Genomic DNA, 225,916 nt, shown 5'->3' on the forward strand with positions numbered 1-225,916 from the left:
GGGGCGCTGCCCGATAGCCGATCAGCTTCCGGACGCGCCCAGAAGCCAGAGGTCGAGTTCCCCGTTGTCCCTACGGCAGCTGGAATGGGGGCTGCTGCCCCCAGAACGGGTTACGCGATAGTGACGCGGATACCGTCTTCGCTTGCTACGTAGCGCTCATCTGACGTCCCTCTTTCAATCGCGAAGGATTCACCGGAAGAGAAGGGAGATGAAATGACCTCTTGCTCAAGGCCGTCTTCTTCGCGTTCCCAGATCTGATTAAGAGAGTCGTCTGCCGTGAACCCGGCATTGGTGAGGCCCTGAGCTACTTCTTCTCCCACGTTCATTCCTTCGAGGAAGTACTGCGGAGTTGTTGGCGTTGGGCCGCCTCCCGTGCCGGAAACTGCAGCAACGGAGTCGGAGTCGTCAAGACCAATGTCAGTCGCAACGAGCAGTTGTGAGGCAAATCGCTCTTCGAAGGTGTCCCCACTGCACGCGCTCAGTCCGAAGGTGCTTGCCACGAAGGCAAGCAGGGCAACGACAAGTCGAACGCATCGAGACATGACTCCCCTTGGCTTGTGGCCTAGTTGGCAATCATGCACCACGACATCGTGTCGCCAGCCATGGACATCAATGGCTCGACCGAGCACAGCGACTCCGGTGGCAAGACCGATCAGAAGACAGGCCCAAGCGACTCGCCCCAAGAATTAATCGACATAACGAAAATTGTCGGTCAAGCAGGTTATGGATGAGCTTGCTTCTGATTGCTCCATGAACGATCGTTTCTGACTGCCTGATAGGGGATCGCGCTGCGGGCGCGTCTCAAGCCCAACGGCGCCTCAACCACAGGAGAGCCGCATCGGCTTCCTGCCGCTGAAAGTCCCGCAGGTTCGGCATGTCCTCGGGTGCCTGTACCTGGACTTGCTCGACCCATGAACCAGCCAGTCCAGCAAGGACCGCATCGACGGCCTCTGCCGGCACTCCTCGGAGAGAAGGGTGATCGAGATGCTTTTCGACGTCTGCGTCGCGGTCGTTGACCAGGACATCGAGGAGGTATGTGACCGAGTCGAACCAGTCTGCTCCGACGCTGGCCCAGGGCCAGTCGACCAGCCACACCCGTGACTTCTCGTCGATCAAGAGGTTGTCGGCACGGCAGTCCAGGTGCACAAGGTGATTTCCCTCGGCCGCCCTGGGCAGTTGTGCGGCGACGTGGGAGAGCCGGTCGATGTGCGCACCAACCCAGGGATCGAGTTCGTTGACTGCTCCCGACGTGATCAAACGGTTCCAGCTCGCAGCGTCCGATGTCAGCTCGTCCGAGAGTCGGGGCAACTGCGAGAGCGTCTCGATGCGGGGCAGCGTTCCGAGCGAATCGAGGACGAGCGTGGTGTCGTCCACCCCCGGCTGGCGGCCGTCGATGTCCTCGAAGGCCACGACGATCCAGTCGTCTTGCTCGATGGTCCCGACAAGGCGGGGTGCGGACACCGACGTGGGAAGGTCCCCGACGATTGCTGCCTCCCGCTGATGCAGCTCGTAGGTGCCGACGTTGCGGGCACGATCGACGGACTTTGCGAAGACACGGCGGCCGTCGGCAAGGATTAGGCGGTCAGCGCTCCCGGAGGAGAAGCCGCCGGTTTGACTGACGGCCTCCGTAACCTCGGCGCCGAGTGCATCCTCGACAGCGCGCCGCAAGGTGTGCGGTGCTTCTGCCCATGTCGTCCTGGCCATGATCATTCCCTTTCGCGACAGACCCACCCTTACACGGACGTGACCGCCCGATAGGGGATCAGCGACCGGTCAGCGATCGAACTCTCGGATCACTTCCGCGAAGTCGTAGACCTTGAGCTCGACCTCGTTGGCGAGACGGTGGCCGGCAACGAGCCAAGCCTGGTGGCGTTGTTCATCAGACCAACCGTGTTCGGGACTGCAATGCTGCGCCCACGTCTGGTACCACGCGTGGAGGCGCTCTCCGAGATCTGCGGACAGGCCGTAGTCGCCGGGTTCCTTCGTGTAGCCGTCTGAGCCGTCTTCCCAGAGGGGGTATCTGTGTCCCCAGTCGAGGAAGAAGCGGATGCGTCGGAGCTCCCCATCGCGACTTCGCCGAGCGTGCTCTAGGGCTTGTTCCGGCCAGATCCCCAAGGGGACACGCACCTCGGTCTGCGTGACGGGGTCGACGACGAAACCGCGATCAGACACAGCTCCACTTTACGGTCGCAACTTCACAGAGACGCGGTGTCCCGATAGGGCATCGCTATCCAGCCGCCGCCGGCGCGGGTGCATCGAGGGCGAGTTTGACGCCTACGGCGCCGAGGAGGGTGCCGGTGGCCCACCGCTGCCAGCGCATCCAGCTCGGCTTGCGGCGGAGGAAGCCTGCAATGGACCCGGCGGCGACGATGATGCCGGCATTGACTGCGAGGCTCACGGCGATCTGGACTGCGCCGAGCTGGAAGCCCTGGGCGACGACGCTGCCGGTGCTTTGGTCGACGAACTGGGGGATGAGGGCGAGGTACATGATCGCCGCCTTCGGGTTCAGCAGGTTCGTCACGAGCCCCATGCGGAAGAGCGTGGCTGTGGAGTCGCGGGGCAGGTCCCGGGTGTCGAAGACGGAGGCGCCTCCGGGTCGCAGGGTCTTGTAGGCCAGCCAGAGAAGGTAGGCGGCGCCGGCGACCTTCAGCGCCGTGTAGAGCCAGGGCACCACGAGGAACACCGCGGCGAGGCCGACGTTGGCCATCGTCATGTAGACGACGAAGCCGACCGCGGTGCCGGCGAGCGAAACTAGGCCTGCGCGGCGGCCCTGGCTGATGCTGCGCGAGACGAGGTACATCATGTTCGGGCCGGGGGTGAACACCATGCCCAGCGCGACGAGGGCCATGGCGGAGGCGGCGGTCAGGGAAATCATGCCGGTGACTTTCTCGAGGGGGGTGGAGGCGGCGTCATCGGCACCCGTCGTGCTCCCAGCTTGGCGCACGCTCGACTACATCTCATGACGTCTCGTTAGGGGATCGTTCACAGAGAGCAGTTTCGGACAGGCCTATCGAGACAGCCGGCGCCCCGTAGCTGCGGGGGAGTGGCTAGCGTCCGCCGGTGGTCGGTGACCGATCGTCTATCGGACGGTTTCACGACACCTGAATCTGCTCGGGCTCTCATAACAGGCTCATAGATTTCTCATCGAATTGACCAAGCCGAACTCCTTAGCTTGGCCACATGACGAAGACTACGGACACGAACAAGCGCCCGCGCCGCCGCCAGATCCTCCTCGGAACGACCGTGTTCCTGGTCGGGGGCCTCATGCTCAGCGGCTGCGCCGCCGGCACCACCAGCTCCTCCGGCACGACCGGCTCCGGCACCACCACCTCGAGCAGCGCCACCGGCGACCTCACCGTCGCCGAGGCAGCGACCGAGGTCACGCAGTCCGACTCGAGCACCACCGCCGAGACCATTACGAACACCTCCGAGGCCGTCCAGGCGTTCCTTGCCACGCTCACCGACGAGCAGAAGTCAGCAGTCACCTACGACTACGACGACGAGACCAAGACGACCTCGTGGTCGAACTTCCCCGTCACCTTCGTCGACCGGGCCGGGTTAAACGTCGCCGACCTCACCGAGGAGCAGCAGGTCGCAGCCCTCCAGGTGCTGGAGGCCCTCCTCAGCGACGACGCCTACGAGACCGTGTCGAACATCATCGCCAGCGACCAATACCTCGTCGAGAACAGCAGCACCACCGAGTCCTCGCTCGGCCAGTACTACATCGCCCTCTTCGGCGACGCCACCGACACCAGCGCCTACGAAGTCCAGTTCGGCGGCCACCACCTCGGCATCAACGCCACTCTCGACGGCACCGCCGACGCGATTACCTTCGCCCCCACCCACCTTGGTGTCCAGCCCGCTGACTGGACCACCGACGACGGCACCGAGGTGCAGGCCTTCGACGGCATCTACACCGACGCGTTCGCGTTCTACGACTCCCTCACGGCCGAGCAGCAGGCGACCCTCACCTCGGGAGACGTCACCATGTGCGCCCCCGGCGACACCTGCGACTTCACCACCGGTGTCGGCCTGACCGGCGCTGACCTCACCGACGAGCAGCGCGAGCTCCTGCTCGACCTCATCGCCAACTGGTCGGGCATGGCCGACGAGGAGAGCGCCGCGACCACCCGCGCCGAGATCGAGGCGACCCTCGACGAGACGGTCATCGCCTGGTCCGGCGAGACCACCTACGACATGACCCAGGGCGACGGCATCAACTTCTCCATCTCCGGGCCGAACGTCTACGTCGGGTTCCAGGCACAGCAGGGCTCCGCCGGCGCCGACGTCGACGGCGTCTCCACCTCCGGCTGGGGCCACGTCCACACGATCTACCGCGACCCGACCGACGACTACGCAAACAGCGTCGAGCAGCAGGCGGCAACCGGCGGCATGGGCGGTGGTGCACCCGCGGGCGGCGCCCCGAGCGACGGCGGCACCCCGCCGAGCAACTAGTAGGCCTCTAGCGAGGGAGGGTCACCACTGGCGCTGGTGGCCCTCACCACGACCATCCGACCTGCGTGCAATAGACCCCGCAGCCCTGCCCGGACGTCCACATTGAGGCACCACGGACACCCTCACGAGATGGCTACGAAGGCGACGACAGGGCGAGGCACTGCGGCGAGCAAGAGACTCCTCAGAGAGAAGTGCCAACGGGAACATCGTTCTCAGTTGCGGCGAGAGCGGCAGTCAGTAAGTGCCGCTCGGTGCGGGCAATGATTCCGAGGAGGGTTGCGTCGTCGCCGTAGGCACGAGCCAGGACTAGGCCGCCCTGGATCGTCGCGACGGCATCCGTCGCGCGTTCCACAGCAACCTGCGGCGACAGCCCGCCAGGGCGAAGGGCTCCAGCTAGGGCTTCGACCCAATCGGTGAAGTACGAACGCACCTCGCTAGCGAACGTTTCCTGCTCTTCCCCCATACTCACCACGGCGAACAGGCACACCAGTTCGCGAGAAGTGAAGTAGCGGGCCACCTCTTTCATCATGACGCGGATTGCCTCGGCGGGGTCCTGCGCGGTACGCAGGGGCGCAAAAATGTGCGTCTCGAACCATTCCTGGACGTTGTCGAGGACGGCGGCGGCCATGTCCTTCTTTCCCTCGGGGAAGAAGTGGTAGAGGCTGCCGCGGCCAATACCGGATTCTTGCTGGATGACCGACAGGGATCCGGCTTCGAATCCGTGTTTGCGGAAAACGCCCGCGAGGGCGAGGACGACGTCTGCTCGGTCGAGAACGGTTCGCACCTTTAGAGACCGAGCTCGCTGAGTCCGGGGTGATCAGCTGGGCGGGGGCCGGACGCATCCCAGAAGAACTTGCGCTCGGACTCGTCGATGGCCATGTCGTTGATGCTCGCGTGGCGGTGGGTCATCAATCCGTCCTTATCGAAGTGCCAGTTCTCGTTGCCGTAGGCGCGGAACCACTGGCCGTTCGCGTCGTGGTACTCGTATGCGAAACGCACGGCGATGACGTCGCCGCTGTGTGCCCACAGCTCTTTGATGAGTCGGTAGTCGTGTTCACGGTCCCACTTAGCAGCAAGGAAGTCGACGATCGCCGGCCGCCCCTGGAGGAACGTCGAGCGGTTGCGCCACCAGCTGTCCTCGCTGTAGGCGAGGGAGACGCGCTCGGGGTTGCGGGTGTTCCACCCATCCTCGGCCGCACGGACCTTTTGGGCAGCAGTCTCTTCGGTGAAAGGGGGAAGTGGGGGGCGAAACATTTGGGCTCCTTCTGACTACGCACTCAAGTGCTGGCAGTTACTGTGTACCGATAGGTACACGCTATGCGTAACGGTACAGACAAGTAGACAGGCTCAACGACGCCCCTCCGCTCGATCCCGAACAAGAGAGCGACACACTCTGTCCGTGACAGGCACAGGCACAGGCACAGGCACAGGCACAGGCTCCTCGGCGACAACGCCTAGCCAGCCGATTGCAAGCTCGACAACGAGTTCACTGCTACCGGAGGTCATCACGCTCAAGCGACCGGAGGACTGTTCGTGGTCCGCACAACGAGCAACCGGCCGACCCTCCCGACCGGCATCGATCGCGCGTCGATTCAGTGAATTTCCCCTTCAGGGCCTTTGCCCTGAACCTGTAATCGCACCCAGAAGACGCGCCGCTGCCGTGTCTAGATCGATACCCAATTGGTCGGCGTGACCACTCGACTGGACCGACCTCACCAGCACTCGGGCGGCGTGGACCGCAATATCGCCGGCCAGGACCGCGAACGCACGGCCGCGAAGATCCGAAAAGCCAGCTTGGGTTCCCTCCCTCGCAGACTCGGTGTCTGTGTAGCGCGCATCACCACCTATTGAGCTACGGATGAGCCGCTCATGGATCGACACTCCGGCCAGTTGGAGGTCAAACGCAAGAGCAACGGCCACCTGGTCGTCTTGTGACAGTTGCGCGAAGTCCGTGTCGACACCGACAGCTTCACGGCGCGGATGCGACCACAACGATTCGACCTCGCAAGATACCGCCTCCCACAGACGTAGCTCCTGCTCGGCATGTGTCGCGACGGACAACCTGCGCTTGATTTCGCGTGACAAGCGCTCGCGCATCGACCTGACGAGTGCTTCCGAGGAGCGCATGTCATCTCTGACCGTGGCGGACGCGCCAGCCTCGGGCTTCGCCTTTACCAATGCAGCCTGATCCAGAACGTTCATGCGCTGAGCCAAGTGAACGGTTCCCAGCCCGCGGACTCAGTTGGTGGAAAGCATGGCGTTGCGTGCACGAATAGCTTCCTCTGTTTCGGGGAAGAAGGTGGCAAGGCCGAAGTTCACAGCCATGTCCTGAACCTGCTCGACGACGGGCCGAAGCTGTTTTTCATACTCCGCGAAGCCGGCGTCGATGTCGCCGTTTGTGCTGAGGAATGCGTCGTAGAGGGCGGTGGCGCCAATGATTGCCAGGGAACCCCCCATGCCGGCGGCAGGAGATGCGCAGTAGCCAGCGTCACCCACCAGTCCCACTCGACCGCGGAACCAGTGCTCCATTCTGGTTTGCGTGAGCTCGTCAAAGTAGAAGGAGTCCGCGCTCAGGCCCTTGTCGAGGAAGGCCGTGAACTGGGGGCCTGCATCGACGAATGCGGCGCGCACGATGTCTCTCTGCTCCTGCTCGTCGTGGTAGTCGTAGGCGAGCTTTTCATCCGAGTGGAACAGGAATCCGATGTCGGTCTTGTCCTCATAGGCGTTCAGCAGCAGGGTCCTGCCGGGGGTGCTGAGAATGCGGGTGGTGTCCCGGGGAATGAGGGACTCATCCACGATCGCGACCGTGAAGTAGTTGTGGAGGAAGTGGGTGAAGTCCGCCTCTGGTCCAAAGCGGAGTTTCCGAACGTTGGAGTGATTGCCGTCGCAACCCAAGACGAGGTCGAAGTCGCTATCGGCTCCTTCTCGGAAGGACACCCGCACGCCCTCCGGGCCGTCGGTCAGCTCTGTGATGGAGTCGTTGAAGCGCATTTCGACGTTCCCTTCGACAGCTCCGTAAAGGATGTCGAGGAGGTCATCGCGAGGGATTTCGTACTCGCCGTCCTCGTCGTCAGCCAGCGTTTGCTCGGCCTCGAGGAGAACGTCGGTTCCGCCGTTAAGGTTCGTGAATTCGGTCCGGCGCGGCGGCAGGCTCTTCTCGCGAATCGCATCGAGGATCCCCATTCGCTCCGCAATGCCGACGGTGTCGTCCTTGATGTCGACGGGCGTACCGCCCCGCTTGAGACCGGTCCCTCGTTCCACGATGGTGACCTGGTAGCCGAGCCGGTTCATCCAGAACGCTATCGTCAGACCTGCAAATCCAGCGCCGGACACGAGCGCCTTGGGGGCATTGGTCGTCACGTCGTCCTGTGTCGTTGTCATCTTTGTCGAGCCTCTCTCTGAACGACTGTTTTCTTGTAGTCACTGAAACTATAGGCCCAATCCACGAATGTGCTAGTTTCGAACTATGGGCAGCCAGCAGGGACTTCGAGAACGGAAAAAGGCGCAGCAACGGGAGCACATCGCAGATACAGCTGCGGCGTTGTTCGCGGAACGCGGCTTCGATTCGGTGTCCATGGCGGACGTTGCCCGGGCCGCAGACGTGTCCGACCAGACCGTTTACAACTACTTCCCATCGAAACCGGACCTCGTGCTGGATCGCGCAGACGAGTACAGGGGGCTATACGGGCGGGCCGTACTCAACCGATCGGATGGCCAGAGCCCTGCTGATGCGATCCGACCTTTAGTGATGTCTGCCATCGCCTTCTACCTCGAGGAAGAGCCGCGTCTTGCGCGGGGCGAGTTCCCCGCACTCTGCCTGCAGAGCGGCACTCTTAGGCGCTTCGCGCTCGAGCTCCGCGAGGAGCAAGCGCAACACCTCACGGTCGCCCTCCTCGAGACAGACCCGGCCATCCATACCGTTGTCGCCCAAGCGCACGCCGCGGCTCTCGTCTCCGTCGTGCAGAGCATCACCGACGCAGTGGGCCGTGCCGTCATCGATGCAAGTCCGCTTCAGAAAACGGCGGCACGAATGCGGGATGACGCCGCGGCAGCTCTTGATCACCTGGACCAGGTGTTCCGCAGCGCTCTCGTCCTGGACGGTCAACCCCTCACGCAACAGCAACCCTCTTGAATGGAGAACAGTCATGGTCGATCCCACCCAGCCCGGAAAAGTGCTTCGCTTCACCGCTAAGCCAGGCAAAGGGGAAGAGCTTTTCGCCCTCTGCGCGCAGATGAGCGAGCGTTCCCCCGCGGTCGACAAATGCGTCATCGCTCGCGACGAAGACGATGCGGACACCATGTGGGCCATGGAGTGGTTCATCAGCGATGAGAAGCTTGCTGAGCAAGACGCCGACCCGGAGTGGGACGACATCCATGCCCAGATTGGCGCACTCATCGCCGACTTCCAACAGATCAAAGTGCGGGCCGTCTACTCACACCTGTAGCGATGGCTTGAGCTGAGTACTTGCGCTCCTGCGGGCGCAGTCACAGCTGATGCCCGCTTTTGTGGCACCCCGGATGCCAGGCGCGTCGTTGGGGCGGGGCTGGTTCTTGCCGTACTCGGCAGTGTCGCCATAGCGACCAAGGTTGCCGTCGGGCACTGAGTGGTCTCGCCTTGCTCCTCGTGCGCCCGGCACAAGGAGGGGTGCACATTTTGCATGCTAGCCGCGGTCTCGAGCCATGCCAGCCTCGGTATTGCGGGTCCCGACGGCCACGCCGTGCGGGGAGGCAGCTTCGATCCGCTCGAGGTCGTTCGTAGTGAGCACGACGTCTGCTGCAGCGACGTTCTCCTTGACGCGGGATGCTTTCGTGGTGCCGGGGATAGGGGCCGTGCCGGCCCGGATCAGCCATGCAAGGGCGAGCTGCGCAGTGGTGACGTTCTTCTCGTCGGCGATCACCTTGAGCGCGTCGACGACGCGGAGGTTCGCATCGATCGCTTCGTCGGAGAACCGGGGAAGGTTTCGACGTGCGTCACCCTCGGGCAGGTCGTTTTTACGGGTGACGGTGCCGGAAAGGAATCCGCGACCGAGAGGGGAGAACGGCACGAATCCGATGCCGAGTTCCCGCGCGGTGTCGAGAACTCCGTTGTGTTCGGCATCACGCTCGAACAGGCTGTATTCGGACTGGATTGCAGTGATCGGGAATGTCGAGTGGGCCCTGCGGAGGGTTTCAGCGGAGGTCTCTGAGACCCCGATGTAGCGGGCTTTACCGGCGCTGACGGCCTCGCTCATGGCGCCGATGGTGTCCTCGATCGGCACGTTCGGGTCGACACGGTGGAGGTACCAGAGGTCGACGTGGTCGGTTCCGAGGTGGCTCAGGGACCTGTCGATAGCGCGCCGCGCGTGTTCCGGGGAGCCGTCAAGGCCGATCGGTGCGCCGTCGTCGGTGAAATCGGTGGCGAACTTTGACGCGACCGCCACCCGGTCCCGGTCAGCGCCAAGGAACCGGCCGAGCAGCTTTTCGTTCTCGAACGGCCCGTAAGCCTCCGCCGTGTCGAAAAGGGTGATGCCGAGGTCGAGAGCCTGCCGGATGGTCTCGGCGGAGCCTGTTTCAGTCGCGCCGCCGTAGAAGGCGCTCATGCCCATGCACCCGAGCCCGAGTGGGGATGTGGCGAGGCCTTGAGAGCCGAGAGGAATCTGCTGCATGGAAGTTCTCCGTTCACCGCCGGGTCGACCCGGACGCTTTGACTCTCGACCCTGGTGTGCAGACCATGTCAAGTGGGAGACTTGTGCTCATGCTGCTTCCCGAGGTCAATGTCGACGAGCCCGTGACGATCAGCGTCGCGGCGGATCTGCTCGGCGTCACCGTCGACACGATCCGCTACTACGAGAAAGAAGGCATCGCGCCGGCACCAGGACGAGGCTCAGACGGGTGGCGTCGGTACGACACTGCTGCGCTGAGTTGGCTCGCGGGAACGGTGATGCTCCGCGGCACGGGGATGAACGTCCAGGAGATGCGCGAGTACGCGGCCGCGTACAGAGCTGGTGCTGATGATGTCGCACGGCTCGCGCTCCTGGAGCAGCACCATGCGACCGTCCTCGCTCGGCAGGCGGAGGTGCAACGGCACCTTGCGGCGCTGGAACGGAAGATCGAGGCGTACCGCGAGACCATCGCCGCGACCGGCGCCCGATCGGCGGCCTGACCGCCCTGTCCGGTCGACCACCGGCTATCGGACGTCAACCAAGGCCTTCAAGATTGCTGCATGACATCAGTAGGTGACGGCGAGCATGGCCAGCACGACCGGCAGGAGGCTCCTGAGCACGAGGAGCTGGGCCGGCGTTCCCTTGCGGGCAGCTTCGCGCGCTACGACACCCTTGTGGCCCGGGCCGATGCACTATCGGTCCGGGCAGGTTCGTCTCTCGCAGGGGACCGAAGCGCGACCCCGTACAGCTCGGCCCCTGACCAGCTACGCGCTGGCCTCGGCGTTGCCCTTGACCACCTGCACGCGTTCGAGATCATCGTTACGGACGGCGGAGCCGTCTTCCCCTTTGCCATGTTCACGCTTGTAAGAAGCGCCTACGAGGCCGCGGGTACAGCCCTGTGGCTCCTGCACCCGTCGTCCCGCGACGACCGAGTGCTTCGGTCATTGAAACTCGCGCGCGAGAACCGCCGTCTGGTTCACGTCGCCATGCAGCATTTGGAACGAGACGACCCAGGGTGGGCGCGAACTCTTGCCGCCCTCGAAAGGAACCGGGACGCGCGGCCCGGACTTGTCGGCGTCGACCTTCGAGACGTTGAGAGGGTGACGAATCGTCTCAAAGAGATAGGCCCACTACTGCCGTCGCTGTTCCAGTCGCCGTTGACTCTCTGGCAGACCTCTAGTGGCATGGCTCACGCGAACGGCTCGATGATTCTTCTCATGCTTGACCGCGAGCAAGTCGGTCCGTCCGAGCACGGCGGGGCCGACTTCATGATGACGCCCAGCCTGCTTGCCCTAGCCGGCTACTTCGATACCGCGCTCGACATGATCGAGACAGCTCTCGACCTCTGGGACAGCCGAAACAGGCCCACCGACCTGCACTGACGGAGGCTCGCCCTACGCTCCCGCCGTGGGAGTTCGAGGATCAGGTGAAGCAGCGGCCAAAATTCTGCGCCGGCCGATCCCAACGCACCCGTTCGCAGTGCCGCCAACACCGGGACAATTCGGTGTCTGGCAAGTCCGCCGGCACCGTGCCGCGCCCCTTGGCTATGTCCTCTCGCGCCCCGAGCTGGGCGGCATCGGTTACCACTGCTACGCCCACGGCCGAGACGATGCCGGCGGCCGGCCCTGGCTACGCCGAGAGGGCAGCCTGAACAGCGCCGTCGCATGGATGATCCAGCACGAGGCCGAGCTGTCGGCCCTCACGGGCCGGCTGCACCCCGAGCTGGACGAGCGGCCGTCGTGACCGCGGGTAGCGCCCAGTCATGAGCTGGTTCGTCAGGCACCGCCCCAAGGGCGTCACGAGCGCCGACGCCGTGGCCGTCGAGGTGAACGCCCCGACACCGGCCGACGCGATCGACCAGGCGCGCGCCACGCTGCCCGAGGATCGCATCGTGACCTCGGTCGCTCCTTACTGAGCCCGAGATAGCCGTCAGGTACCGCGCGTAGCTTGGCTCCGGTCAGCTTCCCCCCGAGGCGCTGCGCGCTTTGGAACCGTGCGACTTCTTCTCGAGTCAATCCTCATCCCAATGAAATTGGAGAACCAAATCTAGGGCGTTTGCAAGCTTTCGAAGGGTCTTAATCGATGGTTCTTCTCCGAGCTCGACACGAGAAATCGTGGGCCGAGAGACCCCGGCGTGCAGGCTCAGTTCCGTTTGCGACCATCCTCGCTCTACCCGCGCAGTCTGAATAGCCTTTCCAAGCCCGTGCGCCTCGCCCGGCGGCCGGCTCATCAGCTCCCTGCCAGCGATACGAGGGCATCGAGGGCTTGTTCTCGCTCAGCGATGATGTTGCTCATCGTGGCTTCCAGGTAGCCCCAAGCCGGCTTGCCATCTGGCGTTACGGGTAGGGGAATAGTGATTCGCTCGCGAACGTCTGAAATTTTCACTTTGCGGTCGTAGGTGAACTCCATCATTGCCGCCTCAATCGCAGTGGACATCCACAGACCGAGTGAGTTGCTGGCCAACTTGGTGCCCACTTTGGGGATCAGCCCCATCACCGTCTCGCCGATGAATACAGGTTGCGAGTGGTAGAAGGTGGCACCAACGCTTCCCGAGAAGGCAATGGTGAGTACATCCTGATGGGTTACATAACCCGATCCATCTGGGAAGCCAACCATGTCGGATATTCCGTTGCTAAGCCTTGATGTGCTCACCAAAGGAATGTCCCCGGGAATGCGCCAAGACAGTGGATATTTGCTCCCGTTCACTACCTCAAAAAGGTCTCCTAGCCGGAAGTCGACCCAATCGCTCATGTCGGTCGCGTGGCCCGCGGTGTCGGCGGCCCCTAGAAGTGTCTCAAGTGCCGCTTCGCGCTCGGTAATGAGACTCTGCATCATCAAGTCGATCAGGGCCCAGTCTGGGGTGCCTCCAGCCGAGACAGGAAGCATCATCGGCGTCGAATTCATGACTCCCATGCCCCATTTTTCCCCGTAGTCGAAGCGCGAACCGGCCTTTTGAATTACTGGGATGAGGAACATGGCTCGAGCCTCAGTCAAGTCGAATCGTGGGTACAGCACGTTTACGGCGTCAGTCGCCCAGAACGGCTCCGCCTGATAGAACGTTGTCCCGACTGGGCCGTCGTAGCAGACAGTCAGCAGGTTTCCGGGATGAACATTCTCATTGTTGGAGATCATGGCCGTTATGCCATTATTGAATTGAGATGCGCCGATATGTCTGATCGTCCCTTCCTGCATTGCTGCCCTCGTCAGGCGCGTTCCCTTTACCACCTCGAAGAGCTCGCCAATGAGGAATGTGCCCCAGTCGCTGGTGTCGATCGATTTCATCGGTCAACAGCCAGGGTGATCGCTGTACTCGAGCTCTGAACATCTGCGGTGTAAAGCGCTGTGTGTCCCAGACGTTCGCGAAGGGCTTTTGAGTCGATGCCTCTCTGGAAAAGCAGGTATTCAGTGGCCGCCTTCGCTAGATCCTCATGCGTAAGAACAAATGGTTGCGCCGGTGCCTGCCAGCTGAGGTGGTCTGCGGTGTCGAGCCATTGACCAGTTCCGTATTCGCTGTCATCAAAGCGTTCGATTGCGTCAACCCAGTAGTCCTCGAGAGCAGGCCACTTGTTTCGGAGGTCGTGACGGCCTTGATTCTTGACCGTGACTAGGCCGTCTTCCTTGATGTTGACCGCGAAGAACTTCTTACCGTCCTGCGGTTTGCCGGCTTCGAAAATGAAGATGCTGGTGGTCGCTCCGACCCCGAAGAACAGGTTCTCGGGCAGCTTGACGAACTTGAGTAGCCGATGATGGCGAAGAATGCGCGCCATCTGACTTTTGCTCGTTTTCTCGAGCTTTTGATCGGGCAGGATGAAGCCGCATAGCGTTCCGCGTTCCACGTGGTCGAGGACGTTCTCCACGATCTTCATGCAGCCGAACTTGTTTTCGTAAGGCGGGTTCATCAAGACTTTGGTCGCACCGGTGTTCTCGATCCAGCTGCCTGCTGATTCGGTCCTGGCGTCCATGTGGGCGAGGTTGGTCTTGCCGTCCTTGTGGATCAGCATGTTGGCACAGGCCAGGGCGTAGATTTCCCGATCAAACTCAATGCCGTACAGCTGCTGCGCCTTAATCTGCTTTGCCTTCGTCGTATTGACGCCACCAGCCTCTTGAATCATGTTGCTCATCGACTTGACAAGGAAGGAGCCCGAGCCGGCACAGGCATCGAGAATGCAGTCGTCTTTGTTGACCCCAAGCAGGCGATACATAAAGCCAGTTATGTGATCGGGCGTAAAAACCTGGCCAGATTCGCTCTTTTTCTTGTAGCGGTTGAATTCGTTGAAGAAGATGGCCATCACGTCTTCACCGTTCCAGCGGTTGGAATTGATGAGACCGGAGATCTCGGTGACCCAGTCGATAAACTCGCCTATGAGGTTGGTGAGCTCGGCAACGGCGCGAGGGTCCTCTTCGTCCGTCGAGACATTCATCTTGATGTCGGAATAGACCTCGGCTAGGAGCGACAACTTAGCGTTCTGCTGAACGTCAGATCGAATAGCTTTGTTCAGGGCGTTCAGAATGCCGCTGTGGAAAGCGCTGTAGTCCATGCCTCGAACGAGGATCGCGTCGTAGCGGCGGGCGACAAGCGCGCAGGCAGTGAAAATCATCCGGTGGTACAGGTTCTTGATTCCGAAGTCGCCGTGGAGTGAGTTGTTGATCCTCTGAGTAAGCTCGTATATGCGGGCCTTGTCTATCGGCCGGTCGGTGAGCTTAGAGAAGTAGTACTCCTTTGGCTGAAGGTCATCGGGCACTTCTAGTGGCTTGCCATTGACGTAAGCCCGTGTTCGGTCGCCGTCATACACAATGCCAACGACGAGGTCGTACTGACTGCGTACGGTTGCGCAGTATTTCTCGACCTGCGTGCGCAGGGCCGTCGCAGTGATTGGCATGCTGTCTGTCGCCTTGGTTTCGAGGACAAGAGCTACGGCGCCTTTGTCTGTGGGTAGATACCACCCATCAGGCTTGTGGGAGGCGCCGTATCCCCGGAAACCCAGTTGATTCATCGTCGTTATTTGACCAACGCCGCTCTGGGCCACTTTCGGCGACACCCCTGCGAGGCCAAGAATGTTGCTCGCTTTGTCTCTTACTTGATCTTCCGTGACCACGTGATTCCCCCTGATTACATCAAGAATGATGCAATCAGATTACTAAAAATGTTTCGGATTGTCATCTGGCGAACTACGCGGTGCGGTCCTCAGATTCGTGAGCCCTGGGGCTCGCGCAGGTCTGCCCGGAGGCTCGTGCTGGCCCTGCATAGATGAGGGGCGGCGGCAGGTATCGACCTTGGTCGTGAATACTTCTTGACATAATAAATATTATCAGTCCGTCGTCCGTCGAGCCATCTCTGAGCAATTTCTTCGCGTGCCCGGCCTCCGCCTACGGCGTCACCAGCGGTGTATGTGCTTGATGAGTGATATGACCTCCCCAACATCTCCGCCGTCTTCAAGCCAAGATGCCGGGCTCTTGCGCCCTCGACCCAGAAGGTCTTCCTGGCGAGTCGCGAAGAATCGGCCCGCCGTCCGCCAGTCCCAATCCCGGAGGAGCGGAATGACGGATTCGAGATGCGGCAGTGTGCGGCCGACGGGTCTCGTGTTGAACTGCCAAATCGGAACTCGCAATTCGCCGGCTATGTCGACGGCCATCAGCCGGTCCTCACGAACGGCAGCCTCGATCTCATCCGTCGTGAGGCGGAGGAATGTGGCCGCGTCCTCCAAGGAAGACGTTTCCGCCGCGGCGGTCAGCCACCATTCCATGGCGCTCAGCTCTAGCGAGCCGCGCGCAACTGAGGCCTCAGCCTCGGCCAGTTCATGCTCGGTGAAGGCGCCTGAGGATACAAGGAAGGCCCGGTTTGGATCGTCGGACGGAGGCCGTCACACCGGCTCAAGGCTGCGGGCGAACGCTAGAAGACCGTCGAGAAGGTACTCAGTATCGGCCTCCAGGTCGCGAAGCGCTCTCACGAGTTTCAGGGCTTTTTGATTCTGTCGGCTGTCTGCTTCACGTGACATGGAGGTCATGCTGCCAGTCACAACCTCATGTCAATGCAGCCTTATCGCTGCCAACCCAAGATTGTGCTCGTTTACGAGCAAGAACGAATATATAGACTTGCGGCGTGTCGTCATGGAGTGGACGGTTGACTGAGCGATTAGCCGCGGATGCGGCATGGCCTCGCCGTGCAACGTCGATGCACCGCCGTTCCCGATGCTGGCATGACCTGTAAGCGCATGAGCCGACGGCCCTAGCTCGAAAAGAGTCGCTTAGGGACCACGGGCGTTAGAGCACGGTTCGGCAGGCCCAATCGGGATAATGGAGGCTTACCGAAAGCCAGATCGCAGACCCTTGAAGTGACAAGTTCGAGGGTGCGATGGCGACAAGCGCTCGGCCAACGGCATCAGCTGTTCTTGGAATCAAAGGCCTTGGGGGGCTTGGTATGCCGTTGACTGCGTTCTTGGGCGACCGGTCGTTGCTGGCGCCGATGCTCTCGCCCGGCGACTGGGCCAACCTTAAGGAGCACCGGCCACGACCGGTCCTCAGCTGTGGAGAGACGGCGATCGTCAAGACGTCCCAGCTCGGAACGCAGTTTTTCGCTCACAAGGTTCTCTGTGAACCCGGGCACAAGGGAGAGACGAAGGAGCACCTCCGCGTCAAGGCCGCCGTCGTCGAAGCAGCTGCAGCGCTCGGCTGGACGGCCAGGGCTGAGGTGCGGGCTCCGGACGGGTCCTGGATCGCCGACGTGCTCGTCGAGAAGGCTGGTCGCCAGGTGGCCTTCGAGGTGCAGATCTCGTCCCAGGATGCCGAGCGCTACCGCGAGCGTCAGGCGCGATACGAACGAGACGGCATCGAGTGCTTCTGGCTGACCGCCAGGGCAAGCACGGAGCACCTGCCGGGCGTCCCGGTCCTCCGCGTAGACCCGCATGCTGAGGAGCTCGCACTCTCCGTTCGTTCCCGAGCCTCGACCGAGATACCCCTCGCCACCTTCGTCGACGCCGTCCTCGAGGGGCCGCTCCGCTGGGCGCCGACACCGCCGGCGACCGTGACCGGGACCATCCGGTGGGGCTTGCACGTCTGTGACGCCTGCGACATGCGGTCAATCGTCTGGGATGTCGACCCCAGCAGGAAGATCTCCTGCGATCGCTGCGCCTTGTGGGCCTCCGGTGCCGAGCTTGCGCCCAGTGCCGCACCGGCTGCAGCTGCGGCTCGCCTCGGGGCCGCAGAACCCCTCGCCGTCTGGCGAGAGCGGCTGCCCGGTGTCCCGTCGACCTTCGAGTGCCCCCAGTGCGACGCCGAGGTCCCCCCAACGGAGCTGTGGTGGCTGTACCGCTACCGAGCCAGCGACAGGTGCGCCACCCGCACGGTCGCGCTCGACGCGACGCTGACGGAGCCGCACTGGTGCGAACCAAGCAGAGGACTCCACGGAGCGCATGACGTAGTCGAGCACCTCGCGGGCAGAAGGGACCGCCCGCGCCAGATCGTCCTGCAGGAGACGGGAGACTTGGACGTGCTCCGCCGTGACGCCGCCCAGCTGCATGCGATGCGCGCGCGAGAGGCGCAGGCGGCCGCTGAGCAGCAAGAACGTGAGGAGGCCTTTCGGCGCGAGCGTGCCGAGCGCCTGCGCCTGTTCGAGGGCGCGCAACCCGTAGCGACTCCTGAGCAGCTCGGCCTGCCCCCGTTGACGAGCCCGAAGCCGACGACCCCGCACGAGAGGACCGCGGCGATCGACGCCTACGTGGTGGCACACCCCGGTCTCGACACGGACGACGTCCGACGCTTGTTCCCACGGTTCACGGCGACGTGCGATTGCCACGACTGCGCGGAGATCCTCGCGACCTACCGCGACGACGAGCGCCGCATCCTCTTCCGCCCCAAGAGCCGCGGCTCAGTGGTGCCGCGCAGGCGGTAGTTGCGCGAGGGTCCCCACCTGCGGGAGTGCCGGAGCGCCCCGGTGGGACCGCCGCGAAGCGCATGTTCTCGCAGTGGTTGCCGGCGTGAGCACTGTTCGCAGCGGAGCAGCAGAGCTGCCCCCGAGAACACATCCGAGGGGGCATTCGCCGACATGGACGAAACACCGTTTGAGCTCGACTATGAGCGGAACTGTACCTGCTGTGTACCGCTCGATATGGCCCATCGGGCACACCTGCAGGTACACCGCTCGGTCCGGAAACACGCGGATTTCAAGGGTGCGCACCTGGTGTACCCATTCTTTTCAAGAAAGATTTACTAGAGGTATCTCCTGTTCCTCGCCGTCCTGACGTGTTCAGCAACTGAACAGTTGGGGTCCCCATATAAGGTTTGCCTCGAGGACCAGGTACACCAGGTACAAGACGGCCCGATCCGCATGCTGCTGCCGATCGGGGCGTACCCGAGGTGTACCCGGGCTGGTGAGCTCTGCATGGTTGTTCTGAGCGCCAATTCCCCGGAAGGGTGCGGATCGGAGGGGGTTGAGGCGTGTACCCGGGGCTGCAGGTACGAGCGGGTACACGGGCCCATCAAGTGCTTCCTCGACGAGCCCCTACGCGTGGATGCTGATGACCTTGTCGTCGGCGACTGCGCCGACCGCTTCGTCACCCTTCGTGTAGGAGGCGATCCAGATGAGCTTGGTGACGGGGTCGCCGGCCTCGTCGTAGCCCAAGGACGGGTACGGCTGCTTCCGCCAGTGTCCACGGACGCTCCACGCGGGCCGAGCCTCCCCCGGGACGCCTTCATCCGCACGGTACGCCTTGGCGTGGTCCGTCCCCGCCTTCACTCGAACGACGACCAGCGACTCGTGAGGCAGCGCCCCGGCGTGCCCATCCTGGCTACCCGCGTCCCGCTCCGACTCCGTGACGCCGCCCTGTGCCATGAGGGCCCACACAGCCGCCAGGAGCTTCTGCTCGGGCCTATCCTCGTCCCACACCGCGACGAAGGGCAGAGTGCCGACCAAGCGCTCCCCGACTTCCTTCGGGTCGTTGCCCACGCCGGCCGCGTACGTCCGCATCCGCCAGACGACCTGGCCCTGTCGGTACCAGACAGCGCGCACGTGGCGGTCGGAGCCGTCGGGGCGGCGCATGATGACGGGTCTCGCGAAGGTCCAGAGACCGTTGATGTGGACGGGCGTGGGGTCGAGCTGCTCGTCGCCGTCCAAGCTGTCGACCGCGAGCCGGAGGAGCTCCTCGTGCAGCAAGAACGTCTCCTCGGGGCGATCGCCGGGGCTGCTGATGCCGTCGCGCAGGAACGGGACGTGGGAAGGGGCGAAGAGCTGTGCTCGGTGAGCCAGCCGAGGAGCCTGCCCGGTCGACGCCCGGGCGAGGGCCCGCAACGTCACGGGGTCGAAGTGCCCCGTCTCGTTCTTCCGGACGGCCGCGAGCGAGCGTCCATGCCAAGCACGTCGTCGAGTCACGTCGATGGCGATGGCGACGTTGGGTGGGGTCCACCCCTTCGCGACGTAGCGGCGGTCGAGCGCTCGTAGGGGGTCCAGCAGGGTGTTCATGCTCAGCCCGCTGCCTGCCGGCGGCCGCCACGAGTCACCGCCCAAAGTCCTGACGCCGTAGTGCGGGTGCGCTTCTCCGTCGTGGAAGACGACCAGGGGTGAGTCAGGCAGCGACCCCGAGCCCACACCCTCGAGGGCTGCGTACAGAGTCGGAATCAGCGCCTTCACGGCCTCGGCGTGCTCTGCACGGAGGATGCCCTGCTGCCGAGACTTCGGCCTCTTGGTCGGGCGCTCCGTGGGACGCGGCAGCCTCGGCAGCTTGCTCGCGGGGACGTCGGCTGGCGGGGCAGGGGCTGTGGCCGCGGTCGGAGGACGACCGAGCGACATCCGCAGCTGCGCCGCGACGTCACCGTTGATGCGGACCGTCGGACCAGCCACCTCGACGCCGAGGCGACGGAGCGCCGCCATGGCCGTCCGGACGTCTGTTTTGGCCTCGTTCGCTACCTCGAACACTCTGGGACGGTCCATCCTCTGATGATGCCTCACGGCATCGGCCTCGAGGCGAACGCGCTAGTTCGCGAAGCGCCGGCGCCGAACTAAGGCCGCTCGCTCTTGTGGTCGCAGTGCCAAGCCGTTCGCATCGAGCCCGAGCTAAGGACTTCAGAGAGAGCGCCGCGCGCGCAAAATCCACACTGCTCGCCGCTCGTTCGGTTCACGACGCATACGCGGTGTCGAAGCGCGTCAAAGGAGGCGCTTTCGTCGCACCTCTTGGCTTACGGGCTGCAGCGGTTCTGGCTCTACCGACTCCTTCGACGCTGGAATGAACGTCGGGTCGGGCAGCACGTCGGCAGAGGACGCGACGTTCGAAGCAGCAGCCAACACTGAACTCGCCGGGACTTAAAGCAGACCAACTCCGGACGCGACGAAGCCTATGACGCCGCCGTCATCACCACCGACACCACCATCACCTGGTTCGGAGAGGCGGTGACGCATATTCGATTTGTGAGGCCACACTTACGCGCCGCCCGCCGGCAATGCCCCCTACGCCTGGCCGTCGACGCGCCATGCTGCCGCCCCAGACTGCGCGACGCCCCTCTCGACCAACAGCCTGCGGGACTTGTTTCGAGGATGGCGAGGTCAGCTTGAACGCGAATGCCATGGGCGCCACGACGACCGTGCGGCTGGAGAAGCAGTCGGAACTGAGAAGTGGAAGGTTTACTCGAGACCCGCTGGCAGGGAGCTCGTGGGGCCTCGTGATTCCTAAACTCTGCTCCGAGGGATCGTGGGGCTAAGGAGTGCTCATCGTGACGGCGCTAAGCGACCCTCCTGGGCCGCGCCGTCGCGTTCTTGCGTCTACAGATGAGCCAGCTTCAGCGTCGTCTTTGCGGCCGCAAACTGCGGTAATGGTCATTTCCCCAGGTGATCCACCCCGCCCGGCGCCAAGCGTTCAGGGTGTGAAATCGAAATTCGCTGCGAGCGCGGTATTGCTTGTTCAAGGGTATTGAGTCGGGCAGCAGGCTTGGCAGCCCGCACGTACTGGGGAACAGGTCCATGAAGAGTTCGCCCCAAGTAGGCCACTCGCGCGTTTTGCGTCTCGCATTCAGGGTGAGGAACGCCGAAGCTTCTCCCCAGTGCTGCACAGTCTCGCCGTTGGTGAATTCTTCGAAGGCGTAAAGCCAGGGCGCGGGAGGTGGGGTCGATTGACGTGACCACCAAATCGGATGCTGTTGCCTCATTCGGCCCTGCTCGTTCTTCCTACCGCGCTAAGGACGCTCATGGCCTCGTCCATGGCCAGAAAAACTGACGCTATGCCTTCCACGAGGTTCTTTTGCTCGATGCGTGACAGGGCATCCCGTCTCGTCGACGGATCGAGTGTCGACGCAGCTCGCTGATTAGCAAGGCAACGGGCCGTCTCATCGATGAGGGTGACTCGAAACACGGGCCATGCATCTCGCCATGTCGTATCAGCCACGGAGCGCTCGGCTGAGGCTAAGAGAGCCCACGCGGGCGTCGATTTGCGGGCTTAGGTAACGTGATCGCATTGGGGCAGGGTGGCACCACCAAAGGCTGATGTCAATTCTCAAAAGATGCGCTGATCAGGGTCTTTCCAGCTTACGGTCTCCTCGTAAATGAGCACAACCCGCGCTTCGCGATGAACAAGTAGCCACATCGATCCGATGGCGTCGACCCCCCGCAAAATGCCATGGCATCGGCAAGGGGTTACGTCCTGAGAGGCTCGCGCCGGCAAAGCCGTCGCCGGGAATGCACGTGCTTCGGCTTCTTGCTTCGCGAGGGCGGCCGGGCAAGCTGACAAAGGCTGGGCCTCACGTCGCTCAATGAATGCCCCCGCACCGGAAGCCCCCGCTCCTACGTCAAGACGTCTGCGCAAAGTCCTCGAACCTTGGGTAAGCGGTGTGCTGGCAGCTCCATGGCGTCTCTGTGAGGGCCCTTTCGTGGGTTCTTGCGGGGCTGTGAGCGGCCCGCGCGTGACCAAGTTATGGCCAACTTACGCAATGCACTCCGGCTCGCGCTTCACCGCGGTGATGATGGCCACGTTGTGGGAGGACTGCGGCCGTTTCCCGGTCACGTTCAGGTCACCAAATTGAGGGCCGCGAAAATCACGCCTTAAAGCCTCAGTGGATTGCCTGAGTGGGTGGAATGGTCAGATTGCGGCCGCAGGCGGACACATACGGGGCGCTCTCGGTCCATTTGTGACCGCTGTGTGGCCGCGGGGTGGGCCGCAATTCGTGTGGCGTCACCGAAGGTCGGGCCTATTCTCGATGGCTACGACGAGGGAGTGGGGCGTCAGATCGGCGCAGGCAGGGTCACTGCTGATCACTGGCCGATCCCGCATCTGTCTGTCCTTCACCCGCCACCTCCAGGGGCTTCAAACCGTATGGCCGCATGGCGGCGCCGGAATGTGGTCGTGCCGCACTGTGGGACCTATGGGACTAGGTCCTGCCTAGCGACCTAGCTCTGCCAAGGCCCAAGGCCAGGTGGCAACAACACGTTCGCTAGAACGGCCCCGCCTTACTCGTGTGCACCTGAAGGTCGGCGCGCCATACCGCGTGGCCGCCAGTGACTCGTTGAAACAAGATCCTCGGCGGTGATTGTTCCCCGAGCAAGTGACGGCTGCAACTCATTCCAGTAGACCGCTAGACAGTCGGAATCGTGTCCAGTAATTGGAAGTGACACCCGTCCTGCGGCAGAGAGGTGACGGCGTCTCTGCGAGCACCCGGCGCATCAGCAAGGGCTTTCCTCTTAGCGGCGTCCTTCTTCGTCTTAGGCGCCTTGGGGAGCATGCTGAGCGCCCGTGCTGGTGACCTCTAGCTCAGCCCGCACGCGGTGGTACCGCTGTGTCACACGCAGAAAATGACGGGTACCACCGCAACCCCGACTTTCCGCGGCCAAATCGTGCCCTTGGTACCAGCCAGCCTCCTGGTACCAGGCCAAAAGCGACTACCCGGGCATGGGTGGGACCAGTGCCGCGGCGCGAGTTTTCAAAGTACGGGGAGCGTGCTCAGGAAGGCCTCTGTTGACAGCTGTTCACACGGAGTCACTCCTCGGAAATGCCTGTCGACAGCCATTCCCCGTATTTCCGGGGCTGCGGAGTGCCACTTTTAAAACCCAAGGTCCCCTGGTGGACCTTTCAAAGGCTGTCGACAGGGGTCTTGGAACAGCCGATTTTGCCGATGAGAGGCTCCTTATGGAGCCATTTGGGGGCTGATGCGCAGAAATCTCCTAAAAATCACGAAGAGCATAAGGGACGGTGACTCCGGCCTCTCTTTTGGAAGGCGTATCAGGCGCACAGAGGGCGACGGTCTTGTTGCTCTCGGACCTGCCAGATTCGACCCGATTCAGACTCGCAGGAGGGGGTCTCGATGCCTCCCATCAGGGCGAAGCTCCGGCCGTCCTCGTGGACTCCGTCAAGGAGCCCAATGTCGTGTGGCGACTCCGGCGACAACGTCAGTCAGTCGATGGAACGCGCGCAGCGTCAGTCGATTTGAGTTGACGCGGCAAGCGATCTCTCCCCCTCGGACACGTGGATCGAGGCACCCAGTACACGGTCCTTCCGGGCTGCCACAAGTTACCTAGGCCGCTGCGCTGGCATTCGAGCTGGTTATGCGCGGCGACCCAACCGATGTCGCCCCTTCTGCCGCTCGCGATCTTGAATAGTCCGCCCGGCTGAAAAGGTTTGAGCCGCTACATGGCACGGGTCTCCGATCGTTTTGCTCGAGCTGTGACAGTCGGGCCCATTGCAACCCGCACCACGCTGCCGGCGTCTGGCGCAGCGTGGCGTCGGATGCGCTTCAACGTCGTGAAGGTTGACCTTGGGGGACCTAGAAGCGGGTGGTTCTCCGTTGGAAATGCCCACTGCCTTGGCGAGGTGATGCGGCTCCGCGCAGCCCCTCTCGTCCGCAAATTCCCGGGGAATCATTTGCGAAATCATTTTCAGAATGATTTGCAAAAGTTTTTCGGGGGGGGGTTCGCAAGCAACGTTGGCCGACTCACTCGAATCATCGGGCCGGCGAACACGGGCGCCAGCGACCTGGCCAGGCGTTGGTCCAACGCATAGTCCGTCTGAGGACAGGCGAATACGGGCCTGGATAAGCCGCCCGGCGGCTGGAGGCGACCAGCTACCTTCTGCAAGCAACGACGCCATTGGGCCAACTTTTCGGGTGGATAAACGCAACGAACTTGTGAGTACCTGTGCCATACTTCAAGCCGATTAGAGAGAAGCGACGAAGCAGCATCGTTACCAATGCAATCGATGGTTGGGGTGATTGCGTCGCAGGGAGAAGGAACTCCCGCCGGTAGCTTTGCTAGCGGTTCACACCTTCAGGAATAGAGCCTGCACGACTTGAGGGTCCAACAAAGGACCCTCCATGCCGTCGCGCACTCCCACCAGCACCGCTGTCCTCGATTCCCTCATCACGCCCGCAACCCTGGCTGATCGACTTGGGCTGACGGAGCGGACTTTGAGCGAGAAACGCATCACCGGAACCGGCCCGGCCTTCGTGCGGATCGGCAAGTCTGTCCGATACCGCCCAGAGAGCATCGACGCTTGGCTCCTGGCGCAGGAATACAGCAGCACCTCTCAGGAGGTGCGGTAGCCCGTGGGAAGCGTCCACGCCTACGAAACGCGAGCTGGCAAGCGTTTCGAAGCGCGATACCGCAGGCCAGATAGCAGGCCCGCCCGAAAAGGCGGGTTCAAGTTGAAGCGGGATGCTCAGGCCTACCTAGACACGGTTGAGGTGTCCAAGCTTCAGGGGGCCTACATCGCCCCGAGTGACAGCCGCGCCACCGTCGCTGTCTTGGGCGCCGCGTGGCTCACCGCACACCAGTCGACCGTCAAGCCGTCAACTTTCTATTCAGACGAGTCGGCCTGGCGTGTGCACGTCGCGCCTCAATGGGGTAGCCGTGCCGTCGGCTCGATTCGGCATACAGAGGTGCAGGCGTGGGTCGCCCTTCTTGCGCGCGATCGGAGTAGGACATTGGTGGCACGAGCTCATGGCATGCTGGCGGCCATTCTCGAAGGCGCGGTCAAGGACAAGCGCATTTCCACCAACCCGGCTCGAGACGTCAAGCTGCCGAGAAAGAAGAAGGGGACCCGTGCCTACCTCTCGCACCAGCAAGTCGAACGTCTCGCGCGCGCCGCAAAGTACCCCGACCTAATTCGCTTCCTCTCCTACACCGGCCTGCGTTGGGGCGAGGCGACGGGCCTCAGGGTCAAGCACATCGACCAAGTCTCGCGGCGTATCCGCATCGAGGAGAATGCAGTGTCTGTGAACGGACAGATCGTCATTGGGACACCGAAGACACACGAGCGCCGAGCAGTTGTGTTCCCGCCCTTCCTCGACCAGGCCATCAGCAGGGCTTGTAAAGGCAAGAGCTCCGAGGACCTTGTCTGGGGAGATGGGCTCAAGCACCTGCGGTCAGGCGATCTGCGACGAGGTTGGTTCGTGGCTGCCGTGGCTCGTGTGCGCGCTGAAGACGAGATCCTGGCCGCCGAGGCGCGCGCCAGCGGAACCGCGGAGCCGAACATGATGCCGAAACTGACCCCGCACGACCTCCGCCACACTGCGGCCTCGCTCGCCATCAGCGCTGGCGCCAACGTCAAGGCTGTCCAGAGAATGCTGGGACACGCATCCGCCGCCATGACCCTCGATACGTACTCAGATCTCTACGAGGACGACCTCGAGAGCGTGGCCGTCGCCCTCGACAGCGCGCGTCGGCAGCGACTCGAGCAGTAACGCAGCAGTAACGGAAAGCCTGCAAGGACCAGATGCAAGGTGTGAGCAACCGCCTCTATTTCACTCATTTACGAGGCAAATGTGACGTCTATACCGAGCCACCGGGTTTGGTCATGTGGGTTCAAATCCCACCGGTACCGCCAAAGAAAACCCCTGCTGAGGCGGGGGTTTTCTGCTTCTCAGAACAGCTCGGGGCGCAAACACGGGCCGTCGGCTAAGCAGATCGTCTGATGGGCACGTCCTGCTGTGACCGTCGGGCATGACACCTCACCCTCGTCGACACCGGCACCTTCGTCCGGGACAAGCGCGGCACCTGGGCGTACTGCGCCCGCGTCCCCCGGTGCCCTCGGTTCCTCGGGCACGTTGCTCGTCATGGCCTGGCGGAATGCCGCCCGGATTTCCCAGGGCGGCATCGCCGTCACGGTGTCACGGTGAAGTCCTGCACGAGGGGCCCGCACTCCTCTCGTGCGGCCGCCGACGCCGGGTCGGACGCCGGGTCCGGACCGGTGCCGGGCTCCTCACCGACGCCCTCGATGCCGTTCTCGGCCATGCACGCGGCGTACCGACGCCAGGCAGCCTGCAAGGCCGCCTCCTGCTGCGCGATCGCCGACTCGCTTCGCGTCCCGTCGTCACAGGCCGCGAGTGCGCGCTCCCAGGTGTCCTGATCGACGTCGCCCGGATCGGCCACTATCCCCTTCGCGTGCATCTCGGGTGTCGGATCGTCGACGTCGATGCCCTGGTCGCGCATGCAGGCTCCCCACAGCGCGGCGGCGGCCGCGCGAGGGGTGCCTGACGTCTCGGCGGTCGGCCCCGTCTCGGCCGGCGACCCGCCGACCACCGAGCAAGCGGCCAGGGCCGTCCCGGCCACGATGAGGACAGCGATCGAGGTGACGACGCGGGCGGCCCAGGTCGACCTCGGGGCGAGGTCGGCGTCGTGACGGCGAGTCACGGTCATGCGTTGGTTCATGCGGTGGTTCCTCTCAGGGGGGGTGCTGTCTCGGTGAGTCGGCCGCCCGACGAGCGCACGGGGCGGCAATGCGGAGCCGTACCGGAGCAGCTCGAAGGGCGAGCTCCGTGGGCAAAGAGTGGGTCAGTGGTCAGTGGTCAGAGGTCAGGGGCCTGGCGCCCGGGGAGGCGCGGTGGGCGTGGCCGTCGGGGCCGACCTGAGCTCAGGGCCGAGTCGTCGTGCGGCGTCGAGGGCTCCGGTTCTTCGCCGACGCCGTCGCGGGGGTGCGAGACGCGAAGCTCACGGTGCGGTTCTCGCACCGCCGTGCTGCGCGCCTCGCACCGCCCGCATCAGGTCGCGGCCAGGGCCGACGTCGGGGGGATGCGAGCCGCCCGCGACGCCGGGTACAGCCCGCTCACCCCGCCGATCAAGACGGTCGCGCCGAGCCCGCCGACGACCGCCCAAAGCGGGATGGTGACCGGCCAGCCCTGCGAGACGGCGAACACCGTGGTGACGCCTGCCCCGAGGGCCACGCCCACCGCGCCTCCCAGGAGGGACAACAGCAGCGACTCGACGAGGAACTGGTCGCGCACGTGCCGCCTTCGAGCCCCCAGGGCCCGCCGCACGCCCACCTCGGCGCGGCGCTCGAGCACGGTGATGACCATCGTGTTCGCGACGCCGATGCCCCCGACGAGCAGGGCGACGCCGCCGATGCCGAGCAGCAGGCCGGTGAACGACTCCTCGGTCGCCTGCTGGGCGGCGAGGGCGTCGGAGGGGCGGCTGACCGAGACCCCCGACGGGTCGGCCGGGTTGACGGTCGGCGCGATCAGGTCGCGCACCGCGGCCACCGACTCCGGCGCCGCTCGGGCAAACAGCTGCGTCGGGTGCCCGTCGAAGCCGAACTGCTGCTCGGCTCCCGCGGCGGGCACGAAGGCCGAGGTGTCGAGGTCAGGCGCGAGGGCCAGCGGCTCGAGGATGCCCATCACGGCGACCCAGCGTCCGCCGATCCAGATGCGGGTGTCGGGCTCCACGTGGTCGATGCCGAGCGTGGCGGCCGCCGTGGCGCCGAGGACGACCTGCGGGAGCTGGTCGGACGTCGGCCCGAACCACGACCCGGAGGCGAGCTCGCCGCGCAGGACGGTCTGCAGGTCGCCCATGACCACGTCGAGGGTGATGCCCCCGGAGGCGGCGGTCGGGACGCGGTCGGTGCGGTAGACCCTCTGGTCGGTCACGCGCCCGACGCCGGCGGCCGACTCCACGTCGTCGCGCCGGTCGAGCATCGACACCGAGTCCTCGGGCAGGGGCACCGGGTCTCCGCTGAACGACTTGCCGGGGGCGGCCTGGAGGAGGTTCGTGCCGAGTCCGTCGAGCACGCGGTCGAGCGCGGCCTGGCTCGACGACGAGATGCCGACGACGGCGATCATCGCGGCGATGCCGATCGCGATGCCGAGGGCGGACAGGACGACGCGGGTGGGCCGGGTCCGCAGTCCGAAGACGCCCAGCCGCAGCAGGTCGCCGGGGGACAGGTGGCCGGTGCGGCCGGGCTTCTCGGCCTTCGGCTGCTTCGGCGCCCGCGGCGTGCGGGCCGTCCGGGCGGTGCCCGCGAGCCCGTCCGCGGTCATGATGCCACCGCCTGACGGCCGGACGGGTGCGCGGCTCGAGCGGCCACGGCCGGCGAGGTCGGCATGGCGGCCGCGAGGCCCGCGGCGTCGAGTCCGGACACGTCGTCGACCACCCCGTCGCGCATGCGGACCTGACGGGGCAGGCTCGCAGCGAGAGCGAGGTCGTGCGTGATGACCACGATCGTCGTGCCCGCCTCGTTCAGGTCGCCGAGCAGGCGCAGGATCGCCGCCCCGGACGACGAGTCGAGCGCCCCCGTGGGCTCGTCGGCCAGGAGGATCGTCGGGTCGCCCACGATGGCCCGGGCGATCGCGACACGCTGCTTCTCGCCTCCGGAGAGCTGGTGGGGCTTGTGGTCGGCGCGGTGCGCGAGCCCCACACGGGCGAGTGCCTCTCGTGCCCGCTCGGCCCGGCGGCGCCGCGGCACCCCCGCGTAGAGCAGGCCGTCGGCGACGTTCTCGGTCGCCGTCGCGCCGGCGGCGAGGTGGAAGTGCTGGAACACGAACCCGATGTGGTCGGCCCGGAGGCGCGAGACCGCGTCGTCCGTGAGGTCGCCGATCTCGTGGCCCGCGACCCGGATGGAGCCCGCCGTGGGACGGTCGAGCGTGCCCATGACGTTGAGCATCGTCGACTTGCCGGAGCCGCTGGGGCCGACGACGGCGACGAACTCGCCCTGGCGGATCGTCAGGTCGATGCCCCCGAGCGCGGCGAGGTCACCGTAGACCTTGGTCACGCCGGCCAGCTCGAGCACGGGGCCCGCACCGGCCTCGGGGGCGGACCGTGGCTCGACCGCTGCGCCGGTCACGACGGCACCACGACCTCGTCGCCCTCGGCGAGGGCGTCGCCGAGAACCTCGACGCGGCCCTGGGCGAAGAAGCCGAGCTCGACGGGCACGCGCTCGACGGTGCCGGCGGCGGTCTTCTTCTCGACCGCGTAGCCGTCGCCGCTCGCGAGCAGGGCGGTGACGGGCACGCTGAGCACGCCCTCCCGCTTCTCCCCGTCGACGACGAGGTCGACCGTCGACGTGGTCGAGGTGCCCTCGGGCAGGGGGGCGTCCAGGCGCACGACGACCGTGACCTTGCCGTCGTCACCACCGCCTCCTGAGCCCTTGCCATCGTCGTCGCCGCCCGTGGGGGCGCCGATGCTCTGGACGGTGCCCGGCACGCGCGTGCCGTCGGGCAGGCCGACCTCGAGGGCGGCGTCGTCCTGGAAGCGCGCCAGGTCGGTCGCCGAGACGGAGGCGGACGCCACGAGGGCAGTGGACGTGTAGCCGTAGAGGACGCCGCCTGCCGCGTCGCCCACCCGACCGCGGAGATCGCCGACGCGGATGTCGCCCGGCACGAAGGCGACGTCCGACGCCGTCAGTGAGCCGGTGCGCTCGAGCCCCCGGTCTTTCTGCCACCGCACGACGGCGGCCCGGGTCTTGCCGTCGAACACGTCGTCGTCGGCCACGTCGTAGCCGAGGGCGCGGAGGCTGTCCTTGAGCTGCGCGACGTCGGAGCCGCGCAGGCCGATCTCGAGCGTCCGCCACAGGGGCACGGCCCCGTGGAGCGCCCTGACCGGGCGCTCGTCGACCGAGTAGAGGACGCCGTCGAGACCGATCACGTCGCCGAACGCGGGCAGTCCGGTGACGGTGCCCGTGCCGGCCGAGCTGAGGGGCACGGGCGCGCCGTACCCGAGCATGCCCGGGATCTTCTTGCCGTCGACGAGGTCGCCCATCGTGACCGGCGTCGTGGGGCGGCTGTTGGCCGCCTCTGCCGAGGCGGTGGCGGCGGGATCGGCGCCGCCGCCGTCGAGGACGGCGCAGCCGCTCAGCGTCGCTGCGCACGTGGCGCCGGCGGCCAGGGCCAGCCACAGGCGCCGTCCGGGGCGTCGGAGGGGACCAGGACGGTCTCCGGACGTACGGGAGGAGAGGGGGGAGAGGGGGGAGAGGGGGGAGAGGGGGGAGCGGGTGCGCGACTCAACCACGGGGGGCTCCTTCGCCGGCCCAGGGGCCGTACTTCGCGTCGCAGTCGAAGAAGGCCCTCGACTCCGGCGTCTCTTCGGTGGACATGAAGGGGAACTGGCCGTCGACGGGGTCGGCGAAGTCGGTGAACCCTGCGTCGCGGACGCACTGGGCGACCTTCAGGCCCGATTCTTGCGCCTCCGCCACGTCCTGCTCGGAGGGGCGGTGGTCGCCGCCGCCGAGGGACTCGGGCAGTGCTGCGCTGCAGGCGTCGAAGTCGGCCATGTACGCCTCGGGCTCGACACCGTCCGGCGCGGCGATGACGCCCTCGACGAGGTCGGAGTCGGCCACGTCGTGGCCGGCGTCCCGGAGGCACGACCCCATGGCTGCCGTCCAGCTGGTGGACGACGCCGTCGTGGACGACGGATCAGGTCGCGAGGGCGTGGATGCGCATGCGGAGAGGGTCGCCGGCACGGCGGCCAGTGCGAGGAGGAGGACGGCGGCGGTGCGCGCGGTCCGGCCCGTGGCGCGGTTCATCGTCCGGCCACCTGCATGCCGGCCTGGCACTTGTCGATCGCGGCCTCGTACTCGGGGTCGCCGTCGTACTCCTCGGGGCCGTACCAGACGCCGTCGACCGGGTCCTCGACGTTCTCGAAGCCCTCGTCTCGGAGGCACTGGGCCATCTCGATCATCTCCTGCGTGAAGGAGTCCTTCTCCTCGTCGGAGAGCTTCAGCGAGCCGGACCCGACCGAGTCCTGGCAGCCGCTCACCACGTCGAAGTAGTCGTCCGCGGCGTCGGAGCCGGGCTCGACGTCGCCGGGCAGCAGGAGCAGGCCCTTCTCGGTGAAGTCGGAGTCCTCGACGTCGTAGCCGGCGGCACGGACGCACTGCCCGACGGCGGCGGCCTCGGACGAGGAGGCGGTGCCCGAGGAGGCGCCGGCCTCCGACGCGTCGGACGAGCAGGCGGCGAGGAGCCCGGGCAGCAGCACGCCGGCGGTGAGCAGGGCGGCGAGGCCGCGGCGGCTGCGCCGGCGGGACGGCCGGGAGGTCGTGGGGGAGGGGGGAGCAGAGGTGATCACGGTGATCCCTTTCGTCGTCGTTCAGGTGTGCCCACTCCACAGGGGAGCGTGTTTCGTCGGCGCACCCGAGATTGTTATGTGCATGAAACATCCACACGTGTAATATCACACTTGTGCCCGCCTCCCGACGGGCCGGATGCGAGGGACGCCGGACGCCGGCGGGACGGAGGGGGCCGTGAGGGTCCTGGTGGTCGACGACGAGAAGGCCCTGGCCGACCTGGTGGCCGCCGGCCTGGGCCGGCAGGCGATGGCGGTCGACGTCGCGTACCGCGGCGACGACGCGGACGAGCTGCTGGCGGTGAACGACTACGACGTGGTCGTGCTCGACCGCGACCTGCCCGGCATGCACGGCGACGCCGTGGCGCGGGCGATGGCCGAGCGGGGCTCGACGACCCGCATCCTCATGCTCACCGCGGCCGGCGGTCTGCACGACCGGGTCGGCGGGCTCGAGCTCGGCGCGGACGACTACCTCGCGAAGCCCTTCGAGTACCCCGAGCTCGTCGCCCGGGTCAGGGCGCTCGGGCGCCGTCCCGGCCTGGCCGCCCCGCCCGTGCTGCGTCGCGGCGGCATCGAGGTCGACACCGCCCGCCACACGGCGACCCGCGACGGCCGTGACCTCGCCCTGTCGACCAAAGAGCTGATGGTGCTCGAGACGCTCCTCACCGCGGACGGCCGGGTCGTGAGCGCCGAGGAGCTCCTCGAGAAGGTCTGGGACGTCAACGTCGACCCCTTCACGAACGCCGTCCGGGTCACGGTGAGCAAGCTCCGCCGCAAGCTCGGCCAGCCCGACCCGATCCGCACCCTGCCGGGCCGGGGGTACCAGCTGTGACCTGGGGAGCGGGGACGGACGGCTCGGCTCGGCCGGCACGCCGGGGGAGGGCGCTCTGGCCCGCGCGGTGGAGCATCCGCACCCGCACCTCCGTCGTCTTCGGGACGGTCTTCGCCCTGCTGGCGGGACTCGTCCTGGTCGGGGTGGCGGCTGCGACGTCCCAGGGCGTGGCGGTGACGCTGGCCACGGTCTCGGCCGACGACCCGGGGCTCGACGGCTTCGCTCCCGTCCAGCCCACGGAGCCGCACGGGCCGGAGCTCGGCTGCCCGGGCGGGGCCTGCGACGGCGTCACCGCGAAGGAGGTACCGCAGCTGCTCCTGTCGGAAGTGCTCCGCCGGCAGCAGATGCTCTGGTCGGGTCTCGGCGTCGCGGTGGCGTCCTTGCTCGCGGCGGGGGTCGGCTGGTTCGTCAGCGGACGCATGCTGCGGCCGCTCGACGAGGTCGTCGCGACCGCTCGTGGCATCACGGCGAGCACGCTGCACGAGCGCATCGCCCTGACGGGTCCGCGTGACGAGGTCGCTCGCGTGGCCGAGACCATCGACGAGCTGCTCGACCGGCTCGAGGCGTCGTTCGAGGCGCAACGCCGCTTCGTCGCCTACGCCTCGCACGAGCTCCGCACGCCCCTGGCCGTGCAGCGCGCCGCCTTGCAGATCGGGCTCGACGACCCGTCGCCGGACGCCGTCGCCGCCACCCGCGATCAGCTGCTCGAGGTCAACCGCGCGAGCGAGCACCTCGTCGAGAGCCTGCTCGCGCTGGCCACGGCCGATCGCGGGCTCGACGCCGATGCCCGGGTCGACGTACCGCTCGGAGACGTGGCCGCCGGGGTCGTCGGGTCGTGCGTGGCGCGCGCCGACGAGGTCGACGTCGAGCTCATCGTGGGCAGGGGCTCGTTCCCCCGGGTGAGCGGCGACGCCGTGCTGCTCGGCCAGCTCGTGCAGAACCTCGTGTCGAACGCCCTGGAGTACAACGTGCCCGGCGGGTGGGTCCGCGTGCACGGCGGTCCGGGCGTCGTCCTCGTCGTCGAGAACACCGGCCCGGTCGTATCCGCCGAGGTCGCCGCCACGCTCACGCAGCCCTTCACCCGGGGTTCCGGGCACGGGGCCACCCCAGGAGGCGCGGAGGGCGTCCGGCACAGCGGCCTCGGTCTCGCGATCGTCGCCTCGGTCGCCCGTGCTCACGGGTGGGTCGTCGACATCGAGCCGCGCGCCGAGGGTGGGCTGCGGGTCGTCGTGCGGTGACCGACGCCGTCGCGAGAAGACGGACCCCTACCGCGGTGCGGAGCGAGCGTCACGACCTCGACCACCTCGCCGGCGTGCCGGGCCTCGCCGAGCCTGGTTCCGACAGGGCCTGGTTGCCCCGAACGGCCGACCGTAGGGTCGAGCACATGGACAACCGAGCCGAGGTCCGCGAGTTCCTCGCCACCCGCCGCGCACGCCTCTCGCCCGAACAGGCCGGCGTCGTCAGTGCCGGTGGCCAGCGACGCGTCCCGGGGCTGCGACGCGACGAGGTCGCCCGTCTCGCCGGCGTCAGCGTCGACTACTACACGCGTCTCGAGCGCGGCAACATCGGTGGGGTGTCCGACAGCGTCCTCGACGCCATCGCCCGCGCGCTCGGACTGGACCAGGCCGAAACCGACCACCTCTACGACCTCGCCCGCGCCTCCGGTCCCTCCCGCCGCAAGCCCCCGGTCGCCAGCGAGCAGAAGATCGCGCAGTCGCCGGTGCAGCACATGCTCGACGCCATGACCGGCGCCGTCGCGATGGTCACCAACACCCGCATGGACCTCATCACCGCCAACGCCCTCGGCTTCGCCCTGTACTCCGACATGTACCGCAGCACCCTGCGCCCCGCCAACCACTCGCGCTACATCTTCCTCGACCCGGCCGCGCACGACTTCTACCCCGACTGGGAGCGCGCGGCCAACGTCAACGTCGCCATCCTGCGACGCGACGCCGGGCGCAATCCGCACGACGCCGGCATCGCCGCCCTCGTCGGCGAACTGTCCATCCGCAGCGACGAGTTCCGCGCCCGCTGGGCCGCCCACGACGTCCGCCGCCACTACACCGGAGCGAAGGAGTTCCGGCACCCGGCCGTCGGCCTGCTCGAGCTGGACTTCCAGGTGATGGAACTCCAGGACACCCCCGGGCACTCGCTCACGGTCTACACGGCCGCCCCCGGCTCCGCGTCCGACGAGGGGCTGCGCCTCCTCGCCTCGTGGGCGGCGACCGAGAACGTCGTCCAGCGGGCCCGGTCCGCCGAACCCGTCGCCTGACCCGCACCTCCCTGCTTCCTCCAGCACCACCTGGCTCACCCCCAGGAGGCGCATCCCCGCGCCCGAAAGGACCTCACCATGTCGACAGCCCCCGTCCCCACCCGCGTGCACCGCGCCTCCGTCGACGGAGGGCCCGTCGAGCGGCTGCCGGTGTTCTCGCTGGTCGTCCTGGCGACGACGGGGTTCATCCTCGTCGCGATGGAGACGATGCCGGCGGGCCTGCTGCCCGTCATCGCGAACGGCCTCGCCACGAGCGAGGGCGCCGTGGGACTGCTCATCAGCGCCTACGCACTCGGCACCGTGGTCGCGACCGTGCCGGCCATCACGCTCACCCGGGGGATGCGTCGCAAGCCGCTCCTCCTGATCGCGATCACCGGCCTGGTCGTCGCGAACACGGTCACGGCGCTCTCGCCCGTCATCGCGCTCGCCCTGGTGTCACGGTTCGTGGCCGGCGCGTTCTCGGGCGTCATCTGGGGCATGCTCGCCGCCTACGGTCGGCGGATCAGCCCGCCCGACCGTGCCGGGCTGTCGCTCTCGATCGTCTCGGCCGGTGCGCCCGTCGGCTTCGCGTTCGGGACCCCGCTGGGCTCGTGGCTGGGGACGGCCTTCGACTGGCGGTGGTCGTTCGGCGGGCTGACCCTGCTCGGGGTCGTCGTCTTCGTGCTGGTGGCGAGCATCGTCCCCGATGCGGCACCGGCACCCGCGGGCGCGCGGCTCTCGCTCGGACGCGTGTTCCGCATCCCGGGGATCGCCGTGATCCTGGCCGTCATCGCCGCGTGGATGCTGGCGCACAACACGATATACACCTACGTCTCGCCGTACCTGCGGGCCGGCGGGTCGGGGCTCGGCGTCGACGTCACGCTGCTGATCTACGGCATCGCCTCGATCGGCGGGATCGTCGTCACCGGGGCGCTGCTCGACCGGCACCCGCGGGCGCTGCTGCACGGCAGTGTCGCCCTGTTCGTCGTCGCCGGGATCGTCCTGCTCGTCGGCCACGCGTCGGTGCCGGCCGTGGTCGTCGCCGCGGTGCTCTGGGGCGTGACGTTCGGCGGGGCGTCGGCCCAGCTGCAGGCGGCTCTCACCACGGCAGGCGGCGACAACGCCGACGTCGCGAACGCCTTCTTGCCGGTGGCGTTCAACGTCGCGATCTTCTTCGCCGGGATCGTCGGGGCCGCCCTGCTGACCGTGGCGGACGGGCTCGTGTTGCCGGTGCTGATGATCGGGTTCGGGGTCGTGGCCCTGGCGCTGACCGTGTACGGGCGGCGCAGCGCGTTCCCCGCGGTGCTCTGACCGGCACCTTCTCGACCCGGTGGTCCCTGCGAGCCTTCGGTCGGAACGGCTCGACCGCATGGTGGAACGAGTCGACGACACCAGGAGGCGCGGTGCCGGTTCGAACCGCACCGCGCCTCCTCGGTGTTCAGACCCCAGGAAGTCGCCGAGACCCCGGCTCGCGCATGCGGGTCTCGGCGACTTCCTGGGGTCTCGGCCGACCTAGGCTGAGATCGTGCCCTACGAACCGGACGGGACCGCAGCCGCGGCCGACGACACCTCGCCCTTCGGGCATCGGCTCGCCGACCGCTTCCTCGACGACTACGTGCCCGGCCTCACGCTGGAGCACGGCTCGTACCGCGTGACGGCGGACGAGATCGTCGACTTCGGCCGCCGGTTCGATCCGCACGACATGCACGTCGACGCCGAGCGGGCCGAGGCGACACCCCTCGGCGGGCTCGTGGCCAGCGGCTGGCACACCACCGCGATGATGATGCGCCTGATGGTGGAGTCCTACCTCAACCAGGCTGCCAGCGTCGCGTCACCCGGCGTCGACGAGCTGCGCTGGTCGGCGCCCGTCCACCCCGACGACGTGCTCCGCGCCCGGTTCACCGTCGTCGACGCCCGGCCTTCCGCATCCCGTCCCGACCGGGGAGTGGTGCGCACCCGCATCGAACTCCTCGACCAGCACGACCGGACCGTGATGACACAGGTCATGACGAACCTGGTCCTGCGCCGCCCCTGATCCCGCTGACCCTGCAGGAGGCGCGGTGCCGGTCCGGACGGCACCGCGCCTCCTGGATTCCGCCGGTCAGCGCGTGGCGAGCTGCGGGTAGAGCGCCTCGAGAGGGGCCGACAGGGCCGCCTTCACCTGGCGCGAGGTCTCGTCGGCGAGGACCTCGTGCTCGCCGGCTTCGAGAGCGTCGAGCACGTCGGCGACCAGGGTCGCCGGGTCGGTCTTCGCGTCCGTGACGCCCGCGGCCATGGCCGTGTCGACGTAGCCCACGTGCACGCCGACGACCTGTACGCCCGCGGGCTGCAGCTCGAGGCGCAGCGAGTTCGTGGCCGACCACAGTGCGGCCTTCGTCGCCGAGTAGATGCCCGCGACGGCGAACCACGACAGGGCCGAGTGGATGTCGATGATGGCCGTGCCGCCGCCGTGCGCGCGCAGGAGGGGTGCGTAGGCGCGGGCGAGGAAGAGCGGGCCGAAGAAGTTGGTCTCGACGTTGGCGCGGATCTCGTCGTCGGTGTTGGCGAGGATGCCCGGTTCGGGCGCGTTGGCCCCGGCGTTGTTGATCAGGACGGTCACGTCAGGCGCTGCCTCGACGACGGCGGCGATCGAGGCCGGGTCGGTCACGTCGAGGGTGAGGGGCACGACGCGCTCGTCGTCCCAGGTGCGAGGGGTGCGGGCCGTGGCGTAGACCTTCGCGGCGCCGCGGGCGAGGGCGGCCTCGACGAAACGGGTGCCGATGCCCCCGTTCGCTCCGGTGACGAGGACGACGGAGCCGGTGATGTCGGTCATGGGTGTTCCTTCCGTGGGTGGTGCGAAGATGAGGCGACGCGTGATCGAGTCGCCCCGTTACTGACTCCTGTCATAATTGAGTTCAGTCAGTTTCTATTCCGGCCAGCGTCCATCCGGTTGCCGTTCTTCCGTCCACCGCCCTTTCCAGGAGGCCCCATGTCGTCGACCGTCCCGTCGCTCGGCCGCCGAGAGCGCAACAAGCAGGAGAAGCTCGAGCGCATCACGCAGGCCGCGTCCGACCTGTTCAGCCGTCACGGGGTCGACGAGGTCACGACCCAGCAGATCGCCGAGGCGGCCGACGTCGGCGCCGGCACGCTCTTCCTGTACGCGAAGACCAAGGGCGAGCTGCTGCTGCTTGTGCAGAACGCGGCGTACGCGCGCTCCCTCGACGAGGGGATCCGCGCCTCCTCGTCCGCCTCGACCGCACTGGACGCGGTCGTCGCGGTGCTCGAGCCGATCGTGCACTGCAACCGGGCGCAGGTCGAGAACGGCCGCACCTACCTGCGCGAGATGGCGTTCGGCGACGCCGCCGAGCCGCACCACGCCGAGGCGCTCGCCATCGTCGCCCGGACCGAGGAGGCGGTGGCCGGGATCGTCACGCGCCTCACCTCGGCGACGCCTTCCGACGCGGCCACGTTCGCGCACGTCGTGTCGGCCGTGATGATGCTCGCGATGTCGTCGGCTGTCGACGAGTCCGTGCCGGGCGACGAGATCGTCGCAGGGGTGAGGCGTCAGCTCGAAGTGATCCTGCCGCGCTGACGGACCTCGTCGTGTGGGTGCCGACCGTCACGGGAGGGTGACGACCGCCTTGCCGCGGATGCGGACCTTCCCGAGGCCGTCGAGCGCGGTCGCCGTCTCGGCGAACGGGTGCGTCGCGCCGACGACCGGGCGGATGGCCCCGGCGTCGACGAGTGCCGCGATCTCGCGCAGCTGGGCTCCGTCGGCGTGCATCCAGAGGAACTCGTACCGGACGCCGAGCTTCCGTGCCCGGGCGCGGACCCCGCGGCTGAGGGCCGCGATGGCGAGGCGGACGACCGGGTTCAGCCCTGCGGCCTTCGCGAAGGCGGGGGTGGGCGGGCCCTGGATGCCGATGGCGATGCCGCCGGGGCGGAGCACACGCAGCGACTTCGCCAGGTTCTCGGCGCCCAGGCTGTCCAGGACGAGGTCGTAGCCGGACAGCTCCTGCTCGAATTCCTGCGTGCGGTGGTCGACGACGACGTCGGCGCCCAGCTCGCGTACGAACTCGGCGTTCGAGGCGGAGGCGGTGGTCGCGACGTGCGCGCCGAGATGCTTCGCGAGCTGAATCGCGATCGAACCGACCCCGCCGGCACCCGCATGGACGAGCACCTTCTGGCCCGGCTGCACGTCGCCGCGTTCGACGAGGGCCTGCCAGGCCGTGAGGGCCACGAGGGGGAGCGACGCGGCCTCGACGGTGCTGATCGAGGTCGGGGCGAGGGCGACGTCGGCCACGTCGACGGCGATGCGTTCGGCGAAGGTGCCGATCCGATGGTCGCGGGGGCGGGCGAAGACTTCGTCGCCGGGCTTCAGGCCGCGGACCGAGCCGCCGACCTCGATGACGGTCCCGGCGACGTCGTGGCCGAGGACGAGAGGCGCCTCGTAGGGGAGGATCAGCTTGAACTCGCCCTCGCGGATCTTGGCGTCGAGGTGGTTGAGGCCGGCGGCGGCGACCTCGATCAGGACGTCGTGGTCGCCGACGGTGGGCTCGGGCACGTCGACTTCGTGCAGGGGCTTCTCGTTAGCGTCGAACGCGAAGGCTCGCATGGGGGTGCTCCTGGTGGGCTGTGGCTGTGGGTGGCGGACTGGCTGGGGGTGGCGGGCTGGCTGGTGCGGCCCGCGACGTCCTCGGTCCGAGGGGTCTCGGCGTCGAACATCCGAGCGTGCTCAATTCTGAGTGCACTCAACAAACTTGTCAAGAATGGACATTGATGGTGACCGACCCGTCGCCGACCGTCGCCGCGCCTCCTCGGTCCGATCCTCCGACCCTCGGTGCCCACGGCCCCGGCGGGGTTCAGTCCGCGTGCTCCGGCGGCCACACGACCGCAAAGTTCTCGAAGACGATCTCGTCCTGCTCGGACCACGTCACGCCACGCGCTCGACACGTGCGCTCCCAGTAGCGCCGGTGCTCGCGCTGCCAGCTGCTCAGCGTGCGGTCGTCCTCACCCTCGGCGAAGGCGAAGGCTGCATCGGCGGTGTCGAACGCACCGATGCGCAACTGCAGGCTGCGGATGACGATCCGCGGAGCCCCCGTGCTGTCACACGCGATCCAGTGCGACCCGATCCGCGGCAACGGATCGCCCCGATGCGCGAACTCCGACACCAGCTCGGCGGTCGCCCGCTTCCGACCGGACAGCACCACCTCGAGCAGCTCGTCCGCGAGCCGCGCCGTGTCGCCGAAGTGCTCCACGGTGTAGTCGTCGTCCACGGCGCCCCCCGCGCGTCGTGAGGCCGAGTAGGCGGCCCACATCGCGGTCGCCGCATCCCGGTCGGACGGCGCGACGGGGCGGGTGGCAGGTGCGTCACTCATGGGGACGATCGTGCCAGAGGACGGCCGCCGCGCCTCCTCGGCTCTGCCGGACCCGGCCCGCGGGGTCGGGCCCGTGCTCAGTTCTCGGGGTGCAGGCTCTCGTCGGCGGGAGTCGTCGTCCAAGAGGTGAAGTGCACGGTGAGGTCGGCGCGCGAGGGGGCGCAGCAGAAGGGGCCGGCGCTCGCCGCGGCATCGGGGGCGAGCGGGGCCACGCGGACCAGGCGCCAGGGCTCGGCGTCGACGCGGGCCCGCACGGTGAGCGCGTCCCCTGAGCGGCTGGCGCGGATCGTCACGATGCGGCCGGTCCAGTCGACGGGGGAGAGCGACCAGTCGGACTCGCCCCGCGTCACGACGGCGCCGAGGCTCTGCTCGCCGTCGCTGAGCTCGACCCCGGCCTTGACCCAGGTCTCTGGGTCGACCGAGACGAAGATGCCGGCCTGGTCGAACTGGGCCGAGAAGTCGAGCACGAACGACACCTCCATCGCGGTGCCCTGCGGGAACGGCGCAACCAGGGCGTGCTCGGTGTCGTGCACGAACCCGTACGACGTGATGCGCCAGGCGTCGCTGCCCTCGGCCGCCGTGACGCGCAGGCCGTCGTCGGCGATGTCGACCGCGGTCGGCTCGGTGGTCCAGGTGCCGGTGGTCCAGGCGATGTCGGTCATGGCGTCCTCGTTCTCGATGGTCGTCGGGGGTGGCGTCGGGGGTGGCGGCAGCGGTGGCGTCAGTGCCGGCGTCAGCGCTCGTGCGTCGGGGCGTCGCCGGCCTCGAGGGCGGCGTGCTGCCTCTCGACACGGCGGTTCACGGCCATCGTCCGCAACCCGACCACGATCGAGAACGAGCCGCTGATGATCATCAGCACGCCCACGAGATCGCTGCCACCCCGGGTCAACAGCGCGCCGCACACGACCACTCCGGCGGAGAGGATGAGCTGCAGGGTCGTCCACGTCGTCGTCATCCCCCGACCCTACGAGCCTCCGGCCGCGAGCGGCTCGCCCGCGCGGCGGAACGAGCCGACGACCCGAGGAGGCGCGGTGCCCGATCGAACCGCACCGCGCCTCCTCGGTGCTCAGACCCCAGGAAGTCGCCGAGACCCCTGCTCGCGAGTGCGGGTCTCGGCGACTTCCTGGGGTCTCGGCGGCTCAGCCGGCGTCCGAGCCGGCGTAGTCGGCGTCGGTGATGCGCTCGAGCCAGGTCGTGGTGGTGGCCGGGTCGTCGGCTGCCTCGAGGATGGCGATGTGCTCCATGAAGCTGCCCTCGGAGGCGGCGTGGAAGTGCTCCTCGCCGGGAGCCACGTAGATCGTCTGCCCGGGGTGGACGTCGACGACCTTCCCGTCACGGGTGCCGAACCGCGCGACGCCCTCGGTGACGTACAGGAACTGGCCTCGCGCGTGGTGGTGCCAGGCGGTCCGCGCACCGGGCGCGAAGCGCACCTTCGCGACCGTCGTGCGCTGGTCGTCGGTCTGCGGGGTGGCGATCGGGTCGAGCCACACCTGGCCCGGGAACTGCTCGTCGGGGTTCAAGGTCGTGGGCTGCGGGGGCAGGATCTGCACGGGGGTTCCTTACTACTTGTCGGTGTCGTCGATGAAGAGGGCCTTGGCGACGCCCATGGCGGCCATCCCGTTGGGCCAGCCGGCGTAGAGCGTCACGTGCGTGATCGCCTCGACGAGCTCGTCCTGGGTGACGCCGTTCTCGACGGCGCGGCCGAGGTGGAACTTCAGCTGCTCGGTGTTGCCGCCGGCGGCGAGCACCGCGACGGTGACGAGGCTGCGGTCGCGCGCCGACAGCTCGGGGCGGTTCCAGACGTCGGCGAAGAGGACGTCGTCGGTGAGCTCGGCGAGCTTGGGGGCGAAGTCGCCGAAGAGGGTGCGCCCTCCGCCGACCTGGACGGGCTGTTCTGACATGGGTGCGCTCCTGGTGGTGGGTGTCGGCGCCGGGACGTCCGGTGCCGGACGGCGGCTCCGGGCGACGAGGTGCCTGCCGGGCCGGGCCGTGCTCGACGCTAGGCCGACCAGGGCGACGCAGGGAGGCCCCGCCAGGGTCTCCCTGCCCCGACACGCACGCGAGAGGGGTGCCCCTCAGGGCGACGCGACCACCGCAGGAGGCGCGGTGCCGGTCTGACGGGCACCGCGCCTCCTGCGGGTGGTCGCGCCTCGCGGCGCCCGTGTCGCACCACCCAACGGACATCGCACCGTCCACTTGGGCGGTGCGATGTCCATCCGGCGGTGCGACGCCCGGTCGACGGCGCGACGGGCCGCGCGACCTGGGCCGCTACTTGCCCGCGGCCTCGTTGTACGACGCGATCTGCTTCGCGGCGGACTTCTCGGCGTCGGCCATCGTGCTCTCGACATCGGCCCCCTCGACGACCTGGTTGAAGGCGCCGATGACGGTCGCTCGCACGCTCGGGAACGCCCCGGTGACGCATCCGGCGGCGGCGACGCTCGTCGCGTTGTCGGCGAGCTGCCCGTACATGGTGGCGACGTTGGGGTCGGTGAGCGACTGCTTGCCGACAGCGGTGTCGGCCGCCCCGGTGTTCATCGCGAGGTAGCCGGTGGCCTTCGCCCACTCGGCCTGGACCTCGGGGGTCTGCAGCCACTCCGCGAACTCGTAGGAGGCGCGCTGCTCGGCGTCGGAGTGTCCCTTGCCCGAGATCCAGAGGGCGTTGCCGCCGATGACCTGACCGGCATCGGCCGAGTCCGCCGTCGTCGGGAACGTCGCGACGACCGACTTCGTGCCGTCGGGGTCGACCGTCGTGTACGCACCCGACGACGTCAGCAGCATGCCGACGCGGTCGCTCGAGAAGGCGCTGTTCTGCGCGGCCGAGTCGGTGCCGGGGTTGAGGGCCGAGCCGTCCTGGTAGAGCCCCTGCAGTCGCGTCATGAAGTCGAGTTGCGTGTCGGTGGTCAGCGAGACACCGTCGACCGGGTCGGAGCCGCGGCCGTTGTCGGGCGTGCAGAAGTCCTCGCCACCCGAGGCCGAGAGCTCCTCGAGCATCCACGAGTCGGCCATGTTCATGCTCATGCCGTAGCCGCCGGTCGCGGCGTGGATGGCCTCCGCCCAGGTGGCGACCTCGTCGAGCGTGGTCGGCGGATCGGTGACGTCGAGCCCGGCCTTCTCGACGAGGGCCTTGTTCAGGTACAGCACCGGCATCGACACCGAGAACGGCATGGCGGCCAGGCCGTCGGCCCCGGAGTAGTACTGCGCGGCGGCCGGGGCGATCGCGTCGGGGTCGAACGAGTCGTCGTCGGCGGTGAAGGTCGAGACGGGCACGGTCTGCTGCGAGTCGATCATGAACCCGGTCGAGGTGTCGTTCATCATCAGCAGGTCGGGGGTCGAGCCGGATTGCACCGAGGCCGTGTACTTCGTCTGGACGTCGGCGTACGCGCCCTGGAACGACGACTTGACGGTGATGCCGTCGTCGTTCTCGGTGTTGAAACGGTCGACGAGGGTGTCGAGCTCGGTGGCGGCCGGCCCCGACATCGCGTGCCAGAAGTCGATGGTGACGGGGCCGGAGGCGGTCGCCCGGTCGGAGGCCTGGCCCGAGCAGGCCGTGAGGCCCAGCAGGGTGACGGCGCCGGCGGCGACGAGGGTCAGCGTGGTGGAGCGGCGAGAGGGCATGGCTGGTCCTTCGGGGTGAGGGGAGCGAGAGGAGGGGCGGGTCGAGTCGTGCGGGGGACGAGCGGGGGGAGCGGGGGCGATCGGGCGAGCGGCGGGCAGGCGAGCAGTGGGCGGGCGAGCGATGGGCGGGCGGGTGGCGCTACTTGAGCGCACCGGTGGTGAGGCCGCCCGCGAGGAACTTCTGGGCGAAGAGGACGAGCAGCAGCACGGGCAGGGTGACCATCGCCGCGCCGGCGAGGACGACCCCGACGTCGGCGCCTTCCGACGCCGCGAGCTGGGCGATGCCGACCTGGACCGTGCGGTTCTCGGGCGAGTTCGTGACGAGCAGCGGCCAGAAGTAGCCGTTCCAGGCCGCCGTCGCGCTGACGAGCGTCACCGAGACCAGGGTGGGACGGGTGAGCGGCAGCAGCATCGACCGCACGAAGCGGACGTGGCCGGCCCCGTCGAGGACCGCGGCCTCGCGCAGTTCGGCCGGGAAGCTCAGGAACGCCTGGCGGAACAGGAAGATGGTCAGGGCCGACGCCACGAACGGCAGGAAGACCACCAGCAGGGTGTCGATCAGATGCCACGACGACACGGTCAGGTAGTTCGCGATCAGGGTCGTCTCGCCGGGGATCATCATGCTCGCGAGCAACACCAGGAAGATGGCGCGGGTGCCGCGCAGCCGGCAGAAGACGAGCGCGTACGCCGTGATGATGCCGATGGCGACCTGCAGCACGGTCTGCGCGAAGGTGACGACGACGCTGTTGACGAACTGGTGGCCCAGCGGCACCACCTGGGCCGCCCGCACGAAGTTGTCGAACCCGAGGTGGATCGGCACGAGCCCCGGCAGGCCCTCGTTCAGGTACTGCGTCGGTGTCAGTGCCCCCTCGAAGATGTAATAGAGAGGGAAGCAGACCACCACGACGGCCACCACGAGCCAGGCGTAGACGAGTCCGCTGCGGACGCGGCGGGCGGTGCTCGGGCGCATCAGTAGTTCACCCGCTTCTCGAGGATGCCGAACTGGACGAGCGAGAGGGCGAGGACGAGCACGAACAGCACGACGCCCAGCGCGGCCGCGAGCCCGAAGTTGGCGCTTCCCGAGCCGAAGGCCTGCTGGTAGATCGCGAAGACGAGCGTGCGGGACGAGTCGGCGGGCCCGCCGCCCGTCAGGATCTGGATCTGCCCGAACGTCGTGAGTGCCTCGACCGTGCCGGTGACGACGACGAAGAACAGCGTCGGGGTGACGAGCGGCAGCGAGATCGACCAGAACGAGCGCAGGGGCCCGGCACCGTCCAGGTGCGCCGCCTCGACCACCTCGGGGTCGATGGCCCCGAAGGCGCCGAGCAGCAACAGCACGGTGAAGCCGAGCGAGCCCCAGACGGTGACCAGGATCACGCTGGCCAACGCCCAGTGCGTGCTCGTCAGGAAGGGGATCGACTCGCCGCCGAACTGCGTGATCACCGTGTTGACCAGTCCGGTGCCGGGGGACAGCATCGCCGCGAACGCGACCGAACCGGCCGAGACCGACACCACGAGCGGCGACGTGAGCAGTGCCCGGAAGACGGGCATCCCTCGGAGCTTGACGGTCAGCGGGACGACGACCAGGAGGCCGAGCACGATGCGACCGCCGACCACGCCACCGCAGAAGATCGCCGTGTTCAGCATGGTCTTGAGGAACGTCGGGTCGGTGAAGGTCGTCACGTAGTTGCGCAGGCCGACCGACCCGGCCGCCTGGCCGAAGATGTCGGTGCCCTGCGTGCTGAGCACCAGGACGCGGCCGAGCGGGTAGAAGACGAACACCGCGAACACGAGCATCGCGGGGACGAGCAGCACGATCCCGAGGCGTCGATCCGAGCGTGCCCAGGCGGGCGAGGTCGGGGCGGGGCGTGCGGGCACGGTGGCGAGACCGGGCCGGACGGAGACCGTCATGAGGCAGGGCACCTTCGTTAGGGAACGTTCCCTATCCGGGAACGGAGTCAACGATGAGGCCGCCGCGAACGCAGATCAACCCACCCGAGCGAGCTGCCGTCGATCGTTCACGCCGCGTTCAACTCGCCCCGTGCCGGAGCCCGGCCGTTCACCTCGCGGTGTGATCTGTTCACCCCGCCGACCCCCGTCCGACCCGAGTGGTCGACCGTCCAGGAGGCGCGGTGACGTAGACAAGGGCCATGAGCACCCCACCCCCGTCCCCTGGCCTGCGCGAGGTCGCCGAGGCCGCCGCCCGCGACGTCGCCCCCGCGCTGCTCGTGGCGTTCCGCTCGGACATGAGCGTCGCCACCAAGAGGGACGCCCACGACGTCGTCACGCTGCACGACGGTCGGGCCGAGAGGGCGATCACCCGCTGGCTGACCTCGGCGGTGCCGGGCTCCGTCGTTCTCGGTGAAGAGGGCGGCAGCACGGGCGACGCCCGGCTGCGCTGGATCGTTGACCCCATCGACGGCACGGCCAACTTCGCCCGGGGCCTGGCCTACTGGTGCGTCTCGATCGCGGCCGAGGTCGACGGCGAGATCGTCGCCGGGGTCGTCCTCGACCCCGTGGCCGACAACCTCTTCGCCGCCGACGAGCACGGGGCCTGGCTGAACGGGGTGCCGCTGCGCTCCGCCTCGGCCCCCGACGAGCACGCGACCGTCCTCACGAGCTTCCCGGTGCAACGCGACGTCGACCTGCTCGGCGAGGGCGCCTTCGACCTGGTGCGCGACCTGACGGCCCGCTACCGGCACCACCACAGCCTCGGCAGTGGCGCGCTCAACCTCGCGCACGTCGCGGCCGGGTGGTCGGACGCCACCCTCGGTTTCGTCACCCACCCGTGGGACGTGGCCGCGGGCGCGCTCGTCCTCGAACGGGCGGGCGGGTGGTTCCGGGGGTTCCGGCATGGTTCCCCGGTCCATCGACCGCACGAGGCCGACGACTACGTCGCGGGCGGAGCGGGCAACGCTCACGACCACCTGGTGCGGCGCGTGCGTGAGCTGTCGGCCACGATCGACCCGGCCGCACTAGGCCGGAGCTGAGACCCCGGTCGTCGAGCCGCGCGTCACCAGGCGCGTCGGCAGCACCTCGTGCCGCTCCGTCCGGCGCCCGCGCAGGCGTTCCACCACCAACTCGACGGCCCGGGCGCCCAGGCGGTCGCGGGGCTGTTCGACCGTGGTCAGGTCCATCACGGCGGCGGGTGCGGTGTCGTCGAACCCGGTGACCGCGGCGATCCCCGGCAACCGCAGCCCCGCCTCCCGGGCCGATGCGACGAGCCGGGCGGCGGTCGAGTCGTTCGCCGCGACGAACGCCGTCACGCCGTCGCCGAGGTGCCGGGCGATGCGCGTCGGGTCGGCGGCGAGCCCGGCGATGTCGTCGACGTGCAGGTCGGTCGCCGACCAGAGCCGCCTCGCCGTCACCGCGTGCTCGTGGGCCCGCCGGGTCGTCGACGCATGGCGGGACTCGGCGACGAAGCAGGTGCGCACGTGCCCGAGCGCCGCCAGGTGCATCATCACCTCGTGCATGCCCGACTCCTCGTCCGAGCGCACGGTGTCGACGCCCAGGCCGGCGAGCCGGTCGCCGCTCGACCCGACGACGGCCACCGGCACGTCGCGGGCCGCCGCGGCCAGGGCCTCCGACGGCAACCGACTGCTCAGCACGACCAACCCGAGCACCGCGTCGCGGGCGGTCGACACGGCCGATGCGTGCAGCTCGGCCAGGCCCGACCGGAGGCGTGCCTCGTCCCGGTCCCCGTCGACGACCCGCAACTCGAGGCCGAGGGCGGCGGCCGAGGCGATCGCGCTGTGCAGCACCGCCCCGTGGAACGCGCCGGCTCCCTCGGTGACGACGACGCCCAGCACGAGGGGGGCGCCGTCGGCGCGGCGGCGGGCGAGGGCGCCGACGGGCAGCCCGAGGGCGTCGGCCGCCCGCACGGCCTGCGCACGACGTTCAGCCGAGACGCCGTCGTCTCCGCGCAGGGCGAGCGAGGCCAGCGATCGCGACATGCCCGTGCGGAGGGCGACCTCGGCCAGGGTCGCCGTCACGCCGAGGCGAGCTTCCAGGTGTGCACGTGCTGCCAGGTCATCGAGTGCCACCAGCGCCCGGACCAGTCGTCGCAGGCCGTTCGGTAGAGGACGACCGTGTCGCCCCGGAAGCCGGCCGGCACCTCCTGGTCGAGTTCTCGGATGAAGTCGCCGACCTCGTCGTGCAGGTCGGGCCGCCCGTAGAGGTCGTGCGAGGCGAGCGAGAGGTGCGCCCGGTACGACGACGCGTCGTAGTCGTTGCCGAGGGGTGAGGCCATCGGGCGGCGGAAGGGTGCGACCGCCGTGTCGACGTCGGCGGCGAGGCGGACGAACTCGTCGTTGAGCGAGCCGTCGGGTCGCGTGGCCACGTCGTAGACGTAGCCGATGCCTTGCTCGCGGACGCCGGCGTTGTGGACGTCGAAGGCGGACCTGCCGTCGAGCAGGGTGCCGAGCGCGTCGACGACGTCGGCCTCGGAGCGGCCGAAGGGTTGGCTGCCCACCAGGGTCGCGTGGGGAGGGAAGGCGCCCGCCGAGACGAGTCCGTACTGGGCGCGCAGCTGGTCGGTGACGACGGTGACGGCCCGGCAGGTCCGGGCGTCGGGGCGCAGGTAGACGCCGTAGCGGTACGGGTCGCTGTCGTCGAAGGGGCGCTTGGTGGGGGAGTCCTGGTGCATGGTGTCCGATCGGAGAGGCGTAGGGAACGTTCCCTACTCTGATCGGGAACGTTCCCGGGCGCACCCGACTGGACGGCGACGATCCGGTGAACGGCAGGTGGTCGGGGCCTGGACGTCAGCGGCCGTCGGCGCCGAGGTGGTCAGCGCCTGGCCGTGGATCGGCCGGTCACCAGCTCGCCTGCGACCGCCGAGTGCAGGGTGCCGACCGAGCGACCGTCGATCTGGTCGACCACGGCGTCGATCGACGCGGCGCCGATGACCGACAGCGGCTGTCGCCAGGACGTGATGCCGAACAGCTCGGCGGCGTACGGCATGACGCCGTCGTACCCGGTGACCGAGAAGTCACGCGGCGCCTGCAGGCCCCGACGGTGCATCGCCTCGAGCACGCCGATCGCCCAGAGGTCGCTCGGTGCCATCAGGGCCGTGACGCCGCCGAGGGCCACGACGGCGTCGACGACGGGGTCGAGGGCGCGCGGGTCGGTGCCGTGTTCTTCCGAGCGGATGACGACGACGTCCGCGCCGCGCGAGCGCAGCCGCCTGATCATGGCGTCGGTGCGTGCCCACTGGGTGATCGAGTTCGACCGGTCGACGGTCAGCACCGCCACCCGCCGGTGTCCCTGATCGACGAGGTGGTCGGCCAGGCCTTCTCCGCCGCCCTGCTCGTCGCAGTAGACGCTGCTGATCGAGTCGTCGACCTCGGGGCGACCTGCGACGACGGTGGGGATGCGTCGCGCGAACGGCAGGATGTCGTCGACGGGCAGGGCGCCACTGCAGACGATCAGGCCCTCGACCCGCAGCGAGACGAGCGTCTCGAGGGCCTGGCGTTCTTCGTCGATCGAGAACGAGCCGGCCCCGGTCGCCGTGACCACCCGGTAGCCGCGAGCCGAGGCCTGCAGCTGGAACGCCGTGAGCAGGTGCCCGTAGAACGGTGTCGCCGCGTCGCGGACGAAGACGCCGAGGGTGTGGGTGCGATGGGCCGACATGCCCCGGGCGTTCGCGTTGGCGACGTAGCCGAGCTCGATCGCGGCCGATCGGACCCGGTCGGTCGTCGCCGGGGCCACGCCGTAAGACCCGGCCAGCGCGCGGGACACGACCGACTTCGACACCCCCGCGCGTGCGGCGACGTCGTGGATCGTCGGCACAGCTCCCAGGCCGCTCACGCCGGGCTCCCACAGCATCGAAAGGTCACCGGCCCAAAGTATCGGCTCGCGCCGCCGAACGAGCGTCGTTGCCGGTGAACTCTCGGGGCCGGCGGGCGGGCTGGCCGGCGGGCGCAGGTCGCACACCGCCCGCCTCGCCGACGGTGCGACTCCTGGCAGTCACACCCGAGGGGGGCGGCTGGGACCGAGGGCGGCGCGGACCGACGCGCACCGCGCCTCCTTGGTTGTCTGGGGGTGCGGCGCGTCAGCGACCGCGACGCACGAGAGAGAAGAGACCACATGTCGACCTGGTTGATCACCGGATGCTCCACGGGGCTGGGGCGCGCCTTCGCCGAGGAGGCGCTGGCCCGCGGGCACGACGTCGTCGTCACCGCGCGCGACGCCTCCGCCGTGCAGGACATCGCCGACGCCCACCCCGACCACGCCGTCGCGACCGCGCTCGACGTCACCGACGCCGACCAGGTGACCGCCGCCGTCGGCCTCGCCACCGAACGGTTCGGCGGCGTCGACGTGCTCGTGAACAACGCCGGCTACGGCTACCGCTCCGCCGTCGAGGAGGGCGACGACGCCGACGTGGCGCGCCTGTTCGACACGCACTTCCATGGCAGCGTCCGCACCATCAAGGCCGTCCTGCCCGGCATGCGCGCTCGCCGCAGCGGCACGATCGTGAACCTGTCGTCGATCGGCGCCCGCCGCACCGGCCCCGGCTCGGGCTACTACGGCGCCGTCAAGGCCGCCCTCGAGCAGATGACCATGGCCCTGCGCACCGAGCTCGCCCCGCTCGGCATCACGGCGACGGTCGTCGAGCCGGGCTCGTTCCGCACCGACTTCTCGGGCCGCTCGCTCACGCAGTCCGCCACCCCGATCGCCGACTACGCCGAGACCGCCGGCAAGCGCCGCATCGAGGCCGACACCTCGGACGGCACCCAGCCCGGCGACCCCGCCGCCGGCGCCCGGCTGCTCGTCGACGCGGTCGAGTCGGGCCGGGCGCCGTACCTGCTGCTGCTCGGCTCGGACGCCGTCGAGATCGTCACGGGTGCGCTCGACGACCTCCGCGGTGACGTCGACGCCTGGGCCGAGCGCAGCCGCGCGACCGACTTCGACGCCTGAGGCTCACGGCGCGGCACGGAACTCGTGTCGCACCACCGGCTGGACGTCGCACCGCCGATGTCGGCGGTGCGACGTCCAGAACGTGGTGCGACTCGTGACGCGACCGCCTGCAGGAGGCGCGGTGCCGGTTCAGGTGGCACCGCGCCTCCTGCAGAGGGTCGGCCCGCGGGCCCCGGGCGGCTCCGGGCCTCAGCCGGTCGCCGGCCCGGTGGTCGCCGGCCCCGAGCCGACGGACCCCGGCAGGGACGGAGCAGAGGTCGCGGCGGCCCCCGCCGCCGCAGCCCCCGCCGCCCCGGCCGAGGCCGCCACCCCCGCCGCGGCCGCGACCCCCGCGGCCACCGCTTGCCGGACCAGCCGCACCTTCGCCACGAAGGACCCGACGGCGCCTCGTCGCCCGGGCCTCTCCGTGCCGGCGGCGACCTCGTCGCGCGTGCCCACCCCGGCACCCGCCACGCCCCGCGCCACGCCTCGCGCCTCGCCCCGCCCCTCGACCCGGACGCGGGTCGACCCCCTCGGCGCCGCCCAGACGCACGACGTGCAGGCCCGGACGTCCTCGTGCACCGCGAGCCCGATGCCGACGAACGGATTCGGCACGACCCGCGTGGAGTCCCCGCAGGCAGGGCAACGGACGATGAAGAACGACGATGCAGTGGTCACGGTGCCCCCTCCGACGGTCCACCGCGGGGCTCCCCCTCGCGCACATCCGACGTGGACGAGGGGGTCGGAGCCGACGCCCTCCCCGACCTGAGGTGCGACGACTCCACGCCACGCGGTGACGCGGTGCGTCGGAGCTCGCGCTCCGCTGAAGCGTGGCTTCGCTTCGGGATCAAGCTAGTCCAGCGGGTACTAGTCCTCAATGGAATGAGGACATGAGCACCACCCCACTACGGGTGTCGCGGTGCCCCGATCTCGCCGCTGCGGGCGTACTCCTCGACCCAGGCCCGCTCGGTGAGCAGCAGGTCGAGCAGGTGCCGGAACATCGCCACGGACTGCACCGGGAAGCGCGTCGCGTCGGCGTCGGCGGCGTCGAGGTAGGCCCGGGCCGTCGTCATGCGCTCCTCGAGGGCCCGGACGCGCGTCGCGAAGATCGCCGCCCGCGTCGCCTCGTCGACCAGGTTCAGCAGGGCGAATCGGACGTAGAACTCCTCGTCGTCGGCTCCGCGGGAGAGGGGGAAGTCGGCGATCTGCTCGATCAGCAGGTCACGGCCCGCGTCGGTCAGGGAGAACACCTGGCGGTTCGGCCGACCGGTGGTCTCTTCCGTGCGACGGTCGAGCGCGCCCCGGTCGTGCAGGCGCTTCAACGCGGTGTAGACGGCGTTGTTGTTGACCACGCCGAGACCCGGTCGGCGCACGTTCCGCTTGATGTCGTACCCGTGCTGCGGCCCGGCGAGCAAGTTGCTCAGGATGAGGATCTCGGTGACCATCCCCACATCATGGTGCGTGTCCGGCCCGTCGGCCTCTGCATGACGCGACCGGACGCAGGAGGCGCGGTGCCGGTCGAACCGGCACCGCGCCTCCTGCAGGCCCCGACGTCAGTCGGTCGGGGGCGTGTAGAACTGCAGGTCGTTGCCCTCGGTGTCCTTGAACGGCAGGATGCGGCCCCACGGGTGTTCGCTGATCGTGCCGGTCACGTCGGCGCTGCGCGACTGCAGGTCGGCCAGCGCGTCCTCGAGGGTGCCGTCGGGCTGGAACGTGATGACCGCTCCACCCTCGCTCGACGCCGCGGCCTCTTCACGCCCGTTCAGGCCGATCATCAGGCCGTCCGCGTCGATCTCGGTCCAGTCGTCGCTCTCGCTCTTCACCGTGAGGCCGAGCGCGTCACGGTAGAACGCCGTCGCCCGTCCCATGTCGGTCACGGGCACCCACACTGTTGCCACTCCGCTTGCCATGTCGACTCCTTCGTCCGCCACCGGAATGCCCGATGCAGCGTCTGGACCCTTGCTACGCCGCGCCCGGTGCGCGCCGGGCCACGAGTCAGGGCACTTTCCCACCCGGAGGCGTGTCTCACGGGTGCCGTCGCGCGACCTGGCCACCCGCAGGAGGCGCGGTGCCGGTCGGACGCGCACCGCGCCTCCTGCGGGCCGTCACGCCGCGCCTCGTGCCCGGCGTCGCCTCGGGGGCCCTGTCAGGGCCACCCACGGTCGGCCCGGGAGCGTAACGTCGAAGACGGGGAGCCCGTCGTCGAGCACCGTGTTCCGACCCGCCCCTCGTCCCCGAACCGAATCCACCCCCAGGAGACCCATGCGCACCGTCAACGCCTACGCGGCCCCGTCCGCCACCGAGCCCCTCGTCAAGACGACCATCGAGCGCCGCGACGTCGGCCCGAAGGACGTCATGATCGACATCGCCTACGCCGGCATCTGCCACAGCGACATCCACACCGTCCGCGGCGAGTGGGGCGAGATCCAGTACCCGCAGGTCGTCGGCCACGAGATCGTCGGCACCGTCTCGGAGGTCGGCTCCGAGGTCACCAAGCACAAGGTCGGCGACCGCGTCGGCGTCGGCTGCATGGTCAACTCGTGCGGCGAGTGCGAGTACTGCAAGCGTGGCGACGAGCAGTACTGCGCCAAGGGCAACACCGGCACCTACACGAGCGTCGACCCGGCCGACGGCACCGTCACGCAGGGTGGCTACTCGCAGGCCGTCGTCGTCACCGAGGACTTCGTACTGCGCGTGCCCGAGTCCCTCGACTACGACAAGGTCGCGCCGCTGCTCTGCGCCGGCATCACGCTGTACTCGCCGCTGCACCACTGGGGCGTCACCGAGGGCACCAAGGTCGCCATCGTCGGCATGGGTGGCCTCGGCCACATGGGCGTGAAGATCGCCGCCGCCCTCGGCGCCGACGTCACCGTGCTGTCGCAGACCACGTCGAAGAAAGAGGACTCGCTGCGCTTCGGCGCGAAGGCCCACTACGCGACCAGCGACGAGCAGACCTTCACCGACCTGGCGAACTCGTTCGACCTGATCGTCAACACCGTGTCGGCGAAGGTCGACATGGGCGCCTACCTCGGCCTGCTCGCCGTCGACGGCACGCTCGTCAACGTCGGTGCCCCGTCCGAGCCGCTCGAGGTGCCCGCGTTCGCGCTGATCCCCGCCCGTCGCAGCTGGGCCGGTTCGGCCATCGGCGGCATCCGCGAGACCCAGGAGATGCTCGACTTCTGCGCCGAGCACGGCATCGTGCCCGAGACCGAACTGATCGACGCCGACCAGATCAACGAGGCCTACGAGCGCGTCCTCAAGTCGGACGTGCGCTACCGCTTCGTGATCGACGCGGCGACCTTCGCCTGATCCGACCCCGTCCCGCCGGACGCCCCCGCACCGTGTGTGCGTGGGCGTTCGTCGTCCCCGGGGGCGCAGCGCACCGCGTTTCGTGCACTGCACCCGGACTAGACGCGGTGCGGTGCACGAAACGCGGTGCAGTGCGTGAGCCGAGCCGGGCCGGGCCGGGCTGGGCCGGGCCGGGCCGGGTGGCAGGCGCTGTGCCGGCACCAGTTCACCCGCCGGACACCCGCCGCCCTTACGCTCGCCACGACAGCGCCTAGGGTTCCGGGGTCCCACGATCCGACTGGTCCGAGCGGCGCCACGGTCGGGCGCCATCGCCGGGCCGTCATCTGAACGGACAAAAGCCTGGAGGACCCGTTCGGCGCGCCCCGCGCCGAGCCGATGGGTCCTCGCATGTCCACCACCGCCCTCCTGCTCGTCCTCGCCGCCGCCGTCTGCCACGCGGGCTGGAACGTCGTCGCCCACGGAGTGAGCCGCCTCGGCACGCCCTTCCTCTGGTGGGGCGCCGTCGCCAGCGCCGTGCTCTGGCTGCCGGTCGTCCCGTTCACGGGCGGCCTCGGGGCCAGCGTCGGCGGGCTCGCGGTCGGGGCGGGCGTCTCGGCCGTGCTGCACGTCGTCTACATGACCGTCCTGCAGCGCGGCTACGCGGTCGGCAACCTCTCCACCGTGTACGCCACCGCCCGCGGCACGGGCCCCGCCGTCAGTGCCGGCCTCGCCGTCCTGCTGCTCGGCGAGCAGCTCTCGGTGACGTCCGTCGTCGGCATCGCCGTGGTGGTCGTGGGCGTCGTGGCGACCGGACTGATCGACCGCCGGCCGACCGGCTCGCCCTCGCCGCGCCTCCTGCACGGGTCGTCGACGGCGTCGACGCCGTCCGCCCCGGGCCGTCGGTCCCGCCGCCTCGACCCCGGCATCGCCTGGGGCCTGCTCACCGGCCTCGCCATCGCGAGCTACACGATCTGGGACGCCCACGCCCTGCGCACCTGGGGCCTCTCGCCCGTGTCGTTCATGGTCGGGGTGACCCTCGTCGAGGTCGTGTTCTACAGCGCGTCGCTCGGCCGGCGTCGGGGCGAGCTCGTCGCCGTCGCGCGCGCCCACTGGCCGCGCGTGCTGGCCTTCGGGGTGCTGTCGCCGCTGTCGTACATCCTCGTGCTGGCGGCGATCCAGACGGCCCCGGTCGCCCTCGTCGCCCCCGCCCGCGAGACGAGCGTCGTCATGGTCGCCGTCTTCGGCGCCCTCGTGCTGCGCGAGGGGTCGCTCGCCAAACGCCTCGCGGCGTCGGTCGTCGTGCTCGGCGGCATCGCCCTGCTGGCCCTCTGACGGGCGCCGCCCGGGGCGTCGCCCACCCATGAACCCGGTTTCGAACCATGCACCCAGAAGCTTCCGGGTGCATCGTTCGAAACCGGGTTCACGAGCGCACGAGGCCAGGAGGCGCGGGTCGGCCTACAGGAACCCGGTCACCGCGACGGCGACCGCCGCCAGCAGCGCCACCGCGGCCAGCACCTTCGACGACCCCATGACGAGTCGTCGCCGCGGGCCGCCGTCGTACGGCTCGTCGTCGGCGTCGCGCAGCTCGGGCGGCAGCTCGGCCTCGCGGCGACGACGCTCCTGCTCGAGGCGGGCGGCCCGTTCGGCCCGCGCGGCGCGTTCGGTCTCGTGCCGGCGGACCAGCTCGGCCTCGCGGTCGCGGGCGACGAGCAGTTCGAGTTCGCGGTGGGCCTCGTCCGACCAGGTCGCGAGCTCGTCGTCCGAGGCATCGGGGGCGTCCTGCGCGTCAGGGACGCCCGGTGCGTCAGGAGCCCCGGAAGCATCGGGCGGGCCGGGCGGAAGGGCCGGGTCGTCGGGAGTGCCGTCGTCGTGTCGCATGCGGAGGCCTTCGTCGCGGGGGCAGGGCGGGTGGTCGTCCGAGGCTAGACCGCCGCACCTGGACCCGCCATGACCGGGGTGGCACTCCTCCTCGACCTCCAGGCCAGCCCGCCCAGGTTAGGCAGACAAGAGGTGAACTCTCGTTGAACGAGGCCGAAGGTAGGTTCCTATGTCGGTCGGGCACGTGCCAGCATCGTCACGTCCTGCTCCCACCCGAAAGGCCGTCATGACCCTCCGCCGTCCCCGCGCCGCGACCGCCCTCGTCGGCGCCGCCCTGCTCGCCGTCACGCTGTCCGCCTGCTCGACCCCCGCCTCCTCGGCCACCGGCTCGGCCGACGCGGCCGGCGGCTACGCGGTCGACGACAGCACCCTCGTCTTCGGCGTCGTGCCCGACTCGGTCGACACCGAGACCAACTACCAGCCGCTGATGGACTACATCGCGAAGGAGACCGGCAAGACGGTTGAGTACCACGAGTCCACCGACTACGCGGCCCTGATCGAGGCGAGCATCGCCGGCCAGATCGACGTCGCGTCGTTCTCGGGCTTCACCTACGTCACGGCCACGAACAACGGCGCCGAGCTGACCCCGATCTCGTCCATCACGACGGCCGAGGGCCAGGAGCCCGGCTACTACTCGCAGGCCATCGTGCCGAAGGGCAGCGACATCACGTCGATCGCCGACATGAAGGGCAAGAAGATCTGCTTCGTCGACCCGTCGTCGACCTCGGGCTACCTGTTCCCGAGCTACGCGCTGCTCGAGGCCGGCATCGACCCCGAGAAGGACATCACCCCGGTCTTCGCCGGCAAGCACGACGTCAGCGTGCAGAAGGTCGGCGAGGGCACCGAGTGCGACGCCGGCTTCGCCGAGGACAGCGAGGTCGCCAAGAGCGACGCCGTCGAGGTCATCGACCAGCAGATGGTGCCCGGGGCCCCGATCGTCGAGTCGAACTCGCTGCCCGACGACGTCAAGGCGAAGCTGAAGGACATCCTCTCGAACGTCACCGCCGACGACATGGTCACCGAGGGCATCGAGGGCGCCGACAGCGAGGGCTTCCGCGCCGTGTTCTTCCAGACCACCCCGGTCGACGACGCGTACTACGACCAGATCCGCGACATCTGCGAGAAGACGAACGCGTCGCAGTGCAAGGCCTGACCCGCACGACGTAGAACCTCCCACACCCCAGGAACTCGCCGAGACCCTCGCGCGCGCGTGAGTGTCTCGGCGACTTCCCGGGGTCCGAGCAGAACGAACCGGAGACGAACATGAACCCGCACACCGCCCCCGCCGAGACCGTCGTCCGGCTCGACGGCATCACCAAGCGCTTCGGCGACACCGTCGCGCTCGACGACGCGTCGCTGAGCGTCCGACGCGGCGAGGTCGTCGTGCTGCTGGGCCTGTCGGGCTCGGGCAAGTCCACCCTGCTGCGCCACGTCGACGGCCTCGAGCGTCCGACCGACGGCCGCGTCACGGTGCTCGGCCGCGAGGTCACCGACCTCACCGGTCGGGCCCTGCGGCGGCTGCGCAGCGAGGTGGGGTTCATCTTCCAGCAGTTCGAGCTCGTGCCGTCGCTGACCGTGCTCGAGAACGTGCTGACCGGCTCGCTCGCCACCGTGCGCGGCCCCCGTCTCGGGCTCTGGTCGTACGGCCGCGCCGCGAAAGCCGAGGCCCTCGCCCGGCTCGACCGCGTCGGCCTGCTCGACCGCGCCTACCAACGCGCCGACACCCTCTCGGGCGGCCAGCAGCAGCGCGTCGCGATCGCCCGGGCGCTCATGCAGCGTCCCCAGGTGCTGCTCGCCGACGAGCCGGTCGCCTCGCTCGACCCCGAGTCGAGCGACCAGGTGATGGCGCTCATCCGCGAGATCGCCGCGGACGAGGGGCTGACCGTGATCTGCAGCCTGCACCAGGTCGACCTCGCCCTCTCGTGGGCCGACCGCATCGTCGGCCTGCGCCACGGCCAGGTCGTGCTCGACACCGAGACCGAGGGCCTGTCGAAGGCCCAGGTCATGGAGATCTACGGCCGCGTCGCCACGAGCACCGACCAGTTCGAGGCCATCGAGCTCGAGCTGAGCGCCGCGGTCGCCGCGGACACCCCCGGCACCGCAGGAGGCGCGGCGTCCGTCTCCGGGGACGCCGTCCGATGACCGCCGTCACCGAGCGCCCGCGCACGACCGGGGCGGCCCCCGCTCCCGTCACCGCGCCTCCTCGTCGCCGGGTCTCGCCCGAGCGCGTCGCGGCCGGCCTCACGCTGCTCGCCCTGCTGATCGCGAGCCTCGTGGCCCTGCGGAGCGTCGACATCGACCCCGCGCGCATGCTGCAGAGCTGGGCCAACGCCGAACGGTTCTTCGGCCGGGTCGGGGCGATCGAGTTCCCGCCGGTCGGCGAGCTGCTGCAGCTCACCGCGCTCACCCTCGGCCTCGTGATCTGCGGCACCCTGCTCGCCGCCGTCCTGTCCGTCCCGGTCGCCGTGCTCGCCGCCTCGAACACGACCCCCGGCCCCGTCTGGCGCGCCGCCGCCCGCTTCGTGACCGTGCTCGCCCGGGCCGTGCCCGACGTCGTGCTCGCCATGGTGTTCGTCCTGCTCTTCTCGCTCGGCACGCTGCCCGGCATCCTCGCCATCGGCCTGCACTCGGTCGGCATGATCTCGAAGCTCTTCGCCGACGCGATCGAGCAGATCGACGAGGGGCCCCGCACCGCGATCCGCGCCGCCGGAGGCAGCCGACTGCAGCAGTTCACCGCCGGTGTGCTGCCCCAGGTGCTGCCCTCGTGGGTGGCGACCGTGCTGCACCGCAACGACATCAACCTGCGGGGCAGCGTGATCCTCGGCTACGTCGGCGTCGTCGGCCTCGGCATGGAGATGTCGTTCGCCTTCAAGTCGCTCGACTACGGGCTCGGCCTCGGCTACGCCCTCGTCATCTTCGTGCTCTGCGTCGTGATGGAGGTCGTCTCGAGCAGCGTCCGCGCCGCCATGCTCGGCATCGCGCCGACCGGCCGCGGTCTCGGCGACCGCGTCGTCCGTCGGGCCACCAGGAGGCGCGGTGCCGGTCACCCCGCCCCGTCGCGTCCCGCGGTCACCACCGTCGAGGCCGCCCTGCGTCGCCCGTGGGACCGCACCCGTCGGCGCAACGTCTCGTGGGGGTGGCTCGCCGTCGCCGTGGTCGTCGCCAGCGTCGCCATCTGCGACATCGCCTGGTCGGACCTCGTCACCGTCTGGGCGAAGGTGCCCGCCGTCGCGACGCAGTTCTGGCCACCGTCGTTCGGCAGCTACGAGGCGTCGACGATGGTCGCCGCCATGGGCGAGACGATCGCCATCGCGCTCGCCGCGACCGTGCTGACCCTCGTGGCCTCGATCGTCGTCGGGTCGCTCGCGGCCCGCAACGTCGCCCCGAGCCGCGGGGTGCGCAGCGGCATGCGCCTGCTGCTCGTCGGCATCCGCGGCGTGCCCGAGGTGATCCTCGCCATCGTGCTGATCGTCGTGACCGGGCTCGGCACGCAGGCAGGGACCCTCGCCCTCGCCCTCGGCGGCGTCGGGTTGCTCGGCAAGCTGCTCGCCGACTCGTTCGAGGAGGTCTCGCCCGGCCCCGAGCGCGCCCTCTCGGCCACGGGGGCCAGCCGCGTGCAGGTGTACGCGGGGGCGACCCTGCCGCAGGGCACCCGGGCCCTGATCGGCCACACCTTCTACATGCTCGACACCAACCTGCGGGCCGCGACCCTGCTCGGCATCGTCGGGGCCGGGGGAGTCGGCTACTACCTGCTCAACGCCAGCCAGGGCTCGAACTACGGGACGGTCACGGCGATCGTGCTGATGATCCTCGTCACGGTGCTGGCCGTCGAGGGGCTCGCGATCTGGATGCGGAGGGTCTTCCGATGACCACGTCACACGACACGGCCCGGCCCGGGGTGGCTCGGCACGCGGCGGCCCCGCACGACGTGGTGGTGGTCGGCTCGGGCATCGTCGGCTTGGGGGCCGCGCTCGCCGCCGCCGACCGCGGGCTCTCGGTGCTGGTGGTCGACCGCTCGCCCGTGATCGGCGGCTCGACGGTGCGCAACTTCGGCCACCTCTGCCTCACCCCGCAGAGCGGAGAGGCCCGCCGCCACGCGCTCGCGGCCCGCGAGCTCTGGCTGCGGTTGGCCCGCGACGCCGGCTTCTGGCTGTCTCGGCGCGGCACCCTGGTCGCCGCCCGGCACGTCGACGAACTCGACCTGCTCGACGAGCTGGCCCTCGCCCGCACCGACCGCGTGCTGGGCGACCGGCCCGAGATCGAGCGGCTCGACGCGGCCGAGCTGTCCTCCCTGGCCCCGGTCGCTCCGGGTGCGGTCGTCGGCGGGGCGCTCCTGCCGTACGACCTGCAGGTCGATCCACGGCAGGCCGCCGACGCGATCCGCCGGCACCTCGAGACGCGAGGGGTGCGCTTCCTGACCCGCACCTCCGTGGGGTCGGTCTCGTCGGGACGCGTCGAGACGAGTCGCGGGCCGATCGACGCGGGCACGGTCGTCGTCGCGACCAACCACGACCTCGACCAGCTGCTGCCCGACCTCGCCGACCGGCACGCCCTCGAGCGCTGCGGCCTCGACATGCTGCGGGTGCGGGCCGACCTCGCCCGACCGCTCGTCGCCCCGCTGCTGACCGGGTGGTCGCTGATCCGCTACAGCGCCTTCGCCGGCACCGGTGCGGCCGAGGCGGTGCGGACCCGACTGCACGCCGAGCGCCCCGACCTCGCCGCGATGGACCTCAACCAGATGTACACGCAGCTGCCCGACGGCTCGGTGATCGTCGGCGACAGCCACCGGAAGGGCGCCGCGATCGCACCGTTCCAGGACGAGCGGGTCGCCGACGCCTTCCTCGACGAGTTCCGGCTGCTGTTCGGCGCCGAGCCGGTCGTCACCGAACGGTGGCAGGGCGTCTACGCCGCGGGCCGCGACGAGTTCGTCGTCGACGAGGTCGCGCCCGGCGTGCTCGTCACGGTCGTCTCCACCGGCATCGGCATGACCACCGGACTCGGGCTCGCCGAGCACGTCGTCGGGGCGCACCTCGACGGCGGGCGCGACCGGGCGCTCGACCCCGCCGCCCTCACCTCGACCGTCACCTCGCCCCTCACAGAGAGCCTCACCGCATGAGCACCACGACCCCCGCCACCCCCACCCCCGAGGCCGCGACCCTCGACGCCGTGACCGCCGAGGCCACGACCCCGATCGAGCTCGTCGTGCTCGACATGGCCGGCACGACCGTCGTCGACGACGGCGTGGTCGAGCAGGCCTTCGCCCGCGTCGCCGACCGGGTCGACCTCGGGCCGACGCTCACCCGCGACGAGGCCCTGCAGTACGTCCGCGACACGATGGGCCGCTCGAAGATCGACGTCTTCCGGCACCTCACCGGGGGCGACGAGGCGCTGGCGCGACGGGCGAACGACGAGTTCGAGGTGGCCTACGGCGAGCTCGTCGACGAGTCGGGAGTCGAGCCGATCGAGGGCGCGGGCGGCCTGATCGACGCACTCCGCGCCTCCGGGGTCTCGGTCGTGCTCACGACCGGCTTCTCGCCGGCCACCCGCGACCGTCTGCTCGACGCGTTGGGATGGACCGTCGACGCGGCCCTCTCGCCCGTCGACGCCGGTCGCGGACGCCCCGCACCCGACCTCGTGCTCACCGCGCTGCTGCGCACCCGGGCGTCGTCGGTGGCCGCCGTCGCGGTCGTCGGCGACACCGTCAGCGACGTCCTCTCGGGGCGCTCGGCCGGTGCCGGCCTCGTCGTCGGCGTGACGACCGGCGCCCACACCCGCGAGCAATTGCTCGGCGCGGGGGCCGACGTCGTGCTCGACAGCGTGCGCGACCTCGTCGGGCTGCCGGCCTTCGCCGCGGTCCGCGCCTCCGTGTCGTCGACGTCCGCCGCGTGACGGCGGCCCTGCCGCGGACGACGGACCAGGAGGCGCGGGTCGCCTCCCCGACACCCGTCGCCTCCTCGCCCGCCCTGCCCCTCGACCCCGCGCCGACCGCCATGGTCTGGCTCGAACCCGGTCGTCCGCACGAGGCCGTCGCGGTGCCCTCGGTCGTGCTCGCGCCCGGCGACGCCCTCGTCGAGGTCGAGCTGGCGACGATCTGCGGCTCGGACGTGCACACCACGCGGGGCGACCGGTCCGCGCCCGCGCCGCTCGTGCTCGGTCACGAACAGGTCGGCCGCGTGGTCGCCCTCGGGCCGGGGGCGGTGGCCGTCGACGGGACGCCGCTCGCCGTCGGGCAGCGCGTCGTCTGGTCGTTGACCGTGTCGTGCGGTCGGTGTTCGACCTGCCGACGCGACCTTCCGCAGAAGTGCGAATCGGTGCGGAAGTACGGTCACGAGCGGCTCGTCACGGGGTGGGAGCTCAGCGGCGGCTTCGCCACGCACGTGCACGTGCGGTCGGGCACGGCGATCGTCCCGGTGGAGGCCGACCTGCCCGCCGAGCTGCTGGCCCCCGTGTCGTGCGGCACGGCGACCGCCGTGGCCGCCCTCGACGCCGCCTCGGCGATCGTGCCGCTCGACGGCGCCGTGGTCCTCGTGACGGGCGCCGGGCTGATCGGCCTCACGGCGACCGCGCAGGCCACCGACGCCGGGGCCCGGGTGGTCGTCGTCGACCCCGACCCCGCCCGCCGGCTGCTCGCCGTCCGCTTCGGCGCGGTGGCGACGGTCGATCCTTCGGCTGCCCCCGACTCGGACGACGGCCTCGCCACCGCGTTCTCCGTCGCGGGCGGTGCGCCCCTCGTCGCCGTGGAGGCCTCGGGGTCACGGCACGCGGTGGCCTCGGCGCTCGCCGAGCTCGGCGTCGGCGGCGTGGCCGTGCTGGTCGGCAGCGTCTTCCCCTCCCCGGCGGTGCCCCTCGACGCCGAGAGCGTCGTCCGGCGTCTCGTGACCGTCCGCGGCGTGCACAACTACGCCCCGCAGCACCTCGTCGAGGCCGTCCGGTTCGTCGAGGAGAGGCGCGCGGCCTGGCCGCTCGACGCGCTCGTGGGTGAGACGGTGGCCCTGCGTGACCTCGACGCCGGGATCGCGACGGCCGCCGCCGGCGGATCGGTGCGGGTGGGCGTCCGACCCGAGTGACCGGGCGCGGTGCCGTCCTGCGGGGGCCGCACCGCGCCTCCTGCGTTCTCGGACCGGGTGGTCGGGCGGGTGCCGCCGCTCAGGGGCCGATCGCGCGGATGAAGTGGTCGCCCTCGCGGGCCCGGCCCGACGCCGAGACGGTGAACCGGACGATGTCGCTGCGGTAGCGGTCGTCCGAGGCCTCGAAGGTGCGGCCGTCGGGGCCGCGGGTGATGCGGTGCAGCCGCAGGATCGGCGTGCCGGGCTCGACCCCGAGCAGTTCGGCGTCGAGCTCGTCGGCGGCGACCGCGTCGATCTCGTGGTCGATGTCGGCGTAGCCGTAGCCCCGCGAGTCCAGGTACTCGGTGATCGACACCGTGTCGAGGTCGACGTCGAACAGCACGCGGCCGACCTCCTCGATGAAGGTCAGGCGCTCGAGCATGGTCGGACGGCCGTCGACGAGTCGCAACCGGACGACGTCGACCACGAGGGCGCCCGGCTCGATGCCGAGCGATCGGGCCTTGTCGTCGTCGGCGCGGCGCAGTGACACCTCTTGCGTGCGGGCGCCGGGCTCGCCGCCGACGTCGCGCACCCACTTGGTGAAGGGGATCGACACGTCGACCGGGTGGTGCGCCTTGCGCGCGACGACCCGGGCCGGACGGCCGCGGCGGGTCTCGACCAGTCCCTCGGAGCGCAGGGCGGCGAGGGCGTTGCGGATCGGCCCGCGGGAGGTGCGCCACTGCTCGGCCAGCTCGCCCTCGCTCGGCACGTCGTCGCCGACCGCGAGGTCGCCGCTCAGGATGCGCCGCCGCAGCTCGTCGGCGATCTGCTCGTAGAGGGTCGAAGGCACGTGCGGATCTTACCGAGCGGCGCGGTCGGGCTCGCGATGAACCCTGATCAGGACGATGCGCCCCGTTTTCTCGTGGTTCATCGTCCCGCATGTGGTTCGAGGCGCTCAGGCCCGCCCGAGAGAGGCCCCGCCAGGGCATCCCACCGCGCCCCGCCCCTGTCGTAGCGTCGTGGGCATGGACACCGAGAGCGAGATCCGCGACTTCCTGACCAGCCGACGGGCGCGGGTGCGGCCCGAGCAGGTCGAGCTGCCGGGCGGACCCGGGCGCCGCGTGCCCGGACTGCGGCGGAGCGAGGTGGCGCTGCTCGCGGGCGTCAGCGTCGAGTACTACACGCGGCTCGAACGCGGGCGCCTCGGCGGGGTGTCCGAGGGCGTGCTCGACTCGCTCGCGACCGCCCTGCTGCTCGACGACGCCGAACGCGAGCACCTGGCCGACCTCGCCCGCGCCGCGAACGAGTCGCCGGTCCGTGCCCGGCGCCGACGCCGTCCGCCCGAGACCGTCTCGCGCAGCATGCAGCTCGTGCTCGACGCCGTGACGGCCGGGCCGGCCTTCGTCCGCAACGGCCGCATGGACGTCCTGGCCGAGAACGCGCTCTTCCGCGCGCTCTACTCCGACCTCTACGCCCTCGACGAGCGGCCCGTGAACCTCGCCCGGTTCGTCTTCCTGCACCGCGAGCTCGCCGAGGCCTTCTACCCGTCGTGGTCGGTCGCCGCCGACATCAACGTCGCGATCCTGCGCACCGAGGCCGGCCGCGATCCGCACGACCGCGCCCTGCACGACCTGATCGGCGAGCTGTCCACCCGCAGCGACGAGTTCCGCACCCGCTGGGGCGCCCACGAGGTGCGCCACCACACGTCGGGTCAGAAGCGCTTCCACCACCCGGTCGTCGGTCAGCTCGACATGGTCTACGAGGCCATGGAGCCGATGGGGCGCCCGGGCCTGAACTTCCTCGTCTACAGCGCCGAGCCCGGCTCGCCGACCGAGGAGCGCCTCCGCCTCCTCGCCAGCTGGGCGGCTCCCCAGGTCGACCCGGCGGTCGTCCGCGCCGACGCCCCGGACCGACCCGACGTCGCGAGCGAACCGCGCGAGGCGGCCGGGTCGTGAGCCGCCTCGCGATGTGGTGGCGCGCCTCCTGCGAGATCTCCGACCTCACGCGCGACCGAGAGCAGGAGGCGCGGGTGCTGGACGAGATGGCGGTGCGTCTCGAGCCGGGCCCCTGGGCGATCGCCGCTCTCTTCCACCGCCGCGCGCCCGCCGCGACGGACGCCGCCGAGACCCCCGCCACAGCAAAGACCGCACCACCCCCGAACGCCGAGGAGGCACGACCGTGAAGTACACCCGTCTGGGCACCACCGGCCTGCAGGTCAGCCGCATCGGCCTCGGCTGCATGAGCTACGGCGACCCCACCCGCGGCCTGCACTCGTGGACGCTCGACGAGGCGGCCTCGGCACCGTTCTTCCGCCAGGCCGTCGAGCTCGGGGTCACCTTCTGGGACACCGCGAACGTCTACCAGCAGGGCACCGGCGAGGAGTTCGTCGGCCGCGCGATGCGCGAGTACTCGCGCCGCGAGGACGTCGTGCTGGCGACCAAGGTCAGTGGTCGCATGCACGACGGCCCGGGAGGAGCGGGCCTGTCGCGCAAGGCGATCCTCGAGCAGGTCGACGCCTCGCTCACGCGACTCGGCACGGACCACGTCGACCTGTACCAGATCCACCGCTTCGACCCCGAGACCCCGGTGGAGGAGACGATGGAGGCGCTCCACGACCTGGTCAGGGCCGGCAAGGTCCGGTACACGGGTGCCTCGAGCATGTTCGCCTGGCAGTTCGCGAAGATGCAGACCGCCGCCGTGGTCAACGGCTGGACGCCGTTCTCGACCATGCAGGACCAGTACAACCTGCTGAAGCGCGAGGAGGAACGCGAGATGATCCCGCTCTGTGCCGACCTCGGCGTCGGGCTCGTGCCGTACTCGCCGCAGGGCAAGGGGCGGCTGACGCGACCGCGGGGCGCGACCACCGAGCGGTCCGCCGTCGACGAGGTCGCGAAGGCCTTCGACGTCGACGAGGACGGCCCGATCATCGACGCCGTCGAGCAGGTCGCCGCCGAGCACGGGGTGTCGATGGCCCAGGTCGCGGTGGCCTGGGTGCTGCGCAACTCCGTCGTGTCGGCCCCGATCGTCGGCGCGACCAAGCCGCACCACCTCGCCGACGCCGTCGCCGCCCTCGACGTCGAGCTGACCGACGACGACGTCCGCCGCCTCGAGGAGCCCTACCGCCCGCAGGCACCGTTCTGGTGGTGACCGGACGGTACGTCGCGTGATGTGACCGATCGGTCACAGGTCGGTCTTGTAATCGATCGGTTACGTCGATATCGTGTAACCGATCGACTACACGTCAACCGGCGATCTCGGAGGGCCACATGCGAATCGACACCGCATTCGCCTTGGGCGACCTCGTGCACGAGCGACGCATCGCGCTCGGATGGTCGCAAGATCGCCTGGCGACGACGATGGGCGTCAGCCGTGCGTGGGTGAACAGGTTCGAGGCCGGCAAGGGGACCGCGCAGCTCCGCCTGGTACTCGACGCGCTGCAGGCACTCGGGATCGTCCTCGAGGCCTCCGAGCACGAGCCGGGGCAGGGTGCTCCGTCGACCGGGGGTCGGATCGATGACTGACCTGCTCGCCTACCTCGACGGAGTCCTCGCGGGCACCTTCTCGATGAACGCGTCCGGGCGGGTGACCTTCGCGTACGACGACGACTACCGCTCAGGGGTGACCCCGACCCCGATGTCACTCTCCCTGCGGCCGACCCGCGCCGAGTGGCCGTCCCGGGCGGCCGGTCCGTTCCTCGCGGGCCTGCTGCCGGACAGCCCCGAGCGACTCGCCGAACTCGCCAGTCGATACCGGACGAGCCAGAACCCGTTCCGCCTGCTCGAGAGCGTCGGGCGCGACGCTGCCGGTGCGGTTCAACTGCTTCCTCCCGACGAGGCGTCGAGCGATGCCGCGTCGCGGACGGGAGACGTCGAGCGGCTCACCGACGACGACGTCGCCGTCCTTCTCGCCGGTGCGTCCCGTGATCCGGGAGTCTGGGGGAGGGACGACCACGGTGGTCGTTGGTCGCTGGCCGGGGCGCAGAGCAAGGTGGCGCTGTTCCGGTTCCCGGACGGCTCGTGGGGGGTGCCTCGGGACTCCACCCCGACGACCCACATCCTCAAGCCGGCAGTGGCCGCTCTCCCGGACCACGACGTGAACGAGTACGTGTCGATGGCCGCGGCCCGGATGCTCGGCCTGGACGTGGCCGACCACGAATTGCTGCGGACGGCCCGGGGCACCCGGGTCTTCGTGACCCGGCGCTTCGATCGCGTCGAGCGGGACGGAGTGTGGCACCGGCTGCACCAAGAGGACTTCTGCCAGGCGATGAGCGTCGACCCGTCACGCAAGTACCAAGATCAGGGCGGGCCGTCCGTGCGGCAGATCGCCCGGGTCGTGGCCGAGAACATCTCCGACCACCACACCCGCTCGGCGACGCAGCGCGCACTCTTCGACGCTCTCGTGTTCACCGTGGCCTGCCAGAACGCCGACGCGCACGCGAAGAACTACTCGCTGACGCTGAACGGCTCCGACGTGCGACTCGCGCCGCTCTACGACCTCGGCTCGCACTCGCCCTATCCGACCCGAGGCGGTGCCCCCCTGCGTTCGGCGATGTCGATCGGCGACGAGTACGCGCTCGACTCGATCGGCGAACCGCAGTTCCGTGACGCCGCGAGGTCGTTCGCGATCCCCGCGGACGAGGCGGTCGACCGGTACCGGCGCATCGTCGGCGGCGTCGCCGAGGCCTTCGAGGCGGCCGCCGCGCAGGTCGACGAGCCGTTCGCGGCCACGCTCTCCGAATCCGTCGCGGCCAACGCGTCCCGTCGGGGGTGGAGCTAGGCCGCAGGTGCCGTCACCGGTGTGTGCCGTCGTCGAGGTCACCTGCGCGTCACCTGTCGTCCAGGCGTGCGCCACTCGGCCTCCCTACGGTTCGGCGTGGCCCCACCGGGCCGCCGACGCAGGTCGGTGCAGGCACCCACGAGAGGCACGATCATCACGACCACGACCCCCCTCCGCCCCCGACGCGCGGCCGATCGACGGCCCGTCCGCCGCGCCTCGGTGCTCGCCGCGAGCACGGGCCTGGGCGTGCTGCTCTCGGGCTTCGGCGCCCTCTCGGCCTCGGCGGCCACCCCGTTCGAGCCCGACCAACTGAGCTACCCGTACGCGTCGAACGCGACCTACGACTACGTGCCGATCATCGACCAGTTCACGACGCTGCGGGCCGAGCGCCCCGACATCATCGCGCTGAACGACGAGAAGACCGTCGCGATCAACCAGGGCGCCACCCCGGCCCGGGTCGACCGTGCGATCGTCGACCAGTACGCCGACATGTCCGTCTCCATGTCGGACGGCCTCGGCGCCCGGCTCGGCGAGATCTACCGCACCGCCCGCGCCGCCGGCGAGCTGCCGAAGACCGCCGCGCTGCTCGCGAAGGACGGCGGGCTGGTCGGTTACTACTCGTCGTCGAACCCCGCCAAGGAGCACTTCGACTACGACCGCCCGTACATCCGGTTCCCCGAACGGCTCACCTACCGCGACAAGCCCGGTGGTGACGCCTGGGCCTCGACCTCGGGCGCGTACCCGAGTGGTCACACCTCGCAGGCCTACTGGCAGGGCACCTCGCTCGCCACGATGCTGCCCGAGCTCGCTCCGCAGATCCTGGCCCGCACCTCCGAGGCCGGCGACAACCGCGTCGTCATGGCCGCGCACTACCCGCTCGACGTGATGAGCGGCCGCATGATGGGCCAGGAGATCGTCGAGCGCCGCTGGGCCGACCCCGAGTTCCGCGTGCTGTTCGAGGAGGCGAGCGCCGAGCTGCGCGACGTCCTCGAGGCCGGATGCGGCGCCTCCTTGGACGTCTGCATCGCCGCCGACACCCCCTACCTCTCGGACCAGGAGGCGCTGGCCGTCTACCAGGACCGCATGAGTTACGACTTCCCCCTCGTCGGCACGGCCGGGCAGGCCATGACCGTCCCGGCCGGCGCCGAGTCGCTGCTGATCTCGAGCCGCCCGACCCTGACCGACGACCAGCGACGTCAGGTGCTCGCCCTCACCGCCATCGACTCGGGCCGTCCGCTCGACAAGGGAGCCTCGGGCAGCTGGCAGCGCCTCGACCTCGCGGCCGCCATGTCGGTGCCGATCACCGTCGCGGCGGACGGCACGGTGTCGCTCGCCGCCGCACCGGTCGACCCCGCACCCGTCGATCCGGCACCGGTCGACCCGGCACCGGTCGACCCGGGCGCGACGGTGCCCGTCGTGCCGGCACAGCCGGCTGCAGGAGGCGCGGTGCAGCAGCCCGCGTCCGGCACGATCACCGCGGCCGACGCGGCGAACCGTGCCGCCGCCGCCCGTGACGCGGCTGCTCGCGCCGACCTGGCCTACACCGGCTCCGACCACGTGGTCGGCATCGTCACCGCCGCGCTGGGGCTGCTCGCCGCGGGCGTCGGCCTGGTCGTCCTCCGCCGGCGTCGGGCCACGCGCCAGCTGTAGGTCTCGACGACAGGTCAGCATGCGCTGTACAGTTCAGCGCATGCTGACCATCGCCCCGCGCCTCGATGCGATGAGCCGGCTGGGGCGCGCGTTGAGCGACCCGACCCGCTCGCGCCTCCTGCTCGAACTGCTCGACGCGCCGGGGTACCCGGCTCGGCTGGCCGAGACGCTCGACCTGACCCGGTCGAACGTGTCGAACCACCTCGCCTGCCTGCGCGGCTGCGGCATCGTCGTCGCCACCTCCGAAGGCCGTCGCACCCGGTACGAGATCGCCGACCCGCACCTGACGGCAGCTCTGCGCGCGCTGGTCGACGTCGTGCTCGCCGTCGACGACGGGGTCGGCTGCACCGACGAGGCCTGCGACGTGCCGCTCTGCTGCGGGCCCGGCGCGTGAGCCTGCCGACCACCGGCAGGGCCCTCCCCGCCGCCCGCCGCATCGTCCTGCAGCGCCGCATCCGCTGGATCGTCGCCGCCACCATCGCCTACAACGTCGTCGAGGCGATCGTCGCGCTCGCCGCGGGCACCGTCGCGTCGTCGACGGCCCTGATCGGGTTCGGCCTCGACTCGATCGTCGAGGTGCTCTCGGCCGCCGCGGTCGCCTGGCAGTTCTCGGCCCCCGACCCCGAGAAGCGCGAGCGCACCGCCCTGCGGGTCATCGCCGTCGCCTTCTTCGCATTGGCCGCCTACGTCGGGGTCGACGCCGTGCTCGCCCTGACCGGCCTGCGCGAACCCGAGCACAGCGGCGTCGGCATCGTGCTCGCCGCAGTGAGCCTCGCGATCATGCCGTTCCTCAGCCTGCTCGAACGCCGCACGGGCCGAGAGCTCGGGTCGGTCTCGGCCGTCGCCGACTCGAAGCAGACGTTGATCTGCAGTTACCTGTCGGCCGCCGTGCTGCTCGGTCTCGTCTTCAACCTCGCCTTCGGCTGGGCCTGGGCCGACCCGGTCGCCGGGCTCGTGATCGTCGTGTTCGCCGTGCGCGAGGGACTCGAGGCCTGGCGCGGCGACGCCTGCGCCGTGCCCGTCTCGGCGCTCACGGGCGAGCGCGACGTCGAGGTCTGCGACTGCTGCTGACGCTCGCCGTCGGCGAGGCTCGGTCGATCACTGCTCAGAGGCTGCCCTCGGCCACCACCCACTGCTGCCGGAGATCGGGGTAGGCGCGGGCGATGTGGGTGAAATCCCGGTCGTAGTGCACGACGGTGGCCTGGTTCACGACTGCATAGGCGGCGATGAGGACGTCGACGGCGCTCGCTGCCCGGCCCATGTGAGCGGCGAAGAGAGCAGATCGGATGGCCGCCACGTCTCGCACCTCCGGATGCACCCGGCAGTCCGAGAAGGCACCGGCCAGCGTCAGGACGATCGCGGAGTGGTCCTCGAGACTTCGGGCGCTGAAGCCGTATTCGGCCGCGACAGGCGGGCAGATGAGGATGTCGTGCGGCGCGGTCGTCCGGATGATCGCCTCGATCGCTGCACGGACCACCGGCTCGGTGGCGACCCGCTGCCACGCCGAGTTGTCGATGATGAAGCGGGGCCGCCGCGCCTCCGTCTCGTGCTCGTCGGGCTCGGCGAGGTGGAGCCCTGGACGGCCGGTGCTCACGCGTCGATCGTCCCCGGGCCTGCTGGCTGCGGATCGACGTCGACCTCGATCCCGCTCAACGTGGCCAAGGCCTCGAGCTGCACCTGCCGCTTCACGATGTCGCCGAGTGCCTGGTTGATGGCGTCCTTCGTCGTCCTCACGCCGAGGATGCCCTTCGCGGCTGCCAACAGCTCGGTGTCCACGTCCACGCTCGTCATCGCCATGGTGACCTCCATATGCTTGAGCCCGCGAGTCTATATGCCCAGGGTTTTCGGTGCCAGTCGCATCGATCATGCGACGACGCTGTCGCGACTCGACGCGGCGGAGCCGTTTCTCCACAGGCCGTCGCTCCGCGGCCCGCTCGGCTCGTGTCCGTGGACGAGGCGACGGGCGGTCGGCGACGCGTCAGGCCGGGCGCGCCGCGACGCCGTCGAACAGCAGCTCGACGGTGGCCTCGAGCGCGGCGTCCCCGGGGTCGCGGCGGGTCACGACGTGCAGCAGCACCGTGCCGATCAGCGACTCGACCAGGGCCTCGAGCGGGGCGTCGTCCCGGATCTGCCGCGCGCGCCTCCCGGACTCGAGGCGGGCGAGCAGCGCCGCCCGCGTGACCGAGGTGACGCGCTCGTCGTAGTGCTCGGCGACGGCGGCGTCCTCGGCGGTCGCCGCGATCGACGCCCGGATCAGCCCGCCCGCCGCGGGCGAGGCGAAGGCCGAGAAGGAGGCGCGGAGCCAGTCGAGCACGTCCCCACGCACGTCGCCCGTGTCGGCCACCTCGAGGTGGGGCAGCAGATGTCCCGTGAGCATGCCCTCGGCCACCAGCGCCGCCTTCGCCGGGTACCAGCGGTAGATCGTCGCCTTGCCGACCCCCGCCGCCGCGGCGATGCGGTCGAGCGAGAGCTTGTCGTAGCCTCGCTCGGCCAGCTCGTCACGGGTCGCGTCGAGGATCGCGAGGCGGGCGGCCTCGCTGCGGGCGCGGCCGGGGCGGGAGGGGCGTGCGGTGGTCACCGGTCCATCCTCGTGCACGTCCCGCCGCACCCGGCCTCGCCGCGGATCGTCCGGCCCTACTGGACCGACCAGCCGCCGTCGCTCGCCAGGATCGCGCCGTTCACGTTCACCGCGTCGTCGCTCAGCAGGAAGGTGATCGACGCCGCGAGTTCCTCGGCCGTCGCGATCGTCGGGATGGCCGCCTGGAACGGACGCAGCCGCGCCGACCCCACCTCGGACACGTTCGCCGGGAAGGGGATGCCCGTCGCGACGCCGCCCGGCGCCACCGCGTTCACCCGGATGCCCTGCTGCGCGTACATGAAGGCCGCCGACTTGGTCAGCCCGACGACGCCGTGCTTCGACACCGTGTAGGCGTTGCCCGACGCGTTGCCGCGCAGCCCCGCCTCGGAGGCGACGTTGACGATCGAGCCGCGGCCGGCCCCGAGCATCACGGGGATCACCGCGCGCGACAGCTTGAACCCGCCGGTCAGGTTGATGCCGATGACGCGGTCCCACATGGCGTCGCTCGTCTCGTGCAGCGGTGAGAAGTCGTCGTTGATGCCCGCGATGTTCGCGAGGGCGTCGATGCGGTCGCCGGCGGCCGCGACGATCGCGTCGATGTCGTCCTGCTTCGTGATGTCGCCGGCCACGACGACCACGTCGGCGTCGGGCAGGGAGGCGACCAGCGCCTCCAACTTGTCGGCGAAGAGGTCGACGGCCACGACGCGACCGCCCTCGCGGGCCACGCGGGACGCGGTCGCACGGCCGATGCCGGACGCCGCACCCGTGACGACCACGGTCTTGCCGGCGAACCGACCGGGGGTGACCGTCTCGCGCCACGCGCCGTCGGCGTCGACCGTCTCGTCGGGCACGACGCCGCCGTTGACCTGCAGCACCAGGCCGTCGACGAGCTCCTGCGGCACCTGCCCCTGGCTCATCGCGACCAGCTGCTGCAGCGGCAGGCCGCGGACCGGGGCCAGCGCGCTCTCGTCGAACGCGCCTCCCTGCCCGAGTGCGGCGCGGATCGCGGGCCCGCCCTCGGGGTGGTCGAGCCAGGTGCCGATGGTGCTGGAGCCGGTCAGGGGAACGGTGGCGTCGGACATGTCGTCTCTTCTCTGAGGAGGGGCGGGTCGGGTCGGGCACGAGAGCGGGGCCCTGATTCGAAACAGATTGTCTCGCATTGCGACGGTACCGCGGGCGGAGGCCCGCGCGGCTGAGCGCCTGCCGAGAGAACGCCGACCGTCGACCCGCCCCGCCGCATCCCGCCTAGCGTCCGATGCATGACCGTCACCCTGCCTCCCGCCGCCCGCCTCGACGACCGGACCGTGGTCGTCACCGGAGCCAGCTCGGGCATCGGCCGCGCCGCCGCCCGTGAGCTCGCCCGCCGTGGTGCCACCGTCGCCGTGGTGGGTCGCAACCCCGACCGCACCCGCACGGTCGCCCACGAGATCGGCGGCACCGCCTATCTCGCCGACTTCTCCGACCTGTCGACCGTCCGCAAGCTGGCCGACCAGCTGCTCGCCGAGAACCCCCGCATCCACGTGCTCGCCAACAACGCGGGCGCCACGATCCCCGAGCGTGCGCTCACGGTCGACGGGCACGAGACCACGTTCCAGGGCAACCACCTCGCTCCCTTCCTGTTGACCGCGTTGCTGACGCCGCGCCTCCTCGAGACGGCGAAGGAGGCGCCGGCCGGGTCGGTCCGCATCGTCCAGACCTCGAGTGCCGGCAACCTCTTCGGCAAGGTCGACCTGGACGACCTCGACAACGCGCGGGGTGCGTGGGCCGGCGGTTTCCGCGCCTACGGCACGTCGAAGCTGCTCAACGTGCTGTTCACCCGCGAGCTGGCCCGACGCCTGCCCCGCGCCGGCGGAGGGGTCGACGCGTTCGCGTTCCACCCCGGGTTCGTCGCCTCGGGCTTCGGTGGCGACGGCGCCTTCATGACCGCGGCCAAGCGCCTCGCCGTGTCGACCGAGGACGGCGCCGAGCCGCTGATCCGCCTCGCGGGTGCCACGACCGTGCCGGCCCCGAGCGGCAACTACTTCGACCGCCTCAAGGCGCCCGGCCGCGTCGCCCGCCAGGCGGCCGACGCCGACCTCGCCCGCCGTCTCTGGGACGAGAGCGCCCGCCTGCTCGACCTCGACGAGACGATCTGACCGAGCGCCCGGCCCGGCCGGGGGCGCCCGGCCTCGGCGGGCCCGCCGAGTGGGCAAAAGATGTCCTTCCGCCGCGTGCGACGGACATCTTCAGCCCGCTCGATCGAGTTGGACGAGAAAGTACTTGCTTAAAAGGAAAGTACTTTCTAGAGTGAGAGTCCTACGAGAGGACGATCACGATGACCGCTGACACCACCGGAACGACCGGCACCCCCGACTCCGCCGAGGCCCGGCGTCTGCTCGACCAGGCCGCCGCCGTGGGTCGAAGCGCGACGTCGGCGGCGAGCTGGCCCGCCGTGGCCTTCCTGCTCGGCCTCGGTGCCGCGGCGTCGATGGGAACCCTCGCCATGGGGCTCACCACGGGCACCGCCTACTTCGTCTCGATGGGCGGCCTGCTGGTCTGGGTCGCCGTCCTGGTCGTGGCGCTCGTCGTGCTGAACAGGTCGGCCCGGGCGGGTTTCGGCCGACGCTGGATCGCGTATCTGGCCGCGTTCTTCGCCTGCTACGTCGGGGCCATGCTCGTCGTCGGCTTCTCGCAGGGCCAGAACGTCGTCGGCAGTGCGGTGATGGCGGCCGTGCTGCTCGTGGTGTCGGTCGCCTGTGCGGTCGTCGAGGTGCGCGAGGCGCGACGATGACCGCCCGTCCGCACCCGCGTCTCCGGCTGTCCGAGTTGCTGCACCAGCCCGTCCGCTTCTCGATGATGGCGGCCCTCGCGGCGGCCGAGGGCCTCGACTTCCGCGACCTGCGCGACGCCGTGCAGGTGACCGACTCGACCCTGAGCAAGCAGGTCAGCGCCCTCGAGACTGCAGGCTACGTCGCGGTCACGAAGGGGTTCGTGGGCAAGCGACCCCGGACGAGCCTGAAGCTGACCCCGTCCGGGCGCGAGGCCTGGGCCGAGCACCTCGCCACCCTCCGCGAGATCGCCGCCGGCTGACGACCCGCTGCCGAGCGGCCGCACTGTTCCGCCGCCCCGCCGCCCCGCCGCCGCGCTGCCGAGTGGGCGGAGGTGGTCCTTCCGATCTCTCGGAAGGGCCACTCCTGCCCGCTCGGCCGTCGGGACGAGGAGGCGCGGGCCCCGCGCGGTGGGCATGCCGCGTCCCGGTCGCGCAAGTCCCAGCAACTGCCCAGCCGTCATGGGTGCACCGAGTGCGTCGCTGCACTTAGTGTAGGCAGGTGACCGTCAGGACCCTGGTGCCCGACCGCCGTGCCGCCCTCAAGGCGAAGCACCGTCAGGCCATCGTGGACGCCGCCGACGCGCTCATCGCCGAGCGCGGGGCACCCCGCTTCAGCGTCGACGAGCTCGCCGAGCGGGCCGACGTCTCGCGGCGCACGGTCTTCAACCACTTCTCGTCGCTCGACGAGGTCGTCATGACGGCCTGCACCCGCGTGCTCACCGGCGCCGTCGACGAGTTCCGGGCCGCGACCGCCGCGACTCCCGTCGGTGACGGCAGCCGCGCCTCCTTGTTCGCCGAGGTCATCCAGGCCATGCAGGGCATCGACCTGCCGGCCGTCGTCTCGTACCTCTGGGGCGTCCTCGGCGACGACGGCAGCGACCCGCGGTCGCACAGCCTGATCCAGGACGTCTTCACCCGCGTCACCGAGCAGCTCTCGATCGAGATGGCCGAGCGCAGCCCCGCCACCGACCCGCTCGAGGCCGAGGTGCTGGTCAGCTCGCTGATGAACGGCATCGCCGTCGTCGCCCGCCACTGGATCATGCGGACCGGCGCGGTCGTCGACGCCGACAGCCGCGACGTGTGGGCCGACCTGCTCGACCGGATGACGACGAGCATCCGCACCGGCTACGGGCCTACGACGACGCCCTCCTCGGCAGCAGCTGCCCCGACGGCGCGCGACGCGACCACCCCCTGACCCGTCGGCCGGCGTCTCCGGCCGACCCGCACCTCCTTCTCGACGACGCGACGTGAGGCCCACCCCCGCAACCCGCATCACCCCGCACCACCCCTGGAGGAACAGACACCCATGGCATCCCTGCTCTATCGACTCGGCCGGTTCTCGGCCCGGCGGGCCTGGCTCGTCATCGTGGCCTGGCTGGTCGTGCTCGGCCTCGCCGGCGGCGCCTTCGCGCTGTTCGGCGGCACGCTGACCACCGCCGTCAGCATCCCCGGCACGGCGACCCAGAAGGTCAGCGACGAGCTCGCCGAGAAGTTCCCCCAGGCGAGCGGCGGCACCGGCACGGTGGTCTTCACGACCACCGACGACTCGGCCTTCACCGACCAGCAGAAGTCCGACATCGCGGCCCTGCTGACCGACGCGAAGGAGCTGGACGACGTCAAGGGCACCACCGACCCCTTCGCGACCCAGCAGCAGATCGACGACCAGGCCCAGAAGATCACGGACGGCCGCGCGCAGATCACCGCGGGCGAGGCCCAGATCACCTCGGGCCAGGCCCAGATCGACGCCGCGAAGGCCCAGATCACCGCCGGCCAGCAGCAGCTCGACGCGGCCAAGGCCCAGGCGCAGGCCGCCGGTGGGGCGGCCCTCGCCGCCGCCACGCCGCAACTCGAGGCGCAACAGGCCCAGCTCGACGCGGGCACGCAGCAGATCGCCACGCAGCAGTCCGAGCTCGACGCGGGCAAGACCGAGCTCGAGACGCAGAGCGCCACGCTCGAGCAGGGTGCCTCGTTGCTCGAACTGACCGACGGCATCCGCCAGGTGTCGACCGACGGCACCACGGCCGTCGCCAGCATCCAGTTCGACAAGGCGCTCAACCTCGTCACCAGCGAGAACAAAGAGGCCGTCGTCGAGGCGATGAACGACGCCGACATCGACGGCGTCGAGGTCGAGGTGTCGAACGACATCGCCGCCAGCATCCCCGAGATCCTCGGCCCGGGCGAGGTGGCCGGCGTCGTCATCGCCGCCATCGTGCTGTTCGTCATGCTCGGCACCCTGATCGGTGCGGGGCTGCCCCTGATCAACGCCCTGATCGGCGTCGGCGTCGGCGTGCTCGCCTCGCTGTCGCTCTCGGGTGCCGTCGAGATGCTGTCGGTCACGCCCGTGCTGGGCGTGATGCTCGGCCTTGCGGTCGGCATCGACTACTCGCTGTTCATCCTCAACCGGCACCGCACCCAACTGAAAGAGGGGGTGCCGCTGCACGAGTCGATCGGCCTGGCCAACGGCACCTCGGGCAACGCGGTCGTCTTCGCCGGCTCGACCGTGCTGATCGCCCTGCTCGCGCTGAACCTGACCGGCATCCCGTTCCTCGGCCTGATGGGCACCGTCGGTGCCGTCTGCGTGTTCGTGGCGATCCTGATCGCCATCACGCTGACCCCGGCACTGCTGCGCCTCGTCGGCCTGCGCATCCTCACCAAGAAGGCGCGGAAGGCCGTCGGCAACACCGGGGCCGTCCGGGTGCCGACCAAGCCGATGAGCACCACGCGTGCCGTGCTCACCCTCGTGGCCGGCGTCGCCGTGCTGCTGATCGTCGCGATCCCCGCGCTCTCGATGCGCCTCGGCCTGCCCGCCGGGTCGTCCGAGCCGGTCGACTCGAGCGCCTACAAGGCGTACAAGCTGATCGACGAGAAGTTCGGCGCCGGCGTCAACGGCCCCCTGGTCGTCGTCGCCGACCTGCCCACCGCGATCTCGGACGACGACCTCGTCTCGGAGCAGGTGCGCATCGGCACGATCCTTAAGGACCAGGACGACGTCGCCGCGGTCGCCCCCATCGGCGCCTCGGACGACGACACGCTGCTGGCGTTCCAGGTCGTGCCGAAGGGCGGGCCGACCGCCGAGTCGACCGAGCAGCTCGTGCGCGACCTGCGCGGGCTCGACATCGACGACGTCTCGTCGCTCGGCGTCGCCGGCAACGCCTCGGGCAACATCGACGTCAGCGAGAAGCTGGCCGGAGCCCTGCCGCTCTACCTGCTTGTCGTCGTCGGGCTGTCGTTGATCATCCTGATCTTCGTGTTCCGCTCGATTCTGGTGCCGATCACCGCCACGATCGGGTTCGTCCTGTCGCTGTTCGCCGCGTTCGGCGGCGTCACCGCGGTGTTCCAGTGGGGCTGGCTCGGCCCGGTCTTCGGGGTGCACGACCCGGGGCCGATCCTGAGCTTCCTGCCGATCCTGATGGTCGGCGTGCTGTTCGGACTCGCGATGGACTACCAGCTGTTCCTGGTCAGCGGCATGCGTGAGGCGTACGCGCACGGCTCGTCGGCCCGCCTGGCGGTGCAGCGCGGCGTCCACGCCGGTCGCACGGTGGTCACGGCCGCGGCCCTGATCATGACGGCGGTCTTCTCGGGCTTCGTGTTCTCGAACTCGGTGATGATCCAGTCGATCGGCCTCGGCCTGGCGCTGGGCGTGCTCGTCGACGCGTTCGTCGTGCGCCTGCTGCTGATCCCTGCCGTGATGCACCTGCTCGGCGACGCCGCATGGTGGCTGCCGAAGTGGCTCGACCGCATCCTGCCCGACGTCGACGTCGAGGGGGCCTCCCTCGAGCGGTCGCAGCCGCACGCCTCGGCCTCGGCCTCGGCCTCGGCCTCGGGTGACGGGCACGTCTCGCACGTCGACCCGACGGCTCCGGTCGACGCGGTACCCGACGGCAGCGACCCCGACCACCACGGGCGCCACGCGGGCTGACCCCGCGCGTCGCACCGCCGACCGGACGTCGCACCGCCGATCTCGGCGGTGCGACGTCCGTTTCGTGGTGCGTCGGGGCCGGCGCCCGCCTCGTGGACACGACCCGCGCCTCCGGAACCGGCGAAGCGCTCCGGGTCGAACCGTCGATGCGCCGTCGAACCGCGCATCCGCATGGTTCGACGGCGCACCGGTGGTTCGACCCCGATCGCAGGAGGCGCGGCCCCGTTGCCGCCGGAGCCCCACCGCCCTAGGGTGGCCCGGTGATCATCCCGTCCGCACCCGTGACGCCCTCCGGGCGTGAGGGGGTCGTCGGCGCCGCGTGCGCCGGCTGCAGGTAGTCGCGTCTCCGCAGCGGATCGACCGTCCGGGTCGGTCCGTCCACCGCCGTGCCGCGCGGGCTGCAGCCCCGGCACGGTCCCACGAGAACACCCGGGCCGATCGACGCGTCGACGGCGGGCACGGGCGGTCGCCGTCCGCCCGTGCCCGCCGACGTCGTCGTCGTCGCCCCGGGCCCGACGACCGGAGAACCACATGATCCCCCTGACCGAGAAGACCGTCCGCGCCTCGTTCGTCAACGCGAGCCGCAAGGAGGCGTCCGACCTGACCCTGCCCGCCCACGTCGACGACCTCGACTGGACCGACCTCGAGTACCTCGGCTGGCGCGACCCCAAGCTCGCCCGCCGGGCCTACGTCGTCGTGCCGATCCTCGACGCGGACGGCCGCCCGGGCCCCGCGGTCGCCGGCGTCGTGCTGCGCCAGGCCGAGGCGTCACCCCGCCAGCGGGCGCAGTGCACCTGGTGCCAGGACGTCCGGCTGCCGGCCGACGTGCTGTTCTACAGCGCCAAGCGGGCGGGCGCGGCCGGACGCAACGGCGACACCGTGGGCACGCTCGTCTGCGGCGGGTTCGAGTGCTCGGACAACGTGCACGTGCTGCCGCCCGAGGCCTACCTCGGGTTCGACGTCGAGGCCGCCCGGCTCGAACGCATCGCGAGCCTGCGCGTGCGGGCCGCGGGCTTCGTCGAGAACGTACGCCGCGCCTCCTGACCGGGCCGCGCCTCACGACCCGGCGAGAACCGGGTCGCAGGAGGCGCGGGTCGGCCCGCTCACGGACCCCGGCGGTACCCTGGTGGGCATGTCGTCACCCGCCTGCCTGTCCCGCGTCCCGCGCCGGGCGCGCACGGCGCAGCAGGCGTTCCCGAAGCGGCTCGTGTTGACGAAGCGCACCTGTGGCACGAACGGCTGGATGAGCCTGTGGGGCAGCAACGCCCACGGCGAGATCGCCGGGTGCCCGCCGCCCGTGGCGTAGCGCCGTTCCTCGTCGTCGACGGGTCGAGCGGACGCCCCGCCCTGCTCACCGACGCTCCGAAGGACGACACCCATGACCGACCCCACCCCCGCCGACCCGACGGCCGCTCCTCCCGCTCCCGCCCACGCGCCCCACGCCGAGGGGCGGGCCGCACGCCTCTCACGCTTCCTCAGCCGCGACACGACCGGCGGTCTGCTGCTGCTCGCCGCGACCGTGCTCGCGCTCGTGCTGGCGAACAGCCCGGCCGGCTCGTTCTACTCGGCCGTGCGCGACGTGTCGTTCGGTCCCGAGGCACTGCACCTGAACCTCAGCGTCGGCACCTGGGCGGCCGACGGCCTGCTCGCGATCTTCTTCTTCGTGGTCGGCCTCGAACTCAAGCAGGAGTTCGTCGCCGGCTCGTTGCGCGACCCCCGCGTGGCCGTGCTGCCCATCGCCGCGGCGGTCGGCGGGGTGGTCCTGCCGGCGCTGATCTTCACGCTGATCAACCTCGGTGCCGGTCCCGACGCCGTCCAGGGCTGGGCGATCCCGGCCGCGACCGACATCGCGTTCGCCGTCGCCGTGATCGCCGTCGTCGGCAAGCGGTTGCCCCCGGCGCTGCGCACCTTCCTGCTGACGCTCGCGGTGGTCGACGACCTCATCGCCATCACGATCATCGCGGTGTTCTACACGGCGGGCATCGCCTTCGTCCCGTTGCTGCTGGCGCTGCTGCCGCTGGCCGCGTTCGCCGTGCTCGTCCGGCGCGGGGTGCGGTCGTGGTGGCTGCTGATCCCGCTGGGCGTCGTCGCCTGGGCCCTGGTGCACGCGTCGGGGGTGCACGCCACGATCGCCGGGGTGCTGCTGGGCCTGCTCGTTCCCGCGGTGGCCACGGCCCGGGCCGGCGTCACGCACGTCGGCCCGGACGGCCGCGAGGTGCGGCACCCGCTGACCCACCACTTCGCCGAGCGCTGGAGCCCGGTCTCGTCGGGTGTGGCCGTGCCGATCTTCGCGTTCTTCTCGGCCGGTGTCACGGTCGGCGGCTTCGGCGGGCTGGTCGAGTCCTTGAGCGACAGCGTGGCGATCGGCATCGTCGTGGCGCTCGTCCTCGGCAAGTCGATCGGCATCACCGGGGCGTCGCTGCTCGTGACCCGCCTGCCCGGCATCCGGCTCGATCCGAGCCTGCGCTGGGGCGACGTGCTCGGGCTGTCGTTCGTGGCCGGCATCGGGTTCACCGTGTCGCTGCTGGTCGGCGAGCTCGCCTACGGCACCGGCAGCGAGCAGGACGACGTGGTCAAGGTCGGCGTCCTCGTCGGCTCGCTCGTCTCGGCCCTGATCGGCGGGACGATCCTCGCCGTGCGCGGTCGGGCCCGGGCCCGTCTCGACGCCTGACGGGCCGCCCTCTGCCGAGACCCCAGGAAGTCGCCGAGACCCCGGGGCGCGCACGAGGGTCTCGGCGAGTTCCTGGGGTCCGGCCGGCCTCCGTGCGGTGCGGGGCGGGGCGGGCACGGGGGCCGGCCACCTGCGGTGGGTACGGTGTGCGCATGACCCCGACCCGCGCCTCCGTCCTGTTCGTCTGCCAGAAGAACGGGGGCAAGTCGCAGATGGCCGCCGGGCTGATGCGTGACCTCGCCGGCGACGAGGTCACCGTCGTCTCGGCCGGCACGAAGCCCGGCACCGACCTCAACGCGCAGTCGGTCGAGTCGCTCGCCGAGCTCGGCATCGACCTCGGCGACGAGCACCCCAAGGTCCTCACCGAGCAGATGGTGCGCGACGCCGACGTGGTCGTCGTCCTCGGTCAGGAGGCGCGGGTCGACGAGGTCCCCGGCACCCGGTTCGAGACCTGGGTCACCGACGAACCCTCCGAGCGCGGCATCGAGGGCATGGAGCGCATGCGCCTCGTCCGCGACGACATCCGCGCCCGCGTCGCCGACCTGCACGCCCGCCTCTGACGCCGAGACCCCAGGAAGTCGCCGAGACCCCTCGGCGCGCGCGGGGGTCTCGGCGACTTCCTGGGGTCTCACGCGCGAACGGAGGCGGTGGCGACCTCTCAACGTCACCACCGCCTCCCGGGCCGCCGCTGCCACGGCCACGGCCCACCCGCGCCGACCCCCACCGTGAACCGGGGGTCGGGCGGGAGTCGAACCGCCTACCCCTTGACGCCGCCCGCGCTCAGGCCGGACTGCCAGAAGCGCTGCAGGAACAGGAACGCCACGACCAGCGGCAGGATCGAGACGAACGATCCGGTCAGCACGGTCGAGAACAGCACCTGGGCGCCACCGCCGCCGGTCGCGGCCTGCTGCCACTGCGCCAGGCCGACCGTCGCCGGGAAGAGCGACGGGTCGTTCAGCATGATCAGCGGCAGGAAGTAGTTGTTCCAGGTCGAGACCAGTGCGAACAGCAGCACCGTGACGATGCCCGGCGCGAGCAGCCGCGACGCGATCGTCAGGAAGATCCGCAGCTCGCCGGCCCCGTCGATGCGGGCCGCCTCGAGCAGGCTGTCGTCGACCGCCTCACTCGCGTAGACGCGCATCAGGTAGACGCCGAACGGGCTGACCAGCGACGGCAGGATGATCGCCCAGGGGGTGTCGACGAGGTTCGCCGCGCTGAACAGCAGGTAGGTCGGGATCGCCAGCGCCGTCAGTGGCACCATGACGGCACCGAGGATCAGCCCGAAGACGAACGACTTGCCCTTGAAGACGTACTTGGCCAGCGAGTAGCCGCACATCGTGGCGAGCACCGCGGCACCGACCGAGCTGACCACGGCATAGAGCACCGTGTTGCCCATCCACTGCACGAAGATGCCGTCCTGGAACGTGAACAGCTGTGCGAGGTTGTCGCCCAGGGCGAAGGTGCGGCCGAAGGCCAGGCCGAACGTCGAGAAGATGTCGCCGTTCGTCTTGGTCGCCTGGATCGCCAGCCAGATCAGCGGCAGCAGGAAGTACGCCAGCGTGATCCACAGGATCACGGTGAGGATCGGCGTCTTGCGCTTCGACCGATCGACGCGACGTCGCGGGCGGCGCCGACCCGCGCCTCCTGAACTCTCGAGGCGGCGGACGGGACGGTCGACCGCCGTGGTCCCGGCGGTGTCGACGGGTGCGGGTGCGATCGTCACGACAGTCGCTCCTTGCGTGAGGTGGCGAGCTGCACCACGTAGCTGATGATCATGATGAGGAACCCGAGCAGGAACGCGATGGCCGCGGCGTAGTTGACGTCCTGGTTCTTGAACGCGACGTTGTACGCGTAGAGGTTCGGGGTGAAGTCCGAGCCGATCGCGTTGGGCGCGATGCTGTAGAGCAGGTTCGGCTCGTTGAAGAGTTGGAACGACCCGATCACCGAGAAGATCACGGTCAGCAGGATCGCCGAGCGGATCGCCGGGATCTTGATGCTCCACGCCACCCGCCAGGGCCCGGCGCCGTCGATCTCGGCGGCCTCGTACATCTCGGTCGGCACGCTGCGCAGCGCGGCGTACAGCACGATCATGTTGTAGCCGATGAACTCCCAACTGACGATGTTCATCGTGCTGCCGAGCACGTTCTGCGGTGACAGCAGGTCGGGCGGGGTGAGCCCGAGACCGCTGATCACCTGGGCGATCAGGCCGGACTCGCGGCCGTAGAGGTAGCCCCACATCAGCGTCGCGACGACGCCGGGCACGGCGTACGGCACGAAGATCGCGAGGCGGACGAACTTGCTGCCGGCCACGCGGCCGGTGTCGAGCGCGAGCGCCACGAACAGGGCGATCACGAGCATGATCGGCACCTGCACGAAGAGGAACAGGGCGACCCGGCCGAGACCGGCCCAGAAGCTCGGGTCGTTCAACGCGCGGCTGTAGTTGGCGAGGCCCGAGAAGACCTGCCCGCCGACGAGCTGCGAGGTGAAGGTGCTCAGGTAGCCCGCGTAGCCGAGCGGCACCAGGAACATCGCCGCGAAGACGACCAGGAACGGGATCGCCAGCGCCCAGGCCGCGACGAGCTGCGGTCGGTGCAGCGAGCTCGTGCGCCGCGGGGTGGCGGGCTGACGGGACGAGGAGGCGCGGGTCGCGTCTCGACGAGGGGTGACGGAGGTGGACATGGGGCTCCTTGCCGGGCCGAGGGTGCCGCCCGCGAGCGGGCGGCACCCCGTGAGCGCTACTTGACGGTGAAGCCCTGCTGCTTCGCGTAGGCGGTGACGTCGTCCTGCCACGCCGTGAGGGCGGCGGACAGGTCGGAGTGGTCGGCGATCGCCTTGCCGAGCGTGTCGTTGAAGCTCGAGTAGACGTAGTCCATGAACGGCAGCCACTGGAAGTCGGTGCTGACCGTGTCCGAGACGCCGGCGAAGAGCTCGTTGACCTTCTGGCCGCCGTAGAAGTCCGAGGCGGTGTCGGTGAAGTCGCTGCTCGACAGGGTGTCGGTCGTCGTCGGGAACAGGAACTGCTCGTTCGCGAAGGCCAGGGTCGACTCGGGGTCGCTGTTCAGGAACTTGCTGAACTCGGCCGCGGCGATCGGGTTCTGCGTGCCGGTGATGACGGCGTCGCTCGATCCGCCCCAGTTGCCCGAGACGTCCTCGCCGGCCTTCCACTGCGGGATCTTCGCGGCGGTCCACTTGCCACTCGTGTTCGCGGCCGTGCCCTGCAGGAAGACGGGGCCCCAGGCGGCGGTCTGCCAGCTGGCGTACTTGCCCGACGAGAAGCCCTGGTACCAGGCGTCGTTGAAGTCGGCGTCGGTCGAGACGAGGTCCTTGTCGATGAGGTCCTGCCAGAAGGTGACGACCTTCTGCGTCTCGGTCGAGTCGAGGTCGATGCCGACGGTCTTGTCACCGTCGTACGAGAACGGCTTGGCGCCGGCCTGCCAGAACAGCCCGACGATCTGGCCGGGGTCGTTGCCGGGCAGGTTCGAGATGTAGGAGTCGGTCTTGTCCTTGATGGTCTGCGCGTCGGTCGCGAAGTCGGCCCAGGTCTCGGGGGCCTTCGTCAGCCCGGCCTGCGCGTAGATGTCCGAGCGGTAGAGGTTGCCGAGGGGGCCCGAGTCCTGCGGCACGGACCAGACGCCGGTGTCGTCCGCGACCTGGTTCCAGACCCACGGGACGTACTTCGACTCGAGGTCCGCGCCTCCGTAGGGGGTCAGGTCGACGAGGCTGCCGGTCTGACGGAACGACGGGATGTACTGGTACTCGATCTGGGCGACGTCGGGCGCGCCCTTGCCGGCCTTCAGCGCCGTCCGCAGCTTCGGGTACTGCGCGGTGCCGGTGCCCACGTTGACGACGTCGACCTTGATCTTGGGGTACTTCGCCTCGAACAGGTCGACCTCCTTCTGGACGTCGGGCACCCAGGTCCAGAAGGTGAGGGTCGTGTCGGTGTCCATGGCCTTGTCGATGTCGGCCTGCGAGACCGGCGCGGTGGTCGACCCGCCGCCCGATCCGCCGGACGGCGCGCAGCCGGTCAGCACGAACGCCGACACGACGGCGAGTGACACGAGCGCCTTTGCTGTGGTCTTTCTCTTCATGGTGGTTCTTCCTCGAGGGGGTGGGGGAGTGGTGCGGGGGTCGGGTGGTGCGGTCGGAGGGGTGCGGGTCGGAGGGGCGGGGCGGCTCGCCTAGGACGCGGCGCCGGCGGTGGCGGCCTCGTCCGGGGCGGCGGCGTCGGCCTCGTGGCCCGCGTCGACGAGCTCGTAGACGTGGGCCGCGCGCGGGGCGAGGGTCAGGGTGGTGCCGGCGGCGACGACCTCGCGGGTCTCGAGGTCGCGGACCGCGGAGGGGGTGGTGACGGTGGCCTCGTGGGCCGACCAGTTCGACACGAACGCGAGCCCGGGGGCGTCGGCTCGTGACCCCGTGGTGACGGTGACCGTCTCGGTCGCCGCCCACGCGCCCGCCGCCGTGGCCGGCACGAGCCAGCGGGCGATCGACCGCGAGAGCTCGGGGTTCGGCACGGTCGCGACGTAGCTGATGCGACCGGCTCCGGAGGCGCGGGTCGTCAGCACCGCGTCGGCCCCGATCTCGGTCGGTGCGGCCCGCAGCACGACGGTGGCGTCCTCGACGTGCAGGACGTCGGCCCAGCGGGTGCCGGCCGAACCGGGTTCGAGGGCGAAGGGTGCGTCGGCCGGGTCGGTGGCGGCGTCGGGGGCCGTGCCCGCGCCTCCTGCGGTCGTGTCGTCGGAGCGCTCGGCGGTCCCGGCGTCCGCGACGTGGACGGCGAGGGGCTCGTCGAGGTTGGTGTACTCCTCGTACCAGACGCCCGCGGGGCCCGAGAGACGGGCGGGGGCGGGGTCGCGGCGGGCCCGGGCGAGCTCGTCGCCGTAGGCCGTCCGGATGCCGATCACGAGGTGGCCGCCGGCCTCGGCGTAGGCGATGAGCGCCGCGAGGGTCGCGTCGTCGACCACGTAGAGTGCCGGCACGACGAGCACGGGGTGCGTCGCCGCCAGCTCGGCCGGGTCGGCGGCGACGAACTGCGCCACGTGCTGGATGCGCACCTGCACGCCCGCCTCGGCGAGCCCGCGGTAGTGCGCGTCGAACAGGTGCAGGTACGACTCGGGGTCGGGGCCGCCGTCGGGCAGGGCGAGCGGCGGGTAGGTCTCGAACGACCACTTGGTCTCGGTCGACCAGAGCATCAGCACGTCGGCGTCGGGTTCGAGGCCGTCGACCGCGCCGCCGACGGCCTTGAGCGTGGCGCCCAGGGCCGCGACCTCGCGGTGGATGCGGCCGGGACGCTGGCTGTGCGGCAGCACGCCGCCCCAGTAGGTCTCGACGCCGAAGTGCAGCGTGTGCCAGTGCCAGTACTCGACCATGCGGGCGCCGCGGGAGACGAGCGCCAGCGCGGCCTGCTTGATCTGCCCGTCGAACGGCGGGTGGTTCTGCCAGGGGCCGCCGATCGACTGCGCGTTGGTCTCGGTGACGAGGAAGGGGGCCTGCGCCGACGAGAACGCCCGGTCGCCCCACTGCTGCAGGGCCCAGACGCCGGTGTGCCACCAGCCGGCCTCGCGGGGAACCTCGACGCCGAGCGTCAGGCCGTCCTGCATCTTGTAATAGGGGTTGCCGGCCGTCACGTCGAGGCTCTCGACGAGCCGCTCGTCGGCCACCTGCGGGCGCGAGTACGAGATGCAGGTGGTGACGAACTGGTCGTCCCGGGCGTACTCGCGGACGACGTCGGCCTGCCAGGCGATCAGCTCGTCGGCCAGCTCGCCCTGGAAGCGCCGCCACTCGAGGTCGTACTGCGGCTGCACGTTGCCGTCCGGACGCCAGAGCTGCGACCACTCGGTCAGGCGGTGCGACCAGTAGACCAGGCCCCACTCCTCGTTGAGGCGCTCGACCGTGCCGTACTTGCGCTGCAGCCAGGCCACGAAACGGTCGAAGACCTGGTCGTTGCGGGGGCGCTCGTTGCCGGGCTCGTTGTCGACCTGCCAGCCGATCACGGCGGGGTGCCCGGCGTAGCGCTCGACGACCTTGCGCACGACGCGCTCGGCGTAGAAGCGGTAGGCGGGGTGGCTCTGGTCCATCTCCTGTCGGGCGCCCCAGCCGGCGCGCACTCCGGTCGTGCGCTCAGCGGCGATCTCGGGGTGGCGCACCTGCAGCCACGGCGGCACCGCGTAGGTGGGGGTGCCGAGGACCACCGCGATGCCCCGGGCGTGGGCGCCGTCGAGCACGGGCTGCAGCCAGTCGAGGTCGAACTCGCCCTCGCGCGGCTCCCACGTCGACCACACCGACTCGCCCACCCGGATCACCGTGAAGCCCGCCTCGACCATCAGGTCGAGGTCGCGGTCGAGGGTGCCCGCCTGCTGGTACTCGGCGTAGTAGGCGGCTCCGAAGAGAACCCCGGAGTGGCGTGGTGCTGACGTCATCGTTGACCCGTTCGTGTGTGTCGGCTGCGGTGGCGACCGCCGACGTCGTCCCGCGAGTGCTCGGGACGTCGAATGGATGTTGTCGATAACATCGGCGTCTGCGGAGAACGTAACCCACGCCCCGCCGCCTGCGCAAGACCCCACTTCCGACCGCTCCCCGCGCCCCCGCGCCGCGCCTCCTGCCCTGCCCTCGCCCTGCTCGTCCTCGCCCTGCTCGCGTCAGCCGCGCGCCCTCCGGTGTGCAAATCGCGACAACCGCACCCTCGATCGGACGTCTGCGCGGAAACGAGCGGCGTGTCGGACGCGCTTCGTCGCGATTTGCACGCCGGGGACGTCGCGGGAGGTCGGGTTCGGCACGCCGGCGCGCGCGGCGGCGGACCGGAGGCCAGGAGGCGCGGGTCGGGTCGGGCGTGCGCGGCGTCGGACGGCGGCGGACCGGCGGCGAGGAGGCGCGGGTCGGGTCGGGCGTGCGCGGCGTCGGACGGCGGCGGACCGGCGGCGAGGAGGCGCGGGTCGGGTCGGGCGTGCGCGGCGGCGGACGGGCCGCGGACCGGAGGCCAGGAGGCGCGGGTCGGCCCGCGCCCCGGGGCGTCAGCCGCGCGCGGGTGCGGTCGAGGCGCGCGCCACGAGGGACGGCACCGGCAGGCGGCTGGCCGTGTCGGGGCTCCGCCCCTCGATTCGGGCGATGAGCGACGTCATCACGTGCGCCCCCTCGAAGCCGAAGTCGAGCGCCACGGTGGACAGCGACGGCACCATGAACCGCGCCTCGGGAGTGTCGTCGTTGCCGACCACGCTGACCTCGTGCGGCACCGAGACCCCCTCGGCGGCGAGGGCGGCGAGCAGCCCCATCGCCATGGCGTCGTTGGCGACGGCGACGCCGGTGAAGTCGTCGGTGCGGGCGGCGAGCCGCAACCCGATGTCGTAGCCGGCCGCCGCGGACCAGTCGCCGACGTCGGTGACCGTCACCGCGCCTCCGGACGCGGTCGTGGCCCGGTGGAACCCGTCGGCGCGCTCGCGGGCGGCCAGCCACTGGTCCGGCCCGGCGACGTAGGCCACGCGGCGGTGGCCGAGGTTCGCGAGGTGCTCGGCCGCCACCCGGCCCGCGTGCTCGTTGATCGACTCGGTGGTGCCCTCGACCATCAGCCCGAAGTCGCGCGCCACGGGTACGGAGATCGCGCGGCGTTCGAGCGCCGACCGGGCGACGGCCGTCTGCGCCGTGACGACGATGCCGGCGATCTGCTGCCCGAGCATCAGGTCGAGGGCGTCGTCGACCGAGCGTTCGTCGACGCCGTCCATCGACACGATGTCGGTGACGTAGCCGAGCGAGCGTGCGGCCTCGGTGGCCCCGGCGATGGTGCGGGCAGGGCCCGACTGCTGCATGTTGTCGGCGAGCAGCCCGATGCGGTTCGTCCGTTGCAGGCGCAGGTAGCGGGCCGCCGAGTTGGGGCGGTACTCGAGCTCGGCGAGTGCCTGCTCGACCTTCTCGCGGGTGGCGGGACGGATGCCCTCGAAGCCGCGCAGGAACCTGCTGACGGTCTGGTGCGAGACGCCCGCGCGCTTCGCCACGTCGTAGATCGTGGCGTCTTTCATGTCCCGAGGGTAGCGGTGCCTCGTGCCCCGCCGGGCGTCGGATGCACGAGACCCCACGAAGTCGCCGAGACCCTTCGGCGCGCACGGGTGTGTCGGCGCGTTCCTGGGGTGTGGGCGAGTTCCTGGGGTGTGGGCGCGTCCGGCTAGGCGGTGCGCTCGATCTCGCGGGTGATGCCGACGAGCACGCGCCGCATGTACGGCGCCCAGGCGAAGCGCACGATGCCGCGCACGATCGCCCCACGTCCCGGGCGGGCGAAGAACGAGTAGGTCCAGTCGACCCGGGTGCGTCCGCTGGGCGTCGCCCGGTAGCTCCAGTCGGCACGGCCACCGGTCACCAGCCGCCCGAGCAGCCCGGTGAACTCGCTCAGCTCGTAGACGAAGACCCCGTCGGGCTCCACGCGCACCAGGCTCTCGACGACGCTGCTGCCGTCCGACAGCTCGAGCCGGCGGGTGCGCCCCACGGCGTCCCACGGGCCGGACTGGTCGTGGACGGCCACGACGGCCGGGATGACTCCCGCCCGTGGGTAGAACCCGACGGGGGTCAGTGGCGTCGCGATGCTCCACGCCCGGTCGAGCGGGGCGGCGGCGACGCGCGCGGTGCTCGCGCTCGCGGTGACGGTCATGCCGGGCATTCGGAACGGAGGGCGCGAACGACGGGACGGGTCCTCCCCAGGCGCCCCGCGCCTCCTGACCGTCCCCCGAGGAGGCGCGGATCGACTCCCGGGGACGGCGAACGAGAGCAGACTGGCCGCGTGAAGACGACGACGTTACCCACCACCGACCGCCCCGCCTCGACCATCGTCCTCGGGCTCATGCGCATCTCGGGCATGACCGACGACGCGATCCGTGAACTCGTGGCCGAGGCCCGAGACCTCGGCATCGACTTCTTCGACCACGCCGACGTGTACGGCGACCACCCCCACCACTGCGAGCAGCGCTTCGGCGACGCCGTCACCATGACCTCGTCCGAGCGCGACGCGGTCCAGCTGCAGAGCAAGGTCGGCATCCGCGACGGCTTCTGGGACTTCTCGACCGAGCACATCCTCGAGTCGGTCGACGCCTCGCTCGCCGCCCTGCGCACCGACCGCCTCGACGTGCTGCTGCTGCACCGGCCCGACGCCCTCGTCGCACCCGACGAGGTGGCCGCGGCCTTCGACCAGCTGCACGCGAGCGGCAAGGTGCGCCACTTCGGCGTCTCGAACCACACGCCCGCCCAGGTCGAGCTGCTCAAGCGCAGCGTGACGCAGCCGCTGATCGTCAACCAGGTGCAGCTCAGCATCACCCACGCGCCGCTGATCGCCGCGGGCGTCGCGGCCAACATGGCGGGGCTCGACCAGTCCGTCGACCGCGACAACGGCATCCTCGACTACAGCCGCTTGAACGACATGACCCTGCAGGCCTGGTCGCCGTTCCAGAAGGGCTTCTTCGACGGCGTGTTCCTGGGCGACCGCGACGGTTACCCCGAGCTCAACGACGTCATCGACGAGCTCGCCACGAAGTACGACGTGCCGACGTCGGCGATCCCGGTCGCCTGGATCACCCGGCACCCGGCCGAGATGCAGGTCGTCCTCGGCACGACGAGCGTCGCGCACCTCCGCGACAGCGCCGCGGGGTCCGACGTGCCGCTCACCCGGCCCGAGTGGTACCGGCTCTTCACGGCGGCCGGGCACACGCTGCCGTAGCGCGCCGGGCTGCGGCGGGCTGTGCGGCGCCCGTCGGTCCGCACCCATCTCCTTCTTCCGGTCGCCGCTCGCCGCCACGGATTAAACAAACCGCCATCTTTTTGCGTGGCGGCTTGTTTATTCCGTGGCGGGGTGGCGGGGTGGCGGGGTGGCGAGCCGGGCCGGGCCGGGCCGGGCCGGGCCGGGCCGGGCTGCGCGGCGCAGCCCCGCGCGGGGTCACACGCCGACCGGCCCGGGGGGAATGTCCTAGGGTCGACAGGGCGTTGGGACGCACAGATCGGTGCAGAGGCCGAGGCGCCTCCCGCGCCCCGCCCGCACCCCGAAGGGACCATCGTGACCCAGCCCAAGATGAACGTCGAGTCGTTCAACCTCGACCACCGCACCGTCGCCGCGCCCTACGTGCGCGTCGCGGACCAGAAGACGCTGCCGCACGGCGACGTCATCACGAAGTTCGACGTCCGGTTCACGCAGCCGAACGAGGCGCACCTCGACATGGCGTCGGTCCACTCGCTCGAGCACCTCTTCGCCGAGCACTCCCGCAACCGCTCGGGTGACGTCATCGACTTCTCGCCGATGGGCTGCCAGACAGGGTTCTACCTGATCCTGCAGGGCGACCCCGCGATGGACGACGTCCTGTCGCTCATCGAGGGCACCCTCACCGACATCACCACCGCCACCGAGGTCCCCGCGGCCAACGAGGTCCAGTGCGGTTGGGGCGCCAACCACACCCTCGAGGGTGCGCAGGGCGTCGCCCGCGACTTCCTCGCGGCCCGCGACGAGTGGTCGACCGTCACCCGATGACCGGGACGCACGCCGCGCCTCCTGCCGACGGTGTCGCGGCGCTCGCCGCGCCGTCGATCATCGTGATCGTGGCGATGAGCGACGAGGCCGAGCCGTTCGTGTCACGGGCGTCGCGCGTCGACGAGCCGGTCGCCGTCGGCGGGTCGCTGCAGCGCGTCGTCGAGATCGACGGGGTCGAGCTGCTGCTGGTGCAGAGCGGCATCGGGTTCGTCAACGCGGCCGGGGCGGCCACCTCGGCCATCGTGCGGGCGGGCTCGCTCGAGGGTGTGGTGCCGACCGTGATCAGCGCCGGCACGGCCGCGGGCATGGGGGCCGGCATCGAGATCGGCGACGTCGTGGCGGGCTCCGAGTACGTCAACCTCGACGCCGACGCGCGCGTGTTCGGTTACCGGCTGGGACAGGTGCCCGGCATGCCGGCCAGCTTCCACGCCGACGAGGCCCTCATGGAGGCGGCGGTCGCCTACGACACGTCGGTCTCGTCGGTCTCGTCCGACACGGGCGATGCCTCGGGCGGCGGTGTCGCGTCGAGCGTGTCGAGCGCCTCGGGCGGCGGCTGGGCCGTGCGGCCCGGCTTGATCGCCTCGAGCGACGCGTTCATGACCGCCGAGCGCGTGATCGGCGTGCGGAGCGCCTTCGCCGACGTCGTCGACGTGGACGCCGTCGACATGGAGTCGATGGCGATCGCCCAGACCTGTCACGTCCACCACGTGCCGTTCGTCTCGGTGCGCGGCATCAGCGACCTCGCCGGTCCGGACGCCCACGACGTGCACGACGAGAACCTCGCCCTGACGGCGGGGCGGTCTGCGGACGTCACGATGCACCTCGTCCGGGCGATCACCGCCCGCTGAGCAGCTGGCCGTGGCCGTGGCCGTGGCGCGCCGGGCGCCGTGCGTGGCACTGCCCGGCGACCGCGCCGCATGCTGCTCCGGTCCTCGGCAGCCAGCCCGCGCCTCCTTCTCGATGCACCCGGTTTCGAACGATGCACCCGGTTGCTCGTGGGTGCATCGTTCGGAACCGGGTTCATCGGCACCCGCCGCGCTCACGTCACGAGCCTGAAACACGCGTGCCGTCGCGACGAAACCCGCGTTTCGTACGCTGACGACGACCACCCGGCATCCCCACGATCAGGAGTCCCGATGTCCCAGCCCTCGTCCGTACCGGCTGCCGCCGGCGGCGCACCCGTCGACACCGTCGAGAAGCACCCCGTCGACCGCGTCCCCCCGCTGCGGAGGCTCTTCCCGCTCGGCCTCCAGCACGTGCTCGCGATGTACGCCGGGGCGGTCGCCGTCCCGCTGATCGTCGGCGGAGCGCTGGTCGGCATGGGCCGGCTCGAGCCCGGCGACATCGCGTACCTGATCAGCGCGGACCTGTTCGTGGCCGGCATCGCGACGATCGTGCAGTCCGTGGGGTTCTGGCGCTTCGGGGTGCGGCTGCCGTTGATGCAGGGCTGCACCTTCGCCGCCGTCGGGCCGATGATCGTGATCGGCGGCGAGTACGGCATCACGGCGATCTACGGCTCGGTCATCGCGAGCGGCGTCTTCATGATGCTGCTGGCGCCGTTCTTCTCGAAGCTGGTGCGGTTCTTCCCGCCGATCGTCACCGGCACGGTCATCCTGATAATCGGCGTCTCGCTGATGGACGTCGCGGCCGGATGGGTCGGAGGAGGCACGGGTTCCGACGACTTCGGACGTCCCCTCGACATCGCCTTCGCCGCGGGCACCCTGCTGCTGATCATCCTGATCGAGCGGTTCGCGCCTCCTGCGCTCCGCCGCCTGTCGATCCTGCTGGGACTCGTCGTCGGCACACTCGTCGCCTGGCCGTTCGGTCTGACCGACTGGAGCGGCGTCGGCGAGAGCGCCTGGTTCGGCCTCGCCCTGCCGTTCCACTTCGGGCTGCCGACCTTCCCGGTGAGCGCGATCGTGTCGATGTGCATCGTCGGCCTCGTGATCATGACCGAGACCACCGGGGACATCATCGCGGTGGGTGAGATCGTCGACCGGCCGGTGACGCCGCGTCGCCTCGCCGACGGGCTGCGGGCCGACGGACTGTCGACCGTCATCGGCGGCATCTTCAACACGTTCCCGTACACCGCCTTCGCACAGAACGTGGGGCTGGTCAGCATCACGGGCGTGAAGTCGCGGTACGTGGCGACGCTGGCGGGCGGCATCCTCGTGGTGCTCGGCTTGGTGCCCGCGCTCGGGGCCGTCGTCGAGGGCGTGCCGGTGGCGGTTCTCGGCGGAGCCGGCGTCGCGCTGTTCGGCATGGTGGCGGCGAGCGGCATCCGGACGCTGTCGAAGGTGCGGTTCACGAACAGCAACATCCTGATCGTGGCGGTCGCTCTGGGCGTCAGCCTGCTGCCCACGGTCAGCCCCGAGATCTACGCGCAGTTCCCGACCTGGTTCACGATCGTCTTCGACTCGGGCATCAGCGCCGGGGCGATCGTCGCCGTGCTGCTCAACCTGCTGCTCAACTCGCCCCGGGTGCAGGCGCGCGACGAGGGCGCGGACCGAGACGTGTCGGCGCACGACGCCGTGCGGGGGCCTGCGGCACCGGCCGGGGTGACCGAGCGCGAGGTCTGAGCCGGGGCCCGGGCCGCCGGGCGGGGTGTGAGTCGACCCCGGCCCGCGTGCCGGGCGGGGCTCGGCTCGGTCGGCAGGCCTGGCTCGGCCCGGCCCGGCCCGGCTCGGCTCGGCGCGCCCCTGCGTCGCACCATCGACTGAACGTCGCACCGCGCATGTCGGCGGTGCGACGTTCATTTCGTGGTGCGACTCGTGATCCGGTACGTACCGGATCAGGCTCAGGGGGCGAGGGCCCGGCTCGGCTCCGTTCGGCCCGGCCCGGCTCCGTTCGGCCCGGCCCGGCTCCGTTCGGCCCGGCCCGGCCCCGCGTCGCTCGGCTCGGCCCGGCCCCGCGTCGCTCGGCTGGGCCCCGCCCGGCTCAGCGCCCGCCGGCGAGGCGCCAGAGTCGGTCGCGGGACATCGGCAGCTCGTACGGCCGCACGCCGAGGGCGTCGCGGATCGCGTTCGCCAGGGCCGGGGCCACCGGGTTGTACGGCGCCTCGCTCATCGACTTGGCACCGAGGGGGCCGAGGTCGTCGTGCGTGGTCGCGAAGTGCACCTCGGTCTCGGGCACGTCGCCGAACTTGGGCATCCGGTAGTTGCGGAATGCCGTCGTCAGCACGCGCCCCTCGTCGTCGAGCATCATCTCTTCGTAGAGCGCGGTGCCGATCGCCTGCGCCGTGCCGCCCTCGACCTGACCGCGCAGCTGCTCGGGGTTCAGCACGACTCCGGCGTCCGCCGCCTGCACCGAGCGCAGCAGGCGCACCTCCCCGCTCGCCCGGTCGACGGCGACCTCGAAGCCGTGCACGTTGAACGCCACCGAGCGCGGGGTGCCGTCGTGGGCCCCGTCGGCGGCGAGCGGACCGTCGGCCAGCAGCCGTTCGCTCGAGACGAGGACGGTCGCGTCGACGCCGGGGCCGACCCGCACCACGACGCCGCCCGCGACCACCTCGGGGGCGGTGGCGGTGTCGACGGCGTGACCCGCGCCTCCTGCGATCGCCAGGGCACGGTCGACCATGGCCGCGCGCAGCTTGTGGGCCGCGGCGAGCAGCGCCTTGCCCGCGACGACGACGCCGGCCGAACCGTAGGCCCCGGTGTCGTAGCGGGCCACGTCGGTGTCGGACTGACGGACGACGACCCGGTCGGGCGTGGTGCCGAGTGCCGAGGCGACGAGCTGGGTGTGCACGGTCGTCGTGCCGTTGCCGAACTCGGCCGTGCCGACGCCGATGTCGTAGCGGCCGCCGGGCAGCAACTCGATCGAGGTGTCGGCGAAGTGACCGCGCGGCGGGATCGTCGCGATCATCGCGAGGGCCATGCCTCGTCCGGTCGACCAGGTCGGGCCGACGGGGGCAGGAGGCGCGCCCTCGGGAGCAGGAGACTCCAGCGCCTGCTCGACCAGGTCGAGGCACTGGTCGAGTCCGTAGCTGCCGATCAGCAGGTCGCTCTCTTCGTCGGGGTCGGTGACCACCATCGGGTCGCCGGGGACGATCACGTTGCGGCGGCGGAACTCGAACGGGTCGATGCCGAGCTCGCGGGCCAGTTCGTCCATCGCGGACTCGACGGCGAAGACGACCTGCCCGAGCCCGTACCCGCGGAACGCCCCCGAGGGCAGGTTGTTCGTGTAGACCGACTCGGCGTCGACGCGCTTGTTCGGGCAGCGGTAGACGCTGGTCGACTCGTGCACCGAGTGGTACATGACGCCGACGCCGTGGTTGCCGTAGGCGCCCGTGTCCATCAACTGGTCGACGTGCATCGCGGTCAGCACCCCGTCGCTCGTCGCGCCGACCCGCACGCGGACCCGCATCGGGTGGCGGGTCGGGGCGATCGTGAACTCGTCCTCGCGGGTGAACTCGTACTGCACGGGTCGTCCGGTGCGCAGCACGGCGAGGGCGACCAGGTCTTCGGTGATCAGTTCTTGCTTGCCCCCGAAACCGCCGCCCACGCGGGCGGCGAAGACCCTGATCTGCTCCTGCGGCAGTTCGAAGACGTGAGCCAGCTCGTCCCGCACGAGGAACGGCACCTGGCTCGCCGTGCGGATCACGAGGCGTCCGTCGTCGTCGAGCCAGCCGCGTGAGGCGTGCGTCTCGAGGGCTCCGTGCGAGACGCGCTGCGTACGCCAGGTGCCCTCGACCACCGCGTCCGCCGCTGCCAGGCCGGCCTCGACGTCACCGGTCTCGTCGTGCATCGCGGCCACGGTGTTGCGCTCGGGGAACGCGATGCGCGACACCTCGCTGGTCTTCTCGCCGTGCAGCAACGGGGCCCCGGGCGTGCGCGCCGTCTCGGGGTCGAACACGGCGGGCAGGGGTTCGTACTCGACCACGATCGCGGCCAGGGCGTTCGTCGCCGTGCGGACGTCGTCGGCGACGACCGCGGCGACGCGCTGCCCGCGGAACCGCAGCACGGGGTCGAGGACGAGTCCGTCGTCGGGGTCGTCCTCGCGGTCCTCGTGGCGACCGGTCGAGAACAGGGTCGCGGGGGAGTCACGGTGCGTCAACACCAGGTGCACCCCGGGCAGCGCCTCGGCCGCGCTCGTGTCGATCGACGTGATGCGGGCGTGTGCGTGCGGGCTGCCGAGCACGGCGAGGTGCTGCAGCTTCGTCGTGCTGCGGAAGTCGAGCGTGTACGGCTCGCTGCCCGACACCACGCGCATCGCCGCCGGAGCCTTGACCGAACGTCCGGCCGCCTCGCCGTCGGCCGGGGACACCGTGTTCGAGACGCCGCAGATCGCGTCGCCGATCGCCCGGTACCCCGTGCACCGGCAGAGGTTGCCCTTCAGGAGGCGCGGGAGGTCGTCCGCGTCGGCCTCGGTGAACGTCGAGGCCGTCACCACCATGCCGGCGGTGCAGAAGCCGCACTGGAACCCGGCCGCGTCCGCGAACGCCTGCTGCACGGGGTGGGGGTGTTCGGGTGTGCCGAGACCGGCCGCCGTCGTCACGGCCCGGCCCTCGAGCCGGTGCGCGGGATAGATGCACGAGTGCACGGGGTCGCCGTCGACCAGCACCGAGCAGGCGCCGCAGTCGCCCGCGTCGCATCCCTTCTTGACCGAGTGGACACCGTTCTCGCGCAGCACCGTGCGCAGCACCTGACCGGGTGCGAGGTCGGCGTCGAGGGGCAGGCCGTCGACCTCGAACGTGACGTGTCTCGGGGTCATCGCGCGCCTCCGGGGGTCGTGGTGGCGGGTGGCGTCGACCTCGCCCGCGCGGTGGCGCTGCGGGGGTCGTGGGTCGCCTCCCGGTGAGGTCGTGCCCGGCCGGCCGGGACGAGCACGTCGGTGGCCGGCTGCCCGAGCTCGACGCGCAGCTCGTCGGCGAAGCGGGTGCTCATCGCGCGACGCCAGTCGGGATCGCCGTGGGGGTCGGAGTACCAGCAGTCGACCCGGGCGAGGGCGTCCGCCAGGGCCCGTTCGCCGGGCACCTCGTCGAAGCGCAGCTGGACCGGACGGGTCGTCCCCGCCGTGACGGTGACGACGAACTCGCCGTCGAGGCCGAGTCGGGCCGTGACCAGCGTGCCCGAACGGCCCAGGGGACTCAGCGAGATGCGCCGGAACCCGGTGCGCGAGCGCAGCGAATCGACCGGCACCTCGAGCGCGCGCAGCACCTCGCCGGGCTCGAGGGCGTTCTGCACCACCCCGGTGACGAAGGTGGACACCGGCTGACGACGCTCATCGCCGTCGGTGGTCCACACGAGGGCCGTGGCGTCGAGGGTCGCCATGAGCGAGGTCATCGCCCCGGCCGGCAACCCGAGGGCGACGTTGCCGCCGACCGTCGCGACGTTCCAGATCTTGAACGAGGCGAGCAGCGAGTTCGCGCACTGGTCGATCAGCGGGTGGGCGGCCCAGTCGTCGTCGGCGGGCAGCCGCAGCAGCTCGGCGATGGTGCAGGTGGCGGCGATGCCGACGACGTCGCGGCCGTCGTCGGCACTGCCTCGCTCGACGGGCGTCCACCCGAGCGAGGTCAGGTCGACCAAGCCGGTCAGCCCGGGTTGCCGTTCGGAGAACAGCCACGTGCCGCCGCCGAGGGGACGCTCGCCGGGCGCGAAGACGATCTCGTCTCGACGTGACGGGGTGCGGATCTCGCGAACGGTGGTCAGGTCCATGGGAGCACCCACTCTGCACGACCGGGGTTTCGAGCATGTGTCGGCTCGCTCGGCGTCGAACGACCGTCACCGATCCTCGTGCCCCCGCTCGGAGCCCGGGAGGCGCGGGTCGGCCAGCCGCTCCCGTCGCGTCGGGGCACCGTCGCTAGGGTGTGCGTCATGATCGAGCTCGACGACGCCACCCTGCGTTCGCATCTGCTGGCCGCCCTGAACGTCGAGCGATGGGCCGACGACGTCGCCGCGCAGTCGCCGTTCGCCGACGCCGACGCCTTGATCACGGTCGCGGCCGCCGCCGCGACGCCGCTCAGCGCCGCCGAGATCGACGAGGCGATGGCGCACCACCCGCGCATCGGCGAGAAGCCGGTCGGCGACGGGGCCGCCCAGGAGTTCAGCCGACGCGAGCAGGGCTCGGCGGCCGACGCCGACGACGAGACCCTCGCGCAGCTGCTGGCCGAGGGCAACGCCGCGTACGAGCAGCGCTTCGACCGGGTGTTCCTCATCCGCGCCGCCGGTCGGAGCCGGGCCGAGATCGTGGGCGAGCTGCACCGGCGGCTCGGGCTCGACGACGACACCGAGCAGCGCATCGTCGGGGCGGAGCTGCGCGACATCGCCCTGCTGCGGCTGCAGACGACCTTCGCCGAGCCGGCGTCCACCGGCCGCACGGACGAGGTCGGCGCATGAGCCACGTCACCACGCACGTCCTCGACGCCGCGCTGGGCCGCCCGGCGGCCGACGTCCCCGTCGCGCTCTTCGACGCCCAGGGTGTCGAGCTCGCCACCGGAGTCACGAACGCCGACGGGCGCGTGCCCGAGCTCGGCCCGGACGCCCTGCCCGCCGCCGACTACCGACTCGTCTTCGAGACCGCCGCCTACTTCGCGGCGTCGCGGCGTGACACGTTCTACCCGCGTGTGACGATCGACTTCACCCTCGCCGACGAGTCGAGCCACTACCACGTGCCCGTGCTGCTCAGCCCGTTCGCGTACTCGACCTATCGCGGCAGCTGACCCCCCTCGCACGGCGGCTCAGTAGTCGGTGCGGTGGTCGTGGGTCAGCCACGCCTCGAACGGCGCCGGCGCGTTCGTGGGGCGCACCTCGTCGACGGGGAGGTCCCAGGTGGACCGGTCGCGCGCGAAGAGCTCGTAGAACTCCAGGTCGTCGAAACCGCCGCGCGCGGCGTCGTGCCGGTCGGCGGCGTACACGACCCGGTCGACCCTCGCCCAGAGCGACGCCGAGAGGCACAGCGGGCACGGTTCGCACGAGGTGTAGAGGGTCGTGCCGGCGAGGGAGAATTCGCCGACCGCCTGGCACGCCGCGCGGATCGCGGTGACCTCGGCGTGCGCGGTGGGGTCGAGGTTGGCCGTCACCCGGTTCTGCCCCTCGGCCACGAGCTCGTCGCCACGCACGATGACGGCCCCGAACGGTCCGCCCCCGTTCGCCACGTTCTCGACGGCCAACTCGATCGTGCGCGCCAGCCAGCGGGCGTCGTCGGTTCCGGTCACGGTGTCTCCTCGGGGTGTGGCGGGTGTGGGGTCGATGGACTCGACGACGCTCATGCGAGGCCCGCGGACGCACGCCAGGCGTCGTGGGCCGGCGGCGCGTCGTCACGCAGCACGGTGGCCTCGATCAGACCGTACGGGCGATCGGCGGCCCAGAAGACCTCGCCCGGGTTCTCGAGGCCGAAGGGTGAGAGGTCGTAGGCGAAGTGGTGCTTGTTGGGTGCCTTGAGACGCACCTCGACGATCGAGGGGATCGCCTCGAGGACGGCCGTGCCCATGTGCCACAGGGTCTGCTGGAGGGCGAGCGACTGCAGGGTGGCGAACTCGCGGACCATCAAGCGCTTGACCTCGGCGTACGTGGCCTCCCAGTCGACGTCGGTCGTGCCGAAGCGCCATTTCGCGTCGAGGGCCGTCGCCATGACGCGGTCGTGCGTCTCGGGCAGGGTCGTGAACTCGTCGGTCAGGAACCCGGCGAACTCGGAGCCGGTCGACTTGAGCAGGACCAGGTCTTTCAGGCCGCCCACGACGTACTCGCCGGTGTCGTCGACCGTGACGGCGGCGGTCCGGACCTCTTGCCCCGAGCGCAGCCAGGTGTGGTCGTGCTCGGTGCCGTCGACCACGGCCCGCTGCCAGTCGTACTGCTCGATCTCGATGCGGGCGCCCGTCACGGGCTCGACGTCGTGCACGAAGTGGCGGGCGAGCTCGAGCCCGAAGCGCTCGACGGCCTCGACGCCCTTCGACTTCGCGAAGGCGAACGCGGTGTTCTTCTGGGTGTCGGTCGGCAGGACGGCGCTCTGGTCGCCGCGGAGGTACGCCGCGTCGAAGGGGCCGCGCAACGCGGTCGTGACGTTGACGTCGCGGATCTCGTGTCGGGGCCCGTCGCGGTAGAAGCGCACGAGTCGCGACTCTGCTTTGCCGTACTGGTTGTCGCCGAGGATGATCGCCATGCGGCGATGATCACACAACCGTGTGAACGACTTGTTTCACGATCGACGAATTGTGAACAACTCGTTTCAGAAGGCTTGTCGGGACGAGGCGTCCACTCGCTACTGTGCTGGGCATGGCGATCTCCGAGGCGACCCCAGCGCCCCCGTCGGGCCCCGTTCCCGCGACTCCGATCCTGCAGCCCCTGTCGCCGGGCGACCGTGACGGGGCCGTTCCCTACGTGCCCGCGACACTCGCCACCACCCTGTGGGGGCGCTTGCCCTGCGCCTCCGACGAGCCGGTGCTCACGATCGACCCGGGCACGGCCGTCCTCATCGACACCCTCAGTCACGAGGGCGTGCTCGACGACCAGGGGCGTGACCCCCGGGCCTTCTTCGCCCGTCACGGGGTGCCTGCCGACCACGTGCTCGACGACGCGGTCGCCCTGGCCGCCGCGGGCGACGAGCGGCACGGCCGAGACCCCGCCGCCGACGGACCGCACGTCGTGACGGGGCCCATCGCGATCCGCGGGGCGCAGCCCGGCGACGTCGTCACGATGACCCTGCTCGACGCGACGCCGCGGGTGCCCTACGGCGTCATCTCGAACCGTCACGGTCGCGGCGCCCTCGCCGGCGAGTTCCCGCTCGAGGCCGGCCCGGTCAGCGTCTTCGCGGCCGTCGACCACGAGCCCGACGGTTCACTCGTCGGCACCCTGCCGCTCGTACCCGGCGCCGAGCACACCGTGCGGTTCCCCCTGCACCCGTTCCTCGGCATCATGGGCGTCGCCGTCGCGGGCGACGAGCGACCGCACTCGGTGCCGCCGGGCTCACACGGGGGCAACGTCGACATCGCCCTGCTGACCGAGGGCGCCTCCCTGCACCTGCCCGTCCAGGTGCCCGGGGCCCTCGCCTACGTCGGCGACCCGCACTTCGCCCAGGGCGACGGCGAGGTCGCACTCACCGCGATGGAGGCCAGCCTGCGCGTCACGGTCCGCTTCGACCTGGTGCCGCGTGCCCAGGCCGTGGCACTGTTCGGCGAGATCGCCGGGCCGCTGGCCGAGACCGCCGAGTTGCTCGTGCCCACCGGTCTCGACGAAGACCTCGACGAGGCGGTCCGCGCCTGCGTCCGCGCGGCGATCGACCTGCTCGAGGCCCGCTACGGCATGGACCGCAGTCTCGCCTACGCCTACCTGTCGGCCGCGACCGACTTCGACATCTCGCAGGTCGTCGACCTGGTCAAGGGCGTCCACGCCCGCATCCGCAAGGCGGACTTCGGTGGTTGATGCGACGCCCCCCGACCTGCCCCGGCACGAGGAGGCACGGGTCGGCTCGGGCACCGTCCCCACGACCGTCGAGGGTGACGTGCCCGACGGCCTGAGCGCCGCGTTCGACGCCTACGAGCGGGCGCTCGCGGCCGACGACCAGGTCGCGCTCGCCGCCGCCTTCGAACCGACCGCCACGGTGATGCGTGCCGACGCCGGTGGTCTGTTGGTCGGGCACGACGCCATCGCTGCCTTCCGGGGGAGGCGGGGCTCGGGTCCGGTGCGTCGTGTGGTCGAGTGCCACGTGCGGGTCCTCGACGCCGACACCGCCCTGGTCGTGTCGGTCAACGCCCCGGCCTCCGGTGGACGCGGTGTCGTCACGCAGCTCTGGCGCCGAGAGTCGGGTTCGGGTTCGGGTTCGGGTTCGCAGGGTGCTCGCCCGTGGCGGATCGCGTCGGCGCAGGTGCAGGCGTCGCCTCCGGCGATCGACCGCCGGGTCTGGCGGGTCGTGGGCGAGCCGCTCGTCTCGGGTCGGCGCGACGACGGGGTGACCGACACCGCGCCTCCTGCGGGCTCTCGGGCTGAGTCCGGCGGTGGTGGAGGCGGTGCGCCGCCGTCGGCACGAACGCTCGCAGGCGAGACCGTCGCCGTGAAGGACCTGTTCGCCGTCGCGGGCCACGCGATCGGCGCCGGGGTGCCTGCACGGCTCGCCGGTGCGACCCCCGAGACCCGGCATGCGGCCGCGGTGCAGCACCTGCTCGACGCCGGAGCCGACCTGCAGGGCATCGCCCAGACCGACGAGTTCGCGTACAGCATCGCGGGCCGCAACTCGGCCTACGGCACCCCACCGAACCCCGCCGTGCCGGGGGCGATCTCGGGCGGTTCGACCAGTGGCCCGGCGGCGGCCGTGGCCCTCGGGCAGGCGAGCATCGGCCTCGGCACCGACACGGGCGGGTCGCTCCGGGTGCCCGCGTCGTACCAGGGCCTCTGGGGCCTCCGCACGACGCACGGGGCCGTTGACCGTGCCGGTCTCCTGCCGCTCGCGCCGAGCTTCGATACGGTCGGCTGGTTGACGCGAGACGTCGACCTGCTCCGCCGGGTGGCCGAGACATCGCTGTCGGCAGCCGATCAGGTGCCGGTCGAGCCGTCCTACGTGGTCGACCCCGGACTGCTCGCCTCGGTCACGCCCGAGGTGCGGGCCGAGTTCGGGCGGGCCCTCGACAAGGCGACCGCGGCGGGACGCATCGAGCGTCCCGAGCCGGTCGTGCTGGGCGACGTCGCGCAGCTGTTCGAGCTGTTCCGCGTGCTGCAGGCCTTCGAGGCCTGGCAGTCCGACGGCGACTGGATCACCGCGCATCCGGGCGAACTCGCCGCCGACGTGGCGGCCCGCTTCGCGTTCGGCGCGACGATCTCGCCCCGGCAGGCCGAGGAGGCGCGGGTCGCCCTCGGCCACGAACGTCACCGTCTCGAGTCCCTCCTCGACGGGCGGGTGCTGCTCCTGCCGAGTGCGTCCTCGGCCGCGCCCTCGCTCGGCGCGACCCCCGCCGAGGTGGACGCGGTGCGCTCGGCGACGCTCGGTCTGACCTGCGTCGCCGGCGTGCTCGGTGCTCCTGCCGTCTCGGCGCCCGTCCTCGAGGTGCCACTGGCCTCCGGGCGGCGGGCACCCGTCGGGCTGTGCCTCGTGGGGCCGCGCGGGTCGGACCTGTCCCTGCTCGACCTCGCGGCGACCTGGGCGACCTGATGCTCGCCGCTGACGGGGGCCGAGGAGTTCACCTGCATGAAACACGGGTTGCGTAGGGTGGGCCGGGTGAAACGCGTCTTCCAGCCGATCGACCCGCCCGCCCGCCTGTTGATGGGCCCCGGCCCGATCAACGCCGACCCCCGGGTGCTCCGGGCGATGTCGGCGCAGCTCGTCGGGCAGTACGACCCCGCCATGACCGCCTACATGGACGAGACCCAGGCGCTCTACCGTGAGGTGTTCCAGACCTCGAACGAACAGACCCTGCTCGTCGACGGCACCTCGCGCGCCGGCATCGAGGCCTCGCTCGTCTCTCTGATCGAGCCGGGCGACAAGGTGCTCGTGCCCGTCTTCGGCCGCTTCGGGCACCTGCTGCGCGAGATCGCCGAGCGCTGCGGGGCCGAGGTCCACGTCATCGAGGTGCCCTGGGGGCAGGTCTTCGCCCTCGAGACCATCGTCGAGGCGATCGAGCGCGTCCAGCCGAAGCTGCTCGCGGTCGTGCACGGCGACACCTCGACGACCGTCGCCCAGCCGCTCGAGGGGCTCGGCGAGGTCTGCGCCCGCCACGGCGTGCTGTTCTACACGGACGTCACGGCGTCGATCGTCGGCAACACCTTCCGCACCGACGAGCTCGGCCTCGACGCCGTCAGCGCCGGCCTGCAGAAGTGCCTCGGCGGCCCCTCGGGGTCCTCGCCCGTCACCTACGGCGAGCGGGCCGTCGAGGTCATCCGGGCCCGCACGTCGATCGAGGCCGGCATCCGCACCGAAGGCGACACGACGAGCGCCCACCGGATCGCCTCGAACTACTTCGACCTCGCGATGATCTTCGACTACTGGGGCCCTCAGCGCCTCAACCACCACACCGAGGCGACCACGATGCTCTGGGGCGCCCGCGAGTGCGCCCGCCTCGTCGTCGACGAGGGCGTGGACGCCGTGGTCGCGCGACACGAGCTGCACGGCCGCGCCATGCTCGCCGGGGTGCAGGGGCTCGGCCTCGAGACCTTCGGCGACCTCGCGCACAAGATGAACAACGTGGTGGCCGTGGTGATCCCCGACGGGGTCGACGGCGACCGGGTGCGTGGCGCCCTGCTCGCCGACTTCGGCATCGAGATCGGCACCTCGTTCGGCCCGCTGCACGGCAAGGTCTGGCGCATCGGCACGATGGGCTACAACGCGCGTCGCGACACCGTCCTCACGACCCTTGCCGCGCTCGAGGCCGTGCTCCGTCGCGAGGGCGCGCCGATCACGAGCGGCGGCGGCGTCGGGGCCGCGTACGACGTGTACCTCGACGTGGACCGCTCGGCGTCGGCCGCGACGTCCGAGGCGACCCGCGCCTCCTCGGTCGTCCCCGACCAGCAGTCGCCCGACCTCGACGCGGCGACCGCCGGAGGCGCGGCCCCGGAAGGAGGCGCGGCGTGAGCCCCGAGGCCACCACCGTCCCCGAGGGCGGTCCCCTCGACGAGGCCCGTCTCGTCCTCGAACGCTGCGACGCCCTGGCCGCGGTCTCGAGCAGCCCGACCGGCATCGAGCGCGTGTACCTCTCGCCCGAGCACGCCCGGGTCAACGCGATGGCCGGCGGATGGATGCGACAGGCCGGCATGACGACGTGGCAGGACGCGGCCGGCAACCAGCGCGGCCGCTACGAGGGCACCGAACCCGGCCTGCCCGCCCTGCTGCTCGGCTCGCACCTCGACACGGTGCCCGACGCCGGCCGGTACGACGGCATCCTCGGCGTGCTGCTCGGCATCGCCCTGGTCGAACGGCTGTCGGCCCGGGGCACCCGCCTTCCCTTCGCGATCGAGGTGCTCGCCTTCGGTGACGAAGAGGGCACCCGCTTCGGCACCGCCCTGCTCGGTTCCCGCGCGGTCGCCGGCACCTGGCTGCCCGAGTGGTGGTCCCTGGCCGACGCGGCCGGCACGACGCTGCGCGAGGCGTTCCTGGCCTTCGGTCTCGACCCCGACCGGGTCGCCGACGCCGCCCACGAACCGACCGACGTGATCGGCTACCTCGAGACCCACATCGAGCAGGGCCCCTACCTTGAGGAAGCCGATCGGCCGCTCGCCGTCGTCTCGTCGATCGCCGGGGCGCGACGTTTCGAGCTGACCCTGACCGGAGTCGCCGGACATGCGGGTGGCGTGCCGTTCCACCGTCGGCACGACGCGCTCGCCGGCGCCAGCGAGATCGTCCTGGCGGTCGAGCGCCTGGCCCGCGAGGCCGACTGCATCGCCACGGTCGGCCGGTTGCAGGCCTTCCCCGGCGGGGTCAACGTCATCCCGGGGCTCGTCGAGTTCAGCCTCGATCTCCGCGGCGAGCACGACGACCGTCGTGACCAGGTCTGGGCCGACATCCAGGCCGTCGCGACCGAGGTCTGCGAGCGTCGCGGCCTGACCTTCTCGGTGGACGAGACCCACCGCGCGCCGGCCGTCGTGGCCTCACCGCGCCTCCGGGGGTTCGTCCGCGAGGGCATCGCCGCCACCGGCGACGCCGACCCGATGGTGCTGTTCTCGAAGGCCGGGCACGACGCCATGGCCGTCGCCGAGATGACCGAGTGGGCCATGCTCTTCGTCCGTTGCGGCAACGGCGGCATCAGTCACCACCCCGACGAGATCGTCACGATCGACGACGTGGCCGTCGCGCTCGACGCCTTCGAGGCCGCCGTGCACGCGGTCGCCGCGGCGCACCCGGTCGCGGCGCGGGCGTCCGCGTGACCGGGCCGCACGGCGACAACACGCGCGGCGACGACGCGCACGGCGACGTCGCCGCTGCCGCCGCCACCGCCGGTGCGGAGCAGTCGGAGGGCGCAGGAGGCGCGGGCCCGGTCGAGGGGGCGGGCATCCGTGATCGCATCGACTCGGGCTACGGCCGCCTCTCGCCGCAGGAGCAGCGAGCCGCCGACTTCATCCTCGACCACCTGGACGACCTCGCCGTCTACACCGCGACCGAGATCGCCGAGCAGAGCGGGGTCTCGAAGGCGACGGTGTCGCGGTTGTTCCGGCGGCTCGGCTTCACCGACGCGCAAGAGGTGCGCGACCAGGCGCGGGCGTCGCGCAGCCGTGGCGTCCCGGTCGGGCCGACCCGCGCCTCCGGGGGGCTCGCCGAGCACGCCGAGGCCGAACGACGCAACCTCGACGTGATGCTCTCGGGGCTCGCCGACGGCCGGCTCGAGCGGGCCGCGGCGTTGGTCGCCGGGGCCGAGCGCGTCGTCGTGGCCGGGTTCCGCAACAGCTACCCGGTGGCACTCCACCTGCGGCAGCAGCTGGTCCAGGCGCGGGACGACGTGCGCGTGGCGCCGCAGCCCGGTCAGTCCATCGGCGAAGAGCTGGTCGGGCTCGGGGCGCGGGACGTCGTCGTCCTCGTGGGGTTCCGCCGTCGGCCGGCCGGCTTCGCCGGCGTCCTGTCGTCCCTGGCTGCGCGCGGCGTGCCCGTGGTGCTCGTGGCCGATCCGTCACTGCGCGGCGTCGACGTGACCGTGAGGCTCGACTGCCCGGTCGAGACCCCGGCCCCGTTCGACAGCTACGCGAGCGCGATGAGCCTGGCCGCCCTGCTGGCCGGGGCCGTCCTGACCGAGACCGTGCGCGCCGGACGCCCCGAGGGTGGCCGCAGCCGCGTCGCCGAGATCACCGAGCTGTACGCCGAGCTCTCCGAGCTCGAGTAGGCCGACAGCCGACTCTCGAGGTGCAGGACCGACCAGCGGGTCACGCACGCCGAGGGGCTGGCCGTGCTCAGCGGCGCAGCACCGGCCCGTGACCCGGCAGCACGACCCGCGCCCCGCGGTCGACCAGGCGGCCGTAGGTGCGGCCCGCCTCGGCGAGGTCGGAGTGGAAGATCGGGTGCAGCATCTGCACGCCGTCGAGCCGTGAGGTCGGGTGGCCGGTCACGAGGGCGTCGCCTGTGATCAGGACGTCGTCGTCGGGCAGCGCGAAGACGGTGTGCCCGGGGGTGTGACCGACCGCGGCCGTCGGCACGACGCGGTGACCGCTGAACGTGCGTGACGCCCCGAGGTCGAGCGGCACGACGTCGGTCACGGCCACGTCGCCCAGGCCTCCGGCGCGCACCGCGTGCAGCACCCAGCGGGCGAACCGCGGCTTGTACAGGTGCGGCAGGACGTCGCCGACGGTGACCTGGTGCAGCTGCTCGCGGGTCACGTTCGGCACCTCGGCGGGTGCCGCGAAGACCTCGAACTCGTGCCGCCGACGCAGGGCCGTGACGGTGCCGATGTGGTCGCTGTGCCCGTGCGTCACGAGGACCGACGTGAGTCGGGCGTCACCGGCGCCCGTCGCCGACGCCACGGCCCGCAGCGACGACTCCACCAGCTCGAGGTCGGCCGGGTAGCCGGCGTCGACCAGCGTCAGCGTGCCGTCGCCCGCGAGGATCGTCCAGTTGGACGCGGGACCCTCGACGAAGTGCACGCCCGGGGCGACCTCGAGGGGAGCCGCCGCCCCCGTCGGGCTCACGCCGCGACCTCGAGGGAGGTGACGCGACCGCCCCTCACGAGGCGACCCCGGTGTCGGGACGGACGAGCAACCGCGCAGGAGGCGCGCTCGGCCCCGCCAGCCGGCCGCCCACCCACGTCGCCGCGACCTCGCCGAACAGGTGTGCGTCGTCGTACGCGGTCACGGGGTTGCGGTGCGAGAGGTCGTCGACGTCGATCGTCACGGGCATCTCGGGGGCGAATGCGACGAGGTCGGCGTCGGCGCCGACGGAGATCCGCCCCTTCGAGGGGAGGCCGACGAGGGCAGCCGTGCCCCGGGACATCCAGCCGACGACGGCCTCGAGCGGGATGCCGCGCTGCCGGGCCCCGGTCCACACGGCGCGGAAGCTCAACTCGAGACCGGAGATGCCGCCCCACGCCACGTCGAAGTCGCCGTGTGCGGCGTCGGGCCCACCGGCGAACTTGAGCTCGCGGGTCGAGGGGGAGTGGTCGCTCGCGACGACGTCGATCGTGCCGTCGACGAGAGCCTGCCAGAGCAGCTCTCGGTTGGCCTCGCCACGGATCGGCGGGCAGCACTTGAACTGCGTCGCACCGTCACCGATGTGCTCGGCGTCGAAGGTGAGGTAGTGCGGGCAGGTCTCGACCGTGAGCCGCAGACCCTCGGCCTTGGCGGCGCGGATGGTGTCGAGCGCCGTCGCGGACGAGAGGTGCAGCACGTGGGCACGACCACCCGTGGTGCGGAGGGCGTCGACCACGTGCTCGATCGCCGTGCGCTCGACCACGTCGGGACGCGAGCGGACGAACGCGTCGTACGCCGCGCCTCCTGCGGGTGTTTCGACGGACGAGGCGCCGGCTTCGGCGCCGGCGGCCGCGTCACCGGCGCCGGTCAGCGAGGCAGCGGCGGCGTCGAGCCCGTCGGGGTCTTCCGCGTGCACGATCAGCAGGCCGTCGAAGTCGGCCAGCTCGGCCATCGCCCGGTGCAGCTGCTCGGTCGACAGGTGGGGGAACTCGTCGACGCCCGAGGGCGACAGGAACGCCTTGAACCCGAAGACGCCGGCTTCGTGCAGCGCCCGCAGGTCGCCCGTGCCGAGGTTCGCCGGGATCGCCCCGCCCCAGAACCCGACGTCGACGACCGACTGGGGCCCGGCGGCGGCCCGCTTCTGTTCGAGCGCGTCGACCGTCGTGGTCGGCGGGATGCTGTTGAGGGGCATGTCGACGATCGTCGTCACGCCCCCGGCGGCGGCGGCACGGGTCGCGGTCGCGAAGCCCTCCCACTCGGTGCGGCCGGGCTCGTTGACGTGCACGTGGCTGTCGACGACGCCGGGCAGCAGCACCTGGTCGTCGGGCAACGTGACGTCGACGGTGGCGTCGACCTCGTCGGTGAGGCCGCCGATCGCGACGACGCGGCCGTCCCGGACGACGACGCTCGCCTCGCGCCAGTCGCCGTCGACCAACGCACGACGGGCCCGGACGACGAGGTCGTGGTGCACGGCGTCAGCCACGAGCGTCGCCGTTCGCTCCGTCGGTCGCCGAGCGCGCCTCCGGGGCTCCGGACGCCACGGCGGCAGCCGGGGTCGCCGTCGCCGTCGCTGCGGCTGCCGCGGCGGCCTCGGCCTCGCGCGCTACGACCTCTCTCCGCCGCTCGCGCAGCAGGTGTCCGGTCAGGGCGACGAGCAGCGTCAGCCCACCCGCGACGCCCATGCCCACGCCGATGTGCACCTGCAGCAGCAGGGCCCCGACGCCTGCCCCGGCGAGGATGAGCACCACGGCGAGCACCCGCCGGGGGAAGTTCTTGCCCGTGCCGCCGGCGAGCTTCGACTCGGACGCGAGCCCGACGATGGTCGACGTGACCACCACGGTCGTGACGTCGGCCACGGCGATCTTGCGGGCGGCGGCGGCCTGCAGGCCCATGGCGGCGCCGAGCAGGCCGGTGATCGTGAAGGCCCACGGCGTGTTCTCTTCGGGCACGACGAAGAAGGTCGAGATGCCGAGCCCGAGCAGCACGCCGCCGGTCACCCCGAACGAGATCGTGCTGCGGCCCGACCAGCCGGCACGACCGCCTCGCAGGACACGGCCGCCGATCGCGGCCCCGAGCAGGAACGCGGCGAGGGCCACGATCGGGCCGACGATCGGCAGACCGTCGGCCTGCGCGATGGCCATGCCGAGGATGACCACGTTGCCGGTCATGTTCGCGGTGAACACCCGGTCGAGGCCGAGGTAGCCGACGGCGTCGATGATGCCGGTGGTGAACGTCAACGTCAGCATCATGACGAGGTGCATGCGCGCCTGGTTGCGGCGGAACTTCTTCACGGGGGTCCTCAGGTGCTCGGCGCCGCGGGGCACGGCGGGGCGGGCGACTACGGCGGCGTCGGCGCATCGGGTCTGCCGTCGATCGTATTGTCGCGGCACCGTCGCGTGCGAACCCCGGGCCGTGCCTGTGGACGGAAGGAGGCGCGGTGCGGTCGGGGAGGAACGACCGAGAAGGGCCCGGTCAGCGGCGGCGGACGACCAGCGTGTCGGCGAGGCCGGCCGTGGCGTCGGCGGCGACCGTGCCGGTGCGGGCGAAGTCGGCCCAGACCTGACGCACCTTGCGGCCGCGGCGGTCGACGTCGTCCCAGTCGGTGGTGCCGATCAGGCGGGTGTGCGCCCAGGCCTCGCGGCCGCCGAGCAGCAGCGGCAGCTCGGTGATGTGGGCCGCGCCGAAGGCCGTGCCCTCGGGCTCCCAGGTGAACTCGAAGGTCGAGACGCGCCCGCCCGCTGCCCGGTGCCGCTCGGCGAAGGCCCGACCGGCCCGGTGGTAGACCGCCTTCGTCGTGGCGTCGATCATCACGCGCCGGATGCCCCGGCCGACCACGGGCAGCCCGAACAGCCGTTGCAAGAAGGGGGAGAACTCGGCGAACACCGCGGTCTCGTCGGCCGTGGCACCGATCAGCAGGTCGATCTCGGGCGCGACCTCGCGCCAGGCGTCGTCGGCGGCGGCTTCGGCTGGCAGCGGTGCGCGGCCGTACTGGACGCCGAAGGCCATGCCGCCGCGCAGCCCGAAGCGCTTCGCCGCCCGCTCGGCCACGGACTGCCCGGCGAGCAGCTCGTCGAGCGGGGCGTCCTTGCGGGGCGTGCCCACCGCCTCCGTCATCGCCTTCACCATGCGGCTGCGGCCGCGCGCGATGCCGAGCGGGGCGCTCTGCACGATGGCCCGGGCGAAGAGCCCCCGGGCGCCCTCGCTGATCATCAGGTGCGCGATCGCGTCGCCGCCGGCCGACTGGCCGAACAGGGTGATGCGAGACGAGTCGCCACCGAACGCCTCGATCGTGTCGTGCACCCAGCGGACCGCCGCGAGCTGGTCGAGCAGCCCGAGGTTGGCGGGAACCTCGTCACCGACGCCGAAGAAGCCGAGCATGCCCAGCCGGTAGGTCACGGTGACGACGATCACGCGCTGCTCGGCGACCAGGGCGCGCGGGTCGTAGACGCGCAGGTCACCTGCACCGGACACGTACGAGCCGCCGTGGATCCAGACCATGACCGGCACGCGCTCGTCGGCGAGCAGATCGGCGGGCAGGGTGATCGAGAGGCGCTGGCAGTGCTCGTCGTCGACCATGCCGACGGCGGCACCCTCGATCAGGGCGTCGAGCCCGGGTGCCGCGACCTGCGGCGAGGCGGGAGCACGGTCGAAGGCGAGCAGCGGGGACGACCAGGGCGCGACCGGGCGCGGCGGCTCGAAGCGGTCGGCCTCGGCGTAGGGCACCCCGAGCACCCGCACGACGGCACCGTCGACGCGGCCCACGACGCGCCCCGAGGGGGTGTCGAACTCGCGGCGGGCAGCCCGGTCGTCGGTGTCGACGACGGGTTCGCCCGGGCTGGTCGGCGTGCTGGCGGTCGAGCGGGGAGCGTCCTGGGTCACCCGACCATCGTGCCCCTCACCGCCCGTCTAGGCTCGCGGGATGACCGCCGACACCCCTCCCGCCCCCGGCTCGTACCGCCACTTCAAGGGCGGCCGTTACGAGGTGCTCGGCACCGCCCGTCACAGCGAGACCGACGAGCCGCTCGTCGTCTACCGGGCGCTCTACGGCGAGCAGGGGCTCTGGGTTCGGCCGCTCGCCGCCTGGTCCGAGCGCGTGCGACGCGACGGGTACGACGGCCCGAGGTTCGCGCCCGAGGACTGACCGGCCCGGTCGCGGCCCGTGCGCCCGCCACGCGGCGGTCGACGACCAGCCGAGGAGGCGCGGGCCGGGTCAGCGAAGTCACAGCCGGTTGATAGCCGCGCGGCCGGACACTCGGCTCATGAAGTTCTCACGTCGCTCCCAGCGCTCCCAGGGTGCAGCCACAGACGGGGGCGCCACGGACGACGCGACCCGCACCGCCGACCCCACCGCGGCCGCCGCCGACCCGACCGCGGCCGCCGCCGACCCGACCGCGGCCGCCGCCGACCCGGGCGACCCGGCCCGCGCCTCCTCGCCCGGTGCCGCACTGCCCGGTGCCGCACTGCCCGGTGCCGCGCTGCCCGGCGGTGCACCGCCCGCAGCCGCACTGCCCCCGGGCATGCTGATCGCGGGCGCCTGGGCCTGGCGCCTGCTCGCGGTGGCCGCCGCGCTGGCCGTGCTCTTCTGGCTGATCGCGACGCTCGAGGAGATCGTCGTGCCGCTGCTGATCGCGATCCTCGTGTCGGCGTTCCTCGTGCCGGTCGCGGGGTTCCTGCGTCGGCACCGGTGGCCGCGCTGGCTCGCCATCGTGGCGGCGCTGCTGGCCGGGGTGGTCGTCGTGGGCGGGCTCGTGCTGCTCGCCGTGACGCAGATCCGGGCGGGACTGCCGCAGATCGAGAAGCAGTCCGTGGCGCAGTACGACCAGCTGACGACCCTGCTGCAGGGGCCGCCGTTCCAGCTGACGAACGCCGACGTCGACGGCTACCTGAAGGACGCGCAGAACGCGCTGCAGACCGAGAGCAAGGCGATCCTCAGCGGCGTGCTGTCGATCGGCACCGCTGCCGGCCACCTGCTGGCCGGAGGCCTGCTGACCCTCTTCGCGACGATCTTCCTGATGATCGACGGCCGTGGGGTCTGGGCCTGGACCGTCCGCCTCTTCCCGAAGGCGGCCCGGCCGGCCGTCGACGGGGCCGGCCAGGCGGGCTGGCACACGCTGACGTCGTTCGTCCGCGTGCAGATCGTCGTCGCCGCGGTCAACGCCGTCGGCATTGGCCTCATCGCGTTCGTCCTCGGGCTGCCGCTCGCCGTGCCGATCGCGATCCTGGTCTTCCTGGCGTCGTTCATCCCGGTCGTCGGTGCCATCGTGACCGGCGCGCTCGCCGTGGTCGTCGCCCTGGTCTTCGCGGGGCCGGTGCAGGCCGTGGTCATGCTGGCCGGAGTGCTCGTCGTGCACCTGCTCGAGGCCCACGTGCTGCAGCCGCTGGTCATGGGTTCGGCCGTGCGGGTGCACCCGCTCGCGGTCGTCTTCGCCGTGGCGGGCGGGTCGTACGTGGCGGGCATCCCGGGCGCGCTCTTCGCCGTGCCGACGGTGGCCGTGCTCAACGTGATGGTCAAGTACGTGGCGACGGGGTCCTGGCGTCGATCCCGCGTCGCGGACGACGTCGTAGCGGCGCCCGAGGCGTCGTGATCGTGGGTCGCTGACCTGCTCGACCCGAGCCTCCTTCGCTCGGATGAGGGAGGCGCGGGTCGATGTCATCCGCTGGGCTGATGCGCCGGACTGCCCGGTTCGACACGGGATTGTGTGGTTCTACTCAGGAAGTCTCTGCATACTCGTCACTTCGCCCGGGCGCGTGCGCCCCTGTCGATCGAGTCCCCACTCGACCGAGCAGCCGTGGCGGACGAGTCGAGGCCCCACGGCCTCGCGAGACCGACACCGACCTGTCACGGCCCCTCGCCCCGTCGCGTGGACTTCGGCCACCCGTGAGCGCCCCCGAGCGCCCGGCGTGGCCGCGCCGTGTGCGCCCCGCCCGACCGGAGGCGCGGGTCGGCCGAGCACGAGGACCACATGACCACCGAGAACACCCCTGCCCCCGGCGAGGACTCCGTCACCGCCGAGTCGACCCCGACCGCCGAGGCTCCTGCCACGCGCCGCTCGCTCTCCGCCGGCCGCCGTCGCAGCGCTCGTCGCCGCCTGTCGCTGATCGGAGGCGTCGCCGCGGTCGCCCTCGTGGCGGGGACCGGTTTCGCGGTCACCTCGATGTCGGCCGCCGGTGCGGACACCATCTCGGCCGAGCAGCACGCCGCCGACGTCAAGCAGCAGAAGGCCGACATCGCCACCTCGCTGGCGCAGGCCAAGGCGCGCTCGACGATCCAGATCGCGAACCAGGTCGTCGCCTCGACCTCGAGCCGGACCGACGCCAGCGAGTTGCAGACGCAGGTCGCCTCGCTCGCCGACTACGAAAAGCTCGACGCCTCGACGCTGAACGACCGCGTCGAGAAGACCGCGCTCTCGGCGCAGACCGTGCAGTCCGCCGCCGCCGAGGCCGACCGCCAGGCCGCTGCTGCCGCCGCTGCCGCGCAGGCGGCCGCCGAGGCCCAGGCCGCTGCCGAGGCGAAGGCCGCCGCCGAGGCCGCCGCTGCCGCCGAGGCCGCCCGTGCCGCGTCCGACAACTCGGTGGCCGGGGCCAAGGCCACGGCGCAGTCCCTCGCGTCGTCGCAGTACGGCTGGGGCAGCGACCAGTTCTCGTGCCTGGTCTCGCTCTGGACGAAGGAGTCGGGCTGGAACTACAAGGCCTACAACGCCAGCGGCGCGACCGGCATCCCGCAGGCCCTGCCCGGCAGCAAGATGGCCTCGGCCGGCAGCGACTGGGCGACGAGCGCCAAGACGCAGATCACCTGGGGCCTCGGCTACATCAAGTCGGTCTACGGCACTCCGTGCGGCGCCTGGTCGCACTCACAGTCCGTCAACTGGTACTGAGCCGACCCTTCCGCGGCTCGGGTCGCACCGCCTTCTGAACGTCGCACCGCGCACACGCGCGGTGCGACGTTCAGTTCGTGGTGCGATGCCGGGTCGACGGGGGCCGGCCGCTAGTTCTGCGGGGGGATCGTCTGCCGGTCGGTGGGCTTGTCGGTGGTGACCGGCGTGGGGCGCGGGCTGGGACCGGGGCTGGGGCTGGTCGGGCTCGGCGTCGGCGTGACGGTGCCGCCGGTAGGAGGCGCGGGTGCCGGCGTCGGGATCTCGGGCGTCGACGACGGGCTCACGCTCGGGCTGACGGTCACCACGGGGTCGTCGTCGTCACCCCCGCAGGCCGTCAGCATCCCCAACGCGAGCACGACCGTCGCCGCGGCCGCACCCGTGCGCCCGCTCGTCCTCAGCCGTCCACGCTTCGTCGTCGTCCCCATGTCGGGAGCCTACGCGGGGGCCGTGGGCCTCCGCGGGTGTCGCGAACCTCCGCGGAGCGAGCGCGGTCCTCGAGAATCCGTGATCCGGTACGTACCGGATCAAGCTGTCGAGGGGATGGAAGTCCCCGGGCCTGCCCGACAGGTCTGGACGCCTGTCAGGTCGCGACGCGCAACGCGTGACGCCGCGCGGCAGGTCGCGCCGGGCGGCAGGTCGCGACGCGTGCCGGGTCGGGCCGGGTGCCAGGTGGCGACGCGCGACATCGCACCCCACGCAGCAGATCACACCGCCCGGCTCAGACCGCGCCCACCAGCGTCCACGCCCCGCCGTCGCGACGCGTCACCCGACCTTGCACGACGTCGGCCAGCTCGCCCACGGTGGCCTCGACGACGGCCCCGATGCGGTGCGCGGGCTCGTCGGCGGCGCACTCGTAACGCACCACCAGGCGGGGCTCGCCGCGCACCAGCGTGACGTCGCTCGCCTCGACCGTGGTCAGCCCCGCCGCGCTCGCGGCGGCCGCGGGCAGCACGGAGTCGGGCCGCACCCCGGGTCGCAGGGTGCCGACGGTGAGCGTGACGCGGTACGAGGGCATGCGTTCATCCAACCCGGCACCACCGACATCGAGCGGCGGTCCCAGCAGGGTCGCAGCCGCTTCACGGCACACCCCGAAACACGCCCGACTCACGGACGTGCCACCCTCTCGTCATGAAGCGCACCGCGTCCGCCCGGCTCGAGTTCGACGTCGACGGCCCTGCCGAGTTCGTCCTGTCGATCGCCGCCTCCCGCGCCTACGCCCCGGCCGGCACAGGAGCGGCAGCCGGCACAGGAGCGGCAGCCAGCACAGGCGGCACAGCCGGCACGGCCGGCACCGCCCGCATCACCGAGGAGGCGCTGGCCGTCACCCAGCACGGCGCACCCCTCGAGATCCGCGAGCTGCACGACCACCACGGCACCCTCCTCCACCTGTGCGAGGTCGGGGCCGGCCGGGTCACCGTGGACTACCGGGTCGTCGTCGACGGACGCCTCGACGAACCCGCCGTCGACGAGCTGGACCTCGTGCGGTACCGTCGCCCGAGCCGCTACTGCGAATCAGACACGCTCAGCCCCACCGCCCGCGCCGAGTTCGGCGGGCTCGACGGGCGCGAACTGCTGGCCGCGGTCGCGACGTGGGTCGGCTCGCACCTCGCCTACGTGCCCGGGGCCAGCGCTCCGACCGACGGCGCCGTGCAGACCCTGCTCGACCGGCAAGGCGTCTGCCGCGACTACGCCCATCTCGTGATCGCCCTGTTGCGTGGGCTCGACGTGCCCGCGCGGCTGGTCAGCGTCTACGCCCCGGGCCTGTCGCCGATGGACTTCCACGCCGTGGCCGAGGCCTTCGTCGACGGCGCCTGGCACGTGGTCGACGCCACCGGGCTGGCACCACGGCAGACGTTGCTGCGCATCGCGACCGGCCGGGACGCCTCCGACACGGCGTTCCTCTCGAGCCACGGCGGCCGGGTCACGGTGGCGGGGATGCAGGTCGGAGCCGTCGCCGACGTCCTGCCGCGCGACGACGTGAGCACCTTCGTCAGCCTCGGCTGACCGCCCGCCGGCACCGCGCCTCCTGCGCTCGGCCGCCCTGCCCTGCCCTGCCCTGCCCCACCGGCCCCGCCTGCCACTGCCTCGCCTGCCGCCCCGCCCGGGGCCCGACCCACCCCGCCACGAAGTAAACAGTCCGCCACACGATCGCGTGGCGGACTGTTTACTTCGTGGCGGGGTGCGGCGTGCGGGGTGCGGCGAGCGCCTGCCCGGCGGCGTGGCTCAGTCCTCGCGGTGCGCCAGCTTCGCGCCCTCGCGGGCCCGGACGGCGGGCTCGTTCTGGTGCACGCCCGCGGGCCAGGACGACGGCCCCGCCGACCCCGCCGGGTACTCGTCGATGGCGACCTCGCCGGACTTCCAGGCCTTGACGACGGGGGCGACGATGCGCCAGCCCTCTTCCGCCGAGTCGCCGCGCACCGACAACGTCGGATCGTCGTCGAGGATGCCCTCGAGCACCTCGCCGTAGGCCGTCAGGTCGGCCGCGCCGAAGTCGGCGTGCAAGGAGGCGCGGGACAGGTCGTACGAGTCGCCCGGCCCGTTGACGTTCAGCTCGAGCGACATCTCGTCGGGCGAGATCGCGATGCGGAGGCGGTCGGGGGTGCCGCCCCCGACGAACTCCTTCGGCACGTGGGTCGGCGGGCGGAACGTGATGACGATCTCACGGCGACGCGAGGCCAGGGCCTTGCCCGACCGCAGCAGGATCGGCACGCCGGCCCAACGCCAGTTCGCCACCTCGACGACGACCTCGGCGAGCGTCTCGGTCTCGAGCGACGGGTCGACGCCGTCCTCGTCGACGTAGGCGGGCAGGGTGCGGTCGTCGACCTTGCCCTTTCCGTAGCGGGCGCGGCGGGTGTTGGCGACGGCGTCGTCGTCCCAGACGTGGGTGGCGCGCAGCACCAGCTCCTTCTCGTCGCGCAGGTCGGCGGGGCCGAGCGTCGCGGGGGCGTTCATCGTCAGCACGGCCATGACCTGCAGCAGGTGGCTCTGGATCATGTCGACCATGGCGCCGGCGTGGTCGTAGTAGCGCGCGCGGTTCTCGAGGCCGAGCTCTTCGTCGTAGACGATCTCGATGCTCTCGACGTGCTGGTTGTTGAGCATGGGCTCGATGAGGCGGTTCGCGAACCGCAGGCCGAGCAGGTTGAGCACGGTCGAGCGGCCCAGGAAGTGGTCGACGCGGTGCACCTGGTCCTCGTGCACGAGTCGCAGGACCTGCTGGTTCAGCTTCTTCGCGCTGGCGAGGTCGGTGCCGAACGGCTTCTCGAGCGCGAGTGAGGTGCCCTCGGGCAGGTCGACCTTCCGCAGGGCGGCACAGGCCTTCTCGGTGATGGCGGGCGGCAGGGCGAAGTAGATCGACGGAGGCGCGTCACAGGCCTCGACGAGGCTGCGGAGGCCGTCGACCCCGGTCACGTCGGCCGTGATGTACGTGGTCGACTCGAGCAGAGCGTCGACCGCGGGGCCGCTCGCGTGGACGCTGTCGAACGACGTCTTCACCCGCGCCTTCCACTCGGCGTCGGTGTACTCCTCGACGCCGGCGCCGATCAGCTGCACACGGCGCTTCGGTTCGAGGGCCAGCAGCCCGCCGAGGCCGGGCATCAGGAGGCGCGCGGCGAGGTCCCCGCTCGCACCCAGGATCAACAGGGTCGCCGGCTCGGGGGCCTTCTTCGCGCTCATGCCGTGCACGGTAGTGGGTCGGTCGCGGCCGTGCCCGGAGCAGGGCGGCGTAGCGTGCGGGCATGAGCGACCAGACCTACACCGCCCGCTTCGTCGGCCACGACGAGACCACCACCGAAGAACTCACCCTCATCGACGGCCTGCCGCAGAAGAGCGTCACCCGCCCCGGGGCCTCCGACGGCGAGGACCTCATGTGGGAGCTCGACGACGACGCCAGCGAAGGCGGCGAGTACGTCTACCGCTCCCTCGGCGTCTCGGGCCACGACTACAGCTGACCCGCTCCGCGCGCCGGGTCAGGCCCGGCGGGTGGGGCGCACCGAGACGACCTCGGCGGTGGCCCCGTGCGGCAGGTCGACCACGAGCCGCACGGCGTCGGCGACGGACTGCGGCTCGAGGTAGAGCGACGTGTCGTACGTGCCGCCCTCGGCCGTGACCAGCTCTCGCTGCATGTCGGTGTCGACGCGGCCCGGGTGCACCGAGCTGACCCGGACGCCGTGAGGGCGTTCCTCCTCGCGCAGGGCGTCGGTCAGCGCGCGCAGGGCGAACTTGCTCGCCGCGTAGGTGCTGCCGTCGGGCCCTGCCGTGAACCCCGAGCCGCTGTTGATCGAGACGACGGTGCCCTGCGCCGCTCGCAACGCCGGCAGCAGCTGCCGGGTCACCTCGGCCACGGCGAACACGTTGACCTCGAACACACGACGCCAGTCGTCACGCGACGTGTCGGCGACGGCCCGGCCGCCGATCACGCCGGCCGCGTGGACCAACACGTCGAGCTCGTCCAGCGGCGGCACCGTGAGCGCCGGGCCCGAGAGGTCGGCGGCCCACGCCGTCGCGGACGGGAGGTCGGCGGTGATCGCCCGCAGCGCCTCCTCGTCCCGGCCGTGGACGATCACGTGGTGGGTGCGGGCGAGGTCGCGGACGACGGCGAGGCCGATGCCCCGCGAGCCCCCGGTGACGAGTGCGGTCTTCATGGGCCCAGTCTGCCGGTCGGTCCGTCCGCGCGTCAGGTCGCTGCCGGTCGGGCCTCTGCCGGTCAGGCGAGCGGGTCGTGCCCCCAGTTCATCAGCGACCAGCGCCACTTCGTGTCCGTGACGTCGCCCGAGGGGCGCTGCTTCGAGTGGCGCGCGACGTAGCCGTGGACCTTCTCCATGTGCTTCCAGTCGGCATCGGTCAGGTCCGCCTTCTTCTTCTCGAGGATGCGCACGATGTGTCGGCCGCTCTCGTGCCCGACGGACTCGCCGCCGTCCTTCTGCCCCACCTCGCGAGACTCATCGGTGTCGAGCCACTCGCGAAGCGTCGAGGCCGTCATGTTCACGTCGTCGTGGAACTGGTCCCAGGTCTGCTGTCGGTCGTCGTCTGCCATGCGACGAGCCAAGCACGCCCCGCATCGCCGTGCCGGATCGGCGATGATGGCACGGTGCGCACCCTGACCACCGGCACCGCCGCCCTGCTGCTCGCCGCCTCGCTCGCGGTCACGCTGACCTCGTGCTCGGCCGACGGGAACAACCCGACGGTCGCGCCGCAGGCGAAGATCCCGGCAGGGCTCGCGGTCGAGGGGTACGCCATCGCCTCGCCCGATGCGACGACGGCCGCGGTCGAGGCGTTCGACCGCAGCGAGGCGGCGATCGACACGGTGGGCGTCTCGGGAGTCGCGATCACGACCGGCGGGGCCGGTGTCGCCCCGAGCGACGAGTCCGCCAACTCCCTGCGCGAGGCCGCCCAGTCGGCGGGCAAGAAAGCCGAGCTGCTGGTCGTCAACGCCGGCCAGGACGGCTTCAGCGGCGAGCTCGCGACACGGCTGCTGTCGAGCCGGGCCAACCGGGAGTTCGTCGTGTCGGGCCTCACCGGAGAAGTCGTCAACGGCGGCTGGGACGGCGTCCAGATCGACTTCGAGTCGCTCTCGGCCGCGGACGCCCCGGGGCTGGTCGACTTCGCCGCCGAGCTGCGCGACGCCCTGCCCGACGACGCCACGATCTCGATGGCCGTGCAGCCCAGCACCGACGAGACGGGGTACATCGACCTCGGATACGACCTCGCCGCCCTGTCCGACTCGGTCGACCGTTTCGTGCTCATGGCCTACGACCAGCACGGCACCGGCTTCAGCGAACCCGGGCCCGTCGGGGGCCTGCCCTGGGTCGGCGAGGTGCTCGACGCCGCGCTCGAGCTCGTCCCGGCCGACCGCCTCGACCTCGGTGTCGCGGGGTACGGCTACCGCTGGACGGGCGAAGGCACCGCAGGAGGCGCGGTGTCGGTCGCCGAGGCCCGCACCGGCGCGCAGTCCACCGGTTCGTGGGACGCCGAACAGGCCGAGTACACGGCGTCGCCCGGTGACGGCTCGACCCTCTGGTGGTCGGACGGACGCTCGATCACCGCCCGCGCCGACCTGGCCGAGTCGAAGGGACTGCACGGCGTCGCGATCTGGCAGCTGACGACAGGCGACCCGATCCGCCGCGGCTGAAGCCGGGGGAGCGTCCGCCCACCAGCTGATCCGGTACGTACCGGATCGTCCGGAGTCGGAGGGGCGGGTGCCGGGTTCGTCGATCCGGTGCGTACCGGATCACCGCGAGAAAGGGCTGCCCCTACGGCGTGACGATGCCGATCGGGCCGGTCAGCTCGGGGATCTCGCGGTCGCTGAGCAGCCAGCGGTCGCCCCTGCCGGTGACCAGGAAGGCCAGCGGGCCGGGACGGCAGACGACGAGCGCGCCGCCCTCTTGGTGCAGCACGCCGTCGAGCGCGCCACCGAGGTCGCGGTCGTCCTCTGAGCCCGAGGCCGACAGGACGGCGCAGCGGCCCTCGGCACCCATCGCCTGGAGCAGACGACGCATGCCCTCGGGGTCGCTGCGGTCGGGGCCCAGCGGGTGCGCGACGGCCATGTCGACCCACTCGACCGAACCGGTCAGGTCGGCGAGGGCCTGTTCTTCGGGGCCGGCCGGGTCGACGGCGAGGTCGTGCACGGACTGCTTGCGATCGGGCGCGGCGAAGGCCTCGAGTGCGGTGATGACGGAAAGGGGGAGCGACGCCACGGGTGTTCTCCTGTCGAGGGGTTCCGACCATCCTCCCACCCGGGGTGCCCTCACAGGTCCGTCCACAGGCGGAAACCCGAGCCGGCACCGAGTCGAGCCCCGCACTACGCTGCCGGAGAGCGGCCCGACGCGCGACGACGACCCGACCTGCCCACCCACGACGACGACGGAGACACCGTGAGCGACACCCCCGGCCAGCAGCCCTGGCAGAACCCCCAGAACCCCCAGAACCCGCAGAACCCGCAGAACCCGCAGCACTCGGCCCCGTACCAGGGTCAGCACCCGCAGCACCCACAGCACTCGGCCCCGTACCAGGGTCAGCACCCGCAGCACCCGCAGCCGCCCTACCCCGGTCCCGGCGGGTACTCCGACCCGCTCAAGGGCACGAACCCCGGCGTCAACACCTCGACCCCGTTCATCTGGGTGCTCGTCGTCCTGCCCCTCGTGCAGCTGATCGGCCTGGCCCTCTGGGACATCCCCGACTACCTCGAGCGCACCACCACGTTCACCCCGGGCGTCTACCAGTCGCCCTTCACGCCGGGCTACCTGGCCTACATGGGCATCGGGCTGGTCGTCTACGCGCTGACGGTCGTCCTCGCCTGGCTCGACCACCGGGCGCTGGTCGCCAAGGGCATCGTCAAGCCCTTCCCGTGGCCGTGGGCCTTCCTCACGGTCGTCTACGTCATCGGTCGCTCGGTCGTCGTGAAGCGCCGCACCGGGGGTGGCCTCGCCCCGCTCTGGCTCTTCATCGCCGTGTACCTGATCACGATCGTCGTCGCGTTCTCGGTCTTCATCGCGGCGTTCGTCGAGTTCGCCCGGACCGTGCCGTCGCTCCCGACGGCGCCGTAGCCCGCGACGCGAGGCGCAGGAGGCGCGGGTCGACCGAGCGGGCCGGCCCGCGCCTCCTGCGTCCCCCCTGCTGCGAGGATGGTCCGGTGACCTCCTCCACCGCACCCCGCCTCGGCCTGCTCCTCGACGTCGACGGCCCGATCGCCAGCCCCGTGACCCGCAGCATCGCGCTGCCCGAGATCACGTGCGACCTCGTGGCGCTCGCCGCCCTCGGCGTCCCGATCGTCTTCAACACCGGGCGCTCGGACGCCTTCATCCGCGACGAGGTCGTCCGCCCGTTGCTCGCGGCAGGCCTGCCCGAGGGGTCCCGCGTGCACGGCGTGTGCGAGAAGGGTGCCGTCTGGTTCACGATCGGCCCCGAGCACGGTGTCGACGGCATCGGCCCGATCGAGGTCGACTCGTCGCTCGCCATGCCCGCCGACTTCGGTGCCGAGATGCAGGCGCTCGTCGCCGACGAGTTCGCCGACCTGGTCTTCTACGACACGACCAAGCACGCGATGGTCTCGATCGAGCAGCTCACGAGCGTCGAGTCGTCGACCTACCTGGCCCGGCAACGTGACCTCGACGAGAAGGCGATGCAGGCGTTGGTCCGCCGCGGGTTCGGCGTCCGCCGACTCGACGACGTGCGGCCGGACGCGTCCGGTGCCGTGCAGTGGCGCGTCGACCCGACGATCATCTCGACCGACATCGAGTCGGTGCGGCTCGGGAAGGACCTCGGGGCCGAGCGCGCCCTCGAGCTGCTGGCGGCCGACGGCGAGCCCCCGCTCGCCTGGCGCACGGTCGGCGACTCGCGCAGCGACTACGCCATGGCCGACTGGCTGCACGCGCAGGGTCACGCGGTCGCCCACGTCGACGTCCGGCCCGCCGACGGCGTGCCTGCGACGCCCTACCCCGTGTTGACCAGCGCGACGGGCGCGATCCACGACGAGGCCGGCGCCGAGTTCCTCGCCGGCTGGCTGGCCGACCTGACCGCCTGAGTCCGGGACACGCCCGACCTGCCCCCCGGACGGGGTGAGACGGGTGAGTGTTCGACCTCAACGGGTGTCACCTCCCCGCTGTCCACGCGGGCTGTGACCCGTTCGAGGGGGCATGCCCCCCGAACGGGTGTAACGAAAGGGCTCGAACGACCCTGTACTGTTTCGACACGTCCCCGGAACGGTCCCCCGAAAGGCCCACACCGGAGGCGAGCCCGTCGATCGAGTGGCCCGAACCACTCGCAGTCGACGGACCCGAAACGGGAGCCCACGGCTCCCACCCGACCGCCGCCCACCCCGGCGCGTCACCTCGAGTCGCCGCTGTCGCCGACGCCCCTCCGGACGTCCGACGGCGGTTCCCCACCGCCGTCGGCGTCCGGTCGTCTCTCAGACCCGAACCCGGAGAGAACACGCATGTCCCGAACCATGCGCGTCCGCGACAGCGACGCCGAAAACCGACCCGACACCGCAGCGCCCGACACCGCAGCCCCCGACGCGGGCCCCGCCCTCGACCTGGCACCTCGCTCGCGGGGCGAACTGAGGCGCCTGGCACACCACGACGAGGTGCGCGGGTCGCGTGCACGCCCCTCGACGCGCATCACGAGCGACCACCACGCGTCGGTCGTCTCGCGCACCGAGGGCCGTGCCCACTCGCCCTTCATGGTGCTGCTGGTGCTCGCCTGCACCATGGGCATCCTGCTGTACGGGCAGTTCTTGCTGAACCCCGCGAACCGGGGCGACCTGCTGCCCTACGTCGCGGTCATCATCGCCGAGGCCGTCCTGGTCCTGCAGGCGTTGCTCGCGATGTGGACGATCCTCTCGGGGGGTCAGAACCCCCGCGACTTCGACTTCCACTCGACGCAGGACACGCTCTACGACGAGGACGCCATCGACCGGCTCGGCGTGCGCGACCAGCCGCACCTGTGGCCGATCGTCGTCGACGGGAAGACCGTGGTCGTGGACGTCTTCGTCACGGTCTACGGCGAGGAGCTCTCGAAGATCGCGATGACCGTCCAGGCCGCCGTCGCGATGCAGGGTGCGCACCGCACCTGGGTGCTGGACGACGGTCGCAGCGACGAGGTCAAGGACCTCGCCGCGACCCTCGGCGCCCGCTACATCCGCCGGTTGACCAGCCACGGCGCCAAGGCGGGCAACGTCAACTACGCCCTCTCGGTGGCGAAGGGCGACTACTTCGCCATCTTCGACGCGGACTTCGTGCCCAAGCCGATGTTCCTGCACGAGACCGTCCCTTTCTTCATCGACGAGAAGGTCGCCTTCGTCCAGACGCCGCAGTCGTACGGCAACCTCGTCAGCATCGTCAGCCGCGGCGCGGGCTACATGCAGGCCGTCTTCTACCGGTACATCCAGCCCGGCCGCAACCGCTTCAACGCGGCGTTCTGCGTGGGCACCAACGTCATCTTCCGCCGCGCGGCGATCGACGAGGTCGGCGGCATCGACACCGACTCGAAGTCCGAGGACGTCTGGACGAGCCTGTTCCTGCACGAGGCCGGGTGGCGGTCGATCTACATCCCGATGACGCTGGCGATCGGCGACGCCCCCGAGACCATCGAGGCCTACAGCAAGCAGCAGCTGCGCTGGGCGACCGGTGGGTTCGAGATCCTCTTCCGGCACAACCCGCTGAGCCCCCGTCGCACCCTGACGATGGACCAGCGCTTCCAGTACACGCTGACGGCGACGCACTACCTGACGGGCATCGCCCCGCTGTTGCTGATCATGGTGCCGCCGATGGAGATCTTCTTCGACCTGCGGCCGATGAACCTGCACATCTCGGTGCTGCAGTGGCTGCTCTTCTACTCGGGCTTCTACCTGCTGCAGATCGCGCTGGCGTTCTTCACGCTCGGGTCGTTCCGCTGGGAGGTCCTGATGCTCGCCTCCGTCTCGTTCCCGATCTACGTCAAGGCGTTGTGGAACGTGCTGAGCGGCAAGGACACCGCCTGGCACGTGACCGGCGGAGGCAAGGCGTCGAGTCCGTTCAACGTGCTCGTCCCCCAGGTGCTGTTCTGGCTCTTCCTGTCGCTCACGTCCCTCGTGGCGATCTGGCGCGACTGGGACAACCGGGTGCTCACGCTCGCCACGGTGTGGAACCTGATCAACACCGCCGTGCTCTCGGCGTTCCTGCTGGCGGCCCTGCGTGAGGCCGGGTCGATCAAGCGGGCGGCCCGCTCGGGGTCGAGCGCTCGCACGACCGTCGCCGGTCCCGTCACCACCGGCCCGGTGGCCGTGCAGACGCTCCGCACCCAGGTGGCCCGACCGCTGCCCCGCAGCCACGACGAGTTCCTCGAGCTGTCGGCCGAGCAGCGACACGAGCAACGGCGGCGCGACGACGAACGCCGTCACCTGCTCGAGGCCCGACTGGCCGTCACCGACGAGCAGCACGCCGACGAGCACCGCGCCGACGAGGCGCCGCACGCCGGAGCCGCGACCGGACCCGACCGACACGACACGAACGACCGAGAGAAGGTGGTCTCATGACCTGGGGCAACAGGATCAAGATGACCGTGGGCATCCTCGTGGTGATCGCCCTCGTGGCCGTCTTCACCGTCATCTTCACGCAACGGCAGGCGCAGGTCATCAGCACCAGTGCGGCCATCGCGAGCCAGGACTTCTCCGTCGGCACCGACTACAGCGGCACGGTCACCTCGACCGACGCCGAGGTCGGCGACCGGGTCTCGAAGGGCGACGTCCTCTTCTCGCTCCAGAGCCCCTCGCTGCAGAAGGACCTCGCCGACGACGTGGTCGTCCCCGACACGGACGCCTACACGGTGGCCGACGACGGCACGATCACCTTCATGGCCACCGTCGACGGCACGCTGTCGCAGCTCGACGTCCGCGAGGGCGGGTTCCTCGGGTCGGGCACGTCCGTCGCGACGATCGAGAAGGCCGGCACGCTCTTCGTGGACGCCGACTTCACGCTCACGCCCCGCGACTACGAGCGCATCCAGGACGGCGCGACCGTGGACGTCATGCTGCCGAACCAGCAGGTCGTCGAGGGCAGCGTCGACCTGGTCAGCGTGCAGACCAAGGACGGCGCGGCCGCGGCCACCGTCCGCGTGGTCAGCGACCAGCTGAGTGAGGGGGCCTACAACGGCCTCGTCGCGAGCGGCACGCCGGTCGAGGCGACCATGCACCTGCGCGACGACGGCATCCTCGCGGGTCCGGTGGACACCATGCAGGACTTCCTGCGCCAGATCGGGGTCTGACGATCCCCGGCGCACGGAGCAAGACGACGGGTCGGTCCGACCGACGGGATCGTTCGGGATCACCGATCGGTTCCGGGCCGGCCCGTCACCCCCAGGAGGCACGGGTCGACACCCGACGCGACCCGCGCCTCCTGACCCTCCGCCGCGTGGTCGCGGGCGTCGCCCTCGGCACGGCCGGCGTGCTCGTGCTGGCCGGGTGCACCGGCGGCTCGGGCACCGACGGCGACACCACGGGCCGACCCGACGCCAGAGGCGACGTGTTCCCCGCCTCGCAGGTCGACCCCCTCGTGGCCGCCCTGCCGCAGGAGTCGGTCGGCGACGTGCCGACCATGCGCCTCGCCGACGGGCTCGTCCCGCCGACCAACACCTGGTTCTCGGGGCTCGTGTTCGGTGACCAGCCGACGCCCGTGTTCCCGTTCCCGATCTCGTTCCAGCTGACGGAGACCGGCTTCGCGACGGGGCTGCCGGTGCCGGTCGCCTCCGAGAAGGCGATCGTGTCGCCCGCCCTGCCCGACGTCACCCTCGACGTCGGGGCCTCGGCGACCGAGGTCAGCGCCTACGACGAGGTCTCGGTGACGATCGCGCACCTCGACGGCGACACGGTTCTCGGCCACACGACCGTCGCCGAGGGCTCGCCGCTCGTCTCGTACACCGCCGCGTCCGCGCAGACCGACACCCTCGGCACGGCCGTGACGGCCGTCGGCGAGGGGCGCGGCACGTTCACGGTCGGCGACACGACGTGGGGCGTGGCCGTCACGGGCGGCAGCCTCGACGGCACGGCGGTCCGGCTCGACGAGGGCGGCTCGGTCGTTCTCGTGCCGCTGCCCGACGGGGCCACCGACGCGCAGGTGGGGACGGTGCTCGACGCGGCCGCCTCGCCGCTGGGGTCGGTGACCACCGCGCACCGCGCCTCCGGGTCCGGGTCGTCGGCGGTGTCGACCACCGAGCTCGGCTACGAGACCGCCGCGGGGGGAGACACCCTGCTCGTGTCGGCCCCGCACATGGGCGACGCGGCGACGGGTGACGGCACCGGGTTGAGCTACGACACGATCTACGGCACCGTCCCGTTGTCGATCGGTTCGACGCTGTCGTTCGACGCACCGGTCACGACGGCCTCGACCGAGCTCGACCTCTCGGGGCTGAGCGACGACCAGAGGCGACAGCTCGAGGACCAGGTCGAGGCCGACGTCGCGGCGACGGAGGACCCGGCGGCGGACACCTACTTCGGCGGCAAGGCGCTCTACCGCTCGGCGATGCTGCTGCAGCTGGCCCGGCAGCTCGGCGACGACGCGTCGGCCGACACCCTCCGCACCTCCCTCGTCGACCGCCTCGACACCTGGACCGACCCCTCGGGCTGCGAGACGCGCGAGCAGGAGTGCTTCGTCTACGACCCCGCGGTGAAGGGCGTCGTCGGCAAGGTGGCCTCGTTCGGCTCGGACGAGTTCAACGACCACTACTTCCACTACGGCTACTTCCTCTACGCCGCCGGCGTCGTCGCGGCCGACGACCCCGAGCTGGCCGAGCGGTGGAGCCCCGTGATGGACCTGCTCGCGGCCGACATCGCCTCGGGCGCCGACAACGGGTCGTTCCCCGACCGGCGGGCGTTCGACCCCTACTGGTCGCACAGCTGGGCCTCGGGCTACTCGCCGTTCGCCGACGGCAACAACCAGGAGTCGTCGTCCGAGGCGGTCACCGCCTACGCCGGCCTGTCGCTCTGGGCCGCGGCCACGGGCGACGACGCACTCGGCGACGAGGCGTCCTGGATGCTGAGCGCCGAGGCCTCGTCGGCGCTGGCCTACTGGCTGAACCCCGACCTGACCGGCCCGACGTCCACCGGCTACGACCACGAGATCGTGTCGCTGACCTGGGGCGGCAAACGCGACTACGGCACCTGGTTCTCGGCCGAACCGTCGGCGATCGCCGGCATCCAGCTGATCCCGCTCAGCCCGTCCTCGGTGTCGTACCTGACGTCGTCGGCCGCGGGCGGGGCCGAGCAGATCGCCGCCGTCGTCGCCGAGGCGAGCGCGTCCGGCTTCGACACGCCCCTGGGTGACTACGTGCTGATGTACTCGGCGCTGCAGGGGCCCGACCAGGCCGCAGCGGCCCTGACGGCGCTCGCCGACCTGCCCGAGACGGGCATCGACGACGGGAACTCGCGCGCCTACGCGATGGCGTACGTCATGAGCGCCGGGGCGCGATAGGGCGCAGAGGCCAGGCGCAGGCGCAGGAGGCGCGGGTCGTCAGCCGACGACGCGCACCGGGTCGACGAGACGCACCGGGTCGACGAGGCGCTGCACGCTGCCGTCGGGGTGGTTCGCCACGAGCACGCCGCCCCAGAAACCGAGCTGGTCGCGCTCGGCGTCGAGCTGCCAGAGGCGGTGGCCGTCGGCCAGGTCGAAGGCGGTGACCGTCGACGTGCGGCCGCTCGAGGCGGTCGTGGCGTAGCCGGTCGTGCGGCCGACCAGCGTGATCTGGGACTCGCCCGGCACCACCGCCCGGGCCACCTCGTGGCCGGACGCCGCGTCGAGCAGGCGGACGGTGCGCTCGGCCGCCTCGTCCGACGTGAGGTCGCCGGTGACCGCCGCCGCGCCTCCCGGTTCGAAGGTCTGGGCGAAGACGAGCGCCCCCCGGCCGCCGGCGGGATCGGTGGTCACGCGGGCGAGGCCGTGGCGGCGGTCGCGGGGCGGGGTGGTCCAGAGTTCGGCGCCCGTGCGACGGTCGACGCAGACCACCCCGGGCGTGGTCGAGAAGACGACGCAGTCGCCGGTCGTCTGCACGCCGCGGTCCTGGCGGAAGCCGTGCCGCCAGAGCTCACGACCGTCGAGCGACAGCGCCACCACGGTGCCGTCGGTGTCGTCGGTCGAGGTGGGGATCGCCGGGTCGAGGCCCACCACGACGAGGTCGCCGTCGACGACGAGGGTCGTGGCGGTCGGCAGGTCGGGCCCCCAGGCGTGCGTGTCGCCGGTGCGTCCGTCGACCGCGGTGATGGTGCCGCCGTCGAGGACGAGCAGGCCGTCGGGGGTCAGGGCCTCGTCCTGGCTGCCGGTGGTCTCGCCCGTCCACACGGGGGTGTCGAGGTCGTCGGCGGCGTAGAGCGAGAACTCACCTGTGCCGGGCTCGGAGTCGTAGTAGACGCGCGAGTCCTGGTACGAGAACTGCGGGTCGCTCGAGACGAGGGCCCAGGAGGCGGTGGCGTCGGTCAGGCGGGCACGCCCGTTCGGCGAGGTGGTCACGTCGGTCAGTTCGCCGGTCCCGAGGTCGAGGCGGGCGTACGACGAGGCGAACCCGTCCGCGCCGAAGCCCAGCGTCGAGACGAGGGTCGTGTCGCCGGCGTCGTCGGTGGGCCAGACCTGGACGAAGCCGCTGCCGGCGTCGAGCTCGGCGCCGAGGTCGACCCACCAGCGGACGGTGCCGTCGACGGGATCGACGCGGGCGAGACGGCTGACGGTCTGCGCGGTGCTGCCGAAGCCGCCGTCGAAGCGGCAGTCGGTGTCGCCGGCGTCACCCGTGCCGGGGCCGTCGTCGCCCGCGGCGCCGCCCGCGCTGACGAGGACGTCGCCGCCGAGCCGGTCGGGGCCCACCGCGGTCTCGGCCTGCCAGAGGAGGCAGCGGCCCTGATCCGCCGGCACGCCGACGTCGGCGGGCGTGAGCGTCCACGACTGCGGGACGGGCTCGTGCCTGAGGTCGTCGCCGACGACGCCGTCGAGCGCGGCGGCCGAAGAGTAGCGCGGAGCCTCGACCAGGCCGACGGTCGAGACGAGCGCTGCCGCGACGAGGACCGCGGCGGTCGCGAGAGCGAGCCGACGAGGGCGGGAGGCGCGGTGCCAGACGGCGGCTCCGCGGCGGCGGGCGCGCGCGAGCGGCTGGTCGCTCGGTCGGGCGTCGTCCGTCACCCGGCCATGCTACGAGGCGGGTGCGTGGGCGGGCCGTGAGCGGTCCCGGGGTCGCGACCCGCGCCTCCTGGGCTCCCGGGGTCGGCCGTTAGGCTGGTGCGGGCCGTCCGGTCCCGCCCGCCGGTGCCTGGTCGGGCCGCCCGTTCGCTCTCTTGCCGTCCGTCCCCTCTCGCCCGCCCCTCGAAGGAGCCGTGCCATCGAAGCCGTCGTCATCTCGATCCTCGCCCTGGCGATCGTCGTGCTCGTGGTGATCCAGGTGATCTACCGTCGCCGCGTGCTGCAGCGCCGTGAGGCGGCCGGTCAGCCGGTCGTCGGTCGGGGCACCTACGTCGTGTTCGGCGTCATGGCGGCGTTCTTCCTCTTCGCGGTGTTCGTGTTCCCGTTGCTGGTGCGGGGGTAGCTCGTGCTGAGCCGAGCCACCCCGTGCCGCTCCCGGCCCGCGTGCCACCGCACCGCGGTTCGTGCACCGCACCGTGGCTAGTCGCGGTGCCGTGCACGAACCGCGGTGTGCTGTCGCGGCCGATCTCGAGGCGTGCCTCGCGATCTGGGTCGCTGCGTGCGCCGCGCGCGACGGGCAGGCGTTCGCCGGGGTCGCCGAGCGGGCCCGACCGAAGTTCGACGCGGGCGTCGTCTGGCTGGTCGCGGACGGCGTCGACGGGGTCGACGGCTTCGTGCTCGCGACGCGCCCGGGCAGCGGCCTGCCCGCAGACCCTCCCGACGCCCCGGTGCTCGGCCTGCTGGCGACCAGGCCCGGTGCCCAGGCGCGTGGGCTGGGGCGTGCCCTGCTGAGGGAGGCGACCGCACGGCTGGGCTCGCTCGGTCACGAGCGTGCCGTCTTGCACGCGCTCCTCGACAACGTCGCCGCGGTCGGGCTGTACGAGAGCGAGGGGTGGGTGGCCGCCGGCGAACCGTACGAGCACTCGTTGCTGAAGCGGCCGTCGCAGCGGTTCGAGCGGGTGCTCTGAGCGGAGCGGATCAGCTGCCTTCGGGGCGGGCGAAGCCCGAGCGGAACGCGAAGACGGCCGCCTGCACGCGGGTGCGGCTGTCGGTCTTGGCGAGCAGGCTCGAGATGTGGCTCTTCACGGTGTCCGTCGGGACGACCCCGACACGTCCCGGCCTCCTCCGAAGGGATGGTCCCGAGGCGATGCGCCCGGGTGCTCACCGGCCCTGGCCGTCCTTCGGACGCCACGGGGCAGGAGGAAGCGTGGGCACGAGCCGAGGCTACGGCACGACCGGCGAGCGGGTGGCTCGCCCGGGCACGCCGCCGCTTCCACCACGCCAGGAGGTGGGCACGGCGCCAGGCTTCGTCAGGGTGCTGTGCCCATCTCGTGGTGCTGTGCCGTCTGAGGGTGCTGACCGGCCTGCCGTGTCGCGCCGCGTCAGGCGCCGTCGACGACCGCCGTGCCGTCTCCGAGGCGGCGGACGATGCCGTCCCGGGTCACGATGACCAGGTGCTGCCCCCAGAACTGATAGGTCAGCACGTCGTCGCGGGACGTCCGCCAGAGCTCTCGGTGGCTGGAGCGGTCGAGGGCGACGACGGCCGACCGCCCGTCGACCCCGAGGGTCTGCTGGTAGACGGTCGTGCGCCCCTGGGCCAGCGGTGCCGAGTACCCCGGCAGGGTCGCCTCGAAGACCACGCGCCCGTCGTCCGCGTCGAACGTCGTCACGGTCGACGTCTCGTCACCGAAGCCGTTGGACGGTGAGACGGTGACCTGCACCTCGTCGAACGGGGAGCTCGGCGAGGGGTTCCACCCCGACTGCACCGTCTGACCGCTGGCGACGGGGACCGTCGTCGACCACACGGTCTCGCCCGTCGAGGGCGACAGGCAGGTGACCGAGGCACGACCCACGGGTTCGTCCGCCTCGGCGGTGTCGCCCGCGTCGTCCGAGCCCCTCGGCCCCGCGACCACCGGGTCACCGCTCGCGACGGTGGACGTGACCGTGACGCACCGGTCCGACACGATCAACGAGGCGTCGCCCGACAGGTCGGCCGTCCAGTCCACGGTGCCCGGCCGGTCCTGCGAGAAGGCGACGAGCTGCTGCCCGGAGGGTGCGGCGAGCGTCACGACCACGTGGTCGCCGGCCGCCTCGGGCCAGCCGTACGTGTCGTCGTCGATCGGCAGACGGTGCTCGTCGCCGGTGGCGGCGTCGACCACCCGTGACCCGTCGCCGGCCGTCGTCAGCAGGTAGAGCTCGTCGTCGACGAGCCTCACGGTGGCCTGCGACGGTTCGTCGCCCTGCCACGAGACGGTGTCGAGATCGTCGAGGACGCGGAGCTCGAACCGCGTCACGTCGTCCTCGTCGGTGGTCGGCCCCGAGCCGTCGGGCCCGAACCGCGACCGGGGCTGGTGCGAGACCAGGACCGTCGTCGTCGAGACCTCCTCGATGCGCGTCACCAGGTCGTCGTCGGTGGACTCGACGGACGCGGACCGATCGGTCACCTCGCCCGTCCGCAGGTCCATCCGGGCCAGGGTCGAACCGGTGTCGCCCTGGACGACCAGGGTAGCCACGCGTCCGTCGGCGTCCGGGGTCACCGAGACCGACCGCACCGCCCGACCGAGGGCCGTGGCCACGTTCGCACTCCACACCACGTCGCCGGTGTCGGCGTCGACCCGGGCCAGGCGTCCCCCGGCACCGCCGCAGCGGTCGGACTGCTCGGCCGACTGGGCGGAGACGAGAGCGTCGTCGCCGACCATCCCGGCGAACGCGTAGTAGGCGCAGCCCGAGGGCATGCCGGGGGTGGCCGCGCCGGCCAGGTCGGTCTGCCAGACGGTCGTCGTGGGCTCGCCGCGCAGGTCGTCGACCAGCATCGCGGGCCGCACCGGCTCGTCGTACCGCGGTTGCATCGCGAGACCCGCGCCGGCGACGAGTGCGGTCACCACGGCGACGGCGCCGACCGTCAGCCCCAGGCGGCGAGCCCGGGAGGCGCGGGTCCAGACCCGGCGCAGCGCACGACCCGCCCGACGGCCGGCCGCCTGCAGCGGTGGCGGCTGCGCGCGCCTCCCTGCCCCGGCCGGCTCCACCCCGTCGGCCTCGTCGCGAGCATCGGCGTCGGCACGGGTGTCGGCGCGAGCGTGGGAGTCGGCACGGGCATCGCGGTCGGGGAGGCGTTCGGCACCCGAGGCGGGCTCCGTCGGGGAGCCGGCCCGCGCCTCCCACGCTGCCGCCGGGCGCTCAGGGCGCTCGGGCTGCCACGACCGTCCGTCCACGATGCCCCTCCCGCCCGCCATGCTACGAGACGCGGCCGGTCCGCCGGTATGCTGGCGCGTCGTCCCCCGAGACGGGGCCACACCATCGCCCGCACCACACCAGGAGGCAGCATGAGCACCGTCCCCAAGGCCCGGGGGCTCAGCACCCTGTGGCGCACCAAGTCGGTCGAGTCGTCGCTCGCCGACTCGACGGGGCCCGAGAACGGGCTGAAGCGGTCGCTCGGCGTCACCGACCTGACCCTCATGGGCATCGCCGTCGCGGTCGGGGCCGGCATCTTCTCGGTGGGCGCCAACGCGGCCGCGAACTTCGCGGGCCCGGGCGTCACGCTGTCGTTCATCCTCGCGGCCGTCACCTGCGGCCTGGCCATCATGTGTTACGCCGAGTTCGCCTCGACCATCCCCGTCGCGGGCAGCGCGTACACCTTCACCTACGCCACCCTCGGCGAGTTCCTGGCCTGGATCATCGGATGGGACCTCATCCTCGAGACCCTCACCGGCGCGGCCGTGCTGGCCAAGTACTGGGGCATCTACCTCAGCACCGTGTTCTCCGGTTTCGGTCTCGACGTGCCCGACACCCTGCCGCTCGGGCCGCTCGAGCTGAGCTGGGCGCCGTTCGTCATCGTCGCGTTCTTCACCGTGCTGCTCGTCCTGGGCACGCAGCTCAGCTCGCGCGTCGGCAGCGTCTTCACGGTGATCAAGGTCGCGATCGTGCTGTTCGTCATCGTGGTCGGCTTCTTCTTCGTCAAGGCGTCGAACTACACGCCGTTCGTCCCCGCGTCGCAGCCCCGCCCGGCCGGTGAGGGAGACGTCTGGACGCAGTCCCTGTTCTCGTTCGTCTCGGGCGCAGAGCCCGCGCAGTACGGCGTCTTCGGCCTGCTCGCCGGTGCCTCGCTCGTCTTCTTCGCCTTCATCGGGTTCGACGTCGTCGCGACCAGCGCCGAAGAGGTCAAGAACCCGCAGAAGACCATGCCCCGCGGCATCTTCCTGGGCCTCGCCATCGTCACCGTGCTCTACGTGATGGTCTCCATCGTGCTCACCGGCATGGTGTCGTACCGCGACCTCGCCGCCGTCGAGGCCCCGACCCTCGCCACGGCCTTCGACCTCGTCGGAGTCGGCTGGGCGGCCCAGGTCATCGCGATCGGCGCCCTGATCGGCCTGACGACCGTCATCATGGTGCTGCTGCTCGGCCTCGCCCGCATCGTCTTCTCGATGGCGCGCGACGGCCTGCTGCCCCGCTGGCTCGCGAAGACCTCGGCCGTCCGCAAGACGCCCGTGCGCGTCCAGGTGATCGCCGGCGTGGTTGTCGCCCTGATCGCCGGCTTCACCGACGTCGGCGTCCTGGAAGAGATGATCAACATCGGCACGCTGTCGGCCTTCGTGCTGGTCAGCATCGGTGTCATCGTGCTGCGGCGCACCCGTCCCGACCTGCCTCGCGCGTTCCGGGTGCCGCTGTCGCCCGTGCTCCCGATCCTGTCGGCGGTGCTCTGCGTCTGGTTGATGTTCAACCTGACCACCCTCACCTGGGCGCGCTTCGCCGTGTGGCTCGTGATCGGCGTCGTCGTGTACTTCGCGTACGGGCGTCGGCACTCGCGGGTCGGGCTCGGCGAGGACGCCGCCGCCCCGGCACCCGCCGTCGACGCCGGTGACCGGCCGCACTGAGCGGCATCGCCGATCGACGAAGAACCCCGCTCCGTGCGGGGAACCCCGAATCTTCGGGGTTCATCGTCCGGAACGGGGTTCTTCGCGCTGTGCCAGGGGGGTGACCGGCGCAGGGGCTGACCGGCGCAGGGGGTGACCGGCGCGGCCGGGCCGAACCGCGCCTCCTCGGGGTCAGGAGGCGCGGGACAGCGAAGGAGGCGCGGCGCCGGTCAGGAGGCGGGGGGCGTGTCGAGCGCGTCGACGGCGGCGACGACCTCGTCGACCTCGGTGCGGGTCGTGTAGTCGACGTGGACGTCGGCGAATACGACCTTGCCGTCACGGTCGACGACGAGGACGGTCGGGAAGGGCACGTCGGCGGTCGCGTCGGCGTTGCTGTCGGCGACGTCGAAACCGAGGTCGGAGTGCACCGCGCGGGCGGCCGCGACCGGCTCGGTCTGGATGCCCAGGGCCCGGACGAGCACGTTGCCCGGGTCGGACAACACGGGGAACTCGAGTCCGCCGTTCGCGACGGACTGCTCGCTGCCCTCGGGGGTCTGCGGGCTGATCGCGACCAGGGCGACGCCGCGCTCGCGCAGCTCGGGCAGCAGGTCGGCCTGGTAGGTCTTGAGCGTCAGGTTGCAGTACGGGCACCAGGCACCGCGGTAGAAGACCAGGACGGCCGGGCCCTCGCCGACGGTCTCCGACAGAGAGATCTCGTCACCGGCGGTCGTCACGAGCGTCGCGTCCACGATGGTGTCGCCCACCCGGACGGCGGCCGCGGGGACCCCCGAGTCGCGCAGTCCCGACTGCTCGTCGTCGAAGACCTTCGTGGCGTCCACGCCGATCTGGGCGTTGAAGCCCTCATTGAACTCGGTCACCTGGTCGGCGATGCGGGTGGGGGCGCTGGAGTCGGCGTTCGACATGGAGTTCCTCTCGACCGGGGCGGTGCTGCTCGGGGCTGTGCTGACCGGGGCGGTGCGGACCACGGCAGGGCCGACCGGGTTCGGGCCGGCCGCCTCGATCGAGGGTAGGCGGATCGGCGCCCCGTCGTCCGCACCCGGCACGTTCTCGTTCGCAAACGTCCGGCCGGGCGCGGAGGCGCGGGTCGATCAGGCCGCGCGTCGCTCGAGCAGGTCGAGGGCGGCGACGATCTCGTCCACCTCGGTGCGCGTCGTGTAGTCGGTGTGGACGTCGGCGAAGACGACGACCCCGTCGTGGTCGACGACGAGCACGGTCGGGAACGGGATGTCGCCCGTCGCGTCGGCGTTGCTGTCGGCGACGTCGAACCCGAGCTGGGTGTGGACGGCGCGGGCGTCGGCACTCGGTTCGGTGCGGATGCCGAGGGCACCACTGAGCACGTTGCCCGGGTCGGACAACACCGGGAACTCGAGGCTGCCGTTCGTCGCCGACGCCTCGGAGCCCTCGGGGGTCTGGGGGCTGATCGCGACGAGCGCGACGCCGCGCTCACGGAGTCGGGGCAGCAACTCGGCCTGGTAGGTCTTGAGCGTCAGGTTGCAGTACGGGCACCAGGCACCGCGGTAGAAGACGAGCACGGCCGGCCCCTCGCCGACGGTCTCGGCGAGTGAGACCTCGGTGCCCTGCGGTGTCAGCAGCGTCGCCTCGACGACGGTGTCGCCGGGCTTCACGGCGTCGTCGGGCACGCCGGCCTCGCGCAGGGCGCTCTGCTCGTCGTCGAAGACCTTCGTGAAGTCGGGGCCGATCTGCGCGGTGAAGCCTTGGTTGAAGTCGGCCACCTGGTCGGCGATGGTGGTGACGGGGCCGGGGGTGCTGCTGGAGCTGGGGCTGCTGGGGGTGCTGGCGGTCTCGGGGGTGTTGGTGTTCGACATGGTCGTCCTCTCGCGCTGACGGGCTCGCCGGGTACGGCCGTCGGGTGCCGCCGATCGTAGGCACGTCACCTCGGACCGACGCCGAGCCGCGTCACGGGACGTCACACGCGGCCGGACGTCTGGGCGCTTGGGCGCTCGGGCGCTCGGGTGCTCGGGCGTTGCCCTGCCGATCGACCCTGCATCGCGGCACTGCTCGGCCGCCGACCCATTCCGCCACGATGTGAACATCCCGCCACACGATTGCGTGGCGGGATGTTTACATCGTGGCGGCGTGGCGGCGTGGCGGCCTGCCGGTCGGGCAGGCGACCTCAGCTCTGGCAGTGCGGGCACCAGTAGGTGTCGCGCAGCTCGAGTTCGCTCTCGCCGAGCTCGCCCCGCAGGATCTTCGTGCCGCAGCGCAGGCACGGCTTGCCCGCCCGGCCGTAGACCCAGTCCGTCGTGCCGCGGAGGTTGCCGGTCGTGGTGCGGTCCACCCTGTCTTTGTTGGCCTGGATCAGCCGGTGCGCGAGGTCGATCATCTTGGGTCGGTTCTCGACCTCGTCGACGGGACGCGTCGGCAGCACGCCCCGGAGGAAGCAGAGCTCGTTGCGGTACACGTTGCCCACCCCGGCGAGCACCCGTTGGTCGAGCAGCGCGAGTCCGACCTCGCGGGCCGGGTCGGACTCGAGGTTGGCGAGGGCCCGCGCGGCGTCCCAGTCGGGGCCGAGCAGGTCGGGGCCGAGGTACGAGACCACGCTGTCGTCGGCGTCGCGGGCCACGAGCTCGACGATGCCGAGGTCGAACCCGACGGCGACCCAGTCGGCGGTCTCGAGCACCACGCGCGCCTGGTAGGCGGGGCGCTTCCACTTCGTGCCGTGCCGGTAGACGTGCCACGAGCCCTCCATCTTGAGGTGCGTGTGCAGCGTCAGGTCGCCGATGTGGTGCAGCAGGTGCTTGCCGCGCGCGATGACGTCGTCGATCACCTCACCGCTGAGGTCGACGGTGGCGAACGCAGGCACCCGGAAGTCGCTGGCGGTGAGCGTCTGGCCGTGCAGCACCGCGTCGAGGTTCTTGGCGGCGCGGTAGACGGTGTCTCCTTCGGGCATCGGTCAGGCCCTCAGCCGGATGCCGCTCGGCGTCGGCGCGAATCCTGCGTCACGCAGGGCGTCGCCGAGGGCGGTGCCCAGCACGAACTCGCCGTCGACCCGTTCGACCGCGAGCTTGCCGATGCGGTTGCGCACGGTGGCGGCCAGCGAGCCCGCGGCCAGGGCGAGCTCGCGTTCGTCCTGCTCGCCGAAGGTGAGCACGGTCTTGCCGCCGCGTTCGACGTAGACGACGAGTCGTCCGTCGACGAGCACCACGAGCGAACCGGCCTTGCGCCCCGGGCGGTGACCCGATTTCTTCTTGCCGCCCGCGCCTCCGGACGTGTCGTTCGTCGCGCGGTCGCCACCCCCCGAGGAGGCGCGGGTCGCCTCACCCGCGGAGTCCGCCTCGGCGCGCGTCCCGGCTCCCGTCGCCGTGGTCGCCGCCGCGGCGGTGGCGGCTCGTGCCGCCGCGCTCGCGACGGCCGCGGCTTCGTCGGCGGAGACCCCGTCGAGCGTCTGCCCCGGCCACGGCAGGGCGGCGCCGTAGGGGTTCGCCGGGTCGGTGGCGGCCAGGGTCACCACGGGCACGTCGCGCTGACGACCCGCGGCGACGAGGGTGTCGTCGTCGCGGCGGTCGCCCTCGTCGCGGACGAACGACCGCAGGCGGTCGACCGTCGGCCCGGTCGCGAACTGCGCCGCTCCGAGGCCCTCGACGAAGTAGCCGCGGCGGGCCCGCCCCGTCTCTTCGAAGCCGCTGAGCACCTTGTAGGCCGTCGAGAAGCCGCCACGGACGCCCTCGTTGACGACGGCGCCTCGGGTGACGACGCCGTGCCGTTCGAGCAGGATCTCGGCCGTCGCGGCGGCACGGACGGTGCCGTCGGGTTCGGCCAGGGGCAGCAGCGACCAGCGTCCGCCTACCGTCGGCGGGCCCGCCTGGCGCGGCATGGCGACCCGGCCGCGGCTGCGGTACGACGAGCGCGACCGCGTCGGGGTGCGCGGCCTCGGCGTGCGACCGCCGCCGACCTGGGTGCGCAGGGGAGCGAAGGTGTCGTTGGTGATCTGCCCCGCCCAGACGAGCTGCCAGATGGCGGTGACGAGCGAGTCGTCGTCGGTGCTGCCGACGGCGTCGGAGAGCTGCCGGAAGAAGTACGCCCCGCCGCCGGCCAGGGCGGCGAGCACCTCGCGTTGCAGGTCGTCGGTCTCGGCCCCGGACGGTTCGGGCAGGGTGACCTGGGCGCCGTCGGCGAGGTGCAGGCTGACCCAGCCGTCGTTGCCGGGCAGGGTGCCGGTGCCCGACCAGATGACGTCGCCGGTGGCGGTGAGCTCGTCGAGCATCGACGGGTTGTAGTCGGTCACGCGGGCAGGCAGGATCAGGGACTCCCACGCCGAGGCGGGCAGCGAGACCCCGCTGAGCTGATCGACGACTTGCACCACGCCGTCGAGGCCCCGCAGCCCCGAACCCTTGAGCCCGGTGGCGACGTGCTGCCAGGCGGGAAGGAAGCGTCCGAGCGTCTCGGGGGCGACGGGTTCGACCTCGTGCCGCAGGGCGGCCAGCGACTTGCCGCGGAGGCGACGCAGCACCTCGGAGTCGCACCACTCGCTGCCCTGCTGCCGGGGCCGGAACTCGCCCTCGACGACGCGACGCTGGGTGGCGAGCTTGCGCAGGGTGTCCATCACGACGGCGGTGCCGAGGCCGAGACGGTCGGCGACCATGGCGGGGGTGAAGGGCCCGTGGGTGCGGGCGAACCGGCCGATCAGGTCGCCCAGCGGGTCGTCGACCGGTTCGACGAACGCGGTCGGCACGCCGATCGGCAGGGCGACGCCGAGGGCGTCCCGAAGGCGCGAGGCGTCCTCGATGCCGGCCCACCGCACGGTGCCGGCGTGGGTGAAGCGCAGGACGCGGTTCGACCACGCGAGGTCGGTCAGGGCGGTCTCGAGCGCGCGGTGCGCGTCGTCGCGGGCTGCGACGTCGCCGGCGACGAGGGTCGCCGCGAGCCAGCTGCGGTCGATGATCTCGTCGGTGGTCAGCGGGCCGAGCAGGCGCAGCAGGTCGACGACGCCCTCGATGTCGCGGGCCCGGCGGTCGGGAGCGAGGCGCTGCAGTTCGAGTTCGTGCTGGTCGATGACGTCGGCGTCGAGCAGCTCGCGCAGCTCGGCCCGGCCGAGCAGCTCTTGCAGCAGGCTCGAGTCGAGCGACAGGGCCGCCGCACGCCGCTCGGCGAGGGGCGAGTCGCCCTCGTACATGAAGGCGGCGACGTAGCCGAAGAGCAGCGACCGGGCGAAGGGCGAGGGCACCTCGGTCTCGGTCTCGACGATGCGCACGGTGCGGCTCGCGAGGTCGCGGGTGAGGCTCATCAGGGCCGGCAGGTCGTACACGTCTTGCAGCACCTCGCGGACGGCCTCGAGCACGATCGGGAACTGTGGGTACTTGCGGGCGACGTCGAGCAGCTGCGACGACCGCTGGCGTTGCTGCCAGAGCGGCGACCGCTTGCCGGGGTTGTACCGGGGCAGCAGCAGCGCCCGGGCGGCGCACTCGCGGAAGCGCGACGAGAACAGGGCGGAGCCGCCGACCTCTTCGGTGACGATCTCGTCGAGGTCGTCGAGCTCGAACGAGAACAACTCGGCCCCGGGAGGCTCGGCGTCGGTGTCGGGGATGCGCACGACGATGCCGTCGTCGGCGGCCATCGCGCCTCCGTCGACCCCGAGCTGGTCGCGGATGCGCGCCGAGACCGCCAGGGCCCACGGAGCGTGCACCTGCATGCCGTACGGCGAGTGCAGGATCAGGCGCCAGTCGCCGAGCTCGTCGCGGAAGCGCTCGACCACGAGGGTGGTGTCGGTCGGCACGTACGACGTGGCGGCCTTCTGCTCGGCGAGGAACGCGATGAGGTTGCGTGCCGCCCGTTCGTCGAGGCCGCCGGCCGCGACGCGGGTGGTGGCGTCGGCCTCGCTCGAGTTCGACAGTTCGCGGATGTAGCCGCCGATGGCTTTGCCGAGCTCGGCGGGGCGCCCGATGCCGTCGCCCTTCCAGAAGGGCACACGACCGGGCTGGCCGTAGGCCGGCGAGACGAGCACGCGGTCGTGGGTGATGTCCTCGATGCGCCAGCTCGTCGCCCCGAGGGCGAAGACGTCGCCGACCCGGGACTCGTAGACCATCTCTTCGTCGAGCTCGCCGACGCGGGCGGCCTTCTCGCCGACCATGAACACGCCGAAGAGGCCCCGGTCGGGGATGGTGCCGCCGCTCGTCACGGCGAGGCGTTGGGCGCCGGGGCGGCCGGTCAGCGTGCCGTGGACGCGGTCCCAGACAATGCGGGGCCGCAGTTCGGCGAACTCGTCGGACGGGTACTTGCCGCTGAGCAGGTCGAGGGTGGCGTCGAAGGCGGAGCGGGGCAGGGTGGCGAAGGGGGCGCTGCGACGCACGGTGTCGAACCAGGCGTCGGCGTCGAGTTCGTCGAGGGCGACGGCCGCGACGGTCTGCTGGGCCAGCACGTCGAGGGGGTTGGTCGGCACGCGCAGCTCTTCGATGAGCCCGGCGACCATGCGCTCGGCGGCGACGGCGGAGTGGATCAGGTCGGCCCGGTGCTTGGGGAACAGCACGCCCCGTGAGGTCTCGCCGACCTGGTGCCCGGCGCGGCCGACGCGCTGCAGCCCGCTGGCGACGGAGGGCGGCGACTCGACCTGGATGACCAGGTCGACCGCACCCATGTCGATGCCGAGCTCGAGCGAGCTCGTGGCGACGACGCAGCGCAGCCGGCCGCTCTTGAGGTCGTCCTCGATCAGGGCGCGTTGGTCTTTCGACACCGACCCGTGGTGGGCACGGGCGAGCAGGGGGTCGCTGCCCGCGGTCTGCCCCGACCCGCCCATGAGCTGGGCCGGTGCCCCGCCTCCGACGGCCGGGTTGCGCGGCGCGGCGGGTGCCGGGGCGAAGGGGTCGACGGTGTCGGCGGCCGAGTCGTCGCCGACGGTACCGGCCGTGACCAGCTCGCCCCGCGCCTCCTCGGTCGCGCGCACGGCGGCCTCGAGGTCGCCGCCCTGGCGTTCGATCCAGATGTCGTTGAGGCGGGCCGTGAGGCGTTCGGCCAGGCGACGCGAGTTCGAGAAGACGATGGTCGAGCGGTGCGCGGCGATCAGGTCGACGATGCCCTCTTCGACGTGCGGCCAGATGGAGCCCTGCGGTGCGGCGCCGGCGGCCGACCCTTCGAGCGGGGCGGCGGTGCCGAGCTCGGTCATGTCGTCGACGGGCACGACGACGCGCAGGTCGAACTTCTTGTCGGCGCGCGGGTTGACGATGGTGACGGGTGCCGGCCCGGCCAGGAATCGGGCGACCTCTTCGGGCGGGCGCACGGTCGCGCTGAGGCCGATGCGCTGGGCCGGCTTGTCGAGCAGGGCGTCGAGGCGCTCGAGCGAGAGGGCGAGGTGGGCGCCGCGTTTGGTGGAGGCGACGGCGTGGACCTCGTCGATGATGACGGTCTGCACGCCCTTGAGGGTCTCGCGCGCCTGCGAGGTGAGCATGAGGTAGAGCGACTCGGGCGTCGTGATGAGGATGTCGGTCGGGGTGCGGGCGAGCCGGCCGCGGTCGCTCGAGCTCGTGTCGCCCGAGCGCACGCCCACCGTGATGTCGGGAGCCTCGGTGCCCAGGCGGCGGGCGGTCTGGGTGATGCCCACGAGCGGCGAGCGGAGGTTGCGCTCGACGTCGACGCCGAGCGCCTTGAGCGGAGAGATGTAGAGCACGCGGGTGCGGTGCAGCTTCTCGTCGGGCGGGGGCGACGAGGCCAGCGAGTCGATCGACCAGAGGAACGAGGCGAGCGTCTTGCCCGAGCCGGTCGGCGCGATGACGAGGGCGTGGTCGCCTTGGCTGATGGCCGTCCAAGCGCCCTCTTGCGCCCGGGTCGGCGCGGCGAAGGCCCCCCGGAACCACTCGCGGGTCGCGGGGGAGAAACGGTCGAGCACGTCGGTCATCGCTGCCATCCTGCTCTGCACCACCGACATTCCGCCGGGGGGTCAGCCCAGCACGGTGGCCTCGCCCCGGCGTCCTGAGCGCGCGGCGAACGCATCCAGCGCCTCGAGGACCTCGTCCGCCCGCCAGATCGTGCCCATCTTGTACTCGGCCTTCTGCTTCAGTACTCCGGATTCGACCAGCCGTCGGAGCAGGGGGTAGACGTTGCTCGGGGTGAGCGAGAGCCGCGAAGCGGCCGTCGTGGCGTCGAGGACGGGTTGGTGGACGAGCAGGTCGAGCAGGCGCCAGACCGAGGAGTCGCGTCGTGCGGTCACGCGGGCAGACCAGGACGCTCGGACGTCGTGGAGGTCGTCGACGAGCGTCCGGGCGTTCGCGACCGCCCGGAGGGACGCTTCGGCCGTCAACCGCACGATCGGGTCGAGCTCGCCCGCGCGGTAGGCCTTCAAGGCCCGGTGGTAGGCGTCGACGTCGGTCAGCAGACCCGCCGAGACCGGCACCGTCACGGACCGTGTGACCCCCTTGGACCGCAGCATCGCCTGGGTCAGGGATCGCCCCGTCCGACCGTTGCCGTCGGTGAACGGGTGGATGGTCTCGAACTGGGCGTGGGTCACGGCGGTCTGGACGAGGACGGGTAGGTCGTCGCGTCGTGCGAACGTCAGGCAGTCGTCGAGCAGGCCCGGGACCCGTTCGCTGACGGGGGCGACGAACTCGGCGCCGACGGGGCTGGCGCTGCTGCGGCCGATCCAGACCTGCTCGGTCCGAAGGGCGCCGGGCGTGTGCCGCGCGTCCGACGCCATCAGCGTGGCGTGCATCGTGAGGACGGAGGCGCGGGTCAACTCGTCGGCCAGGTCGATCGCCGCCGACACGGCCCGCGTGTTCGCCGCGATCAGGGTCGCGTTGCGCTTGCGTTCGTCCCCGAGTTCGGCAGAGAACACGGATCGGGCGTTCGCGGTCAGGTTCTCGATGCGCGACGAGGCGACGGCCTCGCTGCGCAGCAGGAGCGGGGCGAAGGCCGCCACCTCGCCGCCGAGGGTGGCATCGAAGCGGGTCAGTTCGAGAGAGGCGTCCTCGGCGAGAGCGGCGACCTCGGGAGACGGAGAGGGGTCGAGTGCGCCGATCAGTGGGGGCACCGCCGCACGGAACACGGCCGGGCGGAACAGCTCGGTGCGCAGCCCGGCCGTCGGGCGCCCGGACGGCACCCACGCGACCTCCTCGTGGTCGAGTGGAGGCCAGATGGCGGTCACGACACCTCACAAGTCAGAATCCGGTCACATCGCTTTATGACTTACGATGCTAAGTCATAATCTCCCGTGTCGAGATTACGGTTCGAGGCCTCGCGGCGCAACGCTCGCCGGCCGTGTCGGCCGCCCCGGCTACGGTGGGCGCATGCCGAACCTGCTCCATCTCGACTCGTCCGCCGACCTCACCACGAGCCGCTCGCGCGCGATCACCGCGGCGTTCGCCGACGCCTGGCGCGACCTCGGCGCCGACCACACGGTCACCCGCCGAGACCTGCACGTCGACCCGCTGCCGCACCTGAGCGACAGTGCGTTGCACTGGCCGCCGCGCCTCCGTCAGCCGGGCGACGCCCCCGACCCCGCCCACGAGGCCCTGCAGCAGGCCCTCGTCGCCGAACTCGTCGCCGCCGACGTCGTGCTGATCGGTGCCCCGCTCTACAACTACTCGCTGCCCTCGACGCTCAAGGCCTGGGTCGACAACATCCACCTGCCCGGCGTCACCGCGCCCTTCGACGGCGACGACCAGCAGCCGATGCTCGGGCGACCCGCGGTCGTCGTGACCAGCCGCGGCGGCGTCTACGACGCGGGCACGCCCACGGCCGGCTGGGACCACGCCACCCCGGTCCTCGACATCGTCCTGGGGGCGACGCTCGGCATGCGCGTCGAGACGATCGCCACGAACCTCACGCTCAGCGACCGGCTCCCGATGCCCGAGGCGGCCCGCGAGCGGGCCACGCGCGAACTGCGAGAGGCGAAGGAGGCGGCGGTCGCCTCGGCCCGCCGCCTCGGCTGACCATGTCGTCGCGTCGACGAGGCGGCCGTCGGGCCGGGGCCGCGCGCCGGCTGAAGTCGATCGTCGCCCGCGTGTTCGGCATGCTGGCCGCGGCGCTCGCCATCATCGGCCTCGTGCGGCTGCTGCAGGGACAGGCCGGGTTCGGTGCCGCCTTCCTCTTCGCGGGCTTCGTCTCGGTCGTCGTGTCGTACGCCCTCGTGCGCAGCGTGAACGCGTCCCGACGCTGACCGCACCTGCGGCTGAGGCTGCGCCTGCATCTGCATCTGCATCTGCATCTGCATCTGGGTCACCCGTCGGGCGGCGTGGCTAGGCTCGACGACATGCAGAGCCGCACCCTCGGAACCCGTTCATCCTTCCTCGCCGACCGCCCCGTCTCGGTCATCGGCCTCGGCACCTGGCAGCTCGGTGCCGACTGGGGTGACGTCAGCGAGAGCGACGCGCTCGACGTGCTGGGCGCCTCCGTCGAGTCCGGGGTGACGTTCTTCGACACCGCCGACGTCTACGGTGACGGGCGCAGCGAGCAGATCATCGGCCGCTTCCGCGCGTCGAACCCCGACGTCCCTCTGACGGTCGCCACGAAGATGGGCCGCCGGCTCGACCAGGTGCCGTCGAACTACGTCCGCGACAACTTCGTGGCCTGGACCGACCGGTCACGCCGCAACCTCGGCGTCGACACCCTCGACCTCGTACAGTTGCACTGCCCGCCCACCCCCGTCTTCGAGAGCGACGCCGTCTACGACGCCCTCGACGAGCTGGTCGAGAACGGGGCGATCCGCGCCTACGGCGTCAGCGTCGAAGAGACCGCACAGGCCCTGACCGCCATCGCCCGCCCGAACCTCTCGATCGTGCAGATCATCTTCAACGCGTTCCGTCTCAAGCCCCTCGACGAGGTGCTGCCGGCCGCGCGACGCGCCGGCGTCGGCATCATCGCCCGGGTCCCCCTCGCGAGCGGGCTGCTCTCGGGCAAGTACACGACCGAGACGACGTTCGCCGAGAACGACCACCGCACCTACAACCGGCACGGCGAGGCGTTCGACCAGGGCGAGACCTTCAGCGGCGTCGACTTCGAGCAGGGCGTCGCCGCCGCGCAGGAGTTCGCCGCGGCCGTCCCCGACGGAGTCACCGTGCCGCAGGCCGCCCTCGCCTGGATCGTCGAGCAGCCGGGCGTCAGCACGGTCATCCCCGGCGCGCGCAACGTCGCTCAGGCCACGGCGAACGCGGCGGCCGGAAGCGTCGGTGACCTCGCCGACGGGCTCGACAGCGAGGTCGTCCGCATCTACGACCAGTACTTCCGCGAGGCCGTCCACCCCCGCTGGTAGTCCGAGCGGGTCGACCCGGCCGGTTCCCGCTCGGTGTCGCCGAGCCGGGCCCGGCGGGGAACCCCGTCGGGTCAGCGCTCGCGCGGTGACACGAGTCGCCCGACCAGCGCGACGCCCGACCCGATGATCAGTCCGCCGACCACGTCGGACGTCCAGTGCGCCCCCACGTGGAGGCGCGACCACGAGACGGCGCCGGCCAGCGGCAACAGGGCTGCCGCGGCACCCGGCGACTCGATCGCCACACCCGTGACGAAGCCGGCGGCACAGGCCGCGTGGCCGGACGGGAACGACGCGGACAGCGGTTGGCTGCGCAGGCGTCGTTCGATCGGGACGTCGTCGATCAGCGGACGGTTGCCGCCGAAGATGCGCTTGCCGACGATGTTCGCCATGGCGCTCGCAAAGCCGAGCGACAGCGTGCCCCGCACGGCGGCGCGACGCTGGCCCACGAGGGCGAGGCCTGCGGCGACCGCGGCCCACAACAGCCCGTGGTCGGCGAAGTGGCTGAGACGGCTGAGGTTGCGGTCGACGACCGGCACCCCTCGGACCGAGTTGATGCGTTTGGCGGCCCGGCGGTCGGCGCGCAGCACCCAGGCGGGCAGGACCTGACGGGGAGTCTCGGAAGGCAGTGGCAGCAGGGGCACGCGACCACCGTATCTTTCCCCGGGGGCCGCGCCGCGCCTCCTCGGCTCGGCTCGGCGTGCTGCGACCCGCGACGTCGCTCCGGGCAGGGGTACAAGCTGGGCCGGCGCACCCCGGCCGCCGCGTACACCGGGGGACATGGCAGACAACATGTACACCCCGCAGAACCCCGTCACCCAGTACCCGCAGCCGCCCTTCGAGCACCAGCAGCAGAGCGCTCCCGGCGACGTCCACGCCATGAAGCCCGAGCCCGACCACGGCGAGACCAGCTACGTCGGCAGCGGTCGCCTCGCCGGCCGCAAGGCCCTCGTCACCGGTGCCGACAGCGGCATCGGTCGCGCCACGGCCATCGCCTTCGCCCGCGAGGGAGCAGACGTCGCGCTGAGCTACCTCGCCGAGGAGCAGTCGCAGGCCGAAGAGGTCGCCGCGCTCGTCCGAGACGCCGGTCGCACCGCCGTCCTGCTGCCCGGTGACCTGCAGGTCGAGCAGACCAACGCGGACATCGTCGAGAAGACCGTCGCCGAGCTGGGCGGCCTCGACATCCTGGCGATCATCGCCGGCGTCATGCCGACCGTCAGCAGCATCGACGACTTCGAGACCGAGACGCTCGACCACGTCCTCAAGGCCAACATCTACCCGCTGTTCTGGCTGACCAAGGCCGCCTCGAAGCACCTGAAGCCGGGGGCGTCGATCATCACGACCTCGTCGATCCAGGGCTTCCAGCCGTCGCCCGACCTCGCCGAGTACGCCGTGTCGAAGGCCGGCATCGCGAACTGGACCCGCGCCATGGCCCAGCAGCTCGCCGAGCGCGGCATCCGCGTCAACGGCGTCGCGCCCGGCCCCGTGTGGACGCCGCTGCAGCCCGCGTTCGTGCCGAACGAGAAGATCGAGAGCTTCGGCTCGGAGGCCGCCTACGGTCGCCCCGGCCAGGCCGTCGAGCTGGCCCCGTCGTTCGTGTTCCTGGCCAGCCAGGAGTCGAGCTACATCAGCGGTGAGACCATCGCCGTGACGGGTGGCACGCCGATCCACTAGATCGCCGACCCACCCTCGAGGACGCCGTCGAGTGGACCGGACACCGTCGAACACCTCGGTGCCCCGTTCGCCGGGCGGCGTTCTCGTGCGCCGGGCGGGCCCGGCTCAGGGGTGCCGGACGCCCTCGCCCGCGATCACGGCACGGTACCCCTCGCGGAAGGTCGGATACGCGAAGTCGAACCCGGAGCCGCGCAGTCGCGCGTTCGACAACCGCTTGTCGCCGCCCGCCTGACGGCCCCGAGGAGGCGCGCTCGGCGGCACGGGCACCCCCAGTTCGTCGGCCACGAACGTCAGCACGTCGTCGAGCCTCGACGGCTCGTCGTCGACCCCCACGTACAGGACGTCGGTCGGCTCCGGGGTGGTGGTGAGGTGCACGATCGCGGTCGCCGCGTCGTCCCGGTGGATGCGGTTCGTGTGCGGCGAGCTGCCCGCCGGCTCGGCCAGTCTCGCCTCGCCGTCGCGGACCTGGGTGATGAGTCGTTCCCTGCCCGGACCGTAGATGCCGCCGAGGCGGAGCACGACGCCGTCGGGCCGACGTTCGTGCAGCAGGGCCTCGGCCTCGAGGATCACCTCGGCCGTCGGTGAGGCCCCCGTCGCCGGAGTCGCCTCGTCGACGACGCTGCCGTCGTCGACGTCGTACACGGCGGTCGACGAGACGAACAGCACCCGGGCGTCGACCGCCCCGGCCTCGTCGAGTGCGTCGAGGACGGTGCGCAGACCGTCGACGTAGGACGCCCGGTAGGTGGCAACGTCGCGCGACCCGGCCGAGAGGGCGACGACGACGACCTCGGTGTCGGCGGGGAGCGTGGGGCGGGTGGTGCTCAGGTCGATCGAGACGCCCTCGATCGAGGCCGGGAGCTTGCCTGCCGAGCGGCGGAGGCCGAGGACGCGGTGCCCGAGGGCGACGAACCGCAGGGCGGCCTCGGTGCCGAGGTCGCCGCAACCGGCGAGGACGACGGTCATCGGGTCACCTCGTCGTCGGCTGCGGTCGGTGCGTCGGCGAACCGGTCGGTCGCCGCGATCAGCGCGTCGAGGATGCCAGGCTCGTCGAACGCGTGCCCGGCGTCGTCGACCAGGACGAACTCGGCGTCGGGCAGGGCCGCGTGCAGGTCGAAGGCCGTGGTCGCCGGAGTGCACAGGTCGTAGCGACCCTGCACGATGACCGTCGGGATGTGCGCGACGAGGTGCGCGTCACGGATGAGCTGGCCCTCGTCGAGGAAGCCGCGGTGGACGAAGTAGTGGTTCTCGATGCGGGCGAAGGCCAGGGAGAACGCCGGGTCGGAGTACCGCTCGACCAGGTCGGGTCGGGGCAGCAGGGTGATCGCCGAGGCCTCCCACGACGACCACGCGACGGCGGCCGGCCCGTGCACGGCCGGGTCGGGGTCGGCGAGCAGACGCGAATAGGCCTCGATCAGTCCGCCCGGTCGGCGTTCGTCGACCGGCACCGGGGCGAGGTAGCCCTGCCACCGGTCGGGCAGCACGTTCGACGCCGGACCCTCGTAGAACCAGTCGAGCTCGCTCTGTCGCAGCGTGAAGATGCCGCGCAGCACGAGCTCGGTGACCCGGTCGGGATGGGTCTCGGCGTAGGCGAGCGCCAGGGTCGACCCCCACGAGCCGCCGAACACCTGCCAGCGGTCGATGCCCAGGTGCTCGCGCAACGTCTCGAGGTCGGCCACGAGGTGCGGCGTCGTGTTCGTCGAGAGGTCGGTGCCGAAGGTGCCCGCGTGCGGCGTGCTGCGTCCCGCCCCGCGCTGGTCGAGCAGCACGATGCGGTACCTCCGCGGGTCGAACAGGCGGCGGTGCGCGGGCGACGACCCACTGCCGGGCCCGCCGTGCAGGAAGACCACCGGCTTGCCGTCGGGGTCTCCGCATTCCTCCCACCAGACGTGCTGGCCGTCACCGACGTCGAGCAGGCCGGAGTCGTACGGTTCGATCTCGGGGTAGAGCGGGGGCATGCCGACGAGCGTAGCCGTGGGTGCCGACACCGGCAGGGGAGGCGCGGCGCCTGTGGGGGGCGACCCGCGCCTCCTCGTCCGGGGACGAGCCGTCGACCGAAGGACGGCGGTCGCCGGACTCAGAGAAGGGCGACGGTCAGATCGTCCTCGACGCCGTCGAACCACCGGTCGAGCACCGCCCGGAACGCGGGCTCGGACGGGTCGGCCCGGCCGAAGAGGGTCATCGACGACCGCAGCTTGAGGGCGTCGATCCCGCCCATCAGGTCGTCGACGCTCGCTGCGTCCGCTGCTGCGGCCAGACCCGCCGCCTCCCGCAGCCGCGGGCCGAGGACGGGGTGCGCGAGGTAGGCCCGCGCCTCGTCGAGCGAACGGATCGCGTAGGTGCGATCCATGCCGCTGCGGCCGAGGCCGGCGATCTGCGGGAAGACGAACCACATCCAGTGCGACGACTTCCGCCCCCGGCGCAGCTCGGCGAGGGCCCGGTCGTGGGTGCCGCCGGCGTCCTGCGCGTCGACGAACCGGTCGAGGTCGAAGGGGTCGCTCATCGACCCGTTCTACGCCTCGTGGGTCGGGTCGTCGCCCCCTGGCGCGGCTGCGGATGACGGCGCTAGTCTGGTCGGCTGCCCTGCCGGGCGGCGGACGACGTCCCCGCCTCGACCCCGGAGCCCCCGTGACCGACATCGTGATCGACGAACTCGTCGTTCCCCGCACGCTCGAGCCCCGTCCCGCCGCCGACCGCGACGCAGACGCGGACACCGCCCCCGACCGCGCCGACCGCGCCGCGCGCGTCGCCGCCTACGTCGAGGCGATCGCCCTCGAGAACGCCGTCCAGACCGAGGTGCTCGGTTTCGGCGACCTCGACTTCGCTCCGGCCGAACAGCTGCCGCAGTGGCACGACCCGTTCACGCCGCGGCGACTGTTCGTGGTGCGGGCCGCGGGCCGCATCGTCGGCCAGGCCACCTACGAGACGCTCGCCGACCCGGCGGTCACGACCTGCTGGCTCTGGGTCGCCGTCGCCCCCGAGCACCGCCGCCGGGGCCTCGGCACGGCCCTGCTCGACCACCTCGAGGCCGTCGCCCGCGCCGCCGGCCGCACCGACGCGATCGCCTTCGTGGCCTCCGGCCAGGGCGTCGCCTCGGGCCAGGACGTGGCGTCCGGCCAGGGCGGGGCCTCGGGCCAGGGCGCCACCGCAAGCCAGGGCGCCACCGCAGGCTCGGCCCCCGCGACCGCCCCGGCCGACCGCCTCGAGGCCTCGACCGGTCACGGCTGGGTGCCCCGCGCCTCCTCGGAGGTCCGGTTCGCGCTCTCGCGCGGCTACGCGCTCGGCCAGGTCGAGCGCATCAGCCGCCTGCCGCTGCCGGTGGACGAGGAGGCGCTGGCCGCGATCCGCTCCGAGGCGCTCGCCGCGGCGGGGGACGAGTACCGCGTCCACACCTGGTCGGGCCCCACTCCCCGGCGCTGGCAGTCCGACGTCGCGGCCATGGCGACCGCCCTGAGCACCGACGCGCCGATGGGCGACGTGCCCGAGCCGGAGGACGTCTGGACCGTCGAACGCCTCGTCGAAGCCGAGCAGCGACGGGCCACGAGCGGGCGTGCCTCGCTGACCGCGGCGGTCGAGCACGTGCCGACGGGCCGCCTCGTCGCGTGCTCCGACCTCGCGGTGCCCGACGACGCGGCGCGGCCAGCGATGCAGCAGATGACCCTCGTGCGGCGGGAGCACCGCGGGCACCGGCTGGGCTGGCTGGTGAAGGTCGCGAACCTCGACCGGTTGGCCGTGGAGAAGCCGGGCCGGCCGGCCGTGCTGACGTTCAACGCCGAGGAGAACCGTCCCATGCTCGCCGTCAACGAAGCCGTCGGGTTCGTGCCGATCGGCGTCGAAGGGGTGTGGCACCGGCCGCTCTGAGTTGCGGCGCCGGGCTGACAGGCGGCGCGGCTCCCCGGGGTGCCGGAACCGGAATCGGACCAGCCGCTCGGGTCGGCGTGTGCCGAACCCGACCGGTGGCGAGCCCCTGGCGTGCCGAACCCGACCGGCAGCACGCCCCTGGCGTGCCGAACCCGACCGGCAGCACGCCCCTGGGTGTGCACAACCCGACATCGCCGCGACGACGCGCCGCTCATGTCCGCCGTCGCCCGGCGTGTCGAAGTCCGGTTGTCGCGATTTGCACACCGAGACGGTGATACCGGGGCAGGGGCAGGGGCAGGGGCAGGGGCAGGGGCAGGGGCAGGGCCGCGACGCGGGGGAGCAGGCGGCTCAGGCGACGAAGTCGGCGCTGACCTCGGCGGAGACCTCGATGTCGTCGGGGTGCAGGTCGAAGGTGACGGGGTCGCCCGACGAGAACGTCGCGACGGCTCGGGCCAGGCCGAACGGGCTGCCGCCACCGGGAGCACCCGGCCGCAGCCCCGGCTCGAACACCGACTGCAGCGTCGGCTGCCCGAGCCCGAGCGCCTCGGCGTAGTCGCCGGCCCTGGTGACGGCGTCGGCGACGGCGGCGACCCGAACGGCCTTCTCGACCTCGGGTCGGCGGGCGTGGCTGAGCGACCACTCGATCCGGTCGACGGTCACGCCCGGTTCGAGAGCGACGTCGCCCACCCACGACGCCAACGCGTCGAAGTCGCTGAACCGCACGTCGACGGCGGCCCGGGTGCGGAACCGCACCCCCGAGGAGGCGCGGGTCGTGTCGCCCCCGTCACCCCGGTCGGTCGCCGCCTCGGTCTCGACCGCGACCGTGACGCTCCGGGCGCTCCACCAGGTGGCTGCCTCCTGGCGGCGCCAGGCCGTCGCCTGCTCGGTGAGGCGGGAGTGCACGGCGGCGGTGTCGCGGACGACCTTCTCGCGGTCGTCACCGTCGAAGCCCACGGTGAGGTGGACGACACCGCGCTCGGCACGGTGGCGGTGGGTGGCGGAACCGGACACCGAGAGCGTCGCCATCGCGCGCCTCCTTCGTTCGTCGGGGGTGAGGGGCCGGGGCGGGCCGCGGATCAGTCGGTGGAGTCGGCGCCGGCGACCGACACGGGTGCGTCGGCGTCGACGACCGGGGCGGCGGTCACGCGGCCGATGAACGCGTTGAGATCGTCGAGCTCTTCTTGCGAGATGCCGTGGGCCAGACCCGGGTACACGGTCTGTTCGGCGTCGGCGTGCGCCTCGAGCCAGGCCGAGGTGCGCTCGACGGCGTCGGCGGGGATGACCTGGTCGACGTCGCCGCGACCGTAGAAGACCGACGGGCGGAGGGCCGCCACGGCGTCGTCCCGTGCGGCTGCGCGCTCGAGCGTGGCGTCGTCACCTGCGGCGGGGACCACGAACCCGGCGAGCACGGCGGCGAACGCGAACCGCTCGGGCGCGTGCCGCACCAGCTGCAGCGAGAGCGAACCGCCTTGCGAGAAGCCGAGCAGGCTAACGCTCGGGTGAGCGGTCGCCAGGGAGTCGAGCCAGGCGAGCACGGCGTCGGCCGCGTCGTCGACGGCACCCGGGTCGGGCGCACCGGGCGTCGAGAGCGGGTACCACGAGAAGCCGTCACCGTGAGGCAGAGGTGCCCGCAGCGACGCCGCCACGAAGTGCTGCGGCAGGTAGGGAGCGAGGCCGATCAGGTCGCCCTCGTGCGAGCCCACGCCGTGCAGCAGCACGAGCAGTGGCCGCCCGTCGCGCTCGGCCTCGACGGCGGACCACTGGACGAGGGACGGGTCGATCTGCACCATGGGCCGAGCCTAGCGACGGGTGGCGACATCGGGGCCGGTGCTGTTCGCCCGTAGCGTCACGTCACGCGATCGGGCCGTCGAGCCGGTAAGAATGGGCCATGAGCTCCGTGCGGACACCCGACCCCGACCCCAATCCCGGCTGGCTCTCGGAGGACGAGCTCTTCCAGGCGCGGCAGCACCTGCCGATCCTCTACGTCGAGGCCGTGCCCGTGCGCACCGACGGCATGGGGGTCGTGACCGAGGTCGGAGTGCTGCTCCGCGCCTCCGACGAGGGGTCGATCTCGCGCATGCTCGTCTCGGGCCGGGTGATGTACGGCGAGAGCCTGCGCACCGCCCTGTTCCGTCACCTCGAGAAAGACCTCGGGCCGATGGCCTTCCCGCAGCTGCCGCCGTCGCCGGTGCCGTTCCAGGTCGCCGAGTACTTCCCGCTGCCCGGCTCGTCGGTCTACACCGACCCCCGTCAGCACGCCGTGTCGCTCGCCTACGTGGTGCCCGTGACCGGCACCTGCGACCCGCGGCAGGACGCCCTCGAGCTCACCTGGCTGACGCCGCACCAGGCCGCCTCCGACGAGGTCGCCGCCGAGATGGAGGGCGGCCGCGGCACCCTGCTGCGCAGCGCCCTCGCCTCCGTCGGCGCCCTGCACTAGCCCCGGCGCGCAACACCCCCGAACCGGCGCGACACCCTCGGATCGCGGGGTGTCACGCCGGTTCGGGGGTGTCGCCCGGCACTCCTCCACAGGCGAGGAGGCGCGGCTCGCGTTCCTCGCGGCGCTCGGCCAAGCTGAACCGATGCGTGACATGTCAGGACTGCTCATCCGTCGTTCCCGGCTCGTCGACGACGGCGTGGATGCCTCGTCCATCGAGCGGGACGCGCGACGTGGCCTCGCGGTGCGGCTCGCCGCCGGCGTCTACGTCCGGGCGGACGACTGGCGGTCGCTCGACGCCGCGTCGAAGCACACCGCCCGCGTGCACGCGGTGCTGCCCCGGCTCGGACCGCACGCCGTCGTCTCGCACGAGTCTGCCCTCGCCGTTCGGGGGTTTCCGCTGCTGGGTGAGTGGCCTCGAAAGGTGCACGTCGTGGCACGACAGCGCGCTCGCGACAAGGTGACCGGGTCGGTTCACCAACACGCGGCGCCCCTCGGCGACGGCGAGATCGACACGGTCGACGGGTTGCCGGTGGTGGGTGCCGCCCGCGCGGCCATCGACAGCGTGCGCCGGCATGATCTGCGCGGGGCCACCGTCGTGCTGGACCACGGGCTGCACGTGGGGGCGTACGACCGGGCCGCGCTCGAGGCCGCACTGGCCGCCCGGCCCGGGGTGCCCGGGCGTCGACGGGCGGCGGTCGCGGTCGCCTTCGCTGACGAGCGGTCCGAGTCGCCGGGCGAGTCGCTGAGCCGGGCGGGCATGAGGGCTGCGGGGCTCGCGGGGCCCGAGTTGCAGGCCCGGTTCCCGGTGACGGGCCCCCTCGTCGGCTTCGCGGACTTCTGGTGGCCGCAGTTCGGCGTCATCGGCGAGTTCGACGGCGAGGTGAAGTACCGCGACGAACGGATGCGGGCCGGGCGCAGTCCCGAGCAGGTCGTGATCGACGAGAAGCGGCGCGAGGACGATCTGCGGGCGCTGCCCGGCGTGCGCACGGTCGTCCGGTGGACCTGGGGCGACGCCCTGCGCGCCGAGCCCATGGTGCGGGCCCTCGCCCGTGCCGGGGTGCGCTGATGTGGGTGGCAGCGCAACACCCCCGAACCGGCGTCACACCCTCGGATCAGAGGGTGTCACGCCGGTTCGGGGGTGTGGCAGCGGGTCGGGTCAGCGACCGCCGCGCTGGCCGCCGCCGGTGCGGGCCTTGCCGCCGACGAGGCCGCCGACCTTGAGCGAGCCGGGACGGCCGCCCTCGGACGAGGCGCGGCGTCCGCCGCTGCGCTGGCCGCCGTCACGCTGGCCGCCCTCGCGCGAGCCGCCGAGCGACGCGGCGAACTCGGCCTGGTCGTTGCGGACCGCGTTGGTGCGGCTCTGGCCGCCGTCGCTCTGGGTGCCGCTGCTCTGGGCGCGGCGACCGGTCTGGCGGGTGCCACGGGTCTCGTCACGAGCACCGTCACGCGCGCCACGGGCGTCGTCACGGACGGGCGTGGACGAACCGCGGCCCGACTCGGTCGAGTAGAAGGTCGAGGCGCCGCCGCGGGGGGCGGCGTCGCGACGCGCACCTCCGTCGCGGCCACCCTGGCGGCCGCCGTCACGCGAGCCACCCGAGCGACCCGCACCGGCACCGGCGCGACCGGCGTCGGAACCGCGACCCGCGCCTCCCTGGCTGGGGCGACCCGAACGGTCCTGACGGGCGATGGGGTTGCCCTGCGAGTCCTGACGGGCGGCGCGCTTGCGCTGGGCGTTGGCGCCCTGCGAGCGTCCGCCGCCACCCTGCTGCTGCTGGACGGCAGCCTTGGGCGAGGGCTTGACGTAGGCGGCGACCTGGCCGACGAGGGCGTCGACCTCGGGCGAGTTCGGCGTCACGGCGGTGATGGTCGGGCGGATGTCGGCCTTCTTCATCAGCTGGGCGACGTCGCGCTTCTGGCTGGGGATGACGAGGGTGACGACGTCGCCCTCGGCTCCGGCACGGGCGGTGCGGCCCGAGCGGTGCAGGTACGCCTTGTGCTCGGTCGGCGGGTCGACGTGGATGACGAGCTCGATGTCGTCGACGTGCACGCCTCGGGCGGCGACGTCGGTGGCGACGAGGACGCGGGCGGAGCCGTCCTGGAAGGCGGCGAGGTTGCGGTCACGCTGCGGCTGCGACAGGTTGCCGTGCAGGTCGACGGCGGGGATGCCGGACTCGGTCAGCTTCTTCGCGAGCTTCTTGGCGTGGTGCTTGGTGCGCATGAAGAGGATGCGACGGCCCTGGCCGCCGGCGAGCTTCTGGATCAGCGCGTTCTTGCTGTCGACGTCGGGCGTCTCGAAGACGTGGTGGGTCATCTTGGCGACGGGCGAGTTGGCCTCGTCGACCGAGTGCAGGACCTCGTTGTGGAGGAACTGCTTGACCAGCTTGTCCACGCCGTTGTCGAGGGTGGCGCTGAAGAGCAGGCGCTGGCCGTCGTTCGGGGTGGCCTTGAGGATGCGCGTGACGCCGGGCAGGAAGCCCAGGTCGGCCATGTGGTCGGCCTCGTCGAGCACGGTGATCTCGATGGCGTCGAGCTTGACGAAGCCCTGCTTCATGAGGTCTTCGAGGCGGCCGGGGCAGGCGATGATGATGTCGACGCCGGCCTTGAGGGCCTGCACCTGACGGTTCTGCGAGACGCCGCCGAAGATGGTGGTGGTGCGCATGCCGTAGGCCTCGGCGAGCGGGGCGAGCACGGCGTCGATCTGCGTGGCGAGCTCGCGGGTGGGGGCGAGGACCAGGCCGAGGGGGCGACCGGCGCGGCGGTTGCCGCCGGCCAGCTTGCCGCCGAGGCGCGCGGCCATGGGGATGGAGAAGGCGAGGGTCTTGCCCGAGCCGGTCTTGCCGCGGCCGAGGACGTCGCGTCCGCCGAGGGTGTCGGGCAGCGTGTCGACCTGGATCGGGAACGCGGTGGTCTTGCCTTCCGCGGCGAGGGACTTCACGATCGGGGCGGGCACGCCCAGCGAGCTGAAGGTGACGGTGTCGGCCGCCTCGTCGACGGTCGTGGCGTCGGTGTTCTCGGTGTCGAGGGTGTTCGTTGACATGTGGTGCACCTTTCGGGGCATCGGTGTCGAGCCGGGCCGAGGCTGCCTGGCCGCCTGCTGGTGCGAGGGCACGTCGGGGACGTGCTCGCACGAGGGCGGGGCAGTGCCGGGAGAACGGCTGTCGTAGCCGGGCTCGAGGTGTGGCGACGGTGCAGGTGTGCACGATCGTTTCGCCGCAGAGTGAGCTTCGCGCGCCTGCTGTTCTGCCTGGGTGTGTGCCAGGGCGGAGAGGCGGTGAGGGGCGTGCTACGACGCAGGGAGCCGATCGGACCGGCTCGCAAGTGACCCCAGCCTAGCGGCTGGGGCCGGAAAACGCGACGGGTGTGGTCTGCACGCCTGTGCGAGGGCGACGGCGGTGACGACTACAGCGTCGCGGTGGAGGTCGACACCCAGCCCAAGGGTTAGGTGCGCGTCCGTCCGCAGGGGCCGGTCAGACCGCGCGCCCGTACCGCTCGCCGACGGGGATCTCGACCGCGACCGTGTTGCCCGGCTGCGCGAGCGGGCAGGCCCAGGCCGGGTCGTAAGCACAGCTCGGGTTGTAGGCGAAGTTGAAGTCGAGCACGATCGTGCCGGGCTCGCCGCCGGCGCCGAGGTCGGCTCCCTTGACCGAGTCGATCAGGTAGCGCCCGCCGCCGTAGGTGCCGCCGGGCTTGCCTGCCAGCGCGTCCTTGATCGGGATGAACAGGCCGCCCGCGTACTGCGCCAGCTTCCACACGTCGAGGCTGCCGACGCCGGGCACGTCGACCACGCCGACGAGGTCGAAGAGCACGTCGCCGTCGGTGCCGGTCTCGACCACCATGCGTCGCGGTGCGGCCGGCTCGACCACCACCTCGAAACGCCAGGCCGGGTCGTACGGCTTCGTCGGCAGGCCGGTGAAGTCGGGGCGGTCCTCGGGCAGCAGCGGAGTCGAGGGGTGCGTCGAGAACAGCTCGTCGCGGGTGCGTCGCCACAGGTCGTGGGCCGCCGCCAGGTCGGTCGCCTCGCGTACGTCACGGTAGAGCCCGTGGATCGTCCGCCGCCACGACGCGATGTCGAGCGCGCCCTGGGCGGGCGTCGGGCCGGTGGTCTCGGCAGGGGCGTCGGCTGTGGTGTCAGGGGCGGTCTCGCCGGTGGACGAGGAGGTGCGGGTCGGGTCGGTCACCCCTGCCACCGTACGCAGGCGGTCGCCCCGCCGCCCGTGGCTCCCTCACAGGCGGGTCGCCCGTCCACGGCGCCCCGTCCCGGCCGCGACGATGGGCGCCCCGTGGCTACGCTCGCCCCATGACGACCGACACCACGACCACCGATCCCACCGTCACCCCGGCCGACCTCGCGCAGCTGCACCGCGCGATCGAGGTCGCGCAGCAGGCCCGTGACCACGGCAACCATCCCTTCGGCTCCCTGCTGCTCACGGCGGACGGAGAGGTCGTCGAGGCCGAGAACACGGTCGTCACCGAGGGCGACCCGACGGGCCACGCCGAGACGAACCTCGTCCGCCTCGTCGCGCAGCGGTTCGACAAGCCGACGCTCAAGGCCGCGACCCTCTACACGAGCACCGAGCCGTGCGCGATGTGTGCCGGCGCGATCCACTGGGCCGGCATCGGCCGGGTCGTCTACGCGCTCGCCGAGCAGCAGCTGCTCGGCATGGTCACCGAGCAAGAGGGCGAGTCGACGCTCGACCTGCCCTGCCGCGAGGTCTTCGCCCGTGGGGGAGGCGCGGTGTCCGTGTCGGGGCCGGCCCTGTTCGACGACGCCTCGGCCGTCCACGCCGGCTTCTGGAGCTGACGCGGCTGCGGGGACGGCGTCGGGTGACGCGGACGCCGTGCGGGACGGTCCTGCTGCGGCGCCGACGCGGTGCGCGGCGCCAGCACGGTGCGGTGCCAGCACGGTGCGGCGCCGACTCGTTGCGGTGCCGGTGACGGTGCCGAGGTCAGACGTGCTTCGGGTGGGTCGGCGCCCCGCGCCAGGTCGGGGCCAGCGCCTTCATGCGCAGCGCGCGCCACTGCCACGTCGCCCAGAGCCCGGGCCAGAGCAGCAGGCCCAACGGCCCGGCGTGGAACTCGAGCCGGTCACGCAACAAGGTGTGGTCCGGGCCGTCCGGCACGACGGCCATCCGGTGGTTGATGCGCATCCGGGCGAACTGGCCGCTCGTGCCGCGACCGGTGTCACGCTGGATCCACGCACCGTCCCGTTCGTGCCAGTCGAGGTCGACGTGCGTGCTGCCGAGCGGCAGGACGCCGAGGATGCTCGCGGAGACCGGGTGCGCCTCCTCGGTCCAACGGTCGGGGAAGCCCGACGGCGACTCGGACCGGTAGACGACCAGCGGCTTCGTCACGGCGACCATCACCCGGGGGTCGCGCAGGGCGTCGGTCGCGACGTCGACGGGGCAGGCGAGGCGGAGTTTGAGCTGCACGTGCATGCCCCGATCCAACTCCCGCCGCCTGATCGGATGTCACGTCGCGTCACGCACGGGCGACGTCCGAGCGCGGCTGCCTACGCTGGTCCGATGAGTTCGCACGGCCAGCAGAAGTATCAGGTGAGGCTCGACCACGGCGTGGCCGGAGCCGCCCGCATCGCCCCCGGGGCGCACGTCGTCGTCGTGGTCGACGTGCTCGACGGGCACGGCACCCTGTCGCGGGACGAGACCGTGCGCGTCGTCGCCGCGCTGCCCGAGGTCGCGAGCGGGGCCGACGTCCTCGTCGTCACCGGCGCCGGTGCTGCGGCCGAGGTGGCCCGGCATGTGGTCGATCGTCAGACCCGAGAAGGAGACCGCGCCCTCGTCGCGATCGTCGCCGCGGGGGCGGTCGAAGCCGGCGGGTTCCGGCCCGCCGTCGAGGACCAGCTCGCCGCCGGAGCGGTGGTCGACGCGCTCGCAGCGGTCGGCATCGACTTCTCGTCACCCGAGGCGGCCGTCGCCTGCGCCGCCGCCGGGGCGCTCGCCCGGGCCTCGTCGCACCTGCTGACGGCCTCGGCCTCGGCGACCGAGCTGGCCGCGACCGACCGGGGCGACGTGGTCGACGCGGCCCGCGCCTCCTCGTCCTCCGTGGCGGTCGTGACCGACGTCCGTGAGGGCTCCCGCGAGGAATTCATCCCCTCGGCGTAGCGTTGCGGCCAGAGCGACCCGAACGTCGCCCCGACCCGCAGGAGGAACCATGAAGGCAGTGCTCACCGACGGAACCGTCGTCGCCGAGGCCCCGAAAGACGAGCTGATCTCGATCGAGGGCAACTGGTACTTCCCGCCCGCGAGCGTGAACTCCGACCTGCTGACCGAGAGCCCCACCCAGTACCACTGCCCGTGGAAGGGCGACACCCAGTACTTCAGCGTGAAGTCGGGCGACGACCTGCTGCAGGACCGCGCCTGGAGCTACCCGACGCCGATCCCGACCTCGTTCGACCGCGTCGGGAAGGACTACTCGGGCTACGTCGCCTTCTGGAAGGACGTCTCGGTCGTCGACTGACCTGTCGTCGCCCGTCGTCCGTCGATCGTCGACCGTGGGCCCCGTTCGGAGCCGCACCGCTCACGCCGCCACGAAATAAACAACCCGCCACGCGATCACGTGGCGGGTTGTTTACTTCGTGGCGGGGAGAGCATGCCGGGTGCCGGGTGCCGGGTGCCGGGTGCCGGGCGGCACGCCGGGCTGGGTGCCTGGGCGGAGGCCGAGCGGGTCAGCGGGCTCGGGTGGTGGCCGAGCGGGCCGGACGGGTTGGCCGAGCGGAGCGGCCGATCAGCGTGCGCGACTCCGACCTCGGCCGAGGGAGGGTCAGGCGCGGGCGGCCCGGGCGCGGTGTGCCCGCACCTTGGCGCGGTTGCCGCACCGCTGCATCGAGCACCAGCGGCGGCTGCCGGCGCGCGACTCGTCGAAGAAGACGAGCCCGCACGCCTCGTTCGTGCACCGGCGGAGGCGCGAGTCCGGTCCGCCTCCGAAGCCGACGGTCGTGAAGAGGGTCACCGCGTCGCGCGCGACCGACGCCATCGCCTGCCCGAGCCGCAGGCGCCCCGCCCCGGCCTGGCGTCGGCCGCCCTCGAGGGACGGCGGGACGTCGGGCAGCGCCGCGAACAGGTTGAGCGTGTCGACGTCGTCGGGGTCCGTCGAGGTGGCGTCGGCCGCGGCCACCGCGAGCCGGGCGATCGCGTCGCGCAGGCCCCGGGCGTCGGCGAGTTCACGGTCGCCCGCCGAGCCCGCGATGCCGTCGAAGCGTTCGCCGATCCAGTCGTCGAGGTCGGCGGGCAGCAGCAGGCCGTCCCACGGGGTCGATCCGTCGGCGGGCAGGTCGAGGCCCGACTCCGGGCCGAAGCGTGACCCGGCACGGAACCCGCCGAGGTAGGCGAAGTCGAGGCTGAGCGCGCCCGAGTCGAAGAACCACCGGGTGTCGGTGTCGGATCTGAGCCACTGTCCGGTCTGCACCTGACCACCCTAACCGGTTACGCGCCTCCTCGGCCTTCCTGTCCCTGCTCCGAGGGGCAGGGGCGGGGGCAGCCGCGGGGGCGGACGACGGCCCGGGAGGCGCGGCGTCAGACCTCGCGCTTGGTCCAGGTGATCAGGTGGGCCGGGTCGTACCGACGCGAGCACCGCCCGCAGGCGAGCGGCCGCGCGGGCTGCCGGTAGCGGTAGTGTTCGTGCCCCGCCGGGCAGACCCCGACCCAGGGGGCGAGTTCGCTGGCGATGGCTCCGTCGTGCAGGCGTGAGCCGACGTAGCCCAGGTCGGTCGCGACGGCCTTCCACCGGGGGCCGTGACCGGCGCGCGAGCCGGCGAGGGCGTGGGCGACCTCGTGCAGCAGCACCTGGTGGATCTCGTCGTCGTCGTATCGGCCGGCGAGGTGCCGCGAGACCGTGATGCGCTTCGTCGTGTAGTTGCACAGGCCCGCGCGGGTCTTGGCGTTGTCGAAGCCGAAGGTCCACACGGCGGGGTCGAGGTGCAGGTCGATGAGCGCGGCGGCCCAGCGCCGCACCCGGTCGAGGTCGGCCACGTCGAGGTCAGGAGGCGCGGGTCAGCGCCGCGGGAACGGCCAGGTGGTGGGCTCGTCGTCGCGCGGGAGGCCGTCGACGACCCCGGTCACGCCGGTACCGCCGGTGCGGGGCCGCTCGGCGGTGCGGCCCTCGTCGTCGCCACGACGTTCGGCGTCGAACTCGTCGGAGTCGCGGTCTCGGTGACCCGCGGCACGCTCGGCGAGGTGGCTGATCTTGCCCCAGAGACCACCGTCGCGGGGTGCGGCAGGGGCGGTCGCGGCGACCTTCTCGGCCCGGGCCGCGGCGGCCTCGGCCACGGGCGACGCGGCGGCCTCGTCGGGCATCGACTCGGGATCGAAGCTGATCGCGGCGGTGCGCGCGGCGTCGATGGGCTGACGGACCGGCACCGCGCCTCCGTCGGCGTCGACGTCGGAGGTCGTGCCCTCGGTGCTCTGCGGCGCTTCGGGGGCGGGAGCGGACGCGGGCGCGGGCGACCCGCCGTAGAGCGCGGCGATGCCGTCGAAGCGGGGCACCTGGGTCCGGGCCGGGGCCGCGGGCGAGACCGGCGGCGCCGACGTCAGGGGCTGGACCGGCACCGGGTTCGTGTCACCCACGGCCGGGGCCTCGATCCGTGGCTGCGGGCCCGTGTCGCTCAGGTAGGCGCGCATGACGCCCTCGATCGCGACGCGCAGCCCGTTCGTGCGGTCGCGCGGAGCGCCTGACGCCTCGTACGCCTCGAGTGCCTTGGCCAGCGTCTCGCGAGCCTCTTCGTTGCGGCCGAGGTCGTACAGCGTGTAGCCCTCGAGCTCGGCGGCGGCGGCCTCGAGCTCGCGCCACTCTTCGGTGGCGGCCGTGATGCGGCTGGTGTGCAGGTCGTTCAGGGCGCGGTCGAGCTTGCCCTGCTCGCGGAAGATGTGCGCCCGACGGATGCGGGCGGCCGTCGAGTCGGCCCGGTCGCCGGTGAAGTGCGCCAGGCGGAAGGCTTCCTCGGCGATGGCGAGGGCCTCGTCGAGGCGGCCGAGCAGGCGCAACAGGTCGGCGCGCTCACCGAGGGCGGCGGTGCTGCGGCTCTGGCCCAGGGCGGCGAGGCGGGCCTCGGCGGCGGGCACGTCGACGGCCGTGCGCAGGCTGACGGGGTCGAATCCGCCGGCGCCACCGATGCCGCGCACGACGGGTGCGGCGAACCCCGGCGGCACGGTCTGGGGGCGGGCGCTGCCGGGTGCTGTCGTGTCGGGTCGGTCGTGCTGGCTCATCGAGTACGAGGGTAACCGCCCGGCCCCCGAACAGGCCGCGCGGCGCGCAGCGTGGAGGCGAGTGTCACGGGCCCGTGTGGAGAAGTCGACCCGCGCCTCCTCGGGTCGCGTGCCGAACGCGGGCCGACCCGCGGGTCAGGGGACGGCGGTGAGGGGGACGCTGACGATGCGGTCGTCGCCGGCACTCGGCGTGCCGCGGCCGTCGGTGTTGTTCGTCACGAGCCAGAGGGTGCCGTCGGGACCCGGGAGGACGTCGCGGATGCGGCCGAGCGACCGATCTCCGGCGAAGAGCTCGGTCGGCACGGCCTCGGAGCCGGGCACCACCTGGATCTCGAACAGCTTCTCGCCGCCGAGCCCGGCCAGGTACAACGTCGTGCCGACCGCCGTGAGGCCGCTCGGGCTGGCGTCGTCGGTCGACCACTGCAGCACCGGGTTCGAGAAGCCGGCGACCTCGCCGCGTCCCTCGACCTCGGGCCAGCCGTAGTTCGCCCCGGGCTCGAGGGCGTTGAGCTCGTCGTAGGTGTTCTGCCCGAATTCGGCCGCCCAGGCGGCACCGGTGGCGTCCCAGGCGATGCCCTGCGGGTTGCGGTGGCCGAGCGAGTAGACGAGCGACCCGGGCGTGGGGTTGTCGTCGGGCACGCCGCCGACCGGGGTCGCGCGCAGCACCTTGCCGCCGAGCGACCCGGGGTCCTGGGCGTTCGGCCGTTGGTTCGCGTCGCCCGTCGTCACGTAGAGCAGCCCGTCCGGGCCGAACGCGATGCGGCCGCCGTCGTGGTTGCTCGCCTTCGGGATGCCGGTGATCACGGCCTCCTGCTCGCCCAGGCCGTAGGAGCCGGCCTCGCCCGTGACGGGCGCGCGCACGACGCGGTTGTCGTCGGCGGTCGTGGCGTAGGCGTAGAGGTACGACGGCGACCCGGCGAGCACGGCCAGGCCGAGCAGTCCGCCCTCGCCTTCGTGCACGACCCCGTCGATCGTGCCGGCCTCTCGGGTGCTGCCGTCGGCGAGCAGCTCGAGCACCGTGCCGGTGTCGCGCAGGCTGACGAACGACGACCCGGTGTCGAGTCGCACGACCGACCAGGGGGCGGCCAGGTCGGTGGCGACGTCGGTCGGTTCGGCGTCGGCCGCGACGGTGACGGCGGTCGCGTCGGTGGTCGCTGCGACCGGGCCGGGACCGGCGGCGTCGGTCGGGTCGGTCGGGGTCTCGGACGCCGGGCGGGTGGCGGCCCGGCCGCCCGAGCCCGTGGCGTCGGCCCCGGCGGTGCAGCCGACGAGCAGGACGGCGGTGACGGCCGCCATCGTGCCGACGGCGAGCCGGTGCCGTGTGGTGCGGGGTGTCGTGATCATGATCGCGCCTCCTGCGATCAAGGCAAGCGGACGACCAGCGCGACCGCATCCGTCGTCACCACACCGTGACCGGCTTCGCAGCCGGTGCCCAGCCCGGCGCCCGGGATGCGCGGGCCTACGCGCGCGGGTTCAGCTCGGCGCGCAGCGGCCAGTCCTGGCCCTCGAGGATCAGCTGGGCACCCGCCCCGGTGCGGACGTTGACCACGATCGGCGCGAGCAGGTTGACCGTCATGCCGGTCGCCGCGGGCGTCGCGACGACGAGCAGCAGGGCCTCGGCGGCGTCCTGCAGGTCGAGGGTGGCGGACTGGTCGTCCGACACGACGGGCGAGTAGTCGGGCAGGTGCACCGACGCGTCGAGCACGAACAGTCGCACCTCGGATCCGCTCGCCCGCAGGGCGAGGAGTCCGGGGGCACCGTCGATGCGCTCCAGCGAGAAGTCGGTCAACGGCTCGAGACCGAACGGAGGCGCGACGAACGTCACGACGGAGCCCGCGACCTCGCGGGCGGCGTTCGCGCTCATCGGAGGAAGTCCATCAGCGTGGGCTGCAGCACCTTGGCGGTGACCGCGAGGGCTGCCTGGTAGGAGGTGTTCTGCATCTGGAGCTCGAGCACGGCCTGGCCGAGATCGAGGTCCATGATGCCGGCGCGCTGCGCCTCGAGCGTGGTCTTGGTGTCCAAGAGGGTGTCCTCGGCTCTCAGGATCTGGGACTGTCGTGCCCCGATGTCGGACTGTACGCCGCGGACGGCCGTCAACCGGGCGTCGACCTCGGTGAGCCGCGTCCCGACGTTGACGCCGGCCCGCAGGTCGCTGCTGATGCGGTCCAGCATGCTGAAGACCGAGTCGGCACCGGTGCCGAAGGCGGTGGCCCCGTCGGCGTCGACGCGCACGCTGGTCTCGACGCCGATCTGGCGGGTGACCGACGAGCCCGGGGTGCCGGTGTAGCTGAAGTCGGGGCGGAAGGCGACGCCCGCGTCCGACGTGCCGGCGAAGACGCTGCGACCGTTGTACGAGGTGTTCGCCACCGCGAGCAGGTCGGCCTTGAGGCCGTCGATCTCGGTTGCGATGGCGTCGAGCGCGGGTTGTGACAGCGCGCCGGTGTTGGCGCCCTGCACCGTGAGGTCGCGCACCTTCTTGAGCACGTCGTCGGTGGACGACAGCGCCGAGTCGGCCAGCGAGAGCCACCCGTTGCCGTCGCCGACGTTGCGGGAGAACTGCACGTTCGCCGCCTGCTCGGCCTTGACCCGCAGCGCGTCCGCCGTGCCGGCCGGATCGTCCGACGGCTTCGCGATGCGGTCCAGGGTCGACGCGCGCTGCTGGGCCTGGTCGACCCGGTACGAGCTGGTCTGCAGGTTGCGCTGCGCGGTGAGCATCGCCATCTGGTTCGTGGTGCGGGTGATCATCGGTTACCTCCCGACCCGTCCCATGCCGTTGATCAACGTGTCGAGCATCTCGTCGATCGCGGTCATGACCCGGGCCGCGCCCTGGTAGGCGTGCTGATAGGTGAGCAGGTTGACGTTCTCCTCGTCGAGGCTGACCCCGGCGGTCGAGAGCTGGCGACCCTTGGCGGACGTCGCCGCGAGGTCGGTGAGGGTCGAACGGTCGGCCTCGGTGCGGGCCGTCGCCCCGATCGTGCTGACGATCGAGCCCCAGGTGCGATCGGGCGAGCCGACCGACAGGCCGATCTGGCCGACGGCCCGGGCGACCGAGCCGTCGAGGGCCCCGCCCGTGCCGTTGCCCGAGGCGATGGTCGAGGCGCCGGTCGGCAGCACGGTGAGGCCGCGGGCGGCGGACACCCCGGCGGTGAACCCGAAGAAGGCGTGACCCGTGGTGCCGTCGGCCGTCGTCCCCGTGGAGTGCACCGCGTTGACCTGGGCGGCGAGCTGGGTCGCGAGGGCGTCGTAGTTCGCCGCGGCCTCGGCCAGCACGCCGCCGGTGCCGCCGGGAGCGGCCGGGGCCAGCACCGACAGCGAGCCGGCGATGCTGCCGCCGTCGAGCGAGATCGGGTCGCCGGGGCGGTGGGTCCATTCGAGCGAGACCCCCGAGGAGGCGGTGGCCAGGGTGTAGTCGCCGGTCACCTTCACCTGCCGGGCCGAGTCGCCCGACACCAGGGCGTTGCCGCCGACCAGGACGTCGACCGTGCCGTCCGCGTTGTCGCGCACCGTGCCTCCGGCGAGCGTCGCGATCTTCTCGGTCAGTGCCGAGCGCGCGTCCACCAGCTCGTTGGTGCTGACACCCTGCTGGGTCGCGGTGCGGATGCGCACGTTGAGGTCGGCGACCTGGGTCGCGGCCGAGTTGAGCTGCGAGGCGAGACCGTCGAGCTGCTGACGCTGCGAGGTCCACTGGTCGTCCACGGCCTTGTAGCCGGTCGAGAGGGTCTGGGCGATCGTGTTCGCCTGGCCGAGCAGCACGGCGGCGGGGGCGGCGGACGACGGGTCGTTCGAGACGTCCTGCCAGGCCGACCAGAACTTCGTCAGCTGCGAGGCGATGCCGGTGGTGCTCGGCTCGTTCAGGGAGGACTCGAGGGCGGCGGTGACCGAGGCGCGCACGCCCTGGTAACCGGCGGCCCCGGCAGCGCCGCGCACCTGCGCGTCGGCGAACCGGTCGCCGATGCGGGCGATGCCGTCGACCGACACGCCCTGTCCGGGCTGCGCGCCGGTCGAGAACAGTCCCACGCGGGCCGCGGCCTCGATCGAGGACTGGGTGACCCGTTGGCGCGTGTAGCCCTCGGTGTTGACGTTGGCGATGTTCTGGCCGACCACGTCGAGCCCGGTCCGGGCCGCGGTCAGCCCGCGGTAAGCCGTGTTAAGGGTGCCGAACGTGCTCGCCACGTCAGAGCCGCCCGTCGAAGAGGTGACCGCCGGAGGCGCTGGCCGAGTTCGCGTGCCCGGTCTGGCCGGACGCGTCGTACGTCGCGGTCGCGGGGCCGGTCGACGCGGTGGCCAACGTCTCCTGCGTGGCGCGGGCGGCGGCCCGGAGGAATCGTTCGTTCTCGTCGCGCAGCTGCGCGATGCGGCCGGTCAGTTCGGTCATGGCGCGCAGGTGGGCGGTGAAGATCTCGCCCCACGGGCCGGCCGGGGCCGCGGAGATGATCTCGCGCAGCGGGGCCTCCTCGTCGGTGCCCCACTCGCGGGCGACGGCCGACACCTCGACGCTGCGCTCGAGGCCCGCCGACCGCAGGCGACCGAGCACCTGCTCGACCTCACGCGTGGCGTGGTCGATCCAGCGGCTGCGGCCCGCGGTGAGCAGCAGCTGCTCCTCCTCGAGCTTGAAGGTCAGCAGCTCGAGCAGCTCGCGCTCTCGCCAGAGCAGCGCGGAGAGTTCGTTCGCGCCCATGGGGGCCTCCTCGGTCGGTTGCGTCGGTGCGTCGGGTTCGTCGGTCGTCGGCGAGGAGTGCCTGACGTCCTCTGCACCGGGGACTATCGGCGGAGGCGCGGCGTGCGTTAGCGGCGGGCCCGAGTGTCCTCGTCCGGGCTCCTAGCCTTAAAGGAGCGGTCGAAGCTAGGGGCGTTCCGACCCAGTCCGGGGGTGGGGGCACGGGGTGTGTCCCCCGAAGGGATGACGACCGTTCCCCCGCACTGGGGGCAGTCCCGGCCTGCCGCCACCCCCCTCCTGCTCGATAGCGTTGCAGAGCAGCGACGGGCCCCCGACGGGTCGGTCGCAGCGCACCATCCGCGGTCCCGCCCCTACCTGTCCGGGCGACCCGCGCCTCCTCGGCGAACCCTGTCGACGTGCCCTGATCAGAGGGCCGTTCGTCGCGCCCGGAGTCACCGTCACCGGACCACAGAGGTCCCCTTCGCACTGGGAGTCGCGATGAACCGCACCGAACGCAACGCCATGGTGGTGGAGAACCTGCCGTTGGTCGGTTACCTCGTCTCGGAGGTGTGCGCCCGCGCCACCCACCTGTCCCGCGACGACCTCGCCTCGGTCGGTGCCGTCGCCCTCGTGCAGGCCGCCGACGCCTTCGACCCCACCCTCGGCATCCCGTTCGGCGCCTACGCCCGCACCCGCATCGTCGGCGCGTTCGCCGACGACATGCGCTCGGGCGACTGGGCCAGCCGCGGCACGCGCAAGCGCATCAAGGAGACCCTCGCCGTGCAGGAGGCGCTCACCGCGACCCTGGGACGCGCCCCGAGCGTGGACGAGATCGCCGGTGCCCTCGGTGTCGACCGCCAGACGGCCGCCGGTGCGTTGACCGACGCGGCCCGCACCGTCTCGGCACTCGACGACACCGTCGCCGACCACCTCGCCGCCGACCTGCCGCTGCCCGAGGAGAACCTGCTCGTGTCGGAGCGCAGCCGCTATGTCGCCGCCGCGGTCGAGGCCCTGCCCGAGCGCATGCGCCTGATCGTCGAGGGCGTCTACTTCGGCGACCGCACCGTCACCGAGATCGCCGACGAGCTCGGCATCACCCACTCGGCGGTGTCGCAGCAGCGCACCGAGGCCGTCCGCCTGCTGCGCGACGCCCTCGAGTCGCACTACGCCGACGACCCCGACGCCGAGTTCACGCCGGTCTCGAAGACCGCGCCGGCCCGCCGCAGCGCGTACCTGTCGCGCGTCGCCACCAATGCCGCCGTCGGCATCGCCCGCGCCATGCGCGAGCCCGACGCGGTCGTCGTCAGCACGGCGGTCTGAGATCGCCCGAAAAAACTTCTGCGGCTGACTTACAGCCGCGGTCGACCGGCCGACAGTAGCCGGTGTCAGCCCACGGATGGGCCGACGAACACCACCCAGTCACGGAGGAGAACACCATGGGTATGCAGATCAACACCAACCTCGCGGCCAACAACACGTACCGCAACCTGAACGCCACGCAGAACGACCTGTCGAAGAGCCTCGAGAAGCTCTCGTCCGGCCTCCGCATCAACCGTGCCGCTGACGACGCGGCCGGCCTCGCGATCTCCGAGGGCCTGCGTTCGCAGGTCGGCGGACTGACCGTCGCCGCACGCAACGCCCAGGACGGCATCTCGGTCGTCCAGACCGCTGAAGGTGGCCTCACCGAGGTGCACTCGATCCTCCAGCGTGTCCGCGACCTGGCGGTCCAGTCGGGCAACGACTCGAACAACGCTGACGCTCGCAAGGCCATCCAGACCGAGGTCGCGTCGCTCGGCAAGGAACTGGACCGCATCTCGGGGTCCACGAACTTCAACGGGATCAACCTGCTCGACAGCGACAAGTCGCTGACGTTCCAGGTCGGTGCCGGTTCGACCGCTGCGAACGACCAGATCGACGTCAAGCTGACCGACATCGCTGCGGTCGCCACCGTCGTCAAGGGCATCGCGGCCCAGGCTGCCGACCCGACGGGTGCCGCCACGGCCGCAGGCCTCGGCTCGGCCGGCGACGCCCTCAAGGCGATCGACGCCATCGACACCCAGATCAAGAACGTGTCCACGGCTCGTTCCGAGCTGGGTGCCGTCCAGAACCGCTTCGAGCACTCCATCGCGTCGACCAACGTCGCGAAGGAGAACCTCACGGCGGCTCAGTCGCGCATCCGCGACGTGGACATGGCCGAAGAGATGGTCAAGTACACCCGCTCGAACGTGCTCAGCCAGGCCGGCACCGCGATGCTGGCCCAGGCGAACCAGAGCACCCAGGGCGTGCTGTCGCTCCTCCGCTAGTCGTAGCCGAGGAGGGTCCCGTGCTCCCAGCTCGGGCCTGACCCACCACCTCAAAGCGGTTCGAGACCGGGTGGCCTCGACGGTGCAGCTGATCCTGCACCGTCGGGCCACCCGGTCTCAGCACTTCCCCCCCACTTCGATCTGCCCCACGGTCCGACCCCGGACACCCCACCTCGACAGGAGCACCAGATGGCCTCGCTCGGCATCGACGGACTCGTCAGCGGGCTCGACACGACCACTCTCATCAACACGTTGATGCAGTCCGAGGCCGTGCCCCAGACCATCCTGAAGAACAAGGCCACCGCCGGGCAGACGCTCGTCACGGCCCTGCAGGGGCTCAACACCCGGATCGCCGACCTGGCGACCCTCGCGACCTCGACCGCCAAGGCCGGCTCGCTCTCGCTCTTCACCCCCACCAGCAGCTCGACGGCCGTCACGGCCACCACCGCGGCCGGGGCCGTCTCCGGCTCGATCGATCTCGTGGTCGGCTCGACCGCCTCGTCGAAGACCGCCGTGACCGCGGCGATGACCGCCTGGCCGGACTCGCCTGCAACGCTCACCTTCGTCTCGGCCGCCGGCACGAAGACCGAGGTGACCGCCGCCTCCTCGTCGCTCGACGACGTCGTGACGGCGATCAACGCCTCCGCCGCTGGCGTCTCGGCCGTCAAGGTCGCCTCGGGCAAGGACGCCTCGGGTGCCGTCCAGTACCGCCTCCAGCTGTCGAGCCAGAAGAGCGGCACCGAGGGCGGTTTCGACGTCTTCCGCGGCACCGCCGCCGACGTGGCCGCCGGCACCGCACCCGACCTGATCGCCCAGCCCGGCGCCGCCGTCATCTCGCAGGCTCGTGACGCCTCGATCACGCTGTGGGCGGGGACGGCGGCCGAGCAGGTCGTCAGCAGCAGCAGCAACACGTTCACCGATGTGATCCCCGGCGTCTCGGTGACCGTCTCGGCCACGACGACCGAGCCGGTGCACCTCGCGATCGCCCGCGACGCGACGGCCGCCACGAAGGTCGCGACCGACCTGATCGCCGGTGTCAACGGGGCATTGAGTCTCATCAGCGCCAGGAGCGCCGCGACGACGTCGACCAGCTCCACGGGGACGACGACGGTCACCGCCGGCGTCTTCGGCAGCAACTCGACGACCCGCGGCATCACGCAGCGACTGACCGACGCCGTGCTCAGCCCGGTCGACGGGCAGTCGCCGAGCACCATCGGCATCTCGATCGACGCGAAGACCGGCCAGTTCGCCGTCGACGCCACGAAGTTCGCCGCCGCGCTCGCCGCCGACCCCGCGAAGGTGCAGGCCACGATGAGTGCCATCGCCGCGCGGGTCGCTTCGACGTCGACCGCCGTGTCGGACAAGTTCGACGGTTCCTTGACGAAGGTCATCACCGGGCAGCAGTCGGTCGTGAAGGACCTCAACAACCGCGTCAGCGACTGGGACGACCGTCTCTCCGCTCGCCGCGCGAGCCTGCAGAAGACCTACTCGGCCCTCGAGACCTCGCTCAGCGCCCTGACCGCGCAGCAGAAGTACATCACCAGCCAGCTCGCCACCCTCTCGACGAGCAGCAGCTGATGGACGCCACCTCGTTCGCCGCCTTCGCCGCGGCCTCGGCCGGCCCCTCGGCCGTCGTGCAGAAGCAGCGCGCCCGGTACACGAGCGACGCCGTGCTGTCGGCGACGCCCGTGCAGCTCGTCACGATGCTCTACGACCGCCTCATGCTCGACCTGTCCCGCGCCGAGGCCGCGCAGGTCGCCGCCAACTGGGGTGCCGCCTCCGAGCAGTTGCTGCACGCCCAGGCGATCATCGCCGAGCTGTCGTCGTCGCTCAAGATCGACGTCTGGGACGGCGGCGAGGGCCTCCTCGCCCTGTACACCTACACGTCGACCGCCCTGGTCAACGCCAATGTGCACCGAGACGTCGCGCAGACCCGCGAGGTCACCGGGCTGCTCGAGCCGCTGCGCCAGGCGTGGCACGAGGCCGCGGCCTCGCTGCAGGCCGGTGCCGCCTCGACCGTCCCGGGCCTGTCCGGAGGCTTCGGTGTCGCCTAGGACCGAACGCACGCACGCCGCCTGGCGCGCGGCCCTGGACGAGCTGGAGGCGCTGGTCGCCGAGGCGGACGCCTCGCTTCCCGCAGGTGACGCCGACACGGCGACGGTGCCGACCCCTCCCCGACGCTGGACGCCCCCCACGGGGCTGGGCCCGTTGCCGCAGGACCTGGCGACCCGCGCCTCCTCGTTGGCCGAGCGCCAGCGCGGCGTCATCGGCCGCCTCGAGGCCGCCCGGGCCGCCGTGCTGCAGCACCTCGGCGCCGTCCGCACGGTCGAGGCGTCGCACGAGCCGTCGCGCCCGGTCTACCTCGACGCCACCGGCTGAGGCAGAGCAAGGCCCGGCCCGGCCCAGCCCGGCCCGGCCCGGCCCGGCCCGGCCGCAGCCTCAGCCGAAGGGGATGACCCCGACGACGACGGCGACCACGAGCATGACGACCGAGACGACGGCCGCCCGCCAGAGGACCTTCTTGTGGTGGTCGCCGAGGTTGACGTTCGCGAGGCTGACCAGCAGCAGGATCGCCGGCACGAGCGGGCTCTGCAGGTGCACGGGCTGGCCGATGACCGACGCGCGCGCCATCTCGACCGGCTCAATGCCGAACGCCGCGGCGCTCTGGGCGAGCACGGGCAGGATGCCGAAGTAGAAGGCGTCGTTGCTCATGAAGAAGGTGAGCGGCAGGCTGAGCAGCCCCGTGATGACGGCCAGGTACGGGCCCATCTCGTTCGGGATCACCTGGACGAGCCACTGCGCCATCGCGTCGACCATGCCCGTGCCGTTGAGCACGCCGATCAGCACGCCGGCGGCGAAGACCATCGAGACGACGCCGACGATGCTCGGCGCGTGGGCGACGATCTCGGCCGACTGCTGCTTCACCTTCGGGAAGTTGATCAGCAGCGCGACCGCGACGCCGACCATGAACACGTAGGCCAGGGGGAAGAGGTCGAGCACGAGCAGGACCATCACGACGACGGTCAGCGCGAAGTTGAACCAGATCAGCTTGGGGCGCAGGGTCTCGCGGGTGGGGTCGAGCATGGTGTCGGCCAGGGTGCCGCTCATCGGGGTGCCGTTCTCGCTGTCGGTGCCGGCCGGGCCACCGGGGTTGTCGATCGCGCGCTCGCCGGGGGCGTCCGCCCGGCTGCCGTCGGCGCGACCGCCGCGCAGGCCGAGCGCGACCGTGGGGCTGGTGAACATCGAGACGCCGACACCGGCCTTGCCCGGTCCGCCGCCTCGGGCGGCCGTGGCGAGCTCGCGCGACAGCGGTGACATCTTCTCGGCCGCGGCGGCCAGCACCGAGCCGCCGAGCTCGACCGTGCCGAGGCGGCGGCGCTCGCGCAGGCCCATCAGCCAGGCGAAGACGAACACGATGACGAGGCCCGTGATGAGCGACGGCACGAGCGGCACGAAGATGTCGGACGGTGCGACGTTGAGGGCGGCGGCGGCGCGCACGGTCGGCCCGCCCCAGGGGACGATGTTGAGCGTGCCGTTGGCGAGGCCTGCGACGCAGGTCAGCACGACCGGGCTCATGCCGAGCTTGAGGTAGATCGGCAGCATGGCGGCGGTCGTCACGATGAACGTGGTCGACCCGTCGCCGTCGAGCGAGACGGCCCCGGCCAGCAGTGCCGTGCCGAGCACGATCTTCGCCGGGTCGTTGCCGGTCACGCGGAGGATGAACCGCACGAGCGGGTCGAACAGCCCGACGTCGATCATCAGCCCGAAGTACATGATCGCGAACATCAGCAGCGCCGCGGTCGGGGCCAGGTCGCCGATCGCCTCGATCACCATGTCGCCGATGCCGAGGCCGGCGCCCGCGAACAGGCCGAAGATGGTCGGCACCATGATCAGGGCGAGCATCGGCGAGAGCCGCTTGGTCATGATCAGCACCATGAAGGTGGCGATCATCAGATAACCGAGGATGACGAGCATCAGGACTCCTTCGTCCGGTTCGTGTGTCCGGGCACGCTAGCCGCGGCCGGGCAGCCCCGTCGCGCTTGTGCGCATTGGCCGACTATCGCGCGTTGGCACCGTTCTGCGCGTTCTGCTCAGGACGCACGGCCCGCCCCGCCCCGCCCGACCCCGACCCGCCCCGGCTCGGCACCGCGTTTCGTGCACCGCACCGTATCTAGACGAGGTGCGGTGCACGAAACGCGGTGCGGCGCGTGCGCGAGGGCAGGGCGGGGCCGCGAGGAGGCGCGGGGCGCGTCGGCCATGCCCGGTACCCTGGCGGCGTGACCGACGACAGCTCACCACGGGGACGCCGCACGCCGGCGAGCCGTCGGGCGGGTGCGCGACGCGAGCCGGGGCAGGGGGCGACGCCGCGCCTCCGGAAGCGACGTTTCGCCACCGAGGTGCTGCTGTTGCAGCTCGCCGTCGTCACCGCCATCGTGCTGCTGACCAGCGCCGTCTTCGCGACCATCGCCGTCCAGCGCCTGGCCCGCGAGGCCGAGTCGACGGCGCTCGCCGTGGCGCAGAGCGTCGCGAGCGACGCCGACGTCCGCGAGCAGGTCGCGCTGCTGAGCGTCGACGGCACCGAGATCGACCAGGAGGCGCTGGCCGGGGGAGCCCTGCAGCGCACCGCGGTCGCGGCCCAGCAGCGCACCGGGGCGCTCTTCGTCGTCGTGACCGACGATCGCGGGGTGCGGCTGGCGCACCCGGACCCCTCCCGCATCGGCGAGCGGGTCAGCACCAGCCCCGACGCGGCCCTGCGGGGCGAGGAGGTCGTCGCGTGGGAGCGGGGCACGCTCGGCGACTCGGCCCGGGCGAAGGTGCCGGTGTACGCGCCCGGGGCCTCGGCCGGCGGCGCGGCGGACGTCGTGGGCGAGGTCAGCGTCGGCTACGCGCCGACCCGGGTCTACGACACGCTCGTGCAGGACGCCCTGCCGGTCGTCGGGGTGGCCGTGCTGGCCCTCGCGCTCGGCGTCGTCGCGTCGGTCCTGATCCGTCGGCGGCTCGACCGGGCGACCCTCGGTCTGCAGCCCGAAGAGCTGTCGACCCTCGTGCAGAACCAGCAGGCCGTGCTCGGCGGCGTCGGCGAGGGCGTGCTCGCGGTGTCGCGCGACGGCGTGGTGACGGTGTGCAACGACCAGGCCGCTCGACTGCTGGGACTCGACGCGGGCGCCGTGGTGGGGCAGCCGCTCGACGGGCTCGACCTGCCCGAGGGGCTCGTCGCGCTGCTCGGCTCGAGCGGTCGGCACGGCGACGTCGAGGTGACCCCGGCAGGAACGCCGGCCGGCACCACGACCGACACCACGCTCGTGGTCGACCACCACGTGCTGCTGGTCGACGTGCGCCCGGTGTCGCGCGACGGGGTCGACCTCGGCCGGGTCGCGGTGGTGCGCGACCGCACGGCCGTCGAGGCCCTGACCCGTCGACTCGACGCCGTCGGTGCGATGACGACGGCCCTCCGTGCGCAGCGGCACGAGTTCGCCAACCGGTTGCACGCCCTGTCGGGGATGCTCGAGCTCGGTCGGGCCGAGCAGGCCCGCGCCTACCTCGCCGACGTGCTCGACCACGGGCCGCTGCGCTACCCGGTCGCCCACGCCGACCGGCTGACCGAGCCGTACCTGCAGGCGTTCCTCGGGGCGAAGGGCGTCGAGGCCGCCGAGCGCGGGGTGCTGCTGAAGCTCGGGCCCGAGACGTTCGTCACGGGGTCGGTCGTCGAGCCCGGCGACGTGACGACCGTGCTCGGCAACCTGGTCGACAACGCGGTCCGGGCCGCCGTGGCCGGTCGCGTCACCCCGGCCTGGATCGAGGTCGAGGTGCTGGACGACGGCACCGACCTGCACCTGTCGGTGATGGACTCGGGCGACGGCGTGGCCGACGCGGGGCTGCTGTTCGACCGCGTGCCGCACGACCCCGACGCCGGGCCCGGCGATGTCGACCCCACGCGCGTGCACGGTCTGGGCTTCGGGCTGCCGTTGTCGCGCGACATCGCCCGACGGAGGGGCGGCGACGTCTGGCTCGGCTCGCCGGGCGGCGACGAGCACGGTGCGGTCTTCTGCGCGAGGCTCGTGGGCGCGGTCTCGAGCGAGGCGGTGGGGACGGGCGGGTCCGAACCGGCCCGCGCCTCCTCGGCCACCGCTGCATCACACGACCGGCACGACCCGCGCACCGGCGGCGACCCCCGCGATTCCGAGAGGACCACCCCGTGACGACCGAACTCACCGTGCTCGTGGTCGACGACGACTTCTACGTCGCCGACCTGCACCGCCGACAGGTCGAGCAGCTGCCCGGCCTGCGGGCGCTGCCCCCGGTCGGGACGGTCGCCGAGGTGCGTCGCGTCCTGGCCGAACGGCCCGTCGACCTGCTGTTGCTCGACGTGCACCTGCCCGACGGCAGCGGACTCGACCTGCTGCGCGAGGTCGACGTCGACGCGTTCGTGCTCAGCGCCGCGTCGGACGCGGCGACCGTGCGGCGGGCCCTGCGGCGCGGGGCGCTGGGCTACCTGATCAAGCCCTTCGCGTCGGGCACGCTCGTCGACCGGCTGCGCGCCTACCAGCGGTACCGCAACGTGCTCGACGAGCGGACGGCCGTCGACCAGGAGGCGCTCGAACGGGCCCTGCGCATCCTCCATTCCGGCGACGCGGCGAAGGCGGCCTCGCCGTCGCGGTCGGCGACCGAGCAGGCGGTGCTCGAGCAGTTCGGCGCGGAGGCCGGTGCCGGTGCCGTCGGCGGGGCCGACGTCGGGCCGGTCGAGCTCTCGGCGGCGGACGTCGCCGCCCGGGTCGGGGTCTCTCGCGCGACGGCCCAGCGCTACCTCGCGGCGCTCGCCGCCGACGGCCTCGTCACGATGAAGCTCAGCTACGGCACCACCGGCCGCCCCGAGCACCGCTACTCGCGCCCCTGACGCGACCCGCGCCCATGACGCGACCCGCGCCTCCTGCCCGTCGCCCCGCCGCCGCACCGCACCGCCGACCGAACGTCGCACCGCCCACTTCGGCGGTGCGACGTCCAGTCGGCGGTGCGACTGCGCCTCCTCGTCGAACGCTCAGCCGAGGAGGCGCGGCTCGGCTCAGTCGGAGGGATCGGTCTCGACCGTCGGTCCGACGACGCCGAGGAGGACGTAGTTCTGCCCGGGTGACGCACCGTCGTCGCCGGCCTGGACGGTCAGCTCGAAGCCGTCGTAGCGGCCGTCGTCCGAGGTCAACGTGACCCAGCGGCCTCCTGCGTTCGACGTCTCACGGTCGAGACCCACCGTCCAGCCGTCCGAGACGTGGGCGTCGATCACCGACTCGGCGATCTCGAGCTGGGGTGCGTCCGGCACGAGGTTCACGTACCGCAGCACCCGCCACTCCTGGATGCTGCCGTCGGCGTCGTCCGCCGAGCCGCCGATCGCCGCCGCGCTGTCCTCCTGGGTCTCGACGCTCGTCACGAGCGTCGGGTCGATCTGGGCTTGGAGGCCGTCGATCAGTTCCGTGGCGACCGCGCCGGTCTCCTCGAGGGTCAATCCGTCGTCCGCATCGTGAGGGCCCGTCGTTCCCGTGCTGCACGCCGTGAGGAGGGCGAGGCCCAGCACCACGAGGCAGAGCACTCGGCGGTCACCCACGGAGGCCCACGAACCACCAGAGCGACACGATCTCGGCGGGCTGCTGCTGGAGGCCGATCCACAAGCCGACCGGCCACAGGAGGAGGGGCAGCACGACCCCGACCGCGATCGCCGCGACCACGAGGGCGAGGAACACCAGCCCGACCATGGCACCGACCGACCGGCGGCCCAGAGTATCCTCCGCAGCCGCCTCGTCGTCGTCCACGACGATCTTCTCGTCCGGGTCTGGGGCGTGCTCGTCCCCGAGGCCCAGCAGCCGTCGGCCGTCCTCGTCCATGCGCGCGCCTCCGTCCCCCGGTCCTGGGCGCGACGCTAGCAGCAGCGGGCGTGCGCCCCCACTACGGGGCAGCTGCCCGCGCACCGCTTACGCCGCCCCGCGCCCCGCCGATAGAGCGCCGTGAGCACGGATCGCTCGCACACCCCGGCCACGGATCGGCCCCCGCACTCCACCGACCCCACCGGGACAGGCATGCCACTCGAATCCGTGACGCAAGCGGCGCTGCAGAGCGCCCTCGACGGTCTCTCGCTGCGCCAGAAGACGATCGCCGCGAACATCGCGAACGTCAACACCCCCAACTACACCGCCAAGCGGGTGCAGTTCGAGGAGGCGCTGGGCAGGTCGGTCGCGTCCGGCAGCGGAGCGGTCCAAGCGTCCACGTCACGCAGCCTCGAGCCCACGCGCCTCGACGGCAACAACGTCAACCTCGACACCGAGACCCTGTCGAACGTCGACACCGTGCTGCGGTACCAGTTCGCCACGCAGGCCATGAACTCCGAGCTGACGGCCGTGCGCGCCGCGTTCCGGACGAACTGATGACCGCCTTCGACGCGATCGGCATCGCGAGCACCGGCCTGACCGTGCACCGCAAGTGGCTCGACGCCGTCTCCGACAACATCGCCAACGTCAACACCGTGAAGTCGATGGACGACACCGCCTTCCAGGCCCGCTACGTCGAGGTGCAGGAGGGGGCCGGCACCTCGGGCGTCTTCGTCAAGGCCGACCGCTACGGCAGCGAAGCCGGCCGCGTCACGTACCTCCCCGACCACCCGCTCGCGGACGCCGAGGGATACGTGCGCATGCCCGACATCGACCTCGGCGCCCAGATGGGCGACCTGATCATGGCGCAGCGTGGCTACCAGGCCAACGCCGCCGTGGTCGACCGTGCCAAGACGGCCTACGAGGCCGCACTCCAGATCGGACGTGGCTGATGCCCATCGCAGGAATCCAGGCCCTCGGGGCCGTGCAACAGAGCGGCTACGCCGACGTGAGCGCGCTCATGAAGGCCGGCGGAGCGTCCGACGTGACGGGCGCGACCGGCGCGACCGGCGCCTCCTCGGTCTCGGGCGCGACCTTCGGCGCGACCATGACCGGTGCCGTCGAGGGCCTGCAGCAGCTGCAGTCCGAGTCGAAGACCCTCGCGGTCAAGGCCGTCACGGGCGACCTGACCGACATCCACGACGCGACCATCGCCGCGACGCGTGCCCAGGTCACGCTCGAGCTGGTCAGCGCCGTCCGCAACAAGGGCGTCGACGCCTTCAACGAGATCATGAGGATGCAGGCCTGATGCCCACCGCCGTCAAGGGCCAGCTCGCCAAGCTCGGTGCCGCCCTCCAGAGCTTCACGGTCGCGCAGCGCACGATCGCCGTCATCCTGCTCGCCGCCCTGGTGCTCGGCATCGTCGCGCTCGTCAGCTGGCTGGGCAAGCCCACCTACACGCCGCTGTTCAGCGGAATCGACCCGACCGACGCGAGCGCCATCGTCGAACTGCTGCAGACCGACGGCGTGCCGTACCAGCTGACCGCCGGCGGCGGCACGATCCTCGTGCCCGAGAACGTCGTCTACGACGAGCGCCTCAAGGCCGCGGCCGCCGGACTGCCCGCCGCGAGCTCGGGTGGCGGCTACTCGCTGCTCGACACGATGGGCGTCACCTCGTCCGAGTTCCAGCAGAATGTCACCTACAAGCGCGCGATCGAGGGCGAGCTCGCCAACACGATCAAGGCGATGGACGGCGTCAAGAACGCCAGCGTGCAGCTCGCGATCCCCGAGGAGTCCGTGTTCGTCGCCGAGCAGCGCGACCCGACCGCCTCGGTGTTCGTCGAGACCCAGGCCGGCGCGACGCTGGACTCCAAGCAGGTGCAGGCCATCGTCAACCTGACCAGCGCCTCCGTCGACGGCATGAAGGCGACCGACGTCGCCGTCACCGACGCCTCGGGCACGGTGCTGTCGGCCGTCGGCAGCGGAGCGGTCGGAGGCGCGGGCGGCGACGCGAGCGATTACGAGTCCAAGGTCCAGGCGTCGGTGCAGGCGATGCTCGACAAGATGGTGGGCCCCGGCAACTCGTCCGTCGTGGTGGCCGCCGACCTCGACCAGAGCTCGGGCACCAAGGTGACCGAGTCGTTCTCGCAGCCGACCTCGGGGCCGATCGCCCTCAACGAGTCGGGCACCACCGAGCAGTACGGCTCGGGGGCGGACGGGGCGAACGGCACCGGCGCGACCGGCGTGCTCGGCCCTGACAACATCGCGGTGCCGAACGGCACCGCCGCCGACGGCACGACCACCGCGGGCACCGGTGCCGACGGCGGATACACCAACGAGTCGACCACCAAGAACAACGCCGTCGACAAGGTGACCGAGAGCCTGAACGTGCCGGCCGGCGAGGTCAGCCGGCAGACGGTCTCGGTCGCGCTGAACTCGGCCGCGGCCAACGGGGTCAACATGCAGAGCGTGCGCGACCTCGTCGGCGCCGCCGCCGGCATCGACGCCGCGCGCGGCGACACCGTCCAGGTCGCCCAGGTCGACTTCGACACCTCGGCCGCGGACGCCGCCGCCGAGGCGCTCAAGGCCGCCGACGCGGCGAGCGCGAGCGAGGCGATGTGGGGCACCATCCGCACGGTCGGCATCGTCGCGGCCATCGCGATCGCCGCCATCGTCGGCCTGATCGTCTTCGCCCGCCGCAGCCGCCGCCAGGACCGCGAGGACGTCGACCTCGGCGAGCTCGCCCCGCAGAACGGTGCCCAGACCTGGGACGCCACGATGCCGCTGTCGCTCGACGACGCCGTCGCCACCTCGCGGCTCACGCTGCCCGGCATGGGCGAGGCGAAGACCGAGCTGCTCGACGTCGACGCCCCGACGCCGTCGCCCGAGTTCGTCTCGGCCGAGCGCCGCCGCGCCGAGATCGACGCGATGGCCGAGCGCGACCCGGGCAAGACCGCCGAGCTGCTGCGCGGCCTGATGGACGACCGGCAGCCCGCATGAGCCTCGTCCCCACCACCTTCGGCGCCCCGGCGGCCCCCGGGGTCGGCAAGCCGTTGACCGGACCGCAGAAGGTCGCGGTCATCCTGATGCAGATGGACCAGGCCCGTGCGGCCGCGGTCATGAAGGAGTTCAGCGAGGTCGAGGCCGAGGAGATCGCGGCCGAGATCGTGCGCCTGCGTCGCGTGGACCCGTCGATCGCCGAGGCCACCGTGGCCGAGTTCCACGACCTCAGCGTCAGCGGTCGCTACCAGCGCCGCGGCGGGCACGACGTCGCCGTCGGTCTGCTCGAGGCGTCGTTCGGTTCGGAGCGCGCCGCCGGCGTGATGGAGCGCATGGCGTCCAACATGGCCGGCAAGTCGTTCGAGTTCCTCGACGAGGCCGAGGCCGGTCAGGTGGTGACGCTGCTCGACGGCGAGCTGCCGCAGACCATCGCCCTGGTGCTCGCCCACCTGCGACCACAGCAGGCCTCCGCCGTGATGTCGGGCCTCGACGTCGAACTGCGTGCCGACGTCGCCCAGGCCATCGCGACGATGGGCACGGCCACCCCCGAGTCCGTCGGCATCGTCGCGGCCACCCTCAAGGTGCGGGCCGGCGCCGTCGTCGCCCCGCGCGAGCAGGTCGAGGTCGTCGGGGGCATCCAGCCGCTGATCGAGATCCTCAACCGCAGCGACGTGGCGACCGAGAAGGCGCTGCTCGAGGGCCTCGACGAACGCGACCCCGAGCTGGCCGAGGAGGTGCGCTCGCGCATGCTCACCTTCGAGGACATCGTCAAGCTCGAGTCGCGCGACATCCAGCAGGTGCTGCGCGGCATCGACGCGGCGATCCTCGCCACCGCGATGAAGGGCGCACCGTCGGCCGTCACCGAGGTCATCCGCGGCAACGTCTCCGAGCGCAACCGCGAGCTGCTGGACGACGAGCTGCAGTCGATGGGTCCGGTCCGCAAGTCGCAGATCGAGGAGGCGCGGGCGTCGGTCGTGCGCGCCATCCGCGAACTCGAGGCGATGGGCGCGATCACCATGCACCGCTCCGACGACGACGCCCTCGTCGAGTAGTCCGGCCCCCACCGACCACCCCACCCGCCCCTCCTCTCGCGCCCGCCGGCCCTTTCCCTCTTCCCTGTGCAAATCGCGACAACGGCAGGGTGACACGCCGGCTGCTGATGAAGGTGAGCGGCGAGTCGGGCCGACGTGGTCGGGTTCGGCACGCGGGGCCGGGAGGTGCGGGTCGGGTTCGGCACGCGGGGCCGGGAGGTGCGGGTCGGGTTCGGCACGCCGGGCCGGGAGGTGCGGGTCGGGTTCGGCACGCGACGCGGCCCCCCTTCGGGGCAAGCCCTAACGCCCGCCCGACGCGCGTCGAGAGTCGCCGGTGAGCACGGATCGCTCACCTCACCCCTGGCCACGGATCGGCCGTCACCCCCAACGCCGAACGGCTCGTGATGCTCGACTCCGTGATGACCCCCGAGGGCGCTGCCCCGGCCTTCGCGCGCGTCAGCTACCCGTCCGTCTCGCTGCCGGGGTCCGACGCCGCCACCACCCGACAGGCCCACGACGCCCGGGCCGAGGCCCGAGGTCACGCCGCCGGGTACGCCGCCGGCCTCCGCGCCGCCGAGCTCGAGCTCGCCGCTCGCCGGGCCGTCCTCGAGGCCGAGCACTCCGACCTGCTGCACCGCCTCCAGGCCGCGACCGTCTCGGCCGTCGAGGCCCTCGCCACGTCGGCCCGGGCGCTCGACGCCCGCGTCGCGCCCGTCCTGGACGACGCCGAGGAGGCGCTGGTCGCGACCGCCTTCGAGCTCGCCGAGGCGGTCCTCGGCTACGAACTGCGCGCCTCCGAGTCCGTCGACGACGGGTCGCACGGGGTCGACGCCACCGCCCGGGGCGCCGCTGACACGGTCGACCCGCGCATCGGCCGCACCGCTCGTGCGGCCGTCGCCCGCGCCCTCGCCGTGACCGATCCCGGCGACGTCGTGACCGTCCGTCTGCACCCGGCCGACCTCGCCCAGCTCGACGCCGCGACCCGCGACTCCGTGGCCGCCGACATCGCCTTCGTCGCCGACGCGACCCTGGCCCGCGGCGACGCCGAGGCCGAACGGCGCATCGGCCAGGTCGACGCCCGACTCGGCACCGCGCTCGACCGGGCCCGGACGGCGCTGCTCGGCGACCCGGCGTCGGACGGGGGCGTCTCGTGACCCTCACCGCGCCTCCTGCCCTCGTGTCGACGGGTGCCGTCGTCGACGGTGGCCGTCCGCGCGTGCCGTCCGCCCTCGCCCCCCGTCTCGCCGCCGCACGCGTGGCGGCCCGCCCGCAACGCGTGGGCCGGGTCAGCTCGGCCGTGGGCCTCGGCCTCACCGTGCAGGGCCTCGACGCGGCCGTCGGCGAGATCGTCGCCGTCGGCGACACGACCGTGACGTCCGGCGGCACCGACGTCGGCTCGAACCTCGCCGAGGTCGTCGCGACCACGCCCGACGGCGTGCGGTGCATGCCGCTCGGCCGCCTGACCGGCATCACGACCGGCACGCCCGTGCGCTCGACCGGTCGTCCGCTGATCGTCCCGACCGGCACGGGCCTGTTCGGGCGCGTGCTCGACGGGCTCGGTCGGCCGATCGACGGCAAGGGCCCGCTCGTCGGTGCCGACGGGGGTCGCGTCGAGCTCGTGCCGCTCGACCACGAGACCCCGTCCGCCATGCACCGGGCGCGCATCGACACGCCCCTGCAGCTCGGCGTGCGCGTGCTCGACACCCTGACCACGGTCGGCAAGGGCCAGCGCGTCGGCCTGTTCGCCGGCTCGGGCGTCGGGAAGTCGTCGCTGCTGTCGATGATCGCCCGCGGCTCGGACGCCCAGGTCAGCGTGATCGCCCTGGTCGGCGAGCGCGGCCGCGAGGTGCGGGAGTTCCTCGAGGACGACCTCGGCCCCGAGGGCCTCGCCCGCTCGATCGTCGTCGTCTCGACCAGCGACGAGCCCGCCCTGATGCGCCTCCGCGCCGCGTTCGTCGCGACCCGCATCGCCGAGTCGTTCCGCGACCAGGGTGCCGACGTCGTGCTGATGATGGACTCGCTCACCCGCGTGGCGATGGCCCAGCGCGAGATCGGCCTCTCGGTCGGCGAACCGCCCGCGACCCGCGGCTACCCGCCGTCGACGTTCTCGGTGCTGGCCGGCCTGCTCGAGCGTGCCGGGACCGACCGCATCGGCTCGGTCACCGGGCTCTACACGGTGCTGGTCGACGGCGACGACCACAACGAACCGATCGCCGACGCCGCCCGCAGCATCCTCGACGGGCACGTCGTGCTCGACCGGAAGCTGGCCGTGACCGGGCACTTCCCGTCGGTCGACGCGCTCGGCTCGGTCTCGCGCGTCGCCTCGAAGGTGACCAGTCCGCCGCAGCGCGCCGCCGCGACGACGCTCCGCAAGGTGATGGCCGCGCGCCGGGCCGCGCAGGACCTCCTCGACGTCGGCGCGTACCAGCGCGGCACCAACCCGCTCGTCGACGCGGCGGTCGACCACCAGGGCGCCATCGACGCGTTCCTGCAGCAGGGCATGGACGACCGGGCGGCCTCGGCCGACTCGTGGAACGCCCTCGCCTCGCTCACCTCACGGTTCGGAGCGATCTGATGGCACGTCCGTTCTCGCTGCTCGGCCTGCTTCGGCTGCGTCACGCCCAGCAGGACCAGGCCGGTGCCGTCCTCGCCGAGGCCAACGACCGCCTGCGCGAGGCCGCCGACGAGCGCGTGCGCGCCAAGCGCACCCTCGCCGACGAGCCGTCCGAGGTCACCGACGCGGCCATGCTGAGCGCGCTCGCCGCCTCACGGGCCTCGTCGCGCGGCATGCTCGCCGAGCTCGACGCGGTCACGCAACGCCGTCAGGCCGACGCCGACGCCGCGCAGGCCGCCTTCAACGAGGCCCGTCGTGCGGCGATCGGCCTCGAGAAGCTCGAGCACAAGCACGTGGTGGCCGAGGCGGCCGCCGACCTGCGCGACGAGCAGATCGCCCTCGACGAGATCGCCTCGCGCCCCCGCCCCGACGGTTCGCCGTCCGGCCCCGACCCCGAGAACCCAGGAGGCGCGGCGTGAGTCCCGTGACCGAGGTCCTGTCCCGAATCCAGGACATCCAGGCGACCATCGCCCAGCTGCGCGCCGGCACCACCGGTGCGGCGACGTCCGCCACGGCCACCGCCGCGTCCGCGACGTCGGCCACGGCCTTCGCCGACGCGCTCGCCGGCACGTCCGGGACGGGTGCGACGGCGACCAGCGCCTCCGTGGACGCCGTGGCCGGGTCGGTGGCGAGCGGCAGCGGAGCCGACGGCTCGGACGTGGTCGAGTCCGCGAAGAAGTACCTCGGCGTGCCGTACGTGTTCGGCGGCGAGGACCGGACGGGCATGGACTGCTCGGGCCTCGTGCAGACCGTGTTCAAGGACCTCGGCGTCAGCATGCCGCGGGTCGTGCCCGACCAGGCGAAGATGGGCGCCGAGGTGTCGTCGCTCGCCGAGGCGAAGCCCGGCGACCTGCTCGTGCCCAAGGGCGAGGGCCACATCGTGATCTACCTCGGCGACGGCAAGGTGCTGCACGCGCCCCGCCCGGGCAAGGACGTCCAGATCGTCGACAACTGGTACAAGGACTCCGACCTCAGCACGATCCGGCGCATCGTCCCGGCCGAGGGCGCGACGGGTGCGGCGTCGACCTCGGGCGCGTCGTCGGCACTGTCGAGCCTGTCGGGTCTGTCGGGTCTGTCGGGCTTGTCGGGTCTCTCCGGCCTCTCCGGTGCGGCCGGTGCGTCGAGCGCGTCCTCGTCGGGGACCGACCTGATGACCGCTGCCCTCCAGAAGCTGATGAGCGCGGGGGTGGCCTCGTGACCCTGTCCCGCACCCTTCCTTTCGCTCCTCCCGCCCTGTCGGAGGCCTCGTCGCTGCGCGCTCCCGTCGGGTCGCGCGGGCAGGGAGCAGGCGGTGCCGGTGCTGGTGCTGCCCGCGACGCCGACCGTGCGGCCGCCGGCTTCGGCGCCGCCATGCGTGACGAGCACGCCTCGCGGGCCGCCGACCGGCGCGACGCCCGGGTCGTGGACCGTGACGCCCGTACCGTCGACCGGAACGCCCCGGTCGCACCGAACGCCTCGCCCCCTGCCTCGGACGCGACGGTCGCCACGTCGTCGCTCGACCCCGCGTCCGTCGCGCCCTGGCGCCGGTCGCTCGCCGACGCGACCTCGGCGCCGACCGCCGGATCGACCGGTGCCGCCGAGCCCGGAACCGCGAGCGGTGCCGCCGAGCCCATGTCGACGACCGACGGCGGGCCCACCGTGTCGGACGGCACGGCATCCGGCATCGCGACGCCTCTGCCCGTCGCTGTCGCCAGCGCTGCCGCTGCCGCCGGCGACGGCACCTCCGGCCCGGCCGGGTCGCTCGGGGCGGCGGACGCCGTCGGGACTGTCCGCGCTGCGGCTCCCGCCCTCGGCGCCGTGTCGCTGCGTCCTTCCGCGTTCGCCGATCCGGTACGCACCGGAGCGTCGACCTCCTCCGGCGCCTCGGCCGAGAACCTCGATCCGGCACGTACCGGATCGGCCGTCTCGTCGGTGGTCGCCGGGCCGGTCTCCGACCTCGTCCCGGCCCGTACCGGATCGGCCGACCCGTCCGTCGCCGGCTCGGCCCTCGGCGCGTCGGCACTCACCACCACCTCCGCGGGAGCTGCTGCCGTCGCCGCTCCCGCCGCGGCAGCGAGCGCTCCGATCACCACGGCGTCCACCCCGGGCACCGCCGCCGCGACCGCTGCCACGCCCGGCGCGCCCGTAGCCGCAGCCGCCGCCGCGACCGCCGCGCCCTCCGGCACGGGTGCGGTCCGCACGTCTGTCGACTCGGCCCCTGCCGGTCCGTTCGCTCCGGTACCCACCGGATCGGCCGACCGCTCCGAGGCGCTGCCCGTCGCCGGTGATCCGGTCCGTACCGGATCAGCGATCCCGAGACCTGCCCCCTCCGCGGCAACGGCGTCGGACGGCCGTCCCGTCTCGTCGCCCGCCACCGTCACGTCCGTCACGTCCGGCCCGTCCGGCCCGTCCGGCACGGCGACCCCCTCCGCCTCGACGACGACGACGGCGCCGTCACCCGCCACCGCCTCGGCCGCCGCGACCGCCCCCGCGACCGCCCCCGTCGACCCGATCGTGCTCACCGTCCCCGGGACCGTCGCGACGTCCGCGGCCTCCGCCACCAGCGCCTCCTCGTCCGCGACTCCGACGCCGGCCGCGGCGCAGCCGGCCCCGTTGACCCAGCAGCTCGCGCGCCCGCTGTTCACGCTCGCCGCGGCGGGTCCCGGGGTGCACGTCGTCACCGTGGACGTCGCCCCCGAGGCGCTCGGCCCGGTCACCGTCCGGGCTCACGTCTCGGCGCACGGCACGCACGTCGAGATGTTCGCCGCATCGGACGCCGGCCGCGACGCCGTGCGGGCGATCCTCGGCGACCTGCGTCGCGACCTCGCGGCGGCGTCGAACCCGGGAGGCGCGGGTCACCAGACCAGCGTCGACCTCTCGTCCCAGAACCAGCCGTCCGACGCCCGGGGCGACCGCTCCGGTCAGCCCGGCTCGCTCGGGGCCCAGACCGGTGCCGACGGCGGGCCGGGTCGGCAGGCTCGCGACGCCGCCGAGGTGCGCACCGCCGACACCCGCACCGGACGCGCGCCGCGCGACGGAACCGACCTTCTCGACGCGACGGGTGCGGTCGACCGTGCCCGCGCCTCCTCGTCCCTCTCGACGTCCCTCGACGTCCTGGCCTGAACCGGAGACCCCATGCCCTCGATCGACCAGATATCGGGAACCGTCGACGTCGCGACCCAGATCGCCGCCGCCAACGCCGCGAAGAGCGGCTCGAGCCGTGCGACGGCGAACACGATGGACAGCGAGATGTTCATGAAGCTGCTCGTCACGCAGCTGAAGAACCAGGACCCGTCGACCCCGATGGACACCAACGCCATGATGTCGCAGACCACCCAGCTGGCGATGATGGAACAGGTCACGGCCCAGACGACGACGGCCAACGAGAACTTCTCGCTGCAGATGCGCATCGCCGCGTCGAACCTCGTCGGCCGCGAGGTCAGCTACACGGGCCCCGACGGCGTCGAGGTGAAGGGCACCGCCACGAGCGTGTCGTTCGCCGAGGCCGTCCCCAAGGTCTCGGTCGGCGGGAAGGAGGTCGCCTTGGATCTCATCTCGGGCATCGCCACCACGAAGGCGTGACACGACCCGCACGACCCGCACGACCCGAACCACCCGCACGACCCGCACGACCCGCACCACCCCTCGAACCGCACCGGGAGCAGGACGCGACCGGCACCACCCGCGCAGGACGCGCCTCCAGATCTCTCCCCAGCTGAAAGGCAGCACCCATGCTCCGCTCCCTCTACTCCGGCATCTCGGGCCTCCGCTCGCACCAGACGATGCTCGACGTCACCGGCAACAACATCGCCAACGTCAACACCGCCGGCTTCAAGTCGTCGACCACCCAGTTCCAGGACACGTTGTCGCAGATCACGCAGGGCGCCGGCGGCCCGCAGACCGGCATCGGCGGCACGAACCCCGCGCAGATCGGCCTCGGCGTGCAGGTCGCCGGCATCTCGACGAACTTCGCGCAGGGGTCGGCGCAGGCCACCGGCAAGGCCACCGACCTGATGATCTCGGGTGACGGCTTCTTCGTCACCCGCCTCGGCAACGACACCGTCTACACCCGCTCGGGTGCGTTCGACTTCGACGCCGACGGTCGTCTCGTGTCGTCCGACGGCAAGATCGTGCAGGGCTACTCGGCGACGAACGGCGTCATCAACGACGGAGGCGCGCTCGGCGACATCACGCTGCCCCTGAACGCCGCGGCCCCGGCGACGGCGACCTCGAGCGCCACGGTCGGCGGCAACCTGCCGAGCGAGTCGGCGGTCGGCGACAAGATCGTGCGCGACACCAAGGTGTTCGACGCCAACGGCCTCGAGCGCACCCTGACGCTCACCTTCACCCGCACGACGACCGGCTGGGACGCCTCCGCGACCGACGGCAACGGGGGCGCGACCGCCTCCATGGCCTTCACCGACGGCAAGCAGACCGGTGCCGCGTCGCTGCGGCTCAACGGCGTCACCGTCGACCTGTCGGGCATCACCGGCTTCGCGGCGCTCAACACCACGTCGATCACCGAGCAGAACGGCCGCGCGGCCGGCACCCTGCAGGGCTTCTCGCTGTCGAAGGACGGCACGCTGATGGGCCAGTTCAGCAACGGTTCGACGGTCGGCCTCGGTCGCGTCGTGCTCGCGACCTTCACGAACCCCGGCGGCCTCGAGAAGGAGGGCAACTCGGGCTACCGCGCGACCGCCAACTCGGGTGCCGCGACGGTCGGCGCCCCCGGTTCGCCCGGCGTCGGCTCGCTGGCCAGCGGCTCGCTCGAGATGTCGAACGTCGACCTCTCGCAGGAGTTCACCAACCTGATCGTCGCCCAGCGCGGCTTCCAGGCCAACGCCCGCATCATCACCACCTCGGACGAGGTGCTGCAGGAACTGACGAACCTCAAGCGCTAGCCGCTGCTGCTCGCTGCTGCCGCTGCCGCTGCTGCCGCTGCCGCTGCTGCTGCCGCCCGAGGCACTCTTCGCACCGCGTTTCGTGCACCGCACCCGATCTAGACGGGGTGCGCTGCACGAGACGCGGTGCGTTGTTCGTTCCGCGCACCGTGCACCACACCCGCACGAGGCGCGGTGCCGGTCCGGAGGCGCGGTGCCGGTCAGCGGGGGACGCGCGCGAACGCGGCTCGCAGCCGGGCCCCGCGCCCGGGGTTGAGCTGCTCGACCCAACCGATGCGCCCCCACAGTTGGGCGGCGAAGTCCGGGTGCCCGGCCCGGTTCTGCGCCTCGAGCCCGGTGGTGGCGGCGTTGTGCAGCACGGCCCGCAGCCGGTCGTACTCGGAGCGCACCGTGTTGGTGCCCTGGTTGACGACGACGCCGGTGACGACCTGTCGCGTGGCCGCCCCGCGCACCCGGGTCTTGGCCGGGTTGAGCTCGTGTCCCTCGTCGCCGACGATGCGTCCCACGCCCCGCACGAACGCGTCGGCCCGCGCCGCGAGCGTCCCGTCGCCGCTGAACGCGAGGTCGTCCGCGTACCGCGTGTAGGTCGCGCCGGCGGCCCGGGCGTACCCGTCGAGCCGCGAGTCGAGTCGGCGGACGGCGACGTTCGCGAGGGAGGGCGAGGTCGGCGCGCCCTGGGCGAGATGCGCGACCGCGAGGGCCTGGCGCAGGGCGAACCGCTGGTCGGGGTCGCCGCCCGGGGGCATGCGCGACAGCACGCCCGGCGGCACGGAGGTCGTGCACAACCCGGTGAGCACGTGGGCGACGGCGTCGGGCAGTCCCTCGCGGCGCAGGGAGCCGAACACCTGCCCGGCGGTGACCCGGGCGAAGAACGAGGTCAGGTCGAGGGCGATCACGACCTCACGGCCGACGTGCCGCCGGGCCCCCGTGACCGCGCTGCGCCCGGGGACGAACCCGTGCGCCGCGTCGTGCAGCGGCACTGCCGCCAGCACCTCGTCGAGCACGACGCGTTGCAGGTCGCGCAGTCGGAAGCCGGGCACCTCGAGCAGCCGTGGCGTGCGTCCGGGCCGTGCCCGCCACTCGTACCGGTGGTGCTGCAGGGGGCCGCGTTCGACGCGGCGGTGCCACCGGCCGGGGTCGGCGAACCAGTCGAGCTCGCCCACGGTCAGGTGCAGCAGCCGGGCGACGTCGGCCACGGTGCCCAGACGCAGGAGGCGCGGGTCGGCCGAACGCGCCCCGTGCGTCACGGGCACGTGGTGGACGATGCGCAGCGGACGGCCGCGCGCACCCGCCTCGGCCACCGCCTCGGTGAAGGCCGGGTCGCGGCGGATGAGGGCGGCGAGCGTGCGGGGGTCGTCGTGCGGTGCCCGGGGCAGGGTGCGGACGAGGCCCCGGGCGAGTGGACGCCAGAAGCGGGCGGGCCCGTCGATCGCCTCGCCGGCTGCGGCAGCGAGCCCGCGGACCGACCACTCCGCGCCGAGGAGGGCGTCGGCGAGGGCGGTCGCCACGGCGTCGGGGCCCGGATCGGGCTCGCGTGCGCCCGCGGCGGCGGCGGGGGAGCGGGCGCTCACTCGGAGCCCGTCCGGCCGCTGGTCGAGCGGCTCACGGTCGTGCGCGCGCGAGCCGGGCGTGCCCCTGGTGCCGCTCGTGCCGAGGTGGATGTGATCCGCGGGGTGCGGCGGTGCCTCGGCGACTCGTGCATCGGTGCGGGCCGCGCGCCGCGCGAAGCGCGGTCACCGGCCTGCGGAGCGGTGCCGTGGTCGATCTGCGTGCCCCGGGGTAGCCCCGGAGAGGAAGGCACAACGCGTGTGCCGTCCACCTCGCCGAGACACCGTCGCATGCCCACACGTTAACGGCGGCCACCGACGTCCGCGATCCCTCGCGAGGCGGAACCCGTGTCGGGCGGAGCGCCCGCCCGGGACGCGAAGGAGGCGCGGTGCCTGCTCTGCAGACACCGCGCCTCCTGTGCTCCCCGGCTGGTGTGCCGGGGCCGATCGACCTAGTAGGTCGTCGGCATCGAGTTCATGATGGCGGGCAGGATCACCGCGATGTAGATGATGCCGAAGATGATCGACGCGATGCTGATGATGACGCCGGCGAGGGCGAGGCCGCGGCCGCGCTCACCGGTCTTCTTGATCTTCGACAGGGCGATCAGGCTGACGACCAGCCCGGCGATGTTGAAGACGAAGGCCAGGATGAACCCGACGATCGCGAGGACGTTGTAGCCCGCGGCGGTGCCGGCGGACTGGGGCATGGCGGTGTTGTTGGACATGAGGGCTCCTAGGTGGTGTGACGTCCGGGGACGTGCAAGACGAGAGTGACCGCTTCGAGACGAGAATGCCTCAAACAGACCGGTCGTGCACGAAAGTCTGGCAGAAAGTTGTGATCACGTGTGGCCGACATACCGGCCGGCTTTGTGGTTCATCGCGAGGACGAGGTTCAGCACCACGGCGCCGAGGGCCGAGAGCAGCACGATCCACGGCGAGACGACGGTCAGCGAGGTCAGCACGATGAGCACGTCGAAGCCCATCTGGACGTAGCCGGCGCGCAGCCCTGCGCGTTCCTGCAGGACGAGGGCGAGGATGTTGATCCCGCCGAGGCTGGCTCCGTGGCGGAAGAGGATCAGCAGGCCGACGCCGACGAGCAGGTTGCCGGCGAGGGTGCCGTAGATCGGGTTGATGCCGTCGATGTCGAACATCAGGGGGTGCAGATACGAGAACGCGGCCAGCATGACGACGGTCAACACCGTGCGCAGGGTGAACGGCCAGCCTTTCTTCCACACCGCGAGTGCGAAGAACGGCACGTTGACCAGGACGAACAGCACGCCGAAGGTCCAGCCCGTGGCGTAGCTGGTGAGCAGGGCGAGGCCCGCCGTGCCGCCCGAGACGGCCCCGCTGGTCTTCAGCAGGAACAGCCCGAACGACGCCAGGAAGACCCCGGTCACGACGCCCATCACGTTCTCGGCGAGCGTGTGCTTCGTGGTGTCGACGGTCTTGATCGAGCCGGTCAGGGCGGGGTCGTCGATGCCGTGACGAGCCGGTGCGGCGGCGTCGGGGGTCGCGGCGTCCGGCAGTCCGGCCGGGGAAGACTCGGGGGCAGGCCCGTCGTCGCTGCCGACGGCGTTCCGCTCGGCGCTCGCGGCGCGGGACGTGCTCGCTGTCGGGGTGGCGGAGGAGGTGCGGGTGACGTCGTCGGCGCGGGCGGCGGGGGTGGTGCCGGGGCGCGACTCGTCGAGGGGTTCGTGGGTCACCGGCATATCCTGCCAGCCCCCTGTTTCGCGCACGTGACGCGCCGCGCGCCTGCTACTCAGCCTGCCGCACCGTCGAGTGGACGAGCCGCCGCCGCACGCCGCGGTGTCACGTCCACTCGGCGGTGTCCTCCCTCAGCGATCAGGCTGCGCCGGCCATCACCATGGCGATCGGCACGATGACGGCGATCAGGCCGGCGAGCGCCACGAGGGCGCAGAGCACCGGACGTCGGGTCGTCAATGGAACGACCCCGGGCACGATGGCGGCGGCGTTCTTGCCAGAGAAGACCTGATCGGCCGGCATGATCGTGAGTCGTGCGTGCTGGGCGATCTCGAGCAGCTGTTCTCCGGGCCAGTTGGCCTCGGTGAGGACGAGTCGGCGGCCTGTGCCGTTCCGGACGGCGAGGTATGCGAGGTTCTGCACCCCCATGTTGAGAGTGCAGAGGATGCCGCGCTGTGAGCCGTCGAACTCGACGATCGTGGTGCGCCCCCACCCACGTCTGGTCACCGCGGTGTCGGACACGGTGATGCTCGTCGTCCGGAGGTAGATCCACAGACCGGCCGCCAGAACGACCAGCAGGACGAGGAGGTACGGGACGACGGTCATTCCCATGCGGTTCCAGCCGATCAGGAAGGCGAGGGGGATGAGGACGAGCCGGCCTTTGGCCTTCGCCCAGAAGTGCGACCATGTCGGCCGGTAGGTGACGGCGGAGGAGAGGGACGTGGTGGTCATCGTTGTTCTTTCTGTTCGGACGGGTTGTGTTGGGTGCGTGGGGGCTCAGCGGAGTCGGTCCTGCCAAAGCGCCCACGCTGCGATCGATACGTAGGTGACGACGAAGAGTGCGGTCGAGGCGATGGCCAGCACGGCCCAGATCGGGTCGGCATCGAGCGAGTCGACCAGTCCGACGGCTAGCGGCAGAGCGATGGCGCCGATGAAAAACGCTGGGAGCAGCGCCGTGACGAGCGTCGGTGTGCGCCAGGGACCTGCGCCGAAGAGGGCTTGGCGCCCGGCAGCGCTGCCACCTACGGGCTCGAGTTCCCTCGAACGCGCGAGGTCGTCATCGGAGAGCTCGGTGCGCTGCAGGCCGAAAGAGCCAAGCGATTCGCTTACTCGGTATTGGTCGAATGGGGCGCGACGGGCGGGCAGCAGGCGAATGCGTGGCTGCCTCGTTCGGTCGAGAACAACTATCGAACCGCCGTCGGCGAAGCCCCACGTCGTGAGCTCGCCGGGAAAAGCATGCTGGTTTCTCTCCGATGCGAGATCACACGTCGTCTGTGTGCCTACTGCATCGACGACGACGAGTTGCCCTCCGCGACGGACAAGCATCACCCTGCCTCGATTGGTGGCTACTCGGATTGAGTCCGAGGAGCTGGAAGACGGCTGTCGCCGGGGCCATCGCGCCCACGCCAGAGCCGGAGCAAGAGCAACAAGAGCGACGGACGTGCACCAGATGCTGGTAATGACGCCGAGCTGGCTTGCCAGAGGGCGCAGGCCCTCCACGAGACCGGCGGCAATGGACAGTCCCAAGGTCACGACGAACGACAAGCTTGCAATGAATGCGGTCAGGGCATGCAGTCGGGCCAGACGAAGTCGGTTCTTGTCGATGCTGGTCGAGACCAAAAGTGCATCGGACGGATCGGATTTGGGGGGCCGCTTGAGCTCGTGCCACTGGCGGGGTGCCTTGCCCAGCTGACGGAATAGCCCGGCAAAGCCGGAACTAGCCATCATCCGCTCGTGGTCGTCCACGGAATGCCCGGGCCACCATTCGTCGAGCGGAAAGACGAGCACCTGGTCGTGCGTCTCGATCCACACCGCACCTTCGGGGCCGCAGTGGCGCAAGAAGACGTCCCCGTCGGTCTCGCTAGCCCAGCCGAGTCGACGGATCTCCGCTCGATGTGTCAGTAGTCGGGGCGGGTGACTCCTTGAGTCGGCCCAGACAGAGCCTGTCGGGTCGAGGCGAATTGAGGTGAAGCCCGCACGTGCACCGATAAAGCAGCTCTCGGAAGAAGCGCGGATGACAGTTGTGCTCACACGGGCTCCGTCCAACGCAGTGTCGAGACGATGCTGTCCGCATGAGCGAGGTGTGCGCCGAGGTGAGCCGGACCAGACGTGTCGAACAAGAGGACGAGAAGTGTCGTCGGCGCGCCGGGTATGCGTGAGATGAAACTGATCCTGGCCGACGACATGCTCGGAGCCACTCGATGGTCGACCGCGACACTGAAGTCGAGTTCGTCACCCAACCGACGCGTTTGCCTGCGGTTTTCTCCCGCCCACTCCTGGGGCGTCATGTCGCGACGGACGAGAAGTCGTGCCACGGGGCCCGCAGGCGTCTCGAGCCATGTGAATGAGGTCCGACCGGCTGGCTCTCTTTCGTCTTCTGCAAGGCCCAGAGTCTGAATCTGTCCGTCCGACAGTGCGATGCCTGTGTGTACGACGGTCGTCGACAGAGTCATGGGGAGAATGCCTGTCCTCGACGGGCCCCCAAATGCGAAGACTTCGAGACAACCGGAAGCAAAGGCCCGTGTGATGGCGCTCTTGAACAGCTTCGTGGCTTGCCGCCTACGCAGAGTGCTCTGGGCTCCGTCGCTGGCCGGCTCGCGCGCTGTCGACGACTTGATGATGCGTTCGGCGATCTCGTCGAAATCGTCATGTGGTCCGATTCGTTGCCAGGCTTTGGGCAGGGTCAGCGCGTATCCGCGACGGCTCATAGGGAACCGACTTGAACGTGGGAGTGCTTGGTCGTCCAGTAGGAACCGTCACGGATGTCCGGCAGTAGGGTCAGCACTTCACGTGTCGCCCCTACCAAATCGGAAGCGTTGGCAGCTCCTCCCGCGAGGGCCCAGGTGATTCCCCTTGCCCTCATCTCCGAGGCCGCAGGACCTCCCCGCCCGAGGCGCAACACGCTCCAGAGCTCCGCCCACCCTCCAGTCAGGAGGCTGTCCGCCGTGATGACGCCGGGGTGTCTAGCTGCGGCGTTTGCTGAGCGGAAAACTGCCGATTCTGCTGATTCTTCGGCGGCCTTCCTCGCCGACTCGGCTTTGCGAGCGGGAACCGATGCCGCGCGGGCCGCACCGGCACGGCTGGCTGCCGACGACGCGATGCTCCGGGTAGCACCGGCGACGGCGAATTTCATCGCGTTCAGCGACTGCAGGCCGACGATGGCCATCCCGAGTCCTATGAGGTCGGCGATGACGTCCTCTTGTGTTGCGTCCCCCGCCATCGCCTGCGCCGACGTGATTGCCAGCGAAGCCGCAGCTACGGCGATTCCCGCGATGATGATCCACCCGATGGGTCCGCCCAGCAACGCTACTGCTAGGCCGACTGCCGCCAGCAGAGGCCCAAGTGCATTCAGGACGTCTTTGATCGCCCCCAGCACCCCGCGGGCGTCGTGCACGACCTGCTTCACTCCGTCCCACCAGGTGTCGCGCAGCTCGTCGTCGCCGGCCAGGCGGATGGCGGCGATCGCCCGGTCGTTGAGGGCGCCGTACTCGCCGTCCGTGTCGCCCCCGGTGCCGACCAGGCGGGTGATGACGGCTTTCGCGTCCGCGAGGTCGGTGTCGGCGAGGTCGACGGCCCGCGTCCGGGCGGCCTCTTGCCGGTCGATCTCGAACGGGTCGGTCTCGCCGGGGACGACGAACTTGTCGGCCGTGCGCCGCGCCTCCTTCGCCTCGTCGGCGTCGAGGCGCGCGGCGTCCGCCTGGCGCTGCAGCTCTTCGAGACCGTCCGCGTAGGTGTCGAGCGCCGTGGCGAGGTCGAGGTAGCGCTGCTTCGCCTTGTCGATCGCGTCGGCGAGCGGTTCCGCCGACGTCGTGAAGGTGCGGCCCGACTCGGAGTCCCACCCCTCGGCCTTCGCCAACCGACGCAGCCGCCTCGACTGTGTCTCGATCAACGTGCTCGTGGCCCGAGCCGCGACCGCCGACGACCGGATGTCGGTCGGGTCACCGGGCACGGGGTCGGACGCCAGGTCGAGCGGACTCCAGTCCCACGGGCGGCTCATGCCACACCCGCCGTGTCGGTCGGGGCCAGCGCGGCAGCCAGCTCGTCCTCGGCCTGCGTGAAGGTCTTCGCCGCGCCCTCGGCCATGGCGCCGACCGCCGCGATCGACTCGAGCATGCGGCCCCGGGCGATCGCCCAATCGTCGACGAACGCGGTGACGGCCTGCTGCAGGCGGGGTGAACCGACGCCCTCACCGGAGGCACCGGCGCTGCCCGAGGACAGGTCGGTGTGCAGGGTCTGGAGGTCGCGGGCCAACGCGGCCAGCGCCTCCAGATCGATGTCCATGTACGGCGCCACGGCGGTTTCCCCTCGTCAATATGAGCAATGTCACACACCATACCGACTGTTCGGCCCGCCACGACCTGCCTGTGGACAACGGGTCGCCCCACGGGCCGCGCGACGGGAAGCGCGAGAGGGCACACACCGACAACCGGCACCTAACGCCCCGCCACCCCCGGCCGATAGTCACCCGTAGCAGCTCAGGACGAGCAGCGACACCTGCCCCACGGATGGCGGCAGGAGACACAGACCTAGGACGGGCCGATGATCGTCGTCACGCGACTCAACGACAGCAGATTCGCTGTCAACCCTGACCTCATCGAGCGCATCCACGAGACGCCCGACACGGTCCTGATCATGGTGGACGGCGCGAAGTACGTCGTCACCGAGCCGATGGCCGAGGTCATCGAGATGATCGCCCGCTACCGGGCCCGCATCGTCTCGCTCGCCTACGACGAGCCGTCGGCCACCGCCCCGGCCAGCCAGTCGCTCGGCAACCGCACCTCGACCGGCCCTCAGCTCGGGATCGTCCGCGGTTCGTCGGGTTCAGGAGGCGCGGGTCGCGTCACCGAGTTCCGTCCCGCCGTGCAGGCTCCCGCGGTGCACGCCCCGACCGCCCCGACCGCGCCGGCCGCGCCGGCCGCAACGGCCGACACCACGCAGGGACGCTGACCGTGGATCCCGCAACGATCATCGGCATCGTCCTCGCGCTGGGCGCCCTCTTCGGCATGATCCAGCTCGAGGGCGTCAGCATCGCCGGGCTGCTCCTGCCCGCCCCGATCATCCTCGTCTTCGGCGCCACGATCGGCGTCGGCATCGCCGGCACGACCATCAAGGACGCGATCCTCAGCTTCAAGAAGATCACCCGCGCCTTCACCGGCAAGGTCGTCCCCCCGCAGTCGGTCATCGACGGCGTCGTGTCGCTCGCCGAGAAGGCCCGCAGCGAGGGCCTGCTCTCGCTCGAACAGGAGGCCGAGAAGCTCGACGACCCCTTCATGAAGGGCGCGCTGCAGAACATCGCCGACGGCACCGACGGCGAAGAGCTGCGCATCCTGCTCGAGGACGAGATGGAGTCCCGCCTCGCCGCCGACCGCACCGCCAGCAAGTTCTTCATGAGCCTCGGCGGGTACGCCCCCACGGTCGGCATCGTGGGCACGGTCGTCAGCCTCACCCACGTGCTCGAGAACCTCGCCGAGCCCGACGAGCTCGGCCACATGATCGCCGCGGCCTTCGTCGCGACCCTGTGGGGCCTGCTGACGGCGAACTTCCTCTGGCTGCCGCTCGGTGCGCGCCTCAAGAAGCTGGCCGACCTCGACGAGCTGCGCATGACGCTGCTCATGGAGGGGGTCCTGGCGGTCCAGGCCGGAAGCCAGCCGCGCCTCCTCGGCGAACGCCTCAAGGCGATGGTGCCGACGCACGCGCTCGAAGGCGGCGACGGCAAGGGCGGCAAGGGCGGCAAGGCCAAGGCCGGCGCGAAGAAGGGCGGCGACGACCAGGGGCTGGCCGCATGAGCGGGGCACGTGGTGGGCGCAAGAAGAAGGGGCACGCCGAGGACGAGCACCCCGACGAGCGCTGGATGGCCTCGTACATGGACATGATCACCGTGCTCATGTGCATGTTCATCGTGCTGTTCGCCATGTCGAACGTCGACCAGGACAAGTACATCGCCCTGCGCAACTCGCTCGCGACCGGCTTCGGCCAGACCGACGTGGGCAAGGTCGACACGGCCTCGGGCACCGTCGTCAACGCCGCCGACGTGACGGCCGAGGGCAAGGGCTACTCGTCGGGCGACGAGACCGACATGAGCAAGGCCGCCGCTTCGGGTGAGGCCCAGACCGCCGAGCAGGCCGCCGCTGCCACGGTCGCGGCCCAGGGCGAGCTCGACGACCTCACCGCCATCAAGGCCGCGATCGCCGCGAACCTCGAGGGTTCGGGGCTGAGCGCCGACGTCCAGTTCGCCGTCGACGACCGGGGTCTGACCGTCCGCCTGATCGGCTCCGAGACCTTCTTCGGCACGAACAGCGCCGACCTCAGCGGCACGGCCGTCACCGTGATGAACGCCATCGGCCCGGTCCTGAAGACCTCGGGTCACGACGTCTCGGTGGAGGGCCACGCCGACCAGCGCAGCTCGACCGCGCCGTACGCGACCAACTGGGAGCTCTCGTCCGCCCGCGCCACCCAGGTGCTGCGCGACCTGGTCGAGCGAGGCGGCGTGGGCGCCGACCACATCCAGTCGGTCGGCTTCGGCTCGTCACGTCCCCTCAGCACCGGCACGACCGACGCCGACCTCGCGTCGAACCGTCGGGTCGACATCGTCGTCCTGTCGAACCAGTCCGACGCGGTGAGCGCGCTGCTGCCGCAGCTCGAGCAGGCGGCGGCGGCCGCAGGAGGCGCGGTGACCGACGGTCGCAACCCCACCGTCGAGCAGGCGGCCGGCACCTCGACCACGGCCGAGTCGGGTGACACGTCGAAGGCGGGCACCGCGACCGAGACGACGACCGAGAAGAAGACGGAGAAGAAGACGGAGAAGAAGGAGGAGTCCTCGGGCCACTGACCTCCGCCGGGCCCCTCCCGGCCCCTCCCGGCCCGGTAGCGCGACACCGGCCCCGGAGCTCGACGACGGCAACCCAGTCCGGGGGGTACACGCCGTCCTGGGCTAACGCTCAGGTGGGGCGGGCCGATAGCTCCGTCCGTGACACTCCTCGACGCCCCGACGGGCAGCAGCGCACCGACCGCGACGGTCGGCTCGTCGACGCGCCCGCAGAAGACCGTCGAGGTCTACGACTTCCGCCGTCCGACGACCCTCGCCCGCGAGCACTCGCGCGTCCTCGAGCTGGCCTTCGACACCTTCGCACGGCAGTGGGGAACGCAGCTCACCGCCAAGGTCCGGGTGCTCTCGCAGGTCACCTGCGACCAGGTGCAGATGCTCACCTACGACGAGTACGCCTCGTCGCTGCCGGCGACCACCGCGATGGTGCTCTGCACCCTCGAGGGCGTCTCGGCGAAGGCCGTCATCCAGTTCCCGTCGTCGGCCGCGCTCACCTGGGTCAGCCACATGCTCGGGGCCGCCAGGCCGGCGAGCCTGCCCGAGCGCACCTTCACGCCCATCGAGCAGGCCCTCGTGCGCCGCCTGATGGACGATGCCCTCGACGACCTGCGCTACTCGTTCGGCACCATGCTCGCCGACCCGATCAGCGTCGGCGGGTTCCAGTACAACTCGCAGTTCGCCCAGGCCGCGCAGAAGTCCGACCTGATGATCGTGGCCTCGTTCGAGATCCGCGTCGGCGAGCGCGTGGCGCCCGGCACGGTCGCGATCCCGGCCGACGTCCTGCTGTCGCAGCTCGGCGAATCCAACCCGACGATCGACGCCGCCGACGCGCGTGAGCTGCTCGGCGCCCAGCTGGCCTCGGTGCCGGTGGGCGTCTCGCTGACCTTCGCCCCCGCCGCGGTGCTGCCGAGCGTCGTGCTCGGGCTGGCCGTCGGCGACCTGCTGCCGCTGCCCCACCCGCAGCACCGCCCGCTCGAGATCAGCGTCGACGGCCAGCCCGTCGGCCGCGCCGCCGTCGGGGCCGCCGGCTCCCGTCTGGCCGGCATCGTCGTCTCCACCTCCCTGACCGGCACCGAAGAAGGAACCTCATGACCGGCACGACCATCACCCTGCACACCGCGGCGGCCGAGGCGCTGGTCGCCCAGCTGCCGACGCCCACGCCGCTGCGTGCCGTGGCCGTCGACCCGGCCTCCGCGCACGGCCTCCGCCTCGCGGGCTCGTCCGTCGTGGTCACGTCGTTCGTGGGGTCCGTCTCGGCCGACACCGCGGTCCTGCTGGCCGACATGGACCAGCTCGCCGCCGCCGCGGGCACCGACAACCCGATGGTCTCGGTCTCGGACGTCCTGCGTCCCGCGCTCGAGTCCGCGACGGGCGTGCTCGGCACGGGCGTGCTGGGCGAGAGCCGCCGCGAGTCGGCCGACGCCCTGCTGGCCGACCCCGAGACCGTCGTCTTCGAGCTGACCGCCGCGGGCCAGCCCGCCGGCTGGTTCGCGCTGCGCCTCCGCGAGACCGGCACGATCGGCGGATCGTCGCCCGTTGTGCCGACCCCGGGCTCGGTCTCGACCGGCAACCTCGGCCGCATCAACAACGTCGAGATGGCCCTGACGGTCGAGATCGGCCGCACCCGCATGTCGGTCCGCGACGTCCTGGGCCTCGAGCCCGGCGCCGTCATCGAGCTCGACCGTTCGGCCGGGGCCCCCGCCGACGTGCTGCTCAACGGCCGCCTGATCGCGCACGGCGAGGTCGTCGTCGTCGACCAGGACTACGCCGTCCGCATCACCAAGATCCTCGACGTCGCCGACGGCATCGCCTGATCGTGGACACCGTCGTCGTCGGCCTGCGGGTCGTCCTCTCGTTGGGCGTCGTCCTCGCCCTGCTCTGGGTGCTGCAGAAGCGCCTGGTGAAGGGCGGTCGCGCGGGCACCCGCGCCACGTCACCGGTCTCGGTCGTCGCCCGCCAGGGCGTCGGCGCGAAGGCGAGCGTCGTCGTGGTCGACGTCGAGGGCGAGCGCCTCGTGCTCGGCGTGACCGAGTCGTCGGTGACCGTCCTGGCTGCGGCCGACCGTCCCGTCGAGGCCGTCCCTCTCACGCTCGTCCCGTCGGGTGCGCCCGACGACGAGCCGACCCCGGTGCAGGAGGCGCGGGTCACCCCGATCGCGCCCGTCGCGACCCCGGCGCCCTCGGCCTCGTTCGCCGCCGTGCTGTCGGCCGAGACCTCGGCGGCCCCGGCCCTCGCCACGACCCCGTCCCTCGCGTCGGCCTCCGCCACCCCTGCCGAGCTGCTCCGCCCCCGCGGTGCCGCGCGTCGTGCCGCGACGGCCGGTCTCCGCGGCCGTGCGCCTCGTGACCCGGCCGACCGCCGCACCGGGCGGGCCGCGAAGTCGCTCGAGGGCTCGATCCTCGCCCCCGACACGTGGCGTCAGGCCGCAGCCGTGCTGCGCAGCGGACGAGTCGGATGACCGGCCGCCGGTCGTCCGCGTCCCCGACCCGCCCCTCCTTCGCGTCCACCCTGTGCCGGCTCGTCCGCCCGACGCTGCGTGACGGCCTGCACGGAGCCCCCCTGGGCCGCTCGGTGGTGGCCGTGCCCGTGCGCTTCGCCGACACGCGCTTCGCCCGCGCGGTCGTCGTCACGCTGCTCGCCCTCGTCGTGGCGTCCGCCCTCGTCATGCTGATCGGTCAGCAGGCGAACGCCGCCCCCGTCTCGCCGACGGCCCCCACCGCGCCCACCGCCCCGGCCACGGACGGCACCGGCACCGAGGGCACCACGGGCACGACCCCGACCGACTTCACCGACACCGATCAGACGACGTCCGACGGCACCGGCTCGGGCGGCCTGAACATCGACATCAACGGCCCCGACGGGGCACCCAGCCAGGCCGTCGTCACCCTGATCGGCATCACGCTGCTGAGCGTCGCGCCCGCACTGCTGCTGATGATGACGTCGTTCACGAAGATCTTCGTGGTGCTCGCGATGACGCGCAACGCGCTCGCGCTGCCGTCCATCCCGCCGAACCAGGTGCTCGCGGGGCTGGCCCTGTTCCTGAGCCTGTTCATCATGGCTCCGATCCTGACCCACATCAACACGGACGCCGTGCAGCCCTACCTCGACGGCCGCCTCGACCTGCAGGGCGCGATCGACGCCGGCATCGCCCCGCTGCGCGAGTTCATGCTCGCCCACACCCGCGAAGAGGACCTCGCGCTGATGACCCGCTCGGCGAACCAGCCGAACCCCGCCAGCCAGGCCGACGTGCCCATGCTCACGCTCATCCCGTCGTTCATGATCAGCGAGCTGCGCGCCGCGTTCATCATCGGCTTCGTCATCTTCATCCCCTTCCTCGTCATCGACCTCGTCGTCAGCGCCGCGCTGATGTCGATGGGCATGATGATGCTGCCGCCGGTGATGATCTCGCTGCCGTTCAAGATCCTGCTGTTCGTCCTCGTCGACGGCTGGGGTCTCATCATCAAGAGCCTCATCGAGAGTTACCAGGTGGGTGCCTGATGGATTCCAACGCCGTCCTCGACCTCTCCATGCAGGCCCTGATCATCACGGGCAAGCTCGCCGCGCCCGTGCTGATCACCTCGCTCGTCGTCGGTTTCGCGATCTCGCTGCTGCAGTCGATCACCCAGATCCAGGAGGTCACCCTCTCGTTCGTGCCGAAGGCCGTCGCCGTCGGCATCGCGCTCATCGTCACCGGCCACTGGATGATCAGCGAGATGGTGTCGTTCACGACCATGGTGTTCGACCGCATCCCCCAGCTGCTCAGCGGCGGGTAGGGGCCGACCGTGTCGTTCGACCTGAGCTGGCTCGAGGCCACCCTCCTCGCCGCCGTGCGCATGACCGCGTTCCTCGTGATCGCGCCTCCGTTCTCGTACCGCGCGTTCCCGGCGCGGGTGAAGGCCATGCTCGGCATCGGGCTCGCGCTCGCCGTCGCGCCGCGCGTCACCCCCGGCTACGTGTCGCTCGAGACGGGGCCGTTCGTCATGGCGCTCGTGCTCGAGCTCGTCGTCGGCGCCGTGCTGGGGTTCCTGGTGTTCGTCGCCTTCGCCGCGGTGCAGGCGGCCGGCAGCCTGATCGACCTCTTCGGCGGCTTCACGCTCGCCCAGGCGTTCGACCCGCAGTCGATGGTCAACGGTGCCCAGTTCACCCGGCTGTTCCAGATGACCGCGCTCGCGCTGATGTTCGCGACCGGGGGCTACCAGCTGATCATCGGGGGGCTCACGCGGTCATTCGACGCCGTCCCGCTCGGACTCGGCATGGACCTCTCCCGACCGGTCGAGCTGTTGACGACCGGCGTCAGCCAACTCTTCCTCTCGACCATCCAGATCGCCGGGCCGCTCTGCGTCGTGCTGTTCCTCGCCGACGTCGGCCTCGGACTGCTCTCGCGCGTCGCGCCGGCGCTCAACGCCTACGCGATGGGCTTCCCGCTCAAGATCCTCATGACGGTCATGCTGGCCGGCGGTGTCTTCCTCGCGCTGCCCGGCGTCGTGGCCTCGTTGACCGGCGACGCCGCCGACATGCTGCTGGGGGTGGGCTGACATGGCGGACGACTCCGGCGAGCGCTCCGAGGCCGCGACCGACAAGCGGATGAAAGAGGTCCACTCGAAGGGCCAGCTGTCCCGGTCGCAGGACCTCAGCGCCTGGGTGGGCGTCGGTGCCGCCGCCGTGATGATCCCCTCGACCATCGAGCGGGCGTCCTCGGCGGGCGTCGACCAGATGTTCTCGATCCGTCAGGCGATCACGCACCCCGACTCGTCCACGGTCGTCACCGAGCTGATGCAGGGCGCGGGCTCGATGGGGGCGACGATCGGGCCGATGCTCGCGGTCGTCGGCGTGGCCGTGCTCGCGACCGCCATCGTGCAGGGCGGCGTGCACATCAAGCGCATGACCGGCAACTACGAGCAGTTCAACCTGCTCAACGGATTGAAGAACACCTTCGGCACGCAGGCGTTGTGGAACGGCGCGAAGGCGCTGATCAAGACGACCGTCGTCGGCCTGGTGCTCTGGTTCGCCATCCAGGGCCTGATGCCCGTGCTCATGAGCGGCGGCGGCCTGAGCGTCTCGGCCGTGCTCGCGGAGGCGAAGGTCGGCACCGGCATCCTCATCAAGGCCGCGATCGCGGCCGGCCTGCTGCTCGCCTTCGCCGACGTCTTCGTCGTCATGCGTCGCAACCGCAAGAAGACGCGCATGACCAAGAAAGAGGTCAAGGACGAGAACAAGTCGAGCGACGGCGACCCCCTGGTCAAGTCGCAGCGGCGTTCCCGTCAGCTCGCGATGAGCCGCAACCGCATGATCGGGGCCATCGCCGACGCCGACGTCGTCATGGTCAACCCGACCGACTACGCCGTCGCGGTGAAGTACGAACCCGGCAAGTCGGCGCCGCGCGTCGTCGCGAAGGGCGCCGGCACGGTCGCCGCCCGCATCCGCGAACAGGCCACGGCCGACGGCGTCCCGCTCGTCGTCGACGTGCCCCTGACCCGGGCCCTCCATGCCGCCTGCGGCCTGGGCGACGAGATCCCCGTCGACCTCTACACGCCGGTCGCCCGCGTGCTCACCTTCGTCATGGCGCTCAAGGCCCGCGGCACGCTGAAGGGCACGCACACGCCGCCCCGCGTCACCACGGCCGACGAGGTGGCCGGCGTCCTCGCGCCCGAGTCGCTCGAGGCCGACGCCGTGCCCCGCCGCCTCCGCATCGCCCGCGAGGCCGCGACCGGCGCGACCGGCACCGCGACCGGCGCGACCTCCGCGCCGTCCCGCACCGCGCCTCCTGCGCTCTCCCGCTCCGTCCGCCCCGCCACCTCTGGAGGCACCCGATGAAGTCCACCCTGCCCAAGCTCGCCGTCCCGGTCGGCATCGTCGGCATCGTGCTGCTGCTCGTCGTGCCGGTGCCCGCGCCGCTGCTCGACGTGCTCATCATCCTCAACATCCTGTTGGCGCTGGTGATCCTGCTGACGACGCTGTTCGTCAAGAAGCCGCTCGACTTCTCGGTGTTCCCGTCCCTGCTGCTCGTGGCGACGCTGTTCCGCCTCGGGCTGAACGTGGCCTCGACGCGCCTCGTGCTCGGCGACGGCTACGCGGGCGACGTCATCGCGGCGTTCGGGCACGTCGCCGTGAGCGGCTCGATCATCATCGGCTCGGTGATCTTCCTGATCCTCGTCGTGATCCAGTTCGTGGTCGTCACGAAGGGTGCCGAGCGCGTCGCCGAGGTGGGCGCGCGCTTCACCCTCGACGCCATGCCCGGCAAGCAGATGGCCATCGACGCCGACCTCAACGCCGGTCTCATCACCGACGAGGTCGCCAAGCAGCGCCGCGCCGACGTCAGTGCCGAGGCCGACTTCTACGGCGCCATGGACGGTGCGTCGAAGTTCGTCAAGGGCGACGCGATCGCCGGCATCATCATCATCATCATCAACCTGGTCGGCGGCATCGCGATCGGCGCCCTGCAGAACGGCATGGCCATCGGCGACGCCCTGTCGCACTACGGGCTGCTCACCATCGGCGACGGTCTGACCACGCAGATCCCCGCCCTGCTGATGGCCGTCTCGACCGGCATGATCGTCACCCGCTCCGGCGCCGACACCGAGATGGGCGCGCAGGCCGCGTCGCAGCTCGGGCAGTCGCGCATCGCGCTCGCCGTGGCCGGGACCGCCGCCATCGGCATGGGCTTCATCCCCGGAATGCCGATCGTCGCCTTCCTGCTGATCGGCGGGGCGCTGCTGGTCGTCGCCTACCGGCTCGGCGTGGCCGCCAAGGCCGAGGAGGCGCGCGCGGCCCTCGCAGAGCAGCAGGCGGCAGTCGTCGCCCCCACCGACACGACCGACGACCTGCTCGAGCAGATGCGGGTGCACGCGCTCGAGATCCTGCTCGCACCCGACCTCGTCGACATGGTCGGGGGAGCGTCGGACGACCTGCTCGGCCGGGTCAAGGCGCTGCGCCGCAAGATCGCGGTCGACCTCGGCATCGTCGTGCCGCCCGTCCGCACCCGGGACAGCGTCGACCTGCCGCCGGCCACCTACTCCATCCGCATCGCGGGCGTCGAGGCCGGCCGCGGCCAGGCCCCGGCCCGGTCGGTGCTCGCCCTGGGCGACTCACTCGACGGACTGCCCGGCACGGCCACGGTCGAGCCGGTCTTCGGCCTCGCCGGCAAATGGGTGCCCGCCGAGATGCGCCACAGCGCCGAGATGACCGGCGCCACGGTGATCGACCGCGTCTCGGTCCTGGTGACGCACCTGTCGTCGATCATCGCCGACAACGCCGCCCGACTGCTCACCCGCGAGGACGTCCGCGTGCTGACCGAGGGCGTCAAGCAGGTCAACGCCCCGGCCGTCGACGACCTCGTGCCGAACATGCTGTCGCTCGCCGAACTGCAGCGCGTCCTCCAGGGCCTGCTGTCGGAGCGCATCCCGATCAACGACCTCGCGCGGATCTGCGAGGGGCTGACGCTGCGGGCGAAGGTGTCGACCGACCCGGAGGGACTCGTCGAGGCGGCCCGCGCCTCCTTGGGGCCCGCGCTCACGGCGCAGTATCTCGACGGCCGCGTGCTGCGGGTCATCATGATCGACCCCACCCTCGAGCAGTCGATGCTCGAGGGGCTGCGGCCGAGCGACCAGGGCACGCAGATCCTGCTCGACGGGCACCGGGTCGAGCAGGTGCTCGGGTCGCTGCGCGAGGCCGTGCAGTCGGTCGAGGCCCAGGGTCTCAGTGCGGTGCTGGTCTGCGCTCCGGCGTTGCGGCCGGCCATCCACCGGCTCGTGTCGGCGCAGCAGAACGGCCTGCCCGTGCTGTCGTACCAGGAGGCCACCGCCGCCGGTTCGACCATCGAGACCGTCGGCGTCGTCCGCGCGACCGACTCGATCGTGGCCTGAGATGGCGACCACGATCGTCATGACCGGCGAGACGCTCGACGGGCTGCGCCGCGAGGTGCGGGCGACCCACGGCGCCTCGGCCCGCATCGTCGCGGCCCAGAAGGTCACCGTCGGGGGAGTCGCCGGCTTCTTCGCCCGCAAGCACTACGAGGTCACGGTCGAGGTGCCCGACCCCGCCGTCGACCTGCCCGTCGCCCGGGTGCGCATCACGACGCCGGTGCCCGCCGAACGCGCGGGCATCGCGGCGCTGCTGGCGTCGGCGGACGAGGCCGAGGACGCGTTGCAGTCGGGGGCTCCGGCGCCCCGGGCCGCGTGGTCGGCCTCGATGGCCCCCGGTGGCGCCGTCGCGTCGAGCACGCCCGTCCGGGACGGGTTCGACGACGTGCTGACCGGCTCGGCCGTGCCCGTGAGCCCGCGTCGGGCCGCCCGCGCCGCTGCCGCCGCGGCGGGTGCGGGTGGGGCGTCGGCTTCGCCGTCGAGCGCAGGAGGCGCGGTGCCGGTCGCGGCCCCGGCCGACGTCTCGACGCGCACCGACGCGTTCGCCTCGATCATGGACGACCTCACCTTCAACGGCATCGCGCCCGCCGCCGGCGCCGGCGGGGGTGCCGGCGCTGGTGCCGTGGGTGCGGGTCCCACCGCCTTCGCCGACGGTGACGCCGCCGACCCCGACGCGCCGCACGGGGCCGCTCCCCGCCGCACGGCCGCCTCGCTCGCGGCCGCCGCCGACGCCCTCGCCGCGCAGGCCCGAGCCGTGGCCTCCCCGGGTGTGCCGACCGCCCCCGACGTGTCGCGCGGGGCAGGCGACCTCGTCGTGGTCGTCGGCCGCCCCGGCGACGCCTTCCGCGTGGCCGCCCAGATGGCGTCGACCTTCGGGCTGCGCTCGGTCGACGTGTCGGATCGACGCAGCGGCATCCTGGCCCGCGCCACCGGCGTGCACGAGAACTCGGCCGTCGTGACGGCCCTCGCCTGGGACGCCGCCGCTCCCGCCACCCTCGAGGCGATCGCCGCCGACCAGGTCTGGGTCGCGGTCGACGTCGGCCGCAAGCACGACGACACGGCCCGCTGGGTCGAGGCCGTCCGGGCGGTCGCGCCCGTGGTCGCGGCCGCGGTGGTCGGCGAGGACGACACGGCGACCCCGGGCACGGTTCACCTGCTCGGCGTGCCGGTGGGCTGGCGCGAGGGAGGCGCGGGCCGCTGAGCCGCGCCTCCTGCGGTGGGCGTCCTCCCGCGGTCGTGCCTCGTGGCCGGCGCCGTCCCGGGCCCGCCGACCCGCGCCTCCTGCCTGTCGTCGCGACCGGAGCGCCCCGCGCTCAGTAAGCTGGCCCGATGCTGGTGCTGACACGCAAGGTCGGAGAACGCATCGTGATCGGCGACGACATCGTCATCACGGTGCTCGACTCCCGTGGCGACGGCGTGCGCATCGGCATCGACGCACCGCGCGGGGTCAAGATCCAGCGCGAAGAGGTCATCAAGGCCGTGACCGAGGCCAACGTCGAGGCGGCGAAGGCCCCCGACGACGCCGAGGCCCGCCTCCGCGCCGCCCTCGGCGCCCCCGCCCCCCGCGCCGACCAGTAGCCCCGCCGCCCGGCCCCACGGTTCCCGGACCGGGTCGCTGTGCGTTCGTGCCGTCGCGCGCTCATGCCGTCACGCCGCCGCACCCTCACGCCGCCACGAAATGGACACACCGCCACCTTTTCGCATGGCGTCGTGTCCACATCGTGGCGGGGTGCCCGAGAGGATGCCGATCTCGGGCCGATCTGACATTGTGGATAAGAATGTTGCTACCTTCGTCGCATGCACGACAGTCGCGTCCAATGCCTCTCGCCAGCTGCCTCCGACCGCGTCGTCGGCGAGTCGGCGAGGTCGACGATCCTCGATGCCCTGCCCGACTACCTGTTCCTCCGCGGAGGCACCAGATGACGGCCGTGTCGCTGTGGGGGGTCGGCCTCGACGTGGTGGACGCGAAGGGGGCGCGGCGCCCCGTCCTCGAGCAGATCTCGTTCACCGTGGCGAGGGGTGAGACCGTGGCGCTCATGGGGCCCTCCGGGTCCGGCAAGTCGTCGATCCTCGGGTGCGTGGCCGGGCTGCAGGACTGTTCGACGGGTCGCGTCGACGTCCTCGGTGGCGACATCCAGGCGCTCGACGCCGCAGGCCGTGCGTGGGTGCGGGCTCATCACGTCGCCCTCCTCCTGCAGGGGGACGACCTCCTGCCCGCTCTGACGGTCCGGGAGAACGTCGAACTCCTCCATCGCATCCGCGGCGAGAGGCCCCCGGCCGACGTGATCGACGACGCCCTTCGTCGCGTCGGACTCGCCGACAGGTCCGACGAACTGCCCGAGGGTCTGTCGGGTGGCGAGAGGCGCCGGGTCGCACTGGCCAGGGTCGCCGTCCAGCCGCCTCACATCACATTGCTCGACGAACCGACCGACGGGCTCGACCCGAGGTCGGTCGACGCCGTGGTCGAGATGATCCGCATCCGCTCCAGTGCCGGCGCGGCGGTCCTCGTCGTGACACACGATCCGAGGGTGGCGTCCGCTGCCGGTCGCGTCGTCTTCGTCGACCGGGGCCGGGTGCGCCATGACGTGACCGGTCCGACTCCGGAGGGGCTCGAGACCCTCTTCCGTTCGACTGGCACGGCATGACGGTCTGGCTGGCCTGGAGGTCGATCCGCGCAGACCCCCGGGCGGCCCTCGCCGCCACGATCGTCGCCTTCGTCTCGACCTCGGCCCTGACGTTCGTGCTGGGACTAACGGTGACCTCCGAGATCACGAGGCGGATCGAGCCCGATCCGGTGGACGCCGACGTGAGCCCTGTCGTCGTCGCCACGGCGATGGCGACGGTCGTCGCCCTGATCCGCGTGCACGCACTCGCCGTGCGCGGCGACGAGGTACAGAGCGCCCTCCTGTCGACCGCAGGGCTGGGTCCGAGGCGCGTCGTTCGTCTCGCACTCGCCCGGGCAGGTGGCTGTGCCGTCCTCGGGGCGGTGCTCGCCGCGCCACTCGCCCACGTCCTCGTCCTGGCGCTGGTCCGTCCCTCCCTCGACGTCGTCGTCCCCTCGCCCGTGCTGCTGGTCGGCGGCAGCCTGTCGTGGACGTGCAGCGCTGCGTCCGTCGTGGCGCTGTCCCTGCTGTCGGCGCGCTCGGCAGCCTCGAGGGCTTCGGTGCGCCTCCCGGCTCGGGTCCTCCGCGGCGACGGGGCGGACAGCACGGCGGCCGCCGCCCCGTCCGCAGGTCGGATCGTCGTCGTCGCCGCCCTGTGGCTCGTGTTCGTCCTGCCCGTCGTGGCCCTCGTCCTCGTCTGGGACGGATTGACGGCGGCCGTCACGTCCGGCGCGGGGTTCTTCGACCAGGCCGACGTCGCCGCGTTCTCCGAGCTCGCGTTCTTCACGCCGTCACTCCGGTTGCTCGCGCTGGACTCGACGGTCGGCGTCGTGTCGGTCGTCTCCCTCGTCCTCCTGTACCCGTGCTTCACGCCGTGGTTCGTTCGGCGCTGGACACGACTGGTTCCCGACGGCAGAGGAGTCGTCTGGCGGATCACGAGGGCCCGGGCGGTTGCCGGGACCGTAGCCGGCGTGTCCACGACGGTGACCGTCGGCCTCTTCGTCGGTCTCGTGATGGCGACCGGGTCAGCGCTCGACCTGGGTGTGATGCTCGGAGCCGCACCCGCCGGGGCCTCGGCGTCCCAATGGGGTCAGACGGCTCTGGCCCTCGGGCCGGCGTCGGCAGTGGCGCTCGCGGGCGCGGCCGCCTCCACCCTGCTCCGCGGCCCTCGCCGCGACCCCGACCGACTCCACTTGTCCGCCCACGGGGCACGACCGTCCGTCGCGCGACGGATCGCCCTGGCCGAGGGGTTGGTCGTCGTGCTCACGGCCACGCTGCCCGTCGGTCTCGTCGTGGCGACGTCGACGGGCCTCTCGCTCGCGCTCGCCGTGGTCACCAGGGTGCCGGTGACGCCCACCCTGCCGAACGTCGTCCCCGTCGTCGTCGCGACGGTCCTCGCCACGGTCGCCGTCGTGGGCGCCACGGGGGCGGCCCAGTGGTTCGACCGGAGCGTGATCACCGCGCCCCGAACACGCTCCGCGACGGCTCGGGCGACGGCACGGCCGTGGCGTCGGTGACGACGGGCGCCCCGGCGACGAAGTCGCGCAGCTCGCGGCCGTGGACCACCTTGGCCGGCAGCGGGTCCGACGAGTAGAGCCGCGGCATGCGGTCGGTCGGCAGCGGCGACGGCGAGGCGATCAGCACGACGTTGCCGAAGCGGCGCCCCTTGAGCGTGGCCGGGTCGGCGACCGCGACCACGTGCTCGAACACGGTCGCGAGCGTCGACGCCTGGCCCCGGGCGAAGGCCAGGCCCGCGCCGTCGGCCGAGTTGACGATCAGCATGCCGGTCGGCGACAGGAACTCGGCCGCCGCCGTGTAGAACTCGAGCGAGGTCACGTGCGCGGGGATCTGCGAGCCGCCGAACACGTCCACGATCAGCAGGTCGACCGTGCCGCGCAGCCCGGCGGGCAGCTTCACCATGACCTCGCGGGCGTCGCCGTAGCGCACCCGAATGGAGGCCCCGCGTGGCAGCGGCAGCGTCTCGCGCACCAGGGCCACGAGGTCGGCCTCGAGCTCGATCACCTGCTGGCGCGAGCCCGGCCGGGTCGCCTCGACGTACCGCGGCAGGGTCAGGGCGCCGGCGCCGAGGTGCAGCGCCGTCACCGGCCCCTCGGGCAGCAGGTCGACCGCGTGCCCGATCCGTCGGACGTACTCGAAGGCCAGGTGCGTCGGGTCGTCGAGGTCGACGTGCGACTGGGGCGTGCCGTCGACGACGAGCGTGTACGAACCAGGGCGGTGCCGGTCCTCGTCCACGCGGGCGAGGCCCGCCCCGATCGAGATCTCGACGGGTGGATCGTCGTGCTGTGCGGCCATGCCTCCAGCCTCCCATCCCGGGGACGAGGAGGCGCGCGCGGCCCCCGATCCCGTGGAATGCCTGTGCATGCGCCCGGGTTATACCGAAGCTCGAGCGAAAGGTCAACGACAGGGCTTGCCAGGCGTGTCCGGGGCGACCTAGTATGGACCTTTGCGCTCCCCGTGCGTCCTGTCGTCATATTGCGGTCGACAACGTCTCGAGACACCCACCCCCGAATATGACGGCGGGGTGGATGGTGTCCGCCGGGTAGGGCCGTTCACTCACTCACCACATACTGTCCGACAGTGATGACCCGACGGGGTCCACGGAGGTTACTTCCTTGGCTGCTGCGAACAACGCATCCACCAACTCGCCCAAGAACGGTCGCAACGCATCGCGGCTCTCGTTCGCCAAGATCACCGACACGCTGACGGTCCCCGACCTGCTGGCGCTCCAGACCGAGAGCTTCGACTGGCTCGTCGGCAACGACATCTGGAAGGACCGCCTCGCCGAGGCGACCGAGCAGGGTCGCACCGACCTCGCCCTCCACTCGGGCCTGGAAGAGATCTTCGAAGAGATCTCGCCGATCGAAGACCTCGGCGAGACCATGCAGCTCTCGTTCACGGCTCCCGAACTCGAAGAGCCCAAGTACACGATCGACGAGTGCAAAGAGCGTGGCAAGACCTACGCCGCGCCGCTCTACGTGAACGCCGAGTTCATGAACCACCTCACCGGTGAGATCAAGACCCAGACGGTCTTCATGGGTGACTTCCCGCTCATGACCGAGCGCGGCACGTTCATCATCAACGGCACCGAGCGTGTCGTCGTCTCGCAGCTCGTCCGCAGCCCGGGCGTCTACTTCGAGCGCGCCTCCGACAAGACCAGCGACAAGGACATCTACTCGGCTCGCGTCATCCCGAGCCGCGGTGCCTGGCTCGAGTTCGAGATCGACAAGCGCGACCAGGTCGGCGTCCGCATCGACCGCAAGCGCAAGCAGAGCGTGACCGTCTTCCTCAAGGCCCTCGGCCTGACGAGCGAAGAGATCATGGAGGAGTTCAAGGGCTTCGCCTCGATCGAGGCCACCCTCGAGAAGGACGCCATCCTCACCAAGGAAGAGGCGCTCAAGGACATCTACCGCAAGCTCCGTCCGGGCGAGCAGGTCGCCGCAGAGGCCGCGCGTGCGCTCCTCGACAACTTCTACTTCAACCACAAGCGCTACGACCTGGCCAAGGTGGGTCGCTACAAGATCAACCGCAAGCTCGGCATCGACGCGCCCCTGGGCGACTCGGTCCTGACCGTCGACGACATCGTCGCGACGATCAAGTACCTCGTGTCGCTGCACGCCGAAGAGAAGACGATGAACGGCACGCGCGACGGCGAGCCCGTCCAGCTGCGCCTCGACGTCGACGACATCGACCACTTCGGCAACCGCCGCATCCGCGCGGTGGGCGAACTGATCCAGAACCAGGTCCGCACCGGTCTGTCGCGCATGGAGCGCGTCGTCCGCGAGCGCATGACCACCCAAGACATCGAGGCGATCACGCCGCAGACCCTGATCAACGTGCGCCCCGTCGTCGCCGCGATCAAGGAGTTCTTCGGCACCTCGCAGCTGTCGCAGTTCATGGACCAGAACAACCCGCTCTCGGGTCTGACGCACAAGCGTCGCCTGAGCGCGCTCGGCCCCGGCGGTCTGTCGCGTGAGCGCGCCGGCGTCGAGGTCCGCGACGTCCACCCCTCGCACTACGGCCGCATGTGCCCGATCGAGACCCCTGAAGGCCCGAACATCGGTCTGATCGGTTCGCTCGCGTCCTTCGCGCGCATCAACTCGTTCGGCTTCATCGAGACGCCCTACCGTCGCGTGGAGAAGGGCAACGTCACCACGACGATCGACTACCTCACCGCTTCGGAAGAAGACGACTACGTCGTCGCCCAGGCGAACGCCCCCCTCGACGACAAGTTCGACTTCGTCGACGACAAGGTGCTCGTCCGCAAGAAGGGCGGCGAGGTCGAGCTCGTCGACAAGGCCGAGGTCGACTACATGGACGTCTCGCCGCGCCAGATGGTGTCGGTGGCCACGTCGCTGATCCCGTTCCTCGAGCACGACGACGCGAACCGCGCCCTCATGGGTGCCAACATGCAGCGTCAGGCCGTCCCGCTCGTCCGCAGCGAGAGCCCCCTCGTCGGCACCGGCATGGAGGGCTACACCGCGATCGACGCCGGTGACGTCGTCACCGCCGACGCCGCGGGCGTGGTCTCCGAGGTGTCGGCCGACGTCGTCACCGTCCAGCTCGACGACGGCGGCACGCAGGACTACTTCCTGCGCAAGTTCGACCGCTCGAACCAGGGCGCCAGCTACAACCACCGTGTGATCGTCGACGCCGGCCAGCGCGTCGAGGTCGGCGAGGTCATCGCCGACGGTCCCGCGACCGAGAACGGCGAGCTCGCACTCGGCAAGAACCTGCTCGTCGCGTTCATGCCGTGGGAGGGCTACAACTACGAGGACGCGATGATCCTGTCGCAGAACCTCATCAAGGACGACACTCTCTCGTCGATCCACATCGAAGAGTACGAAGTCGACGCCCGCGACACGAAGCTCGGCAAGGAAGAGATCACCCGTGATCTCCCCAACGTCAGCCCCGACCTGCTGGCCGACCTCGACGAGCGCGGCATCATCCGCATCGGTGCCGAGGTGCGCCCCGGCGACATCCTCGTCGGCAAGGTCACGCCCAAGGGCGAGACCGAGCTCAGCGCCGAAGAGCGTCTGCTGCGTGCGATCTTCAACGAGAAGAGCCGTGAGGTCCGCGACACGTCCCTGAAGGTGCCCCACGGCGAGCAGGGCACGGTCATCGGCGTCAAGGTGTTCGACTCGCAGGACGGCGACGACGAGCTCGGCTCGGGCGTCAACCAGCGCGTGGTCGTGTTCATCGCCCAGAAGCGCAAGATCACCGCGGGTGACAAGCTCGCCGGTCGTCACGGCAACAAGGGCGTCATCTCGACGATCCTTCCCGTCGAGGACATGCCCTTCCTCGCGGACGGCACGCCGGTCGACATCATCCTCAACCCGCTGGGTGTTCCCGGTCGCATGAACTTCGGCCAGGTGCTCGAGATCCACCTCGGGTGGATCGCGGCGCAGGGCTGGAACGTCGAAGGCGTCCAGGAGTGGGCGAAGAACCTGCCCGAAGAGGCGCTCAGCGCCGCTCCCGGCACGAAGGTCGCCACCCCGGTGTTCGACGGTGCCGCCGAGCGCGAGATCGAGGGTCTGCTCGACTCGACCCTGCCGACCCGCGACGGTGAGCGTCTGATCGGTTCGTCCGGCAAGGCGCGTCTGTTCGACGGTCGCTCGGGTGAGCCGTTCCCGAACCCGATCTCGGTCGGCTACATGTACATCCTGAAGCTCCACCACCTCGTCGACGACAAGATCCACGCGCGTTCGACGGGTCCGTACTCGATGATCACGCAGCAGCCGCTGGGTGGTAAGGCACAGTTCGGTGGCCAGCGCTTCGGTGAGATGGAGGTCTGGGCCCTCGAGGCCTACGGCGCCGCGTACGCGCTGCAAGAGCTCCTGACCATCAAGTCGGACGACATCCTCGGCCGCGTGAAGGTGTACGAAGCCATCGTCAAGGGCGAGAACATCCAGGAGCCCGGCATCCCCGAGAGCTTCAAGGTCCTCATCAAAGAGATGCAGTCGCTGTGCCTGAACGTCGAGGTCCTCTCGGCCGACGGCCAGACGGTCAGCCTGCGCGACACGGACGACGAGGTCTTCCGTGCCGCCGAAGAGCTCGGCATCAACATCTCCTCCCGCTTCGAATCGTCGAACGTCGACGAGATCTAAGCCCCCTTCCCACAACGACACGTCGATACATCTGACAAGGGATTAAATTTTGATCGAAGCAACAACTTTCGATGAGCTGCGGATCGGCCTCGCCACTGCCGAGAACATCCGCGCCTGGTCGCACGGTGAGGTCAAAAAGCCGGAGACCATCAACTACCGCACGCTGAAGCCCGAGAAGGACGGTCTCTTCGGAGAACAGATCTTCGGGCCCTCGCGTGACTGGGAGTGCGCGTGCGGCAAGTACAAGCGCGTCCGCTTCAAGGGCATCGTGTGCGAGCGCTGCGGCGTCGAGGTCACGAAGTCGTCCGTGCGTCGTGAGCGCATGGGCCACATCGAGCTCGCCGCCCCCGTCACGCACATCTGGTACTTCAAGGGCGTCCCCTCGCGCTTGGGCTACCTGCTCGACATGGCCCCGAAGGACCTCGAGAAGGTCATCTACTTCGCGGCCTACATGGTCATCTCGATCGACGAAGAGGGCCGTCACGCCGACATGCCCGGACTCGAGAACGAGCTCCGCCTCGAGATCAAGCAGCTCGAGTCGCAGCGCGACACGCGCATCGCCGACCGCCTGAAGAAGCTCGAGGACGACCTGGCCGTCCTCGAGGAAGAAGGCGCGAAGAGCGACCAGAAGCGTCGTGCGAAGGACGGCGCCGAGAAAGAGATGTCGCAGACGCGCAAGTCGTTCGACGAGGACATCAACCGCCTCGAGCGCGTGTGGGAGGACTTCCGCAACCTCAAGGTCGGCGACCTCAAGCCCGAGGACGCCGTCTTCCACGAGCTGCAGGACCGCTTCGGCATCTACTTCGAGGCCCACATGGGCGCCGAGGCGATCAAGAAGCGCCTCGAGGCCTTCGACCTCACCACCGAGGCCGAGAACCTCCACCTGCAGATCTCCGAGGGCAAGGGTCAGAAGAAGATCCGCGCCATCAAGCGCCTGCGCGTCGTCAGCTCGTTCCTGGCCACCGGCAACTCGCCGGCCGCCATGGTCCTCGACGTCGTCCCGGTCATCCCGCCCGAGCTGCGCCCGATGGTGCAGCTCGACGGTGGCCGCTTCGCGACCAGCGACCTGAACGACCTCTACCGTCGCGTCATCAACCGCAACAACCGCCTCCGCCGCCTGCTCGACCTCGGTGCCCCCGAGATCATCGTGAACAACGAGAAGCGCATGCTGCAAGAGGCCGTCGACGCCCTGTTCGACAACGGTCGTCGCGGTCGTCCCGTCACCGGTACCGGCAACCGCGCCCTGAAGTCCCTGAGCGACATGCTCAAGGGAAAGCAGGGTCGCTTCCGCCAGAACCTGCTCGGCAAGCGCGTCGACTACTCGGGTCGTTCGGTCATCATCGTCGGCCCGACGCTCAAGCTGCACCAGTGCGGTCTGCCCAAGCAGATGGCCCTCGAGCTGTTCAAGCCGTTCGTCATCAAGCGCCTGATCGACCTGAGCCACGCTCAGAACATCAAGTCGGCCAAGCGCATGGTCGAGCGTTCGCGTCCGCAGGTCTGGGACGTCCTCGAAGAGATCATCCGTGAGCGCCCCGTGCTGCTGAACCGTGCGCCCACGCTGCACCGTCTCGGCATCCAGGCGTTCGAGCCCCAGCTGGTCGAGGGCAAGGCCATCCAGCTGCACCCGCTCGTCTGCGCGGCGTTCAACGCCGACTTCGACGGTGACCAGATGGCCGTGCACCTGCCGCTGTCCGTCGAGGCCCAGGCCGAGGCGCGCATCCTGATGCTCGCCTCGAACAACATCCTGAAGCCGTCCGACGGCCGCCCGGTGACCCTGCCCGCACAGGACATGATCATCGGTCTGCACTACCTGACGACGGTCACCGAAGGTGCCGAGGGTGAAGGCCGTGCCTTCTCGTCGGTCGCCGAGGCGATCCTCGCCAAGGACCAGGGCTCGCTCGACCTCAACGCGATGGTCAAGATCCGCATGAACGGCGTGCACTTCGCCGAGGGCGAAGCTCCAGAGGGCTACGAGGTCGGGCAGGACATCCTGCTCGAGACGACCCTCGGTCGTGCGCTCTTCAACGAGAACCTGCCGGCGGACTACCCGTTCGTCCAGCAGGTGACCGACAAGGGCATGCTCTCGACGATCGTCAACGACCTCGCCGAGCGCTACCCGAAGGTCGCCGTCGCGGCAGCCCTCGACAACATCAAGGACGCGGGCTTCTACTGGGCCTCGCGTTCGGGTGTCACCGTCGCGCTGTCCGACGTGCTCACGCCTCCGCGCAAGCCCGAGATCGTCGCGGGCTACGAGAAGCAGGCCGCGGCGGTGCAGTCCGAGTTCGACAAGGGCCTCATCTCCGACGCCGAGCGTCGTGCCGACCTGATCAAGATCTGGACGGAGGCCACGAACGAGGTCGCCGCCGAGATGCGGGCGAACTTCCCGATCGACAACACCATCAACCGCATGGTGACGTCCGGGGCACGTGGTAACTGGCTCCAGGTGCGCAACATCGCCGGCATGCGAGGCCTGGTGAACAACCCGAAGGGTGACATCATCCCCCGCCCGATCATCTCCTCGTACCGCGAGGGTCTGTCGGTGGCCGAGTACTTCATCGCGACGCACGGTGCCCGCAAGGGTCTGGCCGACACGGCCCTCCGTACGGCCGACTCGGGGTACCTGACCCGTCGTCTCGTCGACGTGTCGCAGGACGTCATCATCCGTGAAGACGACTGTGGCACCTCGCGCGGCCTCGAGATGCCGATCGCCGCACCCGACGCGAACGGCGTCATGGTGCGCGACGCGACCGTCGAGAACACCGTGTTCGCACGGTCGCTCGCGGCAGCCGCGGTGGACGCCAAGGGCACGGTGCTGGCCGAGGCCGGCGCCGACGTCGGAGACGTGCTGATCGACGAGCTCGTCGCGGCCGGTGTCGAGACCATCAAGGTCCGCTCCGTCCTCACCTGTGAGGCCGCCGTCGGTGTCTGCGCCCAGTGCTACGGCCGCTCGCTGGCCACCGGCAACCTGGTCGACATCGGTGAGGCCGTCGGCATCATCGCGGCCCAGTCGATCGGTGAGCCCGGCACGCAGCTGACCATGCGTACCTTCCACACCGGTGGTTCGGCCTCGGCTGACGACATCACGCAGGGTCTGCCTCGCGTGACCGAGCTGTTCGAGGCGCGTACCCCCAAGGGTGCGTCCCCGATCGCCGACTCGGCCGGTCGCATCACGATCGAGGACACCGACAAGGCTCGCCGCGTCATCCTGCAGCCCGACAACGGCGACGAAGAAGTGATCTACCCCGTGCTCAAGCGTTCGACCCTCCTCGTCGAGGACGGTCAGCACGTCGAGCTCGGTGAGCAGATCATCGCCGGTGCGGTGGACCCGAAAGAGGTCCTGCGCGTCAAGGGCGTCCGTGCGGTGCAGCAGCACCTCGTGGGTGGCGTCCAGGACGTCTACCGCTCGCAGGGTGTGCCGATCCACGACAAGCACATCGAGGTCATCGTCCGTCAGATGCTCCGCAAGGTCACCGTCGTCGACCACGCCGACACCGACCTGCTGCCCGGTGAGCTCGTCGACCGGTCGAAGTACAACGAGATCAACCGTGCGGCACTGACCGAGGGCAAGCGGACCGCGTCCGCTCGCCAAGAGGTCATGGGCATCACGAAGGCCTCGCTGGCGACCGAGTCGTGGCTGTCGGCCGCGTCCTTCCAAGAGACGACCCGCGTCCTGACGCAGGCGGCCATGGAAGGCAAGAGCGACCCGCTGGTCGGTCTGAAAGAGAACGTCATCATCGGAAAGCTCATCCCCGCGGGCACCGGCCTGTCGCGTTACCGCGACGTGTCGGTCGAGGCGACGGAAGAGGCGAAGGCGGAGCGGTACCCCAACCGCGTCTTCACCGACGATGCATCGTTCAACGAAGCCGACCTGAGCTTCGTGGACTTCGACTCGTTCTCTTCGGACGACTTCACGCCCGGCACCTACAACTGAGAACCCCGCAAGGAGGCGCGGTGAGGGTCTGACCCGCACCGCGCCTCCTGAAGGCCTCGCCTCGAAGGGCCCCGGCTCGCACCTCGTGCGGACCGAGGCCCTTCGTCGTCACGCGGGCGGGCCCGCACCCCTTCGAGGGGCACCCGCTCTGGGACGTGCCGGCGACGACGTCCCGGCCGTAGCGTGAGGCAAGCTCGGTCCCGACCCCGAGCGTCGAACGGCCTCGTCGTCCTACCCCCGAGGCCCTGTACTTCCGAGGAGGTACGCGTGGCTTCCATGACCGAGATCCTGATCTTGCACGGGCTGTTGCCGATCGAGCAGCTCGACGTGATCCCGCGCGGCCCGGCCGAGGAAGAGGCGTCGATCCGCGACCTCCTCTCGCGAGGCGTCGTCACCGAGATGCAGGTGGCGCGGGCCCGGGCCACCGCCGCCGACCTCGACTTCGTCGAGCTGATCGACTACCCCGTCGACCGCTCGGCCGTGACGATGGTGCCCGCGGCCGTGTGCCGACGGCACAAGGTCCTGCCGATCGGCGTGCGCGACGGTTCGTTGATCCTCGCCATGGAGGACCCGGGCGACGTCTTCGCCATCGACGACGTCCGCGCGGGCCTGCGCATGGGCGTCGACCCCGTCGTCGCCGAGAAGAACGACCTCCGCGCCGCCATCGACCGCTACCTCCGCGCCGACGACGAGCTGAACGACCTGACGTCGACCCTCGAAGAGGAGAGGGCGCACGAGACGGCCGCCGACATCACCGACGGCCCGGACGACGACGTGCCGATCGTCCGGTTCGTCAACCTGCTCGTCAGCCAGGCGATCACCGACCACGCCTCCGACATCCACATCGAGCCGTCCGAGACCGACGTGCGCATCCGCTACCGCATCGACGGTGTGCTGCACGAGATGCAGCCAGCACCGAAGGCGATCCAGAACGGCGTCATCTCGCGTCTCAAGATCATGAGCGAGATCGACATCGCCGAGCGCCGCAAGCCGCAGGACGGCCGCATGTCGGTGCGCCACGGCGGGCGCCAGATCGACCTGCGGGTGGCGACGCTGCCGACCGTGTGGGGCGAGAAGGTCGTCATGCGCATCCTCGACAACTCGAACACCTCGATGAGCCTGCGCGACCTCAACCTGCTCGAGCGCAACTTCGACGTCTACGCCGAGTCGTACTCGAAGCCCTACGGCATGATCCTCGTCACCGGCCCCACGGGCTCGGGCAAGTCGACGACGCTGTACACGACGCTCAACGCCGTCGCCCGTCCCGAGATCAACGTCATCACGGTCGAGGACCCGGTCGAGTACCGCATGAAGGGCATCAACCAGGTGCAGGTCAACCCCAAGGCGGGCCTGACCTTCGCGAGTGCGCTCCGCAGCATCCTGCGGTCCGACCCCGACGTCGTCCTGCTCGGCGAGATCCGCGACCACGAGACGGCGCAGATCGCGATCGAGGCGTCGCTCACCGGCCACCTCGTGTTGAGCACGTTGCACACGAACGACGCCCCGAGCGCGATCACCCGCCTCACCGAGATGGGCATCGAGCCCTTCCTCGTGGGGTCGGCCATCGACTGCGTCGTCGCCCAGCGCCTGGCGCGTCGGCTCTGCGACCGGTGCAAGACGCCCACGGCCTACTCGCCGCTGCAGCTGGCGCATCTGAAGTTCCGCGTCGGGCCCGACGAGAACCCCACGGTGTACCAGCCGGTGGGCTGCCAGCAGTGCTCGAACACGGGCTACCGCGGTCGCATCGCCCTGCACGAGGTGATGAGCGTCTCGGAAGAGATCGAACGCCTCGCCGTCGCCCGCGCGTCCAGCGCCGAGATCGGCCGGGTCGCCCGTGAGCAGGGCATGTTGAGCCTGCGTCAGGACGGTTGGGCGAAGGCCAAGCTCGGCCTCACCAGCGTCGAAGAGATCCTGCGGGTCGTCGCGTGACGCCCGTCTCCGGCCGAGCCCGGACCGAGAACGAGGAGGCCCTCTCATGAGCGCTTCGATCTACGACCTCCCCGACGACGCGGCAGCCGACGCCGCTCCCGGAAGCTGGACCCCCGGGCGTCCCGGCGACGAGATCCGGACGGCCGCCGCCACCACGGCGACCGCGCCGTCGCCGGCTCCGGCCGACGTGTCCTCGGCGTCGCCCTTCCCGCCCGCCCCCGCGTCCGCCGGCGGCGCCGCCCCGGCGCCCGTCTACAGCCTCGACGGTGGACAGGACCCGGTCATGGGGTGGACGCCGACGCGCGCCCCCTCGAGCCGTCGCGCCGCCCGGCTGGCCGAGGCCCTGGTCGACAAGGCCGCGCTCGCCGACCAGGAGGCCCTGCTCGTCCCCGACACCGGCCCCTCGCCGGTCCTGCCCCGGTCGGCCGCGGCCCCGTCGTCGGTCTCCGCGCCCTCCTCCGTGCTCACGCCGCCCGCGGCCGCAGGGCCCACGGCAGCCTCCCCGGCACCGCTCAGCCCGCCGCCCGCCGGCCACGTGCTGCCGTCCACGCCGCGAGCCGGCTGGGTCGACCCCCGCTTCGAGGAGCCGATCCGCGCCTCCCGGGCTCAGGCGACCCCCACGCAGGAGGCGCGGGCCGGCTCCGCGACGGACCTCGCCGCCACCGCCCCCACCGTCGCGATCCCGGCGACGGCCGGCACGACGGCGACGAGCTCGTCCGCCTCGCCGTTCGCCGCCGAGGGCGTCGTCTTCCCGGCCGCCGACGGCGTCCCGGCGGCCCCGTCCGCGGTGGCGCCCTGGGACGCCCCGGCCCCGCAGCACGTCGCCGCCGACGCGCCGACCGCCGTCCTCACCACCCCCGAGGACGCGGCCGACTTCCACGGCATCGAGCTGCACCGCCACCCGCGCGACCACGCGCACGCCGGGCTCGTCTCGGCGTTGATCCAGGTCGTGCTGCAGAACGCGTCCGACCTGCACGTCACCACCGACGCGATGCCGACGATCCGCGTCGACGGCGCCCTGCGACCGGCCCTCGCCGGCGGGACCGTCTGGGATGCGGCCATCGTCCGCACGGCGCTGGAGAGCCTGCTCACGCCCGAGCAGCAGCAGCGGTTCGACGACGAGCTCGAGCTCGACTTCGCCTACTCGCTCTCGGACGAGGCGCGTTTTCGCGTGAACTTCTACCAGCAGCGCGGTTCGTTGGGGGCGGCGTTCCGGCTCATCCCGACCGAGATCAAGCAGCTCGGCGACCTGGGCGTGCCCGAGTCGGTGTCGACCTTCGCCAAGCTGCCGCGCGGTCTCGTGCTCGTCACGGGCCCCACGGGTTCGGGCAAGTCGACGACCCTCGCGGCACTGATCGACCTCGTCAACCGCACGCGCGCCGACCACATCGTGACGGTCGAGGACCCGATCGAGTTCATGCACCAGCACAAGAAGTCGCTCGTGAACCAGCGCGAGGTCGGGCACGACACGCACAGCTTCGCGGCGGCGCTCAAGCACGTGCTGCGGCAGGACCCCGACGTCATCCTGATCGGCGAGCTCCGCGACCTCGAGACCATCTCGGTCGCGCTGACCGCCGCCGAGACCGGCCACCTGGTGTTCGCGACCCTGCACACGCAGAGCGCGGCGCAGACGATCGACCGTGTCATCGACGTGTTCCCGCCGTACCAGCAGGACCAGGTGCGCACGCAGCTCGCCTCGACGCTGCAGGGCGTCGTCTGCCAGACGCTGCTGCCCAAGGCCAGCGGGCGGGGCCGGGTCGTGGCGACCGAGATCATGATGATGACCCCCGCCATCGGCAACCTCGTCCGCGAGGGCAAGACCTACCAGATCGCCTCGTCGATGCAGGCGGGCCGTGACCTCGGCATGCACACCATGGACCAGAAGCTCGCCGACCTGGTGAACACCGGCGTCGTGACGCACAAGGCCGCCATGGAGAAGGTGCACGACCGTGAAGGGTTTGACCGTCTCGTGACGCGTGTGATCAACAAGTCCGAGAGTCAGGGCCTCGACAGCGGCATCGACTTCGGCGACTCGTTCTCGGGCGGGGCCGCCTGATGGCCGGGGCAGTCGCCTACGCCTACAAGGGGCGTGACGGGGCCGGCAAGGTCGTCAAGGGGAAGGTCGACGCGTCGAGCGAGGGCGCGGTCATCACCCGCCTGCGCACGATGGGCGTGCAGCCGATCTCGATCAGCGAGGCGGGCGCCGGCACGGGCCTGCAGCGCGAGGTGTCGATCCCCGGGCTCGGCGACCGCGCGGTCAAGATGAAGGACATCGCGGTCATGTCGCGCCAGATGGCGACCATGATCGGCTCGGGGCTGTCGCTCTTGCGCACCCTGACGATCCTCGCCGACCAGGTCGAGAACAAGCGGCTGGCCAAGATCATGGCCGAGGTGCGTGACGACGTCGAGACCGGCGTCTCGTTCTCGGACGCGGTCGGCAAGCACGACAAGGACTTCCCCCCGCTGATGATCAACATGATCAAGGCGGGCGAGACCGGTGGGTTCCTCGACAAGGCGCTCGAGTCGACGGCCGAGAACTTCGAGAAAGAGGTGGCGCTGCGGTCGACGATCAAGTCGGCCATGACCTACCCCGTCGTCGTGCTCGTCATGTCGCTCGTCGCGGTCGTCGTGATGCTGCTGTTCATCGTCCCGATCTTCCAGGACATGTTCACGAACCTCGGCGGGCAGCTGCCGTTGCCGACGATGATGCTCGTCTACGCCTCGCGGGCGATGCCGTACGTGGTGCCGGCCGGCATCGTCGTGGGCATCGCGTTCTCGATCTGGTGGCGGACGAACAAGAACTCGGTCAGGGTGCGGGCGTTCCTCGACCCGCTCAAGCTGAGGCTGCCCGTCTTCGGTGCGCTGTTCCGCAAGATCGCGATCGCACGGTTCAGCCGCAACTTCTCGAACATGATCGGGGCCGGCGTGCCGATCCTCACGGCGCTGCGCATCGTGGGTGAGGTGTCGGGCAACTACGTCCTCGAGGAGGCGCTGGTCAAGGTGGCCGAGTCGGTGCGGCAGGGCGAGTCCATCGCCGGACCGCTGACCGAGTCGGGGGTCTTCCCCTCGATGGTCACGCAGATGATCTCGGTCGGTGAGGACAGCGGTTCGCTGCAGACGATGCTCGAGAAGGTCGCGGACTTCTACGACCAAGAGGTGAAGTCGACGACCGAGTCGCTCACGGCCCTGATCGAGCCCCTGCTGATCGCCTTCCTCGGCGTCGTCGTCGGCGGCATGATCGTGGCGCTCTACCTGCCCATCTTCCAGATCACGTCGCTGATCAAGTAGCGCATCAGGCACCCCCGCAGGAGGCGCGGCCCGGCTCACGAGGCCGGCTCGCGCCTCCTTCTCGTGCCGGGCGTCTCGCGACGGCCCGGTCTACCCCGCGAACGGGTGCTGACCAGC

At 71.3% G+C, this 225,916-nt stretch carries 214 protein-coding genes; 117 read left to right on the forward strand and 97 right to left on the reverse strand.

Annotation, left to right across the window (positions count from 1 at the left end):
• Positions 1-110: 110 nt before the first annotated feature.
• From SJY14_RS02525 to SJY14_RS02540, 4 genes are all read right to left on the reverse strand, one after another.
• On the reverse strand, positions 111-500 hold the full coding sequence (locus SJY14_RS02525) for a hypothetical protein (protein WP_396599703.1): 390 nt from the start codon (positions 498-500) through the stop codon (positions 111-113).
• Between the two features lie 301 nt (positions 501-801).
• Positions 802-1,704: a phosphotransferase gene (locus SJY14_RS02530; protein WP_396599704.1), complete on the reverse strand. Its 903-nt coding sequence runs from the start codon at positions 1,702-1,704 to the stop codon at positions 802-804.
• Positions 1,705-1,773: 69 nt separating this feature from the next.
• Positions 1,774-2,172, reverse strand: coding sequence for a hypothetical protein (locus SJY14_RS02535; RefSeq protein WP_396599705.1), 399 nt, complete (start codon positions 2,170-2,172; stop codon positions 1,774-1,776).
• Positions 2,173-2,227: 55 nt separating this feature from the next.
• Positions 2,228-2,875 carry a LysE family translocator gene (locus SJY14_RS02540; RefSeq protein ID WP_396599706.1) on the reverse strand — a complete coding sequence of 216 codons (648 nt, stop codon included), beginning with the start codon at positions 2,873-2,875 and terminating at the stop codon, positions 2,228-2,230.
• A 305-nt stretch (positions 2,876-3,180) separates the two neighbouring features.
• Here SJY14_RS02540 and SJY14_RS02545 point away from each other — a divergent pair, with 305 nt between their 5' ends.
• Positions 3,181-4,455, forward strand: coding sequence for a DUF3500 domain-containing protein (locus SJY14_RS02545; protein WP_396599707.1), 1,275 nt, complete (start codon positions 3,181-3,183; stop codon positions 4,453-4,455).
• 181 nt (positions 4,456-4,636) lie between these two features.
• Here SJY14_RS02545 and SJY14_RS02550 read toward each other — a convergent pair whose 3' ends face one another.
• The 4 genes from SJY14_RS02550 to SJY14_RS02565 all read right to left on the reverse strand — a co-directional run bounded on the left by SJY14_RS02550 (position 4,637) and on the right by SJY14_RS02565 (position 7,836).
• Complete coding sequence (locus SJY14_RS02550) at positions 4,637-5,239, reverse strand: TetR/AcrR family transcriptional regulator (RefSeq protein WP_396599708.1); 603 nt, start codon at positions 5,237-5,239, stop codon at positions 4,637-4,639.
• Between the two features lie 2 nt (positions 5,240-5,241).
• Positions 5,242-5,709: a DUF1348 family protein gene (locus SJY14_RS02555; RefSeq protein ID WP_396599709.1), complete on the reverse strand. Its 468-nt coding sequence runs from the start codon at positions 5,707-5,709 to the stop codon at positions 5,242-5,244.
• A gap of 354 nt (positions 5,710-6,063) precedes the next feature.
• Entirely contained in the window at positions 6,064-6,657 is a 594-nt protein-coding gene (locus SJY14_RS02560) for a hypothetical protein (protein ID WP_396599710.1), read from the reverse strand.
• Positions 6,658-6,693: 36 nt separating this feature from the next.
• On the reverse strand, positions 6,694-7,836 hold the full coding sequence (locus tag SJY14_RS02565) for an FAD-dependent monooxygenase (RefSeq protein WP_396599711.1): 1,143 nt from the start codon (positions 7,834-7,836) through the stop codon (positions 6,694-6,696).
• A gap of 85 nt (positions 7,837-7,921) precedes the next feature.
• On the opposite strand from SJY14_RS02565, the gene SJY14_RS02570 reads away from it, so the two are divergent.
• The gene (locus SJY14_RS02570) at positions 7,922-8,587 is read left to right on the forward strand and encodes a TetR/AcrR family transcriptional regulator (protein WP_396599712.1); all 666 of its coding nucleotides are present in this window, start codon (positions 7,922-7,924) and stop codon (positions 8,585-8,587) included.
• A 13-nt stretch (positions 8,588-8,600) separates the two neighbouring features.
• Positions 8,601-8,900, forward strand: a complete 300-nt coding sequence (locus SJY14_RS02575; RefSeq protein WP_396599713.1) for a putative quinol monooxygenase — start codon at positions 8,601-8,603, stop codon at positions 8,898-8,900.
• Positions 8,901-9,116: 216 nt separating this feature from the next.
• On the opposite strand, the gene SJY14_RS02580 is transcribed toward SJY14_RS02575, so the two are convergent.
• The gene (locus SJY14_RS02580) at positions 9,117-10,100 is read right to left on the reverse strand and encodes an aldo/keto reductase (RefSeq protein WP_396599714.1); all 984 of its coding nucleotides are present in this window, start codon (positions 10,098-10,100) and stop codon (positions 9,117-9,119) included.
• 89 nt (positions 10,101-10,189) lie between these two features.
• Between SJY14_RS02580 and SJY14_RS02585 the strand changes: the two genes are divergently transcribed.
• The 3 genes from SJY14_RS02585 (at position 10,190) to SJY14_RS02595 (ending at position 12,012) form a co-directional block, all read left to right on the forward strand.
• Positions 10,190-10,597 carry a MerR family transcriptional regulator gene (locus tag SJY14_RS02585; RefSeq protein WP_396599715.1) on the forward strand — a complete coding sequence of 136 codons (408 nt, stop codon included), beginning with the start codon at positions 10,190-10,192 and terminating at the stop codon, positions 10,595-10,597.
• A gap of 60 nt (positions 10,598-10,657) precedes the next feature.
• Positions 10,658-11,479 (forward strand): hypothetical protein, encoded by an 822-nt coding sequence (locus SJY14_RS02590; RefSeq protein WP_396599716.1) that lies wholly within the window; start codon positions 10,658-10,660, stop codon positions 11,477-11,479.
• 380 nt (positions 11,480-11,859) lie between these two features.
• Positions 11,860-12,012 carry a hypothetical protein gene (locus tag SJY14_RS02595; protein ID WP_396599717.1) on the forward strand — a complete coding sequence of 51 codons (153 nt, stop codon included), beginning with the start codon at positions 11,860-11,862 and terminating at the stop codon, positions 12,010-12,012.
• 96 nt (positions 12,013-12,108) lie between these two features.
• Here the strand turns inward: SJY14_RS02595 and SJY14_RS02600 are convergent, their stop codons facing one another.
• From SJY14_RS02600 to SJY14_RS02615, 4 genes are all read right to left on the reverse strand, one after another.
• The gene (locus SJY14_RS02600; protein ID WP_396599718.1) at positions 12,109-12,327 is read right to left on the reverse strand and encodes a helix-turn-helix domain-containing protein; all 219 of its coding nucleotides are present in this window, start codon (positions 12,325-12,327) and stop codon (positions 12,109-12,111) included.
• A complete protein-coding gene (locus SJY14_RS02605) occupies positions 12,327-13,379 on the reverse strand; it encodes a restriction endonuclease subunit S (protein ID WP_396599719.1) in 1,053 nt (350 codons plus the stop codon). Before SJY14_RS02605 ends, SJY14_RS02600 begins: the two co-directional genes overlap by 1 nt.
• Positions 13,376-15,193 carry a class I SAM-dependent DNA methyltransferase gene (locus SJY14_RS02610; protein WP_396599720.1) on the reverse strand — a complete coding sequence of 606 codons (1,818 nt, stop codon included), beginning with the start codon at positions 15,191-15,193 and terminating at the stop codon, positions 13,376-13,378. Before SJY14_RS02610 ends, SJY14_RS02605 begins: the two co-directional genes overlap by 4 nt.
• Before the next feature lie 279 nt (positions 15,194-15,472).
• Positions 15,473-15,841, reverse strand: coding sequence for a hypothetical protein (locus SJY14_RS02615; RefSeq protein WP_396599721.1), 369 nt, complete (start codon positions 15,839-15,841; stop codon positions 15,473-15,475).
• A gap of 680 nt (positions 15,842-16,521) precedes the next feature.
• Between SJY14_RS02615 and SJY14_RS02620 the strand changes: the two genes are divergently transcribed.
• The gene (locus tag SJY14_RS02620; RefSeq protein ID WP_396599722.1) at positions 16,522-17,985 is read left to right on the forward strand and encodes a competence protein CoiA family protein; all 1,464 of its coding nucleotides are present in this window, start codon (positions 16,522-16,524) and stop codon (positions 17,983-17,985) included.
• 609 nt (positions 17,986-18,594) lie between these two features.
• On the opposite strand, the gene SJY14_RS02625 is transcribed toward SJY14_RS02620, so the two are convergent.
• On the reverse strand, positions 18,595-20,037 hold the full coding sequence (locus tag SJY14_RS02625; RefSeq protein WP_396599723.1) for a hypothetical protein: 1,443 nt from the start codon (positions 20,035-20,037) through the stop codon (positions 18,595-18,597).
• 4,340 nt (positions 20,038-24,377) lie between these two features.
• Between SJY14_RS02625 and SJY14_RS02630 the strand changes: the two genes are divergently transcribed.
• Positions 24,378-24,605 carry a helix-turn-helix domain-containing protein gene (locus SJY14_RS02630; protein WP_167260722.1) on the forward strand — a complete coding sequence of 76 codons (228 nt, stop codon included), beginning with the start codon at positions 24,378-24,380 and terminating at the stop codon, positions 24,603-24,605.
• A gap of 141 nt (positions 24,606-24,746) precedes the next feature.
• Positions 24,747-25,745, forward strand: coding sequence for a tyrosine-type recombinase/integrase (locus tag SJY14_RS02635; RefSeq protein WP_396599724.1), 999 nt, complete (start codon positions 24,747-24,749; stop codon positions 25,743-25,745).
• Between the two features lie 418 nt (positions 25,746-26,163).
• Here the strand turns inward: SJY14_RS02635 and SJY14_RS02640 are convergent, their stop codons facing one another.
• The 6 genes from SJY14_RS02640 to SJY14_RS02665 all read right to left on the reverse strand — a co-directional run bounded on the left by SJY14_RS02640 (position 26,164) and on the right by SJY14_RS02665 (position 31,335).
• Positions 26,164-26,712 carry a hypothetical protein gene (locus tag SJY14_RS02640; protein WP_396599725.1) on the reverse strand — a complete coding sequence of 183 codons (549 nt, stop codon included), beginning with the start codon at positions 26,710-26,712 and terminating at the stop codon, positions 26,164-26,166.
• A gap of 329 nt (positions 26,713-27,041) precedes the next feature.
• Positions 27,042-28,313, reverse strand: coding sequence for an ABC transporter permease (locus SJY14_RS02645; protein WP_396599726.1), 1,272 nt, complete (start codon positions 28,311-28,313; stop codon positions 27,042-27,044).
• Positions 28,310-29,116 (reverse strand): ABC transporter ATP-binding protein, encoded by an 807-nt coding sequence (locus SJY14_RS02650; protein WP_071256040.1) that lies wholly within the window; start codon positions 29,114-29,116, stop codon positions 28,310-28,312. Before SJY14_RS02650 ends, SJY14_RS02645 begins: the two co-directional genes overlap by 4 nt.
• Positions 29,113-30,279, reverse strand: a complete 1,167-nt coding sequence (locus SJY14_RS02655; RefSeq protein ID WP_396599727.1) for a peptidoglycan-binding protein — start codon at positions 30,277-30,279, stop codon at positions 29,113-29,115. The genes SJY14_RS02650 and SJY14_RS02655 overlap by 4 nt, the downstream gene beginning before the upstream one ends.
• Positions 30,272-30,793, reverse strand: coding sequence for a hypothetical protein (locus tag SJY14_RS02660; protein ID WP_071256042.1), 522 nt, complete (start codon positions 30,791-30,793; stop codon positions 30,272-30,274). The genes SJY14_RS02655 and SJY14_RS02660 overlap by 8 nt, the downstream gene beginning before the upstream one ends.
• Complete coding sequence (locus SJY14_RS02665) at positions 30,790-31,335, reverse strand: hypothetical protein (RefSeq protein ID WP_071256043.1); 546 nt, start codon at positions 31,333-31,335, stop codon at positions 30,790-30,792. Before SJY14_RS02665 ends, SJY14_RS02660 begins: the two co-directional genes overlap by 4 nt.
• A 175-nt stretch (positions 31,336-31,510) precedes the next feature.
• Between SJY14_RS02665 and SJY14_RS02670 the strand changes: the two genes are divergently transcribed.
• From SJY14_RS02670 to SJY14_RS02690, 5 genes are all read left to right on the forward strand, one after another.
• Positions 31,511-32,164, forward strand: a complete 654-nt coding sequence (locus SJY14_RS02670) for a response regulator transcription factor (protein WP_071256507.1) — start codon at positions 31,511-31,513, stop codon at positions 32,162-32,164.
• On the forward strand, positions 32,161-33,402 hold the full coding sequence (locus SJY14_RS02675; protein WP_396599728.1) for a sensor histidine kinase: 1,242 nt from the start codon (positions 32,161-32,163) through the stop codon (positions 33,400-33,402). The genes SJY14_RS02670 and SJY14_RS02675 overlap by 4 nt, the downstream gene beginning before the upstream one ends.
• A gap of 146 nt (positions 33,403-33,548) precedes the next feature.
• A complete protein-coding gene (locus tag SJY14_RS02680; RefSeq protein WP_071256510.1) occupies positions 33,549-34,436 on the forward strand; it encodes a helix-turn-helix transcriptional regulator in 888 nt (295 codons plus the stop codon).
• A 78-nt stretch (positions 34,437-34,514) separates the two neighbouring features.
• A complete protein-coding gene (locus SJY14_RS02685) occupies positions 34,515-35,726 on the forward strand; it encodes an MFS transporter (RefSeq protein ID WP_071256044.1) in 1,212 nt (403 codons plus the stop codon).
• Positions 35,727-35,940: 214 nt separating this feature from the next.
• Positions 35,941-36,450 (forward strand): MaoC family dehydratase, encoded by a 510-nt coding sequence (locus SJY14_RS02690; RefSeq protein WP_071256046.1) that lies wholly within the window; start codon positions 35,941-35,943, stop codon positions 36,448-36,450.
• Positions 36,451-36,516: 66 nt separating this feature from the next.
• Here the strand turns inward: SJY14_RS02690 and SJY14_RS02695 are convergent, their stop codons facing one another.
• A complete protein-coding gene (locus SJY14_RS02695; RefSeq protein WP_071256047.1) occupies positions 36,517-37,227 on the reverse strand; it encodes an SDR family oxidoreductase in 711 nt (236 codons plus the stop codon).
• 156 nt (positions 37,228-37,383) lie between these two features.
• On the opposite strand from SJY14_RS02695, the gene SJY14_RS02700 reads away from it, so the two are divergent.
• Positions 37,384-37,986, forward strand: a complete 603-nt coding sequence (locus SJY14_RS02700; protein ID WP_396599729.1) for a TetR/AcrR family transcriptional regulator — start codon at positions 37,384-37,386, stop codon at positions 37,984-37,986.
• A gap of 27 nt (positions 37,987-38,013) precedes the next feature.
• On the opposite strand, the gene SJY14_RS02705 is transcribed toward SJY14_RS02700, so the two are convergent.
• The 9 genes from SJY14_RS02705 to SJY14_RS02745 all read right to left on the reverse strand — a co-directional run bounded on the left by SJY14_RS02705 (position 38,014) and on the right by SJY14_RS02745 (position 45,298).
• On the reverse strand, positions 38,014-39,009 hold the full coding sequence (locus SJY14_RS02705; protein ID WP_071256049.1) for an NADP-dependent oxidoreductase: 996 nt from the start codon (positions 39,007-39,009) through the stop codon (positions 38,014-38,016).
• 247 nt (positions 39,010-39,256) lie between these two features.
• A complete protein-coding gene (locus SJY14_RS02710) occupies positions 39,257-39,772 on the reverse strand; it encodes an ASCH domain-containing protein (RefSeq protein ID WP_071256050.1) in 516 nt (171 codons plus the stop codon).
• A gap of 77 nt (positions 39,773-39,849) precedes the next feature.
• Complete coding sequence (locus SJY14_RS02715; RefSeq protein WP_071256051.1) at positions 39,850-40,434, reverse strand: DUF1349 domain-containing protein; 585 nt, start codon at positions 40,432-40,434, stop codon at positions 39,850-39,852.
• A 71-nt stretch (positions 40,435-40,505) separates the two neighbouring features.
• Positions 40,506-40,727: a hypothetical protein gene (locus tag SJY14_RS02720; protein ID WP_055975509.1), complete on the reverse strand. Its 222-nt coding sequence runs from the start codon at positions 40,725-40,727 to the stop codon at positions 40,506-40,508.
• A gap of 184 nt (positions 40,728-40,911) precedes the next feature.
• Complete coding sequence (locus SJY14_RS02725) at positions 40,912-41,322, reverse strand: cupin domain-containing protein (RefSeq protein WP_396599730.1); 411 nt, start codon at positions 41,320-41,322, stop codon at positions 40,912-40,914.
• A gap of 12 nt (positions 41,323-41,334) precedes the next feature.
• Positions 41,335-41,673 carry a carboxymuconolactone decarboxylase family protein gene (locus SJY14_RS02730; RefSeq protein WP_396599731.1) on the reverse strand — a complete coding sequence of 113 codons (339 nt, stop codon included), beginning with the start codon at positions 41,671-41,673 and terminating at the stop codon, positions 41,335-41,337.
• A 367-nt stretch (positions 41,674-42,040) separates the two neighbouring features.
• A complete protein-coding gene (locus tag SJY14_RS02735) occupies positions 42,041-43,387 on the reverse strand; it encodes an extracellular solute-binding protein (RefSeq protein ID WP_396599732.1) in 1,347 nt (448 codons plus the stop codon).
• A 139-nt stretch (positions 43,388-43,526) separates the two neighbouring features.
• Positions 43,527-44,357: a carbohydrate ABC transporter permease gene (locus SJY14_RS02740; protein ID WP_396599733.1), complete on the reverse strand. Its 831-nt coding sequence runs from the start codon at positions 44,355-44,357 to the stop codon at positions 43,527-43,529.
• Positions 44,357-45,298 (reverse strand): carbohydrate ABC transporter permease, encoded by a 942-nt coding sequence (locus tag SJY14_RS02745; protein ID WP_071256055.1) that lies wholly within the window; start codon positions 45,296-45,298, stop codon positions 44,357-44,359. The genes SJY14_RS02740 and SJY14_RS02745 overlap by 1 nt, the downstream gene beginning before the upstream one ends.
• Positions 45,299-45,537: 239 nt before the next feature.
• On the opposite strand from SJY14_RS02745, the gene SJY14_RS02750 reads away from it, so the two are divergent.
• Positions 45,538-46,377, forward strand: a complete 840-nt coding sequence (locus SJY14_RS02750) for an inositol monophosphatase family protein (RefSeq protein WP_396599734.1) — start codon at positions 45,538-45,540, stop codon at positions 46,375-46,377.
• Here the strand turns inward: SJY14_RS02750 and SJY14_RS02755 are convergent.
• The 3 genes from SJY14_RS02755 to SJY14_RS02765 all read right to left on the reverse strand — a co-directional run bounded on the left by SJY14_RS02755 (position 46,363) and on the right by SJY14_RS02765 (position 49,192).
• Entirely contained in the window at positions 46,363-47,379 is a 1,017-nt protein-coding gene (locus SJY14_RS02755; RefSeq protein WP_396599735.1) for a LacI family DNA-binding transcriptional regulator, read from the reverse strand. The two genes, SJY14_RS02750 and SJY14_RS02755, sit on opposite strands and share 15 nt — an antisense overlap.
• A complete protein-coding gene (locus tag SJY14_RS02760; RefSeq protein WP_071256058.1) occupies positions 47,376-48,032 on the reverse strand; it encodes a 2'-5' RNA ligase family protein in 657 nt (218 codons plus the stop codon). The genes SJY14_RS02755 and SJY14_RS02760 overlap by 4 nt, the downstream gene beginning before the upstream one ends.
• 140 nt (positions 48,033-48,172) lie before the next feature.
• Complete coding sequence (locus SJY14_RS02765) at positions 48,173-49,192, reverse strand: LacI family DNA-binding transcriptional regulator (RefSeq protein WP_071256511.1); 1,020 nt, start codon at positions 49,190-49,192, stop codon at positions 48,173-48,175.
• 279 nt (positions 49,193-49,471) lie between these two features.
• Here SJY14_RS02765 and SJY14_RS02770 point away from each other — a divergent pair, with 279 nt between their 5' ends.
• Positions 49,472-50,302 carry an oxidoreductase gene (locus tag SJY14_RS02770; protein WP_396599736.1) on the forward strand — a complete coding sequence of 277 codons (831 nt, stop codon included), beginning with the start codon at positions 49,472-49,474 and terminating at the stop codon, positions 50,300-50,302.
• 189 nt (positions 50,303-50,491) lie between these two features.
• Here the strand turns inward: SJY14_RS02770 and SJY14_RS02775 are convergent, their stop codons facing one another.
• The 3 genes from SJY14_RS02775 to SJY14_RS02785 all read right to left on the reverse strand — a co-directional run bounded on the left by SJY14_RS02775 (position 50,492) and on the right by SJY14_RS02785 (position 52,191).
• On the reverse strand, positions 50,492-50,959 hold the full coding sequence (locus SJY14_RS02775) for a hypothetical protein (protein WP_396599737.1): 468 nt from the start codon (positions 50,957-50,959) through the stop codon (positions 50,492-50,494).
• Between the two features lie 227 nt (positions 50,960-51,186).
• Positions 51,187-51,726 carry a PadR family transcriptional regulator gene (locus SJY14_RS02780; RefSeq protein WP_071256061.1) on the reverse strand — a complete coding sequence of 180 codons (540 nt, stop codon included), beginning with the start codon at positions 51,724-51,726 and terminating at the stop codon, positions 51,187-51,189.
• Between the two features lie 108 nt (positions 51,727-51,834).
• Entirely contained in the window at positions 51,835-52,191 is a 357-nt protein-coding gene (locus SJY14_RS02785; RefSeq protein ID WP_071256062.1) for a VOC family protein, read from the reverse strand.
• A 352-nt stretch (positions 52,192-52,543) separates the two neighbouring features.
• Here SJY14_RS02785 and SJY14_RS02790 point away from each other — a divergent pair, with 352 nt between their 5' ends.
• Positions 52,544-53,590, forward strand: a complete 1,047-nt coding sequence (locus tag SJY14_RS02790; RefSeq protein WP_396599738.1) for an NAD(P)-dependent alcohol dehydrogenase — start codon at positions 52,544-52,546, stop codon at positions 53,588-53,590.
• A 387-nt stretch (positions 53,591-53,977) separates the two neighbouring features.
• A complete protein-coding gene (locus tag SJY14_RS02795) occupies positions 53,978-54,901 on the forward strand; it encodes an EamA family transporter (protein WP_396599739.1) in 924 nt (307 codons plus the stop codon).
• A 123-nt stretch (positions 54,902-55,024) separates the two neighbouring features.
• On the opposite strand, the gene SJY14_RS02800 is transcribed toward SJY14_RS02795, so the two are convergent.
• On the reverse strand, positions 55,025-55,447 hold the full coding sequence (locus SJY14_RS02800; RefSeq protein ID WP_396599740.1) for a hypothetical protein: 423 nt from the start codon (positions 55,445-55,447) through the stop codon (positions 55,025-55,027).
• Positions 55,448-55,673: 226 nt separating this feature from the next.
• Between SJY14_RS02800 and SJY14_RS02805 the strand changes: the two genes are divergently transcribed.
• The 6 genes from SJY14_RS02805 (at position 55,674) to SJY14_RS02830 (ending at position 62,514) form a co-directional block, all read left to right on the forward strand.
• On the forward strand, positions 55,674-56,600 hold the full coding sequence (locus SJY14_RS02805; protein WP_396599741.1) for a phosphate/phosphite/phosphonate ABC transporter substrate-binding protein: 927 nt from the start codon (positions 55,674-55,676) through the stop codon (positions 56,598-56,600).
• Positions 56,601-56,710: 110 nt separating this feature from the next.
• The gene (gene phnC, locus SJY14_RS02810; protein WP_396599742.1) at positions 56,711-57,589 is read left to right on the forward strand and encodes a phosphonate ABC transporter ATP-binding protein; all 879 of its coding nucleotides are present in this window, start codon (positions 56,711-56,713) and stop codon (positions 57,587-57,589) included.
• Positions 57,586-59,316 (forward strand): phosphonate ABC transporter, permease protein PhnE, encoded by a 1,731-nt coding sequence (phnE, locus tag SJY14_RS02815; protein ID WP_396599743.1) that lies wholly within the window; start codon positions 57,586-57,588, stop codon positions 59,314-59,316. Before phnC ends, phnE begins: the two co-directional genes overlap by 4 nt.
• Complete coding sequence (locus tag SJY14_RS02820; protein ID WP_396599744.1) at positions 59,313-60,563, forward strand: TIGR03364 family FAD-dependent oxidoreductase; 1,251 nt, start codon at positions 59,313-59,315, stop codon at positions 60,561-60,563. Before phnE ends, SJY14_RS02820 begins: the two co-directional genes overlap by 4 nt.
• Positions 60,560-61,336, forward strand: a complete 777-nt coding sequence (locus tag SJY14_RS02825; RefSeq protein ID WP_396599745.1) for an HAD family hydrolase — start codon at positions 60,560-60,562, stop codon at positions 61,334-61,336. The genes SJY14_RS02820 and SJY14_RS02825 overlap by 4 nt, the downstream gene beginning before the upstream one ends.
• On the forward strand, positions 61,333-62,514 hold the full coding sequence (locus tag SJY14_RS02830; RefSeq protein WP_396599746.1) for an alcohol dehydrogenase catalytic domain-containing protein: 1,182 nt from the start codon (positions 61,333-61,335) through the stop codon (positions 62,512-62,514). Before SJY14_RS02825 ends, SJY14_RS02830 begins: the two co-directional genes overlap by 4 nt.
• A 79-nt stretch (positions 62,515-62,593) precedes the next feature.
• On the opposite strand, the gene SJY14_RS02835 is transcribed toward SJY14_RS02830, so the two are convergent.
• Positions 62,594-63,343, reverse strand: a complete 750-nt coding sequence (locus SJY14_RS02835) for a GntR family transcriptional regulator (protein ID WP_071256074.1) — start codon at positions 63,341-63,343, stop codon at positions 62,594-62,596.
• A gap of 175 nt (positions 63,344-63,518) precedes the next feature.
• Here SJY14_RS02835 and SJY14_RS02840 point away from each other — a divergent pair, with 175 nt between their 5' ends.
• The 8 genes from SJY14_RS02840 to SJY14_RS02875 all read left to right on the forward strand — a co-directional run bounded on the left by SJY14_RS02840 (position 63,519) and on the right by SJY14_RS02875 (position 69,990).
• Positions 63,519-64,448, forward strand: coding sequence for a helix-turn-helix transcriptional regulator (locus tag SJY14_RS02840; protein ID WP_396599747.1), 930 nt, complete (start codon positions 63,519-63,521; stop codon positions 64,446-64,448).
• Positions 64,445-64,675 carry a hypothetical protein gene (locus SJY14_RS02845; protein ID WP_396599748.1) on the forward strand — a complete coding sequence of 77 codons (231 nt, stop codon included), beginning with the start codon at positions 64,445-64,447 and terminating at the stop codon, positions 64,673-64,675. Before SJY14_RS02840 ends, SJY14_RS02845 begins: the two co-directional genes overlap by 4 nt.
• A complete protein-coding gene (locus SJY14_RS02850; protein ID WP_396599749.1) occupies positions 64,672-65,640 on the forward strand; it encodes an aldo/keto reductase in 969 nt (322 codons plus the stop codon). The genes SJY14_RS02845 and SJY14_RS02850 overlap by 4 nt, the downstream gene beginning before the upstream one ends.
• A gap of 119 nt (positions 65,641-65,759) precedes the next feature.
• Positions 65,760-66,014, forward strand: a complete 255-nt coding sequence (locus SJY14_RS02855) for a helix-turn-helix domain-containing protein (protein WP_071256080.1) — start codon at positions 65,760-65,762, stop codon at positions 66,012-66,014.
• Entirely contained in the window at positions 66,007-67,269 is a 1,263-nt protein-coding gene (locus SJY14_RS02860) for a HipA domain-containing protein (protein ID WP_396599750.1), read from the forward strand. The genes SJY14_RS02855 and SJY14_RS02860 overlap by 8 nt, the downstream gene beginning before the upstream one ends.
• A gap of 126 nt (positions 67,270-67,395) precedes the next feature.
• On the forward strand, positions 67,396-68,919 hold the full coding sequence (locus tag SJY14_RS02865) for a phosphatase PAP2 family protein (RefSeq protein WP_396599751.1): 1,524 nt from the start codon (positions 67,396-67,398) through the stop codon (positions 68,917-68,919).
• 40 nt (positions 68,920-68,959) lie between these two features.
• On the forward strand, positions 68,960-69,313 hold the full coding sequence (locus tag SJY14_RS02870; RefSeq protein ID WP_043594664.1) for a helix-turn-helix transcriptional regulator: 354 nt from the start codon (positions 68,960-68,962) through the stop codon (positions 69,311-69,313).
• A complete protein-coding gene (locus SJY14_RS02875; protein WP_396599752.1) occupies positions 69,310-69,990 on the forward strand; it encodes a cation diffusion facilitator family transporter in 681 nt (226 codons plus the stop codon). The genes SJY14_RS02870 and SJY14_RS02875 overlap by 4 nt, the downstream gene beginning before the upstream one ends.
• A gap of 34 nt (positions 69,991-70,024) precedes the next feature.
• Here SJY14_RS02875 and SJY14_RS02880 read toward each other — a convergent pair whose 3' ends face one another.
• The 4 genes from SJY14_RS02880 to SJY14_RS02895 form a co-directional block, all read right to left on the reverse strand.
• Positions 70,025-70,513, reverse strand: coding sequence for a PIN domain-containing protein (locus SJY14_RS02880; RefSeq protein WP_396599753.1), 489 nt, complete (start codon positions 70,511-70,513; stop codon positions 70,025-70,027).
• Positions 70,510-70,716, reverse strand: coding sequence for a type II toxin-antitoxin system VapB family antitoxin (locus SJY14_RS02885; protein WP_162235709.1), 207 nt, complete (start codon positions 70,714-70,716; stop codon positions 70,510-70,512). The genes SJY14_RS02880 and SJY14_RS02885 overlap by 4 nt, the downstream gene beginning before the upstream one ends.
• A gap of 181 nt (positions 70,717-70,897) precedes the next feature.
• Entirely contained in the window at positions 70,898-71,497 is a 600-nt protein-coding gene (locus tag SJY14_RS02890) for a TetR/AcrR family transcriptional regulator (RefSeq protein WP_083396333.1), read from the reverse strand.
• 56 nt (positions 71,498-71,553) lie between these two features.
• Positions 71,554-72,579 (reverse strand): SDR family NAD(P)-dependent oxidoreductase, encoded by a 1,026-nt coding sequence (locus SJY14_RS02895; RefSeq protein WP_396599754.1) that lies wholly within the window; start codon positions 72,577-72,579, stop codon positions 71,554-71,556.
• A 177-nt stretch (positions 72,580-72,756) separates the two neighbouring features.
• On the opposite strand from SJY14_RS02895, the gene SJY14_RS02900 reads away from it, so the two are divergent.
• The 9 genes from SJY14_RS02900 (at position 72,757) to SJY14_RS02940 (ending at position 81,456) form a co-directional block, all read left to right on the forward strand.
• Positions 72,757-73,632 (forward strand): SDR family NAD(P)-dependent oxidoreductase, encoded by an 876-nt coding sequence (locus tag SJY14_RS02900; RefSeq protein ID WP_396599755.1) that lies wholly within the window; start codon positions 72,757-72,759, stop codon positions 73,630-73,632.
• A gap of 179 nt (positions 73,633-73,811) precedes the next feature.
• Complete coding sequence (locus SJY14_RS02905) at positions 73,812-74,267, forward strand: hypothetical protein (RefSeq protein WP_071256517.1); 456 nt, start codon at positions 73,812-73,814, stop codon at positions 74,265-74,267.
• Positions 74,264-74,566: a winged helix-turn-helix domain-containing protein gene (locus SJY14_RS02910; protein ID WP_396599756.1), complete on the forward strand. Its 303-nt coding sequence runs from the start codon at positions 74,264-74,266 to the stop codon at positions 74,564-74,566. Before SJY14_RS02905 ends, SJY14_RS02910 begins: the two co-directional genes overlap by 4 nt.
• A 239-nt stretch (positions 74,567-74,805) precedes the next feature.
• Complete coding sequence (locus SJY14_RS02915; protein WP_396599757.1) at positions 74,806-75,501, forward strand: TetR/AcrR family transcriptional regulator; 696 nt, start codon at positions 74,806-74,808, stop codon at positions 75,499-75,501.
• Between the two features lie 111 nt (positions 75,502-75,612).
• Complete coding sequence (locus tag SJY14_RS02920) at positions 75,613-78,225, forward strand: MMPL family transporter (RefSeq protein WP_396599758.1); 2,613 nt, start codon at positions 75,613-75,615, stop codon at positions 78,223-78,225.
• A gap of 531 nt (positions 78,226-78,756) precedes the next feature.
• Entirely contained in the window at positions 78,757-79,269 is a 513-nt protein-coding gene (locus SJY14_RS02925; protein WP_396599759.1) for an FBP domain-containing protein, read from the forward strand.
• 88 nt (positions 79,270-79,357) lie between these two features.
• Positions 79,358-79,531 carry a hypothetical protein gene (locus tag SJY14_RS02930; RefSeq protein WP_396599760.1) on the forward strand — a complete coding sequence of 58 codons (174 nt, stop codon included), beginning with the start codon at positions 79,358-79,360 and terminating at the stop codon, positions 79,529-79,531.
• 72 nt (positions 79,532-79,603) lie between these two features.
• A complete protein-coding gene (gene nhaA, locus SJY14_RS02935) occupies positions 79,604-80,896 on the forward strand; it encodes a Na+/H+ antiporter NhaA (RefSeq protein ID WP_396599761.1) in 1,293 nt (430 codons plus the stop codon).
• 152 nt (positions 80,897-81,048) lie between these two features.
• Positions 81,049-81,456: a low molecular weight phosphatase family protein gene (locus SJY14_RS02940; RefSeq protein ID WP_396599762.1), complete on the forward strand. Its 408-nt coding sequence runs from the start codon at positions 81,049-81,051 to the stop codon at positions 81,454-81,456.
• 197 nt (positions 81,457-81,653) lie between these two features.
• On the opposite strand, the gene SJY14_RS02945 is transcribed toward SJY14_RS02940, so the two are convergent.
• The 6 genes from SJY14_RS02945 to SJY14_RS02970 all read right to left on the reverse strand — a co-directional run bounded on the left by SJY14_RS02945 (position 81,654) and on the right by SJY14_RS02970 (position 89,525).
• Complete coding sequence (locus SJY14_RS02945) at positions 81,654-82,619, reverse strand: carbohydrate ABC transporter permease (protein ID WP_396599763.1); 966 nt, start codon at positions 82,617-82,619, stop codon at positions 81,654-81,656.
• Positions 82,616-83,575 (reverse strand): carbohydrate ABC transporter permease, encoded by a 960-nt coding sequence (locus SJY14_RS02950; protein ID WP_071256095.1) that lies wholly within the window; start codon positions 83,573-83,575, stop codon positions 82,616-82,618. Before SJY14_RS02950 ends, SJY14_RS02945 begins: the two co-directional genes overlap by 4 nt.
• Before the next feature lie 56 nt (positions 83,576-83,631).
• On the reverse strand, positions 83,632-84,984 hold the full coding sequence (locus SJY14_RS02955; protein WP_071256096.1) for an ABC transporter substrate-binding protein: 1,353 nt from the start codon (positions 84,982-84,984) through the stop codon (positions 83,632-83,634).
• A 90-nt stretch (positions 84,985-85,074) separates the two neighbouring features.
• Positions 85,075-87,312: a beta-galactosidase gene (locus SJY14_RS02960; protein ID WP_396599764.1), complete on the reverse strand. Its 2,238-nt coding sequence runs from the start codon at positions 87,310-87,312 to the stop codon at positions 85,075-85,077.
• Positions 87,313-87,903: 591 nt separating this feature from the next.
• The gene (locus SJY14_RS02965; RefSeq protein ID WP_071256099.1) at positions 87,904-88,902 is read right to left on the reverse strand and encodes a LacI family DNA-binding transcriptional regulator; all 999 of its coding nucleotides are present in this window, start codon (positions 88,900-88,902) and stop codon (positions 87,904-87,906) included.
• 143 nt (positions 88,903-89,045) lie between these two features.
• Positions 89,046-89,525: an SRPBCC family protein gene (locus SJY14_RS02970; RefSeq protein WP_255364245.1), complete on the reverse strand. Its 480-nt coding sequence runs from the start codon at positions 89,523-89,525 to the stop codon at positions 89,046-89,048.
• A gap of 129 nt (positions 89,526-89,654) precedes the next feature.
• Here SJY14_RS02970 and SJY14_RS02975 point away from each other — a divergent pair, with 129 nt between their 5' ends.
• From SJY14_RS02975 to SJY14_RS02990, 4 genes are all read left to right on the forward strand, one after another.
• Positions 89,655-90,584, forward strand: coding sequence for an aldo/keto reductase family oxidoreductase (locus SJY14_RS02975; protein ID WP_071256103.1), 930 nt, complete (start codon positions 89,655-89,657; stop codon positions 90,582-90,584).
• 348 nt (positions 90,585-90,932) lie between these two features.
• Entirely contained in the window at positions 90,933-91,385 is a 453-nt protein-coding gene (locus tag SJY14_RS02980) for an S-ribosylhomocysteine lyase (RefSeq protein WP_043597358.1), read from the forward strand.
• Positions 91,382-92,233, forward strand: a complete 852-nt coding sequence (locus SJY14_RS02985) for a 5'-methylthioadenosine/S-adenosylhomocysteine nucleosidase (RefSeq protein ID WP_083396335.1) — start codon at positions 91,382-91,384, stop codon at positions 92,231-92,233. Before SJY14_RS02980 ends, SJY14_RS02985 begins: the two co-directional genes overlap by 4 nt.
• 288 nt (positions 92,234-92,521) lie before the next feature.
• Complete coding sequence (locus SJY14_RS02990; protein ID WP_083396336.1) at positions 92,522-93,964, forward strand: nucleobase:cation symporter-2 family protein; 1,443 nt, start codon at positions 92,522-92,524, stop codon at positions 93,962-93,964.
• Positions 93,965-94,322: 358 nt separating this feature from the next.
• On the opposite strand, the gene SJY14_RS02995 is transcribed toward SJY14_RS02990, so the two are convergent.
• The gene (locus tag SJY14_RS02995) at positions 94,323-97,094 is read right to left on the reverse strand and encodes a molybdopterin cofactor-binding domain-containing protein (protein WP_071256104.1); all 2,772 of its coding nucleotides are present in this window, start codon (positions 97,092-97,094) and stop codon (positions 94,323-94,325) included.
• Positions 97,091-98,038: an FAD binding domain-containing protein gene (locus SJY14_RS03000; RefSeq protein WP_071256108.1), complete on the reverse strand. Its 948-nt coding sequence runs from the start codon at positions 98,036-98,038 to the stop codon at positions 97,091-97,093. The genes SJY14_RS02995 and SJY14_RS03000 overlap by 4 nt, the downstream gene beginning before the upstream one ends.
• 159 nt (positions 98,039-98,197) lie before the next feature.
• On the opposite strand from SJY14_RS03000, the gene uraD reads away from it, so the two are divergent.
• Positions 98,198-98,719: a 2-oxo-4-hydroxy-4-carboxy-5-ureidoimidazoline decarboxylase gene (gene uraD, locus SJY14_RS03005; RefSeq protein WP_071256110.1), complete on the forward strand. Its 522-nt coding sequence runs from the start codon at positions 98,198-98,200 to the stop codon at positions 98,717-98,719.
• Positions 98,716-99,042 carry a hydroxyisourate hydrolase gene (gene uraH / locus SJY14_RS03010; protein ID WP_071256112.1) on the forward strand — a complete coding sequence of 109 codons (327 nt, stop codon included), beginning with the start codon at positions 98,716-98,718 and terminating at the stop codon, positions 99,040-99,042. Before uraD ends, uraH begins: the two co-directional genes overlap by 4 nt.
• 18 nt (positions 99,043-99,060) lie before the next feature.
• Here uraH and SJY14_RS03015 read toward each other — a convergent pair whose 3' ends face one another.
• Together SJY14_RS03015 and pucL are read right to left on the reverse strand one after the other, a co-directional pair.
• The gene (locus SJY14_RS03015; protein WP_071256520.1) at positions 99,061-99,537 is read right to left on the reverse strand and encodes a nucleoside deaminase; all 477 of its coding nucleotides are present in this window, start codon (positions 99,535-99,537) and stop codon (positions 99,061-99,063) included.
• Between the two features lie 50 nt (positions 99,538-99,587).
• The gene (gene pucL, locus SJY14_RS03020) at positions 99,588-100,481 is read right to left on the reverse strand and encodes a factor-independent urate hydroxylase (protein ID WP_043596242.1); all 894 of its coding nucleotides are present in this window, start codon (positions 100,479-100,481) and stop codon (positions 99,588-99,590) included.
• 113 nt (positions 100,482-100,594) lie between these two features.
• Here pucL and SJY14_RS03025 point away from each other — a divergent pair, with 113 nt between their 5' ends.
• The 5 genes from SJY14_RS03025 to SJY14_RS03045 all read left to right on the forward strand — a co-directional run bounded on the left by SJY14_RS03025 (position 100,595) and on the right by SJY14_RS03045 (position 107,112).
• Positions 100,595-101,740: an acetamidase/formamidase family protein gene (locus SJY14_RS03025; protein ID WP_083396338.1), complete on the forward strand. Its 1,146-nt coding sequence runs from the start codon at positions 100,595-100,597 to the stop codon at positions 101,738-101,740.
• On the forward strand, positions 101,733-103,460 hold the full coding sequence (locus tag SJY14_RS03030) for an AtzH-like domain-containing protein (protein WP_255364246.1): 1,728 nt from the start codon (positions 101,733-101,735) through the stop codon (positions 103,458-103,460). Before SJY14_RS03025 ends, SJY14_RS03030 begins: the two co-directional genes overlap by 8 nt.
• 66 nt (positions 103,461-103,526) lie before the next feature.
• Positions 103,527-104,876: an alanine--glyoxylate aminotransferase family protein gene (locus SJY14_RS03035; RefSeq protein ID WP_304457118.1), complete on the forward strand. Its 1,350-nt coding sequence runs from the start codon at positions 103,527-103,529 to the stop codon at positions 104,874-104,876.
• Entirely contained in the window at positions 104,873-106,165 is a 1,293-nt protein-coding gene (locus SJY14_RS03040; protein WP_071256113.1) for an allantoate amidohydrolase, read from the forward strand. Before SJY14_RS03035 ends, SJY14_RS03040 begins: the two co-directional genes overlap by 4 nt.
• Positions 106,162-107,112 (forward strand): MurR/RpiR family transcriptional regulator, encoded by a 951-nt coding sequence (locus SJY14_RS03045; protein WP_255364247.1) that lies wholly within the window; start codon positions 106,162-106,164, stop codon positions 107,110-107,112. Before SJY14_RS03040 ends, SJY14_RS03045 begins: the two co-directional genes overlap by 4 nt.
• A 67-nt stretch (positions 107,113-107,179) precedes the next feature.
• Here the strand turns inward: SJY14_RS03045 and SJY14_RS03050 are convergent, their stop codons facing one another.
• The 4 genes from SJY14_RS03050 to SJY14_RS03065 all read right to left on the reverse strand — a co-directional run bounded on the left by SJY14_RS03050 (position 107,180) and on the right by SJY14_RS03065 (position 111,787).
• Entirely contained in the window at positions 107,180-107,911 is a 732-nt protein-coding gene (locus SJY14_RS03050; RefSeq protein ID WP_071256114.1) for an MBL fold metallo-hydrolase, read from the reverse strand.
• Positions 107,912-107,945: 34 nt separating this feature from the next.
• Entirely contained in the window at positions 107,946-109,391 is a 1,446-nt protein-coding gene (allB, locus tag SJY14_RS03055; RefSeq protein ID WP_255364248.1) for an allantoinase AllB, read from the reverse strand.
• Positions 109,384-110,199, reverse strand: a complete 816-nt coding sequence (locus SJY14_RS03060; RefSeq protein ID WP_255364249.1) for a DUF1275 family protein — start codon at positions 110,197-110,199, stop codon at positions 109,384-109,386. Before SJY14_RS03060 ends, allB begins: the two co-directional genes overlap by 8 nt.
• Before the next feature lie 181 nt (positions 110,200-110,380).
• Positions 110,381-111,787, reverse strand: coding sequence for a carboxylesterase family protein (locus SJY14_RS03065; protein ID WP_083396339.1), 1,407 nt, complete (start codon positions 111,785-111,787; stop codon positions 110,381-110,383).
• Positions 111,788-111,827: 40 nt separating this feature from the next.
• On the opposite strand from SJY14_RS03065, the gene SJY14_RS03070 reads away from it, so the two are divergent.
• The 3 genes from SJY14_RS03070 to SJY14_RS03080 all read left to right on the forward strand — a co-directional run bounded on the left by SJY14_RS03070 (position 111,828) and on the right by SJY14_RS03080 (position 114,783).
• On the forward strand, positions 111,828-112,049 hold the full coding sequence (locus tag SJY14_RS03070) for a DUF1653 domain-containing protein (RefSeq protein WP_071256116.1): 222 nt from the start codon (positions 111,828-111,830) through the stop codon (positions 112,047-112,049).
• A 118-nt stretch (positions 112,050-112,167) separates the two neighbouring features.
• Entirely contained in the window at positions 112,168-113,493 is a 1,326-nt protein-coding gene (locus tag SJY14_RS03075; RefSeq protein ID WP_396599765.1) for an AI-2E family transporter, read from the forward strand.
• Positions 113,494-113,871: 378 nt separating this feature from the next.
• Positions 113,872-114,783 (forward strand): phospholipase, encoded by a 912-nt coding sequence (locus SJY14_RS03080; RefSeq protein WP_255364251.1) that lies wholly within the window; start codon positions 113,872-113,874, stop codon positions 114,781-114,783.
• A gap of 110 nt (positions 114,784-114,893) precedes the next feature.
• Here SJY14_RS03080 and SJY14_RS03085 read toward each other — a convergent pair whose 3' ends face one another.
• A complete protein-coding gene (locus SJY14_RS03085) occupies positions 114,894-115,208 on the reverse strand; it encodes a hypothetical protein (RefSeq protein WP_071256117.1) in 315 nt (104 codons plus the stop codon).
• A gap of 293 nt (positions 115,209-115,501) precedes the next feature.
• Positions 115,502-115,798 carry a hypothetical protein gene (locus tag SJY14_RS03090; RefSeq protein WP_043596776.1) on the reverse strand — a complete coding sequence of 99 codons (297 nt, stop codon included), beginning with the start codon at positions 115,796-115,798 and terminating at the stop codon, positions 115,502-115,504.
• Positions 115,799-115,911: 113 nt separating this feature from the next.
• On the opposite strand from SJY14_RS03090, the gene SJY14_RS03095 reads away from it, so the two are divergent.
• Positions 115,912-116,787: a transglutaminase family protein gene (locus SJY14_RS03095; protein ID WP_071256118.1), complete on the forward strand. Its 876-nt coding sequence runs from the start codon at positions 115,912-115,914 to the stop codon at positions 116,785-116,787.
• 219 nt (positions 116,788-117,006) lie between these two features.
• Here SJY14_RS03095 and SJY14_RS03100 read toward each other — a convergent pair whose 3' ends face one another.
• Positions 117,007-118,455 (reverse strand): glucose-6-phosphate dehydrogenase, encoded by a 1,449-nt coding sequence (locus SJY14_RS03100; RefSeq protein ID WP_071256119.1) that lies wholly within the window; start codon positions 118,453-118,455, stop codon positions 117,007-117,009.
• Positions 118,456-118,517: 62 nt separating this feature from the next.
• On the opposite strand from SJY14_RS03100, the gene SJY14_RS03105 reads away from it, so the two are divergent.
• On the forward strand, positions 118,518-118,730 hold the full coding sequence (locus tag SJY14_RS03105) for a hypothetical protein (protein WP_043596779.1): 213 nt from the start codon (positions 118,518-118,520) through the stop codon (positions 118,728-118,730).
• Positions 118,731-118,748: 18 nt separating this feature from the next.
• Here SJY14_RS03105 and SJY14_RS03110 read toward each other — a convergent pair whose 3' ends face one another.
• On the reverse strand, positions 118,749-119,423 hold the full coding sequence (locus tag SJY14_RS03110) for an SDR family oxidoreductase (protein WP_071256120.1): 675 nt from the start codon (positions 119,421-119,423) through the stop codon (positions 118,749-118,751).
• Positions 119,424-119,485: 62 nt separating this feature from the next.
• On the reverse strand, positions 119,486-119,815 hold the full coding sequence (locus SJY14_RS03115) for a DUF3140 domain-containing protein (protein ID WP_396599766.1): 330 nt from the start codon (positions 119,813-119,815) through the stop codon (positions 119,486-119,488).
• Between the two features lie 54 nt (positions 119,816-119,869).
• On the opposite strand from SJY14_RS03115, the gene SJY14_RS03120 reads away from it, so the two are divergent.
• A complete protein-coding gene (locus tag SJY14_RS03120) occupies positions 119,870-120,910 on the forward strand; it encodes a glycosyl hydrolase family 18 protein (protein WP_396599767.1) in 1,041 nt (346 codons plus the stop codon).
• A gap of 121 nt (positions 120,911-121,031) precedes the next feature.
• Here SJY14_RS03120 and SJY14_RS03125 read toward each other — a convergent pair whose 3' ends face one another.
• The gene (locus SJY14_RS03125) at positions 121,032-121,475 is read right to left on the reverse strand and encodes a hypothetical protein (RefSeq protein ID WP_071256124.1); all 444 of its coding nucleotides are present in this window, start codon (positions 121,473-121,475) and stop codon (positions 121,032-121,034) included.
• 177 nt (positions 121,476-121,652) lie between these two features.
• Between SJY14_RS03125 and SJY14_RS03130 the strand changes: the two genes are divergently transcribed.
• The 5 genes from SJY14_RS03130 (at position 121,653) to SJY14_RS03150 (ending at position 128,720) form a co-directional block, all read left to right on the forward strand.
• A complete protein-coding gene (locus SJY14_RS03130) occupies positions 121,653-122,324 on the forward strand; it encodes a hypothetical protein (protein WP_396599768.1) in 672 nt (223 codons plus the stop codon).
• 86 nt (positions 122,325-122,410) lie between these two features.
• On the forward strand, positions 122,411-123,301 hold the full coding sequence (locus SJY14_RS03135; RefSeq protein WP_396599769.1) for a hypothetical protein: 891 nt from the start codon (positions 122,411-122,413) through the stop codon (positions 123,299-123,301).
• A gap of 411 nt (positions 123,302-123,712) precedes the next feature.
• A complete protein-coding gene (locus tag SJY14_RS03140) occupies positions 123,713-125,791 on the forward strand; it encodes a glycosyltransferase family 2 protein (RefSeq protein WP_396599770.1) in 2,079 nt (692 codons plus the stop codon).
• Positions 125,788-126,519 carry an efflux RND transporter periplasmic adaptor subunit gene (locus tag SJY14_RS03145; protein ID WP_054145227.1) on the forward strand — a complete coding sequence of 244 codons (732 nt, stop codon included), beginning with the start codon at positions 125,788-125,790 and terminating at the stop codon, positions 126,517-126,519. Before SJY14_RS03140 ends, SJY14_RS03145 begins: the two co-directional genes overlap by 4 nt.
• Before the next feature lie 146 nt (positions 126,520-126,665).
• Positions 126,666-128,720 carry a glycosyl hydrolase gene (locus SJY14_RS03150; protein WP_396599771.1) on the forward strand — a complete coding sequence of 685 codons (2,055 nt, stop codon included), beginning with the start codon at positions 126,666-126,668 and terminating at the stop codon, positions 128,718-128,720.
• A 39-nt stretch (positions 128,721-128,759) separates the two neighbouring features.
• Here SJY14_RS03150 and SJY14_RS03155 read toward each other — a convergent pair whose 3' ends face one another.
• Complete coding sequence (locus SJY14_RS03155; protein ID WP_396599772.1) at positions 128,760-130,412, reverse strand: PQQ-binding-like beta-propeller repeat protein; 1,653 nt, start codon at positions 130,410-130,412, stop codon at positions 128,760-128,762.
• 244 nt (positions 130,413-130,656) lie between these two features.
• On the opposite strand from SJY14_RS03155, the gene SJY14_RS03160 reads away from it, so the two are divergent.
• Together SJY14_RS03160 and SJY14_RS03165 are read left to right on the forward strand one after the other, a co-directional pair.
• Positions 130,657-130,812, forward strand: coding sequence for a hypothetical protein (locus SJY14_RS03160; RefSeq protein WP_177174804.1), 156 nt, complete (start codon positions 130,657-130,659; stop codon positions 130,810-130,812).
• Between the two features lie 91 nt (positions 130,813-130,903).
• Positions 130,904-131,377: a GNAT family N-acetyltransferase gene (locus SJY14_RS03165; protein ID WP_071256131.1), complete on the forward strand. Its 474-nt coding sequence runs from the start codon at positions 130,904-130,906 to the stop codon at positions 131,375-131,377.
• 414 nt (positions 131,378-131,791) lie between these two features.
• Here SJY14_RS03165 and SJY14_RS03170 read toward each other — a convergent pair whose 3' ends face one another.
• Complete coding sequence (locus SJY14_RS03170; RefSeq protein ID WP_396599773.1) at positions 131,792-133,621, reverse strand: PQQ-binding-like beta-propeller repeat protein; 1,830 nt, start codon at positions 133,619-133,621, stop codon at positions 131,792-131,794.
• Positions 133,622-133,732: 111 nt separating this feature from the next.
• Here SJY14_RS03170 and SJY14_RS03175 point away from each other — a divergent pair, with 111 nt between their 5' ends.
• Complete coding sequence (locus SJY14_RS03175; protein ID WP_396599774.1) at positions 133,733-135,280, forward strand: APC family permease; 1,548 nt, start codon at positions 133,733-133,735, stop codon at positions 135,278-135,280.
• A gap of 209 nt (positions 135,281-135,489) precedes the next feature.
• On the opposite strand, the gene SJY14_RS03180 is transcribed toward SJY14_RS03175, so the two are convergent.
• The 5 genes from SJY14_RS03180 to SJY14_RS03200 all read right to left on the reverse strand — a co-directional run bounded on the left by SJY14_RS03180 (position 135,490) and on the right by SJY14_RS03200 (position 144,368).
• On the reverse strand, positions 135,490-136,182 hold the full coding sequence (locus SJY14_RS03180) for a peroxiredoxin-like family protein (RefSeq protein WP_396599775.1): 693 nt from the start codon (positions 136,180-136,182) through the stop codon (positions 135,490-135,492).
• Between the two features lie 186 nt (positions 136,183-136,368).
• Positions 136,369-137,106 carry a peroxiredoxin-like family protein gene (locus tag SJY14_RS03185; protein WP_396599776.1) on the reverse strand — a complete coding sequence of 246 codons (738 nt, stop codon included), beginning with the start codon at positions 137,104-137,106 and terminating at the stop codon, positions 136,369-136,371.
• 308 nt (positions 137,107-137,414) lie between these two features.
• Complete coding sequence (locus tag SJY14_RS03190) at positions 137,415-138,191, reverse strand: DNA-formamidopyrimidine glycosylase family protein (protein WP_396599777.1); 777 nt, start codon at positions 138,189-138,191, stop codon at positions 137,415-137,417.
• Between the two features lie 3 nt (positions 138,192-138,194).
• The gene (locus SJY14_RS03195; protein ID WP_396599778.1) at positions 138,195-143,126 is read right to left on the reverse strand and encodes a DEAD/DEAH box helicase; all 4,932 of its coding nucleotides are present in this window, start codon (positions 143,124-143,126) and stop codon (positions 138,195-138,197) included.
• Between the two features lie 42 nt (positions 143,127-143,168).
• Complete coding sequence (locus SJY14_RS03200) at positions 143,169-144,368, reverse strand: Fic family protein (protein WP_071256139.1); 1,200 nt, start codon at positions 144,366-144,368, stop codon at positions 143,169-143,171.
• Positions 144,369-144,510: 142 nt separating this feature from the next.
• Here SJY14_RS03200 and SJY14_RS03205 point away from each other — a divergent pair, with 142 nt between their 5' ends.
• From SJY14_RS03205 to SJY14_RS03215, 3 genes are all read left to right on the forward strand, one after another.
• A complete protein-coding gene (locus SJY14_RS03205) occupies positions 144,511-145,155 on the forward strand; it encodes an FMN-dependent NADH-azoreductase (RefSeq protein WP_071256140.1) in 645 nt (214 codons plus the stop codon).
• A gap of 2 nt (positions 145,156-145,157) precedes the next feature.
• Positions 145,158-145,382, forward strand: coding sequence for a hypothetical protein (locus SJY14_RS03210; protein ID WP_055975237.1), 225 nt, complete (start codon positions 145,158-145,160; stop codon positions 145,380-145,382).
• A gap of 93 nt (positions 145,383-145,475) precedes the next feature.
• Positions 145,476-146,474 carry an aldo/keto reductase gene (locus SJY14_RS03215; RefSeq protein ID WP_396599779.1) on the forward strand — a complete coding sequence of 333 codons (999 nt, stop codon included), beginning with the start codon at positions 145,476-145,478 and terminating at the stop codon, positions 146,472-146,474.
• Between the two features lie 71 nt (positions 146,475-146,545).
• Here SJY14_RS03215 and SJY14_RS03220 read toward each other — a convergent pair whose 3' ends face one another.
• Positions 146,546-147,115: a phosphatase PAP2 family protein gene (locus SJY14_RS03220; RefSeq protein ID WP_043595928.1), complete on the reverse strand. Its 570-nt coding sequence runs from the start codon at positions 147,113-147,115 to the stop codon at positions 146,546-146,548.
• A gap of 136 nt (positions 147,116-147,251) precedes the next feature.
• Between SJY14_RS03220 and SJY14_RS03225 the strand changes: the two genes are divergently transcribed.
• Entirely contained in the window at positions 147,252-148,145 is an 894-nt protein-coding gene (locus tag SJY14_RS03225; RefSeq protein WP_396599780.1) for an SDR family oxidoreductase, read from the forward strand.
• Positions 148,146-148,250: 105 nt separating this feature from the next.
• Here SJY14_RS03225 and SJY14_RS03230 read toward each other — a convergent pair whose 3' ends face one another.
• The 3 genes from SJY14_RS03230 to SJY14_RS03240 all read right to left on the reverse strand — a co-directional run bounded on the left by SJY14_RS03230 (position 148,251) and on the right by SJY14_RS03240 (position 150,645).
• Positions 148,251-149,108 carry an NAD-dependent epimerase/dehydratase family protein gene (locus SJY14_RS03230; protein ID WP_071256143.1) on the reverse strand — a complete coding sequence of 286 codons (858 nt, stop codon included), beginning with the start codon at positions 149,106-149,108 and terminating at the stop codon, positions 148,251-148,253.
• Positions 149,105-150,100, reverse strand: coding sequence for a prolyl aminopeptidase (gene pip, locus SJY14_RS03235; protein WP_071256144.1), 996 nt, complete (start codon positions 150,098-150,100; stop codon positions 149,105-149,107). Before pip ends, SJY14_RS03230 begins: the two co-directional genes overlap by 4 nt.
• Before the next feature lie 119 nt (positions 150,101-150,219).
• Entirely contained in the window at positions 150,220-150,645 is a 426-nt protein-coding gene (locus SJY14_RS03240) for a DUF1810 domain-containing protein (RefSeq protein ID WP_071256146.1), read from the reverse strand.
• Positions 150,646-150,770: 125 nt separating this feature from the next.
• On the opposite strand from SJY14_RS03240, the gene SJY14_RS03245 reads away from it, so the two are divergent.
• Positions 150,771-152,003: a GNAT family N-acetyltransferase gene (locus SJY14_RS03245; RefSeq protein ID WP_071256148.1), complete on the forward strand. Its 1,233-nt coding sequence runs from the start codon at positions 150,771-150,773 to the stop codon at positions 152,001-152,003.
• 348 nt (positions 152,004-152,351) lie between these two features.
• Here the strand turns inward: SJY14_RS03245 and SJY14_RS03250 are convergent, their stop codons facing one another.
• Together SJY14_RS03250 and SJY14_RS03255 are read right to left on the reverse strand one after the other, a co-directional pair.
• On the reverse strand, positions 152,352-153,029 hold the full coding sequence (locus tag SJY14_RS03250; RefSeq protein WP_396599781.1) for an SIMPL domain-containing protein: 678 nt from the start codon (positions 153,027-153,029) through the stop codon (positions 152,352-152,354).
• Between the two features lie 50 nt (positions 153,030-153,079).
• On the reverse strand, positions 153,080-153,793 hold the full coding sequence (locus SJY14_RS03255; protein ID WP_396599782.1) for an alpha/beta hydrolase: 714 nt from the start codon (positions 153,791-153,793) through the stop codon (positions 153,080-153,082).
• 98 nt (positions 153,794-153,891) lie between these two features.
• On the opposite strand from SJY14_RS03255, the gene SJY14_RS03260 reads away from it, so the two are divergent.
• Both SJY14_RS03260 and SJY14_RS03265 read left to right on the forward strand, forming a co-directional pair.
• Positions 153,892-154,440 carry an NUDIX hydrolase family protein gene (locus SJY14_RS03260; RefSeq protein WP_043595902.1) on the forward strand — a complete coding sequence of 183 codons (549 nt, stop codon included), beginning with the start codon at positions 153,892-153,894 and terminating at the stop codon, positions 154,438-154,440.
• Between the two features lie 142 nt (positions 154,441-154,582).
• The gene (locus SJY14_RS03265) at positions 154,583-155,506 is read left to right on the forward strand and encodes a hypothetical protein (RefSeq protein WP_396599783.1); all 924 of its coding nucleotides are present in this window, start codon (positions 154,583-154,585) and stop codon (positions 155,504-155,506) included.
• Positions 155,507-155,596: 90 nt separating this feature from the next.
• On the opposite strand, the gene SJY14_RS03270 is transcribed toward SJY14_RS03265, so the two are convergent.
• Both SJY14_RS03270 and SJY14_RS03275 read right to left on the reverse strand, forming a co-directional pair.
• Positions 155,597-157,477 (reverse strand): DEAD/DEAH box helicase, encoded by a 1,881-nt coding sequence (locus SJY14_RS03270; RefSeq protein ID WP_396599784.1) that lies wholly within the window; start codon positions 157,475-157,477, stop codon positions 155,597-155,599.
• A gap of 430 nt (positions 157,478-157,907) precedes the next feature.
• Positions 157,908-158,507 carry a DUF1684 domain-containing protein gene (locus tag SJY14_RS03275; protein WP_396600244.1) on the reverse strand — a complete coding sequence of 200 codons (600 nt, stop codon included), beginning with the start codon at positions 158,505-158,507 and terminating at the stop codon, positions 157,908-157,910.
• A 230-nt stretch (positions 158,508-158,737) separates the two neighbouring features.
• Here SJY14_RS03275 and SJY14_RS03280 point away from each other — a divergent pair, with 230 nt between their 5' ends.
• Positions 158,738-159,241 carry a nucleoside deaminase gene (locus SJY14_RS03280; protein WP_396599785.1) on the forward strand — a complete coding sequence of 168 codons (504 nt, stop codon included), beginning with the start codon at positions 158,738-158,740 and terminating at the stop codon, positions 159,239-159,241.
• 145 nt (positions 159,242-159,386) lie between these two features.
• On the opposite strand, the gene SJY14_RS03285 is transcribed toward SJY14_RS03280, so the two are convergent.
• Positions 159,387-159,875, reverse strand: a complete 489-nt coding sequence (locus tag SJY14_RS03285) for a hypothetical protein (protein ID WP_396599786.1) — start codon at positions 159,873-159,875, stop codon at positions 159,387-159,389.
• A gap of 87 nt (positions 159,876-159,962) precedes the next feature.
• Between SJY14_RS03285 and SJY14_RS03290 the strand changes: the two genes are divergently transcribed.
• Together SJY14_RS03290 and SJY14_RS03295 are read left to right on the forward strand one after the other, a co-directional pair.
• Complete coding sequence (locus tag SJY14_RS03290; protein WP_396599787.1) at positions 159,963-160,559, forward strand: hypothetical protein; 597 nt, start codon at positions 159,963-159,965, stop codon at positions 160,557-160,559.
• A 49-nt stretch (positions 160,560-160,608) separates the two neighbouring features.
• Positions 160,609-160,914, forward strand: a complete 306-nt coding sequence (locus tag SJY14_RS03295; RefSeq protein WP_055975201.1) for a DUF427 domain-containing protein — start codon at positions 160,609-160,611, stop codon at positions 160,912-160,914.
• 303 nt (positions 160,915-161,217) lie between these two features.
• On the opposite strand, the gene SJY14_RS03300 is transcribed toward SJY14_RS03295, so the two are convergent.
• The 8 genes from SJY14_RS03300 to SJY14_RS03335 form a co-directional block, all read right to left on the reverse strand.
• The gene (locus tag SJY14_RS03300) at positions 161,218-161,862 is read right to left on the reverse strand and encodes a CGNR zinc finger domain-containing protein (RefSeq protein WP_043595891.1); all 645 of its coding nucleotides are present in this window, start codon (positions 161,860-161,862) and stop codon (positions 161,218-161,220) included.
• 107 nt (positions 161,863-161,969) lie between these two features.
• On the reverse strand, positions 161,970-162,425 hold the full coding sequence (locus tag SJY14_RS03305; RefSeq protein WP_054145362.1) for a SprT-like domain-containing protein: 456 nt from the start codon (positions 162,423-162,425) through the stop codon (positions 161,970-161,972).
• A gap of 21 nt (positions 162,426-162,446) precedes the next feature.
• Positions 162,447-163,658 (reverse strand): hypothetical protein, encoded by a 1,212-nt coding sequence (locus SJY14_RS03310; RefSeq protein ID WP_396599788.1) that lies wholly within the window; start codon positions 163,656-163,658, stop codon positions 162,447-162,449.
• A 135-nt stretch (positions 163,659-163,793) separates the two neighbouring features.
• Entirely contained in the window at positions 163,794-165,002 is a 1,209-nt protein-coding gene (locus SJY14_RS03315) for a PQQ-dependent sugar dehydrogenase (protein WP_396599789.1), read from the reverse strand.
• Between the two features lie 115 nt (positions 165,003-165,117).
• Positions 165,118-165,522 carry a flagellar assembly protein FliW gene (locus SJY14_RS03320; protein ID WP_396599790.1) on the reverse strand — a complete coding sequence of 135 codons (405 nt, stop codon included), beginning with the start codon at positions 165,520-165,522 and terminating at the stop codon, positions 165,118-165,120.
• Entirely contained in the window at positions 165,519-166,403 is an 885-nt protein-coding gene (gene flgL / locus SJY14_RS03325; protein WP_071256162.1) for a flagellar hook-associated protein FlgL, read from the reverse strand. Before flgL ends, SJY14_RS03320 begins: the two co-directional genes overlap by 4 nt.
• Before the next feature lie 3 nt (positions 166,404-166,406).
• Positions 166,407-167,831, reverse strand: coding sequence for a flagellar hook-associated protein FlgK (flgK, locus tag SJY14_RS03330; protein ID WP_396599791.1), 1,425 nt, complete (start codon positions 167,829-167,831; stop codon positions 166,407-166,409).
• Position 167,832: 1 nt separating this feature from the next.
• Positions 167,833-168,336: a flagellar protein FlgN gene (locus SJY14_RS03335; protein ID WP_396599792.1), complete on the reverse strand. Its 504-nt coding sequence runs from the start codon at positions 168,334-168,336 to the stop codon at positions 167,833-167,835.
• Positions 168,337-168,813: 477 nt separating this feature from the next.
• Between SJY14_RS03335 and SJY14_RS03340 the strand changes: the two genes are divergently transcribed.
• The 5 genes from SJY14_RS03340 to SJY14_RS03360 all read left to right on the forward strand — a co-directional run bounded on the left by SJY14_RS03340 (position 168,814) and on the right by SJY14_RS03360 (position 172,997).
• Positions 168,814-169,635 carry a sigma-70 family RNA polymerase sigma factor gene (locus SJY14_RS03340; protein ID WP_396599793.1) on the forward strand — a complete coding sequence of 274 codons (822 nt, stop codon included), beginning with the start codon at positions 168,814-168,816 and terminating at the stop codon, positions 169,633-169,635.
• A 116-nt stretch (positions 169,636-169,751) separates the two neighbouring features.
• Positions 169,752-170,618 carry a flagellin gene (locus tag SJY14_RS03345; RefSeq protein WP_043594809.1) on the forward strand — a complete coding sequence of 289 codons (867 nt, stop codon included), beginning with the start codon at positions 169,752-169,754 and terminating at the stop codon, positions 170,616-170,618.
• 189 nt (positions 170,619-170,807) lie between these two features.
• Positions 170,808-172,196, forward strand: a complete 1,389-nt coding sequence (fliD, locus tag SJY14_RS03350; RefSeq protein ID WP_396599794.1) for a flagellar filament capping protein FliD — start codon at positions 170,808-170,810, stop codon at positions 172,194-172,196.
• On the forward strand, positions 172,196-172,672 hold the full coding sequence (gene fliS / locus SJY14_RS03355; RefSeq protein WP_396599795.1) for a flagellar export chaperone FliS: 477 nt from the start codon (positions 172,196-172,198) through the stop codon (positions 172,670-172,672). Before fliD ends, fliS begins: the two co-directional genes overlap by 1 nt.
• Positions 172,662-172,997, forward strand: a complete 336-nt coding sequence (locus SJY14_RS03360; protein WP_396599796.1) for a hypothetical protein — start codon at positions 172,662-172,664, stop codon at positions 172,995-172,997. The genes fliS and SJY14_RS03360 overlap by 11 nt, the downstream gene beginning before the upstream one ends.
• 60 nt (positions 172,998-173,057) lie before the next feature.
• Here SJY14_RS03360 and SJY14_RS03365 read toward each other — a convergent pair whose 3' ends face one another.
• A complete protein-coding gene (locus tag SJY14_RS03365; RefSeq protein ID WP_396599797.1) occupies positions 173,058-174,593 on the reverse strand; it encodes a CitMHS family transporter in 1,536 nt (511 codons plus the stop codon).
• A gap of 302 nt (positions 174,594-174,895) precedes the next feature.
• Here SJY14_RS03365 and SJY14_RS03370 point away from each other — a divergent pair, with 302 nt between their 5' ends.
• Together SJY14_RS03370 and SJY14_RS03375 are read left to right on the forward strand one after the other, a co-directional pair.
• Positions 174,896-176,818 (forward strand): ATP-binding protein, encoded by a 1,923-nt coding sequence (locus tag SJY14_RS03370; protein ID WP_396599798.1) that lies wholly within the window; start codon positions 174,896-174,898, stop codon positions 176,816-176,818.
• Complete coding sequence (locus SJY14_RS03375) at positions 176,815-177,513, forward strand: response regulator (protein WP_071256174.1); 699 nt, start codon at positions 176,815-176,817, stop codon at positions 177,511-177,513. The genes SJY14_RS03370 and SJY14_RS03375 overlap by 4 nt, the downstream gene beginning before the upstream one ends.
• A 165-nt stretch (positions 177,514-177,678) precedes the next feature.
• Here SJY14_RS03375 and SJY14_RS03380 read toward each other — a convergent pair whose 3' ends face one another.
• Positions 177,679-178,212, reverse strand: a complete 534-nt coding sequence (locus tag SJY14_RS03380) for a hypothetical protein (protein WP_396599799.1) — start codon at positions 178,210-178,212, stop codon at positions 177,679-177,681.
• Positions 178,205-178,489, reverse strand: a complete 285-nt coding sequence (locus tag SJY14_RS03385; RefSeq protein ID WP_396599800.1) for a hypothetical protein — start codon at positions 178,487-178,489, stop codon at positions 178,205-178,207. The genes SJY14_RS03380 and SJY14_RS03385 overlap by 8 nt, the downstream gene beginning before the upstream one ends.
• Before the next feature lie 192 nt (positions 178,490-178,681).
• On the opposite strand from SJY14_RS03385, the gene SJY14_RS03390 reads away from it, so the two are divergent.
• The 12 genes from SJY14_RS03390 (at position 178,682) to SJY14_RS03445 (ending at position 189,993) form a co-directional block, all read left to right on the forward strand.
• Complete coding sequence (locus tag SJY14_RS03390) at positions 178,682-179,026, forward strand: flagellar basal body protein (protein WP_043596821.1); 345 nt, start codon at positions 178,682-178,684, stop codon at positions 179,024-179,026.
• Complete coding sequence (locus SJY14_RS03395; protein ID WP_043596823.1) at positions 179,026-179,421, forward strand: flagellar basal body rod protein FlgC; 396 nt, start codon at positions 179,026-179,028, stop codon at positions 179,419-179,421. The genes SJY14_RS03390 and SJY14_RS03395 overlap by 1 nt, the downstream gene beginning before the upstream one ends.
• Positions 179,421-179,777 (forward strand): flagellar hook-basal body complex protein FliE, encoded by a 357-nt coding sequence (gene fliE / locus SJY14_RS03400; RefSeq protein ID WP_071256177.1) that lies wholly within the window; start codon positions 179,421-179,423, stop codon positions 179,775-179,777. The genes SJY14_RS03395 and fliE overlap by 1 nt, the downstream gene beginning before the upstream one ends.
• Positions 179,777-181,468 carry a flagellar basal-body MS-ring/collar protein FliF gene (gene fliF / locus SJY14_RS03405; RefSeq protein ID WP_396599801.1) on the forward strand — a complete coding sequence of 564 codons (1,692 nt, stop codon included), beginning with the start codon at positions 179,777-179,779 and terminating at the stop codon, positions 181,466-181,468. Before fliE ends, fliF begins: the two co-directional genes overlap by 1 nt.
• A complete protein-coding gene (fliG, locus tag SJY14_RS03410) occupies positions 181,465-182,520 on the forward strand; it encodes a flagellar motor switch protein FliG (RefSeq protein WP_396599802.1) in 1,056 nt (351 codons plus the stop codon). The genes fliF and fliG overlap by 4 nt, the downstream gene beginning before the upstream one ends.
• A gap of 383 nt (positions 182,521-182,903) precedes the next feature.
• On the forward strand, positions 182,904-183,653 hold the full coding sequence (locus SJY14_RS03415; RefSeq protein WP_396599803.1) for a hypothetical protein: 750 nt from the start codon (positions 182,904-182,906) through the stop codon (positions 183,651-183,653).
• A gap of 62 nt (positions 183,654-183,715) precedes the next feature.
• Positions 183,716-185,074 carry a FliI/YscN family ATPase gene (locus tag SJY14_RS03420; protein ID WP_396600245.1) on the forward strand — a complete coding sequence of 453 codons (1,359 nt, stop codon included), beginning with the start codon at positions 183,716-183,718 and terminating at the stop codon, positions 185,072-185,074.
• Positions 185,074-185,532 (forward strand): hypothetical protein, encoded by a 459-nt coding sequence (locus tag SJY14_RS03425; protein ID WP_071256181.1) that lies wholly within the window; start codon positions 185,074-185,076, stop codon positions 185,530-185,532. Before SJY14_RS03420 ends, SJY14_RS03425 begins: the two co-directional genes overlap by 1 nt.
• Entirely contained in the window at positions 185,529-186,311 is a 783-nt protein-coding gene (locus tag SJY14_RS03430; protein WP_396599804.1) for a C40 family peptidase, read from the forward strand. Before SJY14_RS03425 ends, SJY14_RS03430 begins: the two co-directional genes overlap by 4 nt.
• The gene (locus tag SJY14_RS03435; protein WP_396599805.1) at positions 186,308-188,215 is read left to right on the forward strand and encodes a flagellar hook-length control protein FliK; all 1,908 of its coding nucleotides are present in this window, start codon (positions 186,308-186,310) and stop codon (positions 188,213-188,215) included. The genes SJY14_RS03430 and SJY14_RS03435 overlap by 4 nt, the downstream gene beginning before the upstream one ends.
• 12 nt (positions 188,216-188,227) lie before the next feature.
• Positions 188,228-188,674 (forward strand): flagellar hook assembly protein FlgD, encoded by a 447-nt coding sequence (locus tag SJY14_RS03440; protein WP_052505459.1) that lies wholly within the window; start codon positions 188,228-188,230, stop codon positions 188,672-188,674.
• Between the two features lie 149 nt (positions 188,675-188,823).
• On the forward strand, positions 188,824-189,993 hold the full coding sequence (locus tag SJY14_RS03445; protein WP_043597522.1) for a flagellar hook protein FlgE: 1,170 nt from the start codon (positions 188,824-188,826) through the stop codon (positions 189,991-189,993).
• Positions 189,994-190,193: 200 nt separating this feature from the next.
• Here the strand turns inward: SJY14_RS03445 and SJY14_RS03450 are convergent, their stop codons facing one another.
• From SJY14_RS03450 to SJY14_RS03480, 7 genes are all read right to left on the reverse strand, one after another.
• Positions 190,194-191,564, reverse strand: coding sequence for a reverse transcriptase family protein (locus SJY14_RS03450; RefSeq protein WP_396599806.1), 1,371 nt, complete (start codon positions 191,562-191,564; stop codon positions 190,194-190,196).
• Positions 191,565-191,992: 428 nt separating this feature from the next.
• Entirely contained in the window at positions 191,993-192,265 is a 273-nt protein-coding gene (locus tag SJY14_RS03455; RefSeq protein ID WP_055975123.1) for a DUF4190 domain-containing protein, read from the reverse strand.
• Between the two features lie 114 nt (positions 192,266-192,379).
• Positions 192,380-193,018 carry a YitT family protein gene (locus tag SJY14_RS03460; RefSeq protein WP_255364273.1) on the reverse strand — a complete coding sequence of 213 codons (639 nt, stop codon included), beginning with the start codon at positions 193,016-193,018 and terminating at the stop codon, positions 192,380-192,382.
• Between the two features lie 364 nt (positions 193,019-193,382).
• Positions 193,383-193,973, reverse strand: coding sequence for a hypothetical protein (locus tag SJY14_RS03465; protein ID WP_396599807.1), 591 nt, complete (start codon positions 193,971-193,973; stop codon positions 193,383-193,385).
• Positions 193,974-194,018: 45 nt separating this feature from the next.
• On the reverse strand, positions 194,019-195,053 hold the full coding sequence (locus SJY14_RS03470) for a hypothetical protein (protein WP_396599808.1): 1,035 nt from the start codon (positions 195,051-195,053) through the stop codon (positions 194,019-194,021).
• Between the two features lie 892 nt (positions 195,054-195,945).
• Complete coding sequence (locus tag SJY14_RS03475; RefSeq protein WP_396599809.1) at positions 195,946-197,238, reverse strand: hypothetical protein; 1,293 nt, start codon at positions 197,236-197,238, stop codon at positions 195,946-195,948.
• Positions 197,235-197,522 carry a hypothetical protein gene (locus SJY14_RS03480; protein WP_396599810.1) on the reverse strand — a complete coding sequence of 96 codons (288 nt, stop codon included), beginning with the start codon at positions 197,520-197,522 and terminating at the stop codon, positions 197,235-197,237. The genes SJY14_RS03475 and SJY14_RS03480 overlap by 4 nt, the downstream gene beginning before the upstream one ends.
• Before the next feature lie 258 nt (positions 197,523-197,780).
• Between SJY14_RS03480 and SJY14_RS03485 the strand changes: the two genes are divergently transcribed.
• The 16 genes from SJY14_RS03485 to SJY14_RS03560 all read left to right on the forward strand — a co-directional run bounded on the left by SJY14_RS03485 (position 197,781) and on the right by SJY14_RS03560 (position 212,043).
• Positions 197,781-198,188: a flagellar FlbD family protein gene (locus SJY14_RS03485; RefSeq protein ID WP_396599811.1), complete on the forward strand. Its 408-nt coding sequence runs from the start codon at positions 197,781-197,783 to the stop codon at positions 198,186-198,188.
• Positions 198,189-198,190: 2 nt separating this feature from the next.
• On the forward strand, positions 198,191-199,027 hold the full coding sequence (locus SJY14_RS03490; RefSeq protein ID WP_055975102.1) for a motility protein A: 837 nt from the start codon (positions 198,191-198,193) through the stop codon (positions 199,025-199,027).
• Entirely contained in the window at positions 199,024-200,070 is a 1,047-nt protein-coding gene (locus SJY14_RS03495; RefSeq protein ID WP_396599812.1) for a flagellar motor protein MotB, read from the forward strand. Before SJY14_RS03490 ends, SJY14_RS03495 begins: the two co-directional genes overlap by 4 nt.
• 138 nt (positions 200,071-200,208) lie before the next feature.
• Positions 200,209-201,156, forward strand: coding sequence for a flagellar motor switch protein FliM (locus tag SJY14_RS03500; RefSeq protein WP_396599813.1), 948 nt, complete (start codon positions 200,209-200,211; stop codon positions 201,154-201,156).
• On the forward strand, positions 201,153-201,878 hold the full coding sequence (fliN, locus tag SJY14_RS03505; RefSeq protein WP_396599814.1) for a flagellar motor switch protein FliN: 726 nt from the start codon (positions 201,153-201,155) through the stop codon (positions 201,876-201,878). The genes SJY14_RS03500 and fliN overlap by 4 nt, the downstream gene beginning before the upstream one ends.
• A gap of 2 nt (positions 201,879-201,880) precedes the next feature.
• Positions 201,881-202,522 (forward strand): flagellar biosynthetic protein FliO, encoded by a 642-nt coding sequence (locus SJY14_RS03510; protein ID WP_396599815.1) that lies wholly within the window; start codon positions 201,881-201,883, stop codon positions 202,520-202,522.
• Positions 202,519-203,562, forward strand: a complete 1,044-nt coding sequence (gene fliP, locus SJY14_RS03515) for a flagellar type III secretion system pore protein FliP (RefSeq protein WP_396599816.1) — start codon at positions 202,519-202,521, stop codon at positions 203,560-203,562. The genes SJY14_RS03510 and fliP overlap by 4 nt, the downstream gene beginning before the upstream one ends.
• A complete protein-coding gene (fliQ, locus tag SJY14_RS03520) occupies positions 203,562-203,837 on the forward strand; it encodes a flagellar biosynthesis protein FliQ (RefSeq protein ID WP_043596053.1) in 276 nt (91 codons plus the stop codon). Before fliP ends, fliQ begins: the two co-directional genes overlap by 1 nt.
• Before the next feature lie 9 nt (positions 203,838-203,846).
• Positions 203,847-204,599, forward strand: a complete 753-nt coding sequence (locus tag SJY14_RS03525; protein ID WP_255349758.1) for a flagellar biosynthetic protein FliR — start codon at positions 203,847-203,849, stop codon at positions 204,597-204,599.
• 1 nt (position 204,600) lies between these two features.
• Complete coding sequence (locus SJY14_RS03530; RefSeq protein ID WP_396599817.1) at positions 204,601-205,878, forward strand: flagellar biosynthesis protein FlhB; 1,278 nt, start codon at positions 204,601-204,603, stop codon at positions 205,876-205,878.
• Entirely contained in the window at positions 205,875-207,926 is a 2,052-nt protein-coding gene (locus SJY14_RS03535; RefSeq protein WP_071256203.1) for a flagellar biosynthesis protein FlhA, read from the forward strand. Before SJY14_RS03530 ends, SJY14_RS03535 begins: the two co-directional genes overlap by 4 nt.
• Position 207,927: 1 nt before the next feature.
• Positions 207,928-209,124, forward strand: a complete 1,197-nt coding sequence (locus SJY14_RS03540) for a hypothetical protein (RefSeq protein WP_396599818.1) — start codon at positions 207,928-207,930, stop codon at positions 209,122-209,124.
• Positions 209,125-209,252: 128 nt separating this feature from the next.
• Positions 209,253-209,501, forward strand: a complete 249-nt coding sequence (gene csrA / locus SJY14_RS03545) for a carbon storage regulator CsrA (RefSeq protein WP_043596512.1) — start codon at positions 209,253-209,255, stop codon at positions 209,499-209,501.
• Positions 209,502-209,720: 219 nt separating this feature from the next.
• A complete protein-coding gene (locus SJY14_RS03550) occupies positions 209,721-209,846 on the forward strand; it encodes a hypothetical protein (RefSeq protein ID WP_396599819.1) in 126 nt (41 codons plus the stop codon).
• The gene (locus tag SJY14_RS03555; RefSeq protein WP_177174805.1) at positions 209,843-210,568 is read left to right on the forward strand and encodes an ABC transporter ATP-binding protein; all 726 of its coding nucleotides are present in this window, start codon (positions 209,843-209,845) and stop codon (positions 210,566-210,568) included. Before SJY14_RS03550 ends, SJY14_RS03555 begins: the two co-directional genes overlap by 4 nt.
• A complete protein-coding gene (locus SJY14_RS03560; RefSeq protein ID WP_071256206.1) occupies positions 210,565-212,043 on the forward strand; it encodes a hypothetical protein in 1,479 nt (492 codons plus the stop codon). Before SJY14_RS03555 ends, SJY14_RS03560 begins: the two co-directional genes overlap by 4 nt.
• On the opposite strand, the gene SJY14_RS03565 is transcribed toward SJY14_RS03560, so the two are convergent.
• Positions 211,982-212,839 (reverse strand): spermidine synthase, encoded by an 858-nt coding sequence (locus SJY14_RS03565; protein WP_071256208.1) that lies wholly within the window; start codon positions 212,837-212,839, stop codon positions 211,982-211,984. The two genes, SJY14_RS03560 and SJY14_RS03565, sit on opposite strands and share 62 nt — an antisense overlap.
• A gap of 320 nt (positions 212,840-213,159) precedes the next feature.
• On the opposite strand from SJY14_RS03565, the gene rpoB reads away from it, so the two are divergent.
• The 5 genes from rpoB to SJY14_RS03590 all read left to right on the forward strand — a co-directional run bounded on the left by rpoB (position 213,160) and on the right by SJY14_RS03590 (position 225,799).
• Positions 213,160-216,651, forward strand: a complete 3,492-nt coding sequence (rpoB, locus tag SJY14_RS03570; protein ID WP_054145403.1) for a DNA-directed RNA polymerase subunit beta — start codon at positions 213,160-213,162, stop codon at positions 216,649-216,651.
• Between the two features lie 49 nt (positions 216,652-216,700).
• Positions 216,701-220,582: a DNA-directed RNA polymerase subunit beta' gene (locus tag SJY14_RS03575; RefSeq protein WP_055975076.1), complete on the forward strand. Its 3,882-nt coding sequence runs from the start codon at positions 216,701-216,703 to the stop codon at positions 220,580-220,582.
• Positions 220,583-220,849: 267 nt separating this feature from the next.
• Positions 220,850-222,511, forward strand: coding sequence for a GspE/PulE family protein (locus SJY14_RS03580; RefSeq protein WP_055975071.1), 1,662 nt, complete (start codon positions 220,850-220,852; stop codon positions 222,509-222,511).
• A 46-nt stretch (positions 222,512-222,557) separates the two neighbouring features.
• The gene (locus tag SJY14_RS03585) at positions 222,558-224,567 is read left to right on the forward strand and encodes a type IV pilus twitching motility protein PilT (RefSeq protein WP_304457119.1); all 2,010 of its coding nucleotides are present in this window, start codon (positions 222,558-222,560) and stop codon (positions 224,565-224,567) included.
• Positions 224,567-225,799: a type II secretion system F family protein gene (locus SJY14_RS03590; RefSeq protein WP_071256209.1), complete on the forward strand. Its 1,233-nt coding sequence runs from the start codon at positions 224,567-224,569 to the stop codon at positions 225,797-225,799. The genes SJY14_RS03585 and SJY14_RS03590 overlap by 1 nt, the downstream gene beginning before the upstream one ends.
• Positions 225,800-225,916 lie beyond the last annotated feature (117 nt).

This window comes from Frigoribacterium sp. R86507, assembly GCF_044597695.1.
Taxonomy (GTDB): Bacteria; Actinomycetota; Actinomycetes; order Actinomycetales; family Microbacteriaceae; genus Frigoribacterium.

What these genes read in the sequence shown, in the direction of transcription:
- SJY14_RS03440 (WP_052505459.1), top strand. Translation starts at nt 188,228, where the DNA reads ATGCCCTCGATCGACCAGATATCGGGAACCGTCGACGTCGCGACCCAG.
- SJY14_RS03210 (WP_055975237.1), top strand. Translation starts at nt 145,158, where the DNA reads ATGTCGTCGCGTCGACGAGGCGGCCGTCGGGCCGGGGCCGCGCGCCGG.
- SJY14_RS03105 (WP_043596779.1), top strand. Translation starts at nt 118,518, where the DNA reads ATGAGCGACCAGACCTACACCGCCCGCTTCGTCGGCCACGACGAGACC.
- SJY14_RS03560 (WP_071256206.1), top strand. Translation starts at nt 210,565, where the DNA reads ATGACGGTCTGGCTGGCCTGGAGGTCGATCCGCGCAGACCCCCGGGCG.
- fliQ (WP_043596053.1), top strand. Translation starts at nt 203,562, where the DNA reads ATGGATTCCAACGCCGTCCTCGACCTCTCCATGCAGGCCCTGATCATC.
- SJY14_RS03565 (WP_071256208.1), bottom strand. Translation starts at nt 212,839, where the DNA reads ATGGCCGCACAGCACGACGATCCACCCGTCGAGATCTCGATCGGGGCG.
- SJY14_RS02995 (WP_071256104.1), bottom strand. Translation starts at nt 97,094, where the DNA reads ATGACCCCGAGACACGTCACGTTCGAGGTCGACGGCCTGCCCCTCGAC.
- SJY14_RS02590 (WP_396599716.1), top strand. Translation starts at nt 10,658, where the DNA reads ATGACATCAGTAGGTGACGGCGAGCATGGCCAGCACGACCGGCAGGAG.
- SJY14_RS03140 (WP_396599770.1), top strand. Translation starts at nt 123,713, where the DNA reads ATGTCCCGAACCATGCGCGTCCGCGACAGCGACGCCGAAAACCGACCC.
- SJY14_RS02855 (WP_071256080.1), top strand. Translation starts at nt 65,760, where the DNA reads ATGCGAATCGACACCGCATTCGCCTTGGGCGACCTCGTGCACGAGCGA.
- SJY14_RS02940 (WP_396599762.1), top strand. Translation starts at nt 81,049, where the DNA reads ATGACCCCGACCCGCGCCTCCGTCCTGTTCGTCTGCCAGAAGAACGGG.
- SJY14_RS02885 (WP_162235709.1), bottom strand. Translation starts at nt 70,716, where the DNA reads ATGGCGATGACGAGCGTGGACGTGGACACCGAGCTGTTGGCAGCCGCG.
- SJY14_RS03085 (WP_071256117.1), bottom strand. Translation starts at nt 115,208, where the DNA reads ATGGGGACGACGACGAAGCGTGGACGGCTGAGGACGAGCGGGCGCACG.
- SJY14_RS03550 (WP_396599819.1), top strand. Translation starts at nt 209,721, where the DNA reads ATGCACGACAGTCGCGTCCAATGCCTCTCGCCAGCTGCCTCCGACCGC.
- SJY14_RS03540 (WP_396599818.1), top strand. Translation starts at nt 207,928, where the DNA reads ATGGCGACCACGATCGTCATGACCGGCGAGACGCTCGACGGGCTGCGC.
- SJY14_RS03530 (WP_396599817.1), top strand. Translation starts at nt 204,601, where the DNA reads ATGGCGGACGACTCCGGCGAGCGCTCCGAGGCCGCGACCGACAAGCGG.
- SJY14_RS02790 (WP_396599738.1), top strand. Translation starts at nt 52,544, where the DNA reads ATGCGCACCGTCAACGCCTACGCGGCCCCGTCCGCCACCGAGCCCCTC.
- SJY14_RS02660 (WP_071256042.1), bottom strand. Translation starts at nt 30,793, where the DNA reads ATGAACCGCGCCACGGGCCGGACCGCGCGCACCGCCGCCGTCCTCCTC.
- SJY14_RS03395 (WP_043596823.1), top strand. Translation starts at nt 179,026, where the DNA reads ATGACCGCCTTCGACGCGATCGGCATCGCGAGCACCGGCCTGACCGTG.
- SJY14_RS03455 (WP_055975123.1), bottom strand. Translation starts at nt 192,265, where the DNA reads ATGTCCAACAACACCGCCATGCCCCAGTCCGCCGGCACCGCCGCGGGC.
- SJY14_RS03445 (WP_043597522.1), top strand. Translation starts at nt 188,824, where the DNA reads ATGCTCCGCTCCCTCTACTCCGGCATCTCGGGCCTCCGCTCGCACCAG.
- SJY14_RS03180 (WP_396599775.1), bottom strand. Translation starts at nt 136,182, where the DNA reads ATGTCGAACGCCGACTCCAGCGCCCCCACCCGCATCGCCGACCAGGTG.
- SJY14_RS03590 (WP_071256209.1), top strand. Translation starts at nt 224,567, where the DNA reads ATGGCCGGGGCAGTCGCCTACGCCTACAAGGGGCGTGACGGGGCCGGC.
- SJY14_RS03290 (WP_396599787.1), top strand. Translation starts at nt 159,963, where the DNA reads ATGAGTTCGCACGGCCAGCAGAAGTATCAGGTGAGGCTCGACCACGGC.
- uraD (WP_071256110.1), top strand. Translation starts at nt 98,198, where the DNA reads ATGATCGAGCTCGACGACGCCACCCTGCGTTCGCATCTGCTGGCCGCC.
- SJY14_RS03585 (WP_304457119.1), top strand. Translation starts at nt 222,558, where the DNA reads ATGAGCGCTTCGATCTACGACCTCCCCGACGACGCGGCAGCCGACGCC.
- pip (WP_071256144.1), bottom strand. Translation starts at nt 150,100, where the DNA reads ATGCCCCCGCTCTACCCCGAGATCGAACCGTACGACTCCGGCCTGCTC.
- SJY14_RS02895 (WP_396599754.1), bottom strand. Translation starts at nt 72,579, where the DNA reads ATGTCCGACGCCACCGTTCCCCTGACCGGCTCCAGCACCATCGGCACC.
- SJY14_RS02760 (WP_071256058.1), bottom strand. Translation starts at nt 48,032, where the DNA reads ATGCACCAGGACTCCCCCACCAAGCGCCCCTTCGACGACAGCGACCCG.
- SJY14_RS02840 (WP_396599747.1), top strand. Translation starts at nt 63,519, where the DNA reads ATGGACACCGAGAGCGAGATCCGCGACTTCCTGACCAGCCGACGGGCG.
- SJY14_RS03195 (WP_396599778.1), bottom strand. Translation starts at nt 143,126, where the DNA reads ATGACCGACGTGCTCGACCGTTTCTCCCCCGCGACCCGCGAGTGGTTC.
- nhaA (WP_396599761.1), top strand. Translation starts at nt 79,604, where the DNA reads ATGACCGACCCCACCCCCGCCGACCCGACGGCCGCTCCTCCCGCTCCC.
- SJY14_RS02530 (WP_396599704.1), bottom strand. Translation starts at nt 1,704, where the DNA reads ATGGCCAGGACGACATGGGCAGAAGCACCGCACACCTTGCGGCGCGCT.
- SJY14_RS03315 (WP_396599789.1), bottom strand. Translation starts at nt 165,002, where the DNA reads ATGATCACGACACCCCGCACCACACGGCACCGGCTCGCCGTCGGCACG.
- SJY14_RS02930 (WP_396599760.1), top strand. Translation starts at nt 79,358, where the DNA reads ATGTCGTCACCCGCCTGCCTGTCCCGCGTCCCGCGCCGGGCGCGCACG.
- SJY14_RS03480 (WP_396599810.1), bottom strand. Translation starts at nt 197,522, where the DNA reads ATGGACATCGATCTGGAGGCGCTGGCCGCGTTGGCCCGCGACCTCCAG.
- SJY14_RS02825 (WP_396599745.1), top strand. Translation starts at nt 60,560, where the DNA reads ATGAGCACCACGACCCCCGCCACCCCCACCCCCGAGGCCGCGACCCTC.
- SJY14_RS02980 (WP_043597358.1), top strand. Translation starts at nt 90,933, where the DNA reads ATGAACGTCGAGTCGTTCAACCTCGACCACCGCACCGTCGCCGCGCCC.
- fliG (WP_396599802.1), top strand. Translation starts at nt 181,465, where the DNA reads ATGAGCCTCGTCCCCACCACCTTCGGCGCCCCGGCGGCCCCCGGGGTC.
- SJY14_RS02680 (WP_071256510.1), top strand. Translation starts at nt 33,549, where the DNA reads ATGGACAACCGAGCCGAGGTCCGCGAGTTCCTCGCCACCCGCCGCGCA.
- SJY14_RS03230 (WP_071256143.1), bottom strand. Translation starts at nt 149,108, where the DNA reads ATGACCGTCGTCCTCGCCGGTTGCGGCGACCTCGGCACCGAGGCCGCC.
- SJY14_RS02570 (WP_396599712.1), top strand. Translation starts at nt 7,922, where the DNA reads ATGGGCAGCCAGCAGGGACTTCGAGAACGGAAAAAGGCGCAGCAACGG.
- SJY14_RS02585 (WP_396599715.1), top strand. Translation starts at nt 10,190, where the DNA reads ATGCTGCTTCCCGAGGTCAATGTCGACGAGCCCGTGACGATCAGCGTC.
- SJY14_RS02950 (WP_071256095.1), bottom strand. Translation starts at nt 83,575, where the DNA reads ATGTCCACCTCCGTCACCCCTCGTCGAGACGCGACCCGCGCCTCCTCG.
- SJY14_RS02745 (WP_071256055.1), bottom strand. Translation starts at nt 45,298, where the DNA reads ATGACGGTCTCCGTCCGGCCCGGTCTCGCCACCGTGCCCGCACGCCCC.
- SJY14_RS02785 (WP_071256062.1), bottom strand. Translation starts at nt 52,191, where the DNA reads ATGGCAAGCGGAGTGGCAACAGTGTGGGTGCCCGTGACCGACATGGGA.
- uraH (WP_071256112.1), top strand. Translation starts at nt 98,716, where the DNA reads ATGAGCCACGTCACCACGCACGTCCTCGACGCCGCGCTGGGCCGCCCG.
- SJY14_RS03115 (WP_396599766.1), bottom strand. Translation starts at nt 119,815, where the DNA reads ATGGCAGACGACGACCGACAGCAGACCTGGGACCAGTTCCACGACGAC.
- SJY14_RS03260 (WP_043595902.1), top strand. Translation starts at nt 153,892, where the DNA reads ATGAGCTCCGTGCGGACACCCGACCCCGACCCCAATCCCGGCTGGCTC.
- SJY14_RS03485 (WP_396599811.1), top strand. Translation starts at nt 197,781, where the DNA reads ATGATCGTCGTCACGCGACTCAACGACAGCAGATTCGCTGTCAACCCT.
- SJY14_RS02795 (WP_396599739.1), top strand. Translation starts at nt 53,978, where the DNA reads ATGTCCACCACCGCCCTCCTGCTCGTCCTCGCCGCCGCCGTCTGCCAC.
- SJY14_RS03250 (WP_396599781.1), bottom strand. Translation starts at nt 153,029, where the DNA reads ATGGCGACGCTCTCGGTGTCCGGTTCCGCCACCCACCGCCACCGTGCC.
- fliS (WP_396599795.1), top strand. Translation starts at nt 172,196, where the DNA reads ATGGACGCCACCTCGTTCGCCGCCTTCGCCGCGGCCTCGGCCGGCCCC.
- SJY14_RS02640 (WP_396599725.1), bottom strand. Translation starts at nt 26,712, where the DNA reads ATGAACCAACGCATGACCGTGACTCGCCGTCACGACGCCGACCTCGCC.
- SJY14_RS03270 (WP_396599784.1), bottom strand. Translation starts at nt 157,477, where the DNA reads ATGTCAACGAACACCCTCGACACCGAGAACACCGACGCCACGACCGTC.
- SJY14_RS03465 (WP_396599807.1), bottom strand. Translation starts at nt 193,973, where the DNA reads ATGACCACCACGTCCCTCTCCTCCGCCGTCACCTACCGGCCGACATGG.
- SJY14_RS02710 (WP_071256050.1), bottom strand. Translation starts at nt 39,772, where the DNA reads ATGAGTGACGCACCTGCCACCCGCCCCGTCGCGCCGTCCGACCGGGAT.
- SJY14_RS02965 (WP_071256099.1), bottom strand. Translation starts at nt 88,902, where the DNA reads ATGAAAGACGCCACGATCTACGACGTGGCGAAGCGCGCGGGCGTCTCG.
- SJY14_RS02565 (WP_396599711.1), bottom strand. Translation starts at nt 7,836, where the DNA reads ATGACAACGACACAGGACGACGTGACGACCAATGCCCCCAAGGCGCTC.
- SJY14_RS02630 (WP_167260722.1), top strand. Translation starts at nt 24,378, where the DNA reads ATGCCGTCGCGCACTCCCACCAGCACCGCTGTCCTCGATTCCCTCATC.
- SJY14_RS03555 (WP_177174805.1), top strand. Translation starts at nt 209,843, where the DNA reads ATGACGGCCGTGTCGCTGTGGGGGGTCGGCCTCGACGTGGTGGACGCG.
- SJY14_RS02695 (WP_071256047.1), bottom strand. Translation starts at nt 37,227, where the DNA reads ATGACCGACATCACCGGCTCCGTCGTCCTCGTCACCGGAGCGAACGGG.
- SJY14_RS02805 (WP_396599741.1), top strand. Translation starts at nt 55,674, where the DNA reads ATGACCCTCCGCCGTCCCCGCGCCGCGACCGCCCTCGTCGGCGCCGCC.
- SJY14_RS03335 (WP_396599792.1), bottom strand. Translation starts at nt 168,336, where the DNA reads ATGGGCGCGAACGAACTCTCCGCGCTGCTCTGGCGAGAGCGCGAGCTG.
- csrA (WP_043596512.1), top strand. Translation starts at nt 209,253, where the DNA reads ATGCTGGTGCTGACACGCAAGGTCGGAGAACGCATCGTGATCGGCGAC.
- phnE (WP_396599743.1), top strand. Translation starts at nt 57,586, where the DNA reads ATGACCGCCGTCACCGAGCGCCCGCGCACGACCGGGGCGGCCCCCGCT.
- SJY14_RS03495 (WP_396599812.1), top strand. Translation starts at nt 199,024, where the DNA reads ATGAGCGGGGCACGTGGTGGGCGCAAGAAGAAGGGGCACGCCGAGGAC.
- pucL (WP_043596242.1), bottom strand. Translation starts at nt 100,481, where the DNA reads ATGGCGATCATCCTCGGCGACAACCAGTACGGCAAAGCAGAGTCGCGA.
- phnC (WP_396599742.1), top strand. Translation starts at nt 56,711, where the DNA reads ATGAACCCGCACACCGCCCCCGCCGAGACCGTCGTCCGGCTCGACGGC.
- SJY14_RS03075 (WP_396599765.1), top strand. Translation starts at nt 112,168, where the DNA reads ATGAAGTTCTCACGTCGCTCCCAGCGCTCCCAGGGTGCAGCCACAGAC.
- flgL (WP_071256162.1), bottom strand. Translation starts at nt 166,403, where the DNA reads ATGATCACCCGCACCACGAACCAGATGGCGATGCTCACCGCGCAGCGC.
- SJY14_RS03205 (WP_071256140.1), top strand. Translation starts at nt 144,511, where the DNA reads ATGCCGAACCTGCTCCATCTCGACTCGTCCGCCGACCTCACCACGAGC.
- SJY14_RS03265 (WP_396599783.1), top strand. Translation starts at nt 154,583, where the DNA reads ATGCGTGACATGTCAGGACTGCTCATCCGTCGTTCCCGGCTCGTCGAC.
- SJY14_RS02990 (WP_083396336.1), top strand. Translation starts at nt 92,522, where the DNA reads ATGTCCCAGCCCTCGTCCGTACCGGCTGCCGCCGGCGGCGCACCCGTC.
- SJY14_RS03535 (WP_071256203.1), top strand. Translation starts at nt 205,875, where the DNA reads ATGAAGTCCACCCTGCCCAAGCTCGCCGTCCCGGTCGGCATCGTCGGC.
- fliP (WP_396599816.1), top strand. Translation starts at nt 202,519, where the DNA reads ATGACCGGCCGCCGGTCGTCCGCGTCCCCGACCCGCCCCTCCTTCGCG.
- SJY14_RS02910 (WP_396599756.1), top strand. Translation starts at nt 74,264, where the DNA reads ATGACCGCCCGTCCGCACCCGCGTCTCCGGCTGTCCGAGTTGCTGCAC.
- SJY14_RS03365 (WP_396599797.1), bottom strand. Translation starts at nt 174,593, where the DNA reads ATGCTCGTCATCCTCGGTTATCTGATGATCGCCACCTTCATGGTGCTG.
- SJY14_RS03255 (WP_396599782.1), bottom strand. Translation starts at nt 153,793, where the DNA reads ATGGTGCAGATCGACCCGTCCCTCGTCCAGTGGTCCGCCGTCGAGGCC.
- SJY14_RS02575 (WP_396599713.1), top strand. Translation starts at nt 8,601, where the DNA reads ATGGTCGATCCCACCCAGCCCGGAAAAGTGCTTCGCTTCACCGCTAAG.
- SJY14_RS02555 (WP_396599709.1), bottom strand. Translation starts at nt 5,709, where the DNA reads ATGTTTCGCCCCCCACTTCCCCCTTTCACCGAAGAGACTGCTGCCCAA.
- SJY14_RS02905 (WP_071256517.1), top strand. Translation starts at nt 73,812, where the DNA reads ATGACCGCTGACACCACCGGAACGACCGGCACCCCCGACTCCGCCGAG.
- SJY14_RS02770 (WP_396599736.1), top strand. Translation starts at nt 49,472, where the DNA reads ATGTCGACCTGGTTGATCACCGGATGCTCCACGGGGCTGGGGCGCGCC.
- SJY14_RS02730 (WP_396599731.1), bottom strand. Translation starts at nt 41,673, where the DNA reads ATGTCAGAACAGCCCGTCCAGGTCGGCGGAGGGCGCACCCTCTTCGGC.
- SJY14_RS02860 (WP_396599750.1), top strand. Translation starts at nt 66,007, where the DNA reads ATGACTGACCTGCTCGCCTACCTCGACGGAGTCCTCGCGGGCACCTTC.
- SJY14_RS02615 (WP_396599721.1), bottom strand. Translation starts at nt 15,841, where the DNA reads ATGGAATGGTGGCTGACCGCCGCGGCGGAAACGTCTTCCTTGGAGGAC.
- SJY14_RS02740 (WP_396599733.1), bottom strand. Translation starts at nt 44,357, where the DNA reads ATGCGCCCGAGCACCGCCCGCCGCGTCCGCAGCGGACTCGTCTACGCC.
- SJY14_RS03145 (WP_054145227.1), top strand. Translation starts at nt 125,788, where the DNA reads ATGACCTGGGGCAACAGGATCAAGATGACCGTGGGCATCCTCGTGGTG.
- SJY14_RS02925 (WP_396599759.1), top strand. Translation starts at nt 78,757, where the DNA reads ATGATCCCCCTGACCGAGAAGACCGTCCGCGCCTCGTTCGTCAACGCG.
- SJY14_RS03070 (WP_071256116.1), top strand. Translation starts at nt 111,828, where the DNA reads ATGACCGCCGACACCCCTCCCGCCCCCGGCTCGTACCGCCACTTCAAG.
- SJY14_RS03340 (WP_396599793.1), top strand. Translation starts at nt 168,814, where the DNA reads ATGAACCGCACCGAACGCAACGCCATGGTGGTGGAGAACCTGCCGTTG.
- SJY14_RS03320 (WP_396599790.1), bottom strand. Translation starts at nt 165,522, where the DNA reads ATGAGCGCGAACGCCGCCCGCGAGGTCGCGGGCTCCGTCGTGACGTTC.
- SJY14_RS02715 (WP_071256051.1), bottom strand. Translation starts at nt 40,434, where the DNA reads ATGACCGACATCGCCTGGACCACCGGCACCTGGACCACCGAGCCGACC.
- SJY14_RS03215 (WP_396599779.1), top strand. Translation starts at nt 145,476, where the DNA reads ATGCAGAGCCGCACCCTCGGAACCCGTTCATCCTTCCTCGCCGACCGC.
- SJY14_RS02540 (WP_396599706.1), bottom strand. Translation starts at nt 2,875, where the DNA reads ATGATTTCCCTGACCGCCGCCTCCGCCATGGCCCTCGTCGCGCTGGGC.
- SJY14_RS03110 (WP_071256120.1), bottom strand. Translation starts at nt 119,423, where the DNA reads ATGAAGACCGCACTCGTCACCGGGGGCTCGCGGGGCATCGGCCTCGCC.
- SJY14_RS03280 (WP_396599785.1), top strand. Translation starts at nt 158,738, where the DNA reads ATGACGACCGACACCACGACCACCGATCCCACCGTCACCCCGGCCGAC.
- SJY14_RS02870 (WP_043594664.1), top strand. Translation starts at nt 68,960, where the DNA reads ATGCTGACCATCGCCCCGCGCCTCGATGCGATGAGCCGGCTGGGGCGC.
- SJY14_RS02580 (WP_396599714.1), bottom strand. Translation starts at nt 10,100, where the DNA reads ATGCAGCAGATTCCTCTCGGCTCTCAAGGCCTCGCCACATCCCCACTC.
- SJY14_RS03100 (WP_071256119.1), bottom strand. Translation starts at nt 118,455, where the DNA reads ATGAGCGCGAAGAAGGCCCCCGAGCCGGCGACCCTGTTGATCCTGGGT.
- SJY14_RS03345 (WP_043594809.1), top strand. Translation starts at nt 169,752, where the DNA reads ATGGGTATGCAGATCAACACCAACCTCGCGGCCAACAACACGTACCGC.
- SJY14_RS03415 (WP_396599803.1), top strand. Translation starts at nt 182,904, where the DNA reads ATGCTCGACTCCGTGATGACCCCCGAGGGCGCTGCCCCGGCCTTCGCG.
- SJY14_RS03025 (WP_083396338.1), top strand. Translation starts at nt 100,595, where the DNA reads ATGGCGATCTCCGAGGCGACCCCAGCGCCCCCGTCGGGCCCCGTTCCC.
- SJY14_RS02900 (WP_396599755.1), top strand. Translation starts at nt 72,757, where the DNA reads ATGACCGTCACCCTGCCTCCCGCCGCCCGCCTCGACGACCGGACCGTG.
- SJY14_RS02700 (WP_396599729.1), top strand. Translation starts at nt 37,384, where the DNA reads ATGTCGTCGACCGTCCCGTCGCTCGGCCGCCGAGAGCGCAACAAGCAG.
- SJY14_RS02955 (WP_071256096.1), bottom strand. Translation starts at nt 84,984, where the DNA reads ATGAAGAGAAAGACCACAGCAAAGGCGCTCGTGTCACTCGCCGTCGTG.
- SJY14_RS02960 (WP_396599764.1), bottom strand. Translation starts at nt 87,312, where the DNA reads ATGACGTCAGCACCACGCCACTCCGGGGTTCTCTTCGGAGCCGCCTAC.
- SJY14_RS02645 (WP_396599726.1), bottom strand. Translation starts at nt 28,313, where the DNA reads ATGACCGCGGACGGGCTCGCGGGCACCGCCCGGACGGCCCGCACGCCG.
- SJY14_RS03285 (WP_396599786.1), bottom strand. Translation starts at nt 159,875, where the DNA reads ATGCACGTGCAGCTCAAACTCCGCCTCGCCTGCCCCGTCGACGTCGCG.
- SJY14_RS02560 (WP_396599710.1), bottom strand. Translation starts at nt 6,657, where the DNA reads ATGAACGTTCTGGATCAGGCTGCATTGGTAAAGGCGAAGCCCGAGGCT.
- SJY14_RS03425 (WP_071256181.1), top strand. Translation starts at nt 185,074, where the DNA reads ATGGCACGTCCGTTCTCGCTGCTCGGCCTGCTTCGGCTGCGTCACGCC.
- SJY14_RS02705 (WP_071256049.1), bottom strand. Translation starts at nt 39,009, where the DNA reads ATGCGAGCCTTCGCGTTCGACGCTAACGAGAAGCCCCTGCACGAAGTC.
- SJY14_RS03225 (WP_396599780.1), top strand. Translation starts at nt 147,252, where the DNA reads ATGGCAGACAACATGTACACCCCGCAGAACCCCGTCACCCAGTACCCG.
- fliN (WP_396599814.1), top strand. Translation starts at nt 201,153, where the DNA reads ATGACCGGCACGACCATCACCCTGCACACCGCGGCGGCCGAGGCGCTG.
- SJY14_RS02735 (WP_396599732.1), bottom strand. Translation starts at nt 43,387, where the DNA reads ATGCCCTCTCGCCGCTCCACCACGCTGACCCTCGTCGCCGCCGGCGCC.
- SJY14_RS03475 (WP_396599809.1), bottom strand. Translation starts at nt 197,238, where the DNA reads ATGAGCCGCCCGTGGGACTGGAGTCCGCTCGACCTGGCGTCCGACCCC.
- SJY14_RS02920 (WP_396599758.1), top strand. Translation starts at nt 75,613, where the DNA reads ATGGCATCCCTGCTCTATCGACTCGGCCGGTTCTCGGCCCGGCGGGCC.
- SJY14_RS02970 (WP_255364245.1), bottom strand. Translation starts at nt 89,525, where the DNA reads ATGACCGTCACCGCGAGCGCGAGCACCGCGCGCGTCGCCGCCGCCCCG.
- SJY14_RS03080 (WP_255364251.1), top strand. Translation starts at nt 113,872, where the DNA reads ATGACCACCGAGAACACCCCTGCCCCCGGCGAGGACTCCGTCACCGCC.
- SJY14_RS03175 (WP_396599774.1), top strand. Translation starts at nt 133,733, where the DNA reads ATGAGCACCGTCCCCAAGGCCCGGGGGCTCAGCACCCTGTGGCGCACC.
- SJY14_RS02750 (WP_396599734.1), top strand. Translation starts at nt 45,538, where the DNA reads ATGAGCACCCCACCCCCGTCCCCTGGCCTGCGCGAGGTCGCCGAGGCC.
- SJY14_RS02600 (WP_396599718.1), bottom strand. Translation starts at nt 12,327, where the DNA reads ATGAGCCGGCCGCCGGGCGAGGCGCACGGGCTTGGAAAGGCTATTCAG.
- SJY14_RS03095 (WP_071256118.1), top strand. Translation starts at nt 115,912, where the DNA reads ATGAAGCGCACCGCGTCCGCCCGGCTCGAGTTCGACGTCGACGGCCCT.
- fliE (WP_071256177.1), top strand. Translation starts at nt 179,421, where the DNA reads ATGCCCATCGCAGGAATCCAGGCCCTCGGGGCCGTGCAACAGAGCGGC.
- SJY14_RS03295 (WP_055975201.1), top strand. Translation starts at nt 160,609, where the DNA reads ATGAAGGCAGTGCTCACCGACGGAACCGTCGTCGCCGAGGCCCCGAAA.
- SJY14_RS02685 (WP_071256044.1), top strand. Translation starts at nt 34,515, where the DNA reads ATGTCGACAGCCCCCGTCCCCACCCGCGTGCACCGCGCCTCCGTCGAC.
- SJY14_RS03090 (WP_043596776.1), bottom strand. Translation starts at nt 115,798, where the DNA reads ATGCCCTCGTACCGCGTCACGCTCACCGTCGGCACCCTGCGACCCGGG.
- SJY14_RS03385 (WP_396599800.1), bottom strand. Translation starts at nt 178,489, where the DNA reads ATGGACGAGGACGGCCGACGGCTGCTGGGCCTCGGGGACGAGCACGCC.
- SJY14_RS03390 (WP_043596821.1), top strand. Translation starts at nt 178,682, where the DNA reads ATGCCACTCGAATCCGTGACGCAAGCGGCGCTGCAGAGCGCCCTCGAC.
- SJY14_RS02595 (WP_396599717.1), top strand. Translation starts at nt 11,860, where the DNA reads ATGAGCTGGTTCGTCAGGCACCGCCCCAAGGGCGTCACGAGCGCCGAC.
- fliD (WP_396599794.1), top strand. Translation starts at nt 170,808, where the DNA reads ATGGCCTCGCTCGGCATCGACGGACTCGTCAGCGGGCTCGACACGACC.
- SJY14_RS03000 (WP_071256108.1), bottom strand. Translation starts at nt 98,038, where the DNA reads ATGGACCTGACCACCGTTCGCGAGATCCGCACCCCGTCACGTCGAGAC.
- SJY14_RS02780 (WP_071256061.1), bottom strand. Translation starts at nt 51,726, where the DNA reads ATGGTCACCGAGATCCTCATCCTGAGCAACTTGCTCGCCGGGCCGCAG.
- fliF (WP_396599801.1), top strand. Translation starts at nt 179,777, where the DNA reads ATGCCCACCGCCGTCAAGGGCCAGCTCGCCAAGCTCGGTGCCGCCCTC.
- SJY14_RS02720 (WP_055975509.1), bottom strand. Translation starts at nt 40,727, where the DNA reads ATGACGACGACGTGGACGACCCTGCAGCTCATCCTCTCCGCCGGAGTG.
- SJY14_RS02820 (WP_396599744.1), top strand. Translation starts at nt 59,313, where the DNA reads ATGACCACGTCACACGACACGGCCCGGCCCGGGGTGGCTCGGCACGCG.
- SJY14_RS02800 (WP_396599740.1), bottom strand. Translation starts at nt 55,447, where the DNA reads ATGCGACACGACGACGGCACTCCCGACGACCCGGCCCTTCCGCCCGGC.
- SJY14_RS03185 (WP_396599776.1), bottom strand. Translation starts at nt 137,106, where the DNA reads ATGTCGAACACCAACACCCCCGAGACCGCCAGCACCCCCAGCAGCCCC.
- SJY14_RS03310 (WP_396599788.1), bottom strand. Translation starts at nt 163,658, where the DNA reads ATGAGCCAGCACGACCGACCCGACACGACAGCACCCGGCAGCGCCCGC.
- SJY14_RS03190 (WP_396599777.1), bottom strand. Translation starts at nt 138,191, where the DNA reads ATGCCCGAAGGAGACACCGTCTACCGCGCCGCCAAGAACCTCGACGCG.
- SJY14_RS02605 (WP_396599719.1), bottom strand. Translation starts at nt 13,379, where the DNA reads ATGAAATCGATCGACACCAGCGACTGGGGCACATTCCTCATTGGCGAG.
- SJY14_RS03240 (WP_071256146.1), bottom strand. Translation starts at nt 150,645, where the DNA reads ATGAGCGACCCCTTCGACCTCGACCGGTTCGTCGACGCGCAGGACGCC.
- SJY14_RS02545 (WP_396599707.1), top strand. Translation starts at nt 3,181, where the DNA reads ATGACGAAGACTACGGACACGAACAAGCGCCCGCGCCGCCGCCAGATC.
- SJY14_RS02985 (WP_083396335.1), top strand. Translation starts at nt 91,382, where the DNA reads ATGACCGGGACGCACGCCGCGCCTCCTGCCGACGGTGTCGCGGCGCTC.